Source organism: Chryseobacterium sp. PvR013 (assembly GCF_017833095.1).
Taxonomy (GTDB): domain Bacteria; phylum Bacteroidota; class Bacteroidia; order Flavobacteriales; family Weeksellaceae; genus Chryseobacterium; species Chryseobacterium culicis_A.
Genome location: NZ_JAFIBT010000001.1, coordinates 2242327 through 2473012, shown reverse-complemented (window position 1 = coordinate 2473012; position 230686 = coordinate 2242327). Strand labels below are relative to the sequence as shown.

Here is a 230686-nt window from a genome sequence, read left to right as displayed (position 1 = left end):
TTCATAGGCTGGTGAATCCTTTCTTACTCCAGCAATGGAAAATATAGGTTTTAAACTAAATTTATACTGAAAGGCATCCTTATATACTTCATTCACTACCGTAGCTGATTTCTGAGTTTCAATAGTTATTTTGTCCTGCTGCCATTCCAATCCGTCCTGCTTGAAATCCAGCCCGCTCATATTAAAGTGAAATGGATCATTAAAAAAACGGTTTTTTTTCAAATATAATTTTTTAGCGGGATAATCAAAAGCTACTGTAAACCTCCGCATAATTTCGCTGCCTACAGAACCTTTTCTGTTTTCCACTAAAGTAACGTGCTGTATTGAGTATTCATCCGGCATGGCGGTAAGAGGTTTTTCAAACTTAAAGCTACCCAAATAAAAATTATGAATACGACTTCTTTTGCCCAAAATATCTCCATTGAAACCACGGCCAAGAAAATCATCAATATTAGGTCTGTTGTACACAAAGTTTTTAATGAGAGTGGGAAAGAGCCAGATCGCATCGTTATTTCCAAGGTCAATCAGAAGCTTTGAATCTTTCTTCTCATTCGTCATTTCTACTCCGGCATAAAGATAAGGCTTATCCCTTTCAATGGTAATAGGGAATTCTTCAAATTTTCTGACTTTCTTTTTTAAAAGATCAGAATTTTCATAGACCGTTAATTTTTTTGAAATATAGTCGATATAAACAGGATGGTCTTTAAAAAACTGATATCCAATCACTCCGTTTACGGGAATTCCTACATGGGAAGAAATGTTAAACTCTTCATCAAGAATGATATAAAGAGACATGGAAGTATTTACAATTTCATCACCTATTTTGCCCATATTGCGCTCAGACTTCAGTCCATCAATACTTAAGCTTCCCCCAAGTCCGGAAAATTTTACTTTTTCAACATTGCTTAGCTTCACTTCTTTATTTTCCAGGCTAAAAAGAATAGTTTCCGAAACCCCGGTATCCAACAGAAAGGTAAGTTCAGCACCATTAACATTGATAGGAATAAAGATAAGATTATTGATAAACTGAAAAGGAATAACCGCTTTTTTAGTATTGATGAGTTCAAAAGAATTCTGGGCATTTACAAAAATGCTTAGAAATAATCCCAGTAAAAGCAATTTAAATTTCATTTACTGAATTTAGTGAATTTATCTATATGATAATAAAAAAACATTCCAAAAGCTGGAATGTTTATATAAACTACAATGAAGTAGTGTTTTTTGTTGAATTTATTTTAAAATGCTTTCTTTTTATTTTGAAAAGAAATCCATCAAATCCATATAGTTCTTCTGATTGACCCCATGACCACTCATATATTCTCTGAATGTGAAGTAACAGCTAAGGTCGTAAAGAAGATCTGCTGCTTTTCTTCCCCATTCAAGTGGGATCACAGCATCATCCGTACCATGAGAAATGAAGAAACGAAGTCCTTCCAGTTTCTTTTTATCTTTTACAATGCCGTCTAGAATTTTCTCTTCAGGATAACTGCTCAGACATGCCACATAGTTGAAAAGTTCAGGGTGCTTTAAGGCCAGCGCATAGCACAGTATTCCTCCCTGGCTGAAGCCGCAAAGATGAGCTTTACTTTCCGTCAGCCCATAGTGATTGATAATCTTTAGCATACTTTCCAGAACTGCATGTAAAGATTCCTTTGCCTGGGGAACATCGATAAAGTTTTCAGGATCATTAAAATTGATATCATACCATGAGTATCCTTCAAATTGAGTATCACGCGGAGCTCTGAAACTTACAATAATCCAGTCATTGGGAAGCGTTTCCCTGAAACTGAAAAGATCCTGTTCGTTACTGCCGTAGCCATGAAGCATAAAAAGAATAGGGGTATTTGGGGTAATATTTTCCGGTTCTCTTACTAGATAATCTAAATTCATACAGCAAAGATAATTAAATTACCTACAGAATCTTAAGTTTTATTATTCACACAATGAACTTCTGCTGCATGATGGTTTATGTGTAATGATTATTTCTTTAGAGTATATTTTTGAATTTTTCCCGGGCTTTTTCTTTTTATTGATTTGATATTATTTGGAAATCTTTATTGGAAAATTTTCATAAAAGTTATTTTTATATTAATAAAAAACTTATATTTGAAACATTAAAAAATCTATTTGGAGAAATGAAGCAATTTTACAATTCAAAAAGTTTACTTAGACTTTCTTTTTTATTCGTTTTATTATTTTCTGTAATTACCGTTGTGAATTCTTGTAAAAAAGATGATGACGAAGAGTTTCAGGATCATGTGGTTCAATTCGAGGTGAAAACAACTGCCGGAGGAAACATCATAAGTGTTGTTACGCAGGTAGGTACAGCTCAGAACACAATATACAATACACCACAGTCACCTGTGACTTCACCATGGACAAGCGGGGAATTCTTCGTGAACTCCAGCCAGGCACAGTTGAATCTTGATGCAAATGCATCAATGCCTGATGATAATTCTGAATTAACGATCAATCTTTATATAGATGGAGAAGTTGTAAGAACTGTTAAGAAGAAAGGTAAAGGTGTACTTGTTGCTTCTATTGATTACAGTTTCCTAGAACCATAAAAATTATTTATTTTTAATATTTATAAAAAAACCGCTCTTAAGGCGGTTTTTTTATTCTTCAATCATACGCTGTTGTACAGCTCTGTTGATCAGTTCCGTGGAATTTTTTGCATGAAATTTCTGGAGCAGATTTTTACGATGGGTATCTACAGTAAGAGGACTTAAAAACAGTTCCTCAGCAATCATATTACTTGTTTTCCCCTGGGCTACCATCTGTAGTATTTGTTTTTCTCTTTTCGTAAGCCTGGGTGCAGGCACTTCATTTTGAGAAGGACGGCTGATGATCAGTTTGGTTTCATTGCAGAACACAATATCTCCGGAAAGCGCACCTCTTATGCATATTACCAGCTCATCAATAGAAGTGTTCTTGAGAAGGTAACCACTTGCTCCGTTTTGTATAGACTGCATAATGATACTTCTTTCAGAACGGTTGCTGAACATGATGACTGACGTATTCGGGGATATTTTTTTTATTTCCCTGCAAAGTTCTGTTCCATTGGCATCAGGAAGCGTAATATCCAGTAGAATAATATCTGCCATTTGTGACCGGACAAAGTTTATCGTTTCTGTACCGGACGCAAAACTTCCGGCTACATTAAAGAAAGGCTGGCTGTTCAGCATCATTCTCAATCCTTCAATCACAATAGGGTGATCATCTACGATGACTATATTTATCTTTTCATTCTCCATGGATGTTGAGTTCTATATTAATTGCTGTTCCCTGATGATCAGAAGTGATCTCCATTTTTCCTTTCAGGTAGTTGACTCTGTTTTTAAGATTACGAAGCCCCATACTTTTGGTGGTATTCTCTCTGTTTTTATCAAATCCTTTTCCGTTATCTTCAATGGTGATCAGAAAATTTTCGCCGGATTGAGAGCATTGAAGTAAAATGTTGTTGGCCTCAGCATGTTTTACCGCATTAGCCAGTAATTCCTGTACAATCCTGTAAATATTAAGCTGGATATTCAAAGGTAATGTCTTTTCAATATCAATAGCCTGAAAATCTATGTCGAGGTTTTTTCTACTGTAGAATTCACACAAATCCTGTATGGCAGTTTCCAAACCAAAATTAAGCAATGATTCTGGCATTAAATTTCTGGCGACGTGGCGCAGCTCACTTACAGAACTATCCAGCTGACCCAAGATTTTATAAAACTCTTTATCCTTTTCCGGATTCAGATGGCTGGAAGACCAGGTGGAAAAGTTAATTTTAACCCCTGCAAGCATTCCGCCCAAACCATCGTGAAGATCTCTTGCAATACGTTCTCTTTCTCTTTCTTCTCCATCAAGGATGGCTTTCGTCAGTGATAATTCCTCCTTTTGCTTGATATCATTGAGTTTCTGTTCATTTATCTTTTTATTTTTTCTGAAAATGATAAACAGGAAGAGCAGAAGACTTAAGGCTAACAATAAAACAAGACCCATTCCCCATAAATAAGAATTCTTCTTGTTTACTTCCAGATCTTTTTGATTTTTTTCAGCATTTAAGGTTGCTATTTTTCTTTCTTTTTCAGCGGTGTTGAATTTAGATTCAAGTTTGTTGATTTCAAGCTTTACATTCTCAGTATTCAGACTATCGTTGAGTTTAGAATATTTTTGCTCCCATAGAAGCGCTTCTTTGGTATTTCCCAATTCTTCATTGAGTAATGAAAGTTGTTTGTAAAAGGTTTTTCTGTTATTAAGATCAATGGTCAGAGATTTTTCTGTTAAAACATCCTCCAAAGTAGCCTTGGCTTCCTTATATCTTTTGAGTTTTTTTAAAATATCATATTTGTTGAAATAAAACATTTGAGCCAGAAGATTCTGATTGTACTTTTGGGTATAAAAAATTCCTTTTTCTATCACAGGAAGAGCTTCTTCATTCTTTTGACGGGTAATATACAAAAGAGTTTTGCTGTAATAATAAAACGCATTGGATGAAGATTCCGGATAACGACTGATGAGTTTTTCAGCTTTATTTAAATACTTTTCAGCCTCATCTCCGTTAGCCTGATAACAGAAATTGTTGGCAGAATTGAGATAGGTGAAAAATAGCTCAGCAGAATTCGGATAGTGTTTTTCCAGAATTTTTAGCGCTTTGCCATTATAATCTTCAGCTTTTTTAAACTGGGCATTATAAGTAAGAATCACTGCAAGCTGAGTATACAGGAAACCTAAATTTCTGTTGCTTTCATATTTTTCAACCAGAGGAATACTTTTTTCAAGCATCATCTTCACCAAAGGAATATAACCTTCCTTATCCTTTTGAGAAACTCCGTAGCTGTACCAGGCAAGAGCCTGAAGAAAATCAGATTCCTCATTTTTGAATTTTGATAAAGACCGGATGGCTTGCTGATAGGAAACTGCAGCTTTCTTTTTATTCCTGTCCAGATTATATTGTCCTTCGTAATAATAATATTTTGCTGAGATAAAAGGATGGCTTTGAGCCAGTAATTTTCCGTTTGCAAGATATTTCTTACTCAAAACAGAGTCACTGTTTCTATAATAATTTGATAAAAGTAAAGAAGCCGTTGCTTTTGAAGCATCGGGAAGATGCCCTTTTGTAATAGTTTGTAAGCTGTCTATATAAGCTTTCTCATTAAGCGGAATGATTTGTTGGGATTGTAATTTAAAAAACAAAAACAGGCTTAGCAGGACAAGTAATCTCTTCATTATGGATCAGTTCTGTAAAATATTTTTTTAAACGCTCAATTTAATTAAAAATTTCAGCATAAAAAATACCTGAATTTAGGTAGAAAAAATTACTTGTTTTTCAGGATTGATAGACGAAGAGGATGCTCATAGCTTTGCAAATATCAAATCATGAATCATAGAATATTCAATATAGTAACTAAAATTTAAACAAAAAGATTATGAAAAAAATGAAAATGAATCAGCTGCTAAGAGGCACATTCGTTGCTGTAATAGCGGCATTGCTTATTGGGTTTACAGCTTCATGCAGTAAAGATAATGACGACAACAATGTGAATGGAGCCGGGAAAAGCCATAAAGTGGTTTTTAAAGCCATCGCTTCTTCGGGAAGTAATATTGATGTGGCCGTTTACGGAATTGATGGTAACCCTACCACAGCATCAAGTCTTAGCGGATCAACCTGGAGCAGCCCTGAAATAACCTCAGAACCTGGAGCATACACTGCCAATGCTGCTGTAAATGCTATCGGACCGGACGCTTCCGCTACTTTGAAAGTTCAGATCTGGGTAGACGGAGAACTTAAGAAAGAAGGAACTTCCAGTGGACAGTATTTGTCAGCTTCTACAAGCTATACATTTTAATATCAAATTATTTTAGGACATAAAAGCGGCGCTGAGAAAATCTCAGCGCCGCTTTTTATATGGTGTTTAAGCTTAGCCTACTTTTACAATAAAGTAGCTTTTCTTACCTTTTTGTAATAATAGAAATTTACCGTCGATAAGATCAGTTTCATTGGCGGTAAAAGTATCATTTACTTTTTGCTTGTTTACAGAGATTGCATTTCCTTTAATCTCTCTTTGCGCTTCACTCTTAGACTTTAAGAATCCTGATTTTTCAGAAAGAAGCTCAACAATATTCACTCCTAAAACATCGGTTTTTGCAATTTCTTTCTGAGGAACTCCATCAAAAACTTCAAGGAAAGTTTCTTCATCAAGACTTACAAGATCTTCAGCTGTGGAACGCCCGAAAAGAATTTCAGAAGCTTTCAGTGCTTTTTCATATTCTTCTCTTCCATGTACCCAAACGGTAACCTCTTCAGCCAGTCTCTTTTGTAGTTTTCTTTCGTGTGCCGCTGTTTTATGTTCTTCAATTAAAACTTCAATTTCTTCTTTTCCTAAGAAAGTATAGAACTTGATGAATCTTTCAGCATCATCATCAGTAGCATTCAGCCAGAACTGGTAGAATTTGTAAGGAGACGTCTTCTTTTTATCCAGCCAATAGTTTTCTCCACTTTCAGACTTCCCGAATTTAGAACCATCCGCTTTTGTAATCAAAGGAACTGTTAATGCAAATGCTTCACCCTGAGCTTTTCTACGGATCAGTTCTGTTCCTGTAGTGATATTTCCCCACTGGTCAGAACCTCCCATCTGTAGCTTTACATTGTTGTTTTGGTATAGGTGAAGGAAATCATATCCCTGGATGAGCTGGTACGTGAATTCTGTAAAACTCATTCCGTCAACCCCTGCGTCTCCGGAAAGTCTTTTCTTTACAGAATCTTTAGCCATCATATAGTTGACGGTGATATTCTTCCCTACATTTTTAGCAAAATCAAGGAAAGAAATATTCTTCATCCAATCGTAATTGTTAACCAGTTCAGCTTTGTTGGGTTCATTTCCTTCAAAGTTTAAGAATTTTGAAAGCTGGTTCTTTAAACAGTCAACATAATGTAAAAGAGTTTCTTCATCTAAAAGATTTCTTTCAGCCGATTTCCCGGAAGGATCTCCAATCATTCCTGTAGCACCTCCTACCAAAGCAATGGGCTTGTGGCCATGCAGCTGGAAGTGAGCTAAAATTTTTATCTGGATAAGACTTCCGATATGTAAAGAATCGGCAGTAGGATCAAAACCAATATATGCAGTAGTTACCTCTTTATTCAGTTGTTCATCGGTTCCTGGCATCATATCGGCAAATAGACCACGCCATTTCAGTTCTTCTATAAAGGAATTCATTGATTTTTAACTTTAAAATTTTAAGATGCAAAGATAGTAAATTCAGAAGTATTAAGGGGAAAAAAGCAAAAGAGTGAAATGGTCTCAAAATAGGAGAGTGAAATCATAAAATCATAAAAACTTTTTAGCTTGAAAATTTTATAAACAAAGCCATCCATCTTTCCATTATTTTACTTTTTGTCACTTTGCTTTTTCGCCTCAAATAATCTATATTTGTTATTAATGAACGACGAACAGCTATTCCTGCTCATACAGAAGGCCAAGGATAAAGACCAGAAGGCCCAGACTAAACTCATTAATGTTTTTTGGGTGGATGTTTTCTCTTTTGTCATGAAAAAGGTGAGAGATGAAAATGATACGGATGAAATCACCGTAAATGTTTTTTCAAAAGTATTGTCGAAACTGGATATGTTCGATCCTCATTTTCAGTTTAAAACCTGGATTCTTACCATTGCCCAGAATACGGTTATTGATTTCTGGAGAAAAAAGAACCGTGATAATGAAGATGCCGTGGAAAATCTGGATGAAGTTAAAAATCAATACGCAAAATCTCCGGAAGAACTTCTGATTTCTGAAGAAGAGCAGAAGAAGATCATCAAAACAATAGAATCCCTGGATGCCAATTATCAGGATATTATCAAATTGAGATTTTTTGAAGAAAAAAGCATCAAAGAAATTGCTGAAGAACTGGGAATTTCAGTAGCCAATACCAAAGTACGGGTAATGCGTGCTAAAAAAGTCTTAGCCGAATTGTTGAAAAATAACGAGTTTGACGATAATTAAAAAGAATATATTCAATAGAAACGGGCTTTAGCCCGTTTGCTGAAAAATAGAAATTCAAAAGTGGCTTTAGCCAAAACTTAAAGTCATCATATTTATTTAGAAATACACTTCCTCTTTTGTTTTCGGAAGAATTATTTTTTGCTGCTTTTCCTGATTTCTGTTCTGAAGATTGATCTTGAGTCCCTTTTTAATATAGGTTTCCTTTAAGGATTTACCATATTCAGCCGTGTTTTCCACTTCTTTTGAATAGTTCAGCTGACCTGTTGAAAGATTAAAATCAATATCTTTCCAGTAATCGCCCGGTCTTCCTGAAGTGGAAGAGGTTCCTATGAGTTCAAAATGCCCGTTCTGAAATCTATATTTATCTGTAACATCCCATTTCCAGCTGCTTCCTCCGTTTTGGGAAATGATCAGAATGCCTTTTTCTATTTTTGTTTCTCTGTAAGGATCACCCATCATACCGCCGCCATTGCTTTCCATAACAGCATTTCTAGATTTTTCAAGGATTGTCCATGCTCCGCCTGCCTTTTTCAGAATTTGAATTTCACGGATGTTTCCCATATCTGTAGTGTCCTTTGTATTATAAATAATTACTTTTTCAGGAATTTTATCTCCATCAAGATCTCCGTCTACCGTTTCAATGATACTAGAACCCGAAGGCTGAAATTGTTTTTGGGCAACACAAAATGTTCCGCATACTGCAAATAAAAGGAAGAATGTTTTTCTCATAAAAATATTTTGAAGAGATAAATATACAAATGAAATTTTGAATTATCAGTTTCATCAATATTTCCGGTTGATGGTTTCCATTAAAAAATCCTTAACTTTGAACTTCAATTTTAGAAATGGAAAATTCAGTTCAAGACACTACCGTTCAAAAACCAAAATGGATCCGCGTAAAACTTCCTACCGGAAAGAATTACAGAGAGCTGAGAACTTTGGTTGATAAATATAAATTAAATACAATTTGCCAAAGCGGAAGCTGCCCGAACATGGGAGAATGTTGGGGTGAAGGTACAGCTACTTTCATGATTTTAGGAAATATCTGTACAAGAAGCTGTGGATTTTGTGGCGTTAAAACAGGAAAACCCCTTGATGTAAACTGGGATGAACCTGAAAAAGTAGCCAGATCAATCAAATTAATGAAGATCAAACATGCCGTTCTTACCTCTGTAGACCGTGACGATCTGAAAGATATGGGATCTATTCTTTGGGGAGAAACAGTGAATGCTGTGAGAAGAATTTCTCCGGGAACTACGATGGAAACTCTGATTCCGGATTTCCAGGGTATCACAAAACACCTTGACAGATTGGTAGAAGTAGCTCCGGAAGTGATCTCTCACAATATGGAAACCGTAAAACGTTTGACCAGAGAAGTGAGAATTCAGGCTAAATATGAAAGAAGCCTTGATGTATTGAGATATTTGAAAGAAGCTGGCCAAAGAAGAACCAAAACAGGGGTAATGCTCGGATTGGGAGAAACTAAAGATGAGGTGTTCCAGACTATCGAAGATATCAGAAATGCCAATGTAGATGTTATTACTATGGGACAATATCTGCAGCCGACTAAAAAGCACCTTCCTGTAAAAAAATTCATCACTCCGGAAGAATTTGATGAATTCGGTGATTTTGCCAGAAGTTTAGGGTTCAGACATGTTGAAAGTTCTCCTCTTGTAAGAAGTTCTTACCACGCAGAAAAACATATTCACTAAAATATAAACCGTTCAGAAATGAGCGGTTTTTGTTTTTTTAGGTAGCAGAGATTAGGTTGTAGGGATTAGGGATTAGGGATTAGGGATTAGAGAGTGAAAGGGCTTCCATTTGTAATAACGATTTCCATCATTCCCCTCCTCTGGAGGGGTGGCGAAAATTCAAAGAATTTTTGACGGGGTGGTTTATCCTATTCATCTCTTACTTTCTATTTATTACAAGCCGTCTCCTTGGTAATTACCCCAATGCGGCCATTAATTTCTATAGGTCTGAAATGTTTCTTTTTGAATTCTGAAGGTGTTTCTCCTGTATGTTGTTTGAATAATTTATTAAAATAAGAAAGACTTTCAAAGCCTACCTGAAAACAGACTTCCGTCACAGACTGATCTTTCAGCAGGAATATTTTGGCCTGATTGATTCTGTAGTTGTTGACAAAATCAGTAAAGGTCATATTGGTCTGCTTTTTAAAATACCGACAGAAAGCAGGAGTACTTAGGCTTACCACTTTGGCTACTTCATTGACATTGGGTTTTCGGTCATAATTTTCATGGATATAGTCGTAGATGGTTCCCATTCTGATTTTATCATTCAAAAACCATTTGATTCGGGTATCTTCTTTATTCAGTTCTTTTACCTCAGTGGAATTGGCAAGGATTTGTAGAATTTCAATCAATCCAACCAAAGATTCAAAAGAGTTTTTATCTTTAATAATCTGTAGTTTTTCAACCACTGTATTTTTGGTCTCTCCAGAAAATGAAAGTCCAAGATAGGAACGTTCTAAAAGGGTTTTGATATTTTCAAATTCAGGAACGGGAAGGATAATGTCCTGAAGGAAGTTTTCCCGCATCTGCAATACAAGTTGTTTGCATTCGGTCTGAATACCATAATCAAAATTAAGGTGGGGAACATTGGAACCAATCAGTAAAAGATCACTGTCTGTAAAGCCTGAAATATTCTTTCCAACATGCCGGATTCCATTCACTGCTTCCACATATACCAATTCGATTTCCGGATGATAATGCCAGAAAAAACAGTTCTTAAGAGAAGGGGCAAATAGCTTGAATGATTTTCCTTTTTCAAATTCAATAATTTCTTTCTGGATTTTCATTTTGTTCTGATTTGATTGTTTCTGAATTTAAAATTAAATAAAAAGGTTAATATGGAGCAAATTTTTATCATTCAAAGAGGTGTGAAATTCAAACTTTCTTTCGATTTTTGCACTTTCAAAATAAAGATACTCAGCTGTCCTTTAATTTGAACCAAATTAATTCAGAAAAAAGATTTAGATACAATGAAGATTGATAAAAGAATAATACCACTGGCTATCGGTGGTTTAGGGATAGGAACTACGGAATTTACCGTAATGGGACTGTTGCCGGATATTGCAAAAACATTACAGATCACAATCCCGCAGGCAGGACATTTAATTTCTGCTTATGCGATGGGAGTGGTTATCGGAGCACCGATTCTGATCGGGTACTCGGTGAAGTTTCCCCCTAAGAAAGTGTTGATCGCTTTTATGATCCTTTTTACCCTATTTAATGGGCTTTCTGCAATTGCTCCAGGATATGACAGTATGTTGGTTATCCGTTTTCTGTCCGGGCTTCCTCACGGAGCATTCTTCGGAGTAGGAACTGTCGTTGCTTCAAAAATGGCAGGAAAAGGGAAAGAAGCATTTTATATATCGATGATGTTTACGGGACTTACGGTTGCCAACCTGGCCATGGTTCCTCTGGTCACCTATATCGGACATACATTCCATTGGAGACTGTACTTTGCTATTGTAGCAGTTATTGGTCTTTTTGCCATATTATTTTTGAAACTGTGGCTTCCTGCAATGGAATCTAATCAAAATACCCACTTCATGGAAGAGCTGAAATTCCTTAAAAATAAACAATCGTGGCTGGTACTGGCGATTACAGCAATTGGATTTGGAGGGCTTTTCACATGGTTAAGTTATATTACCCCTTTAATGACGGTAGTGGCAGGAATCAAAAGCAGCCAAATGGCCTATGTCATGGTTCTTGCAGGAGCCGGAATGGTAGTGGGAAACCTGGTAGGAGGGATTGTTTCAGATAAATTAGGACCCGAAAAAACATGTGCCCTTCTGATCTTTTTAATGATGCTTTCTCTTGGAGGTGTTTTCTTCCTTGCAGAACATAAGAATATTGCTTTGGTATTGACGTTTATGTGTGGCGCTTTATCAATGTCTATTGCATCACCTATCAATATTATGATGATGAAAGCCGCTCCAAAAAGTGAAATGATGGCTGCTGCTTTTATGCAGGCAGGTTTTAATATTGCCAATGCAATGGGAGCTTTTTTTGGGGGAATTCCTCTGGAATACGGTTATTCATTCAACTATCCATCACTGGTTGGAGTAGGAATGACTTTTATTGGGGTGGTTATAAGTGTAAGGTATATGTATTTGTACGGTTCAAAGGCTCAAAATGAAGAGGAAGTTGCCGCAGAATGTGTATCCTGTGATAAATAAGATTCTTTCTTATGAAATAAAAAAGAGCCTGTTTCAATCAGAAACAGGCTCTTCTGTATAAAAATAAGTTTTATGCCTCTACTTCATCTCCATTTTTGCACCAATAGAGGGCATTGTATAAATTTTCTTTGGGGAAAGATTTAAACTCTCCCGGCATCAGAACACTGAAGATACTGGTAAAATCACGTATTCCTTCCTTATCTGTAACAATAGCTGAGCGATTCCAGTTGGTAAGATTTTTCAATCCTAACAACAGATCTTCAAGCCATGCTCCCATGGTAAAATTATCCAGATCGGTATCCAAATACAATAAGTAATTCAACTCACCGAATTGCTCTACCTTCTCTTTTACGCGCGGAATTACCAGTCTTTCAAAATCCTCTTTCGTTACTTCTCCCGTTGCATTGAATGCTGCAACATTTTCCGGGGCTTCTGGAATAATTGTTATCATAATAAATATTTTATGGTGGTTTGAGTTTAAAAGAATAACAATAATTACACCATAATTTGGTGGAAAATTGTTAAAAAAGGTATAAATATTGTTACTTTCAATGTAAAATATTAATATGGATCTCAAATCAAATGAACCTTTCTGGCTTCTAAAAAACGGACTGTTAGCTTCTTATCCTTCTTTAAAATCAAATGAAGAATGTGATGTTCTCATTGTGGGAGGTGGCATTACAGGAAGTTTGATTGCGCATCAGATGATAGAAGACGGGTATGATACAATCCTTATTGATAAAAGAGAACTTTGTAACGGAAGTACTTCTGCCACCACTTCAATGCTCCAGTATGAAATAGATGTTCCTTTATATGAACTGATAGAAAAAATAGGCAAAAAAGGCGCTGTTCTGAGCTATGCAGCCTGCAGTGATGCTATTGATACAATAGAAAGACTTTCAAAAACAACTAAATCCAAGGCCGGTTTTAAACGAAAGAAATCACTGTATTTTGCTTCGAAAAAGAAAGATGTGGAATGGTTGAAGAAAGAATACGAAGCAAGAAGACAAAACGGATTTGATGTGAAGTGGCTGGAAGCAGAAAATATTTTTAAAAAATTTGAATTTAAAAATACACATGGTGGGATTCTGTCCGGACAGGGAGCTAGTATTGATGCGTTTCAGTTTGCCCATGAGCTGTTCATCCATAATGTAAAAAAAGGGTTGAAAATATTTGATAAGACCGAAATGGTAAAAGTGGAGGAGCATAAAGGTTTTAATTTGGTTACGGTAAACAGTGGATTCAATATTAAAGCAAAAAAGATCATTTACTGTATTGGCTACGAAAGTAAAAACTTGCTGAAAGAAAATTTTGTGAATCTGAAAAGTACCTATGCCATTGTTTCTGAAATAGACAAAGACAAATTTAAAAATATAAGCAGTACATTGGTCTGGAATACTGATGATCCTTACCTGTACATGAGAACAACTGATGATGGAAGACTTCTTATCGGAGGAGGAGATGAAGATTTTTATGATGCTGAAAAACGGGATGCTCTCCTTAATAAAAAAGAAAAAGAGATCCTGAAAAATCTAAAAAAAATAAAACCGGATTATCATTTTTATACAGATTTTGTCTGGGCCGGAACTTTTGGGGAAACAAAAGACGGACTTCCTTATATCGGGGAACATCCAAAATTTAAAAACTCTTATTTTGTCCTGGGGTTTGGAGGAAATGGAATTACTTTTTCAGTAACAGGAATGAAGATGGCTTCCTTGTTTATGAAAAATAAAAAACATCCGTTATCAAGGTATTTTAAATTTGGAAGGTGATTGTGTTTTTACCACAAAAGTCACAAAGTTTTTAGAGTCTTTGCTCATTTCAAGTTGAAAACTTTGTGCATATGAAGCGCATAAAAGCTAAAAAAATCTATGATTTTCAAACTATAATAAAAATTGTTTAGATTCCTACGGAATGACAAACTGCCTGGATAAACCGTCATTCCAATTGTGTTATTCCGTAGGAATCCTGGTTAAATTACTTGAAAAAATGTAATAAATAGATACTCCAACAAATACTCCCATTGCACATGCTTAATTCCCATCCTCTGGAGGGGTTGCGAAAATTCAAAGAATTTTTGACGGGGTGGTTTACACGTATTTAATAACATATAAAAGCGGGTAAAACCCGCTTTTAAACTACAAACTATACCCATTCTTTTTAGCCAGTTCAACAATAGAACTTTCAATGGCTTTTCCCAGATCATCAGAATCATCAGTGCCTCTTTTCTTCATCTCTCCGTCAATAAAGGTCTGGCGCTTTTTGGATAGTTCCTCTATTTCTTTCTGGATTTTATCGCGGGCGGCAGACTTTGCCGTAATCGTTTTTTGAATTTCTTCTTTGCTTTTTCCCTTCAGCTCAGCAGGAAGTTCACTTTCTTTTACATGGGCAATAAATCCGGCATCCTTTTCAGCTTTATCCACCAGATCCCAATGGTCATTTTTGTAAGCATTCTTTTTAGATTTGGCAACAGCCCTTTCCACTAAGTTGGATGCTGACTGTGATTCTGCGTTTTTATCCTGTGTAATCTGCTTAAGCCTATATTCCGAACCATGGTTTCCATAATAGATATAGGTATCATTGAGCTTTGCATTGCATTCGGAAATTTTGATGTCGTAAGGCGTTTCAATATATAGTACTTTCCTGTCACTGTCGATATTGAAATATTTTCCACCTCCTAAAGACGCTCCGTTTTGCCAGAACGTCTGAATTCCTTCCTCCCGGCTTCCACAGAAAATAGTGTTGGTATAAATATTTTTATCCTTCGCTTTTGAAACAACATCTTTATAATTTATTTTTCCCTGATTGAATGCTTCATTCCCTGCAATATAAATCAGTTTCATACTTTTATCATTACTGTCCCAGTTCAGGTTGGCAGAGGCATCACGAATAACAGCTCCACAATATTCACTGCCACCATTGGTTCTTAAGGCGAATAGTTTTTCGGAAATAAGATCCAGATCCTGAGTAAGAGGAGCAACCTGGCGGATATAATTTTCATCATGTATTCCGTCGTTTCCGTATTCATAGAGGGCAATTTCAATCTGGGGCGCTTTTCCATTGTATTTTAAAGTGGTCAAAGTATTCACAATATTCCACAGTCTGGATTTTGCCTGATCAATCAGCCCGTCCATACTATTGGAAGTATCCAGTAAAAGAGCGACCTGAATTTTATTATCCTTTAAGGTTGAGTGAGCCGGAATCGCTGTAACTTTTTGCATCGGTAAATTACGATTACCATTACTTTGTATAGAGTGGTTGTCCGGAATAGTACCGGAGCTTAAAAAAGCTGTACCCGCTGCAAGTGCTAAGATTTTTAAAGTTGTCATATCATTATTTATTATGGGTTATCTGCTGTAATACTGGATCTGCATATCTTTAGGATACTTCACTTCATAGGAGAAGGTAATCTTCTCTGAATTGCCTGAACCTATGTTTTTGTTCCACAGAATACTTCCCGTTTTATCATCAAGGCTTCCACCGCCAAGGTCTAATGTTTTAACCAGAATCTTAGAGTTTTCGCTGATGGGAAGCTGATCAAGAACTTCCAGTTCAATATTTTCTTTTGTATTATTTCTGATGCTGATTTGATAAGATTCTGTTTCCCATTTGTTTGTGTTCATGGCCTTTTGAGAGGTCTTGTCTCCAAGCTTGATTCTTTTTACTGTAATTCTTTCATCTACTCCAAGAGAAATCGGGAACTCATCTTTTACATAATTGCTGGTAATATTGGTTTTTCCGATATAGTTATCTTCAAAATAGATATTCGCTTCTCCATTGATGAGGTTGAGGTTCTGCCAGTTCTTCACAAAAGCCATCAGGAATACCTGGTTGTTAAGTTTTGGAACTGTGTGGTATTTGTAAGTGGCATCAACCTGTTTTTTATCAAGGATCACATATTGTTCTTTTTCCTGGCTTACAATGGTTTGATTGTAATTTAATTCATAGATCACATTCATCTGGCTGTCAGAAACTGTAGCTACAGGAATCTGGCTTGGTTTTGCAGCAATATCTTCTCTCATCTGATAAGCATTGGCTGCTGAAATTTCTTTTTTAGATTTATAACCTGCAATTTCCATCTGAGAATTGTAAGGAGTATATTCTGCTACATAAAGTGGAGATAAAATAGGTCTATCCTGATTGTATGATGGTCTGTATGTAGAGACAAACAGCTTTACATTTTTCCAGTCCTGTCCGGTTTTCTGATAAATTTTACCCTTATAAACCATTTCCAGAGGTTTCTTTACAGATTCGGCACGCAAATCATAAGAAGGAATCCATCCGGCATCAGAAACAATATAGCTTACCCCAAGATTCAGACTGGTTTCGTTATCCGCAAGAATTTCAAGAAGAAGCTCTTTACGATTGGTATTTTTATGGGTTTGCTCTTCAGCAGACTGATTGCTGAGCTTTGCGATACTTTCATCCAGAACCGTTTTCTGCTCATTCAGAAGAAATACCTGGTTATCAATTTCCAGCATTCGTTTTCTGTAAAACTCAGTAAGTTTAATAAGCTGTTCCTGCGGAGTAGATTTATCATTGGTAGAAATTTTTAAATTATCATTAATGATATGCTGCTCACCCGTCAGATTTTTGATTTGAATATTCAACAGGCTTACCTGTCTTTGAAGCTTTTTTGTCTCTGTTTCAAGTTTTTTTTCATTATCTGACAATTCATCATTTTTCAAAAAATTATTTTGAGGCGTTATGGAAAGGAGTGTCGTATTTTTTTCAAGATTGATTTTATAGGTATTTTCATCCAGATTATTGGGAAGATTGACAATTCTTATGGTATTTCTACCTTTCTGAAGACTTACATTGGTACTTCCGAAAACTTTTGCTCCCTGAAGAAATACAGTGGCCTGTTTTACTTCAATTTCTTTCTTAATTTCCTGTGCTTTGATAAAGACAACTGAAAATATGATTAGTAAAAAATAACGTTTCATTGTTTATTATTTTGAATTCCTGAAGTAAAATTATCTCTATTTAAGACTGAAAATTGGGGAACTTGGTGAAGCAGCCTTTTGACTTGGTGAGTTTTTATAGGAGAAAAAATAGAGGTCTCAAAATTGTCATTCTGACGAAGGAAAAATCTCTTTTACAATAAATTAGATTCCTTTCGAAATGATAAAAAACAAAAAAAGCTACCCTTTGGGCAGCCTTATTTTGAACTTATTATTTTAAAGAATTTCGTATTTTGTTTTGATGCTGTATTTCAGCTTGATGTTTTCAATATTATCAAAAGAATAATCTACCGGAGCATCCGCCATTTCCATCTGTACGCTGTTCATTCTTCCTTTGTAAGCGGCCGGCATGATCATATCGCTGGTATAGTCTTCTATTTCTACAATTTCAAGAGCATTGCCTGTCTTTTTGCCCATACTTTCCAGTAAATAATCTGCCTTTTCTTTAGCGGCCTTCAAAGCATTGATTTTTACCGCTTTTCTGAAATCTGCAATTTTAGTACTCTTTACCTCAGCAATGTTCAGGCTGCTTACCCATTTTTGGTTCAGGTCTTCAAAAATTTTACTAAGACTTGATTTTGTGCTGGCTTTAAACTGATAACTTTTAGTAAACTTGGCTGTTTTAGAATAGATATTCTGGTACATTGATTTGAACTTGATATCCTCGTTCTTTACGCCTGCATTTTTTAAAATTTCAAATAACTTCTTTTCATTATCTGCCAGATCATTTTTGTTATCTGCTTTTATTCCGATGCTAAAAATAATTTCATCCGGTTCTACTTCCATTTCAGCAACACCTGTTACTTCAATTGCATTTTTCTTTACTTCCTGAGCATTTACAAAGCTTCCAAGGGTTAAAATTCCGATTAATAAAAAATGTTTCAATTTCATAATTTCCTGTTTTAAATTTTTAATTCTGATGTAAAATTACGCCGATCAGAAACCGGAATTCGGGAGACTTGGTGAAATGGAGCTTTCACTTGGTGAGGCTTGAGAAATGAATTACTTCTCTTTATTTTTCTTCAGATCATACTTTACGCTGAGGTTCATAATATATTGTATGCCCACTTCAGGATCGGAGTTGTTGATGACTTTGTTAAAGCCGGTATAATCTGTCCCGTCATAATAAAAGGTCTTTGATTTTCGCTCCTCCTTTTTGATATATCTGGTGTCATATCCATAGGTGACATTGGCGCTTTCAAAGGCTGCATAATTCTGATATTGATTTTTTGGGAAAGTATAAGTAAAACCTGAAGTTGCTGTAGGGCTTCCAATAGTTTCTTTTTTAAAGAGCTTGAAATAATTATCCTTCTTTTTGTCAAAAACAGCATAAGCCTCTTTGAGAAGGTCTTCCTGGATTTTATCAATATCATTGCTGATATAATCCACTTTAATAACATCATAAATCTGGAAGTCTGAAGCTTCAGAGATCAGCTTTTCTATCATTGAATGCTTGTTTACCGTAATAATGATATTCTTCTTGGTTTCGAACCCGTCTATTTTCTGAGTGGTTACCTGAGTGTCTTTATTAATGTCATAATCATAGATTTTTGTCTGCGAGATAAAATCCACAAAAATATCTTCGTTTCTGATGCCCATTGAAGATATTCTTTTTATAAAACCATTGATTCTCCTGTTGATATTTTCGATGGCAATTTTAGGCGTTGCAGCTTCTTCATTCAACCCCAGAGTAAGTTTATATCGGTCTGCAGTCTTATTCATCAATACTTTTACATTAACAACAAGTGTGGAATCATTCGTGAAATAACTATTGGCATTGTTGAAGTCAGGGAGGTTTTTTAGAGCGGAATAATCGTTGTTATTTTTGTCTCTGTAAATTTGGTTTCCTCCTACCTGCGCTTTTGACAAGCTTAAAAAAGAAGTCATGATGAGGAAAAATACGGATGTTTGTTTTTTCATGATTTTTAAATTTGAATTATTTTGCCCCAAACTTAGCCTTACGGTCACAGTGTCAATGACTCAACTTGGTGAAAGGGAAGCTTCACTTGGTGAATAGTTTTTGAGCAGACTATATATATGTATATCTTTGTTTTATGAAAATGCTTAAACTCTTTACCTTCTTTTTACTGGCGCTTTGGGGAAATACAATACATTCCCAAACCACGAATAACAGCAGTGCTGCTGTGGAAGAAGTGCAGGTAGAAACGAAGAGGCTGAAAAAAGCAATTGATACTAAAAATGAACCTGCCCAGGCTGATTCATATTATAATATTGGTGAAACATTTTTTAATAACGGGAATTTTCCGAAGAGTGAAGAGTATTACACCAAAGCTAAAAATCTGTATGAAAAACTTAACGACAAACCTAATATTGAAAAAGCAACCCGCAGATTAGCCCAGTCACAGGAAAAACAGAACAAAATAACGCCTGCTATCAGTAACTATGGCAGAGCGGCACAAATGGGGTACAGTGAAAAAAGTAAAGCTGTAAATACTAATGATGTGACAAGACTTTCTTCTCCTACACCCGAACTTAAGGCGGAAGCCATCCAGAATAATATCAATCTGAGTAAAAAAGAAAACGAACAGGGCGATCTTGCAGAAAGCTACAGCCAACTGGCTGATGTTAATCTTAAACAAAAAGATGTCTCCAGCGCTGAAGAAAACCTGAACACGGCTTATAAAATTTCCAAAAAAGAAGCTCCTCAACAGGCATTGGCAATCAATCAGAAATTAGCAGATCTCTATGTTGAGAACAAAAATTATGATAAAGCTATTGAAGCTAAAAAGAAAGTACTGAAAGAAGATTTTGTGAAGGACAATTCGCAGGAAAAAGTCAATCAGATTCAGGAACTGGCAGATATTTATATCAAAAAGAATGATCCGAAGGAAGCCGTAGATCTTTTGAAAAATGCCTATGGAATTGCCTTAGATAAAGGTCATACCCTGGAAGCACAGAAAAGTGTAAAAAAACTGGACAGCCTTTATGCAATTTCAGGAAATGTGGATGCTTCAGTTCAGTTATACAGAGACTTTTTAGGAAAACTTCCAAACCTGGTTTCCAAAGACAGAAGTCTGGTCGATAATAAAATTCTGGAAGATACCGAACAGAGAATATCCCAGCTGGAAAAAGAAAAAGAGCTGAAAGATGAGCTTATCAGAAAGAAAAATGTGTTCAATTACAGTCTGATTGGTGCTTTGATTCTACTGACAGGATTGATGATTTTTATTTTCAGAACACTGAAAAAAGTTCAGACGAAAAATAAAAAAATTGCCCTTCAATCATTACGCAGAGAGATGAATCCACACTTTATCTTTAACAGCTTAAATAGTGTTAATCACTTTATAGCCACCAATAATGAACTGGAAGCCAATCAGTATCTGACTAAATTTTCAAAGCTGATGCGCGGGGTGATGGAAAACTCGGCCGAAGATTTTATTCCTTTCCAGCAGGAGCTTGATCTTCTCCAGAATTATCTTGCTTTAGAAAAAACACGTTTTGCAGATAAATTTGACTATGAAATTGATGTAGATGAAAGCCTGAATATGCAAAACCTGCAAGTTCCGGGAATGCTTATACAGCCGTTTCTGGAAAATGCAGTCTGGCATGGACTCCGCTACAGATCTGAAAAAGGATTTTTAAAACTAAGCTTTGATAAAAGTGAATCACACCTTAAAATTATTATCGAAGACAACGGAATAGGAATTGAAGAAAGTAAAAAGCAGAAAACCCAGCATCAAAAGACAAGAGAGGGCAGAGGAATGAAAAATACACTGGAAAGAATCCAGCTTCTGAACGATCTGTATAAGAAAGATATTACCTGCTCTGTAAAAGATAAAGAAAATAATACCGGAGTTTTGGTAATGCTCCAGATCAATTTGATCTGATCTGAATTCAGGCTAGATCTTCTTTATAAATTGATGACGATTTAGGATAACATAAAAAGGAATATAACGCTATACGTTTCTTTGAGGAGATTGTAAAGTTGGCTAAATATTCCTAATTTGCAACAGCAACCTAGTAGCTGCCACCTAATATCTATTCAAATGAAAATAAAAGCTGTCATTGTAGATGATGAAATCATAGCAAGAGAAGTTCTGAGAAGTTATCTTACCAAATACTGCCCGCAGGTGGAAATTCTTGGTGAAGCGGAGAATATTAAAGAAGCCGTGCCTTTAATCACTGAGAAACAGCCTCAATTGGTCTTTCTGGACGTAGAAATGCCTTTTGGAAATGCTTTTGACGTTCTGGAGGCAACCAAAGATCTATCCTATGAAACCATTTTCATTACGGCATTTTCACAATATTCATTGCAGGCATTAAATAAATCGGCAAGTTATTATATTTTAAAACCCATTGATATTCAGGAACTCATTCTGGCGGTCAATAAAGTGGTGGAAAGCCTTGAGAAAAAAGAAGAACTTAACAGAAACAAGATTCTCCTTGAAAATCTGAAATTAAAACCTGAAAAGCAGCAGTTGATCTTGCCCACTTTACAAGGATTTGATGTGGTAAAAACTGAAGATATTGTAAGGCTTCAGGCAGATGGAAACTTTACACAGGTTTATCTTACCGACGGCTCCAAAAAAATGGTGTGCCGTTTTCTGAAACATTTTGATGACCTTCTGGAAAATCCTTTTGTGAGGGTTCACCGTTCCCATATTATCAATACAGGTTTTGTAAAATCTTATCATAAAAGTGGAACCGTAATGTTGTCTGACGATACGGAAATTGAAGTCTCCGGAAGCTTTAAAGATAATTTTCTGAAAGTTTTTTCATAGAATTTATTGTTCCTTAACAGGTGTAAGGCATTATTTTTGACGTTTTCCTAAATAACCATACAAAATCTTACTGTCATGAAAACCATTCATAAAATTATCCTTCCCGTTTCGTTGGGAGCATTCGGGCTTATCATTTTCAATTCCTATTCAGTAAGAATTCCCAGAGGTGCCTTTGCCGTAAAGAATTTTGATCTTAAAAAATACCTTGGCAGATGGTATGAGATTGCCCGTTTTGATTACAGGTTCGAAAAAAATATGGATAATGTCACTGCAGAATATTCGTTGAATCCGGATGGTACTGTTCAGGTTAGAAATAAAGGGTACGATTACGGTAAAAAAGTATGGAATGAATCTATCGGGGAAGCTAAATTTGTAAAAGATCCTACAGAAGCCCGTCTGAAAGTTTCATTTTTTAAGCCGATCTGGGCCGGTTATAACGTTATAGATATTGATGAAGACTATCAATATGCGCTGGTAGCTGGCAGCAGTTTAAAATATCTATGGATTCTTTCCCGTACTACCAATATTCCGGAAAGTATCCGTCAGCGTTTTCTTCAGAAAGCAAGAAAAATTGGTTATAATACCAATGAACTCATCTGGGTGAAACATAATTAATAATAAAAATACAAAAGGGCAAAATTGTACAATTTTGCCCTTTCATACTTTTATCTTGTAGATATTAGCTTTTAATATACTCCTTCCATTCCTCAAAACGATGATCGATAACCTGCTTCATCAGATCATAGTTTTCGTAGGTATCCTCGATGTGATAGAAGGTTTCGTATTCATAGTCACTTTCCTCTGCTTTGGCATCGAAAATGTTCACATAATCATCAGCAAACGAACTGTGTCTGTTTCCAAAATCGGTTTCATCCGCATAATAATCTTTTGCAAAAAGATTTCCCAGTTCATTCAGATCATATTCAGAAAATTTTCCGTCACAGGAATCCATAATGAATTCCGCACCCGTAATTTCTCTTCGTTTTAATTTTTCAATTTCTTCTTCATGGTCTTCTTTCAGTTCATCAGAAATCATATTGTTGTGAATGCACCAGTTCAGGAACATTCCTGTGTGTGTTACCCCATTTTTCTGAGGAATTCCTTCCGGAAAATCACCGCCATAATGCCATGAAGCATCATCATATTTAGACATAATTTGTATTGTAGTTTTAAATATTTTCATCAAAAATAGAAAAAATCAATTTATATTGCCGCAGCCACAGAATTTTCCGTCATTTGCAGAGAATTTTTTTCAACAAAAAAACATATGGAAAAAGCTGTTCTGATCACCATTGGTGACGAAATCCTTTCTGGAAATACGGTAGATACCAATTCTAACTTTATTGCTGCCGAACTTAAAAACATAGGAATAAAAGTTACTCAGATTCTTACCATCTCAGACGAAATTGAAACCATTAAAAATGCATTGAGTATTGCTTTTGAAACCGGTGATTTAGTTATTACAACTGGAGGACTCGGGCCTACCAGAGATGATAAAACCAAAAAGGCGCTGGCAGAGTATTTTAATGATGAAATTGCTTTGGATGAGGTAACTTTCAATCATCTTAAAGGCTACATGGAAAGAAGAGGGCGGGCAGATATTCTGGAGAGAAACAGAGAACAGGCTTTTGTACCTACAAAATCTATTGTTTTTCAAAACCATTATGGAACTGCACCCTGTATGATGATGGAGCATAACGGAAAATTATGTTACAGCCTTCCGGGGGTTCCTTACGAAGTAAAACCGCTTATTAAAGATCAGATTATTCCTTATTTGCAGCAAAGATTCAGCCTTCATTACATTCATACCAGAATTGTTTCTGTAGTGGGAATTCCTGAGAGTATTCTTGCAGACAAGATCGAAGACTGGGAACTGGCACTTCCGGAAAATATTGCACTGTCTTATCTTCCGGTTGGAACACGGGTGAAGCTTCGTCTGACGGCTTCCGGTGAGAATGAAGAACAGCTGAAGCAGAGAACGGAAGAAGAAATTCAAAAATTGCTGCCTTTGGTAGAAGGTCATGTCATTGCAGTATCTGAAGATAAAATTGAGAATATTCTGGCAGAAATGCTTACTGAAAGGAATCTGACGATTTCTACTGCAGAAAGCTGTACAGGAGGTGAGCTGGCAAAAATGATCACTTCAGTTTCCGGCAGCTCAAAATACTTCCTTGGTGGAATGGTGGCTTATGCTACAGAGAAAAAGATTAAAATTTTAAATGTTTCCAGAGACACGGTAGATCAGTTTACGGTAGTGAGCGAACAGGTGGCACAGGAAATGGCAAAAGGATGCCAGCAATTGTTTGAAACCCATATTTCCCTTTCTACCACTGGAGTCGCAGGGCCGGGAAAAGGAGAAGATGGTAAAGATATAGGAACTGTTTTTTATACCATCAGGATCAATGATCAGGAGGTGACCTCCAAATTATACATGCCACATCTGGAAAGAGTAGATTTTATGGATTTTGTTTCCCAAAAGGTGATTCAGGATTTGGTAAGTCTTCTTATAAACAGTTAAATATGAGTCTGTTTTTTTAATTTTTTTTTAATTAATTTTTATACAGTTTTTCACACTTTTTGAAAGCCATTCAATAAATTTCAAAATCGTGGAAAATTCCAAACAGATTTTTCAGACCAACAGCAAGAAACGCTGGAAAAGTGTACAATGGGGAAGCCGTGTTTTTATCTTTATAGGAATACTGCTTCTGCTTGCGTTGGGTCTGATGATGACCCTGGACAGAAGTCCTAAAATCCCTTTTAAAGAAGACTATAAAGCTGTCATTACAGCCAATAAACCCTATCTTCAGGAGAATAAAATATCCAAAGAGTATAAAGGTTTCAGAAGCTTTATTTCTGAAAAAACAATCCATACCAACCTCGACAAAATTCAGAAAGCGAGAGCAGAAAGATATAAAAATCAGAACAGAAACTGGGCTCAGTTTCCAGGTGGAATCCGGTCTGCATTCTATGTTGCATGGGATCCTCAGTCTCTGATGTCTCTGAAACGAAATATCAGACACGTCAATCTGGTTTTTCCGGAATGGTTTTTCCTTGATCCTAAAACAGGAGATCTGAAAACAAATGTAGATCCGGAAGGCTATAAAGTGATTAAAAGAACGGGAGTTGCTGCAATGCCGATGCTGAGCAATAATTCCAATCAGGAATTCCATTCAGAAGGACTGGTAAAAGTTCTTAATGATCCGCAAAAAAGAACGCATCTGATTCAAAAGATTACTCAGCAATGTAAAAAATATAACTTCAAAGGAATTAATATTGACTTTGAGGATATGAACCTGAACTCTGATGAAAATCTGATTGCCTTTATGAAAGAACTGTCAGAGACCTTCAAAAAAAATCAGTTATTGGTTACCATGGATATCATGACGGATAATGATGATTATAACATCCCAAGATTAGATCCTTACGTAGATTACTTTGTACTGATGGCTTACGATGAATATTCTGCAGGAAGTGATGCCGGGCCGGTTTCTTCACAAAAATGGATCGAAGAACAGACAGGAAAAATTGTGAAGCAGACCTCTCCTCAGAAAATCATTTTGGGATTAGGAGCGTATGGCTATGACTGGAGTTCCAATAAAGATGACAATACCTCCGTTACCTACATGCAGGCCATTACCAAAGCCAGCGCCAGTAAAGCGGTAATTGATTTTAATGACAATACTTTTAATTTAAATTATTCTTACACAGATTCTAAAAATCTCACCCATACCGTATTTTTCAATGATGCAGCCTCCATTTTTAATACAATGCGTTTCTCCTCAGAATATCCATTGGCAGGAACGGCACTCTGGAGACTGGGAAGTGAAGACAGCAGAGTATGGAATTTTTATGATAAAGATCTTACGTTTGCAGGACTTTCCAAACTGAATTTGAAAACACTGGAAAATGTAAAAGGGCAGACCATGGTGGATTACATCGGAGACGGAGAAGTGCTGGATGTTCTGAATACTCCTCATGACGGAAAAATCGCGCTGGAAATTGATCCGAAAGAGAAAATTATCACAGACGAAAATTATATCACGTATCCAAGCTCTTACGAAGTGAAAAAATATGGAAGTGCCCCACAAAAAGAATTGGTGCTTACTTTTGATGACGGTCCGGACGAAACATATACTCCGCAGATATTAGATGTACTGTCCAAATATCATGTTCCGGCAGCATTCTTTTTAGTAGGATTAAATGCCGAAAAGAACCTTCCGCTTGTTAAAAGAATTTACAGAGAAGGACACGAGATCGGAAACCACACCTTTACCCATGAAAATGTTGCGAAAGTAAGTCCGGAAAGAGCTTTACTGGAACTGAAACTAACAAGATTACTGATAGAATGCGTGACAGGGCACAGCACAATTTTGTTCAGAGCTCCCTATAACGCAGACTCTGAGCCTACCACTTCAGAAGAGATTATTCCGGTGGCTTTGGCAAGACAGCAAAACTATCTTGATATCGGTGAAAATATTGATCCTGAAGACTGGCAGCCTGGAATAAAAGCAGATGAAATTGTAAAACGTGTAATGGCAGGAGTCAAACATGAGAGAGGAAATATCATTCTTCTTCATGATGCGGGCGGCGATACGAGAGCAGAAACGGTGAAAGCTTTGAAAATTTTAATCCCAACACTTCAGAAACAAGGTTATCATTTTACCAACCTGACGAATATCTTGCATAAAAGCAGAAGTGAACTGATGCCGGCAGTTCCTAAAACAAAGTCGTATTACATCATGCAGCTGAACCTTGTGTTAGCGACCGTTATTTACGGAATAAGCCATTTTCTGGTGGCATTATTTACCATTTTCATTGTATTAGGTTTGATCAGACTGCTGCTGATGGCCTATTGGGCTTTTAAAGAAAGAAGAAAAGAAAAAAAACTGGGCGGATTTCCGGTTCTGGAATCCTATCCGAAAGTCTCCATTATTGTGCCTGCCTATAATGAAGAAGTAAATATTGTTTCTTCCCTTCAGAATTTGTTGAAACAGACTTATCCGAATTTTAATATCATCATGGTAGATGACGGAAGCAAAGATTCTACGTATGAAAAAGCAGTAGAAGCATTCCCAAATCACCCGAACCTGAAAATTTTCACTAAAAGTAATGGCGGAAAAGCAACCGCTTTAAACTTTGGAATTTCAGAAACTGATGCAGAATATGTAGTGTGTATTGATGCCGATACCAAACTTCAGCAGGATGCTGTAAAATATATGATTGCCAGATTTTTGAATTCAAATCCTGAAGAGAAAATAGCTGCTGTTGCTGGAAATGTGAAAGTAGGAAATAGAGTAAACTGGCTCACCAAATGGCAGGCTATAGAATATACAACAAGTCAGAATTTCGACAGGCTTGCGTATGCTCATATCAATGCTATTACCGTAATTCCAGGGGCTATCGGAGCCTTTAAAAGATCAGTGATTATTGAAGCAGGAGGCTATTCATCTGATACTTTAGCGGAAGACTGTGATATTACTGTGAAAATTTTAAAAGCGGGATACACGGTGGCCAATGAAAACAGAGCCATTGCAGTTACTGAAGCTCCTGAAACCGTAAAGCAGTTTTTAAAACAACGTTTTCGCTGGACTTATGGAATTATGCAGATGTTCTGGAAACAGAGACAGACTTTCCTTAACCCCAAATATAAAGGATTGGGACTTTGGGCAATGCCGAATATTTTATTATTCCAATACATTATTCCGTTTTTCTCGCCAATGGCAGACGTGATCATGTTCTTTGGAATTCTGTCCGGAAACGGAGACAAAATATTTACCTATTATCTGATCTTTCTTTTAGTGGATGCCTCATTAGCTTTAGTGGCATTCATTATGCAGCGGGAAAAACTGATTAACCTCCTGTATATTATTCCGCAGAGATTCGGGTATAGATGGCTGATGTATATTGTATTATTTAAAAGTTTAAGAAAAGCACTGAAAGGCGAAATGCAGTCCTGGGGATTCCTGAAAAGGACTGGGAATGTGAAAGAGATAGCAACTTCTTAAAAAGTTGGGAAACTTCTGCCTTCTATTGTCTGATTTTTCCAGTAAAGGTTTGGATCAAAAAAATGGGATCATGTAGCTGGAGGTTGTTTTATGACGTTCATAACCTCCAGCTTCCTGCTCCCAACTTCCCACTTAGGAGACTTTCATGTTATTTATTTAAATTTGTTTTATTGAAAAGTAACAAATTCGAAATAAATCATACATATTCTAAAAATTGTTATCATAATGAAAAAAATAACGCTTTCTTTGTTTTTAATAGCAGGGATCTGCACTCAGACTACGATGAGCGCACAAGCTAAAGCTGCTAAAGTAGCAGTGAATAACACAGATAAAGGTTTAGACCTTAGCTTGATGGACACTTCGGTGCGTCCTCAGGATGATTTTTACAACTATGTGAGTGGAACCTGGATGAAAACAGCCAAAATTCCATCTGATAAACCAACTTGGGGAAGCTTCAATAAACTGGCTGAGGATACGGATAACAATTCCATGACGATCCTGAACTCTCTTTTGAAAGATAAATTTGCTGACGGAAGTGAAGGGAAAAAGATCCAGGATTTGTATGCTACTTATATGAATATGGAGAAGAGAAATGCTGACGGAATTAAGCCTATTCAGAATAATCTGAATAAGATTGATGCGATTAAAAGCATGGCTGACCTTCAGAATTATCTGATTTCTGTAACGAAAGAAGGAGAAAACACTTTATACGGATGGGGAATTGATGCAGACCTTAAAGATTCTAAAATGAACGCTGTTTATTTAGGAAACGCTTCTTTAGGTTTAGGAAGAGATTACTACCAGAAAGTAAACGAGAAAAATACAGAAGCTATTGCTGAATACCAGAAGTATGTAGCTTCCATGTTAAAAGAATTAGGATATAAAAATGCTGATGAAGCAGCAAAAGGTATCGTTAATTTTGAAAAAAGCATCGCGAATACTTATCTGACAAACGAGCAGAGCCGTGACAACACTCTTCAGTACAACCCTAAAACAATGGCTGAGCTTTCTACTTTGGTAAAAGGAGTAGATATCCCTGGCTACCTTAAAAAAGTAGGAGTAAATTCTGACAAAGTAATCATCAGTGAATTAGGATACTATAAAGACTTTGATAAACTAATCAATGCTCAGAATCTGTCTGTGATCAAAGATTATCTTAAATTCCATATGATCCACGGAAGTGCTTCTTATTTAAGTGAAAACTTAGGAAACATGAAATTTGCTTTCTATGGTAAATATCTTAGAGGTCAACAAGAACAAAGAGCTCTTAACAAAAGAGGTTTTGAGTTGATTAATGGTACTTTAGGAGAAGCTTTCGGAAAACTGTATGTTGAAAAATATTTCCCTGCTGAAGCAAAAGCTCAGATGGTAGAATTGATCGATTATTTAAAGAAAAGTTTCGCAGTTCATATCAATAATTTAGCTTGGATGTCTTCTACAACTAAGGAAAAAGCAATGCAGAAGCTGAACAAGTTTACGGTAAAAGTTGCTTATCCGGACAAATGGAAAGATTATTCAAAATTAAATATCATTTCTGAAGCTAAAGGAGGAAATCTATATCAGAATCTTCAGAACATCGGTGAATGGCAGTACAACAAAGACTTAGCTAAAATTGGTAAGCCGGTTGATAAAACAGAATGGGGAATGACTCCGCAGACTGTAAATGCCTATTACAATCCTGTAAACAATGAGATTGTATTCCCAGCTGCAATCCTTCAGCCGCCATTCTTTAACCCTAAAGCTGATGCTGCTGTAAACTTCGGAGGTATCGGTGCCGTTATCGGTCACGAAATGAGCCACGGATTTGATGATTCAGGAGCACAGTTCGATGCAGACGGTAACTTGGTAGACTGGTGGACTCCGGCAGATAAAGCGAACTTCGAAAAAGCAACAAAAGCTCTTGCTTCTCAGTATGACAAATATGAGCCGGTAAAAGGAACTTTTGTAAACGGTACTTTCACAAATGGAGAAAATATCGCTGACTTAGGAGGGGTAAACATCGCTTATGACGCTCTTCAGATGTATCTGAAAGACAAAGGAAACCCAGGAAAAATCAGTGGATTCACTCAGGATCAGAGATTCTTCCTAAGCTGGGCAACAGTTTGGAGAACATTATCAAGTGAGAAATATATGGTAAATCAGGTGAAAACTGACCCGCACTCTCCGGGATATTTCAGAAGTTTCGGTCCGCTAATTAACGTTGATGCATTCTACAAAGCATTCGATGTGAAAAAAGGAGACAAACTATACAAAACGCCGGAAGAAAGAATCAAAATCTGGTAAAAATAACAACCGCTCAGCAATGGGCGGTTATTTTTTTAGGTAACAGGTGGTAGATAATAGGTAGCAGGAATAGGATTAGGGAATAGGGAATAGGGATTAGGGAATCGGATGATATATATTTGTCATAACGACTTCCATTATTCCCATCCTCTGGAGGGGTGTCAAAAATTCTTTGAATTTTTGACGGGGTGGTCTACAACAATCTCACTTTCCACCCACATTCCAAAAGACACCCAAAAACCTCAAACATTAAACATTAAACATTAAACATTAAACCTTGAATTTTCAATTTTAACCCATATCTCAATTATCATTCATAACATATCATTAAAGTTTGTATATTTGATAAGTTTGTGTAAAATCAAAAATTATTTTTAATGAAAAAGCTAAATATTGGAATACTTGCCCTTTCAGGTATTGTATTTCTTAATTCGTGTGGTGCAGCCAAGACTGCAGGGACGGAGAACAAAAAAGAAGCTACTGCTGTAGTGGCTGAACCGGTAAAAGAAGAAGCTAAAGAGGAGGGAATTAATTTATCGTATATGGATACAAGTGTCCGCCCACAGGATGACTTTTTTAGCTATGTGAACGGAAATTGGGTGAAAACGACTCAGATTCCTTCTGATAAAGCAAACTGGGGTTCTTTCAATGCTTTGAGAGAAAATGTGGATGATGCTTCACTAGATATATTAAACAAAATTCTTACAGAATCATATCCTGCAGGTTCAGAAGGACAGAAGATTCAGAATCTGTATGCTTCTTTTATGGATACCAGTAAGAGAAATGCAGAAGGTCTCGCACCGATTAAAGCTGATCTTGCCAAAGTAGATGCTATTAAAAGTCTTAATGACCTTCAGAAATACCTTTTGGAAGCTACAAGATTAGGAGACAACTCTTTCTACGGATGGAGAGTGGGCGCTGATATGAAGAATTCCAATATGAATGCAGTATATCTTGGCGGTCCGGATCTGGGATTGGGAAGAGATTACTACCAGAAAGTAAATGAAGCCAATACGAAAACATTGGCGGAATACCAGGCATATGTAGGAAAGCTATTTGGAGTTTTAGGATATAAAAACTCTCCACAGGCTGCACAGAATGTGGTAGACTTTGAAAAACAGCTAGCCAATTATTTATTGACTCTTGAGCAAAACAGAGATGCTAATTTAAGATACAACCCTAAAAATGTATCAGAATTATCCGGTCTTGTTAAAAATGTAGATCTTGCAAAATACCTGAAAGATGCAGGCGTAAATACAGACCGAGTGATCATCGGTGAACTGAAATACTACCAGAATATGGATCAGTTCATTACCCAGAAAAACCTTCCTTTACTGAAAGATTATCTGAAATATCACATCATCAATGGCAATGCAAGTAATCTGGATGATAGCCTGGAGCAGATCAGATTCGATTTCTATGCTAAATATCTACAGGGGCAGAAAGAACAGCGTCCAATGAACAAAAGAGGGCTTACCCTTGTCAATGGTGTTCTTGGAGAAGCATTCGGAAAACTGTATGTAGACAAATACTTCACTCCTGAAGCTAAAAAGCAGATGGAAACCTATATTGATTACCTTTTAAAATCATTCAAAACACACATCGCGAATATAGACTGGATGTCTCCTGAGACCAAAGTAAAAGCTCAGGAAAAACTATCCAAGTTTACCGTGAAAATTGCGTACCCGGATAAATGGAAAGATTATACTCAACTGAAAGTAGAATCTCCAAAACAGGGAGCAACACTGTATTCTAACCTTCAGAATGTAGCAGCATGGCAGTATCAGAGAAGTCTGGACAAAGTAGGAAAGCCTGTTGATAAAACAGAATGGGGAATGTCTCCTCAAACTGTAAATGCTTATTACAGCGGATCAAACAACGAAATTGTATTCCCTGCAGCCATTCTTCAGCCACCTTTCTATAATCCTTTAGCGGATGCAGCGGTGAACTTCGGAGGGATCGGAGCTGTTATCGGTCACGAAATTTCTCACGGATTTGATGACAGTGGTTCACGTTTCGATGGTGATGGTAACCTTAATAACTGGTGGACAGATGCTGACCGTAAAAACTTTGATGCGAAAGTAGGTCAGTTAGCCGCTCAGTACAGTGCTTACGAACCAGTAAAAGGAAGCTTCGTGAACGGTAAGTTTACAAGTGGTGAAAACATCGGTGACTTAGGTGGAGTAGCGGTGGCTTACGATGCGCTGCAGATGTATTTAAAAGATAAAGGAAATCCAGGAAAAATCAGCGGGTTCACTCAGGATCAGAGATTCTTTATGAGCTGGGCAACCGTGTGGAGAACAAAAGCTACCGATCAGTATATGATCAATCAGGTAAAAACAGATCCGCACTCTCCGGGCATGTTCAGAGCCTTTGGACCACTGGTAAATCAGGATTCATTCATCAAAGCATTTGATATCAAACCTGGAGACAAAATGTATAAAGCTCCTCAGGACAGAATAAAAATCTGGTAATTTTACCTTATAAATTGTTAGAAAAGAAAGAATCCGTCTCCCATTAAGTTGAGGCGGATTCTCTTTTTAATATTCTTTCTTATAATTCCGGAGAACAAACTTTATTCCGGTTTCTATAATGTCTCCCATCGTTTTACAATACTTGAAGTTGACATCATAAGTGAGCTTTTGTAACGCTGTCCTTAATTCTGTGACATTGGCTTCCGGTGCGATATTATCTTTTTTCATAATAGAAATAAGTTCATCAAATCTGTTTTGGCTGCTGGTCACTCTTTTTACGATTTGTGATCGTACCTCCTTACGGTATTGTTCTATAGAGCTGGGCTTCAGTTTTTCCAGTACCATATTGACCATTGGGCTGTTTTCTTTGAAATACTGCGGAAGATAAACTTTTAAATTCCCTTCATAAGTTTGCTGATCAAAATCAATGGGGCGAATTCTATAAATAACCTGGTCGAAATCATGTATAGGAATAACAACATAATTATAAGAACGCATGTCGCCAAGCAGGCCAATAAGACAACGCTCATTGAATTTCACAAATTCCTTGGAAATCTGTGCTTTTTCAAGTTCTGAGCAGCTGGATAAATGTTTCTGAATAAAAACATCTCCGGGAATTCCCAGAATATGTTCTTCAATCAAAGTATTTTTGTAAACCAGAAAGTTAATCCGGTTGGGAGAAAGCAGGTCTTCAAGTTCCAATCCGAATATTCGGGAAGCATCGGCCTGTTTAATATAAAAATAAGTATAATTATCGTTCAGTACATTTCTTACCCGGATCCGGAAAGGTTTAGAATTCCCGAAAGTACAAAAGTCAATGGTATCCACTTTCAGATAAGGTAAAGTAGCGATGTCCCCATCAGAATGAAGCAAGGTGTAAATCTTATTTAAATTGGCTTCTATTTCTTTAAACTCAAATTCAGGATATAACACCCCAAGCCACAAAGTATCTTTGCCTTCTTTATCCAGAATTCTCACACTGTCACTGAACCTTAGCAGATCTTCATACAGAAACTTGATCTTGGTAGTTCTGTTATATTTTTCCAGATACTGCTGTAATGCTTCTGAAACTGGAAATATGGGTTTTCTGAACGCTATTTTTACATCTTTCATGACATTGTTCACTTTGATTAAATATAAAGATTTTTTTTTGTAATAATTGAGGAATCCTTATTTTAACATTCATTGGATACTTTTGTATAAAAAATAAAGCGGACAAAATTTTATTTATTTTTTCTTGAATTTTTTTATTTATTTTTTCATAGCTTAGTGATATCGTAATATGGTGATTTTATGTTGAATAAATGTAGATAAATTTAGATGATCCAAGAAAAATCTTAGTAAAATTTTTTATGTTACAGTTTTTTTTTAAATTTAAACACTGGATTGGTAATTTATTTGATTCATCTGTAAATTACTCAAAGACAGATCCAAACCAGAATAAGAAATCTCAAAATAACAATAATATGGCAATGTTTAATTATGGTGTTGGCGGAAACGAAGTAAAAGTAGACGCTAATGAAGCTATTCAGGAAATACAGGAAAATAAATCACTGATAGTAAGCCAGCTTACAACAGAAGAGTCTTATACTCCTGAAATCGTAACAGGATTAAAAACAGTGGAAGACGTTTTCAAACATTTTCAGCCTTCAATATCGGTACAACACGAAACAGAAGACGGAGGAGTGGTAGAAGAAGAATTCCGTTTTCAAAACCTTGGAGACTTTACCCCTAAAAGCCTTACTCAGAAGTCAGATTATCTGCAGCAGCTGAGCATGGAACAGGAGCAGTACAATAAAATAGTACGTCAGCTGAAAACCAATAAAATTCTACGCAACATGCTGGAGAACGATCAGACAAGAACTGCGTTCATAGAAGTATTGAAAGAAGTGGCACAAGAACTTGAAAAATAATTAAAGACTAACATTAAATCATGGATAGCAAATTACAGGCACAAGAAAGCCAGCAGCAGGGGCAGCAGCAACACGCAGGGCAGCCGAAGGGCAACCCGCTTGCAGAGCTCAATAAAATGGGAGGATTTGGCTTTGTTGAATCCGTTGTAGACGGTATTGCCAATATGAACCCAACAAGAAAGGCAAGAAAAGAAATCTTCCTGAATGACAGCAATAAAGCAGACGAAAGAAAAGAACTTCTTCAGAAGATCAATCTTTGGGTAAACCTTTTAGAAGGGAGTGAATCTGCGGATAAAATGGCCGATACCTGCAAAACTAAAGCACAGCAGGCCGATCAAAACCTGAAAACAAACTTAAAAAATACACTGGATGCCGTTCGTCTGTTGGAAACCAACTACAGAACAGTAGCTCAATTCTACAAAAATACAGAATTGGATAAAGTGGATAACGTAAGTATCGTAAATGCAAGCCTTGAACAGGTTTCCGATTTGGATAACCCTTTGTTCATTGATGCAATCTCAGAAGAATTCAAAAATTATTACGACCGTCTTGACCTTAGAGATAACTACTCAATCCTTGCCATTCCAGGATATTTAGGATCTAACAAGGTGATCGAGAAATGGGCAAAAATCTGTAACGAAAACAAAGTTATGATGGTTACAGACTTCGCCAACCTTGATAAACCGGATGACGTTGTAGATTTATTCCACTCTGCAAACCTTACAGGAGGTGAGCTTCACAGAAGTAACGTTATTATGACGTGTAACTGGCTGGTAGGACGTGGGAAAGCTGAAGAAGTAGGGGAAGAAGAAAATGTAGAACTTCCACCTTCCACTTCATTAGCCGGAAAAATCCACAAAACACTGATGTCTCAGGTGGCAGCAGGTAAAAAACATGGTAATATCAACGAAGTAGACGCAGTAAAATTCGAATTGAAGAAAAGTGAAATTTCTCAGTTGGAAAAAATGGGTCTTGTCCCTATGGTAAACGAGTACGGAAAAATTATGGCTTTCTCAGCGAAGACCTTATTTACAGGAGACAATATCGGTCTTCAGACGTATTCCGTAGTTCGTGTATTCGATTATGTAACCAAAGTATTGCTTGACTTCCTGAACAGAAGAGCTTTCGAAAACTGGAATGCTAAAAACGAAGACGATTTGAGAAGACAGATTGTGACGTTCCTTGATAACATCAAAGGACCGGACAAATTGATCGAGAAATTCAAAATTGTTCGTTTTGAGCAGGATAGAGTAAACAAAGACAGAGTGTGGCTTGATATCCGTATGACCCCTTATTTCCCTACAAAAAGTTTCGTTATTAAATTGGACGGACACAAAGGAGATGACGGTAATGAATGGGATGCAGAATATACTCAGGAGTAACATCAACGTACTTTATATAACAAAAACCGATGCAATATTACATCGGTTTTTTTTCAACCAACACCTATGAAATTTAATATGAATAAGAAGCTTATTATGGGTTTACCTGCAATAATGATGGTACTTCTGATAAGCTGTGAGAAAAAATACCAAAGTCCAGGCACTTACGAAAATGATCTTTTCGCACAGGAACGTCAGGAAGGAAAAGCATACATCATGAATAGAGATGAATGTTTTGATGGCAGTGAACTCGTCCTTGCAAGTTCAGAGGTAAAATTAGCAGACAGTTCCAAAGGCCGGGGAAAATCATTCTTTCTTTATAAAGTAAAATCCGGAAAAGTATTAAAAACGGTAAGAGATTCTACTGTAGAAATGCCCATGATGTTTTTATCCCAATATAAATTAAAGATCAAAAATACCGATTCCATGTATGTTTATCTGAAAAAACTGGAAGGGTATCGTTTCATTGCCAAAGACAGGAATTTAAAATACCAATGGTTAAAAGCCGCGCCCGTATATTCTGTGAAAGCTGATAAATAAATTTTATCTTTGCAAAATATAAGATGCTTCCACTTAGCTTAGCATGACATTGTTAATACTAAGTGTTTTCAAACATAAAACAAATGTCATTGGGTTTTTAAAAGCAAAGCATCTTTTAAAAAGCAAAACAAAAATTTTTGGAGAAGGATAACCGAAATTCAGATTTTCTGCATATTGGCAGCAAAATCCTTGAATGGTATAAAAATAATGCTAGAGATCTGCCTTTCAGACAGACAAAAGATCCGTACAAAATCTGGATCTGTGAAATCGTATTTCAGCAGACAAGGATCAATCAGGGATTAAACCATTACAATAATTTTATTAAAAGATTTCCCAATGTAAAAACGTTGGCTGAAGCTGAAGAAAACGAAGTTTTATTGTATTGGAAAGGATTAGGCTATTATTCAAGAGCTATCAATATTCATAAAGCCGCCCAACAGATCATGAATGATTATCAGGGCGTTTTTCCGAATCAGTATGAAGAAATTTTAAAATTAAAAGGAGTAGGGAAATATACTGCTGCAGCTGTTTCGAGTATATGCTTCGGAGGGAAAATGCCTGCAGTTGACGGGAATTTTTACCGTGTTCTGAGCCGTCTTTTTGCTGATGATTTTGATATTTCAAATTCAAGAGCATTTACGTATTTCTCTGAACTGGCAGCTTTGGTAATGCCGGAAAATGTGGGCGATTTTAATCAGGCCATGATGGATATAGGGTCAGAAATCTGTAAACCCAAAAATCCATTGTGTGAAGAATGTCCTGTGAATAAAGACTGTCTTGCATTTTCTATGCAAAAAATGTCAGATTATCCCGTGAAAACTAAAAAAGTAAAGGCAGAAGATCTTGCTTTAACCTATTATTTTGTGCATAGAAACGGAAAGTTCCTGATCCGTCAGAGAACAGATGACTTCATATGGAAGAAATTGTTTGAGTTTGCGACAGCCATTTCTACAGATATGGAGCGTTTCATTACAGGCTCAAAAACAGTTACCCATAAGCTGACCCATAAGAATTTAACTATTGAAATATTGAATGTTGAAATCATTTCTGAGAAGATCTGGAACGATTTTATTGCTGAAAACCAGTACCTGATTACCGACGTTGAAGGTTCTCATGAAAAATCCTTTCCGAAGCCTCTGGAAAATTACATTCAAAACTCTCTGAAAGACTGAAATTTGTCTTCCGAAATCTGAAATCTAATTTGTACTTTTGCAAAATGATTAAAAAAGTCATTTTTATTTTTGTATCGCTGCTTTTAATTTCATGTGGAAAAGACGCTTCACCAAAACCTTATGGGGAGCTGCGTCTTGAATATCCTGCACCGAAATACCAAAAGTTTGAAAACAATTGTGCCTATACCTTTGAATATTCCGATTTTGCTTCGATTGCACCTGCTAAGAAACCTTGCTGGTTCTATGTGAATTATCCGAAAATGAAGGCTAAGCTTTTTGTTACCTATTACCCGATACAGAACGACTTTGCAGACCATATCAAGGAAGCTGAGAAAATGGTGTATGAACATACCATTAAAGCAAGTTCCATTGATACAAAATCCTTCGAATATCCTGAAAAGAAAGTTTATGGAAACTTCTATGAGCTGAAAGGCCAGAGTGCTTCCAATCTTCAGTTTTACATTACAGACAGTACGAAGCACTTCGTTACTGCTTACTTATATTTTAATACGAGACCGAAACCGGATTCTCTTGCGCCTGCAGTGAACTATATCAAAAATGATATGAAACACCTGCTGGACACTTTTGAATGGAAAAAATAATTACTTTTAATATACATTGAAAAATATATGAAACTTTTAGTTGTAGGAAGTGTTGCATTTGATGCAATTGAAACACCATTTGGTAAAACGGACAAAATTTTAGGAGGTGCTGCCACTTATATCGGGATCACTTCATCAATTTTAGGCGTTAAATCCGGAATTGTTTCTGTAGTAGGAGGAGACTTTCCACAAGAACATCTTGATATGTTCACAAACAGAGAGGTAAACATCGAAGGAATTGAAATTGTAAAAGAAGGAAAAACATTTTTCTGGTCTGGAAAATACCACAATGATCTGAATACAAGAGATACTTTGGCTACAGAAGTAAATGTACTTGAGAATTTCGATCCGAAAATCCCGGATTCAATGCAGGATGCCGAAATTTTATTACTTGGAAACCTACACCCTGGAGTGCAGCTGTCTGTACTTGAAAAAATGAACAACCGTCCTAAGCTGGTTATCCTTGATACCATGAACTTCTGGATGGATTCTGCATGGGATATCTTAATGGATATGATTGCAAAAACAGACGTTATTACCATCAATGATGAAGAAGCAAGACAGCTTTCAGGAGAATATTCTTTGGTAAAAGCGGCTAAAAAAATTCACACAATGGGTCCTGAGTATGTGATCATCAAAAAAGGAGAGCACGGAGCTTTACTTTTCCATGACAATAAAGTATTTGCTATCCCGGCACTTCCGTTAGAAGATGTTTTCGATCCAACAGGAGCAGGAGATACTTTTGCCGGAGGATTTGCTGCTTATCTTGCTAAAAAAGAAAAAATTGATTTCGATACGATGAAATCTGCACTTATTGTAGGATCTGCAATGGCTTCTTTCACTGTAGAGAAGTTCGGAACTGAAAGAATAGAGGAAGTAAGCGAAGCAGATATGTTCAGCAGATTGAGACAATTCAAAGAATTAACGACATTTGATGTTGAACTGCAGTAAATAAGTCTTTTTAAGAAATATTTATAATAAAAAATTGAGTGTAATTCGTTAAGAATTCTAAATTTGCAACTTGTTAAAATAGTAAAATGACAAATAAACTAAAAATCACTTTTCTTCTTGGGATTTTCATCATGATATTCTCTTCAAATATGATGAATGCCCAGCTAAAACAAGGAGATTTGGTGGATGGTATTGCAGCTGTTATCGGGGATGAGATTGTTTTGGAATCTGATGTAAACGAGCAGATGAATTATGGGAAACAACAGGGAGCTGCGAATACAGACAAATGTGAGTTCCTGGAAAACCTTATCAGCAACAAGCTTCTTGTATACGAAGCAAAAAAAGATACCTTAATTGAAAACCGTTCTGCAGCCATTAAGGAACAGGCTAACGCAAAATACCGCCAGTTGCTTTCTCAATTTCCGGATGAAAAAACATTGCTTGCCGCTTATAAGTTCAGAAACTCTTATGAGATGAAAAATGCTATCGAAAAGATAGACACAGACCAGTACTACGGACAGGCAAAATACCAGAGAATTACTGATAAAGCTGACGTTACTCCAAATGAGGTTACTGATTTCTACAATATGTATAAAACACAGTTGCCACAAGTAAAAGATGAGGTTACTTTAGCTCAGATTATGATCTATCCGGCACTTACGGAAGCTCACAAGCAAGATCTTATCAACAGATTGAAAAAGATCAAGCAGGATATTATTGGAGGAGAAACCTTCGAGAGCCAGGCAAGAATCTATTCTGAAGATGAAGGATCGGCTGCTAATGGAGGATTGTATAAAAATATCAATAAAGGGCAGATGGTTAAACCATTCGAAGCTGCTGCATTGAACCTTCAGGAAAATGAAATCTCAGATCCTATCGAATCTGAATTTGGTTTCCATATTATTCAGTTATTGAAAAGATCAGGTAAAGTATATGATGCAAGACACATCTTGTTAAAAGCTACACCTACTGATGAGGAAATTAAAACAGCAAAAGCAAAACTAGACAGTATTAGAGGTCTTATTTTGAATGGCAAAATGACATTTAAAGACGCTGCTTTTAAATTCTCAGAAGATAAAAGAACAAAATTCAACGCTGGAATAGTTCCTGGAGCTGATGGTTCTGATAAAATCGAAAGAGAAAGTATTCCTGGAACAATCAGCTATGAATTGGCAGGATTGAACAAGGGAGACATCACTACTGCTTTTGAAGATGAAGAAAACAAGAGAAAGCAAATCAAGATTATTAAAATTGAAGATGTGATTCCTTCTCACCAGATTACACTGGAAACAGATTTCAGCAGAATCAAGCAGATGGCGCTGAATAAAAAGAAAAGTGAAATGGTTGAAAAGTTTGTCAACTCTAAGTTACCGACAACTTTTATCTCCATTGACGGACGTTACGACAGCTGTAGCTTTAAGTCTAACTGGAAGAAACAATCCTTGACAAAATAAAATCAAAACCTTCAGAATTTCTGAAGGTTTTTTTTATGATAAAGCTTTAAAACCTGAATGGGAATGATAGAAAATATTGACATATTCTTCCCTGAAAACCATTGTTTTTAGTATTTTTACGCATGAGCAATTTTATAGATTTCAACGCTGCAAAAAAACTTCATGATATGGAGGCAACACAAAATAGAATTTCACACCTTTTTAATATTAAATATCCAATTATCCAGGCTGGGATGATCTGGCACTCGGGATGGAGACTGGCTTCTGCTGTTTCTAACTGTGGCGGATTGGGTATCATAGGAGCAGGAAGTATGTATCCTGACATTCTAAGAGAAAATATCCGGAAATGTAAACTGGCGACTGATAAACCATTCGGGGTAAACGTACCGATGTTATACCCTAATATTGAAGAGATCATTCAGATTATTCTTGAAGAAAGAGTGGAAATTGTATTTACGTCAGCAGGGAATCCTAAAACCTATACAGAAACCCTGCAGAAAGAAGGAATAAAAGTAGCTCACGTAGTTTCCTCTACCAAATTTGCTGTAAAATGTGAAGATGCAGGAGTGGATGCTATTGTTGCAGAAGGTTTCGAAGCAGGAGGTCACAACGGAAGAGATGAAACAACAACGTTCTGTCTTATTCCGAATGTAAAAAAACATATTTCTAAACCATTAATTGCAGCAGGTGGAATTGCCTTAGGCTCACAAATCAAAGCAGCCATGATTCTTGGAGCAGACGGTGTACAGATCGGTTCCCGTTTTGCTGCCACTACAGAAGCAAGTGCTCATGAAAACTGGAAAAAGAAAATTACAGAACTACAGGAAGGAGATACTCATCTTACCTTGAAAGAACTGGCACCTGTAAGAATGGTGAAAAATAAGTTCTTCAATGAACTGGAAGATATCTACCTGAATGGAAGAGATAAAGAAGCCTTAATTGCTTCATTAGGAAGAGCAAGAGCAAAACGCGGAATGTTTGAAGGAGATATGGAAGATGGAGAATTGGAAATAGGTCAGGTTTCAGCTCTGATTGATGACATTCTTCCGGTAGAAACTGTTTTCAGTCACTTATTAAAAGAATTTGAAGAAACGAAAATGCCTGTTTTTTAAAATATAATTATCTAATGGAAGGAAGAATAATTGATGTAAAGGGTAAAAAATTATATATAGAACACTATAATCCGTTTGAAGGCAGACCTACAATTATATTTCTGCATGATTCACTCGGTTCGGTACAGCTTTGGAGAGACTTTCCAGCTAAATTATCTGAAGCTGCACAATGCAATACGCTTGCTTACGATCGCTTAGGTTATGGAAAATCATATCCAATGCCTACTCATGAAAGACCCGTAAATTATATGGAGCTGGAAGCTGATCTGCTGAATGATGTATTGATTGAAATGAATCTTGATCATGTGATTCTCTTCGGGCATAGTGACGGGGGAACAATAGCTTTGATCACCGCTGCAAAATATCCCGAAAAAGTAAAAGCCGTTATCTGTGAAGCAGGTCATATTTTTGTGGAAGACGTAACTTTAAAAGGAGTCTATGATGCCTGGGAAGCTTACAAAACAACCAATCTTGCGGAACGTTTACAGAAGTATCACGGAGATAAAGTAGAAATGCTTTTCAAAGCCTGGACAGAAACCTGGACACGGGATGATTACAGAACCTGGAATATAGAGTATCTGTTGAAAGATATTAAAGCTCCATTGTTATTTATTCAGGGAGAAGCTGATGAATATGGGACGTTGGATCAGATGGAAAAAACAGTTAGTCAGGTAAGTGGAAGTGCTGAAAAATATATTATTCCCGCTATAGGCCATACACCACATAAAGAAGTTCAGAATCTGGTACTCCAAAAATCAGAAGGATTTATCAGAAATATTTGATAACTTTTCAGATGAAATCGTCAACTTTAAATAAAGAAAGAGAATACGTAAATATTCTCTTTTTTATGATTTAATTTTAATGGATCAATAATGGATCTGTAAGGCGGCTGATAGGCTGGAAACCTATAAATTGCAGGCTTGAAGAAACATAATGTTCTTTCGAAGGTTCTTCATGTACTAAACTGGTGCTCAAATATTTTTTATTGTCATCGCATAAGAGAGTGACTATTGTAGCATCCTGACCCATTTCTTCTTTTAGCATAATAGCGCCTATGACATTTGCTCCGGAGGAAATTCCAACTGCTAATCCCAATTCTTTTGCCAGTTTTTGCGCCACGATAATTGAATCTCCGTCATATGCCTGTAAAATTCTGTCAAGACGATCCAGTTTTACAATAGCAGGTATAAATTCATCAGAAATACCCTGAATACGATGAGATCCCGTTTTATAACCAGTGGATAATGTTGGGCTTTCAGCGGGCTCCAGAGGATGAATACGGGTTGCGGGGTTCAGTGAAAGTAAATGATTTCCCACCCCCATCACAGTTCCTCCGGTTCCTACTCCTGCAACGAAGGCATCAGTTGTTAAGCCAATAGAAGATAACTGCTTGCTTATTTCTTTTCCTGTGGTAAGTTCATGTGCTTCAGCATTGAATTCATTTTCAAATTGTTTTGGTAAAAATACACCACCTTTAGCAGCAAGTTCTTCACTGATCTGAATACTTCTAAGAAAACCTCCATCACCTTTACTTACAAGCTGAATGTCGGCTCCAAGACTTTTTATGATGTCCATACGCTCCTTACTCAGCCAGTCAGGCATTATAATTTTAACTTGGTGTCCCAAGGCTTTGCCTATTGCTGAAAATGCGATTCCGGTATTGCCACTAGTTGCTTCTATGATAATATCCCCAGGTAGGATATGACCATTTAAATAAGCTTTATAAAGAATATATAGAGCCATCCGGTCTTTTATACTGCCCGTAAGATTGAAATTCTCACATTTAACATAAATTTTGTCTTGTTTGCCTTTGTACTTATAATGAAGTTCCAACATAGGTGTATTCCCTACAAGATGCCATAAATGATTAAACTTATTCCTCAGCTCTGGAGATAAGCAGGGATCTACAATAATTTTTTCTGTTTTCATTTGTTTTGAATAAATTTTTGTCAAAATTATTTGTTTTTAGTTTTATTTCAAATATTTATTGTAAAACCAAGAAAAAATAATATAATTTATGGAATTGTTTTGTTTTTATTCAGAATAAGTTCTTATTTTAGAAGGAAATCAATAAAAATAAAAAATATGCCACTTGATGAAACAGATATTAAGCTTTTACGCATTCTTCAGACCAATAGCGCTATAAGTAATAAGGAATTAGCCTTTCGGCTGCACAAATCAGTTCCTGCGGTTCATGAACGAGTAAAAAAAATGAAGGCTCAAGGTTATATAAAACGAACTGTAGCTATTTTAGATAGAACCAAGATAGGGCTCTCTCTCATTTCTTTTTCACAGGTTTTCCTAAAAGAACATACTGGTGAAGTATTAAATGAATTTGAGAAAGAAGTAATTAAATTTCCAGAAGTAATGGAGTGTTACCAGATTGCAGGTTCGTATGACTTTATTCTCAGAATTGCTACTAAAGATATGGAAGCGTATCACCAGTTTCTAAGGCATAAACTTTCTATGCTTCCCAATGTGAGTACTGTACAAACTTATTTTGTACTTTCGGAAGCAAAAAGCGAAACGGCTTATCCGTTATAAGAGTAAATTGATATTGAAAGTAGCTGTCCCTTGAAGTAATGTAAAGATATACTATTACAGCAATAGGATTTCTGCTTTTATATTTTCTTTTGACTGAGTTTCATATTTTTCCTTAAAATATTCTGTTTTAAAAATACTTTCAAGTTCAAGAAAATGTTTAAGGACTTTTTTTCGTCCCGGTTTATACAAAAAATCAGGGTAAATAGAATATTCTCTTCGGATATTTTGAGTGTATTCCATATAGGTTTTAAAATCTTTACCCAATACGGAAAGATCAGCATCCAAAAGATAATTGGTGTCTGCATGATCAGACTGCTGGTGAGATTTTGTCGCCAGAATCTGCTCCGAAATAATTGAGATTTTATCGTTATTTACATGAATTTCAGAAAGTCTTTTCTCTGCTTTAACAGCACTTTTCTCTTCATTAGATTTGGATGTCGCATCGTAGATAATATCATGATAAAATACAGAAAAGGAAACGGCCGTAAAATCTGAAATATTCGCCTTCACTGCTTCAAGTTCATGAAACATATTTTCAAGATGAAAAAGATTGTGATAATGTCTGCCTTTTTCAGAATATCTGGTTTCAATCTCCTTCCAAAGACTGTTAATCAACTGCAGATCGTTGGTAAGCGAAGAACAAAGCTGTTCGAATTGCTGATTCAGATTCATAAAAAGAGGGATAAAAAAAGGAACTTTTAAAAAGTTCCCTGATTTGCTTCCAGAACAGCCTTCAGCTCAGCCCAGCCTCCGCCGTTATAACCGTCCTTTAATCCTTGAGCAGTAAGATAATCCAATGCTTTTCCGCTTCTGTTTCCACTTCTGCAGAATAAGATAACCGGCTTTTCAATAGATAGAATCTCATCTTGTCTATCTTCTACTTCACCTAAAGGAATATTCTTAGCACCATCTATATTACCGTCCATTTCAAGCTCCATTGGCTCGCGAACGTCAATTAATTCATAGTTTCCTGATTGTATTACTTCTATTAAAGACATAGTTGTTGGTTTTAAACATTAAATTAGAAACGAAATTACGCAATTTTTTTTTGAAAAAAATCCTAATGAAAACATAATTTTTCAGAAAAGAAGCTGGGTAGAAGTTATAGATCAGGGGAACTTCTGCCAAAATCAGAAGATTGATAAAATAATCTTAATTTTGCACTGTGAAATTATGAATGCAGCTGCTGAAAAATATTCCCAACTGATAAAGTCCAAGGCAAAAAGTTTTGGGTTTCAGAATTGTGGTATTTCCAAAGCTGATTTTCTGGAAGAAGAGGCTCCCCGCCTCGAAAAATGGCTCAAGAATAATTTTAATGGCGAAATGAAATACATGGAAAACCATTTCGACAAAAGACTTGATCCACGCCTTCTCGTAGAAGGTTCAAAATCTGTAATTTCACTTTCTTATAACTATTTTCCCGAAGAAAAAATTTCAATTCTGGAAAACTATAAGATTTCAAAATATGCTTATGCAGAGGATTATCATGAAGTAATCAAAGAAATTCTCCGTGAGATGGTAGCTGAGTTACAGGAAGAAATAGGAGAATTCGGATTCCGGGTTTTTGTAGATTCTGCACCGGTTCTGGAAAGAGCCTGGGCGAAAAAGTCAGGAATAGGCTGGGTAGGGAAAAATGCCAACCTCATTACCAAACAAAGCGGTTCTTTCTATTTTCTGGCTGAAATTATCTGTGATCTGGAACTTATCCCGGATCATGCGACGACAGATCACTGCGGAAGCTGCCGTAAATGTATTGAAGCATGTCCCACAGATGCTATCGTTTCTGAAAAAATTATTGATGGAAGCCGCTGCATCTCGTATGCAACCATAGAACTGAAGGATGAGATTCCCAGCCATTTTAAAGATAAAATGGAGGACTGGATGTTCGGTTGTGATATCTGCCAGGACGTATGCCCGTGGAATAGATTCTCAGCGCCTAACAAACAAAGCCGATTCCAGCCTAATGAAGCGTTAAAAAACTTCAAAAAAGGAGAATGGAAAGAAATCACTCAGGAAATTTTCTCAGAAATCTTCAGAAAATCACCTGTGAAACGCACCAAATTTGCAGGACTGAAAAGAAATATTGAGTTTTTACAGAAGTCTTCTGACTGATTTTTCTCTGAACTTTCGGTGACAATCCCTCCTTTGGAATTTTTTGTAGTTCCAAACTAAAGCTGATAATCGACCATTCCTTAAATTTTTCGCTTTAAGGAGGTGAAAATTTATTTCAATAAGTTTCTTGAAAAACCTTTCCTATAAAGAAAAATTGATTTCCAGGAGATTAAAATCTCACCGAAAATCAACGTTTTTTCTGTACTCTTTTAGGAGCTGTTTTTACTCTTACTTTAAATCTTTTTTGGGATTTAGTATTTTTACGCATATTTGTGAATATTTCGTAACTAAATATAGCCATTTTTTCGATTAAAACAAATACTTTTACTAAAAATTAAAGATTAAATTTTATTAAAAAACATGACTGTGAAATCGATATTAATGTATCTCCTGAAAGTGATAGGAATTATTTTAGGAATTGTGATTATTTATGTAATCCTCGGGCTGCTGATTCCCTATATTCCTGTTTCTGCAAAGGATGACGGACAGAAGAAGGAAATTCCCATCTACATTTATACCAACGGGGTACACACAGATATCGTAATGCCTGTGAAAAACGATCTGCAGGACTGGAGCCAGAAAATTCCTTTTGCCAATACAAAATCAAAAAAAACAGATTATCAGTATATCGGAATAGGATGGGGCGATAAAGGGTTCTATCTTGATACTCCAACCTGGGCAGATCTTAAGTTTTCGACAGCCGTAAAAGCCGCATTCTGGCTAAGCGATTCTGCCATGCATTGTACCTATTATAATACAATGAAAGAAGGAGATGACTGCAAAATGATTATGATCAGCAGAAGTCAGTATCAGAACTTAGTGAAATTTGTAGAAGATAAATTTGACAGAGATCAGAACGGAAACTTCATGTTAATCCCTACAAATGCGGTGTACAGTGACAACGATGCCTTTTATGATGCCAAAGGAACTTACAGTTTTCTTTACACCTGTAATACATGGTCAAATAATGCTTTAAAAGCAGCAGGACAGAAAGCTGCACTTTGGACACCTTCAGATTTTGGAATTTTTCAACACTATAAATAATACATGAAGAAGGGTTATCTGTTTCTCATCATCTTTTGGATAGGTTCATGTTCACAAGAAAGAAAAAATAATACAATAAGAACTGTTGAAACACCTGTAGTTGTAGAAAAGAAACCTGAAGCAGATCTTTCTAAACTAAAAATAAAAGCGGAAGAAGCGTTGGCGTTCTGTACTTCAAAGAACCTAAACAAAGATTTCTGTATCCTTATTGATATGAGCCTTCATTCAGGTGTTAACCGTTTTTTTGTTTGGGATTTTAAAAGTAATAAGATCTCAAAAAAATATCTGGTAGGCCATGGCTGCGGTTCCAATTCATGGAGTAAAGACAATTCTAAAGCGGATCCTGGATTTAGCAATGAAGACGGAAGTCATCTGTCTTCATTAGGGAAATATAAGCTTGAAGGAAGAGGGTACAGTGATTGGGGAATTAATATAAAATACCTGATGCACGGCCTTGAAGAAACCAATAGCAATGCTTTGAAAAGATTTATTGTCTTTCATTCCTGGAATCTGATGAGCGATCATGAAACTTTCCCGAATGGATCTCCTGAAGGATGGGGCTGTCCCACTGTTTCCAATAATGCGATGAAGGAAATTGATCCTATGATTCAGAAATCCGGAAAACCTGTATTAATGTGGATCTATAATTAAATCTTTGTCATACATTTGTTTCTTAACAGTCATGTAAACTGATTCCGTCTTATGAAACATACCCTTTTCCGTGAACAACAACTCAACTGTGATATAGAAACTGCATGGAAATTCTTTTCCTCAGCAAATAATCTTTCAGAGATCACCCCGAAAGATATGGGCTTTATTGTTTTAACGGAAATGGAAGATGATGAAATCTATGAAGGAATGCTCATCGACTATTATGTCTCTCCATTGTTGGGGATTAAAATGAAATGGCAGACCGAGATTACCCACGTTGATTTTCAGAAAAGCTTCATCGATTTTCAGAAAAAAGGGCCGTACAAATTATGGAATCATCATCATGAATTTATTCCCAATGCAGAAGGTGTTCTGATGAGAGATACTATAGATTATGAACTTCCTATGGGCTTTTTAGGTGAAATTGCTCACCGCCTTTTTGTCCGAAAGAAACTGGAGCATATTTTTGATTATCGATTCAGAGTACTTAGTAAACTATTTTAATCATTCAATAGGAACGGGCTTTAGCCCGTTAATAATAAACCAAACATCTGGCTTTAGCTAAAACTTTTAACGATTCTAGTTGGATTCCTATAGAATCACACACCACATGAATAGACTTAGCATCCTCTTTGTCACTCGAAGTAATCCAAATTCCAATTAATAGAATTATTAATCGATTGTTTAAGTTTTTTTAACAGTTCCAGGGCTGGATTTCCCGGTAGAAAACCCTATTTTTGCAGGATTATCGTTTTTACTGAAAAACTAATGTGTTCTGTTTGACATGGCAAGTCTGAGGTCATTTTTCTTATTCTATATCATACTGGTTTTTTCCCTTTTCAATTCGAATTGGGCAGAAAAATCGTTGCAGAATATTCCTCATGTTCCGCCTGTAACAAATATTCATGTTCTTGATGTTTACGAAGAGGCAGATATGAATACGCATGCATTGCCTGCTGCTGCTAAAATTGTAAAACATTCAGTTAAAAAAAATGATCCTGCAATAGCCGATTTTTCAGGAATTTTAAAAGTTATTCCAAAAGTTACGCTTCCTGAAATCGCAATTTCTATTATTTGTGGAGTTAAATCCTTTCTCCATCTCCTTCAGTTGTACTAGGCTTAAGTTATTGAATGCCAAATCATTTTAACGGAATTTTATAACTTAAACATTTAAAAATGTATTTTAAAACTGTAATAATTTGCCTTATGGCAACATTATTGGCTGTGTCATGCAGTAAAGACAAAGAAAAAAATAATCAGAAAGATAAAGAAGTTCCCATACTGGAAATCAAAGAAAAAGATACATTGGTGAGCAACCAGTTTGTGACTGATATCCAGGCTAAAAAAAATGTAGAAATGCGTTCGAGGATCGGAGGCATCATACAGCATATTTATGTAAATGAGGGACAATTTGTACATCAGGGGCAGGCTTTATTTAAAATCAATGATGCTGAACTACAGATGGAACTTCTGAAAGCAAACGCTGCATTGAAGCAGATGGAAGCAGATGTTCGTATAGCAGAAGTAGAGCTGAAGCAGATTCAGAGTCTTCACGCTAAAAAGTTTGTTGCCAATAACGAACTGGAAATGGTGAAAGCCAAACTGTCCTCTGCCAAAGCAAAACATGCATTTGCTGATGCAGAAAAGAGAACCGTTCTTCAGAAAATAAGCTTTACAAAAATTACAGCGCCTTTTGACGGAGTGATTGACGTAATTCCCCATAAAGACGGAAGTTTGGTGGAAAATGGAACCCTATTGACCACACTTTCCCAATTGAATGAAGTGTATGCCTATTTCTCTATTCCTGAAAACTTATATTTTGAGCTTTTGGCCAACGATAAAATCGGTAGTCATCAAAAGATTGAACTGACTCTTCCCAACGGGGTTAATTATCAGTTCAACGGAGCTTTAAAAACAGCAGAAGGAGAAATCGACAGAACCACAGGTTCCATCCGGTATAAAGTGCTTTTCCCAAATCCTGACCGTTTAATTAAACACGGAACTTCCGGGAAACTTATTATTTCTGAACAACAGAATAACGCGATTCTTATTCCGCAAAAATCTACCTTCTCCATTCAGGACAAGACTTATGTTTTTGTAGTGGATAAGCAGAATAAAGTGAAAATGACCAATATTAAGATCGGTACTACATTAAGAGATTCTTATATGGTGGAAAGTGGTCTTAAAAAAGGAGATTTAATCATTTATGAAGGGACTCAGTCTTTGAAAGATGGTGATATTATCAAAATCAAAAAGAAGTATTAACCTTTCATAATCTTTAAATCAATTAACTATGGTAGAAATGTTTATAAGACGAAAGGTTCTTTCGTTGGTTATTTCCATATTATTTGTTCTGCTGGGAATCATGGCTTTACTAAAGATGCCAATCACTCAGTTTCCGGATATTGTTCCCCCTTCAGTAACCGTTACTGCAAAATATACGGGAGCGAATGCTGAAGTATCTGCCAATGCGGTAGCCCTTCCTCTGGAACGTGCCATCAATGGAGTACCGGGGATGACTTATATGTCAACGGTAACTTCCAATGACGGTCTTACCCTTATCCAGGTTTTCTTTGAAGTAGGAACAGATCCTGATGTAGCAGCAGTAAACGTTCAGAACAGAGTGACCACTATTCTTGATGAGCTTCCTGAAGAGGTAATCAGAGCCGGTGTTACCACTGAAAAAGAGGTGAACAGCATGCTGATGTATCTCAATATCACAAGTGCTGATCCGAGTCAGGATGAGCAGTTCATTTATAACTTTACAGATATCAATGTTCTTCAGGAGCTGAAACGTATTGATGGAGTAGGGCGTGCGGAGATTATGGGACAGAAAGAATACTCCATGAGAGTATGGCTGGATCCACAGAAAATGGCGGCTTACAATATTTCTGCGGATGAAGTGATCACTTCCCTCCAAAAACAGAATATTTCCGCAGCACCCGGAAAAGTGGGTGAAACATCTGGAAAAACTTCCAGCCAGCTTCAGTATGTAATCAAATATAAAGGAAAGTTTTTTGAGCCTAAACAATATGAAGAAGTTCCCATCAGATCTGATGTGGACGGAACAATCTTAAAGCTTAAAGATATTGCGAAAGTTGAATTCGGTGCTATGAACTACGGAATGGTTTCCAAAACAGACGGAAGACCTTCTGCATCAATCATGATGAAGCAGCGCCCGGGTTCCAACGCTTCCGAAGTGATTGAAAGTGTAAAGGCAAAAATGGAAGAATTAAAAGTCACCTCTTTCCCTCCGGGAATGGAATATAACATGGCTTATGATGTTTCCAGATTCCTGGATGCTTCCATCAGTGCGGTATTGACAACCCTTATTGAAGCCTTTATTCTGGTAGGAATTGTAGTATTTATCTTCCTTCAGGACTGGCGTTCCACATTGATTCCTGTATTGGCTGTTCCGGTGGCATTGGTAGGAACTTTTGCTTTCATGAATATGCTGGATTTCTCGGTTAACCTTTTAACGCTGTTTGCCCTGGTGCTTGCGATAGGTATTGTAGTGGATAATGCTATTGTCGTCGTTGAAGCCGTCCACGTTAAAATGGAAGAAGGAATTAATGCCATGGATGCCACCATCAGCGCAACCAAAGAAATTGCAGGAGCGGTAGTGGCTATTACCATTGTGATGTCTGCGGTATTTATTCCTGTGGCGTTCCTTGATGGTCCGGTAGGCGTATTTTATCGTCAGTTTTCATTGACACTGGCAATCAGTATTGTGATTTCCGGAGTGAATGCATTGACGTTAACTCCAGCGCTTTGTGCAATTATTTTAAAACCTCACAATCATGATAAGAAGAAAACAATCATCGACAGAGCTTTCCAGAGTTTCAATACAGGCTTTGAAAGACTGACAAATGGCTATGTGGGAATCTTAACAAAGTTCGCAACAAGAACTACCGTAACTTTTGGACTGTTATTTTTATTTGTCGGACTTACTTTTGTGACCAGTAAATTCCTGCCAACCGGATTTATTCCCATGGAAGATCAGGGAATGGTATACGTAAGTGTGACTACTCCACAGGGAGCAACAGTAGAAAGAACAGAAAAAGTGCTGGATGAAGTGACGGTTATTGCCAAAAAAATTAAAGGCGTAGAAAATGTGACCACTCTTGCCGGGTACAGTATTGTAACAGAAATTGCAGGTTCATCCTACGGAATGGCGATGATCAATCTTAAAGACTGGAAAGAAAGAAATATTTCTGTCAATGATCTCATTACAGAACTATCAGATAAAACAAAGAGCATTGCAGATGCACAAATTGAAATTTTTGCACCGCCAACTGTGCCTGGTTTCGGTAATACCAGCGGTTTTGAATTACGTTTGTTAGACAGAACCGGAGGAACGATCGAAAATACCGATAAGATCACTAAAGATTTTGTGAAAAAACTGAATGATGCTCCGGAGCTGCAGAATAACTTCACCAGCTTTGATGCTACTTTCCCACAGTACATGATCAATGTAGATTATGATATGGCTGCAAAGAAAGGTGTATCGGTAGATAATGCGATGTCCACGTTGCAGACCATGCTGGGATCTTATTACGCCACGAATTTTATCCGTTTCAGCCAGATGTATAAGGTGATGGTACAGGCAAGTCCTGAACACAGAGACACTCCTGAGAGTATTCTGAATTTATATTTAAAAAATGACAAGGGTGAAATGGTTCCCTTCTCCACATTCATCACTATTGAAAAAGTATACGGACCTGAAGTACTGACAAGGTATAATATGTATATGTCTGCTATGATCAATGGAGAGCCTGCAGATGGCTACAGCTCAGGAGATGCTATTGCAGCTGTAGAACGTTTGGCCAAAGAAACACTGCCCAGAGGATTTGATATTGAATGGTCGGGGATGACAAGAGAAGAGATTTTATCAGGAAACCAGACTGTTTATATCTTCGCAATCTGTCTTTTATTCGTCTATCTTTTATTGGCGGCACAATACGAAAGTTTCCTTCTTCCAATGCCTGTATTATTAAGTCTTCCGACAGGAATCTTCGGTTCTTATATCGCTTTGGTACTGATGGGATTGGATAATAATATTTATGCACAGGTAGCATTGGTCATGCTGATTGGTCTTTTAGCCAAAAATGCTATTCTGATTGTAGAATTTGCAGTGGCAAGAAATAAGCAGGGATTTGATATCATTCCGGCAGCTATTGAAGGCGCGAGACAACGTCTGAGACCCATTCTGATGACTTCTTTTGCATTTGTGGCAGGACTTATTCCGTTATGTATTGCATCTGGTGCGGGTGCGATAGGAAACCGTTCCATTGGTACAGCGGCGGCAGGAGGAATGCTGATTGGAACCATCTTCGGATTAGTAGTCATTCCGGGGCTCTATATATTCTTTGCAAAACTTGAAAATAAGAAGAAAGATGAAAAGATTAAATCATAGAAATATAATATACGGAATAGCCTCACTAAGCCTTATTTCATGCGCTGTTCCCAAAGTAACAGAGCTCAAAAAAGCTCAGGAATTCCCCAATGAAATCATCAGAAACGATAAAAATAAAAATCCGGATGAATTTCAGCAGATTAACCTGAAGGCTTACTTTACAGATCCGCAGCTGCTGGAACTTTTTGATAAAGTAGTTCAGGCAAACCCGGATTTCCAGATTGCCCAGCAGAGAGTGGAAATTGCCAATAGTTTCCTTCAAAGATCAAAGATGGATCTGCTGCCTTCCCTTGAGGTGGGAGTAGAAGCTTCTGGTAACCGCTACGGAAAATATACGATGGAAGGAGTGGGAAACTATGATACGAATCTCTCACCCAATATTACGGAAAATCAGAAAATCAACAGAGATTTTACCCCGAATTACTGGCTGGGAGCAAGAAGCAGCTGGGAAATTGATGCCTGGGGAAAACTGAAAAATAAAAAAATCGCTGCCCAGAAGAAATATCTGGCTTCCACAGAAGGATTAAGGCTGCTGCAGGTGGAGCTTTTCACTGATATTGCCAATCTATATTATCAGTTGGTAGCCTTAGACAACCGTCTTGCCATTTATCAGAAGAATTATAAGCTTCAGCAAAGAGCTTTTGAGATTGTTCTGGCACAACGTGAAGTAGGAAAAGCTACGGAATTGGCGGTGCAGCAGTTCAAGGCACAAAATAACAACTGGCTGGCAGAAATTGAACACATCAGAGTAGAAATCGTTACGGTAGAACAGGCGATCACTACTTTGACAGGAAGCTATGGTGGAGAGGTAAAGCGCGGCAAAATATTAATGCCTACCAATATGGAAGTGTTGAATAAAGCCATTAATGTGGAAAATGTGATCCACTCCAGACCGGATGTTGCAGCTAATTATTATGTTCTAGAAGCTTCTCAGGCTGATGCGAAGGCTGCAAGAGCTGCTTTTTATCCAAAGATTGATCTGGGGGCCGGTTTCGGGCTGAATTCTTTTTCTGTGGAAACATTCTTTAAACCAAGCTCACTGGCAGGGCAGTTGTTAGGAGGATTGATGGTTCCGGTTTTCAATAAAGGACAGCTGAAATATGAATTTAAAGTAGCGAGCAAAGAGCAGGAAATCGCTTTTTTGAATTATCAGAAAAGTATTACGACTGCTTTTAATGAACTTCAGTCTATTTTGAAACAGACGAAGATCTATGAACGTGTTTTGAAACTGAAATCAGAAGAGGTAGGCTTTCTTGACCGTGGTGTTGAGGTTTCCAATGATTTGTATCTGACAGGTTACGCGAACTATTTTGAATTGATTAATTCTCAAAAAAGCAAATTAACGGCTGAACTGGATTTACTGCAGTTTCAGCATCAGAATACCAGAAATAACGTCCTGCTGTTTAAAGCACTGGGCGGGAAACTGGATTAATTTTTACTTTTTTTACGATGAAGAAGCTGTCTTTTAGGCAGCTTCTTTTATAGTATAATCAGATTTTACGGATTCCCGTAATGATAATTGAAATAATTCCAGGATCTTGCGTAAGAATCCAACTTTTACAAGTTGAGTTAACTTTTTTTATATGTCCCCAAAAAAAGAGACTGCCTGAAGGGCAGTCTCTTTGTATATGGTTTAAAATGTATCTACTTATCCTGCAGAAACATTTTATAAGTACCTATTATTTAACAAGCTGAATTTCAACAGCAGAAAATCCTTTAGGAGATTTCTCTTTTTCGAAAGATACTTTGTTCCCTTTTTTCACAGGCTCTGCACAGTTGTTGTTGTGGAAGAAGATATTTTCTTTGTTATTATCTTCAGTAATGAAGCCATATCCTTTTTCACTCAGGAAAGTAACAATTCCTGTTTTTCTTGGATCTTCTTCAATAATAGGTGCAGCACCCAATTGAATATCATCAAGGTTTACTTCCTGTCTTTGTTCAGGTGGAGTAGAAGTTAATCTTCCGAATTCGTCTACATACATGAAGACATCCTCCGCTCCTTTGTTGTTGTTCGTTTTACGTTCTTCGCGTCTTAGCGCCTTTTCTTTTTGCTTTTGAATTTTTTTCTTGAAATTTTCCTTTTTAGAAAAAGAATCTGCCATAAATTATTTTTAGTATTTAGTTTCTATAAATTAATTGGTTCAATCTGATCTGTTTTAGACCCTATAAAGCCTGGCTATGTTTTCTGTTTTGGATCATCCCAATCATACAGAGCTTTAAAATTCCGACAAGTATTGTTCTTAATAGAAGAATAAAAGTTAAAAAGATGGCTGCTCAAAAGGCAAAGACTGAATAAAAATATTCGGGTCGTTACAGAAAACAAAGTAGAGACTTGGTTTATAATGTACAAATATACAACAATAAAATGAATAATCAGGTTTTAAATGATTGATTATCAGAAATGGTTTTGCAGGATATGTTATGATCTGAGTGTAAGAGTATCAGGAAAGCGGTAATAATCCTATAAAAAATCCCCAGAAAACTGAGGATTATAAAAAAATATATTAAAAATGAAGTGGTGGTGCGTGATACGGGAGGAACGTATCAAATGTTATGCCTAAAATTGATGTGATTTTGGGAATTATACAAAAGTGTTTAACTAAAAAGGTTGGTCTCAAGGCGTATCTGGCTGGTAAATAGCATTCTATTGAGAAGCTATTGTTTACATAAAAAATAATAAATATTTCACCTTCAGTAGGAAATCCGAAATCAAAAAATCCCGAAAATTTCACCATGTTGTGGCCATTTTTATTATTCATCTTTGTCTCATTAACATTTAAATATAAAAAAACATGTCAACACAAAATGTAAAAGGGAAAGTTGTTTTAATTGCCGGAGGTGGTAAAAATTTAGGCGGATTATTAAGCAGGGATTTTGCAGCAAAAGGGGCAAAGCTGGCCATCCACTACAACAGTGAAAGCTCAAAAGCAGAAAGTGAAAAAACACTGGCTGAAGTACAGGCATTGGGAGCTGAAGCATTTCTATTCCAGGGTGACCTTACCAAAGTAGACCATATTACAAAGTTCTTTGAGGAAACGATTTCCCGTTTCGGAGGAATTGATATTGCAATCAATACCGTGGGAATGGTACTGAAAAAGCCATTTTCGGAGACTACAGAAGCAGAATATGATACCATGTTCAATGTCAATTCAAAATCTGCCTACTTCTTTTTGCAGGAAGCGGGTAAAAAGCTGAACGATCACGGGAAGATCTGTACCATAGTTACTTCATTGCTGGCGGCTTATACTGGACTGTATTCCACATATGCAGGAGCAAAAGCACCGGTAGAACATTTTACAAGAGCAGCTTCCAAAGAATTTGGAAACAGAGGAATTTCGGTAACCGCAGTAGCACCCGGTCCCATGGATACTCCTTTTTTCTATGGACAGGAAACCGATGATGCGGTAGCATATCATAAATCAGCATCAGCACTCGGAGGGCTAACGGATATTAAGGATATTGCTCCATTGGTAGAATTTCTGGTAACAGATGGTTGGTGGATCACAGGACAGACGATATTTGCTAACGGTGGATATACAACGAGATAGCGTATTGTAGAATCTATTAAAAAAGAAACTCACTGAAAAATAGCTTTCAGTGAGTTTTTTATGGTAAGACAAAGGAAAAAATTAAGTTGTTTTAATCTTTCCTTTCTCCAATATACTTTTAATGATAAAGAATAATCCAAGAAGAACAAATGGAATGCTCAGAAGCTGCCCCATATTCAAAATCATTCCGTGCTCAAATTCTACCTGATCCACCTTGATAAATTCAATCAGAATTCTCATAATAAAGATGAGCAGAATACTGATCCCAAAATAAAACCCTTTTCCGATTTTAAAAATATCTTTCCTATAAATAAGGTAAATAAATAAGAAAATAAGGGCATAAGAGATGGCTTCATACAGTTGTGCCGGATGTCTTGGAAGATCATCTACCTGACGGAAGATAAACGCCCATGGAACATCAGTAGGAACTCCGATGATTTCAGAATTCATCAGATTAGCCAGCCTGATGAAGGTTCCTCCCAACGGAAGTACAATTGCTATAGCATCCAGAACCGTCATAAACGGAATAGAAAATTTTCTCGCATATAAAAGAAGCATAATCACCAGACCGATACCACCACCATGGCTGGCAAGACCTGCAAATCCTGTAAAATGATAAACTCCGTCCGGTCCTTTCTGAATTGGTAAAAATACTTCAAGCGGATGTTGTAAATAATAATCAAAATCATAAAAAAGACAGTGTCCCAGCCTCGCACCCACCAAAATTCCTATAAGCGCATAGGAAAATAAAGCTTCATGTGCTTGTGTACTGAGGCCTTCTTTTTTATAAATACGTTTTAAAATATTTAGTGATAAAACAAGTCCTGTAAGAAATAATAATCCGTAATATTTTATAGGAAGTCCTAGGATATTGACGATTTCGGGATTGATATCCCAGTTGATATATAATAAATTCATTGTTGCAAAGATAAGAAAATAGGAATTTCCGGACAGAATGGGGTGGGTTTGTGGTTTTTTACTTTGATTTTTAAGGTGTTACAAATTGTTTGAGAACCCCTATCCGAAATAAGAATCAATATAATTTAAAATGATTCTTGATGAAATATTGGGTAACTTTAGTGTACCACCAAAATAAAAGTTATGCATCATCAGCTGGAGAAACATTATGTAAACAGAGTAGGCTGGCTTCGGGCAGCAGTATTGGGAGCGAATGACGGGTTGTTATCCACTACAAGTATCGTCATAGGAGTTGCAGCAGCAGAACCGGATCGGCATATGATTATTCTTGCAGCACTGGCGGGTATGATTGCCGGGGCAATGTCTATGGCAGCCGGTGAATATGTTTCCGTAAGTTCACAGGAAGATACAGAGAAAGCAGATTTGATCCGTGAAAAACGTGAGCTTGAACAAATGCCGGAGGTAGAACTTAGAGAATTGGCCAAAGTGTATGAAAAAAGAGGCTGTACCAAAGAAACAGCGATGCAGGTAGCTATTGAACTTACAGAACACGATGCACTGGGAGCACATGCCCGTGATGAACTGGGGATTAATGAGATAACACAAGCCAAACCTTTACAGGCAGCAATGGCTTCTTTCGGTTCATTTGCTGTAGGAGCTTTATTGCCATTTACCGTTTCTCTTTTGGCTCCAATTAAACAGATGGTGTACTTCCAATATGGGTTCTCCATCATATTCTTGATGCTTTTAGGAGCAATTTCAGCCAGGGCGGGAGGTTCAGGTATCAAAATAGCCGTATTGAGGATCTGTTTCTGGGGAACAGTGGCCATGGGAATTACCGCGTTAGTGGGAAGGCTTTTTGGAGTGAGTGTAGCATAAATCTTACTTATACATGAATAATTGTTAGGCAGTTATTAAGTATGGGTTGCAATTCCGTATTGCTTATACATTCATCTGGACAAGAATTTTTGATGACTTGGTTTTTCTTATTGATTTTCCGTTGTTTATTTTTAATGGTGTATATGTAATGTATGCTGGGTACATATTTGATGTATTGTTTTTCTTGTGTAAGGCTTGTTTTGTGTTTAGTTTTGACGAATCGAATTAGAATTATCGATTTCGATATTGTTATTATAATGCTTGAATAAAAACCTCTGATAATCAAAAGATTACAGGGTTTTTTTGTAGCATGGAACAGGTGCTTTATTCTTGTTTTTACAAATACCTTCAATGCTGTATTTTTAAACAGATGGGCTTTAAAAAGTAATGGAGAATTCCTTTTCATATATTCCTTCTTTTATACTTTTATGGATTTTTTATTTGTCTCTACATTAGCGGTGCAGGTTTGATGTATAACTGTCGTATTTATGATGTATCCTGATTTTGTTTTGCCTATTGGTTTGTGATTAATTTTGTCAAATCAAATGAATGTAAACAATAAAACTTTTTATGTATGAAAAAAAAACTATTACCATTGGCGATAGTTTTGCTGGGTTTTTGCAAAGCGTATTCGCAGATGGGTATTAATACGGCAAGTCCTGCTGCTACGCTGGATATCAATGCCAAAAAGGCTACCGGCACTTCTACCAGTGTAGACGGAGTTCTGATTACCCGGCTGGACCGGCAGAGAGCCCAAAGTATGACAGGAGTTCCTGCTTCCACTTTAATCTATGTCAACAGTATAGCTACCGGATCACAAGCGGGAACAGCAGTCAATATAGATGCTGTAGGGTACTACTACTATGACGGAACAGCGTGGGTAAAGCTGCATAATCCCACCAATGCAACAGCGGGTAATATCTACAATACAGATGGTACCCTTACAGGCAACAGAACAGTAACTCAAGGAGCTAACACCCTGGCATTCACGGGGACCCAAGCCAATGCATTTTCGGTAGATGGTGCTACCTTTTCGGTAGATGCAGCCAATGACCGTATAGGAGTGGGGACAACGACGCCCAATACTAAACTTACAGTGAGTACACCTGATGGTAGTTATGGGTTCAGTCATACCAATGGTACAGTAGATCTTAAGTCACATATAGGAGCAGGCATTGTTTCTTTTGGGAGTACTACTAATAACGATCTGAGATTGATGACCAATAACTTTCATAGATTGTCTATTACCTCAGCGGGAGATGTTGGGATTGGTACAAACGCGCCCAATACTAAACTTACGGTGAGTACACCTGATGGTAATTATGGGTTCAGTCATACCAATGGTACAGTAGATCTTAAGTCACATATAGGAGCAGGCATTGTTTCTTTTGGGAGTACTACTAATAACGATCTGAGATTGATGACCAATAACATTCATAGATTGTCTATCACTTCAGCGGGAGATGTTGGGATTGGTACAAACGCGCCCAATACTAAACTTACGGTGAGTACACCTGATAATAATTTTGGGTTCAGTCATACCAATGGTACAGCAGTTCTTACGTCATATATTGGTTCAGGCATTGGTTCTTTTGGGACTACTACTAATAACGATCTGAGATTGATGACCAATAACTTTCCTAGATTGTCTATTACCCCAGGGGGAAATGTTGGGGTTAACACATCAACCCCTCAAGAGGCGCTGCATGTTAACGGATCAGTTCAGGTGACCGGGGAAATTAAAGTCGGAGGGACTGCAACCACAGCCGGATCAGCCGGACTGAGCAATCAGGTTTTAGTATCACAGGGTGCAGGAAGCCCGGCGGTCTGGAAAGATCTTAGTGCTGTAACGGGGCCTGTCAATTTACTGACATCATTTAGTGAATTTGTAACGAATAACGTTACGTTCACTTTAAGCACGGAAAATGGTCCAACTCTCATACTAGGTGCTAAAAATGGATTAAAGGTAAGCAGCCCTAATAATATTGTTGTGATATATGTTGACATAGATGCTTATGTCTATGGTTTATCCACTTCAGCTGGAATAGGCTACGAATTTAAAACTAATATAACGAATTCAGCAGGTACAGAAATTGGTCTTTCTAATAGCGGAGCCATAGGAATGGATGGAACTAATTTTACTGATACGAGAAAAGCCAATTTCAGATCTTATGTCTTTAGAAATGTGCCTGTCGGGACTTTTAACGTAGGAGTATTTGCTAGAAGAGGACCTCATAATAACTATAATGGAACTACCAGTGGTAATAATGATCTGACTTTTTTACCAGGAAATGTGCATATTTATGTATATGAGAAAAACTAGATTTTATAAATAAATACTATAGTCTGCGGCTGGCAAATAATAATTTTCATTGGCCGGCCGCAATACTGATCCACTTTTGGAGTTGATCCGAATTGATAAATTAAAAATATAAAATAGCCCCATTTAACTCTCATGAAAAACAAAAACCTCTGATAATCAAAAGATTTCAGAGGTTTTTTTGTACCCATAAACGAAGAGATATCGAAACATTTAGTGGAAGATTTAGAAAGAATCGTAGAATTAAATAATCCTTTAATGTGACCAAGACGAGCGTATCTTCAAACACTTTTATTGATGATTTGGTTCGACTGAGCCAAATTAAACAAGGATTACAAAAATCATGATGTCCCTGATTTATAACTCGGCGACGTTCAAGAGGGATTTTCAAAGTCAATTCGCTAAGCTCTTAATAATGGCTGTTAAAAAAGGTTGGAAGTAATACGGAATATAACCGAAAGAAGTTTAAAATAGAACAGAAAGTACATTTGTGCTTTTGCCAACGTTGAAAAGCCTTGTTTTATTACACATTGAATATTTGTATGTATCTGTAAAAATCAAAAATATTTCAGTAAAAGTTTAAAGCCTGTAACTCACTTAATTTTTAAATTTGTATTTTACAATTGATAATCATTTGAAGAAAAGGTACAATATAAAAGAGTTTCTTGAATATACCAATATCAGCGGTTTTAAGAACAATCACATCCATTTGGTTGAATATCATAAGCAAAAGGAGATGCGTAGAAAATCGGCTCCTATTGAGCTTGACTTCTATTTTTTGGCAATCAAGTTAAACTTTGATAAAGACAAGAATTTTGGTCAGACAATATTCGACCAGGCGGATGCCTTTGTCTATCTCGACCAACCCGGAGATTTTTTGCAATGGGATATAGAGCATCAAATTTCAGGGTATCATATTTTGATTGATGCTGGACTATTCAGGAAGATTGCCAAAGAATACAGTTTTACTTATTACGGCAATCACGAAGGACTTTTTATCACGAAAGAAGAAGAGAAAACCATTACCGACCTTTTTCGAAAGGCATTGAAAGAGTTTGAAGGCAATGAGAATTTTTCAAAAGATATTGTAATTTCTTATGCTTCGCTTATTCTTTCCTATATCCAAAAATTTTACAGCAGGCAGTTTGATACACGAGAGGAATTATACAACACTACTGTATCTGATTTTTACAAAAATCTCGAAGCATATTATGACAATGAACAGAATGCCCTGAAAATGCCCTCAGTTTCCTACTTTTCGGATATAGCTAATCTGTCTTCTAACTATTTTGGCGACCTCATTAAGCACTACACAGGTCGCTCGCCACAGGAGCATATACATCAGCTGCTCATACAGATTGCGAAGAACAAATTACGGACAACCTCATTAAGTATCAGTGAGATAGCTTTTAGTTTAGGGTTTGAATATCCTTCCTATTTCGCTACGTTTTTCAAAAAGGAAACAGGCATTTCTCCAAGTGTTTTCCGAAATCAGTAAATAGTTAAAGTCTTCCCGTAATTACTTTAAGGATGGAGCTTCTAAGTCAGAATATCTTTGTACTGTTCAATAACTTATTAAAGATAAATTCTAATGAAAGCAATAAAATTCAAAAACAGAAATTGGGATGTAGCAGGTATCCTTCAATTCCCTAAAGACTTTGATGAAACTAAAAAATATCCTGCGATTGTTTGTGCGCATCCTATCAGCAGTTGTAAAGAGCAGACAGCCGGAAACATTTATGGAAAAGCATTGGCAGAAGCAGGTTTTATTACGCTGGCTTTTGATGCCTCTAACCAGGGAGAAAGCGGTGGCGAAGTAAGGTTCTTAGAAGACCCCGCTACCCGTGTAGAAGATTTTCGTTGTGCTGCAGACTTTCTGACTACATTGGATTATGTAGATGAAGAAAAAATAGGTGTTTTGGGAGTTTGTGGCGGAGGCGGATATGCTGTTAATGCTGCAATGACGGAAAGACGCTTTAAAGCCGTAGTAACGGTTGTGGGTGCGAACTATGGGCGTTTGCTTCGTGAGGGAGATTTTACAGCTGATGCAGCTATCAAAACCCTGGAGGGAATTGCAAGGCAACGCACCGCTCAGGCAAGAGGAGCTGAACCTGCTATTACAGTCTACAGACCAAATTCACAGGAAGACAGAATAGCCGCAGGAATGAACGATGTTGACATCATTGAAGCTGTAGACTACTATCAGACACCAAGAGGACAGCATCCGAACTCACCCAATCATTTACGTGTGGATAGTTTGGACAAAGCAATGGCTTTTGATGCTTTCCATTTAGCAGACTTATTGCTTACACAGCCACTTCACATAGTGATTGGCGATAAAGTAGGCGCTTTTGGTTCATACAGGGATGGTTTTGAGCTGTTTAATAAGTCGGCATCAAAGCAAAAGAGCATTCAGGTTGTTCAGGGAGCAAGCCATTATGATTTATATGATGGAGAAGAAGCTACGAAAAGAGCATTGGAAGAGATAGTTCCGTTTTTTAATAAATATCTTGCTTAGTACCCGGCATTTTTCATCGTTCTCAGAAATTTTAGAGGCCGTCTCACAACTCGTGAAAACGGTCTTTTTTATGAAATTTTTCTGTATCTCTATCAGGAAGAGTTTTCGTTTAAACGATTCTTAACCCACATCATCTAGTTGCGATACACTTACTTCTTACTTATTTTTGTATAAATCATACAATTTAAAGGAATAAAAATCTGCTTTCTCTCTAAATTTTGATGTTCGGATCCTGTTAGGTCATCGAATCCTAAATTTTCAAATCTCTATGGTTTGTAATTTTAATTAATTGATTTTCAGTTGTTATATGTTTTATCGTAGAATCATGAGTTCTTTGAAATCAGCACTTTTGTAATGAAAGTCTTAATCTGCTGAAAGCTAACTATTAATTACTGTTGGAATAATAACTGTTTATTTGGCTGTTTCGTTCTTGAACCATAAACGAAGAGATCTCGAAAAATTTGGTGGGAATTTAGAAAGGATAATAGAATTAGATAATCCTCTATTTGATATTGACAAGCTTATTCAGGATCCATATTAATAAAGAAAGAGCTGAAAAAGAAGGCCCGTTCAAATCTACAATTGCTCATGGCTATTTGCTTTTATCGCTGATCCCTTATCTCTGGAAACAAATTGCTGTGTTGAGAAATGTAAAAATGAAAATCAATTATGGGATTGAGAACCTTAAATTTGGCCAGGCTGTTCCTGTAGAGACTGACGTAAAACTACAGGCCACTGTGAAATCGGTGACAGATCTTAGAGGAACTATAAAAGTAGTAGTGGAAGCTAAACTTCTTATAAAGAATCATGCGAAACCCGCCTATACAGGGGATGTAATTTTTCTATATCATTTTTTATAATAAGAAGCCAGATTAAAAAAATTAAAATACGGGAAGCCTCCAATATCTTACTTTTTGGATTATGATACTAACATTTGATTAAATAACTTTTTCATATAAAATCATAGTGATCCAGTCTTATCACAAAATAATGTTCAATTGTTTTTTGAGCTTTTTTGCACATTGATAAAAGATCATTTCCTGATGTATTGTCAAAACTAAAGTCATCATGGGTTTTCACGATATATTCAGTTACTATTTCAATATTCATTAAATCAATTTCCATTACATCGGTTTTCAACCTATGCTCTTCTTTGAAGAAAGGAATTTTACGGAAAATAGAATCGTTAAACCGGTAAAGGTGTATTGCTTTCATTATAAAAATATTTAATAAGTAAAAAATTTAGGTTGAGATTCATTAAAAAAGCTTATCTTTCATTTTTCTGCTGATCCCTCTTTTGGATAGGGTACGTTCTGATGGTAATGGGTACAGGCCGCCTGAAAGTATATATAGTAAATTGTTCCAAAAATTATTTTTTCTATAGAATTCATGACTGTAGTTGGTTAATACTTTTAAGTATTCATGTTCATATTCCTTTGCTTCCTGTAGTGTGTAATTTTTTGGAATATTTTTAATAATATCCATAGCAGTTTGGTTGAAGATTTTGGGCGAATATTTTTCTATAAAGTCCAATTCAATCCTGCACATCCCAATAAGTGGAACCAGTAAAGAAAAAATTTCATTGTAAAAGTTATAAATATTTACTTTCCATGATGATCTTTCTTCTTCCGGTAAAATCTGAGTAGTCAACAGAATGAGTTTTTTATGGGTTACTTCCATTTCATCTGTATAGACTTCGTTTTGCTGCCAGAATATAGATGCATTGATTTTATTTTTTTTAGTAATATTTTCCAGTATATATTCAAACTGGATTTTAATATTCTGTATGTTCCCGCTCAGGTCTTCTAAAACAGACTGCCACAGGTTATGCTGGCTTAAACTACAGTATGTGCTAAATACCAATCTTGATCTGTTGATAAGCTGCTGTAATTCTTTTAACATTCTTATAATCTCTTTAGCATCTCTTTCTAAGGTTATGTTTGTATTTCTTAGATAGAACAGCGAGGTAAACTGGGAATAATAGGATCTTCTTGAAATATTTTTTTTATTTCTGAGCCTCAATTTACTCTTTGGATGCTTAGTTAACTTTTTCATCAGAATTTTATTGTAAATCATTTTTCATGACAGCCCTTTTTTCGAAGGCCTTTTGCTGTATTATAAGGGAAATAAGATACTGTCTTAGATCTCTGATTGTTATATTTTTCTCTGCAAAAGAAAAAAATAGTGGTGTTTCGTCTAAAAGCTCATAGAGTTCAGGAAATTCTTTTTGAATTTCAACTGTTTTTTTTAATATCTTTTTCGTTAAAATAGATAGGGTATCCAGATTATTCATAGCCGCTTTTTATTATTGTTACGATCATCTTAAATCGCTTATTTCCTTTTATAGAATGAGATTTATGGGAAGGAACGATAATGCATTCACCCTCTTCCATAAAGTAAGAAGCCCCGTCTATAATGATTTCAGCTTTACCTTCAATGATCTGTGCAACAGTATCGAAAGGAGAAATCTTTTCAGATAACCCTTCTTTGTCATCAAAAGATAAAACACTGATATTGCCGGTCAGTTTTTCCAGTATATTTTTACTGACTACAGAATTTGGAATGTAATCTACAATCTGGCTTGTAATATATACTTTCGATTTTTCAAGTTCTCTATGATTCATCACTGTGGGTTTAAAAATAAAAAGAGCAGATGGTATTGTAAATAAAAGGGACAGAACAGTCTAATATTCCATCCCTTTTTCCAGTGAAAGCGTTTGATAAATATATTTTTTCATGGGCTTTAACTGTCCTTGAAAACAATTTATGAAAGATTGATTTCTTTGATAATATTGAGAACTTCTTCACGGTTTTTTCTTAATCTGTTTCCGATTCTTTCCAGCATTTCCCTTTCTTTACCTTCTTCAAGCTTCAGATCGTGGTCCGTTAATGTTGAAAATTTTTCTTTCAGTTGTTTTGACTGCTCAATCCAGGCTCCAGGAGTTTTGAAAAATTTGTTGCCTTTGTTTTGGTTTGTGTCCATAAGGTGGATTTTAGTGTAACTTCATTGCTACCATACAAAGATGGGTGTTTAATAATCTATTGTATTACAGATTGTTTCTTTTATGTTGCACATATCACACTTTTATAAAATACCGGCTTGTTTTGAGCATCTGAATACGGTTGATCATAAAAACAATGGCTTTGATGACTATTTATGAAGTAATGGAGATTTTTGAGCCTTAGGAGATGCTTACAAACCTAAAATACTGTTATATAATTTCAAATAAGTGATTAATTAATCGTATCTTGCTGAATAACTACATTGAACTGATGATCAGGACTCTAAGTTCCGACCTGTTCACTTTTTCATTATTTGATATTTCCGGTATATCTCATCTCTAGTCTGCTTCAAATCATTTATAGAAACTGTTTTGAAAAAGGAATATAAATCTTGTGATTTCTCCAAAGGACAATTCAATTGTAGAAATATTATTGTTTTTATGAATATAAAAAAATATTTATGGACGTGGACTTTTTTAGTTCCTATCCTGGCGTGGCTTTCTTATGTTGGGAATACTGTTTTTTCTTCAGGGTATTATTCTGTGATTCTTGCTTTATTTTTGATGGGGAGTGTTTTGGCAGCGGTGTATCATTCCGAAGTTATTGCCCATCGCCTGGGAGAGCCATTTGGAACTTTGCTTCTGGCATTTGCCATTACGGTTATAGAAGTAGGACTTATTATTTCTATCATGATGGGAGCAAAAGGTTTAGAAACCATTACCCTTGCCAGAGATACGGTTTTTGCAGCAGTGATGATAATCCTTACCGGAATTATTGGGAGCTGTATTGTCATAGGTTCCTTAAGATACAGAGAACAGAGCTTTACATTGCAGGGGGTAAGTACGGCACTCATTACGCTTACCTCCGTGATTATTTTTGTGCTTATTCTGCCTAATTATACGATAAGTCATCTCGGAGGTGAATATACATCCTTTCAATTGCTTTTTATTGCCTTGATTTCTTTAGGACTTTATCTTGGATTTACTATGATTCAAACGTTTAGACATCGAAGCTTTTTCATTTCTCCAGAGAATAAACTGTCCAAAAATCAGCCTGTACAAGATAATCATGAACTGATTTCCCGAAAACAATTGTATATCAGTTGTATATTGTTACTATTATCCCTGGGAATAGTCGTTTTACTGGCAAAGCTTCTTTCAAAGGATGTTGAGCATATAGTGGTTTCCGCAGGTGCCCCAAAATCTCTTGTAGGGATCATTATTGCAGGTATTGTTCTTCTTCCGGAAGGACTGGCTGCATTCAGAGCTGCAAAAAGTGATCAGATCCAAACCTCATTAAATCTGGCTTTTGGTTCTGCTTTGGCAAGTATCGGACTCAGTATTCCCGCCATAGCCATTATATCTGTAATGACCGGTATAAGAATGACATTAGGGATAGATATCAAATCAACCATACTTTTAGGCCTGTCGCTTTTTATTATTACCGTTTCACTGGCAACGGGCAGAACCAATATTATGCAGGGAATTGTACTGATCGCTATATTTTTAATTTATCTTTTTATCACAATCGTACCATAAACCTATTTAGCTGTGTATTATATAGCTTGATATATACTGAAACAGCCATCTTTAGTTCATATGATGTGATGGTTGATATAGAATATATTTCATCAACTGAATCCATAAAAAAAACTTTTGAAGACTCAGGGAAATAATTTTTCCTTACCAAACAGACCGTTCTTATAATTAACCACTATTGGAAATCAAGCTTGAAAAGAAGTATTCTGAAAATAAGAAAAGATTTTGCAATAAAAATTATTTATTGATATGACTAAAAAATATTACTTCCAAGATAAAAGTCAGAACATTATATCAGAAGATCAGTTAATTGGAAAAAAGATGGATGATATAGAACCTTTTCTTTTTGATTATCAGTTACAAAAATTGCATACAATAGAGCGTGTTTATATCTTGAAAAAAACATTTTTCGGAATATTTAAAACAAGACTATATTTATATCTTAGTGAAGATATAGTATATAATTATGCTATTCAAAAAACATAAAATATTGTTATACTTTTACTATTATTCGCATTATAGTTTAATGTTAAAATTCAATTTCTTGTTTTATTTCGCATTGATAATCTCTGAAAGCTATGATATTATATTTATTGCCGCCGCACTGCAGAGATCCCTTACGTAATTTTTTAATCATATCCTTCATTATGAAAATTTTATATCCCGCACTAAACTTTTTATTAAGAATTCAGCAGGGTCAGAGATCTTTCGAAAATATTCAAAACAACCTATACTTTCTTATTCGATACTTTTATTATTATAATTGGATTGCTTGATAATAATAAATAAATTGGCTGCTTTCTTTTGGCTACCTACGGGTTTGCATAATTATTGCTAATTGTCCACTTCAGTTAGTAATTACGATTTTCTATACAAAAGTCATTAGACCATTATAAATAGAATCGCAAATTTTGTATAATAAAAAAATCCGCTATTATGTGTGTTGTAGAGATATGATCGCAATCATATCCGCGAAAACACCATATAATAAATTTGTGAAAGTTTTATTAGCCTCCCTAATGCCCTATAATGGATTATATAACAAAAAACCTCCTTTTTAGGGGAGAGTCAATTGTACTAATGAGAATGTACAACTATTATGAACAATAAATGTATGTGTTAATCAATTGCATTTATATGCTGCAAGTCATACGATTCTATTTATATTTGTTGTATATGTAGTAGAATTAATACAGTTATTTTAACTCTTCTTAGAAAGGTTTTTATGAATAACTTTTTAATGCGTCATTTTTGTGGTAATATTTAGTTTTCTCTGCAAGAAAGTTATAAATTGCTATGACTTCAAATTCCAGTTTTAAGGAATTTGGAAATATTTGTTGCCTTAATGATTTGTGTTCTTAAGGTGGAAATTTAGTATAACTTAGTTGCTATAGTACAAAGTTGGTGTCTTATAACCTGTTGTATTACAAAATGGTTTTTATTTTACAGCTATCACACACTGTATAGTGTTCGCAATCTTTTTTTACTGACAGATTCATGTTTTATAAAAAGAAAACCATTCTGTGTTTTTCTCATAATCGTATGAATTTAGAGCTGGAAAAAGAAGAATGAAGTCTCAAAGATCATAAACCTTAGGTCTTATTACAGAGATGCGGATAAATGACTGACATCTGTGTTTGATCAGCAGTTTAACTGTTGGTTGGAATTACGAATAAACAAATACTTTACAGACTATTGTCAATAATCTTATACTTACTTTCATTACAATGTATTACAACATTAATTATGTTATTACTTTTTAAAACAGAGCCTTGCCATGAGGTAACTGACTGTTGATTCTGCTCCCTGATTGAGATTAACATTTTTCTCTTCAAGCCCATCATAACATCCGCCTGTTGCAGGGTTATAAATAATCTGATGTAAATGATTCTTTCCTAAAAACCAACTAAAAGCATTTCTCATCATCTGCAAGTATTTTTCATCCTTAAAAACCTTGTAGAATGTAGATAAGGTTAGTATGGTATAAGCAACATCGATAGGCTGTTCACCACCAATTGATTCAGGACTTTTAATCGTTTCTTTCTGCAGCCATCCTTTGTTGGATATTACTTTAATGCCTCCCTTACTAAATGTTTTAGAAAGCAAAAACTTGAATGATTCATTGGCAACCTGTTTATACATTTCGTCCTGGGTCGTAATCCACGCACACAATAAAGCTTCAGGGAGTACGCTGTTTCCGTAGGTCAGGTAGCTTTCAAACCAATGCCAGTCTTTATGTTTCTCATGCTGATACATTTTTACCAGTCTGTTAGCCAGCTTTTTCAATAATGGAATATTGTTTTCAGAGTTTTGATAATGCAATCCCTTTATAATAAAAGCCATTGCACGGGTAGAATGAATTTTATCAATAGACGGAAGACTTTTTTCAATGATAGACTCTGCTTCATCAGAAAACAGTTGTGGTAAGATTGCTTTTATAGAAAGAAGGTACCCCAGTGCCCAGATTGCCCTACCATTGGAATCTTCAAGGTTGGTTTCGTAGTTCTGTTGTGCAAATTCCTTGTCTTGATTTACATAATTGAGAAAACTACCATCTAGTTGTTGACAAAACCTTATTACATTCAGGTAGGTTGAGATTAAGTCAAGATCAGATTCATCTCTGCTTACTTCATAATGTCTGCAGGCTACAATCAAAGCACGGGCATTATCGTCCAAAGTATACCCGGAATTGATATCAGGTTTGTTGATTTTAGAAAATTGGATCATTCCAAAATTCGTTGTCATATTTTTGATATGGCTAAGATTGATGATCGGGAATGTATAGTGTAATGTCATTTTGTCATTGTTGTATTGTTGAAATAATAAGGCGTGTGAAATAGATGAATTCTCCCAAGCTGTGGGAGCCATTTTTTCCAGACTATTTGATCGTAATTTTTCCTGTGCGGTTTCATTTTTCAATAATGTATTCACGGCAGCAGCAAGCTGTTCCGGAGCTTCAAAATCAATAATAATTCCCAGATCTTCATTTAAGACTTCCACAGCATGAGGAATAGGGGTAGAAACAATAGGGCATCCACAGCTGATGGCATAGGAAAAAGTACCGCTTACTGCCTGATTTCTGTCTTTTGTAGTGAAAAGATAGATATTGGTAAGCTGAAGATAATCTAGCAACTCATTCAAAGGCAGATATTGGTTGATAAAGTACGTATGTTTTTCCAGATGAAGCCTCCTAATAGTATCCTGTAAAAAATCACGGTACTTTTCTCCTTCATATTTAATGACTCCGGGATGTGTCTTTCCGATAATCAGAAACATAACATCCGGATTTTGGGAAATGATTGCAGGCAGAGCTTCTAAAGAGGTTTCAATATTTTTCCCAGCACCCAGTAAACCAAATGTTGAAAGTACCTTTTTATCTTTAAGTCCGTATTTTGTTTTCAGTGAAATTTTATCTATAAATGGAAGCAAATGGGTACCGTGGGGTATCACTTTAATTTTATCAGATGAAATATCATAATCATTGGTAAGGATATCCGCAGAAATACCGGTCATGACAATAATGGATTTTACGAAACTGCTGATTTCTTTTACTTTTTCTTTTAATTTGGGATCAGGTTTCGGCAGAACAGTGTGAAAAGTAATGATGAGGTCTTTCTGTAAATTTTGAAGGAAAAGGAGTAATCCGTCTTGGGTTTCGTTGAAAAATCCAAATTCATGCTGGAGCATAACCAGTTGAATCCTGTCATTTTTGTTGATTTTATCAGCCAGCTCCAAGTAAGATATGGCATCGGATGTATTTAAGCGATATGCTGGATCTGCTTCATATTGATAATGCTCATCCTCAGTTTCCATCGGGCAGGTAATGATGCTAAATGATTCTCTGAATTTTAACTTAAGAGATTGTATCAAATCCTGACAATAGGTTGCAATACCGCACACCTTAGGAGGAAAAGTACTTATAAAGATAATTTCAGGTTTATGATAAAATGTGTTTTTATTACTTTGTACAGATCGTCTTTTTGTCTTTTCCTCCACGTCTGATTTTATATTTTTATTCATGATGATATCTGTTTTAAAGTCTGACATCCTGTATTGAATAGTCAGTTATGGTGTGTACCGTAGTAATTCTTTCAGTAATTCTGAAATACTTAAAGAAGCAACAGCAATTCTTTTGTCTGCTGCTCCATAGTAAACATGGAGTGTATCTCCTTCTACGATGGCTCCGGTAGGGAAGCAGACATTGTTTACTTCTCCTTTCTGCTCCCATTCTTCTTCGGGTTTGAAAAGAGGATAAGGAAGTCTTGAAATTTCCTTTTCGGGATTATCAAGATCCAGTAGGGCAGCACATGCGCTGTAAACATATCCTTCAATAGTATCATGTACGCCATGGTATATCAAAAGCCACCCATGCTCGGTTTCTATAGGGGGACATCCTCCGCCAATGTAGCTTACTTCATGCTCATATAGGGGAGATAATATGATATGATCTTTAAAGTGAAGGAAATAATCTTTCCAGAAATCAGGATTCAGATCTTCAATGTTTTTTATACCTACAATTTGAATATCGGGTCTTATGCGATGAAGAAAATAAAGCTTACCGTTAATCCTTCTTGGGAAAAATATCACATTTTTATCCCACAGGAAGACATCTTTATCCTTTGTAAGAGTAGGGGGGAGTTTGTTGAAACGTCTGTACTTTTCTGCTATTTCACCTTGTGACTCCGATAAAAATCTAAACTTGTTGTATGGAATTTTGGGAACAATTATGCCCTTTTTTTGCCATGACGTAAGATCCTCCGATACAGCAAGTGTTCCCAGTGCATTAATCCCGTCATAACTGGTATAGGTAAGATAAAACAAATGATCGATTTTTACGATTCTTGGATCTTCAACACCATGTTTTTCGTATTCAAACTCGGAGATGATAACCGGCTTGCTCAACCGGGTTTCTATGGTCTTATAATCTGATAGTATACAGTATCCGATACTGGAGAAATTATTCTTTGCAAGAGCTCTGTAAAATAAATGTATTTTTCCGTTATCCTTAACAACTGCGGGGTTTAAAACACCTTCACTCTCAAAGTCTAAAGTCGTTTTTCTGAGTATAATTCCGTCTCGTTTTACAGATACCATTCAGTTTACGTTATTTCGGGCTTCTTGTTCCTTTCCTCTTCGTTTACTCATTTTATCCTCTCGTTTCTCTTTTGCGGATTTTGCGGGTGGAGTTTTATCTGATTTCTTTTTTCCGTCTTTTTCTTTTGACATTGTAATTTTTTTTGTTACCTGTAAATTTCAATCATTAAAAAAGGAAAGCTTTGCAATTGTCTTTTAATTTGTTGTATAAATCATAGATATTTCCGATTTAATAGAGTAACTTTGAGTAAATGTCTGTTAATTAAATGATTGGCAGTATAAATAGTAAGGGGGATGAAGTTGTATATAAAATATATGGTAAGTTTGCGCTGCAAAATGGTTGTCCATCAGGAATTGGAAAGGCTGGGCATTAAAAATGCTATTGTAGATTTGGGAACTGTAGAATTATTGGATGATATCAGCGTTGAACTAAGACAAATTCTAAAAGAAAACTTACTTAAAACAGGGCTTGAGATATTAGATGATAAAAAAAGTATCCTGATAGAGAAAATAAAAAATGTAGTCATAGAAATGATTCATTATTCAGATGCACTCCCAAAAGAAAACTTCTCAGATTATATAAGTGAAAAATTAGGATATGATTATACCTACCTTGCGAACACCTTTTCTGAAGTGAAAGGAATGACCCTGCAACATTTTATCATTATTAATAAAGTGGAAAAGGTAAAAGAACTGCTGTTGTATGACGAACTGAATCTTACAGAAATCTCTTATAAACTCAATTACAGCAGTGTGGCTCATCTCTCTAACCAGTTTAAAAAGATCACGGGGCTTTCTCCTTCATTTTATAAGCAGTTGAAACAAAGGCGTCTTGGAAACCTGGAAGACTTATAAAAGTGGGATATATGTAAGATTATTCCAGATATATATAGTGTAGTCTATACTGAAACGGCCATCTTTGTAGTATAATAATCAGGAATTTATCAGATCCATTAAAGTTTATATCACTATAAATAATGCAAATTTTAGACTGGAAAATATAGCGAGCAGTTGAAAGTATACATCGTACATAATGCTTGTCTCCGGTATTAGAAAACATTGTAGTAAAAAAGACTGGGAAAAACGAATATACACCATGATAAAATTAATAGACTTACGGATTCTCAACTTTAATAATGAGCTTATTAAAATCTCTATAAAATAGGTAAATCTGTTTTCAGAAGGTTTTAATTAATTAAGGATAGGAACCTCTGGTTTCTGTCCTTTTTAATCCTATTGATATATAATACATTTCATCAACTGAATCCAAAAAAAAATCTGTTTGAACATTCATGAGTAACCACCATGTTTATATATAAAACAGACTTTCTTATTATCACCTTAACACTAACAGTCATGAAAACAATACATCTTTTTCAATTTAAGAATTCCATTTCCCGAAAACCTCCTTTTTTTAAGGAAGAATGCAGATTAGATAATTTAAATGATTTAATGGCTTATGATCTTATGAACACTGAAAAAGTGACTGAGTTCATTATTGAGGTTCATGATGATTTTATTTTTGAGGATATGACCAGGGAAGATCTTTTATCAATGTGCAACAATGCCAAGGAAATGATTGAGCATTATTTTGTAACGACCATGAATGACTATGACGTTATCTGAGCATTGATTTCAGTAGTGTAAAAAGCTTTTTATATTAACATTAAATATCAGATGCCATGAAATTTCAGCAAAGTTTACTTGATTATATCAGTACTTCACTCATTACAATGAATGAAACGGTTTCTATAGCAGAAAGTGTAACCTCGGGATTAATACAGCTGGCTTTTTCCCAGATGCCTAATGCAAAACTGTTTTACAAAGGAGGAATAACGACTTTTACGGTACCTGAAAAAGTTAATTTTTTAGGTATCAACAGGATTGAAGTTGAGGAAAATGGCTTTGAAACCCAAAAAATGGCAAATACAATGGCTGTAAAGGTCGCCGAGTCATTTGGAACAGATTGGGGAATTGCTTCTACTGGGTATGCGTCATCTGTAAGAAATTCAGGCTTTAAAGTGTATTCATTTTGCTCATTTAGCTATAAAGGCGAGATTGTTCTTTCGAAACGTATAGAACTTCATGATAAGACTTATGCATTAGATTCGCAGTTGTATTATACTGAATTCATTTTAGGGTGTTATAAAAGTGCGCTTAACCAAATATTAATTTAAAATTTAGTTCTGCTGACGTTTTTCCATTAAGAGGTTTTTTGACTCACCCTAAATGTGGGAGAAATTTAACTGACAGTGGATCAAAGGGAAATCAGAGAGTATATTATTACTATCATTGTAAATCATCTTGTGGATTTAAGGAATGTGCTGAACTTACCGATAATCTTTTTGTTTAGGAATTGAAGAAATATGAATTTCTTCCTTCAGTTCAGAAAATCTTACAAAATATCCTATTAACAGCTTATAAAAAGTACAATAGCAAAGCTGACGACAGAAGAAACAAAATAATTTCTGAAATAGAGAGTTATAATGCTAAAATAGCTCTTGCAAGAGAAAAATTATTAGCTGAAAAGATTGAAGATGATGATTATTAAAGCACAGTCTAAACAAAAAATTGAAATTCTTGAAAATGAACTTCATTCTTGTTTTATTGCTACTCGTAATCCCGAAAAAGTTGATGCTCGCTTAAACAAGGCCCTATCAGTTATATCTAACTTGTCACGATTATATCAATCAAGCAGTGTAGAAGCAAAAAGAAAAATAATTAGTTCGATATATCCAAAAAATCTTGAATTTACAGGAATTGAATATCGAACTACCAGAGTAAATTTAGTGTTAAGGAGTATGTCTCTTGTAACCAATGTGTTAGGTGATTTAAATAATAAAAAAATGATAAGAAAACAGTTTATCCCTGTCTGGTAGACCCAAAAGGTCTCCTCTTTTTATTTCCTGTATCTTCTATGGCTAAGAAAACCTTCTCTTAATTTGTAGCGAATCTATTGTTATAGCACAAATAAATGTATTATTTCCTCTTTAGAACATTAGTCAGATCCTCAAGATAATCGGTCTGTACTTCTTGTATTTCCAATAGTTTTTTGTTTTGGCTAACAAGAAGGTGATCTATCTTTTCACTTAGAAGCTTTATTTCCAATTCGGCTTTTAGATTAATCTTATAGTCATGTTCAGCTCTTATACGATCTTTTTGTTCCTGTCTGTTTTGGCTCATCATTATAATAGGGGCTTGAATAGCGGCCAAACAGGACAGAATTAGATTCAGCAGGATAAATGGGTATGGATCAAATGATTTTAATGTTAAAAACCAAATATTGAGTAAAATCCAAATTAATATAAATGAAAAAAATACTAAAATAAACGTCCAGCTTCCTCCAAAAAAAGCCACTCTATCAGCAAGTTTTTGCCCAAAACTAAGTTTAGCTTCTATTTCTTCCTGTATATTTTCTGAGAGGATAGAATTGTTTTTAATTGCATTTATTACATCAAGATCTATACTTTCGAGTTCTCCTTTTTCTTCAATAATTAAAGAGGTGAGATACAATCTTCGGTAATGGTTAAGTTCTGTAATAGATATATAATCATTCTTACTGAAGTCCGAGAAAATCTTCTTGATAAGCAGATATACTCCTTCTCTGATATCTTCTCCTTTTATTTGTTCCCCATCCTGAATCTTTTGTTGACTAATATGGCTTGTTTCCATTTTTTATATTCTTAAATTTATGATGATTTAATTTCAAAATAAAATGAATTCAATTAAAATGTATGGTTAAACCAAAGCATTTTAAAAGATAAAATAATATCTCTGTTGATTTCTTAGATTTAGCTATTATGTTGTATATTCTGGTAGGAAAATATATAAAAATATGTTTCAACTGGTGCGGTAGAATTTGTAATGGAATGTTAATTTTTTATAATAAATCTATTCTTTTCATCTATTGGGGTATAAAATCCAATACTTATATCCGAATTTGAGCATATTGAGATGATGTATTTTCTGTTATTTTCAGGATGATTATTTCTCAAGCATTTTTTTCTTCTCCTCATATTCTTCTTTATCAATCTGGCCTGAAGCAAGACGTTTATTTAGAATATCAATAGGTGTTTCCTTTTTGGATTTTTGTCCGGGAATGCTATACGGGGTAAAGAATATCCAGAAAAGAAAAAGCATCCAGATGATCCACCATCCAAAGTGCATTCCCCAGAATTGATAATGGTCGTAATACATGATATTATTTTATTATGTGTGAACGTCAAAACAGGCTGTTTTTTATTGATTTTAATAAATATTCGTTAAAGCGATATACGGTTTTGGACGGTTATTAATATTTGGCAGCTTGTTTGATTTGTTTTTTTACCTTTCTTGAAATAGGTCTAAGTGATTTTTTTACAATCTTTTCCATTTTGTTGGTCAGTTCACAATCGTTAGTAGTGAGTACTCTGTTTACCGCTTTCAAAAGTTTGTCTTTCAGTAGCTTGGTTACTGAGGATTTCTTTTTTATTTTTATGTTTTTCTTTTTCATAATTTTTAAAATTGAAGGTTAATTAAAAATCCAACTAAAAAGCATTGCTAATTAGTGGATTTTAAGGTTTATGTTATTTAATGACTCTGTCTTTTAACAGTTCTCCATCTGTAGAATAGAAAAGTTCTCGTTCTGAAGCTCCTTTTTTTACCTTAATCTTATATACTTTCATCGGTTTCATGGTGGTATCTCTATAGATAACTTCTTTTTCTCTGGCAATTTTCCAGTCACTGTAATCACCATTTCTTAGAGCGTATGAAATAGGGTCAGGAACATCCGAATTGACCATTTCCCGAACAGAAATTTTCTTTCCATCCTTAGAGTATACCGCTTTTAGATGAGATTTAGCATCTGTAAATTCTGCAATGTAGTATTCAGAAGATCTGGAAGATTGCATTGATGGGTTATACTCATACCATTCGGCGTTATTAGCTTGTTTTGGATATCCTCGCCATACCACATTAACGACTGATGGATATTCGTTAACAAAGTTTTGATTCACTAAATTTGGAATCCGCGACTGAGTTACTGTCCTATCTTCTGTCTTTGTATTCCTTTGTCCATAAAGGATCGTTGTAAACGCAAAGGACATTACCGTAATTGCGAATACTTTTAAAATTTTATTTTTCATTTTTTCTGATTTTAGATTGAAATATAATTGTTGTCCACTACACCCGTTAGAGAAACAACTCCATCTTTGGCAGTAACCCGAATTTCGGATGAGTGTAATAGAGGTTCCCATCTAATGGCATTTTGAACATCTCTTTGTAATTCTGAATTTGTTTTAATGGTAGTAGTTATTGAAATTTACTATTCTAATCATGTAAATCTACCTCTATTTGTTAACACGTGCTTGTATAACAATAATAAGTTATTGCATGTATCACACATTTATAGTATTTTAAAACGAGAGTGTGTCTTTTATTGAGATTATTTTTAAAAGTAAATAATCATTCAATTGAAATTAAAGTAAAGTGAGAAATGCAGTAATCTTGAAAGAAATTGAGTTGAGAATAAAATTTTGTATAGGAGATTTATAATAAAATAGAAATATGTTTGCTACAATAAATTTGTAATATTTTATTGTAAATATCATTTTTTTTAAATATTTATTGTTAAAAAATAAATCTTTTCGGTACTACGAAAAAGTAGTGATTTTATATGATTTCTGTTGTCCAATTTTACATCACCAATAATCATAAAAATCACCATTATGAATATCGAAAGAACAGAATTTATAGCCTGGATGGAGAGAATCATGGAAAGATTTGACCTACTGAAAGAACAAATGCTTAAGAACCAGTCCAGATTTATAGAAGTAGACGGGGAACAGCTTCTGGATAACCAGGATGTTTTACAGCTTTTAAAAATAAGTTCTCGATCATTACAGCGCTACCGTACCTATAAAAAGCTGCCATACTATACCATCAGCGGAAAGCTGTATTATAAGCTTTCTGATGTCCATCAACTCATCCGAGAGTGTTTAAACTCTTGATCGTAACAAGACATCTACAGCCAAATCATTCACCACCATTCCAATCTTTTAGAGCATCATAATTGAGCTTATACCTTGGTTCCATTAAATGAAATACAATGGAAAATGAATTGATAAACCATCAGGAACCTAAAGAACTCAAACCATCAACAGACACACTCCTTGTCCTGAACATTCATACCAATCAGGTTGAAATGGTCAAAGGAATTGATCAAGATGGGAATCTTCAAAAAATTCCTCCACAAGAAAAAAAAGATAATGAGCCGCTGATCAGAGTTGATAAACATGGCGATATTTTCTCCAACTTCTTTTCCAATTTTTACCGGCAGCTTAAAAATCCCACGCATTTCAACTTTTTCAAGGTATCGGAATACGATGCTGTTAATACTGCCAAGGATCTTCAGAAGTATGTCGATCAGGCATCTCCTGAAGAAAAAGAAAAGCTAAAAGACTATGAAGTGTTACCAAAGAATAACAACAATCCAAAAAATCAAAATACAATGGACAACAACACAGACAATCAGGAGTACCGTTTTCAGCCGGAACAGATCGACTGGAAAACGATGGAAAAGTTTGGACTTAATCAGGAAAAGCTTGAAAAAATGAATGCGATGGATGCATTACTCAGAGGTTTTAAAACCAATACACTAATTCCCATCACTATTAATCTGGGAACAGCAGTCAGTAAGATGGATGTTCGATTATCCCTTCAGACAGGAGATACAGGGCAGGTTGCCGTTCATCTGCATGGAATCCGAAAGGAGCCCAGTTTCAATAATAAATTTCTGGGTCATCAGTTCACGGATGAAGACAAGAAGAATCTAAAGGAAACCGGGAATATGGGCAGAGTAGTAGATCTGGTCAATCCTAAGACGGATGAAATTATTCCATCAGTGATCAGCCGTGATCGTTTAACCAATGAATTGGTAGCCTATCGGGCAGAATACATGAAAATCCCTGATGAAATCAAAGGAATTAGGCTTGATGAACATCAGAAACAAACCCTATTGGAAGGAGGACCATTGTATCTTGAAGGCATGACTTCTAAAAAAGGGGAATTGTTCAATGCCACCGTACAGTTCAATGCAGACAAGCGGTATGTGGAATTTTTGTTCAACAATAACCAGGCACCGCAACAAAGACAACAACACAATCAACAGCAAACTCAATCTACGGCTCAAGAAGTACCCAAAGTATTCAGAGGAAAAGAACTGGATGATTCACAGTATGAAAAATTCAAAGCCGGGCAAACCGTGTACGTTGATGGTCTTACTGATGCTAAAGGTAAAGCCTATCAAGGTTATATTACCTTCAATAAAGAGACTTCCAAAACCGATTTCTCCTTCAATCATCCTAATAAGCTCAAAGAAGAGACAAAGCCTACAGAAGATCATAAAACCCAAACTGCGGTTAATTCTCAGGGTAAAACCAATGAAGCTACTAAAAATGTGAAAGAGCCTTTAGAATCCAAACAGCAGCAGCCTGCCAGTCAACAGCAGGAAGACCAGCAAAAAAAGGTTAGAAAACCAAGAGGACAAAAACTATAATAAACATCTAAATCCTTGATATGAAAGCAATCATCACAGAAAAACCGAGTGTCGCAAGAGAAATCGCACAATTGTTAGGAGCCCATGAAAAGAAAGATGGTTATTTATCCGGTAACGGCTATTGTGTCACCTGGGCATTAGGACATCTGATCGCATTAGGAATGCCGGAGGATTATGGTATAAGAGGCTTTAACAAAGCCTCTTTGCCTATCTTTCCCAAGCCCTTTATTCTAACTCCCAAAAAACTAAAGAAAACAAAAGGCTATGAGCCTGATCCTTCAGCTTTAAAACAACTCAACACCATACAACAAGTCATCAGTCAATGCAGCAGTATCATTGTCGCAACAGATGCAGGAAGGGAAGGAGAGCTGATCTTCCGTTATATCTACCACTACCTACAATGCAACAAACCTTTTGAAAGACTCTGGATCAGCTCCCTTACGGAAAAAGCAATACAGGACGGTTTTAAAAACCTTCAGCCAGGCGATACCTTTGACGGTTTGTATCAAGCTGCTAAAGCCAGAAGTGAAGCGGACTGGCTGGTAGGAATCAATGCTACTCAGGCATTAACCATCGCAGGGAACCAAGATGTTTATTCATTAGGCAGAGTGCAGACGCCAACCCTGGCTTTAATCTGTCAACGGTTTCTTCAGCATCAAAACTTCACCAAGCAAAAATACTTTCAGATTCAGCTGAGCCACAGAAAAGAATATACAGACTTCACCAGTCTTTCGCTATTACAATGGGAAGAAAAAAAGCAGGCAGAACAAATCCAAAAGATTATAGAGCGAGAGGGAAGAGCTATTGTAGAAGATGTATCTGTTAAAACAGTACAGGAGCAATCTCCATTACTTTTCGACCTCACAGAATTACAGAAAGAAGCCAACAGAAAACTGGGGCTTTCTGCTGATGAGGTTTTACAAACAGCCCAAAGCCTCTATGAGAAACAGTTCATCACTTACCCCAGAACCGGCAGTAAATATATTCCTGAAGATGTATGGCCTGATATTCCTGAGCTGGTCAGAATACTGAATCAGACCGAACCCTTCAAAACAGCCATAACCCATTTAAAATTCGGAAACTTCAACAAGCGGATTGTGAATGATGTAAAAGTTACCGACCATCACGGATTACTCATAACAAGCAAAACACCTTCCGCACTTATTGCTACTGAAAAAGCCATTTATGATATGATTGCTTACCGCTTATTGGAATCCATATCCCATACCTGTACAAAGCAAGTCACCCAGATCCAGATAAAAGTCCATCATTACGAATTCCAGGTCAAATGCTCAAAAATACTCAATCAGGGCTGGCGAGCCATCAAAGGGATTCTTTCTGACAATGAAAATTCTAATAATAAAGATGAAGTCCTTACAGAACTTCCGGAATTCAAAACAGGTGATGAACTGAAGATTTCAAAAACCGAATTACTTGAAAAAACAACCCAGCCTCCCAAACTTTACACAGAGGCTGACCTCTTATCAGCGATGGAAAATGCAGGCAGATCTATTGAAAACAAAGAAGAACAGAAAGCGCTATCCAATATCGGCATCGGAACCCCAGCCACCAGAGCTTCTATTATTGAAACCCTGCTCAGCAGGAACTATATCACCAGAAAAAGTAAAAGCCTACATCCCACCGATAAAGGCTTACAGGTTTACAACCTGGTCAAAGACAAAAAAATAGCCAATGTCCAAATGACCGCAGAATGGGAAATAGCACTGGATAGAATTGAAAAAGGTGAACTCAATAAAGACCAATTCATGAACGACACCCAAGCCTACACAGCAGAAATCACCAGCGAACTTTTATCACTCCATATTCCCCAAGAAAACATCCCACAATTAAAATGCCCCAAATGCCAACAGCATCATCTTATCATTAAAGAGAAAATCGTAAAATGTCCTGATGAACAATGCAGTTGGATTCTCTTTAGAACCATATGCGGAATACAACTCAGTATTAAAGATCTTACTTTACTATTAACTCAAAACAAAACATCATTAATCAAGAACATGAAAAGCAAAAACGGTAAAAAGTTTGATGCTTATATAGTTTTAAAAGAAGATTTCAGTACTACATTTGGATTTAGAAAGAACTTCTAGTTAAATATAATTACAGTATAGGGTATTAACTCACGAGAGCTAGGTGTCCATTTCCGATGATATCTGGAAATGGACTTTCCATTATAAATGTTTTGCTTAAAAGGGAAGATGTGAATGTTCAAAAAATATAATAATCTGGAAATGATTAAGCATTTTTTGTCTACCCATCGATAAGAATCTCAATTCATAAGGGTAGCCATCTAGTTCTGTATATTCTAACTCTTTTTTGCCTTAAGTACGGAATAAATTGACTGTAATGAAAGTTTTGATAAATCTATATTCCATAATGGCTGACTTTGATTAACAACAAATTGTGTCTTACTATGGATATCAAATTCTTCTATAAAACAATAATATACCCATTTAGTAATAGTGATACGTGTTTTTCTTTCCTTATGATGAACTAAACAATAAAGCGAATAGGTTGTCTTGGTATTGAATGAAACAAGTTGAGAAAGGATCTGTTCTTTTAGGAAAATTGTTCTTCTTATAGAAGTCCATCCTGCCACCCTTTTGACTCGTCCTTTGTTGGATATAGCAAATCGTTTATCAAAGCCGGGAATAATTTTCCACAATTCTTCAGGAAGATCCTTTAGTGATAAATTCATGCAGGCTGGTGGAGTATCTTGATTAACATCGGGCCTACCTAACTTTTCCCATAAAGAATTATTAAGCAGCTTGTCTGAACTCTCTTTATTAGTATTTATTACAAAATCGTCTATTGTTGGAACATAATATTTTAAAAACCATCGGAACCCACCCGCGGTTAAAAACTTTTTATTGATAACACCCATAATGCTCTCCGGAGCAATACCCAGTTTCTTTTTAACAGCAAACATACTATCAAAATCTTCCAGTAGTATTCCATCAATACTGTATTGGCTGACGGGTTGTGTATAGATAATTTTACGGTTTTTTGACCTGTTTTTTTCAAAAACCCTTACTCGTATCTCATGAGAGGAACTTTTTTTTAAATTCCGAGAATGTATATGGAATTTGTTCTCATCTTTAGTGGTAATGAGAATAGAACGGTCCTTATAATTAAATTTTTCATTAAAGTGATAATATACAAGACGTATGACAGATTTTCTGTGCTTTTTACCGTCTAATGATAATGTACAGTGGACATTATAGCTATCATCCCGGAGATACTTATTGGAAGATTTAACAAAAATAAGCTTCATAATTATTTCCTGCATTTTCCATTCTTTACCATTAGGAAGAGGTGTCCAGCGGGCACGACTCTTTACCCGACCATAATTAGAAATGGAATAGTTTTCATAATTCTCAATCGGCTTCCATTCTTCATCCGGAAGATTTTTTAAAGAAGTATTGTAAAGAACTTCTTTAACATATTTATCTTCAAACTCAGGGGGTAATGTCATACTAAAATAATTAAAAGTATATTTATGGTAATCATTACAAAAATATAAAACTTAAGGTAAAAAAAAGCAGACGTGATAATAAGAAATAGATTGTTACTAAAAACTATAATGTTGTAATCTTCAGCCATATTCAATATTGCTAAATAACCAAAAGAACAGGTAACGACATAGCCATTACCTGTTGTATATTCATTGCCCTATTCATTTGCTTCAAAAATTAATGCTATCTCTGGCAACATTGGATTGTTCTAATAATACCATTTTGATATCGATAATTATTGGGATTTATATTAAATACTTTGTCTTCTTGTTTTAGGCTGAGGTTTATTTTGTTTTATCTGCTGAGTTTTGTTTTTAGTTGATTGGTGACCAGTAGATAATGGTTTATTCATGTTCTTAACTGCTTCAGTGGTTTTACCTTGTGAATTAACATCCAGATAGATGGCTTGTTCAGCTTTAGATTGTGATTGTTGTTGGCGTTCTGTATGATCAAACATAAATTCCACATATTTTTTATCAGCATTAAATTGTACATATGCACTAAAAAATCCTCCTTTTGAGGAGATCATTCCTTCAAGATATAATGGTCCTCCTTCCAGTAGGGTTTGTTTCTGATGTTCATTGAGCCGTATTCCTTTAATTTCATTGGGAATTTTGATGTTTTCAACTTTGTAGGCAACCAATTCATTGGTCAGCCGGTCTCTGCTGATAAGGGAGGGAATGATTTCATCAGTTTTTGGGTTGATAAGATCCACCACACGTCCCATATTTCCGTTTTCTATTAAATTCTGTCTGTCTTCAGGGGTAAATTCGTGGCCCAGAAACTTAAAATTGAAATTGGGTTCTTTTCTGATGCCATGGAGATTGATCCTTACATCTCCTGCATCATTGTTGCTCAGTGAAAGACGGGCATCTATTCGGATAAGCGCTGATCCGAGATTCAGACTAATTGGGACTAAACCGTTGTTTTAAATCCTCTTAACATGGGTTCCAAAGTATTTGCTTTTTCTAATTTTTCCTGTGTTAGTCCAAATTTTGACATCATTTCCCAGTCAATCTGATCTGCAGAATATTGATACTCTTTTTCTGATAATGGATTTGTACTCATACTGTTGGTATTTTGGGTTACTATATTATAGGTGTTTAGAAATTCTTGGCCCTCCGTACTTGGATGTTCTAGGTGGTGCTGAATCTGTTTTCCAATCTTTTCAGTTTCTTTAAGAGGAGAGATAAAGAAGTTGAATAAAGTTGGGTTTTTGAGCTGGCTAAGAAAATTGGAGAAAAAGTTGGTGAGCATATCTCAGTTTTTATCAATTTTTAAAAACTGATTTTGATTTTTTTGAGTATTGGATACTGTTTTCAGATCTCCTTTTCCATCAATCGTCTTCACTGCTTCAATCTTTTGGGTTTTGGGATTGAAAACCAATAAGGTATTGAGTGAAGAGGGAGCAGGATTTTGAGTGTTTGTGCTATCTTCCATGATGTTAAATATTGAATTAACATTGAAGTTAGGGGTAATAGGATAAGATCAGATGAAAATGGCAGTAAAGCTGATTATTTGGCTTGGATTGTCTGGAATACTAGATGAAGTTTGATTTTTCTTAGCCATTTGTTATCATTATTGCAATAATAATTAATTTTAGTTTATCTAATCTAAATGAGAACTAATACAAGAAAAAACTTTATATAGAACAAATTGTGAGAATAAAATATTTGCAATTTTTTATGAAATCCAGAGTTTATATTTCATAATAAAATTTTAAATATATTTTTAATCTATTAAAGTTCTATTTATGAACGTGATAAAAAACTATTAAATTAAATTCTTGATATATAGAATTAATGTATTATATTTGAAATCTAATAACCAAAAACTTATTTAAACAATGAAAAAAGTATTTTTTTTAAGTGCAGTCGCTTTTATTTCTTTCTTAAACTCATGTAACAGTGATGATTCTTTTGATAATGGTAATAATGCAAATAATCAAAAAGAATTAACCATCAAAAATAAAAATCTGAGCCAGAGGAGTGAAAGTGATATTGTAAAATTACTTGAAAACAAGTACAAAATAGCAATTAATAGTGATGTTGCAATTGATGAACAAAATATAAAGTCATTAGATGAATCTCTAATAAACGCTATTGAATATAATGGATATAAATTTTTAATTAATAATAAAGAAACATATGCCATTCCTTTTAAAGATAATCAGCAAAAATTTCTACTTTCAAACTTTAATGATCTTCAAATAATTTTTGAAAATTATGTTGATGAAAATGGTAACGGAAAGATTATTATTACCTCTGATGAAGAAATCGTGACAAAGTTATTTGAAAGTGGAAAATTGGTAAAGGTAGATATAATTGAAAAAGACCAAAAGAATTCAAACATGTCAGCAAGAAAAAGCAAATTTAGAGTTTGTTTTGATCAAGCATATGATGATATTTGTGATGGGCCTATCGGCTGTACAGCATGGTATACTAGTCCATTACCAGCGTTAACTGCAATAGCATATTGTACTGCAACTACTTAATTAATTTATTATGAAAAATAAAAAAATTCTATTATTAATTTTAATAATTTTTACAATAACTGCTGGTTCAATATTAAAAATCAATCATATTAAAATATTTGGCGATATATTGTTACTTATTGGATCACTATCATTAGTTTATGTAATCATTAATATTCTGACTAGTAAAAAATTAAATTAAAATTACTACTCCGATATAATATTCGGAATTTTTAACTTTCTATGATATAGGAATAAATTTGCTAAAAATAAATTTATTATAACAAGAATAAATAAGAGCCTCTGATAATTTAGAGGCTCTTTTTCATATTAAAGTCTCAAAAAATGATCGTAAACAAGACCAGCAATTTGAGTTGTCCCTAATTAAAGAATGAAAATATATTCAGCATTAGGTAGCCTTCCCAGTTTTTCAGACAAATTAAAATTATTAAATTTAGTTTGTTAAACCTTATGAAAAAGAGTAAATTTTCAGAACATCAGATTATCAATATTCTGAAAGAATATGAATCTGGAAAAGCGACAAAAGATATTTGTCGTGAGCACGGAATTTCTGCAGCTACTTTCTACCAATGGAAGCAGAAATATGGGGGGATGGATGCACAGCATCTTAAGGAGCTTAAAGCATTACAGGAAGAAAATGCCCGACTTAAGCGGATGTTTGCTGATCTGAGCTTGGACCATCGTATCTTAAAAGATATTATAGAAAAAAAGCTTTAACCCTCTGTGAACGAAAGGAGCTGGCTGAAGGGGTAATCAGAGAGACAGGAATCAGTGTTCATAGAGCCTGTAAAATCGTGTGTATGAGCCGTAGTATGTATTATTATGGTTATAAAAAAGACGACCAGGCAATTATTTCAAAATTGCTGGATTTGGCAGAAAGATACCCCACCAGAGGTTTTGAAACGTATTATGGTAAGATACGTTTGGAAGGTCTGCTTTGGAACAGAAAAAGAGTGCTTCGGGTTTACCGAAATATTAATTTAAAACTAAGGGTTAAACGTAAACGCCGTATTCCAAACCGAATTAAAGAGAAGCTGAGTGTTCCAGGTAGAGTGAATGAGACATGGTCAATTGATTTTATGAGTGATGCTTTGTCTAATGGCATGAGGTTTAGGGTGTTAAATATTATTGATGATTACAATAGAGAATCATTGATCAACGAAGCTTTCTATTCAATTCCAGGGGGCAGGTTAGTACAAAGGTTAAAGGAATTAATCACATACAGACCTAAGCCCAAGCGCATAAGAACGGATAATGGTCCAGAATTCCTCTCCAAAGTTTTTGTGGATTTTTGAAGTTAATAATATTGAACTGCAGTATATACAACCTGGAAAACCAGCTCAAAACGCGTACATTGAGCGTTTAAATCGTACCTTCAGAGAAGATGTTTTAGATGCTTATTCGTTTGGATCTTTGATGGAAGTAAATGCAATTGCTTATGAGTGGCAGATCGATTATAATGGCAATCATCCGCATAAATCTTTAAATGGACTTAGCCCATGGTTATATGCTAAAGAATATTTGGGTAACTAGAAATATTTTATATTTATCAATTGTCTGAGAAAAGGTAAGTCTTCAAAAACTGGGAAGGCTACCAATGATATAGAATATGTTTAATATTCGCAAAGCTGAATTAGAGATCGATTTAAAGGAACTGAGGATAACAGGAATAGAAGACTAAAACAAGTTTACTCAATAAAATTATTATATCGCAAGACTGTATGAAAACTCAAGTTGAGGGTGAAAATGATAATGTTATTTTTATATCAACTGTTGGATGGAGTTGCTCCATTTTTTAGGATACAATTCTTATAAACTTTATCTTTAAGAGCATAAAAAAATCAGAAAAAATTACAGTTTAGAAATCGAAGCTTCGACATTGCCAATTTATATAGAAACATTTTACAATACCCAGAGAAAGCATTCAGCTTTAGGGAATTTAACTAAAATAAAAAAGTATATAAATTTTGTGTTAAAAATAGTTACAAGTTCACTTAATAAGTGTAATCGAAAAATATACTTATAATAATAGAATTTTTTATATCATCTTATTGCGAGGCAATCCTATTTCATTTTCCTGGGGATAAGGTTTTCGCCAAGTCATACTGATATCTTCTTGCAGATTACCCTGAGCTTCCAATGATTTTTCTTTATCCATAGAATATCTTGGATCCAGAATGAAAGGCATTTTTGCCATTTTATGAATGGTAACAGTAGGAAAATGGAAATCTACTTCTACTGTTCCTAATAAAAGATAACAGCCGCCTCCCTGAAAAGGATATTCTTCAAGACAGTTTGGAAAATGAGCGGTATCAAAATATTCTCCTTCAGCATCAATCCAGGTTCCGAAGTACATTGTTCCTTTTTTAGTGGGTACATGCTTTCTTGAAATAAGATACGCCAGCATTTTAACCTGATGTTTATGAAACTTCAATAAGTCTTTTACCAAAACAGAGCCTCTGTATCTGGTCTGTAATAAATCAAAAGGACTGAATGAAACAGGAAAGCCTACTATTTCTATTTCATCAAAAGCATCTTCAAATGGGTTTCTTTCTATAGCGGGAAGCTGATAATCTTTCTGAGGCTCATTCAGTAATGTTGGATGTCTCAATGCAATTTTATTATTTCCCAAAAGAAATCTTGATTCAATCAGTAGTTCATGTTTTTGTTTTCTGGTAAAGCGGAATGCTCCGATAAAGATTAAAATTTGTAATGTTTCAATACCAATAGGAATTCTTTTGATAAAGTTTTCTAAAGAAGTATACTCTCCATTTTGATTTCTTTCATCAGAAATGAGCTGTGCTAATCTCGTTTCCAGTCTTTCAATATGTATGAAACCCAAATAAACATCCGAGCCATAAACCGTTGTTTGGTACAGGCTTAAATTAACACAAGGATTATGGATTATTGCTCCCGACATCCGAGCTTCATGAATGTAGACTTCAGTTCTGTAGAAACCTCCGCCGTTATTGATAGCAGAGACCATGAATTCGATAGGGTAGTAAACCTTGAGGTATAAGCTCTGATAGCTTTCCACGGCATATGAAGCAGAATGTGCTTTACAGAATGAGTATCCTGCAAAAGATTCGATCTGCCGGTATACTTCCATGGATAGTTGTTCAGGATGTCCCAATCTTTTACAGGATTCAAAAAAGTTATCTTTTACTTTCTGTAAAGCAGATAAAGATCGGCCTTTACCACTCATAGCTCTTCTCAGTACGTCACCATCAGGGGCGGATAATCCTCCGAAGTGCAGGGCAATTTTAATAACATCTTCCTGGTAAACCATAATGCCGTAGGTTTCCCCCAGCTCTTTTTCAAAAACCTCATGGAAGTACTCAAATTTTGTGGGATTATTATGCCTGAAAATATACTCTCGCATCATCCCGCTTTGCGCCACTCCAGGGCGGATAATGGAAGAGGCCGCTACCAATACTTTGTAATTGTCACATTTCAGTCTTCTTAGTAACCCCCTCATGGCTGGAGATTCAATATAAAAACAGCCGATGGTTTTTCCGGAACTTAAAAATTCATTACATCTTGCTTCATCTTTTGATAGAGACGTATCCCGGATATCAATATCAATTCCTCTTTTTTCCTTAATCAGCTTTACAGTGTCATCTATAGTACCTAATCCTCTCTGTGAGAGAATATCAAACTTTTCAAGACCAATCTCTTCAGCAGTGTACATATCGAACTGTACAATCGGAAAACCTTTGGGAGGTATTTCCAATGCTGAATAATTGGTAATGGGTTCTTCTGATATCAGAATTCCACAGGAGTGCATGCTTCTCTGGTTAGGAAACTTTTCCAACAATTTTCCGTAGTAATGAACCTGTCTGGATACAGAATTATTATCATGCTCCTGGATGGGTTTTGTTGCAAGTGTATCCAATTCATCTTTCGGAAGACCGAAAACTTTTCCTACTTCCCGGAAAATAGAACGGTACTTAAATTCAACATTGGTTCCGCAGAAAGCAACATGGTCTTTACCATATTTATCAAAAATATATTCCAGGATAATATCCCTGGCCTGCCAGCTCCAGTCTATGTCAAAATCCGGAGGTGTTTTACGGTTGAGGTTTAAAAACCTCTCAAAATACAGATCCAGTTCCAAAGGACATATATCAGTAATTCCTATACAGTAGCTGACAATGGAATTGGCACCGCTGCCTCTTCCTACGTGCATAAATCCCATCCGGTTGCTGTATTGAATAATATCCCAGGTGATCAGGAAGTAAGCACAGAAATTAAGCTGGTCAATGACTCCTAACTCTTTATCCACTCTTGCTTTTGCCTGTAGATTATCTTCGGAGTATCTTTTTGAAAGGCCCTCATACGCTAACTTCTTTAAAAGCTCAAAATCATTTTCCCTGCTATCAGTGAAATGCTTTTTGTTTTTAGGGGTTGAAAAGTCAAAATCAAAATGACAAGTATTGACAATATATTTTGTGTTTTCAATAATTTGTGGCTCATGCTGAAACTGAGCCAAAAGCTTTTTTTTATCAGTAAACATTTCATTGTCTTTACAGTAATGAGCTTCTGTTAGCTTACTGATCAAGGTATTGAGATCAATGGCCCTTAGTATTTTATGAAGCTCATATTCTTCAGGAGTTGTAAAGGTAATGGGATGCAGGATGACCATTTTATGGATGAACGGTTTCAATTCAGGTTGAATTAAAAGGTTGAGCTGGTCCTTTCTGATACCTATAAATTCATGATCTGCTAATTGTTCCGGAATATTCTCCAGTGGGTAAATAACAAAAGTATCTGTAAAATCAGGATTTGCTTTAGGAATTTCAATGCCTTCACAATTAAACGCAGTTAAAAGCCTGTTGATCTCTCCGATACTTCTCTGATTTCTGGACAGGCAGATATAATACAGTTCATCCTGAACCCGTATTTCCACTCCGACAATCGGTTTGATATTATACTCCTGGCAAAGTTTATAAAAATCATAGATCCCGGTAATGGTATTGATATCTGTAAGAGCTAAGGTTTTAATATTAAAATGTACAGCCTGCTTAACCAGTTCTTTAATAGAAATGGTTCCATACCGAAGACTATGATAAGAATGACAATTCAGAAACATCTTATACTTATTTTAATAAACCTGAGGCTCTTCCTACACTTGAAGTTCCAAACCTGTTCTTGATTTTATCCATTGTCTGGTACAGTGATATCAACTCTTCCGTATCTTCAAAGAGATCCATTTGATGGCATCCGTGAACCAGTCCGGTAAACTTTACTCCAACTAACCTGATTCTCATACGTCTGGTATATACTTTTTTAAAAAGTTCTAAAACATACCTGAGCAGGGTATGGTCAGCTGAGGTGTAAGGAATCCTGCATTGTTTGGTTTCCGTATCAAAATTGGCATACCGGAGTTTTACCACTACTACCGATACCAGCCATTTCTCTGCCCGGAGCTGATAACAGAGTTTTTCAACCATTCCTGAAAGTATACTTTGAATCCCCTGAATATCTATAGTATCCTGAGCAAAAGTATCTTCTGTAGAAATGGATTTTCGTTCAGAGTAGGGAACGACAGGGGTTTCATCAATTCCGTGTGCTTTTTTCCAGAGTTCATTTCCGTTTTTACCAATCAGCTGCCCAAGCACATCAACAGGCATTTCAGAAAGTGTTTGTATCGTTCTGATCCCCAGTCTTGAGAGCAGTTGAAAGGTTACATCTCCGACCATAGGAATCTTCTTTACCGAAAGCGGGTTTAAAAACGGCTGTATGTCAGACTTTTTCACTTCCAATCTTCCGATTGGCTTTGATTCTCCGGTTCCGATTTTGGATACGGTCTTATTGGTGGATAAAGCAAAACTTATCGGTAATCCTGTGTTTTTCTGTATGCTTTCTGCGATTTCATGGGTCCATTTATAGCATCCAAAAAACTGATCCATTCCGGAGAGATCCAGATAAAATTCATCAATACTTGCTTTTTCAAGAACAGGTACTTTTTCCTGAATAATCTCCGTTACCATATGGGACATATTGGAATACATTTCCATATCTCCCTTAATGACTTTTGCTTCGGGACATAGCCGCAAAGCCATTTTGATCGGCATGGCACTCCTTACTCCGAAAAAACGGGTTTCGTAAGAGCAGGAAGCCACTACACCACGGTCTCCACCTCCGATGATCACAGGCTTATTCTCCAATTCAGAGTTTTTCAGCCTTTCACAGGAAACAAAGAACGTATCCAGATCCATATGTACAATTGCTCTTTCCATGTGGTAAAATTAGTCACGTTTTGAAACAAATTTTGTATTTTTGTTGTCTAAAATTGTAACAATGTCGAAATTCTCTGATAACATCGTGTTTTTGAGAGGAAAGAAAAATATGACTCAGCAAGAACTGGCAGATCTATTATTTCTTACCCGATCCAGATATGTCGCCTATGAATATGGCAGAACAGAACCTCCTATTGAAATATTGCTTAGAATTTCAAAATTCTATAACATCAGCATTGACCTACTATTAACTGTAGATGTCAGAAAATTTTCTATCGATGAACTCATGGAGCTTCCTGAAAATAGGATTGTTCTGCCTATAAAGGTTGATCAGGATGGAAACAATCAGATTGAGATTATCCCCCAAAAAGCTTCTATGGGCTACTTGAATGGCTATGGAGATCCGGAATACATAGAAAGTCTGGAGACCATATCATTACCTTTTTTAAAAGGGGGCAAGTTCAGGGCATTTCCAGCTGACGGAGATTCAATGCCCCCCTATAAGAACGGAACCTATATCGTCGGAAAATATGTAGAAAATCTTTCGGATCTGAAAACGGACAGAACGTATGTTTTCATTACCACCAATGATGGTATCAGTTACAAAAGATTTCAGTTTCATGAAGCAGATGGCATCTGGGTAAAGGCTGACAATCAATTTTATGAACCTTATAAAATTCCATTGCCTGAAATTAAAGAGATCTGGGAATTTGCCTGTAGCATTACTACCAAAGAATATGAGCCTGATGAATTTGCAGAACACCATATTCAAAATTTTATAACAGAAATTAAAACTGATATCAAACAGATCAAAGAAAAAATGGGAGATAAGAATTGAATTTATTTTGAGTACGCGGCATAATTAAAAAACTTCCCCGAAGGGAAGTAAAAACACAATTGATGAAAAAAAATTATTCCGTAGAAACGGAATGAGGCAAAGTTAAATGTTTTAAATACAAATTAAAATGGCTCAACTAAGTTTATTTGAAGCCGAAGAATTCTATGAGTTTCCAAAAGATCTTTTGGAATACAGAGAGAATTTCCTGAATAGGGAAGAAGCCGATCTGCTTAAAAACAAATTGTTGGAAACTGCTCCCTGGGAACAGCGTATTCAAAAAATGTACGATAAGATGGTACTTACTCCAAGATTGACCGCTTGGTATGGGGATTCAAAATATAATGATTCTGAAGCAGATAAAAAGCCAACCAATCCATGGACTCCTGAATTGTTTTCATTAAAACAAAGAATTGAAAAGGAATTTGGCTGCCAATTCAATGGGGTTCTGTTAAATCTATACCGTGATCATAATGACTCCGTTGCCTGGCATCGGGATAAGGAAAGCCGATATGGAAAACGACCTGTCATCGCATCCATCAGCCTTGGACAAACCAGAAACTTTGATTTCAGAAAGAAAGACCATCATCAGAGTAAATACAGTCTGCCACTCCCTCACGGATCATTACTCATTATGAAAGGAGATATACAAGAGAACTGGGAGCATCGTATTGCCAAATCGACTATCCCCATGAAAGAACGAATAAATCTCACGTTTAGATTGATTCAAATTGCTTAAATTCTGAACTTTTCTGATACGATCTTACTAAAAGATTTTTTTTTCATATTATATCATTATCTTTAACGTACTATTATAGCCATAAAACTTGAATGAAAACTATTGATTGGTCTCGGTTTAATTCCGATATTTTCACACATTTTTGTAACGTATTACTTTCTTTTGAATTAGGAAATAAGTTTGTACCATTTAGTGCGCCAGGAAAGGACGGAGGAATTGATGGGCAAATGATTACAGACAACGATCATTGGCGTTTTCAATATAAATTTAAAACAACACCTACCAAAACTGCTTTATCAAGTTTAAAGAGTGATTTGAAAAATGAATCATCTAAATTAACTTCGGATGTCTCTCATTATTTTTTATTAACAAATGTAGAGTTACTTCCCAATTCGATAGCAGAACTTACGAGTTTATGGAACGAAATAACTGATGGAAATGTTTTATTTGAAATTTGGGATGGTGCTAAATTAAACACCAAAATTATTGCATATCCATTGCTTCGATTATGGCTTGACGAAGGATTTGATACTGCTCAGCTAACCAATTATCGTGATTACTTTAGTTCACAATTAGCAAATAAAGATCCATTATCTCCTATAAGTCTAACAAATTATTATGTAAGGAATCAGAGTTTAGAAAATGCTCTTTTTGAATTTATTAAGTCAGATAAAATAGTATTTAATTTATTTGGTGAAGCGGGATTAGGTAAAACAAGGGCCATATTAGAATTTTTTAAAGCTTTAGAGACTTTGAATGAAAGGTGGGTGTTACTTGTGCTTAATAGTCATAATATAAATTATGATAGTGTTAATTATGCGATTTCAGGAGACACAAATCATATCATTTTAGTAGACGATGCCCATACTTTTGAAGATAATATCATTTATGATTTATTTTCATTGGTCTCAAAAAAAAGAGATAAGGCTAAGCTTATTATGACGAGTAGACAGAAAGGAATAAATAGTACAGATCTACCACTAAAAGAATTTAACTTAGATTTCGTTTGGAACTATCAAATAAATGCGTTGAGTATTTCTGATACAAAAAGCTTTTTTTTACATTATCTAACCACTTCTACTTTTAAAGCATTTATTGATGAACTTGTGCATTTCTCATATGGTAAACCTATTGTAATTGTTGCCATGATTAATGCTATAAAAAATAAGAAAGAAATTACCCAATTAAGGAATGATAACTTTCTAAAAAAATATGTTACAAACCATTTTAATGACTTTATATCAAAAATTAATTTAGAATTTAATTTCTCAAAAAATAAAATTCTAAATGTCATTTCTATTTTAGCACTAATTGAGCCTATAAATATTCATGATTCTGATGAGTTAAAACAAATTGCTGAAGTAACAGGAGTAGATGTTGAAGAAGTTGAAGAAATAATTTTTTATTTAAAAAACAGAGGTGTATTTGATGGTAAATCATCAATTTTAATTAAACCTGATCTTTATAGTGATATTTTAGTCTCTAATATAGAGAGTCGAAAGCTGACAAAATATATTGAATATTTCAAAAACAAAATTAATAATATATTAATTAATCTTAGTAGTTCTATTTCAAATAATGAAACAGAGGAGGTGTTAAAAGCATTATCAGATGTATATTTAAATTCTGTAAATTTTGTATCAAATAAATTTGATTTTTTAGATATTAGTTCTACTATCTTTAAAATTGGAGGACATTTTCCTGAAATAACTAAAGGTTTGATCACTATATACATTAAACGTTTAGCAGATACAAAAAGTGTTTTTTTTCAAGAACTTGAACAACTAAATCAAAATAAAGATTCTCAGAGTGCTATATCAAGCATTATAATAACCAACATTTCGAATCACCTTTCCTCCCTATTAATAAATAAAGAAAATTATAGTTTTGTTTTTAATGCTGTTTTTGAAATACAAGATAAATATAATATGTCTTCGATATTAGGATCTATTTATAGTTTTACAAAAGTAGATTATTATGATGGTTTTAAGATGGAAAGACAAATTGATTTTCTTGATCGATTGAAGTTTGAAGAAAAATTATTGAATGAAAATGAAACTTTCTTACTGATCCAAGTTTTCAGCTCATTTATGAAACTGGAATTCATGACTACTGAATCTTCTATTGACCGAAAGTCAATTAGCATGACTACATACAGGGTTCCTGAAAATGAAAACGTTAGGTTTGTCCGGGAAAAGGTAATTGAAAATCTTTTAAATCTTTTTCAAAAAAAGAATGTTGATTATCGACTAACTATTCTAAAAATTTTAATTGATATAGCGAGAGAGATTTTTAGTAATTATAAGAATTTACCACATTATGATGGAGAAAAAGAAGTTAGTAAAATTCTATCTTTTCTTACGTTAGATTCAACAGAATTTAGTAGCTCCGAAAAATTTTTTTTAAATGATCAGCTTAGGTTTTTTAGATTTTGGGATAAAAAGCATCAACATGTAGATCAATTACAGAATATTAAAAACAAATTATCAGCAACATCAATCGTTGAAGAGCTTGTCCACATTCTTTCAAGAAATTTTGATTTGGATAGAAGTAAGTCTTACGATGATGTTAGAAAGGAAGTAAGCAAAAGAATAAATGAATTATTAACAAAAGAAAACCCGAGTGAAATTGCAAATTCACTTATTCAAGCATACGAACTAAAAGGAAATAAATTTATTAATCTATATGTATTTACTCAGCAGTTGATATTGAAAGATGATAATTTTTTAATGGAGTTTTATGATGTTTTAAAAAACGGAGTTGATACTTTTTTATTTTCTCGAATCGCTCCAGATATTCTACAAAAGTTAAGGAATAATACTTCTGACCTTAAAATGTATATTAGCCTTGTAACAAATCTTTTAGAATTAGAAGACTCACAAATGGATAATGTATTTTTAAGTATATTTTCTAGTTCTACAGATATATATAGTAAGGAAATTTTTGATTTTGAAATTACATTTCTAGAAAAAATACTTATTAAAAAATCTGAAAAGAATGGTTATCAAATTGCTGAAATGATACCCACACTTATGGCTTATGATCCGACACTGGGGACCCGCGTAACGTTAGATTTTTTTGAGTACTGCCATCAAAGTCATGCTGAATATACTTTTATGTACTTGAATCGTTTTGATTCTAATTATAACTTGACCAGAAATTTGCTTTTACAGCATAGTTTGAGATTTTCAATATCATATGAATTTGAGATGGTTATGAATGTAATTCTTAGAAATGAAGGATGTAAAGTTATTATGGATTATTTTGATGAAAGATTCTTAATATTGGTAAATATTCTCAAAACGAAAAAAGTATATGATAGTTATGGCTTTGTTCCTGCAAACAATTCTTCTGCATTATTTGAAGACTTAGAACATTTAAGACCTGTATTATTTAAACATGCTGTAGATTGGTTTTTATCTTTGAAAGATAGTACAGTATTGTATTTTGCCAAATCACTATTTGAATATTTGGCTGATTCTAAGGAGTTAGCACCTTCATTAGCTAAAGTCATTGACGATTTGGCAGATGACTATAAATCGAATTACGAAATACAAAATAGATTACTTACCGTTTTGCAAGAATTTATTGCCCAAGATGAAAAATTTATAGACCTTATTTTGAGAATATTTGAAAATGCTAGCTCAGTTAAAACTGAAAATGATAGTCTAGAAGACCTTACGTCAAATGCCTATGTGGCATTGACTAATACCGGAGTTAAAATTGGAACTCCAGGAGAACCATTTTCACAAGATATTATACTGATGGAAGTTTTAAAAAGAAAAATATCTAATTATTCGGTGTTTTCTAACACATATGAACTACTTAATAATGCAATAAAATCAATTCAAAGTAGCATTGATCGTAGCAATGATAATATTTTTAACAACGAAACTTGGATATAGTATGGCTCCAGATAAAACAATTGAACTAGTTGATCTATCTTCAGAAATTAATCATCTAATTCAAAAAGTTAATGTACACGAGGTATCAGCAACAATCACCTCTATAAATTCAGATTTTGATTCAATCTATGAAATAAAGTCCTCGCCCAACCTGAAGGAATTACTGAATGGTATAAATTCAAGATTAAGAAAAATACAAACTATTTATCACGTTTATTTTGAAGATCTAGACGATCAGATAATAAATGGAAATGCAGCGACTTTACCTCTAGAGATTTCATGTGAGTTTTACTTTGACACAAATTCGTTTGTTAAAATAATGAACTTTGAATCTCCAGAAATCTATAAAGAATTAATAGATAATGAATTTCAAACATTTGTGCTTACAACTGCCTCAATATTTGAAAATATAGTTCGATTAATTGAAATATTAGGTAAAAAAGTTATTATCCATAAAACTAAAAATAAGCCTTTAAGTATGCCTCTTGGAATGTATCTAGATTATTTATCTTCACTATTAAGATTAAATTATCTTACTATTACCCCTTTCATTCAGTGCATTCAGAGTTATGAGCATTTTTTTAATATGTACTTAGAAACTATAAATTTACTGAGAAATGCCTATATTCATGGATATAAGACCAATTTATTATTCAACTCTAACGGCTACATGATAACGCTTTTTTGTAATAAAACTTTTTCAAGTAATTCGCCACAACTTGAACTTAAGGTATTTACTCAAACTATTGTCGAGCAATTGAGTTCATTTATTAGCGACTTAATTACGACATTGATTAATGAAGTTACTACAAGTCGAAATTTACCATTTTAATTCTTATCATATTTATAAATCGTGATCTATAATGATTTCCTTTAACTTTTTGGTGATATCGAATCTAGTATGTTCAAATGAGAGGTCTTGAAAAAGTTGTATCATTAGTTCGGTTATAAAATCAATTTTTATTGCAACTAAAAAACCTTTATCTTTATGATTTTCGGTCATAATCCCGACAAGATAATATTTGGGAACTCCATTATCATCTTTGTCATTAAAGTCAGGAACATACCAAAGACCGCTGCCACTAATTCCACTTAATTCTTTTGTTATCTGCGGTAAATTAGAATCAAAAGGTGCTACTTTTCTTTTATATTTGACTAGAATAAAATTATCTTTATTAAAACCGAATTTATCATAAACTCTTTGATCGACAGTTTCTGTAATAAATTTAACGGGTTGTGGTTTAAATTCAGCTTTACCAGAAATCTTCTTAACACCACTTACAGGATATCCAGCAATGAAGTAATATCCCTCATCATTTAAAATGTGATTTGTAATGATTTGCTCAGGAGTAATAAATTTCCATTGTTGATCATCAAAGTGTTTATTCATTCGTGGTGAGAATTTAAATAGAGAAAAGTCTACATCATCCGATTGATTACCTTTCTGAAAAGTGGTGGCTAGCACACCATTTAAATTTAAAACTTTAGTTCCTCCTGATGGTACTATCAAACCTTTCCAATCCTGGATATTTAAAAGATGTCCAGCACTAATTAGATATCGGGCTTTTTGTGTTTTTAAATATATTCCACAACCAACTGGTTTAGCTGATGGAGGGATAGGCAGCATAATTATTGGGGTATGGGTAAGAATTGAATTATTAATGGTCGGGAATAGTTTTACTAGGTCTTTGTTCATTTCAATGATTTAATATTATTTGATTTACAAACAAGGGAATAAGAGTTGTTTTAATTAATTTCTTTCTACAGCAATATAGTCCCGCTCTTCTCCAAATTTTCCACCTTTCATAACTCCTTGATTGTACAATAAAGAAATGGGATCACGGAAAGCATATAAGATTACAGAATGATAATCCATATTAACAAGATCATTGTTTTGAGGAAAGGAGTGATAAAGAATCTTATTGTAGTGAGGTTGTAGATGTTTTATTAAAGCTTTTTCAGCATCTAATGAAACCATTTTATCACTAGGAAGTTTATAATTTAGGATAAAGTCGGCCATTTCTTCCGGTGTGGCTTCTTTACCCCAGCTAACAATACTATTATTATCACATATCCTCATAAGAAGAACCATAATCTCATTTGATGGAATATTACCATAACTAAGAGGAGTTTCATTGATTAATATTTCCTGAAAAGTTGAATGATTTGACAATCTTTTACAAATATTTTGTTCTGTAGATTTGCCTACATAATGTATATTGAAATGAAGCATATCACGATAATCATCGGAAAATTTAGCGATAAGATCACCTTTCCAATGATGGTAAAAAAGTTTATCTGGTGAAAACCAAACGGCTAATTCACTCTTTTGGGTTGACATATCTTTTTCGTATATAGAAAATGCCTGCATTCCATCAAAAGGATATTCTATTTTTTTTTCTAAAGTGTTTCTTCTGTCATGTATTCGAAACTGTATATCTTTTTTTAAATCTAGTCTAAAACCATCTTGGTCTAACGGAAGCTCACAGTTGATAATCTTATTATTATGTTCTTGATGGATTTCAAATTTTATACTTTTCTTTGAGTAAGATAATTTATGAAAAGTGATTTCTTTTCTTTGTGCAATAATATATAAATGACTATCTATAACATTCTTATAGAAATTTTTGTTCCGTGTTAATAACCCTAGATGATAAGAACTAATTGGAGAATATCCCAATTCGATATCGTTGTATAAGATTCCTGTATGCATATTTAATTTTAGAAGTTTTCATTGGATCGTTTTATAATACCAATTGATAAAACTTTAATACCAAAAAAAGGAAGATCATGTTAATTTTACCCATAAGTATTGGCTTAAAATTACGTATAATCTTTTGATTAAGGTTCTTTGTTTACCACTCCTTTTTTTACAATCATTCCAAGTTTAAATATTATAAAAATCGGCCAATTTTTGTGTGTCAGATGTATAACCACTTTTTAATTATTGCTTTTAAGTTACTATCCAATATAAGAACTTGCAGAACAACCAATTTTCAATATGTGAATTATTTATACAAGAAATTAATACTTAACGGATCTAAGGGAGTGTGAGTGAAAATATATCAAAATGTAAGCTCAAACTTTGCTAAAAATTATGAAAAGATTCGTTACTACGAAAAACTAGTGATTTTATATGATTTCTCTTGTTCAATTTTACATCACCAATAATCATAAAAATCACCATTATGAATATCGAAAGAACAGAATTTATAGCCTGGATGGAAAGGATCATGGAAAGATTTGATCTTCTGAAAGAACAAATGATTAAGAACCAATCCAGATTTATAGAAATAGACGGGGAGCAGCTTCTGGATAACCAGGATGTTTTACAGCTTTTAAAAATAAGTTCCCGATCATTACAGCGGTACCGGACTGATAAAAAGCTGCCTTACTATACCATCAGCGGAAAGCTGTATTATAAGCTTTCTGATGTCCATCAATTGATCAGAGAATGCTTAAACTCTTGATCGTAACAAGACATCTACAGCCAAATCATTCACCACCATTCCAATCTTTTAGAGCATCATAATTGAGCTTATACCTTGGTTCCATTAAATGAAATACAATGGAAAATGAATTGATAAACCATCAGGAACCTAAAGAACTCAAACCATCAACAGACACACTCCTTGTCCTGAACATTCATACCAATCAGGTTGAAATGGTCAAAGGAATTGATCAAGATGGGAATCTTCAAAAAATTCCTCCACAAGAAAAAAAAGATAATGAGCCGCTGATCAGAGTTGATAAGCACGGCGATCTATTCTCCAACTTCTTTTCCAATTTTTACCGGCAGCTTAAAAATCCCACGCATTTCAACTTTTTCAAGGTATCGGAATACGATGCTGTTAATACTGCCAAGGATCTTCAGAAGTATGTCGATCAGGCATCTCCTGAAGAAAAAGAAAAGCTAAAAGACTATGAAGTGTTACCAAAGAATAACAACAATCCAAAAAATCAAAATACAATGGACAACAACACAGACAATCAGGAGTACCGTTTTCAGCCGGAACAGATCGACTGGAAAACGATGGAAAAGTTTGGACTTAATCAGGAAAAGCTTGAAAAAATGAATGCGATGGATGCATTACTCAGAGGTTTTAAAACCAATACACTAATTCCCATCACTATTAATCTGGGAACAGCAGTCAGTAAGATGGATGTTCGATTATCTCTTCAGACAGGAGATACAGGGCAGGTTGCCGTTCATCTGCATGGAATCCGAAAGGAGCCCAGTTTCAATAATAAATTTCTGGGTCATCAGTTCACGGATGAAGACAAGAAGAATCTAAAGGAAACCGGGAATATGGGCAGAGTAGTAGATCTGGTCAATCCTAAGACGGATGAAATTATTCCATCAGTGATCAGCCGTGATCGTTTAACCAATGAATTGGTAGCCTATCGAGCGGAGTACATGAAAATTCCTGATGAAATCAAAGGAATTAGGCTTGATGAACATCAGAAACAAACGTTACTGGAAGGAGCACCATTGTATCTTGAAGGCATGATCTCTAAAAAAGGAGAACCTTTCGATGCCACCGTACAGTTCAATGCAGATAAGCGGTATGTAGAGTTTATGTTCAACAATAATCACACACCACAACAAAGTCAACAACATCATCATAACCAACAACAAACTCAACCTACCGATAAAGAAGCGCCCAAAATATTCAGAGGAAAAGAACTGGACGATTCACAATATGAAAAATTCAAAGCCGGGCAAACCGTTTACGTTGACGGTCTTACCGATGCTAAAGGTAAAACCTATCAAGGCTATATTACCTTCAACAAAGAAACTTCCAAAACCGATTTCTCCTTTACCCATCCTAATAAACTTAAAGAGCAGGCAAAACCTTCAGAAGATCAAAAGACCCAAACTGCGGTTAATTCTCAGGGTAAAACCAATGAAGCTACTAAAAATGTGAAAGAGCCTTTAGAATCCAAACAGCAGCAGCCTGCCAGTCAACAGCAGGAAGACCAGCAAAAAAAGGTTAGAAAACCAAGAGGACCCAAACTATAATAAACATCTAAATCCATCATATGAAAGCAATCATCGCAGAAAAACCGAGTGTCGCAAGAGAAATCGCACAATTATTAAGAGCCCATGAAAAGAAAGACGGCTATCTGTTCGGTAACGGATACTGTGTTACGTGGGCATTGGGACATTTGATATCGTTAGGAATGCCGGAAGATTATGGTATAAGAGGCTTTAACAAAGCCTCTTTGCCTATCTTTCCCAACCCTTTTATTCTAACTCCCAAAAAACTAAAGAAAGCAAAAGGCTATGAGCCTGATCCTTCCGCTTTAAAACAACTCAACACCATACAACAAGTCATCAAGCAATGCAGCAGTATTATTGTCGCCACCGATGCAGGAAGGGAAGGAGAGCTGATCTTCCGTTATATCTATCATTACCTACAATGCAACAAACCTTTTGAAAGACTCTGGATCAGTTCCCTGACAGAAAAAGCAATACAGGATGGTTTTAAAAGCCTTCAGCCAGGCGATGCCTTTGACGGTTTGTATCAAGCTGCTAAAGCCAGAAGTGAAGCGGACTGGCTGGTAGGAATCAATGCAACCCAGGCATTAACCATCGCAGGAAACCAAGATGTTTATTCATTAGGCAGAGTGCAGACACCAACCCTTGCTTTAATCTGTCAACGGTTTCTTCAGCATCAAAACTTCACCAAGCAAAAATACTTTCAAATTCAGCTGAGCCACAGAAAAGAATATACAGACTTCACCAGTCTTTCGCTATTACAATGGGAAGAAAAAAAGCAGGCAGAACAAATCCAAAAGATTATAGAGCGGGAGGGAAGAGCTATTGTAGAAGATGTATCTGTTAAAAGAGTACAGGAGCAATCTCCATTACTTTTCGACCTCACTGAATTACAGAAAGAAGCCAACAGAAAACTGGGGCTTTCTGCTGATGAGGTTTTACAAACAGCCCAAAGCCTCTATGAGAAACAGTTCATCACTTATCCCAGAACCGGAAGCAAGTATATTCCTGAAGATGTATGGACTGATATACCTGAGCTGGTCAGAATACTGAATCAGACCGAACCCTTCAAAGCCACCATAACCCATTTAAAATTCGGAAACTTCAACAAGCGTATCGTTAATGATCTAAAAGTTACCGACCATCACGGATTACTCATAACCACTAAAACACCTTCTGCACTTAGCGCTACGGAAAAAGCCATTTACGAGATGATTGCTTGCCGTTTATTGGAATCCCTATCCCACACCTGTATAAAACAAGTCACCCAAATCCAGATAAAAGTCCATCATTACGAATTCCAGATCAAGGGATCAAAAATACTCAACACGGGCTGGCGAGCCATCAAAGGGATTCTTTCTGAGAATGAAAATTCCGATAATAAAGATGAAGCCCTTACTGAACTTCCGGAATTCAAAATCGGAGATGAGCTCAAAATATCAAAAACAGAATTATTGGAAAAAGTAACGCAACCCCCCAAGCTATATACAGAGGCCGACCTTTTATCGGCGATGGAAAATGCAGGCCGATCTATTGAAAACAAAGAAGAACAGAAAGCGCTATCCAATATCGGCATCGGAACACCAGCCACCAGGGCATCGATAATCGAAACGCTGCTCAGCAGAAACTACATCATCAGAAAAAGTAAAACCCTACATCCCACCGATAAAGGCTTACAGGTTTACAACCTTGTCAAAGACAAAAAAATAGCCAATGTCCAAATGACCGCAGAGTGGGAAATAGCACTGGATAGAATTGAAAAAGGTGAACTCAATAAAACTCAATTCATCAATGACATCCAACACTATACAACTGAAATCACCAACGAACTTTTATCACTCCATATTCCCCAAGAAAACACCCCACAATTGAAATGCCCTAAATGCCAACAGCATCATCTTATTATCAAAGAGAAAATCGTAAAATGTCCCGATGAGCAGTGCAACTGGACTCTCTTTAGAACCATATGCGGAGTACAACTCAGTAGTAAAGATCTTACTTTACTATTAACTCAAAACAAAACATCATTAATCAAAAATATGAAGAGTAAAAACGGTAAAAATTTTGATGCATTTATAATTTTAAAAGGAGATTTTGGAACTTCATTTCTGTTTCTTAAGTAAAAAGTGAAGCAGTACTATTCTGTAATCATTATAATTTCATTTTTTGAGCCTGTAGTTACCTTATTGTTATTATGATTGAATGCCTATGTTAGTTTCGTATAATTATTCCTTTTGTTTCCATGATGATTTTACATTAATATATAAAACCTCTCGAAGGAAGCTCTTTTGTAAAATCAGTAAAACTTGAATATTCAAGTCCACAAATATAAAAAATCCCCGGATAACCGAGGATAAAAAACTAATAACCATGAAAACTCAAATTTAAACATGAGAATCAGTTGCAAAATTAAATCATATCATATTCTTTCGCAACAGGTCTCATCGATGAGTTATATTGTAAATTTCGTTTGTTCTTTTAATTTCTGATATTGTCACTTCTGGTTTTAAAGCCATTATTCCTTCTTTCAGAATCATTTCAGAATTCAAAAAGACAACTCCACCAAATAAAGACCTCCTATTCCATAGGAGGTATAAAAACTTATTAAAATATATTTTTTTAGCAAAAATATAATACGACATATTTTGTCGCTTTGCCGATATATCTTTGTCTTATTCAAGAATGTTAATAAATTTCCTTTGAGCGAAACTTTTAAAATCTTAATTTTGCAGGCATTAAAAACATAACCATGAACAATAATTATACTATACAGTTTGTGTATTTCTAATATACACGATTATAAATCACTATTCATTAACGTTAATTACAATTTAAGCATGAAAAAACTCTACATGGGTGCATTATTCTTATGTACTATGGGGATATTTGCTCAGGAGGTACTCTGGCAGAAAGACATAAAGTCCAATTCACAGGATTTTTTAAGCCAGGTTACTACTACCATTGATGGGCAATACCTTATTACAGGAAGCAGTATCCAAACGGATAAACTCCAACAAAACAGCAAGCAAAACAATGGTTATGACTTTCGCCTGATAAAATTGAATCAGCAGGGAGAACAGGTTTTCGAGAAATATTTATCAGGAAATAATCACGACTATTTATCTTCAACTGTCACTACCCAGGACGGTGGTTTTGTGATTTCTGGGACGTCATATTCACAAAAAGGACTTGATAAAAAAGAAAATTCTAAGGGAGGCTCAGACATTTGGCTCATTCGGATCAATGAATTTGGTGATGAATTGTGGCAGAAAACATTAGGTACCTCTTCGAATGAAGAAGCTAAAGCAGTTATCCAGACTATAGATCAGGGATTCTTTGTTGCGGGGAATGTACAAAATTCCTCTAAAGGTTATGGTTTTAAGGACGTCTGGATTGTAAGACTCGACAAAGATGGGAAAATATTATCTGAACAAACATTGGGAGGACGCGGACTTGATGAAGTTGAAAAGATGATCCCAACGAAAGACGACGGGGCATTGCTGGGAATTTACTCCAGAAGTGGAGTTGTAAGTGGAGATAAGACGGGTAAACAGACGGAAAACTTTGGTGAGGGCGACTACTGGATTGTGAAACTAGACAAGAACGGAAAAGTAGAATGGGAGAAAAACTTTGGAGGAAAAGATGATGATCATATCAGAACGTTAGCCTTGACATCAAATGGCTTTATCATTGGTGGTGAATCCAGATCAGAAAGGTCAGGAAACAAAACTGTCGGATTAGAAGAGGGTACAGACTTATGGTTGATTTCTTTAAATGAAAAAGGTGATGAGCAGTGGCAGAAATCTTACAATTTCAAAAATAGAGACATTCTGATGAGTATGAGTGTTCTTCATTCAACAGATGATAAATCTTCTAAGGGAATCTTACTAGGAGGCTATACTCAGGCTGAGGGAAGAATAGAAACTGATGATGAAACCTTCTGGATGCTGTATCTTGATCAGAATGGAAATGAGCAGTGGAGAAAACACGTGGGTGGAGAATCCAGAAAGAAGGAAGAAAGACTTTCAGATTTAAAGCTCAACAGAGATGGTTCTATTATTCTGGCAGGAACCAGTGCAGAAGAGCTGGGTAAAGAAAACTGGAAGATTGTAAAATTAGGAGACAAGCAAGTAACTGAGCTTCTTCCTCAATATGATATCAAGATTTATCCAAACCCTGTATCTGATTATGCTTATGTAGAAATCGGTTTCGATTTTAAGAATGCAGATATTTTGTTGTATGATATGAGTGGAAGACAGCTTCAAAATATAAAAACTAAGAACAGAGTGACAAAAATCAATACCCAGGCTTTGGTTCAGGGAGCATATTTGGTGACTATAAAAACTGATACGAATAAAACGACGAATGCGAAGTTAATTAAGAAATAAGAATGAAAAAGATATTTTTACTAATGGCATTGCCATTGATATCCAATGTTTCGATATGGGCACAAACATTACAACTACCCAAAAATATACAATCTCCTAATGCTGCTTCTCTAGGAAAGTATGGTGATATCCCAATGGATCTCTCCTCTGGGAGAGCTAATGTGAACATACCTTTATATTCCCTAAATGAAAATGGTATTCCATTAGATATAAGTGTAAGCTATGATACAGGTGGGGTGAGAGTAGGGGATACTCCGGGATGGGTTGGACAAAACTGGACATTCAATGCAGGCGGTGTGATTGCGAGAGTGGTTAAAGGAACTTCATTTGACGAAAAATACACCAATGATGTTCCCATGGGTTCCAGCCAGTGGGGAATAGCAAGCGGTTATTATTACTATACTCCAGCACTTAACGGGAGCCAGTGGAATAGTGTTAGTAATATGACAACGGTCATAAAAAATGGAGGGGCAACCAATGCTGATTTTCCAGCAGCAGATCTGGAACCTGATATTTTTATTTTCAATTTCATGGGACATGTTGGGAAGTTCTTTTTAGGCTCTGATGGAGTATGGAAAGTATCATCCAAAGATAATATGAAGGTGGAGATCAATATGAATGATAAGATTACCCCAATGAACTTTCCTGCTACCAATAATTTCAATCAAAGGCCATTTTTAAAGGTTCTTGGTAAAATTACAATGATTGATGATCAGGGCAATAAATATATATTTGGAGGTATACAGGATAATATAGAATATACCATTCCCGATTTTTATAATCAACTGGTTAATCCGGTTATTGCAAATGCCTGGTATCTGTCAGAAGTGTATGATAAAGAAGGAACAAAGATTTATTCCTTTGAATATGAAAGAGGTGACTATATGGCATCTTTTTATAATACGAATTCGTTTAGCGGATATAGTAAACAGTTTGATGGTAATATATTCGTCCCGGGGGTGGGGTGTAGTGGTGGAAGCAGCATAAGCAATCAGGTCGTTGCTGCTGGACAACTTATCATTCCTACCTATTTGAAATCCATTACGACAAAATCTTCAACAACGATCAATTTTGCATCATCAGTTACCAATTCATTGAAATACAGATATAATAATGGAGATCCTACTCTGGATAATGCTTTCTCTAATGTCTTAAGCTATCTGGCTGGTTTTGCTTTACCGGGAGATCATGAAAATGCGATGTTCTATTATATCAAAAGATTACAGAATGGAGTTACCCCAAATCCCAACGTAACATCAGGACACTTTGACTCGTATATCAATGCATTGAAATGGAGGAAATTAGATGGTTTTGTAGCAAGAGACAGCCAAAGTAATGTCTTAAAACAGGTTTCTTTCAGTTATAATAATATTCCCACTGAGAGATTGAAGCTGGAAAAACTGACTGTTGACAATCAATTTAATCATAGCTTTGAATACAATAACTTTAATCAGCTTCCAGGTCTGCTTTCGACTAATGTAGACCATTTCGGATATTACAAGTCTACTCCTTTTTCTCTGGATTATAATTCGCCAACAATTCATGAACCTTCAAGGGAAACAGATCCTGCAAAAGTATATTTTGGAACATTATCAAAAATTACGTATCCTTTGAAAGGCTATACCATGTTTGAATATGAGCCTCATACGTATTCCAAGTATCTTGATTCAAACAGCAGTCTGGTTTCTGGAAGTGGAATTATCGGAGGGGTAAGGATAAAGAAAATGTCTGATTTTAGTGATTCACAAAATAAGATTGTAAAAGAGTACAGTTACACCGTTGATGCGAATTCCTCAATATCTTCTGGAATACTTCTTCAAAAAAATGTATATTACGTAAAGAATTTTCTTATCCCTACTGAAAATGGTATTCCTTACTATCAAACCCAGTTCAGTATAGGATCTGTAGTACAGCTTTCCAACTTGATGGGACCCCAGATTGAGTATTCAACAGTGGTTGAAAAAACAGAGAATAATGGATATACAGTTAATAATTTTACTAATTATTCAGACTTTCCAAATTTACCCAATAGTGGAAAACTAGGCCAGAATAATTCCATTTTTGATCCCCATACGGAGTTTGGCTATAAAAGAGGTCTTCCGAAAGAGAAGAAGTATTATAACTCAGCTAATAGTCTTTTAAAAGAAGAAATTTTCACTTATAGTGAAACCTCTCCTCAAGCAGCAAGAGGCCTAAGTGGTAAATTTTTTCTTGCTTGTCCAGGATCTAATGGGCAGACTCTGGAATATGTTATTGCCGGAACCGCTTATGAATTATATTATTCTGACTTTAACCTGACTTCAAAAAAGACCAGGACTTATGGAAGTGGAGGGCAGTTTTTTGAGAAATCCGAAAGCAATAATTTTATAGATTATGGAAACTTTGGAGATAATTTCCTGAAGAGTAAATCATATGTAGATACTAATGGAAAATCAATATCGGATAATTATCTATATTCTTTTGATAAAAATGGTACTGATCCATATACTGCCATGGTCAGTCGACGAGAATACCCTGTTGTGGAAGCCAGTAAACTTGCCAACCAGGAGCTGTTAAACAAAACGAAGACAGACTACGCACTTGTATCTACTGTAGCTGCCAATGGAACTGCTGTGGCTTCCCGAATATTTCCTCAAAAAGTATCGGAAGCTAAGGGCAATAATGCACTTGAGGAAAAGTTGATCGTTGATAAATATGATACTGACGGACATATTTTAAAGGCACACCTACCAACTGGAAACTATACCTACTATTATTATGGTTACGATAATAAATATCCGATATTGAAGATAGAAGGTGTTGAAATTACAGATGAAAGTACTGTTTTAGGATATTTGGCAACACTTAAGCCTCTGCTTAATGTAATTTCACCTGATTATACCCAAATACTTCAGCAACAAGCATATATCATCAACGCTCTGCCTAATCATCTTTGTACGCTGTACACTTATAAGAATGAGTTTGGGGTTAGCAGTATTATGAATTCATCAGGTGTGATTGAATATTATAACTATGATAATATTGGACGATTGATGAATGTAAAGGATCAGAATGGAAAACTTGTAAAGAGTTATACTTATGAAATTAAAAACTGATAATCTGATGAAATCAACATATAAAATTGTATTATTGATACTTGTCTTTAGTACCTCAATAATCAAAGCTCAATTTTCGAATTATTCTAAATCTTACAATTGGAATCTGCTTACCACCTACTCCAATGGTGGTGGTGGTGGGGTAACATTGAGTATCACCAATAATGTGCTTAGTCTTAGTTTCAGTGCTGGCTTTACGGAAACCACTTTAAAACAAGGTAAAATAGCACCAACTGATTATGCGGGAACGCTTCCCAATACAGAAATTCCTATTCCGGCAGGAAATTTTTTTGCTGGTAAAGGGTACCGGTTTTTCATTGTGGATAATCAACTGGCCATTTATCATACCAGTCCTGTTTCTTTAACAGGGTTTTCGGGAACTATATCTGTGAATTTAACGACTCCGGTTTCCATCCCTACAGATATTTCAACATATCTTTCTAACTGGACTTCACAGAATAAGGTAATGTCGGTAAGTTATCTTACAGACCTGGGAGATTCCGGGAAGAAAAAGACTTCCATTGTGTACTATGATGGTTTGGGAAGGGAGTTGCAGAGCGTTGCCAAGGAAGCAACACCTTTAGGGAAGGATTTGGTGACTCTTTTTGAATATGATAACTTTGGAAGGAAATCGAAAGATTTTTTACCTGTTCCGACTGCACAAAATAATGGTCTTTTGGTTGATGCTGCGGTGTTGTCAGGTTTAGCATCATCTTTTTATAATGGTGAGCCTGCATTCTCAGAAAAAGTCTTTGAAGCCTCTCCGTTAAACAGAGTTTTGATGCAGTCAGCACCTGGAACAGTTTGGCAGAAAAACAGTGGACATGAAATAAAATTTACTGATGATGTAAATTTGACATCTGACGAAGTAAAAAAATATAATGTTGAACTGACATTTACTCAGGATATTTATAATCCTAAATTATTATTCAGTTCCAATTATAACGCAGGAAACTTAATAAAAAAAGTGACCAAGGATGAAAATTGGACCCCTACAAGTGGAAACAACAATACATCAGAAGAATTCATTAATAATGAGGGAAAAACTATCTTACAAAGAAAATATGTAGATGGAAAGAAAGCTGACACCTATTATGTTTACGATATTTATGGAAACCTTACTTATGTGATACCTCCTCTAGCTTCAGATGAAGTTAAAAGCTTGGCCACCGGTTTATTTCCTGATGTAACTCTTGATAATTTGTGTTATCAATACAAATATGATAAGAAGAACAGATTGGTAGAAAAAAGGGTTCCAGGGAAAGGATGGGAATATATGATCTATAATAAGGCCGATCAATTGGTGATGAGCCAGGATGCGAATCTTAAAGCTCAGGGCAAATGGCTTGTAACCAAATATGATCAGTTTGGAAGAGTTGCATTTACAGCTATAACCAATAATACGGGTACAAGACAATCTCTACAGACCACTATCACAGGATCTGCTTATACCTTTGAGATAAGAAGTGCCAACTCCTTTACCGTAAGTGCAATGCCAATTTATTATACAAATAGGGCGCTTCCGGGAAGTCTGGCACAGGTATTAAGCATTAATTATTATGATTCCTATCCTGCAGGATATACTTTTAATCCTGCTTTTCCAACGGATATTTTAGGAGAGCCTACACTAAATGCTATTCCTAGCGCAGAAGGGTTAAGTACAAAAAGTCTACCTGTCCTTAGCTTAGTAAAGAATATTGATGACGATAGCTGGTCGAAAGATTATACCTATTATGATAAAAAAGGAAGAGTAATTGGAAATCATTCTATCAATCATCTGGGGGGGTATACCCATATTGAATCCAAACTTGATTTTGCAGGGGTTACGAAGCAGACTGTAACAAAGCATAAACGATTAGATACTGATACTGAAAGAGTCATCACAGAAATGTTTGAATATGATAACCAAAACAGGTTATTGGTACAAAAACATCAGGTAGATAGCAACCCAACAGAGATTTTAGCCCAAAATACCTATAACGAAATTTCTCAGATTACCAATAAAAAAGTAGGTGGAACGGATCTTGCCAATCCATTACAATCTGTAGATTTCCAATACAATGTTAGAGGGTGGCTGACCAAGATCAATGATCCATCGGCTTTGAATGGGAAACTATTTGGGTATGAGGTCAGATATAACAATCCTGTGTATACCAACTTGTCTTCGGGAAGATATAATGGAAATATTACAGAAGTAGATTGGAGAAACGCTTCAGAGGGTGCTCTGAAAAGGTACTCTTATACTTATGATCCTCTTAACAGGCTGAAAGATGCCATCTATTCAGAACCAGGAGCTACTAACCCATATAATAATAATTTCAATGAAAATCTGACTTATGATTTAAATGGAAATATTATGACCTTGAAAAGGAATGCTTATCCTGTATCAGGAACTACAGCAACACAGGTAGATGATCTTGAGTATAAATACACAGGAAATCGTCTGAATCAGGTGGTAGAAAACTCACCCAATCCATCAGGATATGAAGGCGGAAACAATATTATTGGCTATGACCTCAATGGAAATATGACCGATATGAAGGATAAGGGAATCCAATCCATTGTTTATAATCATATGAATCTGGCTGCTTCAATTAGTATGCAGTTTACTAATCCTGTTGGAAATATAAGCACAACCAATATAAGTCATTTGTATCGTGCCGATGGAATGAAACTTCGTAAAACATATAGTCAGCAAGCTCATATGGGGCTACCAACAATTCGCATGACGGATTATTTGGATGGGTTTCAATATTCATATGAAGATGATGGTGGGATCTGCATCACATGTAAAACAGAAACAGCCTATGAAGAGCAGGCTTATTCAACATTTAAACCTGTATTTCCTCCTAGTGCAGCTTGGAAGTTAGATTTTGTAGATACTTCGGAAGGATTTTACAGTTTTGCAGAAAACCGTTATATTTACAGTTATAAGGATCATTTAGGGAATGTAAGAGTAAGTTTTGGAAAGAATAATGCCGGGGTAGTTCAGACAATGGATGTCAATAATTATTATCCATTTGGGTTAAACCATATTGGAGGATCAAATTATTCAAACTTTGGAAGCTATTATAACTATAAATTTGGAGGAAAGGAAATGCAGGAAACAGGCTGGCATGATTTCGGGGCGAGAATGTATATGCCTGACCTTGGTAGATGGGGTGTAGTTGATCCACTTGCTGAAGTTTCGAGAAAATGGACACCATATCATTACGCTTATAATAATCCTATACACTTTATTGATCCAGATGGAATGTTATCTGTTAGTTCTTTACAAGAAATGTGGGATAATACTTCAGGTTCCAGTACTTGGACAAACAATGGGAATGGTACTTTTGAAGGTGGTGAGGACGACCCTAAAAAGAAAAATGCAAGAAAGGCAGGATCTATACCCGCGGGTATGACTGAAGAGGACGCACTTAAGGAAATTATCACTATTGATGGAAAGAAGTATCATAAAAATACTACTAATGTTGGAAGTGTAGCTTTAAATTGGTTGAATGGGTTAGCAGGAGGTGATGATGATTATTTTGTAGAACATAAAGAATATAATCCAGTACTAGATAATGAACTTAAAACCGGAGCAGAAGTAGGATCATACTTTATTGGCGGAGTAGGTGGAAAAGCAGGAACAAGAATTTTGACTGAAAAATTATTCGTACATAATTTAAAAAAAATAGGCTTTAAAGAATTACAAGTTGTAGTAAAAGGTTATTCTACTGAAATGAACGTTTTTTTCAAATCTGGAGGGAAAGAAATGGTTAGTAAAAAAGCTTTACAAGCCTACAAAGAATTGGCCACGAGGATAATTAATGGGACTGGAGGAGCTCCCGCTGGTAAAGCTACTGAAACAGCTCTTAAAGTTCAAGTTCAAAGACTAGAAATGATTAATAAAGCCTTAAAATAATATGGAAGATAAAGAAGAAAAGCGATTGATTTTATTTAGAGATCATTTTGAACATGAAGGGGTAAATAATTTTACAACCGCCAATAATTTTCAAATACAAGAATTTGAAAATAATAACAAGGTATTAGTACCTTCAGATCTCAAGCAGTATTTTTTATTAATAAACGGTAGCGGGGGCAGTCCATTAGATAATCTATATGAATTTTATAGTATTGACAGGATCAATACTGCATTTAATGAATTTAAAGATTGGAACGGAGTACCAGAGTATCATAGATTGGATTTTCAAAAATTTAAGAATGTTTTTATTTTTGGAAATTATGAATTCAATCTTTACTCTTTTGGAATAGAACTATTTGATACTTTACCTTCGACAAATCGCATTTTTACTTTTTGTGGAGAAGAATATAAAGTAGTTGCTAATAGTTTTGAAGATTTTACAGATATTTATCTTAACAATCAAGAAGAGATTTTCATATAAATATTATTCTGCATTTTGTTGTGCAAATTAGTAAAAATAAACCCCTCGCTTCAGAGGGGTTTATTTTTTTATAACTATTTATTTGTTTAAAAGTTTGAAATATTATCAACATTAAGTTGCTACCTTTTTTAGGACACGATTCTTATACCCTTTGCCTTTAATAATATGAAAAAGATCTGAAAAATTACAGTTTAGAGTTTAAGGTGTTACATCTTAAAAAAGGTGGTAGGTATGACGGATAAGATATGAATTTACCAAAGAAAGGTTTTCAATAGTCTCTTACATCTTACGATTGCAGCTTTCTTAAAGCTTTGATCAGCTTCTCTTTCTCCCCACTTCCCGTCGTAGAAAATCTTACTAAAGGAATCTTATACTTATCTAAAATCTCATTCTTCATACGATCTCTTTCGGCTTGTCGACTTTCCAGTTTATGGTATTCATATCCATCCACTTCTATGGCTAATACAGGATTTTTTCCTAGCTTGTTGTAGATCAGAAAATCAAGATGCGTGGCGTGATGTCTTACATATTTTTCTTCTTGAGAACTTAATCTGGAAAAATCTGAAAGTAAATTTCTTAAAGGCTGATGCAAAATAATGCCATATTTTGAAAATTGATCATCGGACAATACTTCCCTGATTAACGCATACATTAGATTCTCACTGTCGAAAACAGATTTCTTTTTTTGATCTGATAAAAGAGCTCTTCTTTTTTCTTCATACCCTTTGTACAGGTAATCAAAAATAGAATGTACCTCACTCTTGATCGTGCTAAAATTGTTATAATCAATATAGCGGATCAGATCTGAGATATTCGTTTCATTATCATTTTCATTTCCGTTCACCAATAAAATCAGCTGGTCTTTAGCCCTGGAAATGGCTACATTCAGTCGGTTTGGGTTGTCGGTGAATTCAGAGATTTCATTATCTACGGTGGAGAGAATGATTGCATCATTTTCTCTTCCCTGAAATTTATCCACCGTATCGGCTTTGATATCTGTTCCCTGAAATGTTCTTTGCAGGGCTAAGGTCTGATTACGGTATGGCGTTACAATTCCCAGATTGACACCTTCCAGCTTTTGCTGTGGAATGATTTCCTGAATAATCACATCAATCTGCCGCTGATTCTCTCTTTGTCGGGCATGGTTGCCTTCTGTTGTTTTATAGACTAATAAAGGTTCTCTTTCCATCTGTCCTTCCGAAAGGATGATTAATTGATCATTATAAAACTTACGGTTACAAAAATCAATGATTTTAGGATGGCAGCGATAATGTTCTTTTAAAAGTGTTTTAGGCACCTTCGGAAATACTTCTAGTATGGAAGAAAGTAAACTATGATTGGAATACCGATAAGGTTCAGGAATATCATAGTTCTTAAAGATTTGATCTGTATTCTCTGCTGTTTCAGAATCCACTACATTGGGAAGCTGTTTTAAATCTCCTACAATGACGGCTTGCTTCGCGCAGGATAATGCGAGTACACCTGTAGCCAAATCAACCTGTGAAGATTCATCAACAATCACATAATCGTAGACTACATTTTCAGCAAGGCTTCTTCTTAATGAGTAGGTTGTACTCATAATGACAGGATAATCTTTAATAAATTCTTCTGATTTAAAACGAAGATCCCATTCGGTATATTCTGAGCGTTTTTCTCCTTTATATTTTTGGTAGAGTTTGTTTTTAAACAGCTGCATAGATACTTCCGTATATTGTTTCATTTTATCATGGAAGGAAAAATGCTGTAATGTATTTTGCAGTTCCTGCTTTCTGAAATCAAGCTCTGAAATTTTTACTCCATAGTATTTTGCCTGGACAATTCTGATCATTTCTTCATACGATAAGGTATAAAAAATCTTATCTCTTACCCCATACAGAAAAGGAAATATCAGTTTACGCCACCAGTAAAATTTCTTGCCTGTTTTCTCATAGTCTTCCAAGGTAACCCATAAAGAAAGCAGCTGATCTGAACTGATATTCTTTTTAAAACGGATTTCGCTTGCTAAAGCGACATCTTCCGTAAAATGCTGATGTTCTGTTCTGATCTTATCGATTTCCAGCGTAAGCAAAGCCAATTCATTCTTTAGTTCTAACTTTTCAGCAAGTTCAGCGAAAAGAAGGGGAGTAGACTGCATAAGAGATTCTTCCTGTTCTTCCTCTAATCTAAAATCTGATAGATCCGGTATTTCAGTCTGAGCATCGATAAATTCTTTTTTATTCTGACTGCTTCCCAATAATGCCGCTATAAAAGAAACTCCCTTACTCTCCAGCTTCTCAAAAACATTTTTTGTTGCCGAATTATTGCTTGAAACAACAGCCACACTCTGATTATTCATCACTGCATTGGCAATAATATTTAGAATAGTCTGGGTTTTACCTGTTCCGGGAGGACCTTCTATAACACTTAGCGGATTTGAAAATGCATTATCAACTCCTGTTCTTTGGCTCAGATTAAATCCAAAAGGAAAGATTTCAATAGGAGAGGCGTGGTAATTCTTTTCGGGTTCTTTCCCATTAAGATAATTGTAAAGAATAGAAGTCTCAGGAATAAAACGGATACTCCCATAGCTATTAGCAAGAATATTATTGCCTTCCTCTGTCTTTAAACCAATACTTTCTGCAATTGCCTTTAGATAAGAAAAAATATTTCCTGCTCTCTCACTCTGAATGGCAGATTTAACGATCTTAATCCTGTGTTGAGAATAAGAATAGGTTTTATCGCTTCTTTTATATATTACTACACATATACTGCCTTCAAAAGAATAAGATTCTATCTCATCAGTTCTGTCTTTACTATCTATGTAGATTGCTTCTGTTCTCAAGTTATTTGAAGTAGATTTTTGCATAGATTATTAATTACTTATAAATATAAGAAGTAATAATTAAAAATATATTCCCAAAATTAAAAGATAAGAAAGAGAGTATAAAAAATAAGCAAGGTTAAAAACCTTGCTTAAATCTGTGTTGTCCAGGTCTCGATCTGCAATGTTGAATTACATATTCTAGACGTCCAAAACGTATTCTAGTATAAGCTCTTACAAAAACAGGTCTCCATCCGGAGCAAAAAAAACAATTTTCCATTATGGACAATATTTAAAGTTAGCATCTTTAAAATGTCCTGTTAAATTGTTTATTATGACAAATATAGATAATTATAATATTAATTCAAAATTCGATTGTCTTGAATCAATCTATTCTAAATCTCTGTGAAATTGATCTAAAAAATGTTTTTCATTTATCATCGATTTTAGCAACCTAACATGACTTTCTTCTTTATTACGATGAGGATTTTTGATGCTATGATATCCTACTTTTTTAGTAAACTGTTCTGTTTCTATTTTTCTAAGTATTAATCTCATTTTTTCCGTCATTTTTTCGTATTCAAATGCTATTTTATATAATGTAAAAGTTTTGATATCTGTAATAATATATCTATGTACAATTTTATTTCTTTCATTGTAAAGATCAAATAATTTATTGTAAAGATTGATATCTATTATTTTCATCTCTTGAGCTTCTCGATAAATATTTTTTTCATTTATTGGTTTATCGTCTTGATCTTGAAAAAGATATTTTATTCTGAACAGTTTGGTATTATCTAAAATTTGATATTTTAAAACAATTGATAATCTAAGATAGGCATCTATCTGATTAGCATTTATAATAAGTAGCTCTATTGCTGACTCATTTTCAATCGCTTTAGCTTTTAAATCAAAAGTAGCTCCTAATGATGCTACAAACTTTTCGTAACGATAAAGATGAGTTGCTAATGTGCGACTGTTTGGTTCTATACAGATTAATGATTTCAGGGAGTTCTCGACCTTCTCAATTTCTTTTTCTAATTTATTATTAATCACCTTGATCTTCTGGTAGACATATTTTGCCATGAAAAAAAAATCTTTTACTGTTGTAGCCCATATTATAATTATAAACCCATCATTCTCATCTATTTGTCTTTTTTCGAATTTTAGATTATTTTCAAAATATTCATGTTTATTTTTGAACCTTTGATATTTATTTTTTTCCTTTTTATAATGACTTAGTTGAAAACACCCAATTGAGTTTCTAAATGGTTCAAAACTGAATGGTGGAGAATTTTCTAAACCCATTATTTCATTTCTATAATCCCATTCTATTGGAATATCTATCTCGAAAACACCATCAGGGCTAGTAAATTTTTTCATAGAGTTATGTAAATTGCAAATAACTCTAAGTTACTTATTTTATCTTAGAGTTATTTACATTTATAAAAATATAAGAGTATGACAAAAAGAGTTGATTATTACTATTTACCCAAAAAGTATTGGAAAAAGCATAACTATTGTGAGTTTGTTATAAATCAAATCGAAGAACTTATCTTGGATGAAAGATTTATTGAATTAAAAATACAGACATTTGAATTTTCCAAAGATGTAATTAACAAAATAGACGTTTCAGATAAACATCTCTTTGATAGACTGTCAGAATTAGGATTTAATAATGAATTGACAAAGGTAGTAAGAACACACTTAATACTTTCATTAATAATGGAAACGTGTTACTTTATACAAGAAAGTCTTTTATGCTCATTAAAGATGCGAATGACAGTATGTTTTACATTGCTTAGAAAACCTTTTTTGGAAATTTTAATTCTTGTTATGAGAATTTTAAATGAATCAGATTTTATTGATAAATTCAACAACCTTGAAGGCTTTGATCCAATAAAAACTACACCTAATGAAAAAAAAGATTTGATAACAAAGACAAACAATTTGCTTAAGGATTTATTTAATAATGAAGACTTGTATCAGTACATTTTTGATAAAGAGTTTGGAGATAGCTTATTTAATATAACGAATAATGCAATTCACTTATATACAGATAGAAATCCAGTGTCAGCAACAGAAAAGCAAAACTTAAATTTTATATTTAGTACTCGCGAAAATATTGATGATATGTGGGAATATATATATCATAATATTCCAATGCTTTTAACATTTTTAGCTTTTTCTATAGATTTATTAGTATTGAAATCTACTACAGTAGATGAAGATATTTTTTTGAAGAGACATAAAATGAGAGAAAAACTAAGGAAAAGATATAAAGTTGAATAGATAAATTAAAAATTTATGCTCACAAATCTCTTACTAATTTAAAATAAATTGTTATAAATTTTTGAAAAATAACTACATACAATTAAATCACAACTATTATCGGTTTTGTCAAAGTTAATATTAACTCTATTACAATTTTTTTCAATATCAATTTGTAAATCACAACTCTGTTTTATTCGGTAAAAATAAGAATGCCACTTATCGCAATCTTTAGGGATAGGAAATAAAACAAATGCTACAAGTCCAAAATTCGAATTAAGTTTTTTTGTATCTAAAATAATAGAGTCAAAATTCTTTGTTATAGGTTTTTTGCAACTTTTCACCCCAGCAATATCCCAACTTGTATTTGGTGTTTTTTAGTTCTACACAGTAGAAATCATTTTCTTTGGAAAATGATAAATCATATCTATCTTTCCGCATTTCATATGAAGTTTCAACAAAGACATCCGTGAATCCTTGTTCTTCTAATTTGCTTGCTAATTCAAACTTAAGCCAGCCTTCAAATTTATTTCTACTTTTTACAGCGATACTGATTACTTTAGAATTCTCAAGAATAATCTCGGTAATTAGTTGTCCTATTAATTGATCCAATAGTTTTTTATTTTTTATGATTTAATTAAAAATAAATTTTATAGCTACGGAATTTTACAAAAAGGATAATTGTTCCTTTCCTATCTCAATTTTTATATCCAAAAAAGCCAGAAATCACATATAAAAGATCATCCGCAATTTTTTTTATTTTTTCAGGTTGTTGATTTTCTTCTTTCAATTGATCTTTTATCAACACAAATTCTTGACTAAAAAATTGATGAAAACCAACCATAAATAGAATGTTTAAAATGAACTGACATTGTTCTGCCAAATTATCAAGGTCTGCTTTAAACTCAGAAGATTCAATTTCGATTTTCTTTGAATTATCGAAATCTTGCAAATAACCTGGAATTGGTTCCTTTACGGGAAAGCCATCATAATGTTTAACACAATTTGAAATCCAATTTATTTTCTCAGAAATTTTAAATGAGTTAATTGTTTTGAATAGGTCTTTATCTATTAATTTTTTTAAATATGAATTTAAGTCTAAAAAATTGTTTTCAAAATCAATCTCTTTAAAAAACTCATTTAAAACTCGTAAAAGATCCTTTAGATAACTTTCATATTTATGGTAAGCGCCCACATATCCTAATCTTATCGTTTCATAATAATTTTCTTTAAGTTCCTGATTGGTTATAGTTATTAAATGTTTATATTTTGAGGATTTTAAGTTCCTTTGGAAGTCCTGCGATGCTCTTAGTGAAGCTGGTAAATAATATTGAATAAATAAGTTCTTAAATGAGTTTATTTCTGAAATATGTTTAACAACAAAATTAAACATCTTTTTACCAAGAGGGTCATCTTGTGTTAATGAGAAATTATTTATTTGAGAAAATTGCTTTGCTAAATTTTCTACTAAAATGTCAATAGGATTATTTTTTTTCATCAGATTATTTGAGTAATGAGTGAAGTGTATAACAACTATTCCACATATTGTACGGCCTTAAAAGTAATATTTAGTGTATATTCAAGATGATTGGATACATTAATATTAATTTACTAATGATTTTATCAGTTTATGTTAAGAATTGAATATTCATAATCATATTCTAATAAATGTGGAGTAGGACTTTTTCCGTCTGGATTATAATAGTTTATACCTCTTGATGTTTCTGAAATCAGGTGCAAATTTTTTCTCGCTCTGGAAGCTAAAACATAAAGTAGTTTTTTTGAATTTTCGTAACCATTTGTGTCGTTAAAATGAGGTATGTAATCATCAAGCAATGCGAAACCAATTACAGTGTCATATTCTTCCCCTTTCACGCCATGAATAGTTGAAACTGTTATGCCATCTTTTTGCCTAAATACTTTTCTGAAATTTTCAATATCTCCAATAAAAGGATTTCCTTCATCAATAAGCCTTTGTATACGACTTTCAGAACTAGCAAAAAATGAAGTATGGTGCTCTTTCAGTAATGGAAAATTACTAATGTCAATTTTTAATTTGTTACAAATTTGGTTAAAGAAAAACCGTAAATATGTCAAACCATCATTTTCATCAATTTCGATAGAATTACAAATTTTTAAAAATTCTTTATTTGAGATTTTTGTTATGTCAATCCCTACGGCTTCAAACTCATATAATACTTCTTTACTCCATCGGAGCCTTCGAACATACATAAAAGGAGATGGCTCTGTTAGAACTATTCTTGCAATTTTGAACCAAAAATTTTCAATATCACGAGAAAAGGGTGCCATTCCAGGACCGTCGAAATTGTAATCAGGAAGCCTAATCATCAACTTTCTAGTTATGCTTGCAATATGTACCCATTGTGGTGCTACAATGCAAATTTCATTAGGACTAATGCCAACTTCTTGCACATTAAACAAAATTAGTTTTGCAATTTCTTCAATCAAATTACCTACAGAAACCGAAAAATTATAAGTGATTAAACTATTGTAATCTTTATTATTTCCGAAAGATATAATTGGTGTTGTAAAGGTTTTATAATAGTCAAAATAATTAATTATAGCTTCCGATGATCTGTAATTTTTATCTAAGCTCAATTGCTGCAATTCAAATCCTAACAGTTTTTCTAATTCTTTTTTTGCCATTGGATAACCACCTAAAGAATTATAAATAGATTGATTTGGGTCACCAACAATTAGAGTTTTTGAACAGCCCTTATTGGCACATAATATCTTTGAAATAATGTGATATTGTATTTCTTTAGTATCCTGATATTCGTCGATTAATATAAATGGAAATAATTTGCAAAGAATAGAACTGATTACCGGTTTTGACTTCATTAAATCATAAGCATAAAAAAGAATTTGCTCAAAATCAAGTTGATTGTTTTTTTCTAATATTAAAAAATACTCTTTAAGTATAGCCTTAATATGATTATTCTGATTACTATTTTTTGAGGTAAATTTATATGTTCCATTTATAGTGGCATAATACTGAAAGTCATAAAAAGTAACTTTTGGATTACTGTATTTGTTACATATCTCAGTCAACAGCTTTTCAGTATCAAATGAATTACAAACCTTAAAACCATTTTTTAGTCTATCAGAGTACAAATGGTAAGGCTTTAAAATCCACTCCATGCAAAATGAGTGGATAGTACCAATCCATAATTGAGTAGTATCAACTCCTAACAGCTCTACACGGTCTTTAATTTCTTCCGCAGCGTTGTTTGTATAGGTTATTGCAATTACAAACTCTTTGTCTGTTTTTAATCTGCTAAGTTCATATGCAATTTTAAAAGTTAAAGTACGGGTTTTTCCACTTCCTGGACAGGCTATAAGAAGCACACTTTTATCTTCTAAAATTGCATTTTGCTGTTCATCGTTGATGCTACCTTTTTCCCAAATAAACATAATTATTTCAATTTTTCAATGATGGTTAATATTTGATCATTGGGAATTACCAAATCCAAGTCGATTACTAAATCTTCTAAAGGTATTTCTGCATTACGATATTTTAATAATTGAGCACGGCAAGAAGCAAAATCTAAGGTATTTTTATCCTTAAAATTTTCGTTTATTCTAAACTCAATAATGTCTGCAATTATATGTGAAGAATAGCTGTCTTTAGCGAAAAAGATTGCATCCAAAATATACTCAGGAATAATGGTTTTAAAGAAAATATGTTTGCCAAGCATTATTGCAAACCAACCTTTGCCTTCTTGCTTTGCCATTGTAAGTACTCGTTTACCAGATACAGCTACGTTAGCATTTTCCAAATCCAGCTTTGCTTGGTCGCGAGTAGCCTTATCTACATACACTTGTTTTATTATTCTTTGAATTTCCCAGTTATTTCCTTCAGTTACAAAATCAACCTCAAAAGTATGTTTGGCGTAAAACGCCTTAACCCATATGTTACCTGTTTCAAGCAAATCAAGTTTCGCTTTTCTTTCCAAACCTTTTTTTTGCGATCCGGCAACTTTCTTCTTATATTTTATAATTTCATCTGTATCGCCTTCAACTTCCGTTGTATCACAAATAGCGTCATCTAAATCAGTAAGTATCGCGCATTTTCTCTTAATTCTATCACTATGGAAAAGTTGAGCCACATTTTCAAAACCGGTGCTTCGAATATTTATTAGACTTATTCCTAATTCATCAAGTCCTACACCGAGGACTTTTTTTACCATAATCGGTATCAAAATTTCTTCCGCATCTCCTTCAACCAAAATTACACCTTTGGCAAAAAGTAAATTAGTCCTAACCGCATCTAGATAGCGTTGTATTTGGTTAATGTTTTCAGGTAATAAACCTGTTGAAGGTTGATAAACTTCAGCATAATTGAGTTTCTTGGCAAGAATATTTATGTTCTCAACGTTACTGACTTCTGAAATTTGTGTTGAATGTGTCGAATAAATAATTTGCGTGTCGACATAATTTAACTTGTCAAAAAGTGTCTTTTGAATGTGATTATGAATATGGGCTTCTGGCTCCTCTATAATCAGGAAATTTGCAAAAGTATCTTTAGATTTTCTATACTTAAATTCTAAAAGTTTTAGGGTAAGAAATATAAGATTTGCACCTCCCAAACTTAATTCGTGTATTCCCCCTTCATAATCTTCTTCAGGTTCGCCGATAAAAAGTTTTAACGACTGTAGAAGCTTTTCTGCTTCATCTGGGACACTGGATTTAATGGATAAAGACGATGGTGAGTAAGTTAATCCAACCGCGTCTTGTATGGTAAATTTAATATCTGCTCTTATGTTTTGTACATCGGGAAGTGCTTCAATATTTTCATTTAAATCATTAACTAAATCACTTATTGGCTTATAATCAACTTCTTTAATTTCTCCACTTTTATTTTTTAATAGTGTAAGTAAAGGGTTGGTTCTATTATTATGAAAATCACTTACAACATCTCGCAAAGCTTGAATAAACGTAAAGGATATTTCTTTGGCAACTGACAATTGATGTGGAATTCTTGAGCCAAATTTAGAAGCATCAATCGATGCAGGAAAAATGACATTTTCGAAATCACCCACAAGCTCCTTGTAAACTTCAAGGTCGTTAAAATCGGCTGTACTTTTACCTGTAAAGAAAGTCTCATAATTATCTTGAATGGTAATATCATTCAAGATTGTTTGTAAACCAGCTTTATCTCCTTCTTTCAGTTCAGATAATTTTTGTCTAATGTCTGCTTTTGGTCGAAAAAATAAATTGTAAGTAGCTTTTTTTACATAATCTTCTTCCGCAATTCCGGCACCGTGAATGAAAAGAGATTGTATAGCCTCTTCATTATTAAGTTCGTCAAATTCTATGCTAATGATTATCCAATGTCCTTTCCATTTATTTTTACCCAACTGCCTATTAAAATCTCCTTCATTTAGTTTGTAAGCAAATTGCATTGAAGCGTCTTCCAAAAGCAATCTTATGGCTCTAAAAACATTTGTTTTTCCAGAGCCATTTTCTCCAATAATGGTATTAATACCTTTGTGAAATTGAAAAATAGCATTCGCGAAATTTCTGTAGTTAATGAGTGAAACTTTAGATATATACATTAAATATTTGTGTGTGAAATTATTAATTTAGAACATTTCCATCAGGATCAAAATTACTCCTTACCTTTTTGGACATTTAATTATAATAAATTTTGAACCCATTACAAGTACTGGTACTTTCAAAAGTATCAATATTTTTACACATTTAATTACGGCTTCCCGTAACAATAAAATTAAAACTCATTATTCTTACTAATATTTAATCAAAGATTATGATCAATTCTTTAATTTTATAAAAATATATCATACAGTAATGACTTTTAAAAATGGAATTTTAAAAAAAAATCCAAGAGTATGAATTAAGAGTAATAATAAATGACCAATTTCTCAAAATATGCGGTTAAATTAATTCTAAATTTGTATGCTTGTAAATTTCTTCGTATCCGATATCTAAGCACATCTTATTAGAAGAATAATTATTTAGATCCGTCATTAAAAGACTTTTTTGATTTTTGTCAAATAAAATTTTACTACATTGAGACAATAATAACTTGCCTAAATTTCTATTTCTGAAATCAGGTCTCACAAAAATTATTCCGATATCAGGATCAGAAATTGTACAAAACGCTACAATTGTTTGTGATTCCTTTAGTATATAAATGGAGTTTTCTTTTATATGCTCAATAATCATAGCATTTATAAAAGCTTTCTCTTTATTTCTCTTTCCTTCATATTCTTCAACGTAATAGGCTAGCATCATTTCCGTTAATTCTGCATGGTCTTCTAATTTTGGTAGTAATGGTGTTTCACTATTTAAAATTAATAAACCTTTATTATTTAGTTGGTAAAAAATGCGATCTTTTATAACTGTAAAATTTGTTACGTTCTTTCCTCGTATAATGCTGTAAACTAAGTTATAATCACCCATTATTTCAAAACCCTGAAAAGATTCAAAATTTATGATACTTTGCAATTCAAGTGTAAATTCTTTTAATGTGTCGCCATAGATAAATAGTTTTCCATCTGTTTCAATATAAATAGCCCAATATGTATCTAATCTCAAAATTCTTGTATTTTCTGTTACTGGCAGCTGGCCAATAACAAACGCATAATGTAAAACATTACTCAGATATTTGTATTTATAATCATTTACATCAATATTATAGTTTAAAAAATGAAAAAAGTCGTCTTTTTCATTAATAGTAATTATTTTCATAAATATGTTATTAGTTAAATCTAATATAAAAAATATTTTTTTATTAATATTTTTGTTTACAAGGCATTATATTATTTTTAGCAAAGAAATTTAATAGTTCTAAAACATATATTAGTAATTATTAAAAGATGATAATCTATTTTCTTGTGGAAACAGAATTCTTATTGGTATTTCATAACATTTAATTTGCAAATGTTATACATTTCTTTATATGAGATTTATTTCACCAATATTCTGACCGTAACTATTAAGAAATTAGTAAATAAAAAATCCTAACTTATGTTAGGATTTTCTCTTATTTTGATTTTTAAATTTTACTTCTAAAAGATTGATTTCATTTATAGCGGATTCAATTTGTTTCTGAGTCATCCTAGAAACTAACTGAACTATATCAAGCTCAAGAAAATTACAAATATTAATAATAATTTCAATCGATAAATTTGTTTTTCCTCTTTCGATTCTACCAATGTAATCTTTGGAAAGGTCAATCTCATTTCCAAGTTGGAATTGTGATAATCCTTTTCTTAATCGGTATAATTTAAAAATTATCCCGATTTGAATTTTTATTTCTTCACTGTTCCATTTATACATTCAGTAAATTTTGTAATTAAAAATGTTTTTCATGAAGACTTATAGTTCGTTTTGATTTTTTTTTAATTATATTTGTAGAATAAGTTTCATAAAATGTAACTTTGCGATACTTCAACGAAATATTAGAAGCTATTGCTTAGAATCTCGATTCGAAAACTGGTAATTTTTAACATGCGAGACGATAAGCAGGAAGCTCACGACCTAGGCGTGGGCTCTCTTATCTGCATGTAAGGTATACCAGTGCCCCGAATCGGATAATGTAGAGTCCCATGCCGTTTTTTTTCCAATGCAGTTCGCTTTATATCTACATTACAATCTAAGCCCGCTTTCAAAATAGTATCAGATTACACGATACAATAGGAGGGTACAACCTATTGCGGCTTTTATAAGCTTTCACGGGAACACAAATTCATTCATATATTCACATTTGACCGTGTAGAGAGGAGCATTATGGTTTTTCCTACATGGTCTTTAAAAACTATTATTTACAGTAAAACAACCATTGAAAAATAAAAAAACAGCTCTCGGATCAGTTAGAAAGAAACGTAGAAAACTACAGTGTATTGAAACTTTCTTTCAGACCAACGATCTGGTAACAGCTAAACAGATGCTCAGTTCCATCATGCAATATGCAGTAAACGGGAAAGACTGGCTAAAGAAAGATCCTTCTGTCATTTTACAATTTCATCAATCATTGAACCTATTCATCCGTGAAGGTTATATGATCAGTAAAAAGAAAAAGAAACGGAAGGTAAATGCAGCGTCATACATCGGCTCACCAATGATGAAAGGTTCTCTGTCTGCTAAAGAATATGAAAACCCACTCTTGGTTTTCAAAAGAGCCTTTAAGGAATACAGCATTCAGGAGTTTGACTATTTTATATCCGGCATTGTTTATTTCTCACAGCAGATGTATAGATACGGGCCAGAAAGCAATCTGGTAAGACCTTATATCCATCTTTCAAAGATGCTGGATGCAGCTTATCTTATGTTGGAAAGAGGAATTCAGAAAAATGATAGCAAAAAAGTAAAATAAGAAACAGAAACTAATAAAAAAAGCCCTTTCCCATGCAGTTTGGACACTTACAGGAAAGAGCGTAGTTCAGTAATTAATCTTTAAAAATTAAAAACCTTTACAAATCTATGAAAAATTCCTATTACAATATAGGAGGCATTTTCTTTGGGCTTATGTTGACCGCTGTAAGCATTACTACAAAAGCTCAGGTACACACCATTTCCGGTACCGTAACCTCATCAAGCAAACCTTTACAGGGAGTCATAATCTCCCAAGAAGGCAGTGATCAGGTAACCATGACTGGCAACAACGGAACCTATACATTAGAGGTTTCAGCAGAAAATACCATCCTATTGTTCAGACACCCTGATTATGCAGAGGAAAAATTTAAACTCACTAATCAGACCGTCGTTAATATCAGCTTAGAACAAAAAGTAAAGGGAATCGAAGAAGTTATTCTCAACGCTGGCTACTACAAGGTAAAAGACAAAGAAAGAACCGGTAGTATCGCCAAAGTTTCAGCAAAAGATATAGAAAACCAGCCTGTCACCAATGTCTTATCTACGGTACAGGGAAGAATGGCAGGAGTCAGTATCACCCAGAATTCAGGAGTTCCGGGAGGCGGCTACAGCATCCAGATCCGAGGGCGCAACAGCCTGAGAACTTATGCCAACAGTGAAATCGATGGCAGCCAGCCCTTATATATAGTGGATGGTGTCCCCGTGGGAAGCGGAATGACTGCTACTTATGGTGCCAATATTTTGTCAGATGCCAACCTAAATCCTTTAAGCAATATCAGCCCCAATGATATCGAAAGCATTGAAGTTTTAAAAGATGCAGATGCCACGGCTATCTATGGTTCAAGAGGAGCCAACGGCGTGGTACTGGTAACGACTAAACGGGCCAGGAAAGGAACTTTAGGGCTTTCTATCAATACATCCTATGCTTTAAGCAACAGCCTTTCCAATCTTACCATGATGAATACGGAGCAATATCTGGGAATGCGAAGACAGGCTTATGCGAATGATGGAATTACCGTATATCCGGCCACTGCGTATGATATCAACGGAACATGGGACCAAGGCCGTTATACGGATTGGTTCAAAACACTTCTCGGTAATACATCGGTTAGCTCCAATGTCCAGCTGTCTTTATCGGGAGGCGGGGAGAAGACCTCTTTTCTGGTAAGTTACGGACACAATGAGCAGACTACGGTCTTTGCCAAAGATTTCCGGTATAAAACCAATACCTTACTGGGTAACCTGTCACACCGCTCAGCAGACAACCGGCTGAACTTTACCATGTCAACACTCTTTTCCAAGCTGGAACATAATGTAATCAGTCTTGACAATACCGGCAGTGCTTTATTTCTGGCACCTAATGCTCCGGCTCTGTACGATTCACAAGGGAATATCAACTGGCAGAACAATACCTTTGATAATCCTTTGGCTGCCTATAACAGTACCTATTCCAACAACAATATTCAGTTCATGAATAATTTCACGGCGGGTTACGAACTTATGAAAAATGTACAGATCAGACTCAATGGAGGAATCAGTTACCAGACCTTTGATGAACTGTCATTGCAGCCCAGCACGATCTATAATCCGTCATTAGGGATAGGCCCTGCCAATTCCAGGGCGTTACAAAGCAATAAAAGCAGAATGTCCTACACTTTGGAACCGCAATTGAACTGGAGCTTTAAAAAAGGTAGTCATCAGTTGGATGTCCTGGCAGGGGGTACCTATCAGAGCGATCCGAATACTCAGGGTGCCATACAGGGATATGGTTTTACCAGTAATGCATTTATTGAAAATATTGCCGCAGCTACTACCAAGCTGATTTCGGACCAGATCAAAACAGAATATAAGTATACAGCCGTCTTTGGAAGACTTAATTATCAGTTTGACCATCGCTATATCATTAATATTACAGGCAGAAGAGATGGAAGCAGCCGTTTTGGAACCAACCGTAAGTTTGCGAACTTCGGTGCGGTGGCAGCGGCCTGGCTGTTCTCCAACGAAAGCTTTATGAAAGAACTGTCCTGGCTCTCCTTTGGAAAGCTGAGAGGAAGTTATGGCTCATCCGGAACTGATAATATTGGGAACTACCAGTATAACGATACGTTTATCACTTCTACCTTAGGGTATAATAATGTAACAGGACTGGTTCCTTCCAAACTCTTCAATCCTAATTTCAGCTGGGAGAAAACCATCAAATTAGAAGCTGCACTCGAAATGGGATTCTTTAAGGATAGATTTCATGTTACGGCATCCCATTACCGCAACCGTTCATCGAATCAACTGGTAGGTTATCAGCTTCCATCAGTAACAGGGTTTACTTCAGTGCTGGCCAATCTGGATGCCACCATTCAAAATACGGGTTGGGAATTTGAGATCACAGGACGTCCGTTTACCGGAGCTTTTAAATGGGAAACATCAGCCAATGTAAGCTTTCCGAAGAATAAACTTCTGTCTTTCCCGGGACTGGAAGGATCAACCTATGCCAACTCTTATGCAATAGGGCAATCCGCTAATATTACAAAATTGTATCATCTGGAAGGTATCAATCCTCAGAACGGTCAGTATATCTTTACGGATTACAACGGCGACGGCAGGATCAGTTCCCCTGATGACAGGCAGATTATTAAAAATATAGGCGTAGAGTTTTTCGGGGGTTGGAGCAATAATTTCAGCTATAAAAACTGGTCATTGTCAATGCTTGTTCAGTTTGTCAAACAGCAGAGCCGCAATTTTAATTATCAGATGTCTTCCCCCGGACTGATGCGGAACCTTCCTGTAGAGGCCTTGAATGTCTGGTCACCCGACAATCCGAATGGATTGTATATGCCGTATCATGCTACCGCATCACCCCTGCACAGTTTATTTCAGATGAGTGATGCCACCGTGTCCGATGGGTCATTCATTCGGTTGAAAAATATTCAGCTCAGCTATCGGATTCCGTTGCAGGGGAAACTCATCAGAGAAGCCAAGATCTATTTTCAGGGCCAGAACCTCTATACCTGGACCAAGTATTTCGGGCTGGACCCGGAGTTTTCATCTTTAGGATTTCTGCCGCCTCTAAAAACGTATTCTTTCGGCATGCAGATTAACTTTTAAAACCAGTACAATGAAACTTTATAAACAATTCTATATCATAACAGGATTTTTAATACTAAACAATATGAGTTCCTGTGAAAAACTGATCGAAGTAGAACTGCCGTCCAATCAGATTGCTTCAGATCAGGTATTTGTAGATGTACAGACGGCAGATGCTGCTCTGGCTGGATTATATTCTGGACTGCGCGACAACTCGCCGTTTGCAGGGGATCAATCGGGCAGACTATTAGGGCTTTACACCGATGATTTGGATTTTTATTCCACTACGGCAACCAATGGACTACCGGAGATATTCCAAAACCTTCAGAACGATTCCAATGCCAGTATTTATACAGACTGGTCAACCTCATATAAACAGATCTATGTGGCTAATGCCATACTGGAAGGCATTGAAAACTCAAAGTCTATTTCCCAGGCAGACCGCAACCGAATCAAAGGAGAGGCATTAATGGTCAGATCCATGCTGCTGTTATACCTTCAGCAGGTATATGGAGATATTCCTTATCCGACAACGACCGATTATCAGGTTAACCAGACAATTTCAAAAACTGATCAGGCCCAGGTGCTTATACAGCTCAGTGAAGATCTTAAAGAATCCATCAGCCTGCTTCAGGACAACTACAGAAATACGGAAAGGATCTTCCCTAATCGTAAAATGGCGGAACTGCTATTGGCTAAAGTCTATCTGCTGGAGGGAAGCTGGGTAGAGGCTGAGCTTCTGTTAAAGGGCATTATTCAAAGTCCGCTGTACCAGTTTCAGAATGATATTACCAAGGTCTTTAACAAATCCGGCTTGCATATTCTCTGGCAACTGAAACCTAAAAATTCCGGCGATGGGACTAAAGAATCCGGAATCTATTATTTTAACAACTCAGCACCTTCGATGACCGCTCTCAGTACTGGCCTTGTCAATGCATTTTATCCCGCAGATCTCAGAAAACAATACTGGATGGCACCGGTAACTTTTAACGGAACAACCTGGTACAGGGCTGAGAAATATAAAAACAGGACAGCCAATACAACGGAGTATTCAATTATTGCCCGGCTGGAAGAAGTATATCTTCTTTTAGCCGAGACTTTGGTACAGCAAAATAAAATAGATGAAGCCCTTTTTTACCTCAATAAAACCAGACAGAGGGCAGGAATAGTACCATTAGCTTTGCCTTTGTCAAAAGAAGAAGCACTCAGTGAGATCACACGGGAAAACCGGCGAGAGTTTTTTACAGAAATGGGACATCGTTTCTTCGATTTGAAAAGAGTCGGAAAGCTGGATACATCTATACAGGGAAAGCCTAACTGGAAGTCTTTTCATAAACTATGGCCAATTCCCCAGCAGGATATTTTGTTAAATCCCAATTTAAAACCTCAAAATGAAGGCTATTAAAATCAAAGCGCTATTATGCATAATGATTATCTGTATGTGCAGCCAAGGATTGTTGGGACAATATAATATTGATTCTATACAACAGAGATATGCTGCATTCTATACTATTGCTCATTTAAAAGTATCAGATGATAACCGATGGGTTTCTTTTTCTAAGATTTACAAGAAAAACACAGATACCACCGTTATTGCCTGTGCGGACAAACAGCAATCTGTCAAAGCTGTTTTGACTGGTGTTTCTGAAAGCTACTTTTTGAAGGACAATCATTTTTTCTGGCTGGGTCGTGGAAAGGCACAACTTATTAATCTTCGAAACGGAGATAAGAAAGATTTTAAGGAAGTCAGCAAAATAGAAACACTGCCCGCTCTGGGATATTATGCTGTTTGGTACAAAAGCCGTTTTCTTGAAGTATTTGACAGCAAAAACAAACTTGTTGCCTCAGTTTCTGATGTTACACAGTTAGTTACTAATAAACAGGATAAATTATATGTAATGGTTAACCGAAGCAATCTCTCATCGGTTTGGTCTTTGCAATCCAAAGAATTTAATAAAGTCTATACCTCTGAACAGAATATAAAAAAAATCATGCTCGCACCCTCACAGAAATATCTTGCAGTTACAGAGCAGGAGAAATCTTCTGATGGATTACAGCTTGTATTACTCGATACCCACTCACTCAAAGTTTCAAGAGTTGGCAATGGTTTTATTAAGTCTGATTATATTGAGGTGCGTGAGATCAAAAACGGACTTGCTTTTTTTCTGGATTTTAATAGCCGGCCAAAACCTGCTCCTACCGCCCAGCCGGAAATAAAATATGGTACCAATCCCGATTTATGGCTTTATAGAATGGGAGAGCAATATCATGAGTACTGGGTGTATGATGTAAAGTCAGAGCAGTCTCAAAAGGTAGATACTGGTTTTGCGTTTATGGCTGCTATAGATCATGAACGATATTTTCTGAGCTTTGACCGAAGGGAAAGGAATGCCTACGTCAGTTCTGTTTCTTGGTTTGACATTTATTTGTATGACCGCTATAGTAAAACTTCAAAAAAGATACTCTCTCAGATCTCCAACCTTGTAGTTAGCCGACAGGGTAAATATATAGTAGGATTCAGTGAAGAAGAAAAGCGATGGATTCTGTATAATACTTTATTATCCGGAAAAATGAAGATTGAAAACCCTCATATTGGGAGGCCAACTTTTAGTGATGACAATCATTATGTTTTTTTTGAGAGTGAGAATGGAATATACAGGCTTAATGTACGGACGAAAAATTTGGAAGAACTACCCTTAACAGCGAATAAAAAAATTGCTATTCTCAATGTCAAAGAAGATGTGATCTATGGCACGTTAGGCGCAGACTTTAGAATCCGCAGCATTAATGCCAAGAAGCCTATTATCCTTGAGCAGTATGATCAAAACAACAATGAAACATCATATGCTCAATGGTTTCAGGATAAAATAAAAGTACTTCTTCCAGCGACTAAAAATAGGGTAAGTGATTTCAAAATAAATCTCCTGAGCCAGGCGGTTTTCAGTCTGGAAGAAAATTTTAACAGCCCTCAGACAATTTATCAATATCATAGCGGTCATAAGAAAGAAGTGTATCAAAGCAATAGACATGATCATGAGATCACTACGGCCAGGCAGGAAACACTTTCATACAAGAATAGTTTGGGAGTACAAATCAAAGGTGTATTGTATTATCCCCTTAACTTTGATGCCCGAAAGAAATATCCATTGGTTGTGTCGGTCTATGAAGTTCAGAATAAAAGTGCATCGGTATATCCCTATCCTTATTTTTCGGGAATAGGGATTAATATCCGGTCACTCATTGATAATGGCTATTTTGTTTTTCTTCCCGATGTGGTTTTGGATAGCCGGGGACCTGGGTTCTCTGCGTTGGATTGTGTGCACTCAGGACTGGATGCCCTAAAAGGATATGCCAATATTGACAGCAATAGAGTAGGACTCATGGGGCATTCCTTTGGCGGGTTCGGAACCAGTTTTATAGCGACCCGTTCCCATCGTTTTGCGGCCTATATATCTGGAGCAGCCGTTACCGATCTTGTTAAATTTTATTTTTCCTTCAGTCAGGAAAGAAATCTTCCTAATTATCCCCGCTTTGAAAACGGACAGTTTGATATGAAAGTGCCTTTTTCTCAGAACAAAATGCTCTACTACGACAATAGTCCTATTGCCAATGTAGAGAAGGTGAATAAGCCGATCCTTCTCTGGACAGGACTGAAAGACGGAAACGTCCCTTATACTCATACCGAAGAATTGTATACGGGTTTGCTGCGGAATCAAAAAAAGGCGATAGTACTGTATTATAAGGATCAGGATCATGATCTGGCAAAAAACAGTGCTGAGAGCATAGATCTTCATATGAGGATTCTTGAATGGTGGGATTATTTTCTGAAAGATAAAAAAGACATTCCCTGGATTGATAAAGAAATGAAAAAGGATGCCTTGTAAGGCATCCTCTTCTTTTTTTACTGTGGAATTTCTCTCAAAACATTGTCGCAGAAAGTTTCTGAGACCTGTTCTTTCAGCTGGGTGCCGTCTGACAGTTCACAGATCGGTCCTGTCGGAATGTCACTACAGTTTTTACCTGCTTGCTCACAAGTGAAATTTCCATTACCATCCGGAACCATTACGTATCCCGGTACAATAGCTTTGTTTGTCTGATTTGCCATCTTAGTGGCAAATGCTGTTCCTGTTCCTAGTACCACTAGTAAAGCAGGGAAAAGGATTTTTTTCATAAAATGAAATATTTAGTGCTGCCTACTCTGTTGATCGGTTTTCGGCTTCCCCGATTTAATATATTGAGATAATGCTTTTGTCATTTTATATTGGGTGAGTTCATTATTATGGATAGTGTACAGATATTTGTCCGTTACAATGATATCATTGAGTGTATGATCATCTTTCTTGAAAATATAGACGCTGCCTACATAACTTTGGGAATCAATGTCGTAGACATCCAATACATCTGATTTTTTCCAGGCTTTTCTCGATTCGTGTCTGCCCATCAGGCTGGATTGGACGAAAAGTAAATTTTTGTACACCACGGATCTGATATTGACCTTTAGTGCCGGTGCTTTCATCTTGTAAGTGCCGTCAGAAAGCTTCGTAGTTTTAATCTGGACAGTTTTTACGGTATCAATGGTTTTTACAAACTGTTGCACCTGCATACTGCTGTTCATGACAATTGCCTGATTTCTGTAAGTATAGGTATATAACAGTTTTTTCGTATGCGATTCGTATGCCATGCTTCCGTCGACGTCAAACAGGCCATCGGTCTGTTTCTTTAAAACAGTTGTTTTTAATTGTAATTTCTCAGGACTGTCAATGTCAAGTAGTCCCAGAACCAGATGATTGCTTGGACGTATCTGTGTCCTAATGGCAAAACGGGAAGAGTCAATGACCTTGAGATCATTAAAATAAGCGTCTTTATAACTTATTCTTGTGGTAGATTCGGTCCCAAGTTTACCTTTAAATAAGATAGGTACCGACCCGTCATAAATATAGAAATGATTGTCCGATACTATTTGCCTGATATTTTTATAAGGATGATCTGTTTCTATTCGGGCAGAGGTAACCGCTGTTCGATGCATTGACGAGTCGATTGTGAGGAGTTGCTGCGGATATTTCTGGTTAGACAGATAAATGTTATGTTCATCAAACCCAGCAAAATAATAGAAACCATTGTCCAAATGTACTGATTGGTGCTCGATGACAGGGTGCTTGATAAACCGCCTTGTAAAATTATTTTCTTTTTTAATGACATGCTCGGAGGAAAGAAACATACCTATGATTAAAATAATGCTAAGTACGATTAATGTTGATACCGTTATAGTAGTTTTTGATTTCCGGACAGGAATATTTTTTTCCATTAAGAATAAGGCAATAATTATAAGTAATACAAATATTACATTAAAAACTAAATGTTCAGTCCAGCCCAGTTTTTCGAGAATTCCTCCACAGGAACAGGGAACAAAGTCACTATAGTTGAGAATGATGAAAATATAGGCTGTAAATGCTGACATTAAAAAAAGTGAGAGGTATAAGCCTGATCGTCTGCAGATGGGTACCAACAGTAAGATGGAAGCAATCCATTCTATTATAATGACGCCGTAAGAAACAAAACCTGCATATGCGCTGAGAAGTGGTGATTGTGCTAATTGAATCTGAAATCTTTCAAATTCAAAAAGTTTACTTACACTCGCGTACACAAATAATACAATAAAAAAGTAACTTACAATAGTAGGGAATATGTTGGAAAAATTTTTCATGCTTTGTTGTCATTATGTTTAACAGACCTGAACCAGTCTCCATTTAATCTTCCATCCGCAATATTCAGGCATCGGTTCACCCTTAAAGAGGGTTACAGTTGTTTTGAAATTCCCCATACTTTCCCAGATGCCACTCTTTGGACATGGTAAGCCTGTAACAACTGTTATGGAGGTATGAGGAATCATATTTTTTTGTTTTTAATCCTGAGTAAGCCGCCAATTATCACCGTCTCTGACAGGAGGATCTTTTGTTCCAGGATCTTCAATGACTTCTACGGATTTAGCAGAATCCTGTTTCATTACTAAGCCATTTAGTGTGGGCTCTGATTTTTCAATATATTCACTATTTGAAATAATATCTTCATCTCGATGGTTGCAGTTTTGTAGACAAACTGCTACGATGATTATGCTAAAAAATGGGATAAACTTTTTCATTTTGATAATTTTAATTGGGTTATCCCGGCCGGATTATAGTAGAATTCTGATGTCAAAATTATCCGGCTTATGAGCTAAAAAAAACTGTTATATGGCTCTATTTTAAAATTATTACGTCTCAATTTTAAAATTACTACATGCGGATATCAGAGTTTAAGTGGCTGTATTTGCATGTTTTACAGGATTTTTATGTTTCTGTTATTTAATTCATTGAAATTTGATTTATTTAAAACATAAATGTTTATTTTTGAGATGGTGAGGTTCTAAATATCAGTCTATGAAAAAGTTTTATTGCTTTCTCATCTTATTTCCTGTTTTTTCACAATTTTTATTTTCACAAAAGAAAGAGGAAAAAACTTTCAGTGAAATTAGAAAGCCTTATGAAAAAATGGCAATAGATGACATTCATGCAATGCCCTATGTAAAACTGTACATTGAGAAAGCAAAAAACGAAAATAATTTTTCAAAGCTGATTCAAGGGTATAGAGATGCAAGACAGTTTGATTATAAAAACAAGATGAAGTATGCTGACAGTGCGCTTACTGTCAGTTTGCAGCATGGAAGCCAAGATGACATCAGTAAAGAATATTTAAGCAAGGGAATCATCTATTATTTTTATCAAAAAAAATTTAAGCTGGCTTTAAATGAATACATTAAAGCCTATACGCATTCAAAAGGCTCAAAAGATGAGTACCATAGGTATAAAGTCCTTTATCATTTAGGAATTGTAAAAAGTCATTTGGGCTATTATGATGACGCAATGAACCATTTTCTTGAATGTACTTCATTTTACAGGTCAAAGCTGAATGAAAACCATCATGAAAATGAACAGTTTAACTATGAGAAGGCGTATCTCAACTGCTTACATCAATTGACTGTCCTCAACAGATATCTGCATCATTTTGCCAAGAGTGATAGTTTAAGCAATTTAGGTTATCGGCTAACTGCCAATAATAATGATTTTGTGCTTGAAAAAAGCTATTTCCTAAAATGCATCGGAATTTCCAGATTTCATCATAAAGATTATGTTGGTGCTCAGGATCACTTGCAAAAATCTTTACCCAATATTCTAAAGAGAAATGATTTCGCCTGGGCTTCTGTAGTATATTATTACCTGGGTAAAACATATGAAGCACAGGATAATGTAAATAAGGCTGTAGGATGTTATGACAAAATAGATTCTATTTTCAATAAACATGATTTTATACTTCCAGAGGTCTATAAGAGTTATCACTATCTTATCGATCATTATAAAGATAAAGACCTAGAAAAGCAACTGTACTATACCAATCAGCTTTTAAAAACTGACAGTTTAATCAGTAAAGATTTTCCCTATTTATCTTTGAAACTTCATAAAGATTTTGACCGACGTACACTGATGGATGCAAAAGAAGAAATCGAGAGATCCAGTAGTAAAAAAATAGTATTGGCTCAGATACTGATTGCTTCAGGAAGTGTCGTTCTTGGTTTTTTTGTTGTCCGGTATCGAAGAGATCAAAAGATAAAAAAACAATATCAGCTTCTTCAAAAGAGAATTGCTGAAGGAAAATATAATATGAATGATATTGTAAGAGAAGAAATGCTAGAGCTGCCTGTAAGAAAGACTTCTCTTACCCCGGAAATGGCTTTAGAAATAAAAGAAAAACTTCAGAAGTTTGAGCAGGAGCAACATTTCAAAAAGAAGGGGATTACGCAGAAAAGTATTGCTTTAAAGCTGGGAACAAATCCCCACTATCTTTCGGTTTACATCAATGAACAAAAAAGGATGAATTTTAATAAATACATGGCTGAACTGAGAATTAATTATATCACCAATCTTCTTAATACCAACAGTAAATATTTAAATTATACCATCGAGGCTCTGGCTGATGAATGCGGTATAGCGGCACGCCAGAACTTTTCAAATCTGTTCTTTGATATCAATGGGATCAGACCTACTGATTATATAAAGAATCGGAAAAAGGAACTGGGTATTAGTTGATTAAGTCGTGCTTTAGGTAATCTTTGTAAATTCCTTAAAAAAGGACATGGTAACAAAAACTATTTTTAAAAGAACTTCGAAGTTATTGGAGGATCTGGACCTAAAGATTAACGAAGTCAATGCTGACGGAAATGATCTGATCAAAATTTCAGAAAAGGCATTACTTATTATTGATGAGTCGATAAGGAAATTAAAACTTCTGGTTTCCAACCACCATTTTGATCATATTGCTGAAGAAGTATTCTTTTTTAAAAAACTGAAACCGCAGTTTATCTCAAAATTTATTTATTATTCTGCAGTACTGGATATTGAATCTCATAAACCGGCTGCCGGAAATAAGACTTTAAAAAAATATTATGAAGCAGAACAGGAAAAATTGAAAGACTTTTATTTGGAGCATTCTGAATTTTACAGTTACTATAAACGGGAAGCAACCTATCTTGATCATAAAATATTTGTTCGCAATTCCTATGACCTAAAAATGAAGTTATCATCCGGATTTTATAATTATGATCCGAGTTTTACAACTTCCCACGATCACATGATTGCCAGATTTATTTCCAATGAGCAGTTCGATCAGTATTTAAAAAAGCAAATTGAAAATTCAAATGATACCTTTACCACAAAAGTATTTTCTCCTTTGAGCTGGTCGGGATCAAAGGTCGGTCTTATAGAGCTTATCTATGCACTTTACCAGATGCGTTGTTTTAACGGTGGTAATATCGAGTTAAGCGAAGTCATAAAATTTACAGAAAAGTCATTGGATTGCGATTTAGGCAACTTTCATAAAACCATCTTTGAAATCCGTAACCGAAAACAGGGACCAACCAAATTCCTTCAATTGGTGAGTGACAATTTGAATCAATATTTTATGAACAGTGATGCTGAGTAACATAAATACAAACAGAAACCTCAAATCGTATGGTATTTGAGGTTTCATTCTTTAATCCGAGTTCAATAAATGTTGCAAATCAGGATCATTTTTTATTCGATCCATTTCATCTGTGATGATATTTAGAATATCTGACTTAATTTCTCTATAATTATCTTGAATCTGCCTGGTCATACAATCATTCTCGTCTTCATCAATAAAGGATCGGATCTGCGGTATCTGCTGAAAGCTTTTCATTTCTTGAGAAAGCTTAATATTGTCCACCACAATCTCGGAATGAAAAATCTTCTGCTGAATCCTTTCATCAAAGTTATCAGATACAGCACCGACAAAAAATCCCTGAGTCAGGGTAGAAATCTTGGAAGCAGGAATCAAACTGTCCAATTGGGTAGAAATAGAGGTGGAAGTATCGTTCCTATTGATGGATATACTCTGTCTTTTCTGCAGTATTTTTCCAAAACGTTCGGATAAGGTTTTGGCTGTTTCCCCAACCACCTGACCGCTGAAAATATTGCCGACCGTATTCTGAATGACTTTACTTTCCTTATCTCCATAGTCTCTTGTCAACTGAGAAAAATCCTGGAACCCTAGACATACTGAAACTTTATTACTTCTGGCAGTAGCAATTAAATTATCCAGGCCTCTGAAATAAATGGTAGGCAACTCATCAATAATCACCGAACTCTTCAACTGTCCTTTTTTATTAATTAACTTAACAATTCTCGAATTGTATAGCCCAAGAGCAGCAGAATAAATATTCTGACGATCAGGATTATTTCCAACACACAGAATTTTAGGCTCATTGGGGTTATTGATATCCAAGGAAAAATCGTCTCCGGTCATTACCCAATACAATTGTGGTGAGATCATTCTAGACAAAGGAATCTTTGCGGAAGCGATTTGCCCCTGCAATTGATCCTGGGCGCCTCCTTGCCATGCATCCATAAAAGGAGATAGGTAGTTCTCTAATTCAGAGTAAGAGGTTAATATTGTAAAGACCTCTTCGTATTTTTTGTTTAACAGCTCAATAGCATGTGGAAAAGTGCAGTATTTGCCGTTCTTATACATCTTAAGAAACCATATGATGGCAGCTAGCAGTATGATAGGGCTCTCAACAAAGAAATCACCCTGTTTTTGTATCCAGCTTCTGTTCAGGTTTAACATAATGGTGTAGGCAGCTTCGTATGCATCCGATATATCCGTCATAAAATCGGGGTTTAAAGGATTACATCGATGGCTTTTTCTAGGGTCGTCAAAGTTGATGATATAGAATTTCGGCTTTACGGTATAAGCATCAGAATGATTGAGAAGATGGTTGTACGCAATAGTAGACAAATCATCGAATTTAAAATCATAGATATACATGGAAAATCCTTTTTCAATATGTTGTCTTATATAGTTGTTGACAACAGCATAGGATTTTCCTGAGCCTGGAGTTCCTAAGACAATGGTGGCTCGAAAAGGATTGACTACATTAATCCATCCCTGATGCCATTTCCCCTGATAATAGAATTGTGTAGGAAGGTTAACAGAATATTCATTATAGCGTAATTGGGTTTCCTGCTGAAAACTTTCATTCTCATTGTTAAAAACATCGGTCATTAAGTTTGTTTGGAGTAAACGGCCTATCCAGACTCCTGCCTGCATCAGGAAGATGTATCCGGAACAGGTAGATAGAATATAAAGCACAGGAGTAAAGCTGTTGGCAGATTGTAAGAGGATTGCGTTTAAAAAGAATAAGACAAAACCAATAGAAAAACCAATACTAATTTTTTTCCAAGTGATCTTTTCATTTTTGACTCCCTTTGTTCCGAGGCAACTCAAAGCCAGTAAAACTATTGCGAACAGCTTAGAATAAATAGGTTGAGAAAAAAGGCCTGCGGTCTTATTAAAATTATAAAGAATCTTATTGATGAGTTCCAGTGTCCATTGTTGATGTGCAAAAAATCCATAACAAAACCAGTACAGATGCATTAGTATTAGAATAATGCTTACCGCTCGCATAAACGCCATGATTTTGGCAAGTCCTCTTAAATCGTCTTCACCCTGCATATTACCTTTTAGAAGCATAAATACAGGATTACGTATTCTCAAATATAAATGATGCGTTGCAAGCATGCGTTGTCTGCCTTTGGCTCTTTGAGCATCGTTATAAGACCGTTTTTACAAAAGAAGATTATTTTTTATCTTCTTTTTCTTTGTCTCTTTTTCATTTGTGATTCAAAAATTTGTTCCTCTTGATCCTCATGAGGACCTGAAGACAATAACCCGCTAAAAAATCCGTCAAATACTTCGTAGCTGTTATTGTTGAGGAAATGTTCTGAAGATTTTTCAAGCGATATATCATTGTTAGAACTATTATATGAATTGGTTTTAGGCTTTGTTTCTACCTCATTCCACAGTGTATTGAATAAGTTGGCTGATAGTTCTTTACTCAGCTGTGAGCCATTCCAAACAGATTTTGAGTTATGGTCTATAAATGTGATTCCGTAGATCCTTCCCTCATCATTCTTTCGTATGACCGTAGCGATTCCCTGTTCCAAAAGTTGAACCTTAAAAGAAGCTTCCGATTTACTCGTGCTGAGAGCGGTTTCAATAGTTCTTTTAAGAATGAATTTTGAAGGATTATTTTTCATTTTTACTTTAGATTTTTCAATAAGCACCTGAATATTTTCTACTCCTACATGCTTCCCAAAAAGGGATGATTTAAAAGGATTGCTTACTTTTTTTCCATTTTTATCCGTTGCAAAATAGACCATTCCTTTTCTCATTTTTCCATGCAGTTCTCCAGTAACCTCTTCACAGGAAATATTAAATTGAGAGAGTAAAGCGTTATATGCACCTATACTTTGAATGCTGTAGGTTTGAGGAATGTGTCGTAGTATCGAGGATAATTGTGTTTTGATATTCCCCTTAGTATAATCTACAGGTTTAAAAATAGAGTTTTGATTTAAATTTCTATTCTCACCAGCAACTTTCAGGTTGTATTGTTTTTCCAATTTCCTGCAGACTTCCATTGATCGGGGATGATCATATCGATCTGATATTTTCTTTCCATCGATCTGGACACAGGTGGTCACAATATGAATGTGCGTTCTGTCAATATCAGTATGTTTAAAAACAACATACGGTTGATTTCCATAACCCATTTCCTGCATATATTGCTGGGCCATTTCCCGATAATCTTTGTCATTAACCTTATCTTCAGGATCAGGATTAAGTGAGATGTGTCTTACCGGTTTTTCAGTTTTGTTATTGGCAATCAAGTAGGGTTCAAAGTACTGATGAAAAAATTTAACTGAATAAGGTTGATCCCACAAATCAGGAATCTTATTAGTGAATAAAACCGTTCCTTTTTCGTTGTCCACCTTATGTTGATTGTAGGTAAGCGCACCCCATAGGTTTTCACCTTTTCCAATTTTGGCGATCATTTTTCATAATTTTTTTGAATATGGTTTTGTTCAAATTCTTTGGCAAGTTCTATAATCTGCTTACCAATTAAAGCTAGTTCTCTGGTATGATTTTCCAGTTTAAAGAGATAGAAAGACGCTTTTTTCTCAGAAAAGTTTCGGTATAAAATTTTTACAATCTGATTATAATTGTTTCCAATCGACTGGAATTGGTAGAAGAATTTGGTCAATTGGGTATGATAATCTATTGTTGAAATATCCACTTTTACAATTTTTAATTCTTTCTGCAACAAAATTGTTGTAATAAATTTCGCTTTGTTACTCATTCCGGAAGCCTCATATAAATTTAAAAACTTTATATTTTCCTCATCCGTAAGTCTAAATACATGCCTGTTTTTACTTGGATTAAGCTTGGGCTTACGCCCGCCTTTGCTTTTTTTATTTACATCCATCGCATTTAATTTAATATTAGTAAAATCACGACTTTGGAGTGGTTTTTAAAGCCCCAGCCAGGGCAAGTTGTTTTGAGGCACGAAAAAAGTTATGAGGCACTCAAAACATAACTTGCTCCTTTCGGGTGAAAGGAAATTTCAGTAAGAATATATATTTAATGCTTTAAAGCATTAAATATAGTCCAACTCCAAAAACTCCTTATTCTTACAAAACAAAGTAAGCTTCTATGATGTAGAAAAACAGAATGTTAGACAAAGCTATAGACAGTCACTTAAAGCCAAAAATGACCATTAGAAATGTTTTAAAAAAGAAATACTATTCATTTGTATCAGATTGAGGGCGGGATTTCCTGACTGCAGATCTGATAGAAATCCTGAATAGTGGAAATCCAGCATGCCAGCCTTCCGGAATTCCAGCCGTCAAGATAGTCTCTGTGAAAGATAGTCTTCAGGAAAGCAATTTTTCAGGATTGCAGGATGAATGGCATTCAGCCAGAACTGATTGAAGTCAATACAGCTTTAGGGAATTCCGTCCAGTAGCACTGAAAGCAGTATAGGGAACCTGATATATGTATTGCCCAGTGGCTGTCAATCAGTCTTTCTTCCCAATTATGTATAACCAAAATCAAGCAAAATGAAAACAAAGAACCAACCCACAATTATTGCATTTTCCACTCAAAAAGGAGGGGTAGGAAAAAGTACATTTACCACACTTATGGCAAGTATTCTTCATTATCGGATGGGGTATCATGTTGCCGTTTTTGACTGTGACTTTCCTCAGTACAGTTTACTCCAGATGAGAGAGCGGGATTTAAAAATGGTGATGCAGAATGAGATTTTAAAAAAGATCGCTCACAAACAATTTACGAGTATTAATAAAAAAGCGTATCCCATTTTCCAGAGTAAAGCCGATCAGGTTTTAGAGGATATAGATGCTTATGTTGAAGGATCTGAAACAATTCCTGATGTTATATTTTTAGATCTACCGGGAACTGTGAATACCGCTGGTATTTTAAAAACTTTGACGAAAGTCCATTATATTTTTTCACCCATTACTGCGGATCGTGTTGTATTGGAAAGTACGTTAAGTTTCACCGATGTTCTAACCAATGTGTTGATGAAAGAAACTCAAACGGGAATTCGGGCAGTCCATCTTTTCTGGAATCAGGTGGATGGAAGAGAACGGACGTTGCTCTACAAAAACTACAGTAAAGTGATTTCAGATTTAGGGCTGCCGCTTATGGAAACAAGCATTACAGACAGTAAAAGATTTCGGAAAGAAGGGGAGTCGACATCAAAAACGGTTTTCCGGTCAACATTACTGCCTGCGGATCTTAAGCTGCTGACTCAATGCAGGCTGGATAAGTTCATAGAAGAATTTTTAAGAATTGTAAAACTATAAATTATGGAACAGGACAATAACAATGAAGATAACATTATCGATGAACAATATCTGATGTCCATTATGGCAGGAAGTCCTAAGAAGGAAGTTATTTCAAAAACTGATGATCCTCCAAAGGAGAAGGGTGAAGCAAAAAATAAGTTGAAGAATAAAAAAACATCAGATTTAAGTTATGTTGAGCAGTTTCTTACTCATCATACAATGACTAAGCGGGGTGATAAAAGTATCTATATCCGTCCTGAATATCACGAGCGCCTCTCGCGTATTATTCAAATCATTGCCGATGACCAGATTTCTCTGTATGCTTATCTGGATAATATACTGGCGTATCATTTCGAAATGTTTGAAAAGGAAATTACTGATGATTTCAATAAAAAATACCGTCCCATTTTTTAATATCATTTTATGGAAAAAATAATCATTATAGCTTTATTAATCGCTATCATTCTAATTCTTCTCGACAGAAGATTCCCAGTCAATGTCCGTGCGAAAGATAGGGGTAATACTAAGAAAAGTTCTCCATCTATAGTGGGAGATATTAAGCAAACAAAAAGAAAAGGTTGGCCAGTTGAAGCCACTGAAAGCCACCTTGAATTTACTTCATTAGCAGAAGATAATTTTGAATCAGAAACCAGAGACGGGAAAGCTGAGGATGTAACCGAGAATAAAAACCTTGATGATATTCTAATCAAGGATAATTGGGGGCAGGAGGAAGAGGATTGGAAGTATCAGGACTCTAATATCGAAAGCGGGTTTGCTACAGGGGTTACCTTTCAGGAATTGAGTACTGCGGGTCAGCTGTTACAGCGGAAAATGCTGGAACCTGATTTAGAACAGCAAGCAGTTGCTATAATTCAAAAAATTCATGGGACCGAGCTTTTTGATCTTTTGGAGAATTCGTTGGGGGAGGCTTCGAAGCGTATTTCAAATTTGTTAAGTCAGAGCATTTCGAATGATGTTGAAGGCATATCTTCCAGTTACAAAGATGGTGTTGAAGGTTTCGATATTGGGGAGTTTGTTTAAGCAAATTCCCCTTTTGTTATTAAGAAGTTTCAACTAAGATCTGTTATCAAACAATTCGTGCAGTTTTTTCTGCAGAACCTTTTTGTCGGGAAGCTGCATTTTGTATTCAGAAACCATTGTCGGAGAAAGACTTCTACTCAGCGCATATTCTACTACTTCGCTGTCTTTGTCTTTACAAAGCAGTACGCCGATGCTTGGATTTTCGTTCTGACGTTTAACATCCCTATCCAGCGCTTCCAGATAAAAGTTAAGCTGACCCAGATGTTCGGGTTTGAATTTATCTGCTTTCAGTTCGAAAGCGACAAGGCATTGCAGCCCCCTGTGGAAGAATAAAAGATCAATATAAAAATCAGAATTGCCGACCTGTACTTTGTACTCTTCGCTGATAAAAAGAAAATCCCGTCCTAACTCCAGGATAAAATTTTTCATCTGCTCAATTAAACCTTTTTGGAGATCATTTTCATTGAATGTTTCAGGCAGATTTAAAAAGTCAAATACATAGCTGTCTTTAAATGTATTGACTATATCAGCGTTAGTTTCTCTCAACACTGTTGAGAGTTTTGAATTTCCAATCATCGTTCTTTCAAAAAGGCTGCTGGATATCTGTCTCTCTAACTCCCGGAAGCTATAATTTTCCTGTTTGGTCAACTTTATATAAAATTCCCTTTCCTCGATTGATTTACATCTGGAGAATATGGACAGATTATGAGACCAGCTGATTTCTCTCAACAGTGTTGAGATTTTTGGAAATTCCTTGTAAGTCTCATAAAACTGCTTCATTCTCCAAAGATTCTTATCCGAAAAACCTTTTAGTTCAGGTTCATGAGTCTGGATAAACTGAGAAAGTTCTTTAACCACAGATTGTCCCCATTCACTCAGCTCAACCTTTTTGCTGATATACTCACCAATATTCCAGTATAGATCGATGAGTTCCTCATTGACTTTTCTTATCGCATTGTTACGAGACTGTTTGATGAGCTCAATAATATCTGTGAACCTTTTATCCATGATTTCTCTTTTTTGAAATTCCTTACAAATTTACAATTAATTATACAGGAATTCTGACTGGCGCACGGTTCTTTAACAGCCAAAAGAGTCCATCCACTGCCATTCCTGTTATTGAGTACCTAGACTCGGACATCTTTGTCATCAAGCCCGTAAAGTGCGGGTTTCATAATCAAAAATCTATTCATTATGAAAAAACAAAGAAAAAAATTGCTGTACGCAATTTTAACATTCGTAACAATTAATTCGGTATTCGGCCAAGGCAATGGTTCAGCCGGAATCAATGAGGCTACACAGATGGTCACTTCTTATTTTGAACCCGCTACCCAATTAATTTACGCCATAGGTGCAGTAGTAGGATTGATTGGAGGAGTCAAGGTTTACAACAAGTTCAGCAGTGGTGATCCTGACACCAGTAAAACTGCTGCAAGCTGGTTTGGGGCATGTATCTTCTTAATTGTTGCGGCAACAATCCTTCGTTCATTCTTCCTTTAAAATATTGACTATGAATACCTATCATATCAATAAAGGAATAGGACGGACGGTAGAGTTCAAGGGACTTAAAGCGCAATACCTCTTTATCTTCAGTGGAGGACTCTTAGGAATATTGATCTGTATCATGGTTATGTATATGGCAGGCGTCAATACCTATCTGTGTTTAATTCTCGGAGGATTCAGCAGTGGACTTCTTACCTGGCAGACTTTCGCACTGAATAGAAAATACGGTGAGCACGGTCTGATGAAAATGAGTGCTCAAAAAAAGCATCCGAAATATATCATCAGCCGTAAGAGTATTTACCGGTATCTGAAAATTAACCGTAAAAGAACAAACATATGAGAAATTCTTCCAAAGCAGCAACCTTGGAAAGTAAATTTCCACTGCTTGCGATTGAAAATGATTGTATCATTTCAAAAGACGCTGATGTTACGGTTTGCTTTAAGGTCAGACTCCCTGAACTTTTTACTGTCGCTTCCGCTGAGTATGAAGCCATGCATTCCGCTTGGTTTAAAGCGATTAAAACACTCCCGGATTTCACCATCGTTCACAAACAGGACTGGTTTATGAAAGAAAACTACAATCCTGATTTGTCACAAGAAGACCAGAGTTTTCTTTCCAAATCATTTGAAAGGCATTTCAATGAGAGGCCTTTTTTAAATCATTACTGCTACCTGTTTATCACAAAAACAAGTAAGGAGAGAATGCGGATGCAGAGCAACTTTTCATCACTCTGTAAAGGAAAACTGATTCCGAAAGAGATTAAAGACAAAGAAGTCATGAATCGATTTCTTGAAGCTGTCGATCAGCTGGAGCGGATTATGAATGACAGTGGTTATATCCATCTGGAAAGGATGACAGAAGATGAGATATCAGGAACTTCCGAGAGATCAGGACTACTGGAACAGTATCTGACTCTGTCCCGTGAAACCCATCCACCATTGCACGATATTAAGCTGGGATCTGAAGAAATGCGAATCGGTAATAACCGGATCACTATGCATACCTTATCGGATACTGAGGATTTACCAGGCACTGTTTCATCACACATTCGTTATGAGAAATTAAGCACAGACCGCAGTGACTGTTTGCTGTCTTTTGCTTCTCCGGTGGGACTTCTGCTAAGTTGTAATCACATTTATAATCAATATCTGTTCATTGACAATAGTGATGAGAACCTTCGCCAATTTGAAAAATCAGCAAGGAATATGCACTCTTTAGCAAGATACAGCAGAGCCAATCAGATCAATAAGGAATGGATAGAAAAGTATTTGAATGAAGCACACTCTTATGGTCTTCAATCTATCCGTGCTCATTTTAATGTGATGTCATGGTCTGACAATTCTGCTGAATTCAAGCAGTTAAAAAATGATACGGGGAGTGCTTTGGCTTTAATGGAATGTAAACCCCGTCATAATACGACAGATACAGCTACCTTATATTGGGCTGGAATACCCGGTAATGCAGGCGATTTTCCTAGTGAAGAGAGCTTTTACACATTCATCGAACCTGCTTTGTGTTTTTTCACAGAAGAGACCAACTATCAGGATTCACCATCACCTTTTGGGATCAAGATGGCTGATCGCCTGACTGGAAAGCCTATTCATTTGGATATTTCAGATTTGCCGATGAAACAGGGGATTATTACGAATAGAAATAAGTTTATCCTTGGTCCATCGGGCAGTGGTAAATCATTCTTCACCAACCATATGGTGCGACAGTATTATGAGCAGGGAGCGCATGTCCTTCTTGTAGATACCGGAAATTCCTACCAGGGATTATGTGAACTCATTAAAGGTAAAACCAAAGGAGAGGATGGTGTCTATTTTACCTATACCGAGGATAATCCGATCGCTTTCAATCCATTCTATACGGATGACGGAATCTTTGACATCGAAAAAAGAGAGAGTATCAAAACCTTGATTTTGACACTATGGAAAAGAGATGACGAACCACCGACCCGTTCAGAGGAAGTAGCCTTGTCCAATGCTGTAAGCGGATACATCGAAATTTTAAAATCTGAAGACCAGCATCCTTGCTTCAATGGCTTCTATGATTATGTGAAAAACGACTATCAGAAGGTACTAGAGCAAAAGAAAGTCAGGGAAAAAGACTTTGATATTGCCAACTTTCTCAATGTGCTGGAACCTTACTACAGAGGAGGAGAGTATGACTATCTGCTCAATTCAGAGAAGCAGCTGGACTTATTATCCAAGCGTTTTATTGTCTTTGAAATCGATGCTATTAAAGATCATAAAATTCTATTTCCTATTGTAACCATTATCATAATGGAGGTCTTTATCAATAAGATGCGAAGACTCAAAGGAATCAGAAAACTCATCCTTATCGAAGAAGCCTGGAAAGCCATTGCCAAGGAGGGGATGGCTGAGTATATCAAGTACCTGTTCAAGACCGTCAGGAAATTCTTCGGAGAAGCCATTGTAGTAACTCAGGAAGTCGATGATATCATTCAGTCACCGATTGTGAAAGAAAGTATCATTAATAATTCGGATTGTAAGATTCTTCTTGACCAAAGGAAGTATATGAACAAGTTCGATGATATTCAGGCGATGCTGGGATTGACTGATAAAGAAAAGTCCCAGGTGCTGTCGATCAATATGAATAATGATCCACGAAGACTTTACAAGGAAGTTTGGATTGGACTGGGTGGAACGCACTCTGCAGTCTATGCCACTGAAGTTTCAACACAAGAATATCTGGCATATACTACAGAAGAAACGGAAAAGATGGAAGTGATGAATCTTGCATCGGAACTTGACGGCAATGTCGAACATGCCATCAAGAGGATTTCTCTTAAGAGAATCAAATCGAATAGAAAAGACCATTAAATCATTTAAAAATATACAACAATGAAAAATTTAATCATTAGAACCTTAATGGTACCATTCTTTGCTACCGTAACCTATACAAAAGCACAATTTGTCGTAACAGACCCTGCAAACCTGGCTTCGGGAATTTTGAACTCAGCCAATGAAATTGTACAGACTTCTTCAACGGTATCTAACGTTGTTAAGAACTTCAATGAAGTTAAGAAAGTATATGAACAGGGTAAAGAGTATTATGACCAGCTGAAAGCCATCAATAATCTGGTCAAAGATGCCAGAAAGGTTCAGCAGACCGTCCTTTTAGTGGGTGATGTTTCTGAGATGTATGTCAACAATTTCGGTAAAATGCTGAATGACCCCAATTTTAATGCTCAGGAATTAGCTTCCATTGCCAATGGTTATTCTGCGCTTCTTACGGAGAGCACGGAGCTATTGAAAGAACTCAAAGAGATCATCACTTCTAACGGTCTTTCTCTGAATGATAAAGAAAGGATGGATGTTGTTGACCGGGTTTATAAAGAGGTCAAAGCGTATCATAATCTGGTAAGATACTACACCAATAAAAATATTTCGGTCAGTTATCTCAGAGCAAAAAAACAGAACAATACCCAAAGGGTGGTGGATCTTTACGGAACCTCCAATCAAAAATACTGGTAAGATGGAACCGAATAACTTACACGAAGTACTTCGTTCTGTTTATGAGGAAATGATGCCGATGTGCGCTGATATGGCTGCTGTGGCAAAAGGGGTCGCCGGATTAGGTGCTTTATTCTATGTAGCACTAAAAGTCTGGCAGTCATTGAGTCGTGCAGAATCGATTGATTTGTTTCCCATGCTGAGACCTTTTGCCATAGGCATCTGCATTATGTTTTTTACCACATTGGTTTTAGGAAGCCTTAATGGAGTGATGAGCCCGATTGTTCAGGGCAGCCACTCCATGTTGGAGAATCAGGTCTTGGATATGAACGAGCTGCAACAGAAAAAAGATCTTTTAGAACGGGAAGCGATGCTCAGGAATCCGGAGATGGCTTACCTTATTTCAAATGAAGAATTTGATAAAAAGCTGGAAGAGCTCGGATGGTCACCATCGGATTTGGTCACGATGTCCGGAATGTATATTGAACGGGAAATGTTTGCCATCAAAAAAGATATCAGAGATGGTTTCCGGGAGTTTCTTGAAATTCTGTTTCAATCGGCAGCCTTAGTTATTGATACCATCAGAACATTCTTTCTGATTGTCCTTTCAATATTAGGACCTATCGCATTTGCCATTTCTGTATGGGATGGTTTCCAAACTACTTTAACTCAATGGTTGACGAGATATGTTAGTGTTTATCTATGGCTTCCTGTTGCTGATATATTCAGTGCCATTCTTGCCAAAATACAGACTCTGATTTTAGAACGGGATATCGAGATGCTCGCAGATCCCACTTTCATTCCTGATACCTCCAATACAGTATACATCATCTATATGGTAATCGGCATCATCGGTTATTTTACGGTACCGACGGTAACTGGCTGGGTGATTCAGGCAGGAGGTGCAGGCAACTTTATGCGTAATGTGAACCAGACTGCTACGAAATCAGGTAATGTCGCAGGAGCGGCAGTAGGTTCTGCAACAGGAAATATTTCGGGAAGATTATTAAAATAAAAATACAGTTCTATGGAATTTAAAACATTAAGAAATATTGAGAGCAGCTTCAAACAGATCCGTTTGTTTACATTCGTTTTTGCGGTGTTGTGTTTTGGAGTCGTAGGGATTGTGGTATTTAAATCCTATCAGTTTGCCGAAGAGCAGCGTCAAAAGATCTATGTGCTGGATAACGGCAAATCATTGATGGTAGCCCTTTCACAGGATATGTCGATCAACAGACCTGTAGAAGCAAGAGAGCATGTGAGACGATTTCACGAATTATTCTTCACCATTGCCCCAGATAAGAATGCTATTGAAAGTAATGTCAAAAGGGCTTTCAATTTGGCTGATCAATCCGCATTCAATTACTATAAAGACCTTCAGGAAAAAGGTTACTATAACAGAATCATTTCAGGTAATATCCAGCAGAGAGTTGAGGTAGACAGTGTCGTTGCCAACTTTGATAGTTACCCTTATGACGTAAAAACTTATGCAAGACAATTCATTATCAGGTCCAGCAATCTTACCATCAGGAATTTAATTACCAACTGTTCATTGGTTAATTCTGTACGGTCTGACAGCAATCCTCAGGGATTTATCATTGAAAAATTCAACGTGCTTGAAAATAGAGATGTCGAAACTGTTGAACGCTAATAAGATCGATATGAAAAAACTAAGAGATACACTCGAAAATTATGTTGTAAAGATTGATACACACTGGAAATCTCTTCCGGTAGAGCGACAAAAATTCCTGACCAAGGTTTTCTTTGGTGGTTATGTTTTGATAACCGTCATCGTCATTGTCAATATCTGTATTTCTACAGGTCAAAGAAGTAATACCATTTCTATCAATCATATTGATGGCATTTCTAAGAAACCTATCGAAAAAGGATCGAAGCATAATGAAATAGTAAACTCATCCACTAAAAAATAGAATATGAAAGATTCAGAGAAAATTAGAGTGACAGAAAATGATCTCTCCCAAAATTCTAACGGAGTGAATGATCATCCCAAGGCTCAATGGGAAAGATTAAAGAAACCTTTCATCTACTTTTTGATGGCTGCTGTATGTGCATCTTGCTTTTATCTGATTTTTAAGTCCAAAACCGATCATACCATTATTGAAGAGGCCGGATTTAATGCAGCTATTCCACAGGCAAAAGACGGTCAATTGCAGTCTGATAAGCAAAAGGCTTATGAGCAGCAGTTATTAGAGCAAAAGAATGAAGAAAAGAGAAATTCAATAACAACTTTATCAGATTACTGGAATGACCAGAACGGTGTAAACTATAATAGCAACCCACCTTCTTCAACATCCACTAAAAGTGTACTTCAGCAATCCGATCAGAATGCTCTGAACAGTTATCGAAATGCACAGCAGACCTTAAGCTCATTCTATAATCGGGATAATCAGGAGGTCAATAACCTAAGGAAAGAAATTTCAAGGCTAAAGAATGAATCAATGCAAAATCATGCTGTTCCTGCGGGTCTGGGAATGAACGAACAGTTAGAGCTCATGGAAAAATCGTATCAAATGGCTGCTAAGTATCTTCCAACGACGCCAAAGCAGGAAAAACCAGCAGAAAAAGAAGAGGTCGAAAAGCCAATGGAAAAGAAGGTTAAACTGACTTCAGCAATACCGGTACGTTCCAATGTTGTTTCCTCATTATACAGAGACCGGTCGGATAGTGCTTTTATCGCAGGTTTGAATCAGAATAGATTTTATGACAGTCAAAATGATTCAGAAAACTCGGTTCAAACAAAAAACGCAATAAGAGGTGTGGTCTATGAAACTAAGACTTTGGTCAATGAAAGTACATTATCTATAAGGCTTTCAGAAGCGATGAAAGTCGGACGAGCTGAAATTCCAATTGGGAGTTTACTGATTGCAGTAAGCAAATTTCAGGGTGGGAGGCTTCAGTTAAAAATATCTTCCATTCAATCTCAAGGTAATATCTATCCTGTAGAAATCAATGTTTATGACACCGACGGTCAGATGGGATTGTATGTTCCTTATTCAGCGGAGCAGAATGCGGTAAGCGATATTGTAGCTAATATGAGTCAGACTTCAGGCACCAATATTATGATGACCCAATCTGCAGGGCAGCAGATTGCAGCTGATCTGAGCAGGGGAGTGGTACTGGGACTGTCGGGTTATTTTCAGAAGAGAGTCAGACAATTGAAAGTAACTGTAAAAGCTGGCCATCAGGTCTTCCTCTTACCCCAAAATAACTAATCAAAAAAATAAAAATGAATACACAAAAGAGTCATTATATTCTCATTATGCTATTACTTCTATTAGTAAGCAAGGCATTTGGGCAGGATTCTGTGACAACTTATATTTCCTTGGAACAGGCAAAATTAAACCCTTTCAGGATACAAGTTACCTACAATAAAACCAGCCATGTGATTTTTCCATCACCCATACGATATGTTGATCTGGGTAGTGAATTGTTAGTTGCCAATAAGGCGGAACCTATCGGAAATGTTCTCCGGATTAAATCGGCTGTAAGAGATTTTGAAGAGGAAACCAATTTTTCGGTTATTACTGAGGATGGAAAATTTTATAGTTTTGATGCATCTTACAGTTCTTATCCCGATATATTAAGCTATGATTTGGTAAAACTTCAGAGAGGTATTGAAAGGCAATATGCTACTGATATATTATTTGAAGATCTTAAAGGAAGCTCAACTACTCTGACAGAGCTTATTATAGAAAATCTTTACAGGAAAAGCAACAGAACTATTAAGCATATTGCTTCGAAAAGCTATGGAATTGAGTTTTCAGTCAGAGCACTGCACGTTAATGACAGCAAGTTTTATTTCACATTGCAGGTTAAGAATCAAAGTAATGTGGGGTATGCAATTGAACTGGTCAATTTTAAAATTGTTGATAAAAAGAACTTAAAGCGAACGGTTGTTCAGGATAAGATTTTAGAGCAGGTTCGTACCTATTTCCCGGAAACGACCGTAGCTAATCATTCAGACAGTAAAGGGATTTATATGCTTGATCAGTTTACACTCTTAAAAGATCAGGTTTTGGAGATTGAAATTCTGGAAAAGAATGGGGGAAGGCATCTGAAAGTACAGCTTGAAAATGAAGATCTTGTTCATGCAAGATTGATAAACAGTTTAACCATTAAAACGGAGTAAGATGCACAAAATATTTTTAACGGTCATCTTCATGATGATAATGGGTAGCAAAATATTTGCTCAACAGATGATTCCTAAGCAAATTGGTGTTGAATTTACCTATTCGGTATTTCCAAAATCTCCAGAAAAGCAAAATTATATGTTTAGTACGGGGCTTGTTTCTTACTCGAAGAATGGTAATTACTTCTTTGGACTAACAGAATTTAGCAGAAAATATTATAAATACACTAGCTGCGATATTCCGATAGATACATTCCTGCTGAGTGGTGGTTACAGTTTTTATCTATGGGGAGACTTCATGCGAAATGTCAATCTTAATCTGGGAATTGGAGGTCTTTTTGGTTATGAACAGGTTAATAGAGGCAATGAATTGCTATATGACGGTTCAATGTTAACAGCAACGGATAATTTTATTTACGGATCAAATGGTAAGCTATCTATTGAAAGCTATCTGACCGAGCATTTAGTTTTCTTGGTCAACGGACAACTTCGCTTTTTGAAAAATAGTCAAATGGCTAATTTTCACTCTCTGCTGGGGGTTGGAATAAGATATAATTTCTAAAAATAATGAAAAATGAAAAATATAATTAATACAGCTAAAATACAATTAAAGTGTTTCTTGCTACTATTTGTGATTGGACTATTTGTACAATCATGTGAGAAAGATGATTTGGAAATTCAGCAGAATTATCCTTTTAAGGTGTCGGTTATGCCTGTTCCTAAAGATATCGCTAAAGATGAGTATGTGGAGATCCGTATCAAAATTATTCCTGAAGGTAATTTTGCTGACACCAAATATTATCTTCGATATTTTCAGTTTGAGGGAGCAGGAAAGCTGCAGTATTATAACACTCAACCTTACTTTCCTAATGATATTTATCCTCTTTATGAGAAAGAGTTCAGATTGTATTATACTTCAACCTCTGAAGTTTCACAATCATTTACGGTATGGCTCTCAGACAGTTTTGGAAATGAGGAGAAAATTGAATTTCAATTCAACAACAAAAAGCTAAACGGATAAATACTATTTCTTTAGCTTACAAATATATATTTCCACTTCAAATAAAACCATCTAATTTGAGAAGCATTGTTTAGTATTTGCGGAAAGATGGTTGGCCTCCTAAGGACAAGCATCTTTCCGCGACGCCACAAGAATCCAGACCGGGAACTGGCTCTGGATTCTTATTTTCAGAAATTTAAGTTTCTTATAAAATACCTTCATCGGAGAAAGAGAAGGAGTCTATTGAAGTTATTATACAATGATCAAGCAGTTTAATATTTAATAATTGTCCAGCCTCCTTTATTTTTTGTGTGATGCCTATGTCTTCGCGAGAAGGTGTAAGGTTTCCGGAAGGATGGTTATGGGCTATAATAAATGATACGGCATTACATAATAGAGCTCCCTGCATGATGATTCTGATGTCAACAAGAGAAGAGGTAATTCCAGATTCTGATATTTTTTGTATTCCTAAGACCTTGTTAGCCTGATTCATATACATTGAGTAAAATGACTCTCTGTAGTCGATCTGATCTGCATCAAAATGTTCCCTGAAAATATCTGTAGCATCCTGGGAGTTCAGTACTTTTTTTTCAGCATTTCCTTTTCTTGTGTAGATCAATTTGATCTCATTTACGATATTATATTTCATTGTTATTGCTCTGAGTACGGCAGAGCCTTTTGTTTCCCGTACTTAAGTTAAAAAAGCATTTATTTAAAACATTATTTAAAACACTATTTAAAACATCTTTGAAATGTTATGTATCTTTTCTGGATCAAAAGCCTTTTCAATCTCTTCTCCGTTCTATTTCTTAAAAGCCTTTCAGGCTTCGCTGAATATTTTTCAAAAGAAAACCGGAAAAAAGAAAGCAGATATGAAGTGTTGACAATGAAAAAAAACAAAAGGAAACGGATTAATTGGAGGGTACCTTTAGGGAGGAAACCGTTTATGCCGTAGTCTTTTGGTTGGATTAGCATGACGGCTGGCAACAATACCTTAGCTGCCTTTTTACCGGTTTATTTTGGGAAATGTTTCGTGTAATAACAGTCAATAACCTGTTTTTGTATATGAAATGAATGTTTAAATTAACAATGTTGATTTTATTTGTATTTTAGTTGAATCTAAGAATGATGAATTTCTTTGCATCAATTTTCTCTTGTTGCACCTAAAAAATAAATTTAAACGTAATCACATCTTTTATAAATAAAAATTTTTTCCGCCTGATGGTTGACGTTAAGTGTTTCGTTTGATTTTACATGTTTCAAGCGTTAGACATTTATATTTAAAAGCCAAATACATCGCATAAGTGTCTGGGTTTAATTTCAGAACAGTTGTCCAATACTTTTATTAAAAATGTATTGGTATGGAGAAGAAAGTTGAAATTAGTAACATTACCATAGAGGAGATTATCAAGATTTTTAAAGAAGAGGAAGGAATTGAATTGAGCATTGAGGAGGCGAAAAATATTTTAAGCTTTCTGACGATGCTCTTAAAAATTACCATTAAGAGTTTTTTAGAACAATAATATTTTCTAAGATTTATATATGAAAAAAGCCGATTTATATATCCGTGTGTCAACTGATGAGCAGGCAGATAAGGGATACTCGCAAAGAGATCAGGAGGAACGATTAAAACGTTATTGTGAAAACAATAACATTAAAGTAGGTCAAATCATTTATGAAGATTACTCAGCCAAGACTTTTATCAGGCCAGAGTGGATTAAATTACTGGATACGCTAAAGAAAAAAAGCTCAAAAACGGATCTGCTGCTTTTTACAAAATGGGATCGCTTCAGCAGGAACGCTGGCGATGCGTATCAAATGATTAACATACTTAGGAAAATTAACGTTGAACCGCAGGCCATTGAGCAACCTTTAGATCTTTCAATTCCTGAAAATAAAATGATGCTGGCTATATATCTTGCTGCACCGGAAGTTGAAAACGACAGGCGCGCTCTGAATACTTATTATGGAATGCGCCGTGCTAAAAAAGAAGGCAGATTAATGGGAAGGGCACCTTATGGCTACGCTAACAGAATAACGGAAAACGGGAAAAAGTATGTAATTCCGAAGGAACCGGAAGCTTCCAATATGAAATGGGCATTTAATGAAATGTCCAAAGGCATTTATTCAGCGAGCCAAATCATGGATATGATGAACAGAAAAGAAGGAAAGTCAGTTAAGATAAGTGCCTTTCTTGCAAGTTTACGGAATACCGCATATTGTGGGAAAATTTACGTGGAGCAATTCAATGAAGAGGAGGCTCATTTTGTTAAAAGTATTCATGAACCTTTGATCAGTGAAGAACTATTCGAAAAAGTTCAATGTATAATGGATGGAAATGTGAATCCAGCCAGACCTAATGTAAAAGTACTGTCTGACGATAATTTGCCATTAAGAGGTTTCCTTCTGTGTCCGGAATGTGGTCATTTGATTACAGGCAGTGCCTCTACGGGACGTTCTGGAAATAAATATTATTACTATCATTGCCAATCCCCGTGTTCATACCGTTACAAATCTGAGATTATTAATTCTAAATTTTTAGAAATATTGCAGTCATTGGAAATGCGCGCATCTATAAAAAATTATTTGAAAAAAGTGTTGAGGCAAAATTTTGAAAAATTAATCAATAATCCCCAAAGAGAAAGGAAAGCAATTCTATTAGAAATAGATCGTTTAAACAGTAAATTGAAACAGGCAAGAAATAAACTGATGGAGGAAGTAATTGATGATGAAGATTATCTTGAAATTAGGACCGGCTGTAAAGGACAAATTGAAAAGCTCGAAGCTAAATTAACTAAAGGAAAGGATAATAAGAAAATAGATTTTCAAAAACTACTAGACCAAGCATTATCGAACCTAGTAGACCTTGCGAAAGTCTATACTGATGGGGATATCGAGGTAAAACGTAAAATAATTGGTTCGATATTTCCTGAAAAATTGCAATTTTCAAAAAATCATTATCGAACCACCCGACCCAATGTTTTGCTCTCTTATATATACCAGATAAACAATGAGTTAGGTACGAAAAAAAACCGGAAAGAAAGTGAATTATCACCTCTTTCCGGTCTTGTACCCAGGACCGGGATCGAACCGGTACTCCTAAGAACTGGTGTTTGAGACCAGCGCGTCTACCAATTCCGCCACCTGGGCTTGATGTTGAGTACAAACATGGTGTTTGTTTCAAATTGGTGTGCAAATATAGGAAGTTTTTTCAATGTTCAAAAGCTTTTTGAAGAATTTTTTTAAAAATTAAGTTCCAAACCATCGTAGGCAAGGTGTATTCCGGGTGGAAGCTGCTTATCTTCAATATCATGCAGTCCTAAATGATGACTGATGTGTGTTAAAAATAATTTCTCAGGTTTGAGCTCTTCGAACAGCTTAATAACATCCGGAAGGATAAAATGGGCAGGATGGGGATCAAACTTTCTGATGCAGTTTAAAATCAGGACATCAAGATTCTTCAATTTTTCTTTTTCCGTTTCAGAAATAAATCCGGCATCTGTAATATAAGCCAGTTTTTTTAACTTATATCCAAACACGGTAATCTTATAGTGAATCACTTCCACAGGAGTGATTTCCGTATCCAGTACCTGAAAAGGCTTATTTTCAATTTCGTGAAGTTCAAAAGCGGGCGCACCGGGATATCTTACATCTGCAAAAGCGTAAGGAAACCTGTTTTTTATTTCATGAGCCACTCTTGAATAGCAGTAGAGCGGAACATCTTTTCCACTCTTAAAAATCAGTGGCCGCATATCATCCAGTCCGATCACGTGATCATTATGTTCATGGGTAATCAACGCAATATCTACGGTATGTTCATGATTGGTAAGCATTTGCTGCCTGAAATCCGGACCGCAATCGATCAGTATTTTTTTATTTTCTTCCGTGGTAACCATCACGGAAGAGCGTAAACGTTTGTCTTTGGGATTTTCTGAAGTACACACTTCACATGTACAGCCTATAACGGGTACACCTTGAGAAGTACCGGTTCCTAAAAATTTCAACTTCATTTTGTTTTGAGGTTGGTTTAATTTTGGTAAATTTACAAAAAATTTCATGTCCTAATGTATCAGAAACTAACTCCTAAACAAAAAGCATTAACAATTAATCTAGATCCTACTATTTATGGTACTTTCGCAGAAATTGGAGCAGGGCAGGAGACTGTTCGCCACTTTTTTAGAGCAGGGGGAGCTTCCGGTACGATTGCTAAGGCAATGTCTGCTTATGACAAAGATTTTAGTGATGCCATCTACGGAAAGGAAGTAAAAAACAGGTATGTTACCCAAAACAGACTTCGCAAAATGCTTCGATATGAAGTAGCTTTGATTGAAGAGAGGATTTCAAGGGATAATAATCCTGACAGAAAATTCTTTTCTTATGCCAATACGGTAACCACCATTAATTTTGACAAGACTGTAAAAGGCCACGGCTGGGTAGGAATTCGTTTTCAGACCAAAGAAAATGAAGATTACAATGAAATCGTAATTCACGTAAAATTCAAAGAAAATGATGCCACTCTTCAGCAGGAAACCTTAGGGAATCTGGGAGTGAACCTTATTTTCGGGGCTTTCAATTATTTTGACAACCCAAGAACTTTAGTGGAATCTTTATACGATGATGTGGCAAAAGACAACCTGGAAATTGATATGATTGATTTCAGCGGACCTGCCTTTGCCTATGTTGATAACAGACTGATGTCTCTTCAATTGGTAAAGAATGGAATGACTGATGCAGTAATCTTCAATTCTCAAGGAAGTAACATGCTTCCGGCAGATGTACTGTACAAGAAAAATATTTTTGCGGTAAGAGGAAGTTTCAGACCGGTAACGAAAGTAAACATTGACATGCTTAAAAACGGGATGGATATGTTCTTCAAAGATGCCATCTGTACCCATGAAGAAACAGAAGTTCTTATTGAGATTACTATTTCCAATCTGAGAGCAGACGGAGATATTGACGAAAGAGATTTCCTTGACAGGGTTGATATTCTGGCTAAACTGGGATACACTGTTATTATTTCTAACTTCTCTGAATATTACAGACTGATCGATTATTTTGCATCTTATACCAGTGGAGATATTGGTGTAGCAATGGGAGTAAACAACCTTTTAATGGTATTTGATGAGAAATACTATAAAGATTTGTCGGGTGGAATCCTTGAGGCATTCGGGAAATTTTTCAGAAACGGGATGAGAGTATATCTGTATCCTTATAAAGATCCTGAAACCCACCAGTTGCTGGATTCTTCAAACCTGAAAGTAGAAGAAAACCTGAAAGAACTCTATAAATATTTCAAACACAACAACCGTATTGTTGATATTACCAATTATAATCCGGAGTTTCTGGAAATTTATTCCAGAGAAATACTGAGAAAAATTGCCTGCTGTGTGAAAGGTTGGGAAACTCAGGTTCCGGAAGGTGTAGCAGAAATGATTAAAGAGCGTGGAATGTTCGGATATAAAGAAGAACTTTCCCTAAAACAATTCTCTTAAAATATATATATACAATGTCAGAATTAAAGAAAAGACTTTCCTCAATTCTTGAAAGTCCTAAACATAATACAGAAGAAAAACTTGAAAAAGTTTGCCACTTGTTGGATCAGGAAATTCCTTACTTCAACTGGACTGGCTTCTATTTCAAAAACGGAGATAAGGAAGAGTTGATTTTAGGCCCTTATGTGGGAGCACCAACAGATCATACCATTATTCCTTACGGTAAAGGAATTTGTGGTCAGGTAGCAGTTTCCAATGAAACATTTGTAGTTCCTGACGTACATGAAGAGAGCAACTACCTTAGCTGTTCTATCGATACAAAAGCTGAAATTGTAGTTCCGATTTTTAAAGACGGAAAAAACATTGGCCAGATTGATATTGATTCTCATACCATTGATCCTTTCACGAAGGAAGACCGTGAATTATTAGAATGGCTTTGTAATGAAGTTTCTAAGATTTTGTAATTGAAAACTTACAATAAAATATAGACTCCGGCTGATTGAGCCGGAGTTTTTTATGGATTGTTAGTGGTAATGACAAACATAATTAAGGGTTCACCTCCAGTGTTTTCCACAGAATGATATCCGATGGACCTGATGGCTGTAATATCCCCTTTTTGTAATGCTTTCTTACGTATGAAACCCTCTGTTCCTGTTCTTTCTCTATATTCTCCGGTTCCATGAACAACAACATACAATTCCTGTTCATTTCTTTGATTGTGCGTATGAAAACCAGACTCGTCCCCTTTGTTCAATAAAACCATATAGGCTGCTAAACGATTATTGGCTAATTCTTTCTGATCAAACATCTGCAGCATATAAACAGTTCCGTTTCCTCCATACATATTTTCACGTTTGTCGACACGTGTAATGGTGCGTTCATTTTTTTCAAACGCCATTACATAAAGATTGATGTATTTCGAAACCTCCTGTATAACGTGATCAAATTCGGCTCCCTCAGATAATATAATGGTATCAGACATGTGAGTTTAATGTTTTGGGTTTAAAGTTTAAAGTTGATGGTTGAAAAACTAGCTTTGCTGCATCAGATGAATTTCAGCCAGCAGTTCTTTAAAATAATTCTCGCATTTCGCAATATGGGTTCCATACCAGGAAAATGCCTCACCATCTACGATCATAATCTTTTTATCCGGATAAAAAACCTGTAGTTCCTGAATATGTTTTTCTTTAAATGGAAAAGGTTCAGAAGAAAGCATGATGACATCAGCATCCGCCAGGTCTTCAACAGTAATTTGAGGATAGCGGGTTTTATCTTTGAAAATATTCTCAAAACCAATTTCCGATAAAATTCTGTGGATGAAAGTATCTGAGCCAATGGTCATATAAGGATTATTCCAGATAAGATAAGCTGCTTTTACGGGAGTTTCCAGTTTTGCCTGATTCAGGACATCATAAATTTTAAGATTGAAAAGCTGTGCTCTGTCTTCCTTTCCGAAAAGCTTTCCGAGATTTTTAAGCAAATAATAATTATCTTCAATCGTGTCAATATTGGTTACCATTACTTTATAATCGTCCATTAAAGCTTCTACCTGATCCTTTACATTTTCTTCCTTATTGGCAAGAATAAGATCCGGTTGCAGCGCTTTAATTTTCTCAATATTGATATTTTTTGTTCCTCCGATTACAGCTACATTTTTTATTTTATCCTGAGGATGAATACAGAATTTTGTTCTGCCGATTACTTCATTTTCGGTAAGTCCAAGGTCAAATAAAGCCTCAGTAATAGAGGGTACAAGAGAAACGATTTTCATATTGGCATGTTAGATGATGCCTAAAATTACAAAAGTTTTCCGGTTAAGAAAAGTCCGGCTACGGTAAAATAGATAATAAGCCCCGTAACATCCACCAATGTTGCTACAAATGGAGCAGAAGAGGTAGCAGGGTCAAGATTTAATTTCTTTAAAACAAACGGAATCATAGAACCGGATAACGTTCCCCACAACACAATAGCAATCAAAGAAACAGAAACACTTAATCCGACATATACCCAATATTGGCCATAATCAAAAAGACCTATCTGCTGCCAAAGCATAATTCGTATAAATCCGATGATTCCTAAGATGGCCCCCAGACATAATCCGGAGATAATCTCTTTTTTCATGACATACCACCAGTCTTTGAGATTGATTTCCTGAAGAGCCATCGCACGAATAATCAAAGTGGCAGCCTGGGATCCTGAATTTCCTCCGCTGGAAATAATTAACGGAACAAATAGGGCCAGAACAACGGCTTTTTCAATTTCTTTATCAAAATATCCCATTGCTGAAGCCGTCAGCATTTCCGAAACAAAGAGAATGATCAGCCAGGTTGCCCTTTTTTTAATCATCTCTGTCCATGAAGTTTGGGTATAGGGAAGATCCAATGCTTCCAATCCCCCAAATTTCTGGATATCTTCTGTGTTCTGCTGTTCAATCTGATCTAGGATGTCATCTATCGTTACGATTCCTACCAAAACACCGGCTTCCGTAATAATAGGAAGAGCGCCACGGTCATACTTTTCGAAATAGGTTACCGCATCCTCTTTAGAGGTAGTGGTAGTAATGGCTACAAAATGATTGTCTGTAATATCTGAAACCAAAGTATCTTCCTCTTCCAAAAGTAAAGTTCCGATAGCAAGGTCATCAATGAGGCGGTTTCTTTCATCCACAACATACAGATAGTTCATGGTTTCCACTCTTTTTCCTACCTTTTTGATTTGCTGAAGACATCTTTTTACCGTCCATTCCTTACGGATCTGAATATAATAGGGCGTCATCAGACGGGCAATTGAATCCGAGTTGTATCCAAGAAGCTTTAAAGCAATTCTTCTTTCCTGAGGGTTAAGGTGGTTGATGGAATACTTGATAAGCTCATCCGGGAAATCCTCGAAAAGAGCAGTTCTGTCATCCGGAGTCATGGCATTCAGGATTTCGGAAACTTCATCGCTTCCGATACTTCTGATGGTATCTTCCTGGAAATCAGGATCAAGATGTGAGAAAACCTCTGCTTTGTATTCTTTCGGAACCTTCAGGAATGCGAGCAGCCTCTCATCAGCAGGAAGTTCGCTGAGGGTTTCGGCAATATCGGCAGGGTTGAAGATAAGTTCGTCTCTAGAATTCAAAACGTGAAATTTTTTGGATATGCAAAAATAATTCAAATTTTTAAGACTGAGCTATAAACTGACAAAATTAAGGATTAATTAAAGTTTAATGCTTCACTATAAGAGCAAAAAAAACACCCGCCGAAACGGATGTGCAAAAATTAAATTTTAAATTCCAATATTCTTTACATTGGTTCGCATTCTGAAGTAGGAATGTATATACAAACAGCATTTGTACAACATTGGTATGGTCCGCAATCTGAATTGTCACCACACTTTTTTATTCCGCTTCCTTTAATGTTTTTTTGCTGCAGCCTGTTGAGCTTCTTAAGATTTGAATTTTTCATGGCAATCAAATATAGCAAGATTAAGGCTCTATCGGACAGTCATGATCAAGGCATTCTCCATTACAGCAGTATCCAACGGAACAAGGTCTTGTTATACTGCATCTGAATGGTCCGATACCTCCATTAATTTGTTTGGCAGCTTCTCTGCTGAGTTTTTTTAGATTTTTCATATAGTTTATAGTTTTGATTAATGTTAGACTAAAATAGTAAATATTTCTATATTATTCATTCGTGAGTGAAAATATTTTACTATGAATCAATGTTTTATTTAAGTTTTAAATAAAAAACACCTACAATTGCAGGTGTCTGTAATGATCATATATTATTCCAGGGGACATGGATTTATGACACAGATGTTATGGCAACATGATCCGCCCGGACATTCATAATGCTCTGTGCATCTTTTGAAAGGTCCGCTGCCTTTGATTTCTTTCTGTACTTGTCGGCTGAGTTTTTTTAGATTTTTCATGATGTTTATTTTATAGTTGATTGTTAGGTGTACTTTTATTCAAGGCAGATAAAGGGTGAACAAATACCATTGCAGCAATATCCTACAGGACATGGATTGCTTTCGCTGCATCTTTCCATGGATCCTCCGTTAATTTGTTTGGCAGCCTGCCTGCTGAGTTTCTTTAAATTTTTCATGAGATTTTGGTTTTAATGTTGAACTAAAATAGTAAAAAATATTTAATAAATCATTATTTAGTGAAAATATTTAATTGTTAATCAATTATTTATAGCGTTTTATAAACAAAAAGCACCTGTTTGTAAAAGTAAACAAGTGCTCTGTATAACATGAAAATTTTTATAATTCCGGACATGCATAAGCAACGCATACCCGATGACAGCATGATCCGCCAGGACATTCAAAATGATACTGGCATTTCTGAAGACGGATGATACTTCCTAAGATTTCTCTCTGACTTTCTCTGCTTAACTTTTTTAAATTTGAATTTTTCATAATAATTTAGATTTAAGATAAAACCAAATTAATGAAAGCCTTCAAATGGTTGATAAACACAAAGATATTCTACCGGAAAAGGGCTATGAAAGAATTATGAATTATGAATTATGAATTTTTTCTGGTACGCATTACTTACCCCAGGAATAAAAATTCACAATTGACTTGCGAAGCAAAATTGACCATTGACTATAAAGGTCTTATATTCCAACTTGAAACTTTAAACTTTAAACCTTAAACTTTAAACCTTGAACCCGAAACTCAAAGCTCTGCTTCCGTGGGTTTTAATTTTCTCAGTTTCTTAATGATTCCTTTTATGGCTCCTTCAGTTCCTAGTTTAACAGAATTTACGGTAGAGCCCAGCAGACGCATATTTTTTCGGTAAGTATCGTGATCTGTTTCGGTTACAAGATTTCCGTCAGAACCAAAAAGTTTCATGCTGACCACCACCTGGTTGGAGAATACATATTTTCCAAAACCTACTTTGAAATATCTTACTTTGGAAACAATGGCAAAGTCTGCATCATTATTATGGCAGTAGTCTACGATAGTCTGTTTATCAATACTGTCAAAGGGAACCTGAACTTCTGCACGAAGCATTTTATTCCTTCTGTCACCAAAATTATCGGTAACTGCATCAAAGAAAGCACTGTTGGTAGGGTCTTTTATTTCATCAATATCAGGTTCTACCTCGGGATTGAAGTATAGAACTTTTTTTATTTTATCATCAGCATTCCTCTGGGCTTTTACCGAAGTAAATCCGATGAATAAAAAAGTAGTAACCGCTGTAAAGAATATAATTTTTTTCATTTGTAATCCGAATGCAAAATTACTGCCTTTTCGTTGGATTGCATATAATTTATTAAGAAATTTTTAACATTTTTTTCTATCAATTTTGATATATGAAATCAATAATGTTTGCAGAATCAAAAAATAGTCGTAATTTTGCACCCGTTACATAATAATCATTAAACAATATTGGAATGTACTTAACAACAGACAAAAAGCAGGAAATTTTCGCAAAACACGGAAAATCTGCACAAGACACAGGGAGTGCTGAAGGACAAATCGCTCTTTTCACTTTCAGAATCAACCACTTATCTCAGCACTTAAAGGCTAACCGTCATGATTTCAACACAGAGAGATCTCTAGTGAAATTGGTAGGTAAGAGAAAAAGTTTACTAGATTACCTTAAAAACAAAGATATCGCAAGATATAGAGCAATTATTGCTGAACTAGGTTTAAGAAAATAATCTATAAAGATTTTCAAAATAAAAAGCAACTTCGAAAGAGGTTGCTTTTTTAGTTGTAATATAACCACAAAAGTCACAGAAGGTTCTGATCAATTTTGTTGAGATTCCTACGGAATGACAAATTGAATAATTAAAACTCTATTTGAATTGTGTCATTCCGTAGGAATCCAGCTTTTATTATCCATAAAAAGATTACAACTTAAGCCAATAGCACAACTGAAGGTGTGATAATTCCCATCCTCCGGAAGGGTGGCGAAAATTCAAAGAATTTTTGACGGGGTGGTTAATTCTCTGCAGCATCCATTTACTCAACCTTTTTCCCAATCTTCCCCAAATGGGTATTCTGAAAACTATCAGGATATTTCAATCCATATCCCAGAATTCTGTCAAAAGCAGAATGGCAAAATAATATTGTTCCGATCATCTGTAAATAGGGCAGTGAGAGAGCTGTTCCGGCAAGATACACCACAATGGCTACTCCAAAATGATGGAAAAGGTTATAGCAAAAAGCTCCCACTTTATTATTAACCGTATATCCCAGCATGGAAATATCGGGTGCCAAGAAAAGTCCTGCAAACCACCACCAGGAATATCCTGTCTGGGCAAAAGCATATGCTCCTAACAACAGAAATGCTGCGTATTCAAGCTTTAACTGTATTTTCATTGTAATGGTGTTTATTAATAAGATAAGTTCCTTTTTTCAATGAAAAGTTACATGATAAGATCCAAAAAGAAGCGGAATACCTTTGAGATATTCCGCTTATACATTTTGATTTGATTTTATTTTAATGTCCTGATTTGGCTTCAGTGCTTTCTACATGACCAAGATATTTGGTACAGTAAGCTCCAAAAATAAGAATCACCAGATAACAGAATACAGGAATAATAAATGAATGCTGTACTCCAAACTGATCTGCAAGGTATCCCTGGAAAATAGGAACAATAGCTCCTCCCAAAATAGCCATTACCACTAAAGATGATCCCTGACTGGTATATTTCCCCAGTCCTGAAATGGCGAGGGTATAAATGTTAGAGAACATAATAGAGTTGAAGATTCCGATTCCTAAAATACTGTACATGGCCATTTCACCATGATTCACCATTGCGGAAATCAATAGTACAACATTAATTGCGGCAAAGATTGATAATGTTCTTGCCGGTGCTGCTTTACCAATGAAGAAAGCTATGAAATTAAGAATAATAAATACAATGAAAAAGCTGATCTGAGAGAAAGTGAGGTTTACAATGCTGAAAATAACAAGGAAAACAGCAGCAGCAGCTCCTAACATATAAACAGCTTTTTTACTCTGGCTCAAAGACTGGTTTAGAGAAATCGCACCAAGAAAACGTCCGATCATGGCTCCGCCCCAATACATAGAAAGATAATTCTTACTGATGATTTCATTAAAGCCCATAATTTGTGGCTGTTCCAGGAAGCTGATGATAAAACTTCCCACGGCAACTTCTCCGCCTACATAGCAGAACATGGCGAATACTCCAAATTTCAGGTGACTGAATTCAAGCGCTCCCCAGCCTTTTACAATTTCTTCTTCACCCATCTGGAATGAAGGAAGCTTAACTCTTGAGATCAATAGGGCGACCAATAAAAGAATCCCTGCAAAAATAAGGTAAGGAATTCTTGTGGCTACAGCGCTGAAAGATCCGTCCGGAGAAGAGAAAAATTCAAAAATAAGGTGACCTCCAAGCACCGGAGCAATGGTTGTTCCGAATGCATTGAATGCCTGAGTCATATTCAGACGGCTGGAAGCAGATTCTTCACTTCCCAGCAGCGAAACATACGCATTGGCCGTAATCTGAAGTACTGTAAAGCCGAGCCCTAAAATAAACAAAGCACCCAGAAACAGAGGGTAATACGAAAAAGTAGCTGCCGGATAAAACAGGACACAGCCTAAAGCTGCCAGAAAAATTCCGAACAGGATTCCTTTTTTATATCCTAATTTATTAATGGGATCTCCTTTCGTGATAGAGATCAGAAAATAAATCAGTGATCCGATAAAGTAAGCTCCGAAAAAGCAGAACTGTACCAGCATGGATTCGAAAAAGGTAAGATTGAAAAGTTGTTTCAGATAGGGGATCAGGATGTCATTCATACAGGTGATGAATCCCCACATAAAAAACAGCAGGGTGATGGTAATCAACGGAACCGTGTAATTCCTGCTTTGAGATTGTACTTCTTTATTTATCATAAACATTTATTTATCTTAAGGAATAGCCCTTAACTTTTTGCCTACAGCATTGTATTTGGTGAAGTAGGGCAAATATAGGAATCCACCTATGTCTTTGCAATAATTTTAATGATTTTTATAATGAAATGTATACTTTCTCCATAGGATAGTATTATTTTCATTTTTTGAGACAATAATACAAAAACGACTGGATTTTTCAATGTATTATCTTTAAAAAAAACACTTTTTTATTTTTATAAATGACAGAAAAGTTGACATTAAGGATATAAACTTTGAAACTCTCATCAATTGATAGCCAATTTTTTGTATTTTAAGAGCCTATTTATGCAATCGAAAAATTTAATATATCATTATTATATAGTACCTTTGCAGACGAAAATTTAAAGAGTTTAAATATTAATTCATACTCAATACGGAGTATTAAGAAGACAAATTTATGAGTATACCTCAAGCGTTTACAGAAATGATTACTCTTGCAGATGGCAGAGAAATCACTATTGAAACAGGGAAGTTGGCTAAACAGGCTGATGGATCTGTGGTAGTAAAAATGGGTGGAACAATGCTTTTAGCAACTGTTGTAGCCAATAAAGAAGCAAATCCTGGTGTAGATTTTTTACCATTAACCGTTGATTATAGAGAAAAATTCTATGCAGGTGGAAGAATTCCTGGAAACTTCTTCCGTAGAGAAGCAAGACCTTCCGATCAAGAAATTTTAACGATGCGTTTGGTGGACAGAGTATTACGTCCGCTTTTCCCTGAAGATTTCCATGCTGAAGTTCAGGTGATGATTTCATTAATTTCTTATGACGGAAAAACAATTCCTGATGATTTAGCTGGTTTAGCAGCTTCTGCAGCTATTGCTATTACAGATATTCCTTTCAACGGACCAATGTCTGAAGTAAGAGTTGTAAGATTTGACGGAGTACTTTCTATCAACCCAAGTTACGAAGAATTGAAAAATTCTGAGTTAGACATCATGGTGGGAGCTACTAAAGACTCCATCGTAATGGTAGAAGGAGAAATGAAAGAAATTTCTGAGCAGGAAATGTTAGAAGCTATCAATTTTGGTCATGCTGAAATTAAAAAGCAAATTGAAGCTCAGGAAAGATTAGCAGAAAAAGTAGGTAAAGCTTTCCCTAAGAGAGAATACTCTCACGAAACTCACGACGAAGAAATTCGTGAAAAAGTGTGGAAAGAGACTTACGATAAAGTATATGAAGTAGCAAGAACTCCATCTGGAAAAGAGGAGAGAGGTGAGAAATTCAAAGCGGTTCGTGAAGAATTCCTTGCTCAATATGCTGATAATGAAGAAGAATTGGAAAGAGTAACACCTTTCGTAAAAGTATATTATCATGATGTAGAGAAAGAAGCTATGCGTCAGATGATTCTTGAAGACAATATCCGTCTTGATGGCCGTGATCCTCAAACGATCCGTCCAATCTGGTCAGAAATTGATTACCTTCCAGGAGCTCACGGTTCTGCAGTGTTTACAAGAGGTGAAACTCAGTCTTTAACAGCGGTAACTTTAGGTTCTGTGAAAGATGCAAACATGGTAGACAGCGTAATCACGCAGCATGACGAGAAATTCTTCTTACATTATAACTTCCCTCCATTCTCTACAGGTGAAGCAAGACCTCTAAGAGGAACTTCAAGAAGAGAAGTAGGACACGGAAACCTTGCTCAGAGAGCATTACAGGCCGTAATTCCTGAAGAAAATCCATATACAATCAGAATTGTTTCTGATATCCTTGAATCAAACGGTTCATCTTCAATGGCAACAGTTTGTGCAGGAACACTGGCACTAATGGATGCCGGGGTACAGATTACAAAACCTGTTTCAGGTATTGCAATGGGATTGATTACAGATGCAAAATCAGGTAAATTCACTGTACTTTCTGATATCTTAGGAGATGAAGATCACCTTGGAGATATGGACTTTAAAGTAACAGGTACTGCAGATGGTATTACAGCTTGTCAAATGGATATTAAAATCCAGGGACTTTCTATGGATATCATGGAAAAAGCTTTGATGCAGGCTAGAGACGGAAGATTACACATCTTAAATAAAATCACTGAAACAATCTCTGAACCAAGAGCAGACGTGAAGCCTCACGCTCCGAAAATGGTGGTAATGGAGATTCCAAAAGACTTCATTGGTGCTGTAATCGGGCCTGGAGGAAAAATTATCCAGCAGATGCAGAAAGATACGGATACTGTTATTGCTATTGAAGAATTAGGTGAGATCGGACGTATCGAGATTGCAGGAACAGACAGAGAGAAAATCAATGCTGCTGTTGCAAGAATTAACGAAATTACTTTCGTACCGGTTATCGGTGAAGTTTACAAAGGTAAAGTAGTGAAGGTAATGGACTTTGGTGCATTCGTAGCAATTGCTAAAGGAACAGAAGGTCTTCTTCATATTTCTGAAATTGAATGGGCTCGTCTGGACAAAGTTCCTTATGCAGAAGGTGATGAAGTAGAAGTGAAGTTCATGGGTTACGATGACCGTAAGAAAATGAAACTTTCCCGTAAAGTTCTTTTACCAAGACCTCCAAGACCAGAAGGACAAGGTAGACCAGAAGGTCAAAGAAGACCGGAAGGACAAGGAAGACCTGAGGGACAAAGAAGACCTGAAGGACAAAAGCCACAAGGTGAAAGACCAGTGGAAAACGAAACTCCTTCTAACGAAGCTTAATAAGATTCATTCTTAAACATAAAAAATCCCTCAATTTTGAGGGATTTTTGTTTTTTTGTCATTGCGAAATGCAGAGCATTGAAGCAATCTCATTATTCAAATTTTCAAAATTGAGATTGCTTCGCCTTCGGCTCGCAATGACTATAGTTATTAACTTCCCACTCTCTGCTTCAGATCCTCAGCTCCTCCTGTTTTTCTAGGCTGTCCGTTTTTAGAAGAACCAAAATTATAGGTATAGGAGAGGGTTGCTACACGGGTATCTCTTTTTACGGCAAAGTTTTCGATATAATCATTATAAACCGTCTGTCCTTTGAGATTACTGGTAAAGAATACATCGGTGAAAGAAAGCTTCAGTACACTGTTGTTTTTGAACTTCTTCTGCGCCCCGATATTCAGGTACCAGTTCGCGCTTGCATTCAGATAAGCGTAGACTTCCCTTGCCTTATAATTTCCGGTAAGTTCAGCAGTGAAGCCATTTCCTAATTTAAAGGAATTAATACTGTTGATACTGAAGGTAAAATTACCCTGGTTATTAATCTGTGTTCCGGAAACATTTCCGGTATAGGAACCATAGTAGAAATTGGCACTGTTGTTCATATCCCACCATTTCGTCACTTTTACCGGAGCGATCAGATTTAAGCCATAATAAGAAGCAGAACTCAGGTTTTCAATCGTCTGTACCGTTACTATCTGTCCGTTTTCTGTTACAGGTTTTAAGATATCTGTAATGTTGTCGGAAGTCTTGCTGTAGCTTAATGTGGCAAAATACTTATTGTTCAGGCTGTAAGTTAGCTCATAATTCATTGTGATTTGCGGGTTCAGATCTGGATTTCCGGCTCTCAGAGTAGTCGGGTCAAGATAGAATTTGAAAGGATTCAGCTGGTTGTAGCTAGGTCTTGTAATCCTTCTGCTGAAATTGATTTCAAGGTTGCTTTTATCCGTCAGATCATATGCAAAAACAGCACTTGGGAATAGTTGGGTATAATTTCTTTTATTGATTTGATTGGTGGTAATTTGAGTCCCTTTTACATTGGTGTTTTCAAGTCTTAAACCTGCTGTAGCTTTCAGTTTTTCCCATTTTTTTGAGACATTTCCGTACACTGCATTGATGTTTTCTTCATAAATAAAATGATTGGTTTTATTAAGATCAGGAATGAGAGTACCGGAAGTTGCATTGAAGAATTTCAGATCATTATCTGTCTTTACAAAACTTGTTTTAACACCGCTTTCCAGCTTCCAGTCGTTGCTGAAGTTTTTGGTAAGGTCAGATTTTAAAGAATAAATATTTAGTTTTCCATCCATATCACCTTTGATAATATCCAGATGGTCTGTGCCGCTGGCGATTTGATGGGTCCTTGTATCAAAACTCTGTAAAGAAGAATTGGCGTAATTGATGTAGTCAAAATCCGTAGAAATATCAGATCCTAAAGAATCAATTGTGTATTTATGATTAAGGTTGAATGAAAGATTGGTCCAGCGGTCATTCGATCTGTTGACGGTGGTGAATGAGCTTTCAGGAAGATGGCTGCTGCCCAGTGTCACATTGGAATTATCGCCGTTGATGTTGAATTTGTTCGAAACCAATCCTACAGAAAATCCAAGCACATTCTTATCATTCAGATAATAATCCATTCCCGCTTTGGCAACATGGCTGTTGAACTTGAATTTCAGATAATTGTCCTGTACATAGGCTTTTTTAAAAGTATTGTTTTCATAGAAATTCCTGTCCAGTACCAGACCGTTATAAGCTTCTCTGTAGGCAAAGCTGTAGTTTCCGAAAATATTGATTTTTTTATTCCGGTGATTGATGCTGAAGCTGTTGTTGTTTTTTACGTATTTACCTGTTCCTAAAGACGTAGAAATACTTCCATTGGTTCCTTTTCTCTGCTCTTTTTTTAGTTTAATATTAATGATTGCAGATCCCGATGCATCATATTTTGAAGACGGATTGGTAATGAACTCTATCTTTTCAATAGTGGAAGAAGGAATTCCCTTTAGATAATTGGCAAGATCACTTCCGGTCATGGGCGTGTTTTTACCATCTATCTGAATCAGGAGATTTCCTTTCCCTCGCAGACTGATATTATCGTTGTTGTCGATATTCACTCCGGGAGCTTTTTCCAATACTTCAAAAGCAGAATTTCCGGTACTGGCAATGCTGTTTTCAACGTTCATGATCATTTTCCCGTCCTGTCTTTCAATCAAAGGTTTGGTTTTCGTAATGGTAACACCTTCAATGGATTTTACACTCAAATCGATGGCTGTAAGAGTCTTGTTTTCGGTCAGTAAAATATTTTCCGAATGATAGACTTCCGAACCGTTTTTATTAATTTTTACTTGATACGTTCCTTCTTTTAACTCATTAAAATTAAACTTACCATTGCTATCCGCAATTTCTGTTTTGATTAATTTCTGATCTGCATCAAAGAGATTGATCTCCATCTGTTCTGCATTGCCGGATTTTATATTTCCTGACAAAGACAAACTCTGCGTGGTCTGCTGGGCGGAAAACCTGCTGGTACATACCATCAGCATCCAGACCAATAAGAGTAAAAATATTCTGGTCATAGCGTTTTACTTTTTAGGGGTGAGACAGTTTTCTGAAATTTTCAGTAAAGCTGAATACATCACTTCCATTTCTTTTTCGCTGATTCCCTTTAAAGCAGTTGTACGGTTCTTCTCTACAATATTCTGAACCTCTTTGATTACTTTTGCCCCCGAATCTGTCACTTCCAGATGGGTTTTTCTTCGGTCTTCAGGATGAACATGTCTTGTGATATATTCGGATTTTACCATTAAATCAATAATTCTTGTCACAGAAGCATTGTCCTTGAAAACAAGATCACCAATCTCATTCTGGGTAATTCCCGGGTTTTCCAGAATGGCTTTGATGATGAGCCACTGATCAATCGTAATGGTAAAACCATGGGCTTTCAGCTGGCGCTGAGCATAGTTTCTGTAGGCTCTGATTGCTTTGTCTATGTTGTAGAATATAATTGAATTTAATTTTTCCATACTTTCAGATTTAAAATGATGTATCAATTATTGATATATCAACTAATTAGTAAATCATTACTTTACTTTGTTACAACTCCTGAAAAATATTTTCAAAAATACATTAAAAATGCAGCCTGATTATTTGATATTTGCTTTTGCTGAGGCGCTTGTAGAACCTGAATTAAAATTTATATTTTCTACGGTTTTGAATAATCTGTCGATCTCTTTTCTGACCTCCGGGGCAACATTGTAAAACTCATTGATCAGATCCAATGAAGTAGGTTTCTTGGGATACTGATTGTGGGTAAGGAAATTTTTCAATGCCCTGTTTACTTTGTCTTCACCTATCAGATTGCTTAATTCCACCATGGCTGCAGCACCTTTGGAATATGAAATATGTGGAACATCTCCGGTGGCTTTATAGATCGGGACATTTTCGGATAAACCTTTTTCATTTTCATAGATCTGTTGGTGTACTTCAATTCTTTCCCTCATTTTTTCTTTACTATGCATTTTTTTGTAGAGCATCATTTCTGTGTACATCGCCAGTGTTTCAGTGAGCATCACAGAACCTTCTCTGTCATCAGGATTTATCTGGCTGTTTCCCCACCAGAGATGTGAAAGCTCATGTCCGGCCAGTTCATTGATGACATCCTGCTTTTTGTCTGCGTGAATATTAGCATGAAAAACCATGTCTTCCGGCATAAAGACCGCAGATGGGTAAGCTGCAGCCGCAAAACCTCGCGTAAAAGAAGAAATTTCTGCAAAACTGATGGTTTTAAAAGGATACTTTCCAAAATTCTGCTGACAGTAATCCAGGGTAAGCTTGGTATTTTCAAGAAGATGATTCACATTTTCAGCATGTTTATGATGGTAAAAAATATTGATGGTAATTCCTTTATAATTAAAGCTCTTATTTTTATAATCTGCTGAAGAAACTGCAAACCGGAACGGAATCTGATCTGCTTTATATTCAAAATAATTACGTCCGGATTTTGACCATTTTTTAACAAGATCTCCTGTTCCTATCGCTGTCTGTCCCTGTTCTGTAGAAACAATCATATTGAGGTTGATAAAATCTTTTTTTGCCACTTCAGGGGCTTCCGGTTTCTTCAATTCAGTGAGCTTTCCCAGTTTGAATGCACTACGTTGCTTTTCATCCTGAATTTCATCATCTTTCTGGTAGCCAATTACAGGATAATATCTGCTGATTCTCATAAAAGATCCGTCTTCAATAATGGCATTAAAAGACTGATGGCCATTCACTGCAAACCATTGATAAGATAATTTAAAATCAAGAGAAGCTGTTTTACCAGGCAGAAGAGGCTGTTTTAATGAAACTTCCGTGATGTTCTTATGAATCTTTGTTGTTTCAGTTCCTGAGGTTATGGCAGCAGATTCAAGTTGTAAATCCTCATTGAAATTGATCAGAACCTTACTGATAGGCTGATTGGTTTGGTTTTTAAGGGTATATTTCCCTATGATCTGATAAGCATTTTCAGAAGGAAAGAGTTTGATTTCTGTGGTAATATCAGCAATATCAGGCTGTGGAAGATGTTCATATTTCCGATAGTTTTTTTCATATGCTGCGGAGCTTAAGATAGCTTGGTCTTCATTGTTAGGCAGATATCCTTTCATAAATAATATTCCGGCAAAGATTCCTGAGATCAACAGAAAAACAGCAATACCAGAAGCGATAATTGGTACTTTTTTTATTTTTACAAGGCTGTTGAGTATCCATAAAATACTGATCACGCCTGCTCCAGACAAAAGTCTTTGTGCAAAAGCCTGTTCATAGATTCCATACCCGTTAAAATCACTGTAAGTCCCTTTAAAATCAGAAAATATTCTGAAAAGCGGGTAGGAGATCAACTTTCCGGAAACCGGCCCTGACAATACAAAAACTGAGAGAATGGAAATCCCCAGTGCAATGAATTTATTGGGAATCCGGTCATTAATCAAAAGGATAAATCCGGAAAAGAGAATCAGCGGGAAAGTATTGAAAAGAAAAACACCCAGATAAGCCTTCCAGTCTATATGAAAATACTGATAAGCGGCCTGGAAGATTATTCCCTGAATAATTAGAATTCCAGTGAAGAAAAACAATAACAAGCTGATTGAAATAAAATGTCCAGTCAACCTGTTCTTTGAAAAATAAGTGCTGTTTTCAATCAGAAAAAATCCTGAAGATGAACTTTTCCAGTACATATCGTTTAGAAAATAGGCTGAAATAAGGAGACCTATCAGATGAAAATTTTCTGAGATGGTTGTTGACATAAGTCCCGAACCTGCATATTTCTGTGGTAGACGAATTCCCTTTTCAATTTCGGCATATATTTCCATTCCAACAGAAAATAGTAAAATAATAGAAACAGCAGGAACAGCAATACTTTTGAACAGATAGGTGAGATCCGTTTTCGTAAAAGAGATCACAGATCGAAATGAGCTCTGCCCATTGAAACTTGGGGTCACAATGGAGTATTCGGAGGTATTTGTTTCAGATAAGAGATGAGTATTTCCCAGTGTTTTTACTTTTCGTCCGGAAGTGTTGGAGAAAGAAAATAATCTGTATGAAACGAAGAGAAGCCCAGCAGATACGATGAAAAATAAAAGTCTGTTGAACAAAAGGTATCCTGTAAAAGGAACAATCTGCATATTTTTCTGATGAGCCGTAAGGTCACGAGCCTGCATGAAATAAGATGACAATCCAAACGGATCTATCAAAGCTGAAAATTGCTGTGTTTCCAATGGCTGGGGAAGGCTTCCCGCCATAAATGGTGAATTGGAAAACAACAAAATAATCATATAAAACACATACAAAAGCAGACCGCCCACTACTACCAGCAATTTTCTCTTTATTACAGAAGAAATGAGAAACAGAAAACTACAGGCAAACAGGCTATTGATAAGACCAAAAATTAATAGAGGGTAGATGTAGTAAATGATATTCACGCCTTCCTGCATTTCGCTTCCGGTACGCATAATTTGCCCGATGAGAAACCCTGTCATTAAGAAAGAAAAACTTAAAAACGTCTGTAGAAAATAGGTGCAGAACTTTCCTTTCAGATAAGTGAATTTTGAAAAAGGAAACGAAAACAGAATACTGTCAAATTTTGAATCCTGATCTTTAAAAAGCAATTGTAATGCATACACGGTAGCGAAAAAAATAACGGCAAGACTCAGCATTCCCATCATAAAACCAATGGTATACGGTGAGTTTAAGTAAATTCCATCTCCTACTGAAAGATTGAACTGACTGCCGCAGAACATGCCAAGACCCACCAAAAGTAAGGCCACAAGATAGGTGAGCCAGTGCTTGGTACTGCGTCTGGCTTCGAATAAAAATAAAGTGTTCATGATTAAGGTTTTTGGGTGAGTGTGTGGAAATAAACGTGTTCCAGCAAAGGAGTTACGGAACTGAAGTCTTTCGGATATTCTTCAGAGAATACCGTGATGTGAAGCTCTCTTTCCAAAAGCTGTCTGCTGATGATTTCATAGCTGGAACCATAGGTTTCCAGTTCGTCTTTGTGAATGGGTTTTGACCAGATTCTGTTTTCCAGTTCTGCAATAAGTTTTCCGGGATTTCCTTGTCTGAGGATTTGTCCATTATTCATCACTGCCATTTCCGAACAGAGGTTTCTGACATCTTCAACAAGATGGGTAGACAGAATAACTATTACATCCTGGCTGATATCATTGAGCAGCGTATTGAAACGGTTGCGCTCTTCCGGATCCAATCCTGCTGTGGGTTCATCTACAATGATGATTTTCGGATCTCCTAATAAAGCCTGAGCAACCCCAAAACGCTGTTTCATTCCCCCTGAAAAAGTGTGGACTTCTTTTTTAGCAAAATCAGAAAGGTTGACCTTTTCAAGAAGATTCAGAATTTGATTTTTGCGTTTGTTTTTATCAGTAATGCCTTTTAATAGGGCAATATGTTCCAACAGGTCATAGGCAGAAACTTTTGGGTATACCCCGAAATCCTGTGGGAGAAATCCAAGATTCTGTTTGATATAATCCGGATTTTTGATGATGTCTACTTCATTGAAAAGCAGGGTTCCGGAAGTCGGTTTCTGAAGTCCGACAATGGTTTTCATCAAAGAAGATTTTCCGGCTCCGTTGGGACCCAAAAGTCCGAACATTCCGTTTTTGATGTCCAGTGAAATGTTTTTAATAGCCTGGAAACCATTTTTATAGGTGAGGCTGAGGTTGTTGATGGATAGTGTATTCATAACGTTGTGTTTGGGGAATAGAAGGACAGGCGGCCTTTCGGCAGCGATTTTAGAAGTTAGAAATTAGTGGCTGGAAGCTAGAAGCAGGAGGCTAGAAGTTAGAAGTTAGAAGTTAGAAGTTAGAAGTTAGAAGTTAGAAGTTAGAAGTTAGAGAAGTGGAAGTTTCAGATACCATGCTCAAACACTCTTACACTCAAACTCTCACACTCTCAAACCCTCCAATCCTCCGACGCTCAAACTCAAACCCGAATCCCGTCTACTCTTTAAATTCAAGAATATCTCCCGGCTGGCATTCCAGGATTTTACAGATGGCTTCAAGGGTATCGAAGCGGACACCTTTGGCTTTTCCGGTTTTCAGAATAGAGAGGTTGACGGGCGTGATACCCAGTTTTTCTGCCAATTCTTTACTCTGCATTTTTCTTTTGGCAAGCATCACATCTAAGTTGACTATAATTGGCATTTTAAATAAATAGGTCTTGTTCGTTTTGCAAATGTAGTCCTTGCTTAAAGATATTCGCAAGAAACAAACAGAAAATTCCAAGCATAAAGTGAATAAACACCAGTCCCCATATCATACTTTCTACTTCCACAAAGAAACTCGCGATAATCACCAGTGGAAGGGGAATGAAAATATTATACAGGTAAAATTGCTTAAGCTGATTGATATTTTCCTGAGTAAACAGCTTCTGTTGGAAAAATACTTTGAAAACTTTGGCTGATAACCAGAAAAAGGTTCCATAAGTGATGAGTACCAACATAAAGGAAAAAATCATATAAGGATAATTGTTTTCGATATTCAGAAACGGCTGTTCCGTAAACGGATAATTGATATGAAGGAACTTTCCGTTTTTATAGGGCGTAACTGCAAATCCGCTGCTCAGACAGAATAAAGCATACACAAAAGTGATCAGATATCCGGCCGAAAGTAAGGAGCAGATATAAAATAAAATCTTTGAAATAATTTTAGTCTGGTTCATGGTATGAAGCATAATTGATATTGCAAATGTATAATTAATTATCGTAAAACAATAATTAATTTAAATAAAATTTTATTTTTTCAGATTAAGATCTCTCAGGAATCTCAATGGAATAGTGTGATAATCATTGTTTTTAATTAATTTTAAATAACAAAAAAATTGAAATCATGGCTTACAGTACTGAACTGGCCGACCGGGTACGTGAACGGCTTTCAATAATGAAAAATATTGAGATTGAAGAAAAGAAAATGTTCAGCGGACTGTCTTTTCTTGTCAACGGGAAGATGTGCATCAACATCAGCCACGATAATCTGATGTGCCGTTATAATCCTGAGCTGGAAGATGAAGTTTCAGAAAAGAAAGGCTTTCTGCCGATGATCATGAAAGGGAAACAGTTAAATGGATATTGTTATGTAGAACCCATTGGTTTTCAAAAAGCAGAAGATTTTGAATACTGGATAACCATCTGCCTTGATTATAACCCGATGGCAAAAGCTTCGAAGAAGTGAGTTTTGGGTTGCAGGGTTTGAGAGTGGGAGAGTTTGAGGGTAAGAGAGTTTGAGAGTGGGAGTGTTGGAGTTTAACAGTCCCACATTCATCACTCATGATTTATCATTTATCATTTACGATTCATCATTATCTCCGTACAGTTTTTTCCTTATTTCAATCAGGACTTTTGTTGTTTTTTCTAAATCCGGATATTCAGGAAGATTTGATGTGGAATAATGTTTTTCTATTGATTCTATAAGGTTTTCTGCCTTTTGCATTACACTTTCATACGATTGATTTCCCGCTTTGATGTCTAAGAGTTCATCACGATTTTCTATACGGATCGTCAGTGAATTGGTTTTAAAAATCTGTTCACAGGACTGCAGCAGCCGGATGGTGTGCATCATGTTCTTGCTGTCATAATTCTGTCCGTGGGTCTGATTGACATTGTAACGGTCTTCATTACGCTCAGTTACCCATTTCCAGTATTCTCTATAGTCTTTGCAGTACACAGAGTATGCATCAAGGTTACAAAACAGGTAAGCAACAGGTTTTTCATTTTTAGGAATGGATGATACGGAAACCTGATTCGCTTCTTCATGATGAATAACACCTTTATAGCCCAACCTTCCTGATTCATCATAAAATAACGAATACATTCCTTTTGTATGATCAATATTTACCAATCCGCATTTCTCTTGTGATAAACCACCCCGTTCTCCAGAGGAATGGAATTCATGCAGCCATTTTTTCAATGGTACAGAACCTTGTCCTTCCAAAATAAAACAGAAATCCAGGATCGATTTTCTCTCTTTATCAATAGGGTTTAGAATCTTTTTATTAAGACCTTTCGCTTTTTTAATCTGCGAAACAGCATATCCTGCAAAAGTATCTTTGCATAATTTTGACAGGAAATCCTCGGTTTTCAATAGATCCATCAACGGATGTTTATACTGAATACAATCTTCTGGACTTGCCAGAATTTCCAGAATATTAGGATTGTTTTTCTGCAGCAATTCTACAAATCTCCCGATTTCATAATACGTAATATCATTCGTCTCATTGGAAATCTGCGGAATATAGTTCAGACCAAAGAAATCTTCCTTCGGCAGATAATACACCCCACGGATATCTGTATCAGAATTCTCCGTTGCCAGTCCAAAAGAACGGCTTCCGGAAATGGCTTCGAAGAGGATGAGGTTTTTATTTTTTAGATCTTGGATGGTCATTTTAATTGTTTTTTTTGAAAAGTAAAATATGGATTGCTATTGGAAAATTAAAAACTAGAACTATAGAAGAATAATTTTAAATTTCAATAAAGCTGCTCACAATTACATCCAATGCTTTCTCAGTGATATTTTTCATGTGATTTTTTTCTCTTTTTTTAATTTATGTATTAATTCATGCCGTTCATCTTCAGATATACCATCAATAAAAAGACTCCATCCCTCAGGGTATAATCTTGCGTGAATTATATTTATTTCGTTTTTCCAAATACGATGGTACTTGTCAGAACATTCAGCAATAAATTCATAATCTGAGAAATAATCTGAAAGCAAATCAATAGGATCAACCCAATTATTTCCAAGCCCTGGAAGTTTCATATAGTATCTGTATTCTTCAAAAAAAGCCTGTTGTTCAATAAATGTTTCAAATCTTTCAAAATAAGAAAAAAAATCCCAAGATTCACAACCGCAATCTCTTATGAAAACTTCACCATTTTCAGCAATATATAAGCTATCATTAATCGAAAACAAAGTTTGCCCTTTCCAATGGTAGGTGTTTACTCCTTTATTTTCTTTTATTTGTTTGGGTGTAAAAATATGAAGTACAGTATCATAAATATTTAATCCTGAAAATTTTTCCTGAAAATTTATAATTTCTGAAGAATTTTGAAGATGATAAAATCTAAGATGATTTTCTAAAATTCCTAAATCAATTTCATATTCCTTGTTTCTTCCGGCTTTTTCAATAAAAAGTAATGCTCTTTCAGATAATTGTTTCATATTGGTTTGATTTATAGTGCTAATATCTCCCTAAAAACCCTCTCCATCTCACCTTTATCGGCCTTTCCACCTGATAAACTTTTCGATTTTTCCTCATTTTCCGCGATTGTTTTTTCAAGAAAATCAAATAGTTCCCAATCGTTCGGATGGTAATAAGATTCTCCTTTGGTGGCTTTCAAGGCAACGAGGCCTTCTATTTTCCGTCTGGTTTCGTCATCGGTTAAAACAAGCAGATCACTGAACAATACAGGCGGAACTGTTCCTTTTTCTATGATCCATTTTCCTGTTAAGGTCGTTCGTAAGCAATAGAAGTAACTTTTTAATTTTACTTCATCACTTCTGCAGGCTTCCAGATATTTTTTGCTCATGCTTAAATAATGGTAAGAAACGGCTACCGGAGAAAAACAGGCATCTGCCAGAGGCCTGAAAAGATCTACAAACTTTTCGTCCGCTTTGTAAACGATAGGAGAATAGAACCAGCTCAGTAATGCTGCATTCGACTTCAGCAATAGGTGGAAGGTTTTTCGCAGATCCCATCCGGAGCCGTCAAGATCATCTTCTGTCATAAATTCTATCGTTTCATCCTTGTTCCAGGGAGAAAGATACCAGTCTTTTTCATGGCGGTATATAAAACGTATATCATAATCACTGTCGGGAGAGGCAAAACCCCAGGCTCTGCTTCCTGATTCTACTGCAAGGAGGACTTCTACGCCACGGCTTGCCTCAACTTCTTTTATTTTTTCAAGTATTTTTGGTGTCATTGTTATTGATTTATAAGGCAAAGTAAAAGATGAGGTGCGCAATGTTCTTACGTAGAATTTTTGTGTTTGAAAGTTTGAGAGTAAGAGAGTGGGAGAGTTTGAGGGTGAGAGTCTAACTTCCAGCCTCAAGCTTCCAACTTCCAGCCCATATATCATCAATACATTTTACTTTTTACATTGTACACCATACAAAATCCTTCTCATTTCACTAATATTGCATTTTTCCATTTAATATAACTACAAACATCCATGTTATCATCAGAATTACAGCATAAAATTGATTTTAAAACAAAACCGCTGGGCGCATTAGGGCATCTGGAACACGTTGCTCACAAAATCGGAATGGTTCAGAAAACCACTTCACCACATTTATTGAATCCTCATATGGTGGTTTTTGCAGCCGATCACGGGATTGCTACTGCAGGAGTAAGTGCTTATCCGCAGGAAGTCACTTACCAAATGGTGATGAATTTCCTGGGTGGAGGGGCTGCCATCAATGTTTTTTGCAGACAGAATGGTATCAAGATAAAAATTGTGGATGCCGGAGTCAATTTTGATTTTCCGGAAGGACTGGATCTGATGGATAAAAAAGTCAGAAAATCCAGCCGTAATATTCTGGAAGAACCAGCCATGACTTTAGAAGAATATCAGAAGGCTCTTGAAAACGGAAAATCTGTAGTATCTGAGATCACCAGAAAAGGCTGTAATATTATTGGTTTTGGTGAAATGGGAATCGGGAATACTTCAGCTTCTTCTTTGATGATGAGCAAACTGTTTGATATTCCGATTACCAATTGTATCGGACGCGGAACCGGACTGAATGACCATCAGCTGCAGAATAAGATCAGTATCTTAACGGAAGCGATTGAAAAATATCCGACTGAAATGAGTGAAGATGAAATTGCTCAAACCTTTGGTGGATTGGAAATTGTACAAATGATTGGGGCTATAGAAGAAGCTTATCATCACAATATGCTGATCATGGTAGACGGATTTATAGCCACTGTTGCGGTAGCCACCGTCTGGAAAAAGAATCCTGAAATTCTGAACAATTGTATCTTCTGTCATGTAAGCAATGAAAATGCCCATCCTCAGCTGTTGGGACTGATGAGAGAAAAAGCTATTCTCAATCTCAATCTGCGCCTGGGAGAAGGAACAGGCTGTGCACTGGCTTATCCGATTATTCAAAGTGCCGTTAATTTCCTGAATGAAATGTCAAGCTTTGAAGATGCTCATATTTCGAATAAATCATCTTAGTTTATAAAATAAAAAAGGGGCAATAAAGCCCCTTTTTATCTTACATTCAATACAATTAGTAAGTATGCGCTACATCTTTACCTGTAAACATCATTCTTACAGGTTTATTTTGAATAGCATCTTCATTGAGTTTATATGAATTAAATATCTGCATGGTTGGGATATACCTGTATAAACCATCATCTACCAAATATAGTTTTCCGGTATTGCTGTTTCGTACCAGTTGAGTTCCTGAAGTGATATCAGCTCCTCTTTCCCCTGTGTAATCTTCTATATTCACTTTATAAACCAGATAAGCCTTTCCCTGAACAGCAAACAGATGATTGATCACTGAAAAGGATTCAATACGTCTTAGGGTACTTTCAAATACAATGTATAAAGCTCCTGTTGCATTATCCTGGAAAAACTGTCCGTCACGAACCCGATACGCTTTAGGTTCTGAATCTTTCAAATAGAAAGCAATTCCCTCATAAACATAGCCGTCTTTCCCGTCACCCAGCTCATTCTTATCCCTGGTATAAAAGTGAGTTTTTTTATCACCATTAAAATACCTGTAAATAGGAAAACTTCCCGGCTCATCACCGTTATAACTGGTTCCGAGATCTCTTTTCTCCCAGTAGCTTTGTCCTACAAGCTCATTCGGATTTGTTGTTAATACCAGATCATTACTTCCTGTGTGAAACCATCTTGTGATTACCGGGCCGGGCCCATCTGCAGATCCTAATAATCTTTCCTGAAAATAATAGCTTAATCCAGGATAGGATTTAGGAAGTTCGGATGGTAAAGGAGAGGTATTGTACAGATGTTTTTTGGTAAGATCACTGTAGAAACCGTAAATAGGATTCGTTAAGTAAAAAGATTTAGACCAGATTCCTGCAGGAGGAGGAGTTGGTGTATCAGGGTTGTCTCTGAAACCTCCTTTTGCCAGCATGTTTTTGCCGGATGCATGTAAGGCTTGTGATTTATTTGCAGTTTCCAGTTCATCACCGGGAGCTGAGCAGCTTATTATGGATATAAGACATAATCCAACGAAATAAGATTTTTTCATTTGATTTTTTTCATGGTTATTACGATGCAAAACTAAAAATACTCCGGAAATAAAAGGATAAATTTAAAATGATAAGATTCATGTTTTGTATTTTTTCAATCGATCCCTTTATCATTGTTGAAAGCTTTCCTATTTTTACAGAAATTGATTAATCCAGTTTTTATATTAAAACGAACAGATGAAAGTCCTCAAAAATGAACTGATCTACTTTGCAACGGCATTGATGTTTTTTACAAGAATTCCGGTTCCGTTTACCATTCCTTATTCCAGTGAGATCATGAATAAATCTCAAAAATATTTCGCGTGGATTGGGCTGGTAATAGGACTGATTAATGCAGTGATTCTTTACCTTTCCACAATGCTTTTTAACCTGGAAATAGGGATTGTTTTAATGATGATCGCCAGTGTTTTGCTGACCGGAGCTTTTCATGAAGATGGTTTTACGGATATGTGTGACAGTTTTGGAGGCGGATATGGGAAAGAAAAAATTCTGACTATTATGAAAGACAGTAGGGTAGGAGCCTACGGAACCATTGGTATTACCCTGCTTTTCGCTCTGAAATTCTACAGCATCCAGGCTTTGGGAGTTATGGATCCATTGAAAGTTTTAGGGATCATTATTTTAGCTCATACATCAAGCCGGTTTATTTCAGGAACAATGATTTATACCCATCAGTATGTTACTGATATTGATGTCAGCAAATCAAAACCTTTAGCCAATAAACCATTAGACGGAATGGCTTTACTGATAGGATTCGTCAGTGTTTTAATGGCTTTCGTCCTGATTCCGGATTGGCGGCTGATTTTTGCTTTTGGGCTGGCATATTTAGGGAAAATCTATATGGGCTGGTATTTTAAAAAACATATCGGAGGCTATACGGGAGACTGCCTGGGATCTGTACAGCAGGTTTGTGAAGTTTTATTTTATTTAGGAACAATGATCGTATGGAAATTCATTTAATTCGTCATACCGCTGTAGAAAATCCGGAAAACCTATGCTATGGTTTTTCTGAAATGCCTTTAAGAAAAGAGTATCCTGAAGATTTTAAAACAGTGGATATAGAAGATGATTATGATCTAATTATCTCAAGTCCTTCCCAGCGCTGCTGCCTTTTAGCTGACTATTTTAATTTCAATTATCACACAGATGAAAGACTTCGGGAAATGAATTTCGGGAACTGGGAAATGAAAAAATGGGCGGATATTCCGGAAGAAGAAATCAATCTCTGGTATCAAGATTTTGTTAATATCAATGCTTCAGGAGGAGAAAATCTGCTTGAAATGCAGACTCGTGTTCTCCGTTTCTGGAACGAACTGATTCAGAAAAAAGAAGCGGAAAAAATACTCATCATTGCCCATGCCGGAGTGATTCGTCTGATCCTTCAGGCTGTGCTTCAGTTTCCGCTGGAAAAGATGTTCAGCATCCAGATTGATTATGGAAAAAAAGTGATCATTCATGGGAATGAAGGACTATTTTCTGTTAAAAAGATGAATGTATAGCTGTTATAAAAGTTTTTTTATTAGCTAGAATATGATGTTTAGATTCCTATGGAATGACAAACTGTATGAGGAAGGCTTTGTTTGAGTTGAAGACGATAAAATTCCCCTCCCTCGGAGGGGTGGCAAAAATTCAAAGAATTTTTGACGGGGTGGTTATCCAACATTTTTCCTAAAGCATTCCACAAAAAAAACGCCACCCGATACAATCAGATGACGTGATGGAATTTATTTAAAAATTCTGATAAAACTATCTTTTTCCAGACTTTCCAGTGAGAAATCAAAATCAGCTTCCGCTTTTTCTGTGGTAATCTCTCCACCAAGCTCTTTTACAAGCTCATTGAAAGACATGGCTTCAGACCATTGCTGATACAATGCGGTTGTTGCCATGGTGGAAACTTCGCTATTCCCCGAAACATGAGAATGTCCGGCTCCGAAATTCAGTAGTACGAAACATTGTTTTTCGTTTTTAGGGATCAGCATTCCCAGGATCATTTGTTTCTGAACCGAATTACATCTGGCTTCCGCAAAAAGCTGATTAGGATTCATCATATAATCGTAGGAAATATGATCTCCTTTTCCGACAATGATTTTATATCCGCAATTTGCATCACCGCTGAAAACGTTATTCATGATAAGAGTTGGGGTAGTCAGTCCTTTATCAGCGTACAGATATTCCACAGCACCATTAGGAGCAGAAGTCATATCTCCTGAGTACATCAATTGTCCGTTACCATAATTATAAGCAGCATTCCAACCTATTTTTCCAGCGATGTTCAATCCTGAAAGGTCAAGGTCATTCGCTCCCCATTTGTTTTCCCAGTAAATACCTACAGCCATTCTATCACCATAAAAACGGGTTCCGGTAGGAATATTCCCGACAAACATTTTCTCAGATGCCGGTAATGCAAATTCTACATTCTCAGGGAAATAGAATTTCTTTCCGGATAAATTTTCATACTTCAGTTTCAGATAATCCAAAATGAATTCATAGTTGTACTGGTTTACATAAGTTTCCTTACCTTTTTTAGCCCATGATTTTCCATTTCTGACTCTATACACGAAAGTATCCTGACCATACATTCTTGAATGACATGCCGCCAATGCTTTGAATAATGCAAACAGTGTTGCATTTTCCAGCCAATGCCAATCACTGTTTTCCAGTAATGTATTGGTAGCATCATTCAATGGGTTTGAAATGAGTGGTTTATGATGTGTTTTAGACAGCTTCGAAATTTTATTAATGGCTTTCGGAGCTCTGTTTTTATAAGCAAGGAATAAAGGCTTAAATCTATTGAAAATTTCTGCCATTTTCTCCTGCCCAAAACTCTCAAATAAATACGCTGGATTGAATTTACTTTGCTTGATTAAATCAATCAGTTCATCATTTTTGATTAAAAGCGTTGTATGGGTTGTTTTATAAATTACATAACGGAAAAACTCAATAGGATTTTCAGGATAGACATCATAGAGATCCGCTATTTTTATAACAGCTTCTTTATTTCTGATGTTTTCTTTTCCTGTAAAATCGTATTCCAGCTCTGTATGTAAAATAGAAAGCAAGTCGTCAACGGTTTCTTCTTTTAAAGCAATTCCTGATCTCAAAAGAGAAAGGCATTTTTCCTGCATTTCTTCCACAGTATAAGCCTTGATGACTTTAAAAATCAACTTTGTACCCGGAACATTCAATATTTCTTCAGGAATATACATTTCACTTTGGAAATTACTTCCATACGTTGAAATATAATGGGTGAACTGTTCAAACAATAAGTCTATTCTGGAGGTGTTTTTTATTTTCGCCCAGGACTTATGAAACGTTTTATTCAAATCATTTCCATTTAATTTTTCCTTTGCATAATAGGAGATGATTTCATTTTTTGCCCATACAGCATCAGATTCAATGATAAAACCATCATCAGAAATAAATGGCTTTTCATCAGATTTTCTAGCCAATACAGCATTGAATAATTGTAGTGTTTTCATTGTTTTAAGTTTAAAAAATAAGTGAGGAGTATATTCATTAAAAGTGAAGGGTATAGGAACTCCTTTTACCTATAGTTTATAAAAGCGGGGAGTAGTTTATCAAAAAATATATAGGAACTCCCTTTGCCTGATAATGAGTGAAAAAGCGGAAAATAGGTCCAAAATATAGGAACTTTCTTTGCCTTTAATTTTTTAACATATGAAAATGACTGATAGGTGAATATACACATTTTCATTGTTTTGAGGAGCAGACAGGACTCGAACCTGTGACCCACAAACCTGGTGATTTATAGGAACTTCATGTGCCTGCAGCGAAAAGTAATTCTTGTTGCTCTACCATCTGAGCTACTGCCCCTGCCGTTATGAAAAAAGTTTTCATGAACCTTACTGGCTTTTATACCCATAAGGTTTGGTTATTAGTTTTTTTGAAAACCTTTAAGGTTTATTAATTAAATTAAGAATTATGCTTTTCTATATTTCTTCTTTCTCTTCCATGGTGCATTTTTCTCAACATCTCCGGCCATAATACACCCGTAAGGCATTACTTCATCCAGAACTTCGCAAAGTCCATATTCCTCAATCTGTGCTCTTACGTTCTTAGCACTTTTATAAGCGCTCGGAAGCTCAGAAATATCAACTTCATTAGAGTAGAAACGGATATCTAATCCTTCTGTTTCTTCATTGAAGATTTCCTCAGTTGTTTTATGAGCCAAAGATCTTTTATGCTGGCTTCTGCTGAAATTTCTTCCGGCTCCATGCGGTGCAAAACCTAAGTTTCTTTCATTCGTTTTTCCCTGAACAATCAGTACCGGTTCTGCCATATTCAACGGAATCAGTCTTGGTCCCGTAATATCAGGCATGAATTTATCATCCAGTGGAGTGGCTCCTTTTGCATGATAGAAAAGATCTCCATCCTTGAAAACGAAATTATGTTCATTCCAATATCTGTTTTCCTTTTCCATTTCCAGCTTATTCAGCACGGCATCATGAAGGGAAGTATGGTTTTCTTTTGTCCATTGTCTTATTAACTGAAGGGCTTCCCAATAGGATTTACCTTCTTCAGTATCATAAGGAATCCAGGCATTTTCTTTCAATGTTTCAGGGGAGATTTCCTGTCTGAAACGGTTGGCAACCTTCATTCCTTTATCGTATAAAGCAGCTCCGGGAGCTCTTGATCCGTGGTGTGTCACCATCATGGTATTTCCTGTATTTTTAGAAATCCCCACGAAAAGGAAATGGTTTCCATCTCCCTGAGTTCCCATATGAGAACGGGCAATGCTGATCAGTTTTTCATCATTTAAGAATTCGTTTTCTCTGAAAGCATCCATCAGTTTCTGAGACATCGGTATCTGTTCACCTCTTGGTCTTCCTCCATATCCGAAGTGGGTGATTGCATGTGCTGCATCCAGTACCTCTTTAGGATTTGTTTTTCCAAAATCTGTCAGCATCACAGAACAACAGATATCTGCACTATGGAATCCCGGGTGAATGGCATTTTGTGCTACTACCACACCTCCTACGGGAATCTGACCTTCAGGACCTGTCGGGCAGGCATCAGGCATTAAAGCTCCGCCAACCAGAGTTGGGGTTTTCATCAGAACTTTCATCGTTTTGATTACTTTTTCCACATTATCATTTTCACTTTCATGCTCCGCCCGTATGTTGATCATAAAATCTTTAGCCGTTTCATGAAGCGGAATAATATCCGGCTGTTTGAACTGTACCAGATATTCTGCGATCTCATGTTCACCCAGATTATTCTCGTTGATATAGCTAATGGCATCTTTAAACCATTTTGCGGGTCTATATCCTAATTCGATTAAATGATTTCCATTAAATTCCATGTTGTTTCATTTTGATGATGCAAAGTAATATCATTGTTGCGCAATAGTTTTGCGTAGATAAAGAAATTTTAATTATTTTTACAAAAAGTTTAATAACAAGACGAAAAAGCAGCTTTGCGGATTCGTAAAAATACTCTATAACTTAAAAAAAACAAGGCTCATGGTATTATTAGAACAATTAAAACATTTCCCGGAAACAATCCAGTTTAATGATGTTATCGCTCATATTGATGAACATTATGAATTTACTCCTACCGCTTTTCAGAACGGTGATACAACCAATCAGGCAGGGCAGAACAATGGTTCGTGTAAAGTGTTCAGCTTCGCAAGCATTCAGGATCTGACAAAAGAGGAGACTCTTTGGCTTTTTGGTGAGTATTACAGAGATGATGTTTTGAAACATCCTGATGGAACTGATCACCAGAATATCCGAAACTTCATGAAATCTGGCTGGGAAGGAATTACTTTTGACGAAAACGCTTTAAAAGAAAAATAATTTTTAAGGGAAAAGTAAATTTCTTATTTAAAAAACACCACATCATTAAACACTAAGGTATGTCATCCAATAAAAATGCTCTGATCCGGTATAAAACATTAGATAAATGTCTTAAAAACAAATACAGGAAATATACGCTGGAAGATCTCATTGATGAATGTTCAGAAGCATTATTTGAATTTGAGGGAAAAGAGTCCTATGTAAGTAAAAGAACCGTTCAGCTTGATCTTCAGAATATGCGGAGTGAAAAATTCGGATATGAAGCTCCTATTGAAGTCTACGAAAGAAAATACTACCGTTACAGTGATCCGGAATACAGTATTCATAATATCTCTGTGAATGAAAGTGACCTGAAGGCTATGAATAATGCGGTTCAGATTCTGAAACAGTTCAAGGACTTTTCTATGTTCAAAGAAATGAACGGTGTTATTCAGAAACTGGAAGACTCTATTCATGCTACCAACCAAAAATCTATCATTCATTTAGATAAAAATGAACAGTTAAAAGGGCTAGAGCATATTGATATCCTGTATGAAAGTATTGCCAATAAAAAAGTACTGAAGATTCTTTACAAAAGCTTTACGGCCAGAGAATCCAATGTATTTACGGTACATCCGCAGCTGCTGAAGGAATTCAACAACCGCTGGTTTCTGATCTGCCTTTACAAACAGAAAATGTACAATCTGGCGCTGGACAGAATGGAGCGTATTGAAACAGATGACAGCCTTCAGTATATTGATAAAGATCTGGATGGAGATGAATACTTTAAGGACATTGTAGGAGTTACCGTCTCAGAATCAATGGATCCTAGGAATGTGATTTTCTGGGTAGATGCGGGAAATGCACCCTATGTGAAAACAAAGCCGCTGCATAAAAGTCAGGAGATTATTAAGGAAGACGATGAAGGTACCCTCTTTAAAATTTGTGTTCAGATCAATTTTGAACTGGAAAGATTACTGCTTGGATTTGGTGATAGCCTGATTGTTCATAAACCCCGAAAATTAAGAGTGAAGATGGAGGAAAAATTCAGTGCCGGAAGTAAAAACTACCAGAGCCTGATTGTTCCGGATGAAAACTAAACTTTTTGTCCATTTTTATCTTGGCTTGGAAATTGTATTAATAACCTAACAATACCTAATAATATTATGAAATCAAGAATATTTAAAGCATTAATTGCCATCATAGCGCCCATAGCAATAGAATATATTGTTAAAAAAATATCTGAGAAATTAGATAAAAAACAAGAAGAAAAAGAGAGCGAGAAAAAGCAGATTACAGCTTAAACGTAAAAGTAGTTAAAATTTAAAATTATTGAAAAGAGATTGTCATGAAGATGTACAGTCTCTTTTTTTGTGGATGATGGAGGGGAATTTTCACGCCTTCAGTTGAATATTGGTCAGGATTGTAGTTTTGGAAAAAGATGACCGGATTTCTACGGAATGACAAACTGTACGGATAAACTATGATTACCATTGTGTCATTCCGTAGGAATCTAAACAGTTTTATTATAGTTTTAAGCTAAAAACTTAAGCGCAGTTCTTAAGCATTTAGTAGTATCTTTAAATAAACATAAGCATTTAAATACTTTGTGACTTTTGTGGTTCAATTACAGTTACACAAAATCGTAGACTCCATCTTTCCATCCCAGTACTTTGGAGGAATCTGCCTTAAGCCAGTTTTTAAGAATTGTTGCATATACTTTTCTGAAATCTTCTTTATAGATCAGATCGCCTTCATTCAGGTTCTGTAAATCAGGAAGTGCATTCAATAGTCCTTTCTTTTTAAGGTTTCCGCTGATAAAAAACATCTGGTTGGCAGTTCCGTGATCCGTTCCATTGCTGGCATTCTGGGCAACACGGCGACCGAACTCTGAAAATGTCATCAGCAGGATATTTTTGAACAGTCCGTTACTTTTCATATCGGTAACAAATGATTTTACGGCTTCATTGATGTCATCAAACAACTTTTTCTGACGGTCATTCTGATTGACATGGGTATCAAAACTTCCTACAGAAAGATAGTACACCTGAGTATTGATATCAGATTTTATTAAAGAAGCTACCGTCTTAAAATCTTTTCCTAATGAGGAGTTGGGATAAATCTGTTCCGTCTTTTTAGCTTTGCTTTTTTCAAAAATATAATCGGCATTATTGATAGTAGAACCTAATGTCTGATAAAGATAAGTTACCGTTTCATCATCGTGGTGATGGTTGTAGAGTGATTTAAAATATTTTTCCTGACTGGTCTGGTAGAGTCTTTTAGGATCTTTAAAGGCAAAAGCTTTATTGTTTTCTCCTTTTAAAGCAAGGCTGAGCATATCATCCACTTCCAGTGCCTGGGTAGGATGGTCACAACGATAGCACTCTTCATCCAGAAAACGCCCAAGCCAGCCTGTTTCCAGAAACTGATCACTTCTGCTTGCCGACTGCCAGATATCCATACTTCGGAAATGGGATTTGTCGGGATTGGGATATCCTACATTATTCATCACAGAAAGTTCCCCATTGTCAAAAAGCTCTTTAAAATAAGAGAGTGAAGGATTGATGCCTGCTTCATCGGTAAGCGGTATTGAGTTCTGAATGGCCAACGTTTTCCTTTCCCTGAAATAAATGTCATTTTTAGCTGGAATAATAGTATTCAAGCCATCATTTCCTCCTGTAAATTGGAGAACCACCAGAATGTTCTGATTGGGATTCAGAGCTTCATCCAACGCCATTGCTTTTAAGAAATTGGGCATTAGCATAGAAGCGGAAGCCAATGAACTTATTTTGAGGAATTCTCTTCTTTTGATTAACATAATTTTGTTTTTAGGGTTTAAGGTGGCAGATGATAGGTAGCAGGTTGTAGGACTAGGCTGCATTTTTACTGGCATTTATTTTTATAACAGTAAAAGATAAGTAAATGGTAATTAAGCTATACTACGACAGCTATTACCTGCTACCTGCAACCTAAAAATCTTCTACCTAGCTCAACTGGTATTCCGGGGTAGACATCAGGTTGATGACATTCATTTTTATACTCTTATCGGAAAAATTCTTTACAGAGTTCATATCAAGGCTTTGAGTGCTCATGAGAAGGTAGTCTTCACAGTTTTTATTGGCGAAAAGTTGCTCAATACGATCCCAGTCGATGGTAATATTCGGATTTTTAAAACTTTTATTTAAAGCAGTTTCACGGGATTTCATTCCCATGTCAATATCATCATCCTGTCGCGGACTGTATTCCAAAGGGCGAAGTCCGGACCAGATCTGCGGAACCTGAAGTCTCAACATCAGTGTTGAGCTGTCTATCCATGATTTTCCGCTAGGCCATCCCGCAACATTAGGTGGATAAAGCAGCATTTGTCCCAATAATTTCTGATATACAATAAGGTTTTCCGGATTCTGGATGTGCATAGGAAGAATCCGCATAATCCCTGCCATCAATTCTACAGGAGACTTTATACGATTACCGATATTTTTCTGATCATAAAACCATGAGCTTGAGAAGATCTCCGTCATTAGTTTTTTGATATCGTATCCTGAATTGTAGAAATTGGCACTCAATGTATTGACAATATCCTGATCTGGTTTTTCATTGACGAAAAACTTATAAATCTTTGTGGTAATGAACTGTGCGGTAGCTTTCTGTTCCAGAATGATATTGAGAACATCATTTCCATCGAAATTTCCGGTTTTTCCTAAAAAAGTTTTGAAGTCTTCATCATGAAGATTTTTTCTTTCTTTAAAATTCCCTTCTTTATCATAACTCCATCCTGTAAAGGCTCTGGCGCCTTCTCTTACATCTTTTTCAGTGTAGTTTCCTCTGCCCATCGTAAACAGTTCCATCACTTCGCGGGCAAAATTTTCATTAGGATGATCCTTTTTATTCTGCTGATTATTCAGGAAATTAAGCATGGCTGGTGATTGACTTACTTCAAAAAGCAGATCTTTGAAATTTCCCAGTGCATTTTTCCTGATCGTATTCAAAAGCTGTTTATTGAACCTTGGATTGATCACTCTTGATGCGAAATGCCCATGCCAGAAGAACGCCATCTTTTCCCTCATCTGTTCCTTACTGTTAACAATGGAATTCAGAAAGTTCAGATTCAGTTCATTATTCTGTTCCCTGTTAATCCTTTGCATCTCTTTTTTCTTATCTGCAGGAGCGGTACTGCTCATGTAATCAGCCACCGAAACCGGATCAGGAGTATCATAAGTAATTTCACTGAAGCGGTCTTCTTTAAATAATTCATTCATTAACGTTTTAATGTTTTTATTTTTCAAATCATCAATTTGATGAATACCAACACCAAAACCTGCACGCCAAAGAAGATGCTTGTTTTTTAATAATGAATCAGCCATCATGAAGAATTTATTTTTTGATGTATTTCGAAGAAAAAGGTTAAAATAATAACGGGTTAATGTTTGTTAATATTGTTTTTAAGGCTGGAAGTTGGAAGCAGGAGGCAGGAAGATTGAGGTCGGAAAGTTTTGTATCGTAGAATTAGAGTTGACTTTATGGAGTTGTATTTCTTCCGGCATCCAGCTTCCTTTTTTCCATCCTTTAATTAATTCACTTTTTAGCTATCATTTTTTGATAATTTTTGTTAAACAAATATTTAAATTTTGTTAAAAAATAATCATTTGATATTCATTGTTTTATGAGTTTTTTGAATGTTAAAACCAAAGAAAAAACCGTGCTTGGCATGATTTTTACATCCTCTTGTTTAGTAAAATTAAAAAATTAGAGTTATGAAAATGTTTAAACAAGCAATAGTACTGGCTGGTATTTTAACAGCAGGTATCGCAAGCGCCCAAAGTTCTCAAATGAATAATATGATCAAGGTAGGTGCAAATGTTGGTTTAGCAGTTCCCGCAGATAATCTTTCCGCTGCAGTAGGAGTGGATGTAGCTTACCAGAACCTGATTACACCAGGATTCGGATTAGGTATTGCATCAGGATATACTCACTATTTTGGAAAAGAAAACAACGGATATAAAAATAATGATGTAGGAGTAGTTCCTGTAGCAGCTTTAATCAGAATTTATCCTAAACAAACAGGTTTCTATTTCGGAACAGACTTAGGATATGGTTTCCTTGTTGGAGACAAAACAGTGGCATCAAACACCAATGTTGAAAGAGCAAGCGGAGGTTTCTACCTTAAACCGGAGATCGGATATCACAACAGAGACTGGAATTTCTTCGTACAATACCAAAAGGTTTTTGTAGGGACAAAAGGAGATTTGCCGGGTCAGGACTATAATGTGGGGAATATCGGTGTAGGATTCGGTTACAATATTCCATTAGGAAAGTAGTTAGATTTAATATATAAACAATTATTAACCAAAACCTTTTCACGAAAGTGGAAAGGTTTTTTTGTTCTGTGCAGGATTTACAAAAACAATTATTATATTTGGTAAAATTTGAGGTTATGATTCTGAATCCAAAATTTCCACTTTATTTACCAGGAGTAGAGAACAGTAATAATGATAATGTTTCTATCATTGGAGCAAGTCTTCGTGAAGATATAACAATCTTAGGCTATTTTGTTTCCGGTAACGGAGGTCTTGAGATAAAAGTAGAAAATAAATTTGCAACCAAAGAGTATGCTTCTTTTTCAGATATTTTAAAGAAGTTTATTCAGGATAATCAGCTGGAAAACGTAAAACGTCTGGGAATGGCAGTGCCAGGTCCTGTACTTGACGGGAAAAGCAGTCCTGCAAGGCTGGGCTGGAATTTAGATGTAGCAGAATATGCCCGTGATTTCGGGTTTGAAAAAGTAGAAATGCTGAATGACCTGGAAGCCTCTGCTTACGGAATGGCTCTTCTTGAAGATAATCATCTTGAAGCTATTTATACCAGCGGACATCTTGAAAAAGGAAATGTGGCAGTTCTTGCTCCCGGAAACGGATTAGGGGAAGCCGGATATTTCTTTGACGGAAAATACCTGAGACCTTTCGCAACAGAAGGAGGACATTCGGAATTTTCACCAAGAACCAACGTAGAAGTTGAGTTTTACCAGTTCTTAAATAATATCTATGGTATTGTAAGCTGGGAAAATGTACTTTCGAAATCAGGATTATTCAATATCTACAGATTCTTAAGAGATGTAAAAAGACATCCTGAACCGGAATGGCTGGGAGAACGTCTTGCACAGGGAAATTTCGTGGAGGAATTATATAAAGCTGCTGTAGAGGAAAATGTACTGATCTGCAGAATCGCTTTAGATACTTTCCTTGAGTTTCTGGCAAGAGAAGCGAATAACTTAACTTTAAAATTAAAAGCTACCGGAGGACTACTGATTGCCGGAGATATTCCACAGATGATCGCAGAATATATAGACAAAGCGAAATTCTATGAGAAATTCAAGATCAGTGATAAAATGGAGGAGATGCTTAAAAATACTCCCATCTATCTGGTCAAGCAAAATCATACAGCATTAAATGGTATAGCGCTTTATACCGCTTACTATCAGCTATAAAATAAGGACTCCGGATTTCTCCGGAGTTTTTTTATGGGATGATATTATTCATGAAAATAATAAATTTTATTGATATACATCAATGAAATCTATTGAATAAGATGCTACCTTTGTACTGTTAAATAAGTAAACAACTCTATTCAATGAAAAAAATATTTTTATTAGCAGTTTTAGCTGGTGGTTTAGCTTTCGGACAGTCAAAAAAAGTAGTAGCGTCTGATGTACACTGGTGGGGATACAAAGTAGCAAAATCTGAGGCTAGCTCTCACGATGGTACTGTAAAAGTAAAGTCAGGAGACATGGTAATGAAAGGAAACCAATTGGTAGGCGGAAGCTTCGTATTGGATATGACTTCAATCAGCTCTACTGACCTTACAGGAGAATATCAGCAAAAATTAAACGGACACCTTAAGAATGGTGACTTCTTTGAAGTTGAAAAATTCCCAACTGCAAGCTTCAAAATTACAGGAGTAAAGAAAAACAACGATAAAGTGTATAACTCTCTTGTAACAGGAAACCTTACTGTAAAAGGAAAAACAAGCCCAATCTCTTTCCCTGCTAAGATTTCTTATAGCAAAGGAGTAGTAAGTTTAGTATCAAACAAATTCTCTTTTGACAGACAAAAATTTGACGTAGCTTACAAGTCTACCATGCAGGATGTTTTTGTGAAAGATGATATTGATATGCTTGTAAAGGTAACTGCTCAATAAATTAATCAAAAAAAGATTATTAAAAGTGTAGAAGTTCTACACTTTTTTTTATTTTTGTTGAATTGTAAATAAAAAAGAATGAAAAGATTACTATTGTTTGCTATGGTGTGCGCAAGCATATCATTTGTTTCTGCCCAAAAGAAATTTGATAAGGTGGCTAAAGTGACTTCATCAGAGATCAGATGGTGGGGGTATAAAGTGGTAAAAACCGAAGAAACTTCCCACTCAGGAACAGTAAAGTTAAAAAGCGGAAAATTCAACTTTGACCATACGGTTCTGGTAGATGGAGAGTTTGTAATAGATATGAGAAGTATGATGGCGGGAGATGTTTCTGACGAAGATCAAATCAAGCTTACTAACGATTTGAAAAGCTCGAACTTCTTTGAAGTAAAAAAATTCCCTATTGCAAAATTCCATTTGACTAAAATTATTCCTTTAGCAAACAGTGAATACAATTCAACAGTATATGGTGACCTTACCCTTAAAGGAGTGAGAAAAACAATCTCTTTCCCTGCGAATGTATACGTTACTCAGTTTACCACATCTATTGAGTCTGCAAAGTTCTCTCTGAACAGAAGAGACTTTAAAGTATTCTATCAGTCTTCATTGAAAGATTATTTCATTAAGAACGAAATGGATATTCAGTTCAAAGTGACTACTGAAATGCTGGATAACGAAAATAGAATTCAGAAGAAGAAAAAATAAGATCCAATATGATCAATATAGAAATGAGATGTTCCCGGGAACGTCTCATTTTTTTTGCAGCTATTCTCTGTTTCCCGGTATTTTTATAAATTAGTAGTATGAAAATTTATATCGTAAGCGGTCTGGGAGCAGACTTCAAGGTACTTGAAAGAATAGAGTTTCCCGAACACTGTGAATTGATTTTTATAGACTGGCTTATTCCTGAAAAAAATGAGCCTTTCGATGCCTATGTTAAAAGAATGGCAGAGAAAGTAGATGACTCAGAGCCGTTCTGCCTGTTGGGTTATTCTTTTGGAGGAATTATTGTACAGGAGATTAATCAATTAAAACCGGCAGAGAAAGTAGTGATCCTTGGAAGTATAAAATCCGATAAGGAAAAGTCCAAATTTATAAAAACCGGGGAGATGACAAAAATCCCGAGGATACTTCCTGTAGGTTTGTTCAATGATAAAGCAGCCAATGTATATGCTGTTGTCCGAAAGCTGTTTGATCCCAAAAATCCAAAACTGTTACAATATTTCAAAGTAAGAGATCCTTATTACCTGAAATGGTCCGTAGAAAAAGTTTCTGAATGGAAGTTTGAAGAAAATCCTGACGTGATTCAGATTCTTGGTGATAAAGACATCGTTTTTCCCATCCGTTATTCCCATCCGGATTATGTGGTGAAGGGAGGAACCCATCTTTTTCCTGCTACAAAATCTAAAGAAGTTTCTAAAATACTGAAAGAGGTATTTTGTTAAAATTCTCAATATTATTTATTAAATAGAGTTTTTTTTAGGGGTGTTTTGTTTTAAAATATAGTTTTTATGGAATTTATATTTAAATTTGATAGGGTTAAATATAAATTTTATGAAAATAGGATTAAAATGGATGGTTTCATTCTCTGTTATCACACTGGTTGCCATTGGAGGTTTGTTCTGGAATCCGGTTGCCAATATTCCTGATACAGGAGAATTTTTAAGCGAAGATAAAATTGTAGGTGCCGATGTAGCCTGGATTCTGGCTGCAGCTGGACTTGTTTTGCTGATGACTCCCGGACTTTCCTTTTTTTATGGGGGAATGGTGGGGAAGAAAAATGTGATTTCTACGATGTTGCAGAGCTTTATTGCTTTAGGAGTCATCTCTATGGTCTGGGTAGTAGTCGGTTTTTCTTTATCCTTCGGTGAGTCTCTGGGAATTACCATTGCCGGAAAACATTATGGGATTGTCGGAAATCCGTTAAGCTATCCCTTTTTTAGCGGAGTAGGAAATCTACCTCATAAGTTGATGGCCCCTACGATTCCTTTTATCCTGTTTGCTTTGTTTCAGATGAAGTTTGCGGTTATTACTCCTGCTATTATTACCGGGTCTTTTGCGGAAAGGGTTCGTTTTATCTCTTATTTACTGTTCATCGTTCTTTTCAGCATTTTTATTTATACACCGCTTTGTCATATGGTATGGCATCCTGATGGTCTTTTAAACAAATATTTTGGAGTAAAAGACTTTGCAGGCGGAACGGTGGTGCATATGAGTGCCGGTTTTGCCGCACTTGCAGGAGCTTTGGTAGTAGGAAACCGAAAAAATCCGCATCATGAGCCTTCCAATATTCCGTATGTACTTTTAGGAACGGGAATGTTGTGGTTCGGATGGTTCGGATTCAATGCAGGATCTGCTTTGAGCGCTTCTGCCTCTGCTGCTACAGCTTTTGGAACAACTACTATTGCCTCTGCCTCAGCAATGATGACCTGGATCTTTTTTGACAGAATCAATGGGAGAAGTGTTTCGGCTTTGGGAGCCTGTATCGGAGCTGTAGTAGGACTGGTGGCCATTACTCCCGGATGTGGTTTTGTAAGCATTCAGGAGAGTCTTTTTATCGGATTTATTACGGCTATCGTTTCAAATGTGATGGTCAACTGGAAAGGATTAAAGAAAATAGATGATACACTGGATGTTTTTGCCTGTCATGGAGTAGGAGGGATTATGGGAATGATTCTTACAGCTGTCTTTGCTCATGGGGAAAATGCCAGTCTGCTTCATGGAGGAGTAGATGTTTTTCTTCATCATATGGCCGCCTTGGTTTTGGTTTCTGTTTTTACATTTTTTGGATCATTCATTTTATATAAACTTACCAATTCAATAATTACCTTAAGAGTTTCTGAAGAGTCTGAAAACAAAGGGCTTGATCTGTCTCAGCATGAGGAAAGTTTCAGTTGATAAAAACAGGGCATATTGATAACTTAATGCCCTGAAAACCTGTAAAAGTTTTAAAAAAAAATCACGATCCTAATGAATAGAAAGAATCGTTTCAAAGATTTTATTTTTTGAATTTTCAAAAACTTCACCACCAAATTCTTCATTGTCTAAGGAATGAATGGTAACATCATTTACCCCCATAATTCCGAAAATATGTTTCAGATAAGTCGTTTGAAAATTGATATGGCCGTTTTTCTCATTTTCTCCATATCCTGTATCTCCACGGGTTGAGAGAATAAAAAGCTTTTTGTTTTCAAGAAGTCCTACATAATCACCATCCGGCATTCCGGATCTGAATTTCCAGGTTTCGTTAATCCTCATTACCTGGTCAATATAAGCTTTTAATCCGGACGGGATAGACCAGTTATACATAGGGGTTCCGATTACATATACATCATGTTCCCTGAGTTCTTTGACCAGTTCATCACTGAGCTGTAAAGGTTTTTGGTTTTCCTCAGTTTTGTCTGCCGGTTTTTTGAATGCTCCCGCAATCCAGGATTCATCAATATTGGGAATAGTGTCAGTTCCTGCTTCCCTGTAGGTGAAAGTATCAAGAGGATATCTTGTTTTCCAGTTTTCGGCGAAAAGATGGGTTAGTTTTCTGCTGTAAGATCTTTCGTTTCTTACACTGGCATTAATAATCAGTATTTTCATTTGTTAAGAATTTATAACAGCAAAATTCCTGATTATTGAGTTCTGAAAAATTGATCTAGTTCAAGAGGATTTATTTTTTTTCCGAATTCTGCTTATAAATTCAGCGGATACTCCCAGGTAAGAAGCAATCAGATATTGAGGAACTCTGGAAGAAATATCGGGGTAAGTTTCCAGGAAGTCGTAATACTTTTGTTCTGCTTTATACATATGATTGAATACGACTCTTTTTTCAAGGGTTCCTAGATAGCCTTCCAAAATAATCCTGAAGTATTTTTCTAGAGCTGGAATTTCCTTCAGCATTTTTTGAAAAGACTGATGGCTGATCTGCAAAAGCTTTGTTTTCTCTACAGCCTGTATATTGTAAATGGAAGGTTTTTGTTTTGAAAAACTGGAAATATCTGTTGCCCACCAATGATCAATGGCTAAAAAGAGAATCTCTTCATTTCCATTTTCTTCATTGATGCAGAAAGCTTTTAAAACTCCCGAAATGATATAACTGTCATGACGGCAGATTTCTCCGTTTCGCAACAGAAAATCTCCTTTTTCCAATGTTTTTTCTGTCCAGAAGCCTTTACATAAGGCTATTTCTTCCGGAGTTAGTGGGACATGCTGCAGAATACTCTTAATTAATGTTTCCATTTAAAAAAATAGTTAAAAAGAACAATATAATGATGGATCTGATTGACATTGATACTATATGTTCATTGACAAAAATACTTATTTTATGGGCAGCCAAAACCAAATAAATCTGGGATTTTGCTATGCTATTATTAGGATTTATCCTGTATCTTTGTTTTTGAGGAAAATGACGAATCATTTATGGAATCAATATCGGTTTTTGAAATTATTAAAGTAGGAATAGGCCCGTCCAGTTCGCATACAATGGGACCTTGGAACGCAGCAGCAGCATTTATCAGGATTATAAAAAGAGAAAGATCAATAGAAGAAGTTAAAGAGGTTTTTCTTGAATTCTTTGGCTCACTCGCAAAAACGGGGATTGGGCATGGAACTGATATTGCAGGAATGCTTGGATTGAATGGAGAAGATTTTAAGACCATCAATACTTCAAAAATTGATGAAAAAATAGATTACATTAAAAGCACTCAGAGCATTAATCTGGGAGGTGAGAAGGTGATTCCGTTTATTTATGGGCATCATCTGATTTTAAATATGAAAAAGAGCCTTGATTTTCACCCGAACGGGATGATCTTCAGAGCTGTTTTTGAAGACGGAACGGAGCTTGTACAGGACTTTTATTCTGTAGGTGGTGGTTTTATTGCCAGCCAGGAAAAAAACTCTATCCAAAAGCAGTGTGTACGTACATTATATCCTTGTCATAAAGCTTCTGATATTGCAAAATACTGTGAGAAACTTGGATTTGATAAGATTTCAGATTTAATTTTCATGAATGAAGAAAGCTGGAGAACTCAGGAAGAAACACGGCAGGAAGCACTTTACATTTGGCAGCAGATTAAAGAGTGTATTTATAAAGGGGTTAATAAAGAAGGAATTCTTCCGGGTGGACTGAATGTTTCCCGAAGAGCTGCAGGAATCAACAGAAAACTGTTAGGAGATAAAATCTATAAAAACAAAGACGAGTGGTTCCAACAGGTTGTAGATGCTGAAGAGAATTTCACCAATATCAACAAATGGATTGCCTGTTTTGCACTGGCAGTGAATGAGGAGAATGCAAGTTTCGGAAGAATTATTACCGCACCTACCAATGGAGCGAGTGGAGTAATTCCGGCGGTATTAATGTATGCTCAGGCGTTTACCCCGTTTACGAGTGAAGATGATATTGTGAGATTCTTACTTGTAGCGGGAGAAATCGGAACATTATTCAAGAAAAATGCAACCATTTCTGCAGCAATGGGAGGATGTCAGGCGGAAATCGGAGTATCTTCTGCAATGGCAGCAGCCGGACTTACAGAAATTCTGGGTGGAAGTGTCGGGCAGGTATTGATGGCGGCAGAAATTGCTATGGAACATCATCTTGGATTAACTTGTGATCCTATCAAAGGACTTGTACAGATTCCATGTATTGAAAGAAATACAATGGGAGCGATGAAAGCGATTACGGCAGCCAATATTGCATTGGAAAGTGATCCTACCAAAGCAAAAGTGACATTGGATGAGGTGATTCTTACGATGTGGGAAACTGCTCAGTCCATGAGTGACCGTTTTAAAGAAACTTCTGAGGGCGGATTGGCGATTGCAGTCAACGTTCCGGAATGTTAATAGAAATAATAAGTTTTAAAAACATAAAACCCTTAGACATTACTGGCTAAGGGTTTCTTAATAAAATAAAAGTAAAAACCGTTGGGCTTTTAGTATCGTATAAGGAAATTTTACCTTAAAATTCCTCTGATTCTGTTGGCATTGGAAATCAACTCTTCAAGGTATTCATAGTTTTCTTTTTCCAGAGCAGATTTGAATTTTCTGAGCTGGGTAATGTGTTCGTTCAGAACGTCCAGTACATTTTCTTTGTTTTGTTTAAAGATGGGAACCCACATTTCCGGATGCGATTTGGCAAGACGTACGGTGCTTGAAAAACCGGAACTTGCAAGTTGGAAAATTGTTTCTTCTTCACGCTCTTTTTCCAGTACGGTATTGGCCAGGGCATAAGAGGTAATATGGGAGATATGAGAGATATAAGCAGTGTGAACATCATGATCTTTTGCATCCATATAAATCATGTGCATGTCAAGGGCATTGACTACTTTTTCAACAGTACTCAATGCATCGCCTGCAGATTCTTCTTTGTTGCATATCACACCTGCTTTTCCGGAGAAACTTTCTGCAATGGCGGATTTCGGACCATTGTTTTCTGTTCCCCACATCGGGTGAAATGCTACAAACCTTGAGCGTTTCGGATGGTCTTTCACAGCATTTACAATTCCTGCTTTGGTAGAACCGGCATCCATTACGGTCTGCTGATCAGACACAAGGTCTAAAACAGTTGGTAACAGTTTTCTGGCAGCATCTACAGGAATGGCAAGAATAATCAGATCCGAATTTTTAATTCCATGCTCCAGATCTACTCCGGCATCAATTATTTTCAGCTCTAATGCGTCACTGATATGCTGTGTATTGTTATCGATTCCGTAGATGAAGCTGGCCAGGTTTTTCTCTCTTAATTTCAAAGCCATCGAACCTCCGATTAATCCTACTCCAATAATACTTATTTTCATCTTTTTACATTTTTTAAAATAAAAAAACCTCGTCCCTAGGACGAGGTTTTAAATTATATTCATAAGAATCCCTATCCCAGAGCTGAGGTAAAAATTCTATAATAATATGTTCCGTTGTTAAAATTCACAAGGCAAAGGTAAAAATATTTTTCAAATGAAACGAAATTTCTTTTCTAAATTATATATAGATATTGTTAATCGGTATTGGGTGTTTTTAAAAAGTAGAATTATATTAGAACTAAAAAGGATTTTGTCATTTGGTTTGAATGATTTCAGTAGCAAACTCTCTAAAAGAATCTTGTGCATTGGGCATAAGATTGCTTAGAATGTTTTCATTTTTTCCTTCAAGGTTTATTTTTTCAATTTCTTTATTTTTATTATAGGAGAAAAAATAGGTTTCATAATAGGTATCTGATAACTGTTCATCGGTATACATTTCTACTTTGAACTTAACTTTTATTGAAGTAGTCCCATTCTGTAAAATATTTTCAGCAGTATAAGTCATCGCACAACCGGAACCACAGCTAATAACAAAAGATTTATTATTTTCTGTTGTAGTCTTTTGAGGGTTTGAAATGTTTTCTTTTGCCTCTTTACAAGAACAAATAGTTAGAAATAAAAGTAATATTAAAAAGGTTTTCATAATTTGCTAGATATAACTGATTTATTTTATAAGATCAATTATTTTATTATTTATCATTTTATTATAATCTCCTTCAAAAAGTCCATTTTTATACTTTTTGTAATATTCAATTTTTGATGTAGAAAATTCATAATATGTTTTGTCATTCTCTTCGAAATATTTTCCATCTAAATAATTTGGATAATTCTTATAGTCATTATCATTTTTAATAATGTATTTATTCGGTATTTCAAGTAAAACTTTATCTTCAGTTTCAAAAACTGTTAATATATCAGAGTAATTAATATTGGATTCTTCATAATCAGGTTTCCAATACATTACTCTTTGTCCTAGCGGATACAAGACTTTATTTTTATATAGATATAGTTTCCATCCAAAATGATTTTTACCATTTACCGGGAAAAAGATTATATAATTTTTAGAAGTATTTGAAAAATATACAATAGGTGAAGAAGTTACCAAATCTTCATTGTTGATTTTCCTAATTATTGCCTTTTCTATGTCATCAAAAACAAAAGTTATAAGCTCGTACCTGTTTTGATCACTTCCTTCAATAAGTGTATTGGATACATTAAAGTTTTTACAGTTTAAAGAATAATTTGCTGTTTCAATATTTTCTTGATTACAACTGATTTTACTTAATTGAATTAAGCTTTGGATATTCTCTACTTTGCTTGAAGTTTCAGATATTGAGGCTTCTTTTTCCTTTCTTGAACATGCAACAAGCATTAGTAAAAATAGCATTAAACAGTTTTTCATCATTTGGTTAAGTTATTTATTCGGATTTTATTCTGCTTTTGTGAACATATCCCTTTTTACCTTCTTTAGAAATTACCAACCACCAATCACCATTTTGGTCTAAAACCTCGACTTGTTCTCCAGTTTTGACCTTTTGAAGAATTTGAGATGATGTATTTTTTTCTTTTCTTAGGTTAGTGAAACCATCAGGATCTATTATTATTGAATATGTTTTTTCTTGATTATCTTCTTGTAAAAGTCCATACTCTTTGGAGTGTTTTTCAAGATTTAGATAACCATAATATTTGTTTTTTTGAAAAGAGTCCTTTAGTTCTGGGTGAGAAACATAGACATTATTTAATAATAAGTATGATTTGTCAGATTGAATATCAACATTTTCCTTACCGGTAAAGCCAAGTTGTAAAAGATAGGCAATAGCCTTTTCTAATGAAGCAGGTGTAATACCATTTGTTTTTATTATATTGTCTTTATTATCAGCTAAATAAGATGTTAATGCATACAGAAAAGAATCTTTAGATTTTAAACTTTCTAATAGTTTTTCTCTAATTTTAAATGAATTTATAGTGTTATTATAGAATACAAACGATAGCCTAGAACTTTGTTCGATATCATCCCAGCTTTGGATATTTTTAACCGCTGAATTAAAAAGGGCTTCATTTTTTTCATAGTTAAACATAACTACCAAATCAACTGCAAGATCAGGATTTTTAGATGCTAGGCTCAAAATGGATGTCAAATCATTCTGGTAAATGATTTTGTTCAGGGTTAGTAATTCTTCGAAATAAGGATAGTTCTTATTACTTTTTAGATCTGCCTTGACATTATCTAAATCGGGTAGAATATCATTACCTATTTTAATATATTTTCCTTCCTTTGATATCTGATAATTGGTAGCTTCATTGAATATTAAAATATCATTATATCCGTCTTGAAGTTTATCGGATTTAATGCCAAGTAGATCTACGTTTATTTTATCAAAATTTTCCTTGGTATTTTTGAATTTATGATGGGTGAAATAACTTTCAATTATTTCAGTTTCTTTTTCTATTATTTTCTCTTCCTGCTTGCCTGAACATGAAATGAATATGAGTGATAATAAAATTAAAAAGGATTTCATCATTGTGCATTTATCTTAATTTTCAAACATTTGGAAACAGTAAGGATTATTTATTTTTTAATTTTTTGTAATGGCATTTCATTATTTACGGGGTTGATAAAATATATAGGATTTCCTGAAATAAAATAATTGTTATCAGATTTTTCAATGTAAATAACTCCCATATCTTCAGAAGAATTATCATATTTTATTTTAATTTTTTGATTATTGACTTCTTCAGCTTTTAATCGGGAATGTGTATTTTTTATTCCTTCTTCAGTAACATCTACAGAAATATCTTCAAGAGAATTTATTGTGATGTTAAAAATAGTTTTTGCTTCGTCTCTATTTGAAGCTTCAAAATGATATTCTCCTGTCCAAAAAATCAGAATTATTTTTCGTTGTTGTAGAAATTTTTTGCGTCTGCTGAACATTTTGAATCTTTGGTTTCGTGTTTTCAATTTTCTTTTCGCAACTAAAAAGTACAATTGAGAAAAATATAAAGGCTAAAAGGTGTTTCATAACTTACTACAAATATTTTATATTATTCAGAACACTTAATAAGGTTTGCAGAAACATTATGCTCCTTATTGAAAGGATTTTCAATTTGTATATTTTTCTTATTTTTTTTATTATAGAAGCCAAACCATGTTAAGGTTATTTTAGATTCATCAATTATTTGAATGTAACCAACGGCCTTTTTGTTATCTAAATTTTCCCAGTTTTGCATTTCATCAGGAAGAGGAATAATCGGAGGAAAATCGGTAAAGTAAAATTCATATTTATTATTGCCTACTTTTTTTAATTGAGCATTCATAGAAAATCTACCTGGGACTGTAAATTGTATATTGTTAATATCTGTCTTAATACTAATAAATTTATCAGCATTGCAGTCTGTTGACCAAATGGAGGATTTGGATAGGGTTATAGAATCTGTTTCTTTTACTACTGTTGATGGTTGATTTTCATTTTGAGAAATTAAAGAGTTAACTCTGTTTATTTCTGTCTTATCTTTTGCTGTTATGCTTTCTTTCTCTTTTTTCTGTTCACATGAGTATGATAGAAATATGAGTGATAGTAAAATTAAAAAGTTTTTCATCATCTGATTTGTTAGTACAAATTGCCTATTAATAATTTAAATAATGTTATTGATAATCATTATCTTGGGGTGGAGTTGTACTCTCATTTTGTAGGTCACCACTTTCAACATATTTTTTTAAAAATGGATAACCAAAATAGTTGTGTTTTTTTAAAATCTCTAGTACTTCAGGGTGATTCATAGTGTTTTTATTTTGAAGATAGGATAGGGTAGTAGCTTGTGAGTTCCAAGAATCTGTGCTTAATCCTTTGTATTGATTGAATGCAGGAATTTCTATATTGGAGATATTTGCTACAATCTCAGCCTTCTCATCAGGTGAAAATGGAGATTTTATACTATCATTATAAAGTATATCAATTACATAATTTGATAAAGCAGAGATGTATTTATCATTATTTTTAGATGTATTTTTTTCTATATACTTAAGTAAATTTTTTCTAATGCTTAGTTTTCCTTCACAATTTTTTACAAATAAAATATTTCCTATTTTTTGAGAAGATTCCGGTGTTTCTTTGGAATATTCCTGAAATAAATCATTTAGAATTATTTCATTTATTTTTTCTTCTTTATCAAAACCAAAATTTATAAGTAATGTTTTCAAGAAATCTTTATCATGAATTAATAACCAAGCTAAGTCTCCTTTACTATTATTAAATAAATATTTGTTTCTAGCAATAATATTTTGATTTAAATTTATTTTTAAATTATTATTCTTTATTTCCGCAATATCATTTAAAAGAGGTAGATCAGATAAAATTTTAAGATTTGAATAAACATATATATGGTCATAAGTATAATCAAATTCTGTTTGTTTAATATTTTGTTCCTGTGATGGATTGACAAAATAGGTAGTGAAATTTTGATGCTCCTTTATTGAGGTACAAGAACAATCTTCCTGGGTTTCAAAAATATTTTTAATTTGCTGTGAAAAAGAATTCTTTTCAGGAACTTGATAGCCATTTTCTTTCAATCCTTGCAGTGTTAATTCTCCACCTAATTCTAGGTCTTTATCTGTTAGCTTATACTGATTTAATGTATTTGTATCATTTTCAGAAAGCTCAATTTTTTCTTGAAGCTTCATATGTTTTTTTATTAAATCTATATCGTTATTTATATTTTCGGCTGTTTTGTTTTTCTGCTTGTCTGAACATGAAAATAATATAAGTGATAATAGAATTAAAAAGGGTTTCATCATTGTGTTTTTATTCAATTTCATTTCCATATAGTAAAAGTTTACCGATAAAATCACTATTCCAATTTTCTATATATATGTTTTGAAGTTCTGAAGCCCAACCAGATGTCTCTTCTTTTTTACCATCAAAGGATGATGAAGAATAAAACTTACCTGTAATAAAATTAAATGTTTTGGAGTATTTTTTTCTAGCTTTTGTATAGTTTAGATCATATCCAATAACCTGTATTTTTTTGTTTTTAGAATCATATCTAAATTTTATTTTTTCAATTAGATTTTTTCTTTCTCCAGAAATATTTGGTTTTGTAACTAGATCTGCATAATCTACTCGAATGGTAATGATTTTATTTTTAATAATAGGATCACTTAAATAATAATCTGATTCAGCATTGTTATATAGAATACTATTATTTATAATGGGGATTTCAACCGTTTTGTTCAAAGAAGATAAATAGATGGATAAAATAAAACTTGAGAGTTCTGAATTTTGTTTCGCCCTAGCTTCGGCTTTGTCCCCAATATCATCATCATCAAAGTATAATGTTTCACATTGTGATTCAATTGTATCGATAGTTTTTACATTATTCTCTTTGCAGTTAATAAAGAAAAGTAAGGATAATAGAATTATTTTTTTCATTTATTCTAATAGGATTTTATCCAAACCAAGTTGTTTAAGGGATGTTTTTTCAGAAATCTCTTTTTGTATCCACTCTTCCTCGCCTGTTTTAGCACTCGTTCCCAACGTTGCAATGAATAATTTTTCAATAAATAAATCATTATTTTTGAAAAATACTGGTATAACTATTTTCCGAGACGTATTTTGATATTGATCAGTGTAACCCAAGATTAAATTGAAAGCTTGTTTGTTTTTTGTATTAGTATCTATTTCTATAAAATCACAGCTAATGTTTTTGGTAAAAAATACTTTATTATCAGTTTGTGCTTTTAAAGTATAGTCATTTATATTTTTTTCTATAAAAACGATGTCATTTTTATCACTTTTATTAAAGTTAACTCTATAATTTTTAGTTTGTGTAGATTCTGAATTAGAAGAAGAGGGTAGATCTTCTTCTTCCATATTTTCTTTAGATTTGAGAAAATATTTTTTGCATTCCGGTAGTTCACATCCTAAGATTTGTGTTTTTTTTCCATCAAAAAAAGAAATATATGAACCTCCATTAATTTGTAAGTCATATTTTTTTCCTTTATATAAATAACCTTTTATATTAATATTACATGGTGTAATCGGATATGAAAAATGCCATTCTTCTTCAGTAATAGGAACTGATAAATTCATGATTTTTTCAATATCATTATTATTGAGAGACCATGCTTTGTCTCTTTCAGTTAATTTTTCTTTTGTAGAATATTCGCCTTTACAGTTGGCAACATAAACTTTTGTATCTATTTTCTTTTTTTCATCTTTATCCTGGCCTTTGCAGCTGAAAAAGAAGAATATAAAAAGTAGTAAAGCCGTAAATTTTTTCATTATTTGTGTTTATTTTAGAATCCTAGGAGTTTTTAGTCTTATTAGAATGGTACACTCCCTAGATAGACTAAATTTTAATAATTATTTTTTTAATATTAGATTTTTTAATCCGTATCTTTTCTCCGTGTATTCGCTTTCAAATAATAATTTACCTTTATCATATCGAAGAGTACTGAAATAAAGTGGTTTATCTGCATCACCTGTATATCCATTAATCACTTGTGAATATTTTAAAAAGATTTTTCCATCAACAGTCTTATCTTCTTTAAGTAGGTATTGATTATACATTTTCCCCATGTTTCCAGATTCTGTATAAACGATAGAATCTTTCTCAATTTTCAATGAAACTCCATAATCATCCAACTTCTCGTTGGTTGCAAAATATTCTCCTGATGGGATAGAAATCTGTTGTTTTGATGATGAAATACTTCCTCCAATTTTCTGTAAATCAGATTCAATAACTTGAGTATTAAGATCATCTTTTTTTTCTTTCTTCAATACACAGCCTTTTCCTTTTTGATTATCTGTGCACGAAATGGATATGAATGATAATAAAATTAAAAAGTTTTTCATGATTTGGTTTATGGGATTGTGTCAACTAGATTTATTGCATCAATATCCATTCATTATTAGTAGATTCTCCTCCAACTCCTTTTATATAGAATTGAGTTTTATCTTTTTTAATTATAAATTTCGGATCAATATCTACACAATTTAATTGATCACCACTATAATATATTTCTAATTGATTGTCTTTTTCGATACCTATATATTTACCTTCACACAGGTTGGACTCCTTATATGTGTTTAGTGATAAGAATATATTACTCTTTTTAATGTCAAATTCATATGAAATAGAAGCCATACCTGTTGTTGTAGCTTCTGTTTCTACTGAAGTAGAATGAGTACCATCATAAGTTGATGAATGGTTTTTAAGATTTTTAAGAACCTCTTTCTGAATAAGACTGGTTTCAAATGCTAAAATATCTTCTGGAATCTTTGAAGTCTCAATTTCTCCTATTTGTTTCCATTTATTCTTTTCATATAAATAGAACGTTGTTTTTGCATTTTGTTTTGGTTCAAATTCTCCATCTTCTCCACCTGTATAAGTGATGAATTCACTAGGTAAATAAGAAGCAACTACATAATAATTATTTTCTTTAATGAGGTTTTTTATAGCTTTTGAATTTTGGGCATCATTTTCAGGATTATTAGATTTCGAAAAAAAACCTTTCGAATTATTAGGGCTCCAAAAATATTGAGCTTCATTACTTTTCCCGATAAAATCTACACTGAAAACACCCATTTTTTTATCTGAATAAGTGTATGTTGGATAGGGATTGGAGATATCTGGAATGAAAAAACCGGTTGCTTGGTATTTTGCATCTAGAAAATTGATAGAGTTCTCATCTAGGTTTGTAATTTGAACTTTTTGAGAATTATCGATTTTTTTAGAATTTTGAACCTTGTTTTTTTCTTGTCCATTACAACTTTGTAAGGTAACAAATGCAATTACTATTAAAAATATTTTATTCATTCTTATTATTTAATATGATTTCCTTTTACAGTTTCATCAAATTTTGTTTTCATAAATTGTTCTGGATCTACACGTGTATTTCCACCATAAAAAACGCCATCCGTTGATGCTTCAATGTGAACATGATAGTATTGAGGTAAAATATCTTTTGCATTCCCTGTATTTCCAGATTTACCGAAAACTTTTCCATGTTTTATCTTTTGTCCTTTTGATACAGAATATGAGTTTAAATGACAATATCTTATCCAGATAAATTTACCATTTTTATCTTTAGATTTAATAGTAACAATCTTTCCTAAATCTCCTTTTGTGTCTAGGGCTTCTACAACTTCTCCACAAAGCATTGATTTTAATTCCTTGTCTAAATTTGCTAAGATATCTGTACCTGTGTGATAATATCCTTTAGGATGTTTGTTATTGTACCTAGGAGTTCTATGAAATCTATTTTTGTTTACGTTGTTACTTTGGTCATTTAATTTTGGATTTTCTATTACATCATCATATTCAAAGCATTGTGAACAATCTTCTGGGCATTTTGATGTTTGCTTTTCATCTGATTTCTCAGGTGAGCTATTACAATTAAATTTTTGTGTTTTATGAGTACTTCCTTCGTCATAGCTATCATGATATCTTTCTAAAATTTCTGAACGTTGAATCTTACCATCTCCTTTATTTATTCCTTTACTTTTTTTATCAACACTTTCATTTTGAGTATATTCAATAGTCCCTTTCTCATATAAAACATAATTATCTGATTGATTTACACCTTTAGGAGCAAATACATGTAAATAAATGTCTTCTGAGGTTTTAATTTTACTTTTTGAAGGTTCAAAATATTTTTTAACATAATCAAGTTGTTTAATTTCTCCCATTGTTGCAAAACGTAATTTTACTTCATGTAATTTATCGAAGCCGCTACCAGATTTAAATTCTCCAATTGCTTGTAATGCAGATTGTGTAAATTGAATTAACCCAACTGCTCGTGAAGTACGAACTTCTTTTCCCGTTTTTTTATCTTTTTGAATAAGCCAGAAATCATCTTTTGTTATGGCCTTGACATTCTTTAAAGTTTGACCCATTATTTGGTGAGCTTTAAATGAACTTGCTGTTTCTACATTCATTACAGCCATTAACCCACTTGCCATCTCCATTTTTCTACTTTCGCCCCATAATTCAGAACATATTTGTACTACTTTCTTTCTAAACTCACAACTCACTTTTTCACCCCAAACTAAGTCTTTATATTGTTCCTGGCATATACAACTTCCTGGTTTCTCAGGTTTCTTTGTTTTCTGCACCCCCGCCGCACTCTTCACCTTTTCCACTTCCATCAAGCCCTCCGAATTTACCCCAAATTTCTGAGATTCTGCGGATAGTTCTTTGGAAATAATTTCTATAAAATAGTTTTGTTTATCTGCATCCGGATCGCCGATACGAGAGTCTATTCCTTTTCCAAAAATATCTTTGCTAATGACAAACCCTGAAGTGTCACATACATCGGCAGGAATTTTAATATTTCCACTTCTGTAAACTTCATCGTTGGAAGTAGTGTCATATTCCCAAACTACATACTGGATGTGTTTCCCCACCATATTTTTGGAGTGAATTCTTACCCTCACTTTATCTCCTACAGCTACTTTGGAAAGCTCTTTTCCTGTATCATCAATGAAAACAGCTTCTATAATATTCCCTTTAGGATCAGGCTGCTTGGGACCTCTTCCTTGTGCGGGCGTGAACTTTGGAGTGTGTTGCTCAGGTTGTGGCTTAGGTTTGGGCTGATTTTGAGGCTGCCCTTTATAATCCGGGTTGGCCACACCTACATTCACCTGGCTGGCTCCCTGAATTTTCCCGGAGTAAGTTGCCGTAACATAGTATTCATGATGGGCTCCTTCATTTTTATCACCTCTCATCATAAACTGATTGGCTACCTGACGAAGAATTTTTTCATCAGACATCAGAGGAATTGACACTTCCGCAATCCCTTTTTCATTCACCCGTGCTTTGTAGCTGCGGGTATGACGGTTATTTTTATTGATGACCGGATCATGGCCTTTGCCTGGAGCATCATCTTCCCAAAGGTGAAATTCTATTTCCTTATTGAACATGGCGATGCAGTGAGCCTGTGCGATAAGAGTATCACGATAGCTGGCTTTATTGACATCTTTTGCCCCTCTGTTAAAAAGGATTACTTTATCTATTTTTGAAATTTTATCACTGGTAGGAATCAGTATAAAAGTACCAACCAGTTCTTTGGTAGCAGGAAGTCCGGGTAAAATCCCTTTTTTATTTTCATAGACTTTCATCTGAAATTCTATTCCCAGTGCTATTTCTCCAAATTTGTAGGTTACTTTTTCTCCCTTTTTAGGCTGGCTGGTGATGTCTTTCCAGGTTCCGTTTTTTTGTTTCTTATAAAGATGCCATTCATATTCTCCTTTCAACCCGAATGAAAGGCCGAAAGGTTGTATTTCGTAGGGATAGGTTTTTCCTACCATAGGATTCTGATTCCCGATAATATTTCCTGTCATGGCTTAGCTGTAATAAAGTTCGTCTGTACCTTTTGTATCTTCCTTGAATGCATCAAAATCTACAACAGGGTTGTAGACTTGCTGTTCCTGTGTATTCGCTTTCCCAACCTGACTTTTGCTGGTTTCACTTTGCTGGCCATGTTTGAGAATGGTGATTTTCCCTCCTGTGCTGCACATGAGTTCTGAAATCTCTGTAAGGCAGCTTTTTCCCATGACTTTTACTTTCTCATACGTTTTCTGCCATTTTCCTGCAGGAGCATAGGCGCAGGGAAGATATCCTCCGGAAGTCGGTTTAAGTTTACATTGTCCAAACGGTTGTGCAGCCGGATCAAGCTGAAGATCATCCTCTGTTACTGCCAGATAATCGGCATTTCCTTCTTCATCATTCCAGTAATGTTTCTGGTGGCTGGTAACTTTAAATTTTGGAAATTTGAAACCCTGATTACACTGTACAGTTCCTTTTTGCACAATGAAATATTTTCCTTCATGAGGAGTGGAGCCGCTGTCTTCTTTTGTATCTTTCTTTTTCTCTTTATCGGATTGCTGATCCGTTTTTTCAGATGATTGCTCTTCGTTTTTTGTTTGCTCTTCCGGAGCATTTTCTTCACCGGAGCTCATCTCATCTGTAGTTTCTTCCTGTGAAGAGTCTGAAATATCCTGATTCTGAGTTTCGTTTGTCATAAGCTGTGGATCTTCCGGAATATAAATCGTTTTTCCGGGAACAGGTTCCTGCATAACATCTTCCGGCGGGCAGTGGAGATTATGATAGGTTTTTAAAATGCCCTCATTTTTCAGCTTAAACTGCCGGGCCAGCGAACTGAATGTATCGCCTTTTTGTGTGACATAATTTTTCATATTATCCTTGTGTTATATTGATGTGATGTTGGTGTATCAACTCTTCTTCATGATTGAGTGCAACCGAAGCTTTAGCCTGAAGAAGATTCTTATTTTTTTTGTGAGTGATGTATTCTAATATAATAGTTCCTGATGCAGGTTCAGAAGCCTGTTTCTGAAGTTTAATGCCCCGCATGATCTCTTGTGACGTACATAATTCAATGATTTTACCCTTTAAAATGGTCAAAACAGAATCTTCATCTTCATTTTCCTGATCAGTATTGATTTCACACTGTATAGGAAATGAGTTTTGTAAAAGATAAAAAGGTTCTTTCCACTTTGTTTTCTTCTGAAACCAGTCTGTTTTCGGAAATAACGTCTGAAATAAGAGTTTACTCTTGAATTGCTGCAATAAAAATAATTCATCCTGAATACCTCTTTCAAACACATTCATATAGTTTTGAGCAACTTCGCCTACGTAAAATTCCTCAAGTTCTTTGCGCTTTCCGGGAAATGTTTCTACCATTTTCTTATGGTCTGCAAATCCTGTGATTGTGCCTTGTTTATTCATTATAAATTCAAGAGGCATAATGCTTTGCATACACGCAATAGAAAGACTGCTTACTTTATCATCGGGTGTATTTCCCTTGGAGGTAAAATCTTTCTGAAGATAGCTCAGGATGTACTGATCTGTATTTTTGTTTTTGTGAAGATCAAGGTGAACCGTATAATGAATGTTAACCGGAGATTCGAACGGACTTTCAAACGTTTCCTGAACAGTATAGGTCTTAGCAAAAAAAGAATCTGATAGCTGAGCAGGAAGATTTTCTTTCCTTTTCTTTTCCTTTTGCGCTTCGGTCTTGAAATCAGTAGGAACATAGATTTTTTTAACGTCATTAAGATTTTCAAACCAGACTGTATCCATCTTTTGACAATGAGAATTGTGAAAGAGTTTTAGCTCCTCACTGGTCATGCCCAGCCGGGAAGCAATAGAGGTCAGCGTGTCTCCATTTCGTACCTGATATTGTAAGAAATCAATTTCCATTCAATGTGAATTATCCTATAAAGCTATTAAAAAACTCAATTTGAAATTAATTTTAGGGGTTAAATTTTAGAAATTGTAGTAGAATTACGACTTTAATTTTAAGAAACACGCAAAACCACCCCGTCAAAAATTCTTTGAATTTTCGCTCCCCTCCAGAGAAGGGGGATTTTTACGTCTTCAGTTGTGATGCTAGTCAGGATGGGAGTTTTTGTTGATGCTTTCTTATTGGTTTAATGCGGCTGGATTCCTACGGAATGACATAATTGGAATGATGGTTTATCCATACAGTTTGTCATTCCGTAGGAATCTCAGCTCTTATAATGGTTTTTAAAGCTTGAGTTGTAACTTAAAATAAGCAAATAAGAAACTTTTGTGATTTTTGTGGTTTCATGATATACCATACAAACAAAAGTTATTATTAATTTTAAAGCTGTAAAAAAGCAAATATGAAGAATAGATTTTTATACGGAGTTTTCATTGTATTGACTGGTTTAAGTTTGGGAAATGCTCAGGAATTTAGAGAGCAGTCTTCTGTTTTTTTTACCACTAAAGCAAAAGATACGGTAAAAATTAAAGAAACATTTAACGAAAATGATACTGCCAAAACTGAAGATTTAAAAGACCGGTTGAAACCTATTCAGGCCAATTTTAAAAGAATCAACTCAATGACAAAATGGACTTCTGTCAAAAATAGAAGTATTGAAGGAGAATCAGCAGAAGGAGGGGAAGCTGTATTTTATTACACCCATAAAAACCTGGAAAAAGTGATCGCCAGACATTACGGAGAAATGGGGCAGGTACTGATAGAATATTATCTGTTGAATGGACAGTTATCTTTTGTTTTGGAGAAAGAATACAGGTATAACCGACCGCTTTTTTATGATACCAAAGCAATGAAAGAGAATAAGGATACGGAAGCCTTTGATTTTAAGAAGTCAGAAATTACTTTAACCCGGAATTATTTTGAAAACGGAAATATAATTCTGATCAATAATACTGCGGGGCGCGGATTTACTATCAGTGCAGACTATCCGGCCGAACAAGAGAAAAGTATAACAGAGGATTTTAAAAGACTCCTGAAACTGGCTGAATAATACTTACCTTATTTCTGTTGATCAGCTTTGATAATATTAAGTCTTTCTTCAACCTCATTGATTCTTTTGAGCCAATAATTAATTCCTTCCTGATTGGTCACCGTTTCTTTAAAAGCATTCCGGCTGACTGCCCATAGGTGTGAGCTGTTTTTTTGATAATCCAGTTCCCGTTCTTTTTTATTTTCAGGCTCTATACGGTATCTCCAGAATACCAGAGCATGCATGTATTCGGAACGGATTTTTTCCAGATAAGTAATAATAGCCTTGCGATCCTGAGGAATATATCCCGGGCCAGAGCATCCGCAGGAATGGAACGTGATTCCCACAGTATACAAATCCCTGATATGAGCCCACTGTTTATCATCATTTTTTGCCGGTGATTTAAAATCAAGTCCCATATTGGCCATCAGGTTTCCACATTCCGGACATTTGGCTTCTACCGAGGTTTTAGAATCTCGGTTCGCATCTGCTAAGAGGCGTCGTTTGAATGTTTTCTGGCAGTTGAAACAGGCATAATGACCTTTGTAAACCATCATGGAGTATCGGCACATAGTATTATCTTATTCTTTGGTTATAAGTTATTTTTTATTTGTTTTTTCCTCTTCATTCCAATTGATTCCCATTAGGCTGCTGGCACTTCTCGGATCGTAGACCGACCATACATTTCCCCAGGGAAAGTTGAAGGTGCAGCTTGGGTAAGGTATTTTCTTTTTTTGGGTGGGCGGCCTTTCAAGAATCTGTGTCAGAAATGTGTTGTTCCTGTGGAATACCTTCATTTCTTTTTCTTCTGTCCAATCCTTCCAGTCTTTGGCATCATTGCTTTCCCAGGTATTCATATGAATGATATCCAAATGATTTCCGAAAAAACATACACTGAAAGATACCTGATAGCCTGTAATTTCTATACTCTTAAAATAATACCAAAAATATCCGGTTTTTACATTCCAAATCGAATGATACTTTTCTTTATAAAAATCAGTCTGTTTCAGCTGATCAATACTCATTCCTTTATAAAGTGTGGTAGCAAAGGTTTCCAGCTCTATAACTCCATTTTCACTGTTAATCAGCATGTCCCAAAAAATTGAAGCTATAAATATACCCGTTTTTTCTTTAAAGACAACGAATAATATTTACAGCTTCAAATAGAAATAGAAATATCGGTGTGCTATTGTGTTATGGATTTGATATTATTAAGGTGGATGGGATATCAGAAAGCCAGAGACTTTTCGTGTCTATCAGGTTTTTCCAGCTTTTACTGCTGATCAGCATCAGATCCTGAGAGTTTAAAAATTCTTTCTCAATCTTTTTCTCTTTGTACAGGGTGATATGATTGGGTGCTACCTGTTCAATACTTCTGATAAGCTCTTTCACCTCAATATTGTTCCTGATCTGTCCTGCTGCATCCAGAATGATAACCTGTGAATTGTTGTTATTGATAAGCCTTTTTGCATATTCAAGAAGATAGAAATCACTCAGGTTAAAGATCGGAACAAAGATCTTGTCCGCTGTTATAAATTCTTTATCAACAAGAATACCTACAGGAATAGTAGATTTATCCAAAACCTGAAGCGTCAGATCATCGAAAGGAGAGGTATTGAAAATATTCCCTTTTCCTTTTACAGTGTTCAATAATTTTTCAGGATTAATGATTTTGGTGGTAAATCCTAATAATCTTCCCAGTAAACTTCCCTCATACATAGATTTTCCCAGCATAATCAAAAGAAGATCATAATTTCCTTTATTGGTAATATTGGTCAGGTCACTTTCAACATCTGTAGAAGCTTTGAAAAGGGTAGTTACTTCAAGCTGAAGCTCATGAGAGGTTTCAATGACATTTTTAAACTGCTCTTTTTCAAAATTTTCTATATCGAAGGCGTGAAGTTCATCTACAGGAGCAATATTCATCGCCGTTACGCTTTTGTTCCCGTTCATTTTATGAGTAAAGTTATCTGCCAGTTTCAGCAGTTTACTTCCTGATTTTGCCGTCTCAAAAGAGAGAAGAACTCTGTATTTTGTATCATTATCCTCTTGTTCATCTTCTTCAATCATTGATTTTTTTCCTTTAAAAAGGTAATTGATAAAATCCAGGCACGGCCCTGTCATAAAGGTTGTAAATAACGCCATGATAACCAGCATTGCGAAAAGCTCAGGGCCCAGCACTCCTAAATCATAACCGATATTGAGAACGATTAGTTCTGTAAGCCCTCGGGTATTCATTAAAGCACCTATGGTGAGACTGTCTTTCCAGCTTATTCTTAAAAATCTTGCGGTAAGAGCACTTCCTACAAATTTCCCGGTAACGGCTGTTAAAATAATCAGTCCTCCGATTTTCCAAAGGTGAGGGTCATTCAATAGCCCGATCTGGGTTCTTAACCCCGTAAATACGAAGAACAGAGGCAATAGTAAAACCAGTGCAACATCTTCTATTTTTTCTATGAAAAGATTCCTGAATTTTACGTTTTCCGGCATGATTGCTCCCGCCATGAATGCCCCGAAAAGAGCGTGGATACCAATAACTTCTGTTGCATAAGAAGAGATAATCAGAATCAGGAAAAAGATAGCAACCAGCGATTTGTTGATGAACCCCTTTCCTTTTTGTGATTCGGCAATTCTGTTCAGGAAAGGTCTTACCGCCTTTATCATAATGAATACATACAGAATGGCCATTAAGATAACGAATACTGATCCGGAGAAAGATCCAGCTTTTACCACCGCAATTACTGCTGCTAAAATACACCATGCTGTAATATCATCGGCGGCGGCACAGGTAATGACAACAGTTCCTATTTTTGTTTTGTGAAGATTTCGTTCCTGAACGATTCTTGCCAAAACCGGAAATGCTGTAATACTCATTGCAATTGCTATAAATAAAGCAAAGGAACTGAACTGAATTCCTTCCGGTGCAAATTCTTTATAAATAAAATAAGAAAGCCCAACCCCTAATGCAAAAGGGAAAATAATACTTGCATGGCTGATCACCACGGCATCATGTGCTTTTTTTCTAAGAACGCTCAAATCAAGTTCCATTCCCACAATATACATGAAGAGAATCAAGCCGATCTGGCTTAAAAACTGTAGATTAGGAAGCGATTCTTTAGGGAAAATAAAGGCAGAAAGTTCCGGGAAATACAATCCGAAAAGTGACGGTCCTAAAACAATACCTGCAATCATTTCACCAATTACAGAAGGCTGTTTCAGCTTTATACAGATCCATCCGAAAAGTTTGGCTACCAGAATAATGGTCACGATCTGGATAAGAAGAAGTGCTAAAGGATGATGAAGGTTTGTCAGAAAAGAATCTACGAAATTTTCCCACATTGTAGCTCCTGTAGCTTTGCTCGGAGTGATATTTTCTCCTATTTCCAGTGTTTTACCCTGAATAAAAAACCAGTACATAATGCAGGAAAAGAAAGCAATGGTACTGATGTAAAAGATAATATTTTTGTATTTCCCCAAATTCATGATTCCAATATTTTATGCAAATTTGATAAGAATATAGTTATGTTAAATATTCTTTTTTTTAAAATGTAATGAATGTTCTAAAAAATGTAATAAAATCTATCTGAAAGAATAGCCGAGCCCGATTCCTATTTTCCAGCTGCCATTCTGATCAGCCGTTTTGGTATTGTAGTAAGCAGGAATCTGAAGGGCTATCTTTCTATATACAAAAGTAAGACCCGCACCTAAAGTAGGCATAATAGGACTGTTTTTAGTTCCGGAAGAATGGTCTTCTTTAATTCTAAGAGAAGGAAGCATTCCCAATACGAATTTTACGTTTTTGTGGGTAAGGCTTACATTGGGGCCGGTAAAGTTGATAAAAGCACCATCATCTACATATCCGGCTACTGCTATTCCGTCGAAAAATGAGACCTTCAGTGTTGAAGAGGTTTCCTGGGAAAAACACAAGCCGGATATGAGAATTCCTGCAGCATAGAAACAGTTTTTCATTATAAAATCAATTAATTCTATGCAAAAGTAAAGGGATTACCTACTGAAAAAGGGGAGTTGTAATGAAGGGCTTAATTTCTGTAATGAAACCGGAAAACTTTGAAAAAGACCTATTTTCCGAAGAGTTCCATCAATGAATTTTTATAAGCATCACCAATCTGAAGTTTCAGGAAAGTGTGATCTTCTGTAGGAATGGTAGTAATAATTTCGTTGGTTGAAAATACTTTAATGGAAGAAAGAGCAATAATCTCTTTTTTGTTGACCTGGGCAAAATCTTTTGCCGGAAGCATTTCCAGAAGGTTTTTAAAATTCAGGTTTTTTAATACGATCGTAGTGCCGTCGCTGAGGATGATATCTTTATCTCTGCTGTCTATCTCAGAGGTTTTGATATAGGAGATTTGTTCTGTGAATATAACCGTTTTCCCGATATTGGTGTTCCATTCGATGAAAGTCTTTTTAGGTGCATTTTCCACTAGTTCTTTAGCTTTTTCGAAGGCCTGGATCAGTCTTTCTTTTTTGATCGGTTTTCTTACATAATCCACCACATTCAGATCGAAAGCTTCGGCTGCATATTCTTTATAAGCGGTTGTAAAGATGATCTTTTTTGAACCTGAAATAATCTCAGCTACCTGAAGTCCTGTCATTCCCGGCATTTCGATATCCAGAATACAAAGATTACAATCAAGGTTATCTATTTCATTCAGAAAGATTTTAGGATCATTGAACGCTTTTACCACTTCTACATTGTCGATTTGCTCGCATAGAAGTTTTAAATAGCTGATGGCCAATAATTCATCATCCAGAATAACGCATTTTATCATAGAATTCTCCTAAATTGATTTTTAATTCTGCAGTGAAGACTCCGTTTTTTGTACTTCTTTCCAGCTGGTAGTACGTGCTGTAGATCATTTTAAGCCTTTGGTCAAAAGACTGGCTTCCAAAACCGCTTTTTTCCTTTTCCAGAATATTTTTTAACGAAGCTTTATTGCTTACTTTCATGGTGAAAATACCATTTTCAAGCTCCATATAAATGGAAATAAAAGAATCCTGAGCCAGGAAATCTGTATGTTTAAAGGCATTTTCAATAAGATCCACAGAAATCAGCGGAGCAAATACTTTTTCCTCATACAAAGCATCAGATTTATTAATCCTTGATTTGATCCTGAAGTCAAAAAGGGGATTGATCTTGATTTTATTAATCTCAATAAGGCTTAAAGCAAAATTGAGCTCTTCTTTCGGGCTAACGTACTTATTGTTGCTTTCATATAAAATATAATCCAGTACATTGGCCAGCTTATCCAGTGACATATAGGTCTGATAGGCATGAGACTGTACGGAATTGAGAATGTTTTTAAACAAATGCGGATTCAGCTTTGTACCGATATGTTCCAAACGTACTTCATTCAGACGCTGTTCAATAAGTTTGTTGGTTTCCGATAGCTTGGTATTTCTCTGTTTCAGTTTCTGATTCTGGCTGAAGAGATAAATACTGGTGGTCAGAAAAAGGAAAATGGCAAAAACTCCGAAGAATATCAGGTAATCATGAATCATGTAGTAATTGCCTTCCATAGCTTGTAGTTGCTGAAAACTATTTAAGTTTCTTAAGACCGTTTACCGTTACAGTTTCTTCACACTTTTCAAAAGTGATCTCGTAAGACGGATTTTTTTCAGGATAGGTAATAAGATAGCTTGGGCAAGGTTTTTTCTGTGCATGGCTGCGGTCAAAATCTACTTTTCCGTTGGTAATGATGCTATCTTTTATAAATTTCTCATCAATCTTATAGGCAGTCATTGCATTTTTAGCCTCTTCAGAATATTTGAATTCCTTGGAAAGACTTTCAGCAATAACACGGCTGTTTGGTAAATATCCGCTGCAGCTTGCGCCCTTTTTGTTTAAAATAAAAAATACGAGTAAAAGCCCCGGAACGAAGCCTATTGCATAAAATTTCAGTTTTTTCATTAGAAAATTAAAAGATTGATATCGTGGTACGTAAGTCCGAAACGGTCGCAGATGATTTTCTTGGTATGTCTTCCTTTGTACATATATAAGCTCTGCTTCATTTCGTTTTTGCGGATCAGCATATTTTCAAAGCCGCCCTCTTCGTCATAATTTAAAATATAGGAAAGGAAGAAATTCGAGATAGCTTTAGTAGTGGTTCTCGGCATTCTTGAGGTAAGGTTGGGAAGTCCGCAGTGGATGACACCATGTTTGATAATATAAGGATCTTCCATGGTAGTAAGTTCAGAAGTCTCAATCACTTTACCATTATCTATGGTGATGTCAATAATGACACTGCCTTTTTTCATTTTCATGACCATATCTTCGGTAACGATAGGAGTCATATTTAATCTTGGTAATGCTCCAATCACTACATCAGCACGTCTCAAGCTTTTGCTGAGTTCTTTAGGATCTATAATGGAAGTAGGAACACGGCTGTCAACAATTGTATGAAGCCTTCTCAGTTTGGATAAAGAGTTGTCAAAAACCTTTACGCTGGCTCCTAAACCAATGGCTGCTTTTGTAGCAAATTCCCCTACAATACCAGCTCCCAGGATTACTACTTCAGCAGGTCTTACTCCTGTAATTCCTCCAAGCATTAATCCGTTTGATAAGGCCAATAATTCCGAAGCATATAAGATAGAAACAGTTCCTGCAATTTCGCCTACTAATCTTACCAATGCCAGCTGCTTATATTCATCAACGATAAATTCAAAAGCGATGGCATTTATTTTTTTCTCTGCAAGTTTTAAGAAATAATCCTTGTCTCGGAGATTGATCTGAAGTGCAGAAACCAGATAAGTATTCGGTTTCATGTACTCAATCTCATCTTCTGTAGGTGGATTCACCTTCAGGATAAGATCCTGTCCGAAAGCTTCTTTAGGATCATTGGTGATCTTCGCCCCAGATTCGGAATACTGTAAATCTGTAAAAAATGAACCTTCTCCGGCCCCGGCTTCTATAATGATCTCATGGCCGTGCTCTACCAACACCTGTACGGCGTCAGGAGTGATGCAGGTTCTCCTTTCGTTGAGACAGGTCTCTTTAGGAATACCAATACTGAACTGTTTTCCCTTTTTTATAACCTCCAATTTTTCCTCTTTCGGCATTAATTCTTCTTCTGTGAAAGGAGTAAAAATATTTGTACTCATCCTTAAATTAAATTATGTCTTACAGATTGTTTTTTACACTCAATTAATGAACAAAGATACATAATATTTAATCGAATGAAATTTCTCTTTTTTCACCCGTATTCACAATACTCATTGCGTGGTAGTTAAGGCCGTAAAGCTCCTCTTCATACACTTCCGGCCATTCGATGATGCATAAAAAAGAATTGTCCAGGTATTCTTCAATTCCGATATCATACACTTCTTCAATGTTTTTCAAGCGGTAAAGATCAAAATGGTATACTTTTCCTTTTTCCGTATTGTATTCATTCACAATAGAGTAGGTAGGAGAGTTTACCTCATCTTTGCTGCCCATGTTTTTAAGCAGAAATTGTGTGAAAGTGGTTTTGCCTGCTCCCAGATTTCCCTTTAATAAAAGAATATTATGTTTTAATTGAGGAACGATGCTGTCAACAACTTCCTGCCAGTCTTCAATTTTATCTATAGTGAATTGCATATATTACCAAATTTATTTTGCAAAAATAATGATTTATGAGTCTTTAATGAGAGGTTAGAAGCTAGAAATTAGAAATTATAAGCTGGAAGCCAGAAGCTGGATGCTGGAAGCTCAATTCGTACTCTCAAACCCACAAAGCTCGGTAAATAGAATCTTGAAACTCTTACTTCAAATGCTAAAACTATCAACTCGACACCTACATCACAAATCTGAAACCGAATTCGTATATCTGGAAATGAGAGGTTGCAAGCTGGAAGCCAGAAGCTGGAGGCTGGAAGCTCAATACGTACTCTCAAACCCACAAAGCTCGGTAAATAGAATCTTGAAACTCTTACTTCAAATGCTAAAACCATCAACTCGAAACCTACATCACAAATCTGAAACCGAATTCGTATATCTGGAAATGAGAGGTTGCAAGCTGGAAGCCAGAAGCTGGATGCTGGAAGCTCAATAGGTACTCTCAAACCCCAAAACTCGGTAAATAGAATCTTGAAACTCTTACTTCAAATGTTAAAACCATCAACTCGAAACCTACATCACAAATCTGAAACCGAATTCGTATATCTGGAAATGAGAGGTTGCAAGCTGGAAGCCAGAAGCTGGATGCTGGAAGCTCAATACGTACTCTCAAACCCCAAAACTTGGCAAATCGAATGTTGAAATTCTTATCTCGAACACTCTCAAACCAAACACAACACGACTCCCAAAACTCCCAAACTCTCAAACCCTCCGACTCTCTTCCTAGAACCCTTCCAACTTCTCCATAAAATACTTAATTTTACAGCATGATTTCCAAACAGACCATTGATAAGATATTCTCCACAATCCGCGTTGAAGAGATTGTGGGTGAATATGTGCAGTTGAAAAGAGCAGGGTCTAACTTTAAAGGACTCAGTCCGTTTCATGAAGAAAAGTCTCCAAGTTTTGTGGTGTCACCAAGTAAGCAGATCTGGAAAGATTTCTCAACAGGAAAAGGAGGAACGGCCATCTCTTTCCTTATGGAAATTGAGAACTTTACCTATCCTGAAGCACTTCGCCACGCTGCCAAGAAGTACGGAATTGAAATTGAGGAAGATCAGCGTGAAATTTCTGAAGAAGCAAAACATGCACAGACCGAAAAAGATCTGTTGTATAAGATTCATGAAGTAGCCAATACTTATTTTCAGGAAATTCTTTGGGATGATCATGAAGGGAGAAGTATAGGTCTTTCTTATTTTAAAGAAAGAGAGCTTAAGGACGATATTATCAAAAAATTCCAGCTGGGATATTCTCCTGAGAAAAAGAATGCTTTCACAGCGTATGCACTGGAAAAAGGATATACCAAAGAAATTCTTGAAAAATCCGGACTTTCTATTTTTCCTGAAAATACACCTGCAGGGATAGACCGTTTCAGGGAAAGGGTTATTTTCCCGATACATAGTTTTTCAGGAAGGGTTTTAGGTTTTGGAGCAAGGATTCTTAAGAATAATGTAAAGACTGCAAAATACCTCAACTCGCCGGAAACGGAGATCTATCATAAATCCAATGTCCTTTATGGATTAAACCAGAGTAAACAGGCTATTTCAAGAAAGAATGGCTGTCTTTTGGTGGAAGGATATATGGATGTGATTTCACTTCACATGTCCGGAATTGAAAATGTGGTGGCAAGTTCAGGAACGTCTTTGACAACAGAGCAGATCAAACTGATTAAGAGGCTTACGGAAAACGTAACCATTCTTTTTGATGGTGATAATGCCGGTATCAAAGCCAGTTTCCGAAGTATTGATATGCTTTTAACTGAAGGAATGAATATCCGTGTGTTACTTTTCCCTGATGGAGATGACCCGGATTCTTTTGCCAGAAAACATCCGCAGGAATACGTTGAAAAGTATATCGAAAATGAAGCGATGGATTTCATCGATTTTAAAGCGGAAATTCTTTTAAAGGATATCGGAAATGATCCTATCAAAAAGGCTGAAGCCATCAGAGATATTGTAAAATCTGTTTCTTTTGTACAGAATGCCCTGAAAAGAGAGGTGTACCTTAAAGAGGTTTCCAACAAGTTCGGACTTTCCGAACAGAGTCTTTTCAATGAACTGGATGTTCAGAAGCAGATTACGCAGAATCAGACGCATCATGTACAGCAACAGCAGAAGGAGAAAGCAGCCGCTCCAAAGATGGAGATTGTTCCTTTGAATCAGGAAAAAGAAGATCCTTTTCTGTATGATGTATTGTTCATGGAGAATAAGCTTGTAGAACACATGCTGGCATTTGGGGATATTATTCTGAAACGTAGAAATGAACAAGGTGAAGAATATCAGATTACAGTAATTGAAGAAATCCTTCATCATTTTGAAGAAGAGCAGTATGCATTTTTAGTTAAAGGCAATGAAATCATTATCACTCAGGTGAGAGAAGGAATTCAAAAAGATGAGTTGAGAAGTGGCAACTTTTTTGTATCTTTTATGGATGAAGAGATTACCACGAAGGTTGTAGATGCTTTAATTCCGTTGGATGAGCTTGAAAACTGGGCTTCCCGAAATATTTATCCTCCTAATTACGGGGATAAAGTGGCAGATCAGATCAAGGGAGATGTTTTATTGCATAAATACAGATATATTGATTATTTAATCACCGAAACAGATAAGGAGCTGGATGTGTACAGGGATACTGATGAAGTAAAGTACTATGAACTTATCAAGAAAATCACCTTATTGAAACAAGCTTCAATGCGATTGAGTAATATCATCGAAT

Annotated in this window: 211 protein-coding genes, 2 tRNA genes and 1 pseudogene (2 of these 214 running past the window's edge); 105 read left to right on the top strand and 109 right to left on the bottom strand. The window is 35.5% G+C overall.

All coding sequences use genetic code 11. From position 1 onward, the window contains the following. Both JOE44_RS11110 and JOE44_RS11105 read right to left on the bottom strand, forming a co-directional pair. Nucleotides 1-1131 carry the 5' portion of a PDZ domain-containing protein gene (locus JOE44_RS11110; RefSeq protein ID WP_209785634.1) on the bottom strand. Its footprint begins 189 nt before the window's first position, so the window shows 1131 of its 1320 coding nt (coding positions 1-1131); its start codon is at nt 1129-1131; its stop codon lies off the left edge, out of view. A gap of 120 nt (nt 1132-1251) precedes the next feature. Next, entirely contained in the window at nt 1252-1890 is a 639-nt protein-coding gene (locus JOE44_RS11105; protein ID WP_209785633.1) for an alpha/beta hydrolase-fold protein, read from the bottom strand. Between the two features lie 245 nt (nt 1891-2135). Between JOE44_RS11105 and JOE44_RS11100 the strand changes: the two genes are divergently transcribed. Beyond that, a complete protein-coding gene (locus JOE44_RS11100) occupies nt 2136-2567 on the top strand; it encodes a hypothetical protein (RefSeq protein ID WP_228421792.1) in 432 nt (143 codons plus the stop codon). A 51-nt stretch (nt 2568-2618) separates the two neighbouring features. On the opposite strand, the gene JOE44_RS11095 is transcribed toward JOE44_RS11100, so the two are convergent. Beyond that, nucleotides 2619-3257, bottom strand: coding sequence for a response regulator transcription factor (locus tag JOE44_RS11095; RefSeq protein WP_209785632.1), 639 nt, complete (start codon nt 3255-3257; stop codon nt 2619-2621). After that, nucleotides 3247-5220, bottom strand: a complete 1974-nt coding sequence (locus tag JOE44_RS11090; protein ID WP_209785631.1) for an ATP-binding protein — start codon at nt 5218-5220, stop codon at nt 3247-3249. Before JOE44_RS11090 ends, JOE44_RS11095 begins: the two co-directional genes overlap by 11 nt. A gap of 200 nt (nt 5221-5420) precedes the next feature. Between JOE44_RS11090 and JOE44_RS11085 the strand changes: the two genes are divergently transcribed. Continuing rightward, on the top strand, nt 5421-5840 hold the full coding sequence (locus tag JOE44_RS11085; RefSeq protein ID WP_209785630.1) for a hypothetical protein: 420 nt from the start codon (nt 5421-5423) through the stop codon (nt 5838-5840). Between the two features lie 72 nt (nt 5841-5912). Here JOE44_RS11085 and tyrS read toward each other — a convergent pair whose 3' ends face one another. Beyond that, on the bottom strand, nt 5913-7208 hold the full coding sequence (gene tyrS / locus JOE44_RS11080) for a tyrosine--tRNA ligase (protein WP_209785629.1): 1296 nt from the start codon (nt 7206-7208) through the stop codon (nt 5913-5915). Nucleotides 7209-7430: 222 nt separating this feature from the next. Between tyrS and JOE44_RS11075 the strand changes: the two genes are divergently transcribed. After that, on the top strand, nt 7431-7991 hold the full coding sequence (locus tag JOE44_RS11075; RefSeq protein WP_209785628.1) for a sigma-70 family RNA polymerase sigma factor: 561 nt from the start codon (nt 7431-7433) through the stop codon (nt 7989-7991). A 96-nt stretch (nt 7992-8087) separates the two neighbouring features. Here JOE44_RS11075 and JOE44_RS11070 read toward each other — a convergent pair whose 3' ends face one another. After that, nucleotides 8088-8720: a hypothetical protein gene (locus JOE44_RS11070; protein ID WP_209785627.1), complete on the bottom strand. Its 633-nt coding sequence runs from the start codon at nt 8718-8720 to the stop codon at nt 8088-8090. Nucleotides 8721-8836: 116 nt separating this feature from the next. Here JOE44_RS11070 and lipA point away from each other — a divergent pair, with 116 nt between their 5' ends. Continuing rightward, complete coding sequence (gene lipA, locus JOE44_RS11065) at nt 8837-9703, top strand: lipoyl synthase (RefSeq protein ID WP_105683859.1); 867 nt, start codon at nt 8837-8839, stop codon at nt 9701-9703. A gap of 206 nt (nt 9704-9909) precedes the next feature. Here the strand turns inward: lipA and JOE44_RS11060 are convergent, their stop codons facing one another. After that, entirely contained in the window at nt 9910-10809 is a 900-nt protein-coding gene (locus JOE44_RS11060; RefSeq protein ID WP_209785626.1) for an AraC family transcriptional regulator, read from the bottom strand. A gap of 183 nt (nt 10810-10992) precedes the next feature. On the opposite strand from JOE44_RS11060, the gene JOE44_RS11055 reads away from it, so the two are divergent. Next, nucleotides 10993-12195, top strand: a complete 1203-nt coding sequence (locus JOE44_RS11055) for an MFS transporter (protein WP_209785625.1) — start codon at nt 10993-10995, stop codon at nt 12193-12195. Between the two features lie 70 nt (nt 12196-12265). Here the strand turns inward: JOE44_RS11055 and JOE44_RS11050 are convergent, their stop codons facing one another. Continuing rightward, a complete protein-coding gene (locus tag JOE44_RS11050) occupies nt 12266-12646 on the bottom strand; it encodes an STAS/SEC14 domain-containing protein (protein ID WP_047377160.1) in 381 nt (126 codons plus the stop codon). Between the two features lie 115 nt (nt 12647-12761). On the opposite strand from JOE44_RS11050, the gene JOE44_RS11045 reads away from it, so the two are divergent. Further along, nucleotides 12762-13967 (top strand): FAD-binding oxidoreductase, encoded by a 1206-nt coding sequence (locus tag JOE44_RS11045; RefSeq protein ID WP_209785624.1) that lies wholly within the window; start codon nt 12762-12764, stop codon nt 13965-13967. A gap of 366 nt (nt 13968-14333) precedes the next feature. Here JOE44_RS11045 and JOE44_RS11040 read toward each other — a convergent pair whose 3' ends face one another. The 4 genes from JOE44_RS11040 to JOE44_RS11025 form a co-directional block, all read right to left on the bottom strand. Further along, on the bottom strand, nt 14334-15524 hold the full coding sequence (locus tag JOE44_RS11040; protein WP_209785623.1) for a VWA domain-containing protein: 1191 nt from the start codon (nt 15522-15524) through the stop codon (nt 14334-14336). A gap of 18 nt (nt 15525-15542) precedes the next feature. Beyond that, nucleotides 15543-17141: a DUF4139 domain-containing protein gene (locus JOE44_RS11035; protein ID WP_209785622.1), complete on the bottom strand. Its 1599-nt coding sequence runs from the start codon at nt 17139-17141 to the stop codon at nt 15543-15545. 234 nt (nt 17142-17375) lie between these two features. After that, on the bottom strand, nt 17376-18050 hold the full coding sequence (locus tag JOE44_RS11030) for an SIMPL domain-containing protein (protein ID WP_209785621.1): 675 nt from the start codon (nt 18048-18050) through the stop codon (nt 17376-17378). Between the two features lie 111 nt (nt 18051-18161). Beyond that, complete coding sequence (locus JOE44_RS11025) at nt 18162-19079, bottom strand: SIMPL domain-containing protein (protein ID WP_209785620.1); 918 nt, start codon at nt 19077-19079, stop codon at nt 18162-18164. A 134-nt stretch (nt 19080-19213) separates the two neighbouring features. Between JOE44_RS11025 and JOE44_RS11020 the strand changes: the two genes are divergently transcribed. From JOE44_RS11020 to JOE44_RS11010, 3 genes are all read left to right on the top strand, one after another. Further along, nucleotides 19214-21007: a histidine kinase gene (locus JOE44_RS11020; RefSeq protein ID WP_209785619.1), complete on the top strand. Its 1794-nt coding sequence runs from the start codon at nt 19214-19216 to the stop codon at nt 21005-21007. A 159-nt stretch (nt 21008-21166) separates the two neighbouring features. Next, nucleotides 21167-21901 (top strand): LytTR family DNA-binding domain-containing protein, encoded by a 735-nt coding sequence (locus tag JOE44_RS11015; protein ID WP_185126828.1) that lies wholly within the window; start codon nt 21167-21169, stop codon nt 21899-21901. 75 nt (nt 21902-21976) lie between these two features. Continuing rightward, a complete protein-coding gene (locus JOE44_RS11010) occupies nt 21977-22516 on the top strand; it encodes a lipocalin family protein (protein WP_209785618.1) in 540 nt (179 codons plus the stop codon). A 64-nt stretch (nt 22517-22580) separates the two neighbouring features. On the opposite strand, the gene JOE44_RS11005 is transcribed toward JOE44_RS11010, so the two are convergent. Continuing rightward, on the bottom strand, nt 22581-23054 hold the full coding sequence (locus tag JOE44_RS11005) for a hypothetical protein (RefSeq protein WP_209785617.1): 474 nt from the start codon (nt 23052-23054) through the stop codon (nt 22581-22583). Between the two features lie 114 nt (nt 23055-23168). Between JOE44_RS11005 and JOE44_RS11000 the strand changes: the two genes are divergently transcribed. From JOE44_RS11000 to JOE44_RS10985, 4 genes are all read left to right on the top strand, one after another. Beyond that, the gene (locus JOE44_RS11000; protein WP_209785616.1) at nt 23169-24419 is read left to right on the top strand and encodes a CinA family nicotinamide mononucleotide deamidase-related protein; all 1251 of its coding nucleotides are present in this window, start codon (nt 23169-23171) and stop codon (nt 24417-24419) included. An 88-nt stretch (nt 24420-24507) separates the two neighbouring features. Further along, the gene (locus tag JOE44_RS10995; RefSeq protein ID WP_209785615.1) at nt 24508-27906 is read left to right on the top strand and encodes a polysaccharide deacetylase family protein; all 3399 of its coding nucleotides are present in this window, start codon (nt 24508-24510) and stop codon (nt 27904-27906) included. 282 nt (nt 27907-28188) lie between these two features. Then, entirely contained in the window at nt 28189-30189 is a 2001-nt protein-coding gene (locus JOE44_RS10990; RefSeq protein ID WP_245169887.1) for a M13 family metallopeptidase, read from the top strand. A 377-nt stretch (nt 30190-30566) separates the two neighbouring features. Next, a complete protein-coding gene (locus JOE44_RS10985) occupies nt 30567-32663 on the top strand; it encodes a M13 family metallopeptidase (RefSeq protein ID WP_209785613.1) in 2097 nt (698 codons plus the stop codon). 66 nt (nt 32664-32729) lie between these two features. Here JOE44_RS10985 and JOE44_RS10980 read toward each other — a convergent pair whose 3' ends face one another. Next, nucleotides 32730-33776 carry a hypothetical protein gene (locus tag JOE44_RS10980; RefSeq protein ID WP_209785612.1) on the bottom strand — a complete coding sequence of 349 codons (1047 nt, stop codon included), beginning with the start codon at nt 33774-33776 and terminating at the stop codon, nt 32730-32732. A gap of 353 nt (nt 33777-34129) precedes the next feature. Between JOE44_RS10980 and JOE44_RS10975 the strand changes: the two genes are divergently transcribed. From JOE44_RS10975 to JOE44_RS10935, 9 genes are all read left to right on the top strand, one after another. Further along, nucleotides 34130-34576 (top strand): type VI secretion system contractile sheath small subunit, encoded by a 447-nt coding sequence (locus JOE44_RS10975; protein WP_245169760.1) that lies wholly within the window; start codon nt 34130-34132, stop codon nt 34574-34576. Nucleotides 34577-34596: 20 nt separating this feature from the next. Next, entirely contained in the window at nt 34597-35958 is a 1362-nt protein-coding gene (locus JOE44_RS10970) for a DUF5458 family protein (protein WP_105683879.1), read from the top strand. 78 nt (nt 35959-36036) lie between these two features. Continuing rightward, entirely contained in the window at nt 36037-36498 is a 462-nt protein-coding gene (locus JOE44_RS10965) for a hypothetical protein (RefSeq protein ID WP_245169759.1), read from the top strand. A 137-nt stretch (nt 36499-36635) separates the two neighbouring features. Then, complete coding sequence (mutY, locus tag JOE44_RS10960; RefSeq protein WP_209785609.1) at nt 36636-37670, top strand: A/G-specific adenine glycosylase; 1035 nt, start codon at nt 36636-36638, stop codon at nt 37668-37670. Between the two features lie 44 nt (nt 37671-37714). Then, nucleotides 37715-38272 (top strand): gliding motility lipoprotein GldD, encoded by a 558-nt coding sequence (gene gldD / locus JOE44_RS10955; RefSeq protein ID WP_105683882.1) that lies wholly within the window; start codon nt 37715-37717, stop codon nt 38270-38272. A 27-nt stretch (nt 38273-38299) separates the two neighbouring features. Beyond that, nucleotides 38300-39223, top strand: coding sequence for a PfkB family carbohydrate kinase (locus JOE44_RS10950; protein ID WP_209785608.1), 924 nt, complete (start codon nt 38300-38302; stop codon nt 39221-39223). Nucleotides 39224-39309: 86 nt separating this feature from the next. After that, on the top strand, nt 39310-40677 hold the full coding sequence (locus JOE44_RS10945; RefSeq protein ID WP_209785607.1) for a peptidylprolyl isomerase: 1368 nt from the start codon (nt 39310-39312) through the stop codon (nt 40675-40677). A 167-nt stretch (nt 40678-40844) separates the two neighbouring features. Next, nucleotides 40845-41789 carry a nitronate monooxygenase gene (locus tag JOE44_RS10940; RefSeq protein ID WP_209789170.1) on the top strand — a complete coding sequence of 315 codons (945 nt, stop codon included), beginning with the start codon at nt 40845-40847 and terminating at the stop codon, nt 41787-41789. Between the two features lie 14 nt (nt 41790-41803). After that, nucleotides 41804-42571, top strand: coding sequence for an alpha/beta hydrolase (locus tag JOE44_RS10935; RefSeq protein WP_209785606.1), 768 nt, complete (start codon nt 41804-41806; stop codon nt 42569-42571). A gap of 76 nt (nt 42572-42647) precedes the next feature. Here JOE44_RS10935 and JOE44_RS10930 read toward each other — a convergent pair whose 3' ends face one another. Continuing rightward, a complete protein-coding gene (locus JOE44_RS10930; protein WP_209785605.1) occupies nt 42648-43718 on the bottom strand; it encodes a PLP-dependent cysteine synthase family protein in 1071 nt (356 codons plus the stop codon). Nucleotides 43719-43874: 156 nt separating this feature from the next. Here JOE44_RS10930 and JOE44_RS10925 point away from each other — a divergent pair, with 156 nt between their 5' ends. Then, complete coding sequence (locus JOE44_RS10925; RefSeq protein ID WP_209785604.1) at nt 43875-44333, top strand: Lrp/AsnC family transcriptional regulator; 459 nt, start codon at nt 43875-43877, stop codon at nt 44331-44333. Nucleotides 44334-44387: 54 nt separating this feature from the next. On the opposite strand, the gene JOE44_RS10920 is transcribed toward JOE44_RS10925, so the two are convergent. Continuing rightward, nucleotides 44388-45005, bottom strand: coding sequence for a hypothetical protein (locus tag JOE44_RS10920; protein ID WP_209785603.1), 618 nt, complete (start codon nt 45003-45005; stop codon nt 44388-44390). Between the two features lie 26 nt (nt 45006-45031). Further along, a complete protein-coding gene (locus tag JOE44_RS10915; RefSeq protein ID WP_126653957.1) occupies nt 45032-45331 on the bottom strand; it encodes a rhodanese-like domain-containing protein in 300 nt (99 codons plus the stop codon). A gap of 175 nt (nt 45332-45506) precedes the next feature. Here JOE44_RS10915 and queG point away from each other — a divergent pair, with 175 nt between their 5' ends. The 8 genes from queG to JOE44_RS10875 all read left to right on the top strand — a co-directional run bounded on the left by queG (nt 45507) and on the right by JOE44_RS10875 (nt 54988). Then, nucleotides 45507-46445 carry a tRNA epoxyqueuosine(34) reductase QueG gene (gene queG, locus JOE44_RS10910; protein WP_209789168.1) on the top strand — a complete coding sequence of 313 codons (939 nt, stop codon included), beginning with the start codon at nt 45507-45509 and terminating at the stop codon, nt 46443-46445. A 360-nt stretch (nt 46446-46805) separates the two neighbouring features. Further along, on the top strand, nt 46806-47489 hold the full coding sequence (locus JOE44_RS10905; RefSeq protein ID WP_209785602.1) for a TIGR02117 family protein: 684 nt from the start codon (nt 46806-46808) through the stop codon (nt 47487-47489). A 3-nt stretch (nt 47490-47492) separates the two neighbouring features. Next, nucleotides 47493-48140 carry a murein L,D-transpeptidase catalytic domain-containing protein gene (locus JOE44_RS10900; protein ID WP_209785601.1) on the top strand — a complete coding sequence of 216 codons (648 nt, stop codon included), beginning with the start codon at nt 47493-47495 and terminating at the stop codon, nt 48138-48140. Nucleotides 48141-48191: 51 nt separating this feature from the next. After that, a complete protein-coding gene (locus JOE44_RS10895; RefSeq protein WP_209785600.1) occupies nt 48192-48644 on the top strand; it encodes an SRPBCC family protein in 453 nt (150 codons plus the stop codon). A gap of 280 nt (nt 48645-48924) precedes the next feature. Then, entirely contained in the window at nt 48925-49257 is a 333-nt protein-coding gene (locus JOE44_RS10890) for a hypothetical protein (protein WP_209785599.1), read from the top strand. Between the two features lie 89 nt (nt 49258-49346). Then, nucleotides 49347-50405 (top strand): efflux RND transporter periplasmic adaptor subunit, encoded by a 1059-nt coding sequence (locus tag JOE44_RS10885; protein WP_245169758.1) that lies wholly within the window; start codon nt 49347-49349, stop codon nt 50403-50405. 28 nt (nt 50406-50433) lie between these two features. Further along, nucleotides 50434-53556, top strand: coding sequence for an efflux RND transporter permease subunit (locus tag JOE44_RS10880; protein ID WP_209785597.1), 3123 nt, complete (start codon nt 50434-50436; stop codon nt 53554-53556). Next, entirely contained in the window at nt 53537-54988 is a 1452-nt protein-coding gene (locus tag JOE44_RS10875) for a TolC family protein (protein WP_209785596.1), read from the top strand. Before JOE44_RS10880 ends, JOE44_RS10875 begins: the two co-directional genes overlap by 20 nt. Before the next feature lie 247 nt (nt 54989-55235). Here the strand turns inward: JOE44_RS10875 and JOE44_RS10870 are convergent, their stop codons facing one another. Further along, nucleotides 55236-55658, bottom strand: coding sequence for a cold shock domain-containing protein (locus JOE44_RS10870; protein WP_105683902.1), 423 nt, complete (start codon nt 55656-55658; stop codon nt 55236-55238). A 690-nt stretch (nt 55659-56348) separates the two neighbouring features. Between JOE44_RS10870 and JOE44_RS10865 the strand changes: the two genes are divergently transcribed. Then, nucleotides 56349-57104: an SDR family oxidoreductase gene (locus tag JOE44_RS10865; protein WP_209785595.1), complete on the top strand. Its 756-nt coding sequence runs from the start codon at nt 56349-56351 to the stop codon at nt 57102-57104. An 81-nt stretch (nt 57105-57185) separates the two neighbouring features. On the opposite strand, the gene lgt is transcribed toward JOE44_RS10865, so the two are convergent. Continuing rightward, on the bottom strand, nt 57186-58022 hold the full coding sequence (gene lgt / locus JOE44_RS10860) for a prolipoprotein diacylglyceryl transferase (RefSeq protein WP_209785594.1): 837 nt from the start codon (nt 58020-58022) through the stop codon (nt 57186-57188). A gap of 183 nt (nt 58023-58205) precedes the next feature. Here lgt and JOE44_RS10855 point away from each other — a divergent pair, with 183 nt between their 5' ends. From JOE44_RS10855 to JOE44_RS10835, 5 genes are all read left to right on the top strand, one after another. Next, nucleotides 58206-58901 (top strand): VIT family protein, encoded by a 696-nt coding sequence (locus tag JOE44_RS10855; protein WP_209785593.1) that lies wholly within the window; start codon nt 58206-58208, stop codon nt 58899-58901. 574 nt (nt 58902-59475) lie between these two features. After that, nucleotides 59476-61224 (top strand): hypothetical protein, encoded by a 1749-nt coding sequence (locus tag JOE44_RS10850; RefSeq protein WP_209785592.1) that lies wholly within the window; start codon nt 59476-59478, stop codon nt 61222-61224. Nucleotides 61225-61855: 631 nt separating this feature from the next. Further along, nucleotides 61856-62719, top strand: a complete 864-nt coding sequence (locus JOE44_RS10845; RefSeq protein WP_041461538.1) for a helix-turn-helix domain-containing protein — start codon at nt 61856-61858, stop codon at nt 62717-62719. 93 nt (nt 62720-62812) lie between these two features. After that, a complete protein-coding gene (locus JOE44_RS10840) occupies nt 62813-63739 on the top strand; it encodes an alpha/beta hydrolase (protein WP_209785591.1) in 927 nt (308 codons plus the stop codon). A gap of 506 nt (nt 63740-64245) precedes the next feature. Further along, nucleotides 64246-64599, top strand: a complete 354-nt coding sequence (locus JOE44_RS10835; protein WP_245169757.1) for a MaoC/PaaZ C-terminal domain-containing protein — start codon at nt 64246-64248, stop codon at nt 64597-64599. A gap of 91 nt (nt 64600-64690) precedes the next feature. Here the strand turns inward: JOE44_RS10835 and JOE44_RS10830 are convergent, their stop codons facing one another. The 5 genes from JOE44_RS10830 to JOE44_RS10810 form a co-directional block, all read right to left on the bottom strand. Continuing rightward, nucleotides 64691-64954, bottom strand: a complete 264-nt coding sequence (locus tag JOE44_RS10830; RefSeq protein ID WP_142716671.1) for a heme oxygenase — start codon at nt 64952-64954, stop codon at nt 64691-64693. Nucleotides 64955-64996: 42 nt separating this feature from the next. Beyond that, a complete protein-coding gene (locus tag JOE44_RS10825) occupies nt 64997-65794 on the bottom strand; it encodes a hypothetical protein (protein WP_209785590.1) in 798 nt (265 codons plus the stop codon). A 7-nt stretch (nt 65795-65801) separates the two neighbouring features. Then, nucleotides 65802-66032, bottom strand: coding sequence for a hypothetical protein (locus JOE44_RS10820; RefSeq protein WP_142716673.1), 231 nt, complete (start codon nt 66030-66032; stop codon nt 65802-65804). Continuing rightward, complete coding sequence (locus tag JOE44_RS10815; RefSeq protein WP_209785589.1) at nt 66025-66363, bottom strand: cupin domain-containing protein; 339 nt, start codon at nt 66361-66363, stop codon at nt 66025-66027. The genes JOE44_RS10820 and JOE44_RS10815 overlap by 8 nt, the downstream gene beginning before the upstream one ends. Nucleotides 66364-66503: 140 nt before the next feature. Further along, the gene (locus JOE44_RS10810; protein WP_047420497.1) at nt 66504-66722 is read right to left on the bottom strand and encodes a hypothetical protein; all 219 of its coding nucleotides are present in this window, start codon (nt 66720-66722) and stop codon (nt 66504-66506) included. A 460-nt stretch (nt 66723-67182) separates the two neighbouring features. Between JOE44_RS10810 and JOE44_RS10805 the strand changes: the two genes are divergently transcribed. Continuing rightward, the gene (locus tag JOE44_RS10805; protein ID WP_047420499.1) at nt 67183-68280 is read left to right on the top strand and encodes an ionic transporter y4hA; all 1098 of its coding nucleotides are present in this window, start codon (nt 67183-67185) and stop codon (nt 68278-68280) included. A gap of 1752 nt (nt 68281-70032) precedes the next feature. Here JOE44_RS10805 and JOE44_RS10800 read toward each other — a convergent pair. The 3 genes from JOE44_RS10800 to JOE44_RS25280 are packed head-to-tail and all read right to left on the bottom strand — an operon-like array spanning nt 70033 to nt 73506. Then, nucleotides 70033-72300 carry a glycosyltransferase gene (locus tag JOE44_RS10800; protein WP_228451458.1) on the bottom strand — a complete coding sequence of 756 codons (2268 nt, stop codon included), beginning with the start codon at nt 72298-72300 and terminating at the stop codon, nt 70033-70035. Between the two features lie 45 nt (nt 72301-72345). Beyond that, nucleotides 72346-73374: a pesticidal protein Cry7Aa gene (locus JOE44_RS10795; RefSeq protein ID WP_142716674.1), complete on the bottom strand. Its 1029-nt coding sequence runs from the start codon at nt 73372-73374 to the stop codon at nt 72346-72348. After that, entirely contained in the window at nt 73375-73506 is a 132-nt protein-coding gene (locus JOE44_RS25280; RefSeq protein WP_255522113.1) for a hypothetical protein, read from the bottom strand. It lies immediately after the preceding gene. A 162-nt stretch (nt 73507-73668) separates the two neighbouring features. Here JOE44_RS25280 and JOE44_RS10790 point away from each other — a divergent pair, with 162 nt between their 5' ends. The 5 genes from JOE44_RS10790 to JOE44_RS10770 all read left to right on the top strand — a co-directional run bounded on the left by JOE44_RS10790 (nt 73669) and on the right by JOE44_RS10770 (nt 76253). Beyond that, complete coding sequence (locus JOE44_RS10790; protein ID WP_198424141.1) at nt 73669-74229, top strand: AraC family transcriptional regulator; 561 nt, start codon at nt 73669-73671, stop codon at nt 74227-74229. A gap of 501 nt (nt 74230-74730) precedes the next feature. Further along, nucleotides 74731-75000, top strand: coding sequence for a hypothetical protein (locus tag JOE44_RS10785; RefSeq protein ID WP_052186224.1), 270 nt, complete (start codon nt 74731-74733; stop codon nt 74998-75000). Nucleotides 75001-75056: 56 nt separating this feature from the next. Beyond that, nucleotides 75057-75551 (top strand): CinA family protein, encoded by a 495-nt coding sequence (locus JOE44_RS10780; protein WP_047420509.1) that lies wholly within the window; start codon nt 75057-75059, stop codon nt 75549-75551. A gap of 179 nt (nt 75552-75730) precedes the next feature. Further along, entirely contained in the window at nt 75731-75925 is a 195-nt protein-coding gene (locus tag JOE44_RS10775; protein WP_209785587.1) for a hypothetical protein, read from the top strand. Continuing rightward, the gene (locus JOE44_RS10770; RefSeq protein WP_209785586.1) at nt 75912-76253 is read left to right on the top strand and encodes a hypothetical protein; all 342 of its coding nucleotides are present in this window, start codon (nt 75912-75914) and stop codon (nt 76251-76253) included. The genes JOE44_RS10775 and JOE44_RS10770 overlap by 14 nt, the downstream gene beginning before the upstream one ends. Nucleotides 76254-76353: 100 nt before the next feature. Here JOE44_RS10770 and JOE44_RS10765 read toward each other — a convergent pair whose 3' ends face one another. The 5 genes from JOE44_RS10765 to JOE44_RS25275 form a co-directional block, all read right to left on the bottom strand. Then, complete coding sequence (locus tag JOE44_RS10765; RefSeq protein WP_047420515.1) at nt 76354-77046, bottom strand: DUF1003 domain-containing protein; 693 nt, start codon at nt 77044-77046, stop codon at nt 76354-76356. A gap of 312 nt (nt 77047-77358) precedes the next feature. Further along, nucleotides 77359-77571 (bottom strand): SHOCT domain-containing protein, encoded by a 213-nt coding sequence (locus tag JOE44_RS10760; RefSeq protein ID WP_209785585.1) that lies wholly within the window; start codon nt 77569-77571, stop codon nt 77359-77361. Between the two features lie 94 nt (nt 77572-77665). Continuing rightward, complete coding sequence (locus tag JOE44_RS10755; protein WP_209785584.1) at nt 77666-77866, bottom strand: hypothetical protein; 201 nt, start codon at nt 77864-77866, stop codon at nt 77666-77668. 73 nt (nt 77867-77939) lie between these two features. Further along, complete coding sequence (locus tag JOE44_RS10750) at nt 77940-78497, bottom strand: PepSY-like domain-containing protein (RefSeq protein WP_209785583.1); 558 nt, start codon at nt 78495-78497, stop codon at nt 77940-77942. 11 nt (nt 78498-78508) lie between these two features. After that, nucleotides 78509-78655 carry a BON domain-containing protein gene (locus tag JOE44_RS25275; RefSeq protein ID WP_209789166.1) on the bottom strand — a complete coding sequence of 49 codons (147 nt, stop codon included), beginning with the start codon at nt 78653-78655 and terminating at the stop codon, nt 78509-78511. Between the two features lie 424 nt (nt 78656-79079). Between JOE44_RS25275 and JOE44_RS10740 the strand changes: the two genes are divergently transcribed. The 3 genes from JOE44_RS10740 to JOE44_RS10730 all read left to right on the top strand — a co-directional run bounded on the left by JOE44_RS10740 (nt 79080) and on the right by JOE44_RS10730 (nt 83016). Then, on the top strand, nt 79080-79361 hold the full coding sequence (locus JOE44_RS10740) for a helix-turn-helix domain-containing protein (protein ID WP_209785582.1): 282 nt from the start codon (nt 79080-79082) through the stop codon (nt 79359-79361). Nucleotides 79362-79459: 98 nt separating this feature from the next. Further along, complete coding sequence (locus tag JOE44_RS10735) at nt 79460-80908, top strand: DUF3945 domain-containing protein (protein ID WP_209785581.1); 1449 nt, start codon at nt 79460-79462, stop codon at nt 80906-80908. A gap of 20 nt (nt 80909-80928) precedes the next feature. After that, nucleotides 80929-83016: a type IA DNA topoisomerase gene (locus tag JOE44_RS10730; RefSeq protein ID WP_209785580.1), complete on the top strand. Its 2088-nt coding sequence runs from the start codon at nt 80929-80931 to the stop codon at nt 83014-83016. A gap of 215 nt (nt 83017-83231) precedes the next feature. Here the strand turns inward: JOE44_RS10730 and JOE44_RS10725 are convergent, their stop codons facing one another. From JOE44_RS10725 to JOE44_RS25360, 4 genes and pseudogenes are all read right to left on the bottom strand, one after another. Then, the gene (locus JOE44_RS10725; protein WP_209785579.1) at nt 83232-84401 is read right to left on the bottom strand and encodes an NUMOD4 domain-containing protein; all 1170 of its coding nucleotides are present in this window, start codon (nt 84399-84401) and stop codon (nt 83232-83234) included. Nucleotides 84402-84691: 290 nt separating this feature from the next. After that, the gene (locus JOE44_RS25370) at nt 84692-85168 is read right to left on the bottom strand and encodes a DUF3945 domain-containing protein (protein WP_348635071.1); all 477 of its coding nucleotides are present in this window, start codon (nt 85166-85168) and stop codon (nt 84692-84694) included. A gap of 120 nt (nt 85169-85288) precedes the next feature. Continuing rightward, a pseudogene (locus JOE44_RS25365) lies at nt 85289-85443 on the bottom strand (DUF4099 domain-containing protein); the annotation flags it as partial. 258 nt (nt 85444-85701) lie between these two features. Then, complete coding sequence (locus JOE44_RS25360; protein WP_348635053.1) at nt 85702-85881, bottom strand: hypothetical protein; 180 nt, start codon at nt 85879-85881, stop codon at nt 85702-85704. 406 nt (nt 85882-86287) lie between these two features. Here JOE44_RS25360 and JOE44_RS10715 point away from each other — a divergent pair, with 406 nt between their 5' ends. From JOE44_RS10715 to JOE44_RS10700, 4 genes are all read left to right on the top strand, one after another. Continuing rightward, nucleotides 86288-86935: a hypothetical protein gene (locus JOE44_RS10715; protein ID WP_209785578.1), complete on the top strand. Its 648-nt coding sequence runs from the start codon at nt 86288-86290 to the stop codon at nt 86933-86935. Nucleotides 86936-87385: 450 nt separating this feature from the next. Continuing rightward, nucleotides 87386-87652: a transposase gene (locus JOE44_RS10710; RefSeq protein ID WP_047420085.1), complete on the top strand. Its 267-nt coding sequence runs from the start codon at nt 87386-87388 to the stop codon at nt 87650-87652. A gap of 83 nt (nt 87653-87735) precedes the next feature. Further along, nucleotides 87736-88230, top strand: a complete 495-nt coding sequence (locus tag JOE44_RS10705) for a DDE-type integrase/transposase/recombinase (protein WP_209785577.1) — start codon at nt 87736-87738, stop codon at nt 88228-88230. Then, nucleotides 88190-88468, top strand: coding sequence for an integrase core domain-containing protein (locus tag JOE44_RS10700; protein WP_209785576.1), 279 nt, complete (start codon nt 88190-88192; stop codon nt 88466-88468). Before JOE44_RS10705 ends, JOE44_RS10700 begins: the two co-directional genes overlap by 41 nt. 505 nt (nt 88469-88973) lie before the next feature. On the opposite strand, the gene dnaE is transcribed toward JOE44_RS10700, so the two are convergent. Next, entirely contained in the window at nt 88974-92027 is a 3054-nt protein-coding gene (dnaE, locus tag JOE44_RS10695) for a DNA polymerase III subunit alpha (protein WP_209785575.1), read from the bottom strand. Nucleotides 92028-92034: 7 nt separating this feature from the next. Beyond that, nucleotides 92035-93177: a DNA polymerase IV gene (gene dinB, locus JOE44_RS10690; protein ID WP_209785574.1), complete on the bottom strand. Its 1143-nt coding sequence runs from the start codon at nt 93175-93177 to the stop codon at nt 92035-92037. A 61-nt stretch (nt 93178-93238) separates the two neighbouring features. Between dinB and JOE44_RS10685 the strand changes: the two genes are divergently transcribed. The 4 genes from JOE44_RS10685 (at nt 93239) to JOE44_RS10670 (ending at nt 99488) form a co-directional block, all read left to right on the top strand. Continuing rightward, the gene (locus JOE44_RS10685) at nt 93239-94015 is read left to right on the top strand and encodes a LexA family transcriptional regulator (RefSeq protein WP_076597460.1); all 777 of its coding nucleotides are present in this window, start codon (nt 93239-93241) and stop codon (nt 94013-94015) included. Between the two features lie 127 nt (nt 94016-94142). Further along, nucleotides 94143-94751 carry an alpha-ketoglutarate-dependent dioxygenase AlkB gene (locus JOE44_RS10680; protein WP_209785573.1) on the top strand — a complete coding sequence of 203 codons (609 nt, stop codon included), beginning with the start codon at nt 94143-94145 and terminating at the stop codon, nt 94749-94751. 92 nt (nt 94752-94843) lie between these two features. Beyond that, entirely contained in the window at nt 94844-98656 is a 3813-nt protein-coding gene (locus JOE44_RS10675; protein ID WP_209785572.1) for a hypothetical protein, read from the top strand. 1 nt (nt 98657) lies between these two features. Continuing rightward, entirely contained in the window at nt 98658-99488 is an 831-nt protein-coding gene (locus JOE44_RS10670; RefSeq protein WP_209785571.1) for a hypothetical protein, read from the top strand. Between the two features lie 12 nt (nt 99489-99500). On the opposite strand, the gene JOE44_RS10665 is transcribed toward JOE44_RS10670, so the two are convergent. Continuing rightward, entirely contained in the window at nt 99501-100352 is an 852-nt protein-coding gene (locus tag JOE44_RS10665) for a hypothetical protein (RefSeq protein WP_209785570.1), read from the bottom strand. Between the two features lie 54 nt (nt 100353-100406). Further along, nucleotides 100407-101369 carry a hypothetical protein gene (locus JOE44_RS10660; protein ID WP_209785569.1) on the bottom strand — a complete coding sequence of 321 codons (963 nt, stop codon included), beginning with the start codon at nt 101367-101369 and terminating at the stop codon, nt 100407-100409. Nucleotides 101370-101844: 475 nt separating this feature from the next. Between JOE44_RS10660 and JOE44_RS10655 the strand changes: the two genes are divergently transcribed. From JOE44_RS10655 to JOE44_RS10625, 7 genes are all read left to right on the top strand, one after another. Continuing rightward, nucleotides 101845-102126, top strand: coding sequence for a helix-turn-helix domain-containing protein (locus JOE44_RS10655; RefSeq protein ID WP_209785568.1), 282 nt, complete (start codon nt 101845-101847; stop codon nt 102124-102126). A gap of 98 nt (nt 102127-102224) precedes the next feature. Further along, a complete protein-coding gene (locus JOE44_RS10650; protein ID WP_209785567.1) occupies nt 102225-103679 on the top strand; it encodes a DUF3945 domain-containing protein in 1455 nt (484 codons plus the stop codon). A gap of 20 nt (nt 103680-103699) precedes the next feature. Beyond that, nucleotides 103700-105781 (top strand): type IA DNA topoisomerase, encoded by a 2082-nt coding sequence (locus JOE44_RS10645; protein WP_209785566.1) that lies wholly within the window; start codon nt 103700-103702, stop codon nt 105779-105781. Nucleotides 105782-106495: 714 nt separating this feature from the next. Continuing rightward, nucleotides 106496-108046, top strand: coding sequence for a T9SS type A sorting domain-containing protein (locus tag JOE44_RS10640; protein WP_209785565.1), 1551 nt, complete (start codon nt 106496-106498; stop codon nt 108044-108046). 2 nt (nt 108047-108048) lie between these two features. After that, on the top strand, nt 108049-111141 hold the full coding sequence (locus tag JOE44_RS10635; protein WP_209785564.1) for a hypothetical protein: 3093 nt from the start codon (nt 108049-108051) through the stop codon (nt 111139-111141). Then, nucleotides 111125-115048: a DUF6443 domain-containing protein gene (locus tag JOE44_RS10630; protein ID WP_245169756.1), complete on the top strand. Its 3924-nt coding sequence runs from the start codon at nt 111125-111127 to the stop codon at nt 115046-115048. The genes JOE44_RS10635 and JOE44_RS10630 overlap by 17 nt, the downstream gene beginning before the upstream one ends. A 1-nt stretch (nt 115049) precedes the next feature. Continuing rightward, nucleotides 115050-115529: an SMI1/KNR4 family protein gene (locus JOE44_RS10625; protein ID WP_209785563.1), complete on the top strand. Its 480-nt coding sequence runs from the start codon at nt 115050-115052 to the stop codon at nt 115527-115529. A 286-nt stretch (nt 115530-115815) separates the two neighbouring features. Here the strand turns inward: JOE44_RS10625 and JOE44_RS10620 are convergent, their stop codons facing one another. Then, the gene (locus tag JOE44_RS10620; protein WP_209785562.1) at nt 115816-118374 is read right to left on the bottom strand and encodes an AAA domain-containing protein; all 2559 of its coding nucleotides are present in this window, start codon (nt 118372-118374) and stop codon (nt 115816-115818) included. A 345-nt stretch (nt 118375-118719) separates the two neighbouring features. Continuing rightward, entirely contained in the window at nt 118720-119712 is a 993-nt protein-coding gene (locus JOE44_RS10615; protein WP_209785561.1) for a hypothetical protein, read from the bottom strand. 78 nt (nt 119713-119790) lie between these two features. Between JOE44_RS10615 and JOE44_RS10610 the strand changes: the two genes are divergently transcribed. After that, nucleotides 119791-120621, top strand: coding sequence for a hypothetical protein (locus tag JOE44_RS10610; protein WP_045495680.1), 831 nt, complete (start codon nt 119791-119793; stop codon nt 120619-120621). 285 nt (nt 120622-120906) lie between these two features. Here JOE44_RS10610 and JOE44_RS10605 read toward each other — a convergent pair whose 3' ends face one another. The 6 genes from JOE44_RS10605 to JOE44_RS10580 form a co-directional block, all read right to left on the bottom strand. Beyond that, nucleotides 120907-121212 (bottom strand): hypothetical protein, encoded by a 306-nt coding sequence (locus JOE44_RS10605; protein WP_209785560.1) that lies wholly within the window; start codon nt 121210-121212, stop codon nt 120907-120909. Between the two features lie 85 nt (nt 121213-121297). Then, on the bottom strand, nt 121298-122098 hold the full coding sequence (locus JOE44_RS10600) for a hypothetical protein (RefSeq protein ID WP_052480557.1): 801 nt from the start codon (nt 122096-122098) through the stop codon (nt 121298-121300). A 125-nt stretch (nt 122099-122223) separates the two neighbouring features. Beyond that, nucleotides 122224-124035 (bottom strand): ATP-dependent helicase, encoded by a 1812-nt coding sequence (locus JOE44_RS10595; protein WP_045495684.1) that lies wholly within the window; start codon nt 124033-124035, stop codon nt 122224-122226. 2 nt (nt 124036-124037) lie between these two features. After that, on the bottom strand, nt 124038-126179 hold the full coding sequence (locus JOE44_RS10590) for an AAA family ATPase (protein WP_209785559.1): 2142 nt from the start codon (nt 126177-126179) through the stop codon (nt 124038-124040). 340 nt (nt 126180-126519) lie between these two features. Continuing rightward, nucleotides 126520-127335 carry a GNAT family N-acetyltransferase gene (locus JOE44_RS10585; RefSeq protein WP_209785558.1) on the bottom strand — a complete coding sequence of 272 codons (816 nt, stop codon included), beginning with the start codon at nt 127333-127335 and terminating at the stop codon, nt 126520-126522. 282 nt (nt 127336-127617) lie between these two features. Continuing rightward, nucleotides 127618-127926, bottom strand: coding sequence for a helix-turn-helix transcriptional regulator (locus tag JOE44_RS10580; RefSeq protein WP_052480558.1), 309 nt, complete (start codon nt 127924-127926; stop codon nt 127618-127620). A 502-nt stretch (nt 127927-128428) separates the two neighbouring features. Here JOE44_RS10580 and JOE44_RS10575 point away from each other — a divergent pair. The 4 genes from JOE44_RS10575 to JOE44_RS10560 all read left to right on the top strand — a co-directional run bounded on the left by JOE44_RS10575 (nt 128429) and on the right by JOE44_RS10560 (nt 135923). Beyond that, nucleotides 128429-128962 carry a hypothetical protein gene (locus JOE44_RS10575; protein WP_209785557.1) on the top strand — a complete coding sequence of 178 codons (534 nt, stop codon included), beginning with the start codon at nt 128429-128431 and terminating at the stop codon, nt 128960-128962. Between the two features lie 107 nt (nt 128963-129069). Further along, nucleotides 129070-132060, top strand: a complete 2991-nt coding sequence (locus JOE44_RS10570; protein ID WP_209785556.1) for a SusC/RagA family TonB-linked outer membrane protein — start codon at nt 129070-129072, stop codon at nt 132058-132060. A gap of 10 nt (nt 132061-132070) precedes the next feature. Beyond that, the gene (locus JOE44_RS10565; RefSeq protein WP_209785555.1) at nt 132071-133444 is read left to right on the top strand and encodes a RagB/SusD family nutrient uptake outer membrane protein; all 1374 of its coding nucleotides are present in this window, start codon (nt 132071-132073) and stop codon (nt 133442-133444) included. Next, nucleotides 133431-135923 (top strand): prolyl oligopeptidase family serine peptidase, encoded by a 2493-nt coding sequence (locus tag JOE44_RS10560; RefSeq protein ID WP_209785554.1) that lies wholly within the window; start codon nt 133431-133433, stop codon nt 135921-135923. Before JOE44_RS10565 ends, JOE44_RS10560 begins: the two co-directional genes overlap by 14 nt. A 17-nt stretch (nt 135924-135940) precedes the next feature. On the opposite strand, the gene JOE44_RS10555 is transcribed toward JOE44_RS10560, so the two are convergent. From JOE44_RS10555 to JOE44_RS10540, 4 genes are read right to left on the bottom strand one after another with little or no spacing between them, the layout of a single operon-like run. Further along, complete coding sequence (locus JOE44_RS10555; protein WP_076597476.1) at nt 135941-136210, bottom strand: DUF6520 family protein; 270 nt, start codon at nt 136208-136210, stop codon at nt 135941-135943. Between the two features lie 12 nt (nt 136211-136222). Continuing rightward, nucleotides 136223-137743: a DoxX family protein gene (locus tag JOE44_RS10550; RefSeq protein WP_245169755.1), complete on the bottom strand. Its 1521-nt coding sequence runs from the start codon at nt 137741-137743 to the stop codon at nt 136223-136225. A gap of 18 nt (nt 137744-137761) precedes the next feature. After that, nucleotides 137762-137929 carry a hypothetical protein gene (locus JOE44_RS10545; RefSeq protein WP_164466612.1) on the bottom strand — a complete coding sequence of 56 codons (168 nt, stop codon included), beginning with the start codon at nt 137927-137929 and terminating at the stop codon, nt 137762-137764. A gap of 12 nt (nt 137930-137941) precedes the next feature. After that, nucleotides 137942-138178: a hypothetical protein gene (locus JOE44_RS10540; RefSeq protein ID WP_209785553.1), complete on the bottom strand. Its 237-nt coding sequence runs from the start codon at nt 138176-138178 to the stop codon at nt 137942-137944. Between the two features lie 277 nt (nt 138179-138455). Here JOE44_RS10540 and JOE44_RS10535 point away from each other — a divergent pair, with 277 nt between their 5' ends. Beyond that, nucleotides 138456-140159, top strand: coding sequence for an AraC family transcriptional regulator (locus JOE44_RS10535; RefSeq protein ID WP_209785552.1), 1704 nt, complete (start codon nt 138456-138458; stop codon nt 140157-140159). A 46-nt stretch (nt 140160-140205) separates the two neighbouring features. Then, nucleotides 140206-141051, top strand: a complete 846-nt coding sequence (locus JOE44_RS10530) for an RteC domain-containing protein (RefSeq protein WP_034692224.1) — start codon at nt 140206-140208, stop codon at nt 141049-141051. A 51-nt stretch (nt 141052-141102) separates the two neighbouring features. Here the strand turns inward: JOE44_RS10530 and mobC are convergent, their stop codons facing one another. The 3 genes from mobC to mobA all read right to left on the bottom strand — a co-directional run bounded on the left by mobC (nt 141103) and on the right by mobA (nt 144913). After that, nucleotides 141103-143103 (bottom strand): conjugal transfer protein MobC, encoded by a 2001-nt coding sequence (gene mobC / locus JOE44_RS10525; RefSeq protein WP_209789162.1) that lies wholly within the window; start codon nt 143101-143103, stop codon nt 141103-141105. 131 nt (nt 143104-143234) lie between these two features. Continuing rightward, a complete protein-coding gene (mobB, locus tag JOE44_RS10520; RefSeq protein ID WP_209785551.1) occupies nt 143235-144482 on the bottom strand; it encodes a conjugal transfer protein MobB in 1248 nt (415 codons plus the stop codon). Beyond that, nucleotides 144479-144913, bottom strand: a complete 435-nt coding sequence (gene mobA / locus JOE44_RS10515; RefSeq protein WP_209785550.1) for a conjugal transfer protein MobA — start codon at nt 144911-144913, stop codon at nt 144479-144481. Before mobA ends, mobB begins: the two co-directional genes overlap by 4 nt. A gap of 634 nt (nt 144914-145547) precedes the next feature. On the opposite strand from mobA, the gene JOE44_RS10510 reads away from it, so the two are divergent. Genes JOE44_RS10510 through JOE44_RS10500 form a run of 3 tightly spaced genes read left to right on the top strand, consistent with a single transcriptional unit; the run spans nt 145548 to nt 147338 of the window. Next, the gene (locus JOE44_RS10510) at nt 145548-146315 is read left to right on the top strand and encodes a ParA family protein (RefSeq protein ID WP_209785549.1); all 768 of its coding nucleotides are present in this window, start codon (nt 145548-145550) and stop codon (nt 146313-146315) included. Between the two features lie 3 nt (nt 146316-146318). After that, nucleotides 146319-146711, top strand: a complete 393-nt coding sequence (locus JOE44_RS10505; RefSeq protein WP_209785548.1) for a DUF3408 domain-containing protein — start codon at nt 146319-146321, stop codon at nt 146709-146711. Between the two features lie 9 nt (nt 146712-146720). Continuing rightward, nucleotides 146721-147338 carry a hypothetical protein gene (locus JOE44_RS10500; RefSeq protein ID WP_209785547.1) on the top strand — a complete coding sequence of 206 codons (618 nt, stop codon included), beginning with the start codon at nt 146721-146723 and terminating at the stop codon, nt 147336-147338. Between the two features lie 33 nt (nt 147339-147371). On the opposite strand, the gene JOE44_RS10495 is transcribed toward JOE44_RS10500, so the two are convergent. Continuing rightward, nucleotides 147372-148346, bottom strand: a complete 975-nt coding sequence (locus JOE44_RS10495) for a PDDEXK nuclease domain-containing protein (RefSeq protein WP_142716705.1) — start codon at nt 148344-148346, stop codon at nt 147372-147374. 186 nt (nt 148347-148532) lie between these two features. On the opposite strand from JOE44_RS10495, the gene JOE44_RS10490 reads away from it, so the two are divergent. The 11 genes from JOE44_RS10490 to JOE44_RS10440 are packed head-to-tail and all read left to right on the top strand — an operon-like array spanning nt 148533 to nt 157492. Next, nucleotides 148533-148838, top strand: coding sequence for a DUF4134 domain-containing protein (locus JOE44_RS10490; protein ID WP_034692230.1), 306 nt, complete (start codon nt 148533-148535; stop codon nt 148836-148838). Nucleotides 148839-148848: 10 nt separating this feature from the next. Then, complete coding sequence (locus JOE44_RS10485; protein ID WP_209785546.1) at nt 148849-149181, top strand: DUF4133 domain-containing protein; 333 nt, start codon at nt 148849-148851, stop codon at nt 149179-149181. Next, nucleotides 149178-151688: a TraG family conjugative transposon ATPase gene (locus JOE44_RS10480; protein ID WP_209785545.1), complete on the top strand. Its 2511-nt coding sequence runs from the start codon at nt 149178-149180 to the stop codon at nt 151686-151688. The genes JOE44_RS10485 and JOE44_RS10480 overlap by 4 nt, the downstream gene beginning before the upstream one ends. A gap of 48 nt (nt 151689-151736) precedes the next feature. Further along, a complete protein-coding gene (locus JOE44_RS10475) occupies nt 151737-152342 on the top strand; it encodes a DUF4141 domain-containing protein (RefSeq protein ID WP_245169886.1) in 606 nt (201 codons plus the stop codon). Nucleotide 152343: 1 nt separating this feature from the next. Then, nucleotides 152344-153336 (top strand): conjugative transposon protein TraJ, encoded by a 993-nt coding sequence (traJ, locus tag JOE44_RS10470; RefSeq protein ID WP_002980932.1) that lies wholly within the window; start codon nt 152344-152346, stop codon nt 153334-153336. A 12-nt stretch (nt 153337-153348) separates the two neighbouring features. After that, a complete protein-coding gene (traK, locus tag JOE44_RS10465; RefSeq protein ID WP_209785543.1) occupies nt 153349-153972 on the top strand; it encodes a conjugative transposon protein TraK in 624 nt (207 codons plus the stop codon). A 10-nt stretch (nt 153973-153982) separates the two neighbouring features. Next, entirely contained in the window at nt 153983-154252 is a 270-nt protein-coding gene (locus JOE44_RS10460; protein ID WP_228442124.1) for a hypothetical protein, read from the top strand. 3 nt (nt 154253-154255) lie between these two features. After that, entirely contained in the window at nt 154256-155554 is a 1299-nt protein-coding gene (traM, locus tag JOE44_RS10455) for a conjugative transposon protein TraM (protein WP_209785541.1), read from the top strand. A gap of 14 nt (nt 155555-155568) precedes the next feature. Beyond that, nucleotides 155569-156471: a conjugative transposon protein TraN gene (traN, locus tag JOE44_RS10450; protein ID WP_209785540.1), complete on the top strand. Its 903-nt coding sequence runs from the start codon at nt 155569-155571 to the stop codon at nt 156469-156471. Between the two features lies 1 nt (nt 156472). Next, nucleotides 156473-157033 (top strand): conjugal transfer protein TraO, encoded by a 561-nt coding sequence (locus JOE44_RS10445; protein WP_209785539.1) that lies wholly within the window; start codon nt 156473-156475, stop codon nt 157031-157033. A gap of 12 nt (nt 157034-157045) precedes the next feature. Further along, a complete protein-coding gene (locus JOE44_RS10440; protein ID WP_002980926.1) occupies nt 157046-157492 on the top strand; it encodes a DUF3872 domain-containing protein in 447 nt (148 codons plus the stop codon). A 184-nt stretch (nt 157493-157676) separates the two neighbouring features. Here the strand turns inward: JOE44_RS10440 and JOE44_RS10435 are convergent, their stop codons facing one another. Then, a complete protein-coding gene (locus JOE44_RS10435) occupies nt 157677-158120 on the bottom strand; it encodes a JAB domain-containing protein (RefSeq protein WP_209785538.1) in 444 nt (147 codons plus the stop codon). A gap of 712 nt (nt 158121-158832) precedes the next feature. Between JOE44_RS10435 and JOE44_RS10430 the strand changes: the two genes are divergently transcribed. Beyond that, nucleotides 158833-158994: a hypothetical protein gene (locus JOE44_RS10430; protein ID WP_167348773.1), complete on the top strand. Its 162-nt coding sequence runs from the start codon at nt 158833-158835 to the stop codon at nt 158992-158994. Nucleotides 158995-159013: 19 nt separating this feature from the next. After that, complete coding sequence (locus JOE44_RS10425; protein ID WP_209789160.1) at nt 159014-160588, top strand: recombinase family protein; 1575 nt, start codon at nt 159014-159016, stop codon at nt 160586-160588. Here JOE44_RS10425 and JOE44_RS10420 read toward each other — a convergent pair. Next, nucleotides 160542-160621 (bottom strand) — tRNA-Leu (locus JOE44_RS10420). The genes JOE44_RS10425 and JOE44_RS10420 overlap by 47 nt on opposite strands. 92 nt (nt 160622-160713) lie before the next feature. Further along, on the bottom strand, nt 160714-161481 hold the full coding sequence (locus JOE44_RS10415; RefSeq protein WP_209785537.1) for an MBL fold metallo-hydrolase: 768 nt from the start codon (nt 161479-161481) through the stop codon (nt 160714-160716). 54 nt (nt 161482-161535) lie between these two features. Between JOE44_RS10415 and JOE44_RS10410 the strand changes: the two genes are divergently transcribed. Further along, on the top strand, nt 161536-162963 hold the full coding sequence (locus JOE44_RS10410; RefSeq protein ID WP_105683909.1) for a nicotinate-nucleotide adenylyltransferase: 1428 nt from the start codon (nt 161536-161538) through the stop codon (nt 162961-162963). A gap of 14 nt (nt 162964-162977) precedes the next feature. Then, nucleotides 162978-163427, top strand: a complete 450-nt coding sequence (locus tag JOE44_RS10405) for a GAF domain-containing protein (RefSeq protein WP_079240912.1) — start codon at nt 162978-162980, stop codon at nt 163425-163427. 50 nt (nt 163428-163477) lie between these two features. Here JOE44_RS10405 and JOE44_RS10400 read toward each other — a convergent pair whose 3' ends face one another. From JOE44_RS10400 to JOE44_RS10365, 8 genes are all read right to left on the bottom strand, one after another. After that, the gene (locus JOE44_RS10400) at nt 163478-163945 is read right to left on the bottom strand and encodes a cupin domain-containing protein (RefSeq protein WP_209785536.1); all 468 of its coding nucleotides are present in this window, start codon (nt 163943-163945) and stop codon (nt 163478-163480) included. Between the two features lie 48 nt (nt 163946-163993). Further along, nucleotides 163994-164734 carry a helical backbone metal receptor gene (locus JOE44_RS10395; RefSeq protein WP_209785535.1) on the bottom strand — a complete coding sequence of 247 codons (741 nt, stop codon included), beginning with the start codon at nt 164732-164734 and terminating at the stop codon, nt 163994-163996. 26 nt (nt 164735-164760) lie between these two features. Continuing rightward, nucleotides 164761-166083: a magnesium transporter gene (mgtE, locus tag JOE44_RS10390; RefSeq protein WP_209785534.1), complete on the bottom strand. Its 1323-nt coding sequence runs from the start codon at nt 166081-166083 to the stop codon at nt 164761-164763. A gap of 346 nt (nt 166084-166429) precedes the next feature. Then, nucleotides 166430-166579, bottom strand: a complete 150-nt coding sequence (locus JOE44_RS10385; RefSeq protein ID WP_158521347.1) for a hypothetical protein — start codon at nt 166577-166579, stop codon at nt 166430-166432. A 152-nt stretch (nt 166580-166731) separates the two neighbouring features. Beyond that, nucleotides 166732-166878, bottom strand: coding sequence for a hypothetical protein (locus JOE44_RS10380; RefSeq protein WP_164976668.1), 147 nt, complete (start codon nt 166876-166878; stop codon nt 166732-166734). A 35-nt stretch (nt 166879-166913) separates the two neighbouring features. Further along, the gene (locus tag JOE44_RS10375; RefSeq protein ID WP_209785533.1) at nt 166914-167054 is read right to left on the bottom strand and encodes a hypothetical protein; all 141 of its coding nucleotides are present in this window, start codon (nt 167052-167054) and stop codon (nt 166914-166916) included. 160 nt (nt 167055-167214) lie between these two features. Continuing rightward, nucleotides 167215-167370: a hypothetical protein gene (locus JOE44_RS10370; protein ID WP_165791689.1), complete on the bottom strand. Its 156-nt coding sequence runs from the start codon at nt 167368-167370 to the stop codon at nt 167215-167217. A gap of 261 nt (nt 167371-167631) precedes the next feature. Beyond that, a complete protein-coding gene (locus JOE44_RS10365; protein WP_209785532.1) occupies nt 167632-168180 on the bottom strand; it encodes a pyruvate decarboxylase in 549 nt (182 codons plus the stop codon). A 173-nt stretch (nt 168181-168353) separates the two neighbouring features. Between JOE44_RS10365 and rpsO the strand changes: the two genes are divergently transcribed. Continuing rightward, nucleotides 168354-168623 carry a 30S ribosomal protein S15 gene (rpsO, locus tag JOE44_RS10360; protein WP_034692246.1) on the top strand — a complete coding sequence of 90 codons (270 nt, stop codon included), beginning with the start codon at nt 168354-168356 and terminating at the stop codon, nt 168621-168623. 304 nt (nt 168624-168927) lie between these two features. Here rpsO and JOE44_RS10355 read toward each other — a convergent pair whose 3' ends face one another. Further along, nucleotides 168928-169287: a DUF4260 domain-containing protein gene (locus JOE44_RS10355; RefSeq protein WP_209785531.1), complete on the bottom strand. Its 360-nt coding sequence runs from the start codon at nt 169285-169287 to the stop codon at nt 168928-168930. Nucleotides 169288-169408: 121 nt separating this feature from the next. Then, on the bottom strand, nt 169409-170830 hold the full coding sequence (locus tag JOE44_RS10350) for a sugar MFS transporter (protein ID WP_245169754.1): 1422 nt from the start codon (nt 170828-170830) through the stop codon (nt 169409-169411). Nucleotides 170831-171266: 436 nt separating this feature from the next. Here JOE44_RS10350 and JOE44_RS10345 point away from each other — a divergent pair, with 436 nt between their 5' ends. Continuing rightward, on the top strand, nt 171267-173525 hold the full coding sequence (locus tag JOE44_RS10345; RefSeq protein WP_209785529.1) for a polyribonucleotide nucleotidyltransferase: 2259 nt from the start codon (nt 171267-171269) through the stop codon (nt 173523-173525). A 150-nt stretch (nt 173526-173675) separates the two neighbouring features. Here the strand turns inward: JOE44_RS10345 and JOE44_RS10340 are convergent, their stop codons facing one another. The 6 genes from JOE44_RS10340 to JOE44_RS10315 form a co-directional block, all read right to left on the bottom strand. Next, nucleotides 173676-176093: a TonB-dependent receptor gene (locus JOE44_RS10340; protein ID WP_209785528.1), complete on the bottom strand. Its 2418-nt coding sequence runs from the start codon at nt 176091-176093 to the stop codon at nt 173676-173678. A gap of 6 nt (nt 176094-176099) precedes the next feature. Next, nucleotides 176100-176540 (bottom strand): MarR family transcriptional regulator, encoded by a 441-nt coding sequence (locus JOE44_RS10335; RefSeq protein ID WP_209785527.1) that lies wholly within the window; start codon nt 176538-176540, stop codon nt 176100-176102. Nucleotides 176541-176660: 120 nt separating this feature from the next. After that, on the bottom strand, nt 176661-179879 hold the full coding sequence (locus JOE44_RS10330) for a M1 family aminopeptidase (RefSeq protein ID WP_209785526.1): 3219 nt from the start codon (nt 179877-179879) through the stop codon (nt 176661-176663). Nucleotides 179880-179881: 2 nt separating this feature from the next. Then, nucleotides 179882-180754: an ABC transporter ATP-binding protein gene (locus tag JOE44_RS10325; protein ID WP_209785525.1), complete on the bottom strand. Its 873-nt coding sequence runs from the start codon at nt 180752-180754 to the stop codon at nt 179882-179884. 256 nt (nt 180755-181010) lie between these two features. Then, on the bottom strand, nt 181011-181214 hold the full coding sequence (locus JOE44_RS10320; RefSeq protein WP_002980904.1) for a helix-turn-helix transcriptional regulator: 204 nt from the start codon (nt 181212-181214) through the stop codon (nt 181011-181013). Nucleotide 181215: 1 nt separating this feature from the next. Next, the gene (locus JOE44_RS10315; protein ID WP_209785524.1) at nt 181216-181731 is read right to left on the bottom strand and encodes a DUF2975 domain-containing protein; all 516 of its coding nucleotides are present in this window, start codon (nt 181729-181731) and stop codon (nt 181216-181218) included. Nucleotides 181732-181898: 167 nt separating this feature from the next. Between JOE44_RS10315 and JOE44_RS10310 the strand changes: the two genes are divergently transcribed. Continuing rightward, a complete protein-coding gene (locus JOE44_RS10310) occupies nt 181899-182240 on the top strand; it encodes a TfoX/Sxy family protein (protein ID WP_209785523.1) in 342 nt (113 codons plus the stop codon). A 114-nt stretch (nt 182241-182354) separates the two neighbouring features. Here the strand turns inward: JOE44_RS10310 and JOE44_RS10305 are convergent, their stop codons facing one another. The 3 genes from JOE44_RS10305 to JOE44_RS10295 all read right to left on the bottom strand — a co-directional run bounded on the left by JOE44_RS10305 (nt 182355) and on the right by JOE44_RS10295 (nt 184987). Continuing rightward, nucleotides 182355-183449, bottom strand: a complete 1095-nt coding sequence (locus JOE44_RS10305; RefSeq protein ID WP_209785522.1) for a nucleotidyltransferase domain-containing protein — start codon at nt 183447-183449, stop codon at nt 182355-182357. A gap of 132 nt (nt 183450-183581) precedes the next feature. Further along, nucleotides 183582-184226 carry a hypothetical protein gene (locus tag JOE44_RS10300; RefSeq protein WP_209785521.1) on the bottom strand — a complete coding sequence of 215 codons (645 nt, stop codon included), beginning with the start codon at nt 184224-184226 and terminating at the stop codon, nt 183582-183584. 11 nt (nt 184227-184237) lie between these two features. Next, nucleotides 184238-184987, bottom strand: coding sequence for a nucleotidyltransferase domain-containing protein (locus tag JOE44_RS10295; protein WP_209785520.1), 750 nt, complete (start codon nt 184985-184987; stop codon nt 184238-184240). A gap of 249 nt (nt 184988-185236) precedes the next feature. On the opposite strand from JOE44_RS10295, the gene cobT reads away from it, so the two are divergent. Next, on the top strand, nt 185237-186244 hold the full coding sequence (cobT, locus tag JOE44_RS10290; protein WP_209785519.1) for a nicotinate-nucleotide--dimethylbenzimidazole phosphoribosyltransferase: 1008 nt from the start codon (nt 185237-185239) through the stop codon (nt 186242-186244). Nucleotides 186245-186299: 55 nt separating this feature from the next. Here the strand turns inward: cobT and JOE44_RS10285 are convergent, their stop codons facing one another. Then, entirely contained in the window at nt 186300-187292 is a 993-nt protein-coding gene (locus tag JOE44_RS10285) for a hypothetical protein (protein WP_209785518.1), read from the bottom strand. A gap of 178 nt (nt 187293-187470) precedes the next feature. Here JOE44_RS10285 and JOE44_RS10280 point away from each other — a divergent pair, with 178 nt between their 5' ends. Then, nucleotides 187471-188253, top strand: a complete 783-nt coding sequence (locus JOE44_RS10280; RefSeq protein ID WP_209785517.1) for an adenosylcobinamide-GDP ribazoletransferase — start codon at nt 187471-187473, stop codon at nt 188251-188253. Continuing rightward, a complete protein-coding gene (gene cobC, locus JOE44_RS10275; RefSeq protein WP_209785516.1) occupies nt 188238-188792 on the top strand; it encodes an alpha-ribazole phosphatase family protein in 555 nt (184 codons plus the stop codon). The genes JOE44_RS10280 and cobC overlap by 16 nt, the downstream gene beginning before the upstream one ends. Nucleotides 188793-189017: 225 nt before the next feature. On the opposite strand, the gene JOE44_RS10270 is transcribed toward cobC, so the two are convergent. From JOE44_RS10270 to JOE44_RS10260, 3 genes are all read right to left on the bottom strand, one after another. After that, nucleotides 189018-190772: a hypothetical protein gene (locus JOE44_RS10270; protein WP_209785515.1), complete on the bottom strand. Its 1755-nt coding sequence runs from the start codon at nt 190770-190772 to the stop codon at nt 189018-189020. A 243-nt stretch (nt 190773-191015) separates the two neighbouring features. Then, nucleotides 191016-191127 (bottom strand) — tRNA-OTHER (locus JOE44_RS10265). A 106-nt stretch (nt 191128-191233) separates the two neighbouring features. After that, nucleotides 191234-192616 carry an RtcB family protein gene (locus JOE44_RS10260; RefSeq protein ID WP_209785514.1) on the bottom strand — a complete coding sequence of 461 codons (1383 nt, stop codon included), beginning with the start codon at nt 192614-192616 and terminating at the stop codon, nt 191234-191236. Nucleotides 192617-192776: 160 nt separating this feature from the next. Between JOE44_RS10260 and JOE44_RS10255 the strand changes: the two genes are divergently transcribed. From JOE44_RS10255 to JOE44_RS10245, 3 genes are all read left to right on the top strand, one after another. Continuing rightward, nucleotides 192777-193112, top strand: a complete 336-nt coding sequence (locus tag JOE44_RS10255) for a HopJ type III effector protein (RefSeq protein WP_105683933.1) — start codon at nt 192777-192779, stop codon at nt 193110-193112. A 59-nt stretch (nt 193113-193171) separates the two neighbouring features. After that, nucleotides 193172-194191 carry a WYL domain-containing protein gene (locus JOE44_RS10250; protein WP_209785513.1) on the top strand — a complete coding sequence of 340 codons (1020 nt, stop codon included), beginning with the start codon at nt 193172-193174 and terminating at the stop codon, nt 194189-194191. Nucleotides 194192-194257: 66 nt separating this feature from the next. After that, nucleotides 194258-194395, top strand: coding sequence for a hypothetical protein (locus JOE44_RS10245; protein WP_165791691.1), 138 nt, complete (start codon nt 194258-194260; stop codon nt 194393-194395). A gap of 329 nt (nt 194396-194724) precedes the next feature. Here the strand turns inward: JOE44_RS10245 and JOE44_RS10240 are convergent, their stop codons facing one another. Both JOE44_RS10240 and JOE44_RS10235 read right to left on the bottom strand, forming a co-directional pair. Then, nucleotides 194725-195909 carry a DUF1501 domain-containing protein gene (locus JOE44_RS10240; RefSeq protein ID WP_209785512.1) on the bottom strand — a complete coding sequence of 395 codons (1185 nt, stop codon included), beginning with the start codon at nt 195907-195909 and terminating at the stop codon, nt 194725-194727. A 166-nt stretch (nt 195910-196075) separates the two neighbouring features. Beyond that, nucleotides 196076-197458 (bottom strand): DUF1800 domain-containing protein, encoded by a 1383-nt coding sequence (locus JOE44_RS10235; protein WP_209785511.1) that lies wholly within the window; start codon nt 197456-197458, stop codon nt 196076-196078. A 387-nt stretch (nt 197459-197845) separates the two neighbouring features. Between JOE44_RS10235 and JOE44_RS10230 the strand changes: the two genes are divergently transcribed. The 6 genes from JOE44_RS10230 (at nt 197846) to JOE44_RS10205 (ending at nt 203183) form a co-directional block, all read left to right on the top strand. After that, on the top strand, nt 197846-198409 hold the full coding sequence (locus JOE44_RS10230; protein ID WP_047377098.1) for a membrane protein: 564 nt from the start codon (nt 197846-197848) through the stop codon (nt 198407-198409). Between the two features lie 116 nt (nt 198410-198525). Continuing rightward, nucleotides 198526-199575 (top strand): glucokinase, encoded by a 1050-nt coding sequence (locus JOE44_RS10225; protein WP_209785510.1) that lies wholly within the window; start codon nt 198526-198528, stop codon nt 199573-199575. 143 nt (nt 199576-199718) lie between these two features. Beyond that, nucleotides 199719-200285, top strand: a complete 567-nt coding sequence (locus tag JOE44_RS10220) for a YceI family protein (RefSeq protein WP_047377096.1) — start codon at nt 199719-199721, stop codon at nt 200283-200285. A 78-nt stretch (nt 200286-200363) separates the two neighbouring features. Beyond that, on the top strand, nt 200364-200990 hold the full coding sequence (locus tag JOE44_RS10215) for a YceI family protein (protein WP_105683938.1): 627 nt from the start codon (nt 200364-200366) through the stop codon (nt 200988-200990). 98 nt (nt 200991-201088) lie between these two features. Further along, nucleotides 201089-201730: an alpha/beta hydrolase gene (locus JOE44_RS10210; RefSeq protein WP_209785509.1), complete on the top strand. Its 642-nt coding sequence runs from the start codon at nt 201089-201091 to the stop codon at nt 201728-201730. Nucleotides 201731-201839: 109 nt separating this feature from the next. After that, on the top strand, nt 201840-203183 hold the full coding sequence (locus JOE44_RS10205) for an ammonium transporter (RefSeq protein WP_209785508.1): 1344 nt from the start codon (nt 201840-201842) through the stop codon (nt 203181-203183). Between the two features lie 69 nt (nt 203184-203252). Here JOE44_RS10205 and JOE44_RS10200 read toward each other — a convergent pair whose 3' ends face one another. Further along, on the bottom strand, nt 203253-203876 hold the full coding sequence (locus tag JOE44_RS10200; protein WP_209785507.1) for an NAD(P)H-dependent oxidoreductase: 624 nt from the start codon (nt 203874-203876) through the stop codon (nt 203253-203255). 60 nt (nt 203877-203936) lie between these two features. Continuing rightward, nucleotides 203937-204515 carry a Crp/Fnr family transcriptional regulator gene (locus JOE44_RS10195; RefSeq protein WP_209785506.1) on the bottom strand — a complete coding sequence of 193 codons (579 nt, stop codon included), beginning with the start codon at nt 204513-204515 and terminating at the stop codon, nt 203937-203939. Between the two features lie 180 nt (nt 204516-204695). Between JOE44_RS10195 and JOE44_RS10190 the strand changes: the two genes are divergently transcribed. Beyond that, nucleotides 204696-206114: an L-serine ammonia-lyase gene (locus JOE44_RS10190; protein WP_209785505.1), complete on the top strand. Its 1419-nt coding sequence runs from the start codon at nt 204696-204698 to the stop codon at nt 206112-206114. 110 nt (nt 206115-206224) lie between these two features. On the opposite strand, the gene JOE44_RS10185 is transcribed toward JOE44_RS10190, so the two are convergent. The 14 genes from JOE44_RS10185 to JOE44_RS10120 all read right to left on the bottom strand — a co-directional run bounded on the left by JOE44_RS10185 (nt 206225) and on the right by JOE44_RS10120 (nt 219286). Beyond that, nucleotides 206225-207067: a prephenate dehydrogenase gene (locus JOE44_RS10185; protein WP_209785504.1), complete on the bottom strand. Its 843-nt coding sequence runs from the start codon at nt 207065-207067 to the stop codon at nt 206225-206227. A gap of 253 nt (nt 207068-207320) precedes the next feature. Beyond that, nucleotides 207321-207710 carry a hypothetical protein gene (locus JOE44_RS10180; RefSeq protein WP_209785503.1) on the bottom strand — a complete coding sequence of 130 codons (390 nt, stop codon included), beginning with the start codon at nt 207708-207710 and terminating at the stop codon, nt 207321-207323. Nucleotides 207711-207731: 21 nt separating this feature from the next. Further along, nucleotides 207732-208472 (bottom strand): hypothetical protein, encoded by a 741-nt coding sequence (locus tag JOE44_RS10175; protein WP_209785502.1) that lies wholly within the window; start codon nt 208470-208472, stop codon nt 207732-207734. A 13-nt stretch (nt 208473-208485) separates the two neighbouring features. Beyond that, the gene (locus JOE44_RS10170; protein WP_209785501.1) at nt 208486-209589 is read right to left on the bottom strand and encodes an SH3 domain-containing protein; all 1104 of its coding nucleotides are present in this window, start codon (nt 209587-209589) and stop codon (nt 208486-208488) included. 47 nt (nt 209590-209636) lie between these two features. After that, complete coding sequence (locus tag JOE44_RS10165; RefSeq protein WP_209785500.1) at nt 209637-209999, bottom strand: hypothetical protein; 363 nt, start codon at nt 209997-209999, stop codon at nt 209637-209639. 110 nt (nt 210000-210109) lie between these two features. Next, nucleotides 210110-210667, bottom strand: a complete 558-nt coding sequence (locus JOE44_RS10160; protein ID WP_209785499.1) for a hypothetical protein — start codon at nt 210665-210667, stop codon at nt 210110-210112. A gap of 43 nt (nt 210668-210710) precedes the next feature. Further along, nucleotides 210711-211886, bottom strand: coding sequence for a hypothetical protein (locus tag JOE44_RS10155; RefSeq protein ID WP_209785498.1), 1176 nt, complete (start codon nt 211884-211886; stop codon nt 210711-210713). Further along, the gene (locus tag JOE44_RS10150) at nt 211867-212493 is read right to left on the bottom strand and encodes a hypothetical protein (RefSeq protein WP_209785497.1); all 627 of its coding nucleotides are present in this window, start codon (nt 212491-212493) and stop codon (nt 211867-211869) included. The genes JOE44_RS10155 and JOE44_RS10150 overlap by 20 nt, the downstream gene beginning before the upstream one ends. Then, the gene (locus JOE44_RS10145) at nt 212494-213345 is read right to left on the bottom strand and encodes a hypothetical protein (RefSeq protein WP_209785496.1); all 852 of its coding nucleotides are present in this window, start codon (nt 213343-213345) and stop codon (nt 212494-212496) included. It lies immediately after the preceding gene. Nucleotides 213346-213426: 81 nt separating this feature from the next. Further along, nucleotides 213427-213918 (bottom strand): hypothetical protein, encoded by a 492-nt coding sequence (locus JOE44_RS10140; RefSeq protein ID WP_209785495.1) that lies wholly within the window; start codon nt 213916-213918, stop codon nt 213427-213429. 31 nt (nt 213919-213949) lie between these two features. Then, nucleotides 213950-214882 (bottom strand): hypothetical protein, encoded by a 933-nt coding sequence (locus JOE44_RS10135; protein ID WP_209785494.1) that lies wholly within the window; start codon nt 214880-214882, stop codon nt 213950-213952. Between the two features lie 5 nt (nt 214883-214887). Next, nucleotides 214888-217407 carry a M23 family metallopeptidase gene (locus JOE44_RS10130; protein WP_209785493.1) on the bottom strand — a complete coding sequence of 840 codons (2520 nt, stop codon included), beginning with the start codon at nt 217405-217407 and terminating at the stop codon, nt 214888-214890. Nucleotides 217408-217410: 3 nt separating this feature from the next. Then, nucleotides 217411-218262: a PAAR-like protein gene (locus JOE44_RS10125; RefSeq protein ID WP_209785492.1), complete on the bottom strand. Its 852-nt coding sequence runs from the start codon at nt 218260-218262 to the stop codon at nt 217411-217413. A gap of 1 nt (nt 218263) precedes the next feature. Further along, nucleotides 218264-219286, bottom strand: coding sequence for a LysM peptidoglycan-binding domain-containing protein (locus JOE44_RS10120; protein WP_209785491.1), 1023 nt, complete (start codon nt 219284-219286; stop codon nt 218264-218266). Between the two features lie 446 nt (nt 219287-219732). On the opposite strand from JOE44_RS10120, the gene JOE44_RS10115 reads away from it, so the two are divergent. After that, nucleotides 219733-220380 carry a hypothetical protein gene (locus JOE44_RS10115; protein ID WP_209785490.1) on the top strand — a complete coding sequence of 216 codons (648 nt, stop codon included), beginning with the start codon at nt 219733-219735 and terminating at the stop codon, nt 220378-220380. 8 nt (nt 220381-220388) lie between these two features. Here JOE44_RS10115 and JOE44_RS10110 read toward each other — a convergent pair whose 3' ends face one another. The 9 genes from JOE44_RS10110 to tsaE all read right to left on the bottom strand — a co-directional run bounded on the left by JOE44_RS10110 (nt 220389) and on the right by tsaE (nt 227953). Next, nucleotides 220389-220931 (bottom strand): hypothetical protein, encoded by a 543-nt coding sequence (locus tag JOE44_RS10110; RefSeq protein WP_209785489.1) that lies wholly within the window; start codon nt 220929-220931, stop codon nt 220389-220391. 27 nt (nt 220932-220958) lie between these two features. Continuing rightward, nucleotides 220959-221450, bottom strand: a complete 492-nt coding sequence (locus JOE44_RS10105; RefSeq protein WP_209785488.1) for a hypothetical protein — start codon at nt 221448-221450, stop codon at nt 220959-220961. A 103-nt stretch (nt 221451-221553) separates the two neighbouring features. Further along, entirely contained in the window at nt 221554-223842 is a 2289-nt protein-coding gene (locus tag JOE44_RS10100) for a cation:proton antiporter (RefSeq protein ID WP_245169753.1), read from the bottom strand. A gap of 96 nt (nt 223843-223938) precedes the next feature. After that, nucleotides 223939-224328, bottom strand: a complete 390-nt coding sequence (locus JOE44_RS10095; RefSeq protein ID WP_209785487.1) for a hypothetical protein — start codon at nt 224326-224328, stop codon at nt 223939-223941. Between the two features lie 110 nt (nt 224329-224438). Further along, a complete protein-coding gene (locus JOE44_RS10090; RefSeq protein WP_209785486.1) occupies nt 224439-225149 on the bottom strand; it encodes a response regulator transcription factor in 711 nt (236 codons plus the stop codon). Next, nucleotides 225124-225897, bottom strand: coding sequence for a histidine kinase (locus tag JOE44_RS10085; RefSeq protein WP_209785485.1), 774 nt, complete (start codon nt 225895-225897; stop codon nt 225124-225126). The genes JOE44_RS10090 and JOE44_RS10085 overlap by 26 nt, the downstream gene beginning before the upstream one ends. Nucleotides 225898-225916: 19 nt before the next feature. Next, nucleotides 225917-226288 carry a DUF4258 domain-containing protein gene (locus JOE44_RS10080; protein WP_209785484.1) on the bottom strand — a complete coding sequence of 124 codons (372 nt, stop codon included), beginning with the start codon at nt 226286-226288 and terminating at the stop codon, nt 225917-225919. Then, complete coding sequence (locus JOE44_RS10075; RefSeq protein ID WP_114821220.1) at nt 226288-227478, bottom strand: alanine dehydrogenase; 1191 nt, start codon at nt 227476-227478, stop codon at nt 226288-226290. Before JOE44_RS10075 ends, JOE44_RS10080 begins: the two co-directional genes overlap by 1 nt. 67 nt (nt 227479-227545) lie before the next feature. After that, the gene (tsaE, locus tag JOE44_RS10070; RefSeq protein WP_209785483.1) at nt 227546-227953 is read right to left on the bottom strand and encodes a tRNA (adenosine(37)-N6)-threonylcarbamoyltransferase complex ATPase subunit type 1 TsaE; all 408 of its coding nucleotides are present in this window, start codon (nt 227951-227953) and stop codon (nt 227546-227548) included. Nucleotides 227954-228125: 172 nt separating this feature from the next. Between tsaE and JOE44_RS10065 the strand changes: the two genes are divergently transcribed. Together JOE44_RS10065 and dnaG are read left to right on the top strand one after the other, a co-directional pair. Then, the gene (locus tag JOE44_RS10065) at nt 228126-228407 is read left to right on the top strand and encodes a hypothetical protein (RefSeq protein ID WP_209785482.1); all 282 of its coding nucleotides are present in this window, start codon (nt 228126-228128) and stop codon (nt 228405-228407) included. 331 nt (nt 228408-228738) lie between these two features. Continuing rightward, on the top strand, nt 228739-230686 hold the 5' portion of the coding sequence (gene dnaG, locus JOE44_RS10060; RefSeq protein ID WP_209785481.1) for a DNA primase. The gene runs 41 nt beyond the window's last position; only the first 1948 of its 1989 coding nucleotides appear in the window; it begins with the start codon at nt 228739-228741; the stop codon falls past the right edge of the window.

Coding starts and splice junctions, on each gene's coding strand:
- JOE44_RS11105 (WP_209785633.1), bottom strand. CDS start 1,890: ATGAATTTAGATTATCTAGTAAGAGAACCGGAAAATATTACCCCAAAT.
- JOE44_RS11100 (WP_228421792.1), top strand. CDS start 2,136: ATGAAGCAATTTTACAATTCAAAAAGTTTACTTAGACTTTCTTTTTTA.
- JOE44_RS11095 (WP_209785632.1), bottom strand. CDS start 3,257: ATGGAGAATGAAAAGATAAATATAGTCATCGTAGATGATCACCCTATT.
- JOE44_RS11090 (WP_209785631.1), bottom strand. CDS start 5,220: ATGAAGAGATTACTTGTCCTGCTAAGCCTGTTTTTGTTTTTTAAATTA.
- JOE44_RS11085 (WP_209785630.1), top strand. CDS start 5,421: ATGAAAAAAATGAAAATGAATCAGCTGCTAAGAGGCACATTCGTTGCT.
- tyrS (WP_209785629.1), bottom strand. CDS start 7,208: ATGAATTCCTTTATAGAAGAACTGAAATGGCGTGGTCTATTTGCCGAT.
- JOE44_RS11075 (WP_209785628.1), top strand. CDS start 7,431: ATGAACGACGAACAGCTATTCCTGCTCATACAGAAGGCCAAGGATAAA.
- JOE44_RS11070 (WP_209785627.1), bottom strand. CDS start 8,720: ATGAGAAAAACATTCTTCCTTTTATTTGCAGTATGCGGAACATTTTGT.
- lipA (WP_105683859.1), top strand. CDS start 8,837: ATGGAAAATTCAGTTCAAGACACTACCGTTCAAAAACCAAAATGGATC.
- JOE44_RS11060 (WP_209785626.1), bottom strand. CDS start 10,809: ATGAAAATCCAGAAAGAAATTATTGAATTTGAAAAAGGAAAATCATTC.
- JOE44_RS11055 (WP_209785625.1), top strand. CDS start 10,993: ATGAAGATTGATAAAAGAATAATACCACTGGCTATCGGTGGTTTAGGG.
- JOE44_RS11050 (WP_047377160.1), bottom strand. CDS start 12,646: ATGATAACAATTATTCCAGAAGCCCCGGAAAATGTTGCAGCATTCAAT.
- JOE44_RS11045 (WP_209785624.1), top strand. CDS start 12,762: ATGGATCTCAAATCAAATGAACCTTTCTGGCTTCTAAAAAACGGACTG.
- JOE44_RS11040 (WP_209785623.1), bottom strand. CDS start 15,524: ATGACAACTTTAAAAATCTTAGCACTTGCAGCGGGTACAGCTTTTTTA.
- JOE44_RS11035 (WP_209785622.1), bottom strand. CDS start 17,141: ATGAAACGTTATTTTTTACTAATCATATTTTCAGTTGTCTTTATCAAA.
- JOE44_RS11030 (WP_209785621.1), bottom strand. CDS start 18,050: ATGAAATTGAAACATTTTTTATTAATCGGAATTTTAACCCTTGGAAGC.
- JOE44_RS11025 (WP_209785620.1), bottom strand. CDS start 19,079: ATGAAAAAACAAACATCCGTATTTTTCCTCATCATGACTTCTTTTTTA.
- JOE44_RS11020 (WP_209785619.1), top strand. CDS start 19,214: ATGAAAATGCTTAAACTCTTTACCTTCTTTTTACTGGCGCTTTGGGGA.
- JOE44_RS11015 (WP_185126828.1), top strand. CDS start 21,167: ATGAAAATAAAAGCTGTCATTGTAGATGATGAAATCATAGCAAGAGAA.
- JOE44_RS11010 (WP_209785618.1), top strand. CDS start 21,977: ATGAAAACCATTCATAAAATTATCCTTCCCGTTTCGTTGGGAGCATTC.
- JOE44_RS11005 (WP_209785617.1), bottom strand. CDS start 23,054: ATGTCTAAATATGATGATGCTTCATGGCATTATGGCGGTGATTTTCCG.
- JOE44_RS11000 (WP_209785616.1), top strand. CDS start 23,169: ATGGAAAAAGCTGTTCTGATCACCATTGGTGACGAAATCCTTTCTGGA.
- JOE44_RS10990 (WP_245169887.1), top strand. CDS start 28,189: ATGAGCGCACAAGCTAAAGCTGCTAAAGTAGCAGTGAATAACACAGAT.
- JOE44_RS10985 (WP_209785613.1), top strand. CDS start 30,567: ATGAAAAAGCTAAATATTGGAATACTTGCCCTTTCAGGTATTGTATTT.
- JOE44_RS10980 (WP_209785612.1), bottom strand. CDS start 33,776: ATGAAAGATGTAAAAATAGCGTTCAGAAAACCCATATTTCCAGTTTCA.
- JOE44_RS10975 (WP_245169760.1), top strand. CDS start 34,130: ATGGCAATGTTTAATTATGGTGTTGGCGGAAACGAAGTAAAAGTAGAC.
- JOE44_RS10970 (WP_105683879.1), top strand. CDS start 34,597: ATGGATAGCAAATTACAGGCACAAGAAAGCCAGCAGCAGGGGCAGCAG.
- JOE44_RS10965 (WP_245169759.1), top strand. CDS start 36,037: ATGAATAAGAAGCTTATTATGGGTTTACCTGCAATAATGATGGTACTT.
- gldD (WP_105683882.1), top strand. CDS start 37,715: ATGATTAAAAAAGTCATTTTTATTTTTGTATCGCTGCTTTTAATTTCA.
- JOE44_RS10950 (WP_209785608.1), top strand. CDS start 38,300: ATGAAACTTTTAGTTGTAGGAAGTGTTGCATTTGATGCAATTGAAACA.
- JOE44_RS10945 (WP_209785607.1), top strand. CDS start 39,310: ATGACAAATAAACTAAAAATCACTTTTCTTCTTGGGATTTTCATCATG.
- JOE44_RS10940 (WP_209789170.1), top strand. CDS start 40,845: ATGGAGGCAACACAAAATAGAATTTCACACCTTTTTAATATTAAATAT.
- JOE44_RS10935 (WP_209785606.1), top strand. CDS start 41,804: ATGGAAGGAAGAATAATTGATGTAAAGGGTAAAAAATTATATATAGAA.
- JOE44_RS10930 (WP_209785605.1), bottom strand. CDS start 43,718: ATGAAAACAGAAAAAATTATTGTAGATCCCTGCTTATCTCCAGAGCTG.
- JOE44_RS10925 (WP_209785604.1), top strand. CDS start 43,875: ATGCCACTTGATGAAACAGATATTAAGCTTTTACGCATTCTTCAGACC.
- JOE44_RS10920 (WP_209785603.1), bottom strand. CDS start 45,005: ATGAATCTGAATCAGCAATTCGAACAGCTTTGTTCTTCGCTTACCAAC.
- JOE44_RS10915 (WP_126653957.1), bottom strand. CDS start 45,331: ATGTCTTTAATAGAAGTAATACAATCAGGAAACTATGAATTAATTGAC.
- queG (WP_209789168.1), top strand. CDS start 45,507: ATGAATGCAGCTGCTGAAAAATATTCCCAACTGATAAAGTCCAAGGCA.
- JOE44_RS10905 (WP_209785602.1), top strand. CDS start 46,806: ATGACTGTGAAATCGATATTAATGTATCTCCTGAAAGTGATAGGAATT.
- JOE44_RS10900 (WP_209785601.1), top strand. CDS start 47,493: ATGAAGAAGGGTTATCTGTTTCTCATCATCTTTTGGATAGGTTCATGT.
- JOE44_RS10895 (WP_209785600.1), top strand. CDS start 48,192: ATGAAACATACCCTTTTCCGTGAACAACAACTCAACTGTGATATAGAA.
- JOE44_RS10890 (WP_209785599.1), top strand. CDS start 48,925: ATGGCAAGTCTGAGGTCATTTTTCTTATTCTATATCATACTGGTTTTT.
- JOE44_RS10885 (WP_245169758.1), top strand. CDS start 49,347: ATGGCAACATTATTGGCTGTGTCATGCAGTAAAGACAAAGAAAAAAAT.
- JOE44_RS10880 (WP_209785597.1), top strand. CDS start 50,434: ATGGTAGAAATGTTTATAAGACGAAAGGTTCTTTCGTTGGTTATTTCC.
- JOE44_RS10875 (WP_209785596.1), top strand. CDS start 53,537: ATGAAAAGATTAAATCATAGAAATATAATATACGGAATAGCCTCACTA.
- JOE44_RS10870 (WP_105683902.1), bottom strand. CDS start 55,658: ATGGCAGATTCTTTTTCTAAAAAGGAAAATTTCAAGAAAAAAATTCAA.
- JOE44_RS10865 (WP_209785595.1), top strand. CDS start 56,349: ATGTCAACACAAAATGTAAAAGGGAAAGTTGTTTTAATTGCCGGAGGT.
- lgt (WP_209785594.1), bottom strand. CDS start 58,022: ATGAATTTATTATATATCAACTGGGATATCAATCCCGAAATCGTCAAT.
- JOE44_RS10855 (WP_209785593.1), top strand. CDS start 58,206: ATGCATCATCAGCTGGAGAAACATTATGTAAACAGAGTAGGCTGGCTT.
- JOE44_RS10850 (WP_209785592.1), top strand. CDS start 59,476: ATGAAAAAAAAACTATTACCATTGGCGATAGTTTTGCTGGGTTTTTGC.
- JOE44_RS10840 (WP_209785591.1), top strand. CDS start 62,813: ATGAAAGCAATAAAATTCAAAAACAGAAATTGGGATGTAGCAGGTATC.
- JOE44_RS10830 (WP_142716671.1), bottom strand. CDS start 64,954: ATGAAAGCAATACACCTTTACCGGTTTAACGATTCTATTTTCCGTAAA.
- JOE44_RS10825 (WP_209785590.1), bottom strand. CDS start 65,794: ATGAAAAAGTTAACTAAGCATCCAAAGAGTAAATTGAGGCTCAGAAAT.
- JOE44_RS10820 (WP_142716673.1), bottom strand. CDS start 66,032: ATGAATAATCTGGATACCCTATCTATTTTAACGAAAAAGATATTAAAA.
- JOE44_RS10815 (WP_209785589.1), bottom strand. CDS start 66,363: ATGAATCATAGAGAACTTGAAAAATCGAAAGTATATATTACAAGCCAG.
- JOE44_RS10810 (WP_047420497.1), bottom strand. CDS start 66,722: ATGGACACAAACCAAAACAAAGGCAACAAATTTTTCAAAACTCCTGGA.
- JOE44_RS10805 (WP_047420499.1), top strand. CDS start 67,183: ATGAATATAAAAAAATATTTATGGACGTGGACTTTTTTAGTTCCTATC.
- JOE44_RS10800 (WP_228451458.1), bottom strand. CDS start 72,300: ATGAATAAAAATATAAAATCAGACGTGGAGGAAAAGACAAAAAGACGA.
- JOE44_RS10795 (WP_142716674.1), bottom strand. CDS start 73,374: ATGGTATCTGTAAAACGAGACGGAATTATACTCAGAAAAACGACTTTA.
- JOE44_RS25280 (WP_255522113.1), bottom strand. CDS start 73,506: ATGTCAAAAGAAAAAGACGGAAAAAAGAAATCAGATAAAACTCCACCC.
- JOE44_RS10790 (WP_198424141.1), top strand. CDS start 73,669: ATGAAGTTGTATATAAAATATATGGTAAGTTTGCGCTGCAAAATGGTT.
- JOE44_RS10785 (WP_052186224.1), top strand. CDS start 74,731: ATGAAAACAATACATCTTTTTCAATTTAAGAATTCCATTTCCCGAAAA.
- JOE44_RS10780 (WP_047420509.1), top strand. CDS start 75,057: ATGAAATTTCAGCAAAGTTTACTTGATTATATCAGTACTTCACTCATT.
- JOE44_RS10770 (WP_209785586.1), top strand. CDS start 75,912: ATGATGATTATTAAAGCACAGTCTAAACAAAAAATTGAAATTCTTGAA.
- JOE44_RS10765 (WP_047420515.1), bottom strand. CDS start 77,046: ATGGAAACAAGCCATATTAGTCAACAAAAGATTCAGGATGGGGAACAA.
- JOE44_RS10760 (WP_209785585.1), bottom strand. CDS start 77,571: ATGTATTACGACCATTATCAATTCTGGGGAATGCACTTTGGATGGTGG.
- JOE44_RS10755 (WP_209785584.1), bottom strand. CDS start 77,866: ATGAAAAAGAAAAACATAAAAATAAAAAAGAAATCCTCAGTAACCAAG.
- JOE44_RS10750 (WP_209785583.1), bottom strand. CDS start 78,497: ATGAAAAATAAAATTTTAAAAGTATTCGCAATTACGGTAATGTCCTTT.
- JOE44_RS10740 (WP_209785582.1), top strand. CDS start 79,080: ATGAATATCGAAAGAACAGAATTTATAGCCTGGATGGAGAGAATCATG.
- JOE44_RS10735 (WP_209785581.1), top strand. CDS start 79,460: ATGGAAAATGAATTGATAAACCATCAGGAACCTAAAGAACTCAAACCA.
- JOE44_RS10730 (WP_209785580.1), top strand. CDS start 80,929: ATGAAAGCAATCATCACAGAAAAACCGAGTGTCGCAAGAGAAATCGCA.
- JOE44_RS10725 (WP_209785579.1), bottom strand. CDS start 84,401: ATGACATTACCCCCTGAGTTTGAAGATAAATATGTTAAAGAAGTTCTT.
- JOE44_RS25370 (WP_348635071.1), bottom strand. CDS start 85,168: ATGGGACGTGTGGTGGATCTTATCAACCCAAAAACTGATGAAATCATT.
- JOE44_RS25360 (WP_348635053.1), bottom strand. CDS start 85,881: ATGGAAGATAGCACAAACACTCAAAATCCTGCTCCCTCTTCACTCAAT.
- JOE44_RS10715 (WP_209785578.1), top strand. CDS start 86,288: ATGAAAAAAGTATTTTTTTTAAGTGCAGTCGCTTTTATTTCTTTCTTA.
- JOE44_RS10710 (WP_047420085.1), top strand. CDS start 87,386: ATGAAAAAGAGTAAATTTTCAGAACATCAGATTATCAATATTCTGAAA.
- JOE44_RS10705 (WP_209785577.1), top strand. CDS start 87,736: ATGAGCCGTAGTATGTATTATTATGGTTATAAAAAAGACGACCAGGCA.
- JOE44_RS10700 (WP_209785576.1), top strand. CDS start 88,190: ATGGTCCAGAATTCCTCTCCAAAGTTTTTGTGGATTTTTGAAGTTAAT.
- dnaE (WP_209785575.1), bottom strand. CDS start 92,027: ATGTTTCTGAATTGTCATTCTTATCATAGTCTTCGGTATGGAACCATT.
- dinB (WP_209785574.1), bottom strand. CDS start 93,177: ATGGAAAGAGCAATTGTACATATGGATCTGGATACGTTCTTTGTTTCC.
- JOE44_RS10685 (WP_076597460.1), top strand. CDS start 93,239: ATGTCGAAATTCTCTGATAACATCGTGTTTTTGAGAGGAAAGAAAAAT.
- JOE44_RS10680 (WP_209785573.1), top strand. CDS start 94,143: ATGGCTCAACTAAGTTTATTTGAAGCCGAAGAATTCTATGAGTTTCCA.
- JOE44_RS10675 (WP_209785572.1), top strand. CDS start 94,844: ATGAAAACTATTGATTGGTCTCGGTTTAATTCCGATATTTTCACACAT.
- JOE44_RS10670 (WP_209785571.1), top strand. CDS start 98,658: ATGGCTCCAGATAAAACAATTGAACTAGTTGATCTATCTTCAGAAATT.
- JOE44_RS10665 (WP_209785570.1), bottom strand. CDS start 100,352: ATGAACAAAGACCTAGTAAAACTATTCCCGACCATTAATAATTCAATT.
- JOE44_RS10660 (WP_209785569.1), bottom strand. CDS start 101,369: ATGCATACAGGAATCTTATACAACGATATCGAATTGGGATATTCTCCA.
- JOE44_RS10655 (WP_209785568.1), top strand. CDS start 101,845: ATGAATATCGAAAGAACAGAATTTATAGCCTGGATGGAAAGGATCATG.
- JOE44_RS10650 (WP_209785567.1), top strand. CDS start 102,225: ATGGAAAATGAATTGATAAACCATCAGGAACCTAAAGAACTCAAACCA.
- JOE44_RS10645 (WP_209785566.1), top strand. CDS start 103,700: ATGAAAGCAATCATCGCAGAAAAACCGAGTGTCGCAAGAGAAATCGCA.
- JOE44_RS10640 (WP_209785565.1), top strand. CDS start 106,496: ATGAAAAAACTCTACATGGGTGCATTATTCTTATGTACTATGGGGATA.
- JOE44_RS10635 (WP_209785564.1), top strand. CDS start 108,049: ATGAAAAAGATATTTTTACTAATGGCATTGCCATTGATATCCAATGTT.
- JOE44_RS10630 (WP_245169756.1), top strand. CDS start 111,125: ATGAAATTAAAAACTGATAATCTGATGAAATCAACATATAAAATTGTA.
- JOE44_RS10625 (WP_209785563.1), top strand. CDS start 115,050: ATGGAAGATAAAGAAGAAAAGCGATTGATTTTATTTAGAGATCATTTT.
- JOE44_RS10620 (WP_209785562.1), bottom strand. CDS start 118,374: ATGCAAAAATCTACTTCAAATAACTTGAGAACAGAAGCAATCTACATA.
- JOE44_RS10615 (WP_209785561.1), bottom strand. CDS start 119,712: ATGAAAAAATTTACTAGCCCTGATGGTGTTTTCGAGATAGATATTCCA.
- JOE44_RS10610 (WP_045495680.1), top strand. CDS start 119,791: ATGACAAAAAGAGTTGATTATTACTATTTACCCAAAAAGTATTGGAAA.
- JOE44_RS10600 (WP_052480557.1), bottom strand. CDS start 122,098: ATGAAAAAAAATAATCCTATTGACATTTTAGTAGAAAATTTAGCAAAG.
- JOE44_RS10595 (WP_045495684.1), bottom strand. CDS start 124,035: ATGTTTATTTGGGAAAAAGGTAGCATCAACGATGAACAGCAAAATGCA.
- JOE44_RS10590 (WP_209785559.1), bottom strand. CDS start 126,179: ATGTATATATCTAAAGTTTCACTCATTAACTACAGAAATTTCGCGAAT.
- JOE44_RS10585 (WP_209785558.1), bottom strand. CDS start 127,335: ATGAAAATAATTACTATTAATGAAAAAGACGACTTTTTTCATTTTTTA.
- JOE44_RS10580 (WP_052480558.1), bottom strand. CDS start 127,926: ATGTATAAATGGAACAGTGAAGAAATAAAAATTCAAATCGGGATAATT.
- JOE44_RS10570 (WP_209785556.1), top strand. CDS start 129,070: ATGAAAAATTCCTATTACAATATAGGAGGCATTTTCTTTGGGCTTATG.
- JOE44_RS10565 (WP_209785555.1), top strand. CDS start 132,071: ATGAAACTTTATAAACAATTCTATATCATAACAGGATTTTTAATACTA.
- JOE44_RS10560 (WP_209785554.1), top strand. CDS start 133,431: ATGAAGGCTATTAAAATCAAAGCGCTATTATGCATAATGATTATCTGT.
- JOE44_RS10555 (WP_076597476.1), bottom strand. CDS start 136,210: ATGAAAAAAATCCTTTTCCCTGCTTTACTAGTGGTACTAGGAACAGGA.
- JOE44_RS10550 (WP_245169755.1), bottom strand. CDS start 137,743: ATGAAAAATTTTTCCAACATATTCCCTACTATTGTAAGTTACTTTTTT.
- JOE44_RS10545 (WP_164466612.1), bottom strand. CDS start 137,929: ATGATTCCTCATACCTCCATAACAGTTGTTACAGGCTTACCATGTCCA.
- JOE44_RS10540 (WP_209785553.1), bottom strand. CDS start 138,178: ATGAAAAAGTTTATCCCATTTTTTAGCATAATCATCGTAGCAGTTTGT.
- JOE44_RS10535 (WP_209785552.1), top strand. CDS start 138,456: ATGAAAAAGTTTTATTGCTTTCTCATCTTATTTCCTGTTTTTTCACAA.
- JOE44_RS10530 (WP_034692224.1), top strand. CDS start 140,206: ATGGTAACAAAAACTATTTTTAAAAGAACTTCGAAGTTATTGGAGGAT.
- mobC (WP_209789162.1), bottom strand. CDS start 143,103: ATGCAGGGTGAAGACGATTTAAGAGGACTTGCCAAAATCATGGCGTTT.
- mobB (WP_209785551.1), bottom strand. CDS start 144,482: ATGATCGCCAAAATTGGAAAAGGTGAAAACCTATGGGGTGCGCTTACC.
- mobA (WP_209785550.1), bottom strand. CDS start 144,913: ATGGATGTAAATAAAAAAAGCAAAGGCGGGCGTAAGCCCAAGCTTAAT.
- JOE44_RS10510 (WP_209785549.1), top strand. CDS start 145,548: ATGAAAACAAAGAACCAACCCACAATTATTGCATTTTCCACTCAAAAA.
- JOE44_RS10505 (WP_209785548.1), top strand. CDS start 146,319: ATGGAACAGGACAATAACAATGAAGATAACATTATCGATGAACAATAT.
- JOE44_RS10500 (WP_209785547.1), top strand. CDS start 146,721: ATGGAAAAAATAATCATTATAGCTTTATTAATCGCTATCATTCTAATT.
- JOE44_RS10495 (WP_142716705.1), bottom strand. CDS start 148,346: ATGGATAAAAGGTTCACAGATATTATTGAGCTCATCAAACAGTCTCGT.
- JOE44_RS10490 (WP_034692230.1), top strand. CDS start 148,533: ATGAAAAAACAAAGAAAAAAATTGCTGTACGCAATTTTAACATTCGTA.
- JOE44_RS10485 (WP_209785546.1), top strand. CDS start 148,849: ATGAATACCTATCATATCAATAAAGGAATAGGACGGACGGTAGAGTTC.
- JOE44_RS10480 (WP_209785545.1), top strand. CDS start 149,178: ATGAGAAATTCTTCCAAAGCAGCAACCTTGGAAAGTAAATTTCCACTG.
- JOE44_RS10475 (WP_245169886.1), top strand. CDS start 151,737: ATGGTACCATTCTTTGCTACCGTAACCTATACAAAAGCACAATTTGTC.
- traJ (WP_002980932.1), top strand. CDS start 152,344: ATGGAACCGAATAACTTACACGAAGTACTTCGTTCTGTTTATGAGGAA.
- traK (WP_209785543.1), top strand. CDS start 153,349: ATGGAATTTAAAACATTAAGAAATATTGAGAGCAGCTTCAAACAGATC.
- JOE44_RS10460 (WP_228442124.1), top strand. CDS start 153,983: ATGAAAAAACTAAGAGATACACTCGAAAATTATGTTGTAAAGATTGAT.
- traM (WP_209785541.1), top strand. CDS start 154,256: ATGAAAGATTCAGAGAAAATTAGAGTGACAGAAAATGATCTCTCCCAA.
- traN (WP_209785540.1), top strand. CDS start 155,569: ATGAATACACAAAAGAGTCATTATATTCTCATTATGCTATTACTTCTA.
- JOE44_RS10445 (WP_209785539.1), top strand. CDS start 156,473: ATGCACAAAATATTTTTAACGGTCATCTTCATGATGATAATGGGTAGC.
- JOE44_RS10440 (WP_002980926.1), top strand. CDS start 157,046: ATGAAAAATATAATTAATACAGCTAAAATACAATTAAAGTGTTTCTTG.
- JOE44_RS10435 (WP_209785538.1), bottom strand. CDS start 158,120: ATGAAATATAATATCGTAAATGAGATCAAATTGATCTACACAAGAAAA.
- JOE44_RS10430 (WP_167348773.1), top strand. CDS start 158,833: ATGGAGAAGAAAGTTGAAATTAGTAACATTACCATAGAGGAGATTATC.
- JOE44_RS10425 (WP_209789160.1), top strand. CDS start 159,014: ATGAAAAAAGCCGATTTATATATCCGTGTGTCAACTGATGAGCAGGCA.
- JOE44_RS10415 (WP_209785537.1), bottom strand. CDS start 161,481: ATGAAGTTGAAATTTTTAGGAACCGGTACTTCTCAAGGTGTACCCGTT.
- JOE44_RS10410 (WP_105683909.1), top strand. CDS start 161,536: ATGTATCAGAAACTAACTCCTAAACAAAAAGCATTAACAATTAATCTA.
- JOE44_RS10405 (WP_079240912.1), top strand. CDS start 162,978: ATGTCAGAATTAAAGAAAAGACTTTCCTCAATTCTTGAAAGTCCTAAA.
- JOE44_RS10400 (WP_209785536.1), bottom strand. CDS start 163,945: ATGTCTGATACCATTATATTATCTGAGGGAGCCGAATTTGATCACGTT.
- JOE44_RS10395 (WP_209785535.1), bottom strand. CDS start 164,734: ATGAAAATCGTTTCTCTTGTACCCTCTATTACTGAGGCTTTATTTGAC.
- JOE44_RS10385 (WP_158521347.1), bottom strand. CDS start 166,579: ATGAAAAATCTAAAAAAACTCAGCAGAGAAGCTGCCAAACAAATTAAT.
- JOE44_RS10380 (WP_164976668.1), bottom strand. CDS start 166,878: ATGAAAAATCTAAAAAAACTCAGCCGACAAGTACAGAAAGAAATCAAA.
- JOE44_RS10375 (WP_209785533.1), bottom strand. CDS start 167,054: ATGAAAAATTTAAAGAAACTCAGCAGGCAGGCTGCCAAACAAATTAAC.
- JOE44_RS10370 (WP_165791689.1), bottom strand. CDS start 167,370: ATGAAAAATTCAAATTTAAAAAAGTTAAGCAGAGAAAGTCAGAGAGAA.
- JOE44_RS10365 (WP_209785532.1), bottom strand. CDS start 168,180: ATGAAAAAAATTATATTCTTTACAGCGGTTACTACTTTTTTATTCATC.
- rpsO (WP_034692246.1), top strand. CDS start 168,354: ATGTACTTAACAACAGACAAAAAGCAGGAAATTTTCGCAAAACACGGA.
- JOE44_RS10355 (WP_209785531.1), bottom strand. CDS start 169,287: ATGAAAATACAGTTAAAGCTTGAATACGCAGCATTTCTGTTGTTAGGA.
- JOE44_RS10350 (WP_245169754.1), bottom strand. CDS start 170,830: ATGATAAATAAAGAAGTACAATCTCAAAGCAGGAATTACACGGTTCCG.
- JOE44_RS10345 (WP_209785529.1), top strand. CDS start 171,267: ATGAGTATACCTCAAGCGTTTACAGAAATGATTACTCTTGCAGATGGC.
- JOE44_RS10340 (WP_209785528.1), bottom strand. CDS start 176,093: ATGACCAGAATATTTTTACTCTTATTGGTCTGGATGCTGATGGTATGT.
- JOE44_RS10335 (WP_209785527.1), bottom strand. CDS start 176,540: ATGGAAAAATTAAATTCAATTATATTCTACAACATAGACAAAGCAATC.
- JOE44_RS10330 (WP_209785526.1), bottom strand. CDS start 179,879: ATGAACACTTTATTTTTATTCGAAGCCAGACGCAGTACCAAGCACTGG.
- JOE44_RS10325 (WP_209785525.1), bottom strand. CDS start 180,754: ATGAATACACTATCCATCAACAACCTCAGCCTCACCTATAAAAATGGT.
- JOE44_RS10320 (WP_002980904.1), bottom strand. CDS start 181,214: ATGCCAATTATAGTCAACTTAGATGTGATGCTTGCCAAAAGAAAAATG.
- JOE44_RS10315 (WP_209785524.1), bottom strand. CDS start 181,731: ATGAACCAGACTAAAATTATTTCAAAGATTTTATTTTATATCTGCTCC.
- JOE44_RS10310 (WP_209785523.1), top strand. CDS start 181,899: ATGGCTTACAGTACTGAACTGGCCGACCGGGTACGTGAACGGCTTTCA.
- JOE44_RS10305 (WP_209785522.1), bottom strand. CDS start 183,449: ATGACCATCCAAGATCTAAAAAATAAAAACCTCATCCTCTTCGAAGCC.
- JOE44_RS10300 (WP_209785521.1), bottom strand. CDS start 184,226: ATGAAACAATTATCTGAAAGAGCATTACTTTTTATTGAAAAAGCCGGA.
- JOE44_RS10295 (WP_209785520.1), bottom strand. CDS start 184,987: ATGACACCAAAAATACTTGAAAAAATAAAAGAAGTTGAGGCAAGCCGT.
- cobT (WP_209785519.1), top strand. CDS start 185,237: ATGTTATCATCAGAATTACAGCATAAAATTGATTTTAAAACAAAACCG.
- JOE44_RS10285 (WP_209785518.1), bottom strand. CDS start 187,292: ATGAAAAAATCTTATTTCGTTGGATTATGTCTTATATCCATAATAAGC.
- JOE44_RS10280 (WP_209785517.1), top strand. CDS start 187,471: ATGAAAGTCCTCAAAAATGAACTGATCTACTTTGCAACGGCATTGATG.
- cobC (WP_209785516.1), top strand. CDS start 188,238: ATGGAAATTCATTTAATTCGTCATACCGCTGTAGAAAATCCGGAAAAC.
- JOE44_RS10270 (WP_209785515.1), bottom strand. CDS start 190,772: ATGAAAACACTACAATTATTCAATGCTGTATTGGCTAGAAAATCTGAT.
- JOE44_RS10260 (WP_209785514.1), bottom strand. CDS start 192,616: ATGGAATTTAATGGAAATCATTTAATCGAATTAGGATATAGACCCGCA.
- JOE44_RS10255 (WP_105683933.1), top strand. CDS start 192,777: ATGGTATTATTAGAACAATTAAAACATTTCCCGGAAACAATCCAGTTT.
- JOE44_RS10250 (WP_209785513.1), top strand. CDS start 193,172: ATGTCATCCAATAAAAATGCTCTGATCCGGTATAAAACATTAGATAAA.
- JOE44_RS10245 (WP_165791691.1), top strand. CDS start 194,258: ATGAAATCAAGAATATTTAAAGCATTAATTGCCATCATAGCGCCCATA.
- JOE44_RS10240 (WP_209785512.1), bottom strand. CDS start 195,909: ATGTTAATCAAAAGAAGAGAATTCCTCAAAATAAGTTCATTGGCTTCC.
- JOE44_RS10235 (WP_209785511.1), bottom strand. CDS start 197,458: ATGATGGCTGATTCATTATTAAAAAACAAGCATCTTCTTTGGCGTGCA.
- JOE44_RS10230 (WP_047377098.1), top strand. CDS start 197,846: ATGAAAATGTTTAAACAAGCAATAGTACTGGCTGGTATTTTAACAGCA.
- JOE44_RS10225 (WP_209785510.1), top strand. CDS start 198,526: ATGATTCTGAATCCAAAATTTCCACTTTATTTACCAGGAGTAGAGAAC.
- JOE44_RS10220 (WP_047377096.1), top strand. CDS start 199,719: ATGAAAAAAATATTTTTATTAGCAGTTTTAGCTGGTGGTTTAGCTTTC.
- JOE44_RS10215 (WP_105683938.1), top strand. CDS start 200,364: ATGAAAAGATTACTATTGTTTGCTATGGTGTGCGCAAGCATATCATTT.
- JOE44_RS10210 (WP_209785509.1), top strand. CDS start 201,089: ATGAAAATTTATATCGTAAGCGGTCTGGGAGCAGACTTCAAGGTACTT.
- JOE44_RS10205 (WP_209785508.1), top strand. CDS start 201,840: ATGAAAATAGGATTAAAATGGATGGTTTCATTCTCTGTTATCACACTG.
- JOE44_RS10200 (WP_209785507.1), bottom strand. CDS start 203,876: ATGAAAATACTGATTATTAATGCCAGTGTAAGAAACGAAAGATCTTAC.
- JOE44_RS10195 (WP_209785506.1), bottom strand. CDS start 204,515: ATGGAAACATTAATTAAGAGTATTCTGCAGCATGTCCCACTAACTCCG.
- JOE44_RS10190 (WP_209785505.1), top strand. CDS start 204,696: ATGGAATCAATATCGGTTTTTGAAATTATTAAAGTAGGAATAGGCCCG.
- JOE44_RS10185 (WP_209785504.1), bottom strand. CDS start 207,067: ATGAAAATAAGTATTATTGGAGTAGGATTAATCGGAGGTTCGATGGCT.
- JOE44_RS10180 (WP_209785503.1), bottom strand. CDS start 207,710: ATGAAAACCTTTTTAATATTACTTTTATTTCTAACTATTTGTTCTTGT.
- JOE44_RS10175 (WP_209785502.1), bottom strand. CDS start 208,472: ATGATGAAAAACTGTTTAATGCTATTTTTACTAATGCTTGTTGCATGT.
- JOE44_RS10170 (WP_209785501.1), bottom strand. CDS start 209,589: ATGATGAAATCCTTTTTAATTTTATTATCACTCATATTCATTTCATGT.
- JOE44_RS10165 (WP_209785500.1), bottom strand. CDS start 209,999: ATGTTCAGCAGACGCAAAAAATTTCTACAACAACGAAAAATAATTCTG.
- JOE44_RS10160 (WP_209785499.1), bottom strand. CDS start 210,667: ATGATGAAAAACTTTTTAATTTTACTATCACTCATATTTCTATCATAC.
- JOE44_RS10155 (WP_209785498.1), bottom strand. CDS start 211,886: ATGGAAATGAAATTGAATAAAAACACAATGATGAAACCCTTTTTAATT.
- JOE44_RS10150 (WP_209785497.1), bottom strand. CDS start 212,493: ATGAAAAAAATAATTCTATTATCCTTACTTTTCTTTATTAACTGCAAA.
- JOE44_RS10145 (WP_209785496.1), bottom strand. CDS start 213,345: ATGAAAAAATTTACGGCTTTACTACTTTTTATATTCTTCTTTTTCAGC.
- JOE44_RS10140 (WP_209785495.1), bottom strand. CDS start 213,918: ATGAAAAACTTTTTAATTTTATTATCATTCATATCCATTTCGTGCACA.
- JOE44_RS10135 (WP_209785494.1), bottom strand. CDS start 214,882: ATGAATAAAATATTTTTAATAGTAATTGCATTTGTTACCTTACAAAGT.
- JOE44_RS10130 (WP_209785493.1), bottom strand. CDS start 217,407: ATGACAGGAAATATTATCGGGAATCAGAATCCTATGGTAGGAAAAACC.
- JOE44_RS10125 (WP_209785492.1), bottom strand. CDS start 218,262: ATGAAAAATTATGTCACACAAAAAGGCGATACATTCAGTTCGCTGGCC.
- JOE44_RS10120 (WP_209785491.1), bottom strand. CDS start 219,286: ATGGAAATTGATTTCTTACAATATCAGGTACGAAATGGAGACACGCTG.
- JOE44_RS10115 (WP_209785490.1), top strand. CDS start 219,733: ATGAAGAATAGATTTTTATACGGAGTTTTCATTGTATTGACTGGTTTA.
- JOE44_RS10110 (WP_209785489.1), bottom strand. CDS start 220,931: ATGTGCCGATACTCCATGATGGTTTACAAAGGTCATTATGCCTGTTTC.
- JOE44_RS10105 (WP_209785488.1), bottom strand. CDS start 221,450: ATGCTGATTAACAGTGAAAATGGAGTTATAGAGCTGGAAACCTTTGCT.
- JOE44_RS10100 (WP_245169753.1), bottom strand. CDS start 223,842: ATGAATTTGGGGAAATACAAAAATATTATCTTTTACATCAGTACCATT.
- JOE44_RS10095 (WP_209785487.1), bottom strand. CDS start 224,328: ATGAAAAACTGTTTCTATGCTGCAGGAATTCTCATATCCGGCTTGTGT.
- JOE44_RS10090 (WP_209785486.1), bottom strand. CDS start 225,149: ATGATAAAATGCGTTATTCTGGATGATGAATTATTGGCCATCAGCTAT.
- JOE44_RS10085 (WP_209785485.1), bottom strand. CDS start 225,897: ATGGAAGGCAATTACTACATGATTCATGATTACCTGATATTCTTCGGA.
- JOE44_RS10080 (WP_209785484.1), bottom strand. CDS start 226,288: ATGAAAAAACTGAAATTTTATGCAATAGGCTTCGTTCCGGGGCTTTTA.
- JOE44_RS10075 (WP_114821220.1), bottom strand. CDS start 227,478: ATGAGTACAAATATTTTTACTCCTTTCACAGAAGAAGAATTAATGCCG.
- tsaE (WP_209785483.1), bottom strand. CDS start 227,953: ATGCAATTCACTATAGATAAAATTGAAGACTGGCAGGAAGTTGTTGAC.
- JOE44_RS10065 (WP_209785482.1), top strand. CDS start 228,126: ATGCTAAAACTATCAACTCGACACCTACATCACAAATCTGAAACCGAA.